Here is a 230,686-nt window from a genome sequence, read left to right as displayed (position 1 = left end):
TAAGAACAGTTTCAGTTACTAACTGTCCTGCACCTAAGGAGAAATTCCTCAGCAACAGTAAAGGCTCTAATCGCTCAACATTGCCCAAAACTGCCTGAGTTTGACCAAAGTCCCCTGAAAACTGAACGTCATAGGTCTGAAGTTTCAGTTTTCCATTCACCTCTTCCCCCAAACTGCCATCGTCAATAACAACTTCCTCACTGGGAACGAAGCTGTTTAGCTGAGCCTCAACTAAAATCGGCGGAATGCCACGGGTCTTAATCTGATTACGTTCTGCGGCAATCGTCGCATTACTATTCTTGATGCGCTGGTTAATGTCTAACAACAGGGTGTCCATTGAGGACTCATCTGCAAACAAGGAATAGACATTCCGCCGCTGAACCAACGCAACATCTCGGGCTTCTTCTAGCTTGGCAATCTCTTCAAGGCGTTCAGATTGAGTAGCCAATTGTTGCTCTTTCTCAGCAATAGCCTCTCGCAATTCTTGATTGCTTTGACGAACGGGTTGAACAAAGCGCTGGAAAAGAAAAATGGCTAAGCCAATGCCCACCAGAGCAGCCAAAATCCCTAAAACCTTGGGAGTCAGCTCAATGCCAAAGACGACAGGGTTTATCGGCTCATCATACAGCTCATCTTCGGCTGGTATAAAGTCTCCGCTTAATGTCATTATTCGAGCACTCCTGTCTCTAAAAGGGCTTTTAACCTAGATGAAAGACCTACAGATGCTTGCTGATTTTCAAGTTCAGCCAGTAGTCGATCAAATTGTTCAGTAGATACACTCTTGATATTGCCTGCAATTGTGTAATTGACAAGCTGTGTAGGCTCATCCCGTTGAGCTTCTCCTGGGCATCGGCCTAAAACCTCTGACCCCAGGTTAGATGTGGTTAGGGCCACTGTTTCACCTTCTAGAAACGGTGAATTTTTGAGGGTCAGAACAAAGTCATTGACATCATCAAAGGAACAGGCTGTACCATTAATGCTGATGCCACCAGCCTCAGGGACGACGGGCTCCCCTCCATCTTCAACCGGTACGGCTTCACCTTCGGTTTGACTCACCTGGGTGAGCTGTGCCCGAGTAGGGATGCGATTTTGAATGTCTTTAACAATAGCCGACCAGGGTCGAATTTTAGTAAACACGCTGGCCAGGGCACGACTCTCGTCACGGGCGGCAGCAGTCTCGGCCTTAATGCGATCAACCTCAGCTAGCTTTGCTTGTAGCTCTGTCAGTTGACTGTCTAGTTCAGCCTGGCGTTTTTGCAAGTTTGATTCTTGATATTTCAGTAAGCCTAAAAAGCCACCGACGCCAGCCAAAGCGGCAACTAAGACACCTGCACCAATAACAATGGGGGTGCGATCGCTAGTGGGTTGCTGTCGAACAATGGGCGCTCCGGTAGCCACTACAGGGCGCTCTTCACGATCATTGAGAAAATTAATATCGATGCTATACATGTCCTAAACCTCCCGCAGACCCAAGCCAAGAACCGTAGCCAACCCAGGACGCTGAGCCTCAGAAATCTCATCGCCCACTTCTAGCGATAGAGCCTCAATGGGGTCAATGGGGCTAGCTGGCAAACTCAAACGTTGAGCAAAGAACTCATCCAATTGACCGATGGCGCTACCAGGTCCAGCCAATAACAATTGAGCAACTTCCATGTCTTCACCTTGATTGAGATAGAAGTCAATGGAACGACGTAGTTCATCAGAGAGTTCGCCCAATACTCTTAACATGGCAGCTGTACCGGGATTAGTCCCTCCTGCCATTTGGGGAGCCCCCATACTATCCATGGGTGTAGCCGGTACCGTCATACCCTGAAGTAGCTCTGTATTTCGCGTTGGTGGGAGGTTCATAGCACGGCTGAGAGCGCTTTGAATCTGGAACGTACCAATGGGGACTGTTCGCGAAAAATGGGGAATACCATCGACAACAATCGAAATTTCTGTGCTTTCAAACTGAATATCAACGATAGCCGCAGCCTCTTGGGGAGTAAATTGTCGCAGTTGCTCACGAATAGTACGAATTAGAGCAAAACTACTCGTTTCAACGACATCAAGATTGAGCCCAGCCTGCTGGAAGGTTTCCATGTAGGTGTCGGTCACCTCTTTCTTAACCGCCACCAGCAATACTTGCACTTTTTCGATGCCATCCTCATCGACAAAAAAGCCTAGTTTCTGATAGTCAACATCAGCTTCTTCTCGCGGGAAAGGCAGATAGAGACTTGCCTCTTGATTAAGGACCATCTCGCGGAGTTCATTGTCGTCTAACTCAGCTGGCACTGGAATCACCCGTGTGATTGCTCGTCCAGGAACAGCCGTTGTCGCCCGTTTCACCCTCAGCTTGCTTTCCGTTAAAGCAGTCCGAATGGCTTCAGCCATAGCTGCCATATCGATAATTTGCCCCTCTTCAAAAATGCCCTCGGGAATCTCAGCGGAGGCAAGAGTTTCTAACTTTATCTTTTGCCCCTGCTTGCGCAGGCGAGCAATATTGACCCGTTCGGGCGTAAGTTCAACACCAACGCCAGGGGATTTCCTCGAAAATAGTGACTTTAAACTATTCACAGCATTATCCGGTCACAAAATTATCCGGTTATGGAAAGCAATTTGAACTAGTAGGCGACGCCTAAAAATTTGAGTCAGATAGAGCCCAAACTTTTGGTCTGATTTTTTGCTAACGCATCGTACACAATTTGTGCAGGAATAGCCAGCAATCGCCAAAAGATACAGAGTTTGGTGTCAATACTGCCCTAAAAAACTCACAAAACGTACTTTTTTATTTGAGATTTTTCCCGTCATAGATGAGGAGAAAAAACCGCTTTACCATTGATGCCTCCATGATTAAACGTTTTAGCTTGGGCAGCCTTCACGCCCCCTGAAAACATTTCATTGCAGATTGTTAATCACATTGAATGTTTCATCAGTCCAGCATTTAAGTTTGAACATCGGCAGCTTATCACCCCCTAATCAGAACAACAGACAGATGCTCTGGGAAAGAAGGTGATTTTTTACGAGCGATATTACACGCAATTGGCTAAATTGATCACACGATTTCTAAAAAAAAGTTGGATTTTTATCAAACAACCATGGCAAAAGTGGCAATTCACCCTGAAGATGATGTCTGGGGAACTCCTCTATCCGGTAGCGGACACCGTCTGCTGTTATTGGGTTCCGGAGAACTGGGGCGCGAGGTGGCTCTAGAAGCAATGCGTTTGGGCATTGAGGTGATTGCAGTGGATGCCTATGCCAACGCTCCTGCTATGCAGGTGGCCCATCGTAGCCATGTCCTCAGCATGCTAGACGGCAAGGCGCTCAAACATGTGGTGGCACAAGAACAGCCAACATTGATTGTGCCGGAAGTCGAAGCGCTTGCAACGGAAACACTACTTGAGCTAGAGGCAGAGGGCTGGAAAGTTATTCCCACAGCTCTGGCAACGCGTCTGACCATGGACCGTGAGGGAATTCGGCGATTAGCAGCTGAGGAATTGGCGTTACCCACATCGCCCTATCAGTTTGCAGCAACGGCATCGGACTATCGAGATGCGATCGCAACCATTGGACTGCCCTGCGTCGTCAAACCCGTCATGAGTTCCTCAGGGAAGGGACAGAGTCTTGTCAAAACGGATGCCGATATTGACAGCGCCTGGACCTATGCCTTTGAAGCCGGACGCGGCAAAGACCAGCGAGTAATTGTGGAAGGTTTTGTAAAGTTTGACACCGAAATCACACTACTGACGATTCGGTCCCAGCCCGACCTCCCCCATGCTGAACCCACAACTCACTTTTGCCCCCCCATTGGTCATCGCCAGCAAGACGGCGACTATCGTGAATCCTGGCAACCCTGTGCCCTGAACCCCAGAACCCTCACCAAATGTCAAAACATAGCTAAAGCGATTACCGATGCGCTGGGTGGTGTGGGCCTGTTTGGTGTGGAATTGTTCATTGCCGGTTCCCCTAACGAAGAACAGACCGTTTACTTTAGCGAAGTCAGTCCCCGTCCCCACGACACCGGCATGGTCACCATGGTGAGCCAAAACATGTCCGAATTCGAGCTACATGTACGCGCAATTGCGGGCCTTCCCATTGGCGACATTGAGCAAATTCGTCCCGGTGCCTCAGCGGTGATTCTGGCCAGTGAACCTAGCAATAGCCCCACGTTTGCCGGGGTAGCGGAGGCACTCACAGTACCCTCCAGTAAGCTCCGGCTGTTTGGAAAACCTCGCGCTTACAAGAACCGTCGCATGGGAGTGGCTTTAGCCCTAGGCGATACGGTGGAGGAAGCCCGCAGCCGTGCCTGTGAATGTGCAGAGCGGGTGAGGGTCCATTAGGTGACTGCATGCAACTTTGCTCAGCCACCCATGGCTAAGGTTCACATACGCGAACTTAGAGAAAATTGACAGGGTGCTGAGCGAAGTCGAACCACCACTTAAGACCGTCTTGGTCTAAAGTGTCTGAACACCTCCCTAAAAAATTTCTGTCGTTGCGGATCCTTGGCATGGCGTTGTCCCTCAAGCCGTTATCTGCGGACCATTGGGTTGATCTGTTCGTACCTTAAAGGCGCAACAATAAATTTCCTTGATAAACAGAAAACCATCATGAAACTGTTTCAACGTCGGCACTTTTTAGCACGCATGGCATCGTGGGCCGCTGCTGGGGTCTTAGTTGCGATCGCAGGCTGTGGTGGAGGTAACGAACAGTCTGGCAAACAGGAGGTGGAATTTTGGACGATGCAGCTTCAGCCCAAATTCACCGACTATTTTGACCAGTTAATTGCCGATTTTGAAACAGCCAATCCAGACGTAGATGTGGTTTGGATAGATGTGCCCTGGGCTGACATGCAGAGCAAAATATTGACTGCAGTTTCTGCTGGAACAGCCCCCGATGTCGTCAATCTCAACCCTGACTTTGCATCTCAGTTAGCCAGTCGAAATGCTTGGCTCCCCTTGGATGAGCAGCTCACGTCTGAGGAACAAGCTGTTTATCTGCCTAAGATTTGGAAAGCAACAACGCTCAACGGCAGCAGCTTTGGATTTCCCTGGTATTTAACAACTCGGGTCACCCTTTTCAACACTGACCTGATGGAACAAGCGGGCATTGACGAGCCCCCCAGCACCTATGCAGAACTGGCGGATGCCGCTAAACAAATCAAAGAGACAACGGGCAAATATGCCTTTTTTATTAGCTTTGTGGCTGAAGATGCTGCTGATGTTTTGCAGTCGTTTATCCAAATGGGTGTCCCCTTGGTAGATGACGCCGGTAATGCCGCCTTCAATACACCTGAGGGTAAAGCCGTTTTTCAGTATTGGACCGATCTCTATCAGCAGGATTTGTTGCCCCGCGAAGTGTTGACCCAGGGCCATCGCCGCGCTATCGAGCTATATCAAGCAGGGGAAACCGTCTTTTTAGCCTCGGGTGCAGAAGCCTTAGACAATATTGCCAATAACGCGCCCGACATTGCCGCTGCCACTCAGACTGCGCCCCAAATCACTGGCACCACTGGCAAGAAAAACGTGGCCGCTATGAACCTGGTGGTCCCTCGCTCCACCGATGTGCCTGAGGCAGCGGTAAAGTTTGCCATGTATGTCACCAACAATGACAATCAGCTATCTTTTGCCCAGGCGGCCAATGTACTGCCATCGACAGCCGCGGCTATTGATGGCACCTTGACGCAAGCCCCTGCCGATGCTACCCCCATAGAAGTAGCGAGGGCCGTCAGTGCCAGCCAGTTAGCAGATGCTGAGGTGCTGATCCCAGCCCTTGAAGATGCGAAAAAGTTGCAGAAGGTCATTTATGACAACCTACAGGCTGCCATGCTAGGCGACAAAACCGTAGATGAGGCCGTTTCAGATGCAGCGGACGAATGGAATAACCGATAGATACTCCCCGGAGGAGGGTGGGCAATGCCCATCCTCCTATGCCATCCCAGTACAAAACCGGGCAAGAAAATCACCAATTAAATACAAAGAACCACACAAAACCTTGGTCGCACCATCTGCTGCTGAAAATGCATCCAGCCCAGTAGCTAAGGTGTCGTGGGTATAACAACCGGACAGCTCTGGACAAACTTCTTGAGCTAATTTTGCTAAATCTGTTGGATCCGCTGTTTGGTGACCTGGTACAGGCACTATATATAGTGTGTCACCTGGGTGCAACAACACTTCAAAAATATCCTTATGATCCTTAGTAGACAGCATTCCCATCAGCCAGACAACAGGCTGGGAAAGAGAATCTACATAATGACGCAACATTGCGGCCGCTGCTGGATTATGGGCACCGTCAATTAAAAGTTGTTGTCCCTGCCAGGTCATCCATTGCAAACGTCCCGGCCAACGAGTTGCAGCCATGCCTGTCTGGATGGCTGTGGTAGGGATCTGCCAGCCTTGCTGTTGGAGTAGCTGGAGAATTGCGATCGCAATTCCACTATTCACACGCTGATGATCACCCAACAGCCCTGACTGATAGTCAATCGACTGACCTAAGCCACTACGCCACTGTCCTGATGCCATTAATTCAGCAGGCGCTACCTCGTACAGGGGGCAACCCAGTTCCAACGCTCGCTGGCGGACAACGGCATCAGCCTCAGAAGGCAGAGGCCCCATCACGACTGGCCGCCCCTGCTTAAGGATACCAGCCTTCTCTCTGGCGATATCAGCCAGGGTAGGGCCCAGCCGCTGCCAATGCTCACGACTAAGAGAAACAACAGACGTTACCAGAGGCTCAGAGCACACATTAGTAGCATCCAAGCGCCCTCCCAAACCCACTTCAATCACAGCAATATCCACGGCCTCAGCCGCAAAATAGGACCAGGCCGCCGCTGTAAAAACCTCAAATTGAGTCGGTGTTTCTGATGTCGGTGTGGAAAAATTTGCATCAATGGTCGCAGCGACCACATGCAAATGGTGCTCCAACGCCTGATCAGTAATCGGCTGCTGATTGATACAAATACGCTCGTTCCAGGTCAACAAATGGGGCGATGTATAGCGGCCTACTCGATAACCAGCCTCAGCCAGCACCGATGCCACATAGGCGCAGACTGAACCTTTGCCATTGGTACCGGCCACATGAACGATAGGCACCCGCTCCTGAGGGTTATCCAGACATTCTAAAAGCACCTCAATACGGGATAGCCCAAGGTTGACACCAAAGCGACCAAAGCTCGCCAGGAAATCGTCAATTGACAGCTTGTCAGAGAACACTAAACAGCTTCCGAATCTTTCTCGCCAGTACGAATACGAACGACTTCATTCACAGGCGTAACAAAAATTTTGCCATCACCGATTTCACCAGTACGAGCAGCCGAAATAACCTGATCAACAATGGCATCCACCTGATCATCATCAACCACAATTTCCACCTTGAGCTTTTGCAAAAACTCAACGGTATATTCTGAGCCCCGATAACGCTCAGTTTGACCTTTCTGACGACCAAACCCACGAACTTCAGACACTGTCATCCCGACAACGCCTGCATTTACAAGTGCAATTTTGACTTCGTCAAGTTTAAACGGGCGAATGATGGCTTCTATTTTTTTCATACGAATTTATAAACTCCATACACCGGCCCAACAACAGAATTGGACCAACATACGATATCAACGTTTAAAGGGTCACACTGGTAAACTACCGTATCAATTGTTACGGTGTCACCTATATGCTGCGTAGTCAATTTTAGAGTAGAACCTGGGCTAAGCGATGTTTTTGACTAACGGTCATTAATCAACGGACGCATAATCAAAAAGCCTGCTCCAAACGCTGTGAAAATAATGATGGCAATGGAGAGAATTAGCCAAAGGGTACTCAAACTACCGCTAGCTGACGATTCAAGAGTATAACGACGATTTTCCCCAGCCTGTTCTGTAAAAACTTTAGATAGGGCCGCCTTAGGTCTTTTAAGAGGTTTAGGCGCAGGTTCTGGAACTGATTGTAAGGGCTGTGGCGCAGCCTGAACAGGAAACTCTGCCGGTGGAGGCGAGGAGAAGGTCATCTCCACTTCAGCAGGATGAGCAACACCCGCAGAATGCCCCAGTTGAAGAGCCACCTGTACCATCTGATGAATGTTCTGCCGCAACAGATGATTCTGGTTCGTAAGGTGTGTGTTTTGGGCGCTCAATGAATCTACCATTGCCTTAGTGGCCTGTAGCTCAGCTGCCAGCTCACGGTATACCGACACGGGTACTGAAGGGGCATAGCTGGAGTCTGATCTCATCGGTTTTCTCCCTGAGTCAGAATTGTGGGAAGGATTCATAAGCAGTTCCAAAAATCTCCGATAAAAATACAAGTCAGCTGCTCTATGCGGTTTGCCAAATAAAGTCTTGCAAGCTGCAAATCTAAAAACAGGTGGGAAGCTGACCGTTCGGGACGTTCAAATTAGAGCAACGTCGACGTCATTCGTCAAGTACTTGCTCTAAGTTCTTTGAAATAGTCAGACAAGGCAGACAGGGATAAACTGATCAATCCACCTATGTAATCCTTGGAATGAAGCACACCTGTTAGCGGTCAATCAACGCCCCTGGAAACGGTTTATCCATTACCAACTTCATTGCTCGTCTAGTTGTACCCTGCTTCTTCAAAACCATCAACTCTTTTTCAGAACTTTCACAGCCATGACTGACACCACCTTTCCTAAAGCTACCCCTCCAGCAGAAATCAAATATGGCGAACGGGCAATTGAGGAAAACCATCTGATCACGTTCCCTAATCCGCGACCTGGCCGACAATATGACGTTAATATCACGCTGCCGGAATTCACCTGCAAATGTCCATTCTCAGGCTATCCGGACTTCGCAACCATCTATATCACCTACACGCCCAATGAAAAGGTAGTAGAACTAAAAGCCATAAAGCTTTACATCAATGGTTATCGCGATCGCTACATCTCTCACGAAGAGTCTATTAACCAGATCATGGATGACTTTATAGCTGCCGCCGATCCATTGAAGTTCAAGATCAAGGGGGATTTTCAACCCCGTGGCAACGTACACACCACGGTTGAAATTGGCTACGAAAAACCGATAACGGTTTAGGCCAAAATTTCGTGTAGCGGCATTCCATGGAACGCCGCTACACGAAATTTTCAATTCACGTCCCCTGCCATTGATCTAAAACCTAGATCCTGGCCGCTTGAGAAAATCTAACTCAGCCTCGGTATTCGGTCGGTCTAGGGTCTGATTACGATGGGGAAATCGCCCAAACTGAGCGATGACATCTCGGTGACGTCGGGCATAATCCAAACCATGGGCAAGGTCCGGCGCATCGAGAATCAAGGCCTCAAAGTAATCAACACAGCGATGCTGATGGTCCAAGTTCTCACTATGTTCAAAGGGCAAATAGAGGAAAAAACGCTCTACGGGCAGCATGGCTGCATCATACCCCCGGTCAATGGCCATTTCAGCAGTCGCTAAAGCCTCAGGGTCAGCTGCAAAACTCTGGGGCGTATCTCGAAACATATTGCGGGCAAACTGATCCAACACAATGATTCGGGCTAGGCTTGATTTAGCCATTTTCAACCAAGGTTCGGATGGTGACGCTACCATGGCCCAATATAGGTCTAGAAACTGCGTTTTGATCTGCTTATCGAAGTCAGGATCTTTACGAAACCACTGCTTGCGATACTCACCCACTGGTGAGCCAAACCAAAAGTCTAAGACTGCTTGGGTATCGCTGTTGACTGAGTCCATCAATCTCTAGATAGGTAACACTCGGGGGAAATCGATCATGTCGTCCATCTTTTCACTCATCTTCGCTGTGGTGCTGGTGGTGGCAGTTTTTTGTTGGTTGACAGGATATCGATTGCCCATCCGATTTACCGCACCGTCTTTACCCACCGGCCCATCTAGCGTTCCTAGGGCAACACGCCAGCGATTGATGCGACTCGTTAATGGTAACCAGGCAGTGGCAGCTCGACTAGTGCAGCGGGTGCGATCGCAAAATCCTGAACGCTCAGAACAATGGTGTTGGGAAAAAGCAATTTACGATATTGAACGCGATCGCAGAGCATAAATCTCCTTGCCTCGCTTACTAACACCTCACAATCTCTTGATTTAATACCCAGATATTTAAAGTTAACGTGGTGGTTACCATCAACATAGGTGGCGACCAACCACCATCAGCAGGTGCCAATATAACAATATATCTGCCAGACTAGGCCCAAGTGGGCAGCCTAGTACATAAAGGTACCTTTAAACTCACTGATTAAGCAGTCAGTCATAGCTAAACTTAGCTAACTGTCATACTGAGCCCATTAAAGTACCTCATCTTAAGCTTTCATAGTTTGAAAGTCTGCTCATTCGACGGCTCCTCTGGAACCCTAGCAGTCCTATCAACTATGAATGCATTCCTCAATTACCAAATATTTGGTTATTAGGGCTATCTACTAGCAATTTTTTTTATAGAGTAAGGAAGCTGACAATATGACGCAGACTAAGCGTGCGCTAATTACTGGAATTACAGGCCAGGATGGATCTTATCTTGCAGAACTTCTATTAGAAAAAGGCTATGAGGTACACGGCATTATTCGTCGCACCTCCACCTTCAATACAGACCGTATTGACCATATCTATATCGATCCTCACAGTGATGATGCCCGTCTATTTCTCCACTATGGAGACCTCAATGACGGCACCATGTTACGGCGCATCTTAGAGCAAGTTCAGCCTAACGAAGTCTATAACCTCGGCGCTCAATCTCACGTGCGGGTGAGTTTTGATTCCCCAGAGTATACCGTTGATACAGTCGCCATGGGTGCTCTGCGTTTGATGGAAGCCATTCGCGACTATCAGCAGCGTACTGATTCAGAAGTACGTTTTTACCAAGCAGGCTCTTCTGAGATGTTCGGTAAAGTTCAGGACATTCCCCAGAAGGAAACTACGCCCTTCTATCCTCGCAGCCCCTATGCTTGTGCCAAGGTTTATGCCCACTGGCAAACCGTTAACTACCGTGAGTCATACAACATGTTTGCCTGCAATGGCATCCTGTTCAACCATGAGTCACCTCGCCGTGGCGAGACATTTGTCACTCGCAAAATAACCCGCGCCGTGGCTCGGATTGTCGCGGGTCGTCAAAAGGAGCTTTACCTTGGCAACCTAGACTCCAAGCGAGATTGGGGTTATGCCAAGGATTATGTTCGCGCCATGTGGCTGATGCTGCAGCAAGATGAGCCTGGAGACTATGTTGTAGCAACTGGTGAAACTCACACCATTAAAGAGTTTCTAGATATCGCATTCAACTATGTCAACCTTGACTGGCATGATTACGTTAAGTTCGACCCTCGCTATCTGCGTCCTGCTGAGGTCGATATTTTAATCGGTGATCCTACCCACACTCAGGAAACGCTAGGTTGGCAGCCTTCTATTGACTTCTCAGGCCTAGTCAAGCTGATGGTGGATGCTGACCTGGAAGCCATCGGTCTAGACCCCGTCAGCAAGCAATCTGATGCCGCTACGGTACGTGCTGCTATTGCCGGTGTGATGTCCTAGGTTTCACTCTATGAACGCTCCTTTTAGAATCTGTTTTCTATGGGGGCGTTCTATTAATATAGGAAAGACCTTGTTTGGAGTGTGGTCTATGCTCCAAGCGCAAACTAACAGAACAGACAAAAAGCATGGCAGACGAGTCGACTCCTAAGGCCCCTGCGGCAAATTCCGCTGACAAAGCGCCAGCTAAGGCCCCTGCAAAAGCTAAGAAAGCAAAGCCACCTAAGTTAGAAGACAAACCGTTTGCTGAATTCATCGAGCAGCATTTTGTACCTGCTGTTAGGACGGCCCTCGAAAAAGAAGAGGGGCTTAACGATTTACAGCTTTCTTTTGAGAATCAGCCCATTAACGTAATCGGTGTGGATAAAGATAGCTATCCCCAGGTTATTGGTTGCTGGGCTAAAGGTGCACGTCAGTTCAATATCACCTTCCTAGAGGAAAGCATTACAGGTCCTAAGATTTATTCCTTTGCGACGAATGGTGCGACACCCAGCACCATCGAGCAGTTTATGGGCGATGAGCGCCGAGTTACGCTGGACCTCATGGTGTTGTATGTGCTGCAACGCATTAGGGGCCAAAAGTGGTTAAAGGGCAATTAGCCAATTTATTGGCATATCCCGGCTATAAGACCGGAGGGTGGGTAGTACCCACCCTCCGGTTTGTTCATTGGGGGCTAATGCAAGAAATGCCGCGTCCCGGTCAACGCCATAATCACCCCTAGTTCGTTAGCTGCTTTAATCGAATCCTCATCACGAATACTGCCCCCTGGCTGCACAATTGCCTTAATGCCAGCAGCAGCAGCCGTTCGCACCGAGTCATCAAAGGGGAAAAATCCATCACTGGCCAATGTCGCGCCTTCAGCTTTTTCCGCAGCCTGCTCTAGGGCAATTTTGGCAGCACCTACACGGTTCATTTGCCCCGCCCCAATACCGACAGTAGTGCTTTCATTGGTCACTACAATGGCATTGGATTTCACGTGTTTAGCCACACGCCAAGCAAATAGCAGTTCTGTGAGTTCAGCTTCGCTGGGCTGACGCTCAGTCACGATTTTCCACTGGGTCACATCTTGCTGGACGTCGTCAGAGGTTTGGATTAAAAAGCCACCTGCGATCGCACGAATCGTTTGACTAGGACCGCTCAATAAATCTGGCAGCACCAACACCCGCAGGTTCTTCTTCTTCGCAAGGATTTCTTGAGCTGCTGGCACACAACCGGGGGCCACCACACATTCTAGAAACGTCTGGGTCAGCGACTCAGCCGTCTCCACATCAATTTCCTGATTGAGGGCAACGATGCCACCAAAGGCAGACACATTATCAGCTTCAAAAGCACGTCTATAGGTAGACGCCATAGACTCACCGATAGCGACACCACAAGGGTTAGTATGCTTGAGTACAGCCGCCGCAGGACCATTTTCACTAGGGAATTCCGCAATGATGCGACGGGCAGCTTCAAGGTCCACCAGATTGTTGTAGCTGAGATCTTTACCCTGGAGTTTTTCGGCAGCGGCCCAACCACTAGGTTGGTTGCCGGTTTGATACCACACAGCAGGTTGGTGGGGGTTTTCGCCATAGCGGAGGGGTTGCTTTTGAGTGCCGCTGAGGGCAAAACGCTCACTGGTGGCATCGCCAGCTTGCTCGGTTAGGTACGTGGCAATAGCCTGATCATAGGTAGCCGTATGCCAAAAGACTTGACGGGCGCATTGGGCACGGAATTCTAAAGAAGGTTGACCGTTATGAATTCTTAGTTCGTTGAGATAACCTTCATACTGACCAGGGTTGCAGAGAACAGTCAGGTAAGCGTGGTTTTTTGCCGCCGAGCGCAGCATGGTGGGGCCACCGATGTCGATGTTTTCAATGGCATCTGTCAGATTAGCGTCGGGCTTAGCAATGGTCTGCTCAAAGGGATACAGGTTGACAACCACTAGATCGATCGGACGAATATCGTTATCGGCCAGATCTTTTTGGTCATCAGGATTATCGGTACGCGCTAGCAAACCACCGTGGATGCGAGGTTGAAGAGTTTTAACGCGTCCACCAAGGATTTCAGGAAAGCCAGTGTAGTCGGATACTTTGGTGACGGGGATGCCTGCTTCGGTGAGGGTGCGAGCAGTACCACCGCTGCTAATGATATCAAAATCGAACTCTGTGGTGAGGACCTTGGCTAGATCAACAATTCCTGTTTTGTCAGATGCACTGAGCAGCGCTAAGCGTGTCATGGGATTTTCTATCTTCTCGGGGTGATCACCCCTACTAGGGTAGAACGCAAGGGTGCATTTTTCCGCCCCCAAAATCCCAGCTATGATGAATAAGCCTTAGTAGGAGTATGACCTTTGTGCCTACTCCATTCTGAACAGATCGCTATGCAACACTTCATCTAATTCAGCGTCAGCCAGCCAAACACATCAAGCGCCGTTAAGGATAAGTCAAGCCCTTCCAAAACCGGTAGATCTGCTTTATTGGTCAAAATCCGGATTCGTTGCTCCTTATCAACTACCAACACACTGTCTTCCCCTGGATCAAGTAACCAACCCAACTCACTTCCATGCTCAATACAGTGCAATAAATTACTGAGCACCTGGGTTTGACTCTGATCCGGCGACAAAATTTCAATGGACCAGTCCGGCGAAATTAGAAATCGATTGGCAATCCGCCCAGTTTCGGTCAGGAGAATGCGGCCCCAACGAAATACTGAAATATCGGGCACAATGGAACGCCCGCCAAACGTGCAGCGTAATTCTGGAAATGCAGCTGCCCGCTTGGTTGACCTTGCCACTTGGTTAATCGTTTCACAAAGCGTACTTTGCAACAGACTATGCTCACCCTGGGGCATCGGTTTCTGTAAGATACGGCCCTGAACAAATTCGGATGCAGGCTTAGTTTCTGGCAGTTCCAGAAAGGCTTTAAGCGTAAGTGGTTGAGTTGCAACAGTCATACGACTCAAATTTTGTAATCCAATCCTTCTCTGAACTGTAACAAATAGGATGAGCTTTCATATCTATTGACTGAATCCTTGCTCTTAACCAAAATCCCTAATTGGGGGAAGATGCTGAAACTGCATACAAAGCACTACTACCTGCCCCCTTCGACTTCGCGAAGGGGGCGCTTAAGATAGCTAGAAAAAACGTTGACTATCCAACTTAATCGTCGTCGTCGTCATCATCGTCATCGTCGTCATCGTCATCGTCGTCGTCATCATTGCATCGACGACATTCGCCATGATCATCCGAACGATTATCGATGACCGTAGTCGACGACCCGACAATTTGAGTAATTTCAGTAACCGTTGTGGTCACAATGCTCGTATAGCTGCGCGTGTAGGAAAACGTTTCCCGAATATCTCGACCGCCACCAACCAGGTCATAGCGAATACTGGCGACACAGTTAATTTCCACATCCTCCAGCCTGAGGTCATCCCCCAGTTCTGCCCGCAGCTCTCGTTCCAACTGAGTCAGGGAAATCACCTCAGATTTCAGAATATATCTACCACCAGCCGCCTCAATTAAACGGGCTCCACTGTTGGTATGAATCTCCTGCCAGCGGCCACCACGGGTTCTAGCAAACACCTGATAAACCACATTGGCATAGGTCGTTTGCGGCTTATTCAGGATCTCCAACTGCAGGACTAAATTACGGCTCTGCTGGGTGCTGCCCGTCTGACGAGCCACATGTAATACCGACTCCCAAACACGACGCGTAACCTGGCTTTGAATTTCTGAACGTCTACGGGTTGAACGACTGCTGTTGGTCTCCGTACGAGACCTTGAGCTACGCCGACGGCGTTGAGCGCGACTATCGCCATCATCATCATCGTCATCACGACTTTCGTGGCCATCGTCATCGTCATCATCGTCGTCATTACTACTTGATGTTAGGATGGCTGGCCGGTTAGAAGTGCGGCCAGAGACTGCAGTTTCTGTGGATTCAGTGCGGCTGGCTGTGACAGTACTTGATGTGGAGGTACGGACAATGGCTGTTGTCGTAGTTGTACTGATTTCTCTGTAGCTTTGTCGATAAGTAATCTTTTCGCGCAAGTCACGACCACCACCGACTAAGTCGTAGCGAATGCTAACGACACAGTCCAGCTCTACGTCTTCGATACTTAGATTCTCACCCAGTTCATCCCGAATTTCCTCTTCTAGTTCGGCAATGGAAATGACTTCCGATTCCAGGATGAACTTACCGTCGCTACCGGGAAGTAACCGTGCACCGCGATTAGTATGAATTTCTTGCCATTCACTACTACCACGGGTTCTAGCAAAAACTTGATACACCGCATTGGCATAGGTGGTCTGGGGTTTATTGAGCACCTCTAACTGCAACACCAGATTTGTACTCCGCTGGTTACGCTCCACCAGTCGGGCCACATGCAACACAGAATTCCAATTCTGAGCTCGACTTACTTGCTTTTGCGAGATCGGTGACGGGGCTGCAGATACTACATTCCCACGGGTTGGTGATTGCTGAGCCTGCCAAACCAAGGAAACCAACGCGGCTGGCAAAGCAGCCTTAAAGAACACACTTCGGAAAAAGGAATACTGCATAGCATTTCGTGATGACGCTGGTAGCCCATGGAGCTACCAAAGGGGCATCCATAGCTTCAGGCGTAGCTGACTTGAGGGATTTATGGAGTATTGATGAAATTTATGTGGTCAAGTGAGCTTACCCCAACGTCCTCATATATGCTTTTATGGGGTTTCCATTGCTATTCAAGCCTCGGTTACAATTTTTTAGTTCTTGTCATTGACGGTAATACGCAAGGCCTTTGGTATTTACTATTTCTAGACATAGAACAGAGATTGAAAGGTCTATGGCGGGTCTAAGGTAGAATCCGTAGCGACCTTCCCACTAATCACTGTTTGCCTATGTCACTTCGTGCCCTGTCCGCTGGTGACTCTACCGCTGACTATCTTTTGATTCTTCTCCATGGCTGGGGAGCTAATGCTCAGGACGTTGCAGGCATTGCCCCTTATATGCAGCTAGATAAGTATCAAATGCTGTTCCCAGATGCTCCCCATGCTCACAAAATAGCCAATGGTATGGGAGCACCTAACGGACGGATGTGGTACGCCCTACCTGACATTTTCGACTTTGACCAGCCCTTCACCCATCAGGCAGATCTACAGCAAAGTCGGCAGTTGCTACTCGACTGGATCACCGCTTTACCGGAAAAAACCGGCATTCCATTGGGGAAAACTATCCTCGGCGGCTTTTCCCAAGGGGGAGCCATGACATTAGACATTGGCATGGGGCTGCCCGTTGCAGGAATGATGATCCTTAGCGGTTATAGCCACGGTCCCTTAGTAACGCCCATTAATCCACGCCCCATTCTGCTAGTCCATGGCCGCCAAGACCCAGTGGTTCCCATTACCCAAGCCCATCAAAACAAAGCTGAACTCGGCAACTTGTCAGTTGATGTTGACTATCACGAATTCAACATGGGGCACGAAATCAACCTACAGGTACTAGAGATGGCCAAGAATTTTTGCGAAAAACTTTGTAAAAACTAGGTGTAACATTTCAGACGCACTCCGGGACAGTGATAACGACACCGAATACACTGGAGACAGCGCCCGCCCACAGGAGCCAGCACCCATGGTTTTAAGTACAAGCAAAGTTTCTGATAAGCCCATTGCTGACGTTACTCAAGAAGAGGTCGATCAGCTGGCACAACGTCTAGAACAGGATGAATACACGACAGCCTTTGAAGGTCTGCAGGATTGGCATCGACTACGGTCAGTAGCATTCCAGCGTCCAGAGCTAGTGCGTTCTTATCTACATTTATTAGATGTAGAAACCTACGACGAAGCCTAATGACAGATGCGTCACCAACGACCAAAATTTTGGTCGGCATTAGTGGCGGCATAGCGGCCTATAAAGTTTGTGAGGTGGTGTCTACCCTGGCTAAAGTAGGGGCAGAGGTACGAGTTATTCTGACGTCCTCGGCAGAGGCGTTTGTTTCGGCTTTGACCTTTGCCACCCTCTCACGTCATAACGCTTACACCGATGATAATTTTTGGTCCGCTGACCAGGCTCGCCCCCTACATATTGAGCTAGCTGAATGGGCGGACTGTTTTTTGATTGCACCGTTAACAGCAAATACTCTGGGGAAATTGGCCCACGGCTTAGCAGACAATCTGCTAAGCAATACGGTCTTAGCATCCACATGCCCAGTGCTACTGGCTCCGGCTATGAATACGGATATGTGGCTACAGCCGTCTGTCCAGCGTAACTGGCACCAGGTTTTAACGGATGAACGTTACCATGCGGTGGGACCAGCGGCTGGCAGGTTAGCGTGCGATCGCATCGGCACCGGTCGCATGGCCACACCCCAGACCATCCTCGCTGCCCTAGAGTCTCTCAAACACACCCAAGGTCGTCGTGACCTCAAGGGCAAGCGCGTCCTCATTAGTACTGGTAGCACCCAGGAATTTATCGACGCCGTTCGCTACATTGGCAATCCATCGACTGGTCGTATGGGCATTGCTTTAGCCACTGCCGCCGTCCATCGTGGAGCACATGTATCCTTAGTACATGGCCCCATGGAAAGACATCTCCGCCAGACCATTCCAGATCCAGTGCAAACCACAGCCGTTGTTAGTGCCGCCGATATGGAAGCGGCCCTGATGGCTCAGTTAGACACTGTAGACTGGATCATCATGGCCGCAGCAGTAGCTGATATGCGCCCCCAGTTGCACGTCACTGGCAAACTTGCTAAGGCAGATTTACCTAACCCGTTACCCCTTGAACCGGTCACAGATATTGCGGCAAAACTGTCCGCTAACAAAAGAGCCGACCAAACCCTGGTGGGGTTTGCGGCTCAAACAGGCGATATTATTCAGCCTGCCCTAGGCAAGCTACAGCGTAAAGGATTGGATGCCCTTGTGGCCAACCCAGTAGATCAGCCGGAGAGTGGATTTGGCAGCGATCGCAACCATGGCATCTTCCTAGATAAATACGGCCAACAAATAACATTGGCCACCGACACCAAATTATCGATGGCCCACAAAATCTATAGCCTGCTCCGCAAGATACCTAGTGAGGCCCCATTAGACCTTTAGCGTCGAACCTTACCTCAATAATCAATCTCACTCAGACGCTCACCCAGTATGATCGCTGTCGCAACCTTCAGACTAGATGAGCCACTACCCACTATTGCAAGTCCAAACTCTGAATATGATTAATCACATCTGAATCTGGCAAGAAGCGAATACGCTCAAACGCTTCATTATCACTGCCCAAGATATTCCCAGATAAATCTGCCAAGGAAACCACACCAACATTTACCTGAGACATATTAGGGTTAGACGCTTGAATAGAACTTAAGACACTATCTGCATCCTGCTTGGAGAAGAACATGGAGAAAATAGACTCTTCAGAGTCATCACCAATCGATAGCGGCAGATAATTCCCAGCAGCATCTTGCAAAGCAAACAAAGGAACCAACGATGAAGAGGTAGTCCCACCAAAATTACTATCCAAAGCACGCGCTGCCTCCAATTCTTCAGCCTCAGGAATAAAGATCAACTTTAAAGGGACTTCCCGTTCTTCCTGGGCTAGGCGATGAACAGATGCTAAGTCAATCACACCAACAGAGCCACCTTGGTTAAATCGAGGCTCCTCTTCGCGAACCTGCTCTACAAAACTGAGCACATCATCTTCAGTAAAGAACACCCGTAGTAGAGATACATTTCCCATGCCATCATTGGGCAAATCAACAACTGATGTCACATAGCCACCAGAACTATCAGCCACCACAAAAACAGGGACTTCTGCAAATTTAATGAGCAATTCATCTTCCGAAAGCGCTGCTGCTTGAGGGGTATGGAATGTAGCGGCAATAACACCACCACCTAATAGGCCACATAGAAAACGACCAAACATTGCTTTCATACTTCCTCCTGATGCCAAACTACTGACTTGCTCAGTCTTCATCATCTAACACAGCTTAACTTCATCTACGATAAGCTGAGACATTTCTACAACTGGCCACCGTCCCAAGCAAAGATCCCAAGCTACCCCAGGAGTACTGATAATATCCCGCATCCAATAGACTCAAAAATCTTGCACAGAGAGATTACAGGATTACAACACAAATTTAAAAAATCGGGATGACAGGATTCGAACCTGCGACATCCTGCTCCCAAAGCAGGCGCGCTACCAAGCTGCGCTACATCCCGTGGTCAAAAACACCCTAGACAATTAAACTGCTAAAGCCCAAATGCAATAGATTAACAACCTAACATAAATATACCTCTGTTTACCCAATGGTTTTTGAACCGCTCAGAATACCTAACTCTATCCGACTTCAAAACTGGGCTATTGAGCAGCTACCAGGCATCTCTGACGAGCACCAGCAGCAGCTAAATATATTGAATATTTTCACGACTTTTGACCTACTCAATGCAACTCGCACCCAGTCAGCACGCTTAAAGCTGGCCCAGCAGCTTAACTCTCATATCAAATATGTCAACAAGTGGACGGCCTTAGCCCAACTAGCTTGCCTCCCCAGCGTAGGATGCAAATACTGCGGTCTACTATTGCACGCTGGCATTAGCTCACCTCAGCAATTGGCACTATTACCTGTTGCCCAACTTCACTCCCAACTTAAGCGACTCCAAATAAAACTCATGCAGCGAGCTGACCTGAGCCCAGATACAGCCCAAGTTTCACAATGGATTACTGAAGCCAAACAACTATGCAGGTAGGGCAAGACTAGACTCGCACCTCAGATATCACTCTTGATGTCTTAAATGCGTACAACCCACCTCAATACCAGAAACTAGCAAAGCTTATGGGGCAATTACCGTTTAATGCCTAATCTGGGTACCAAAACATCCCCTTAATGCCCTCTGGGTCTGGCATAAACCCTAAGTTTTTGTAAAAGTTCACAACATGGGGATCGGCAAACAGCGTAACGTTACTGATATCTTCACTGCGAAGTTTCTTGATCAGTTGCTGCATCAGTGCCTTGCCCAAACCTCTACCCTGAAAGCTAGGATGCACCACAACATCCCAAATGGTTGCATTAAAGGCATGATCTGAGGTAGCTCGGGAAAAGCCAATTAATCGTTTACGGGCCCCTTGCTGCTCCCACATGGTGACCACTAAAAAACTGTGTTGAATAGCTTTTTTGACCTTTCTTAGAGGTCGACGCGACCACCCAACAGCATCGCAGAGCTCTTCTAACTCATACAAATCAATGTTTCGATCTGTACTAAAAACAATACGAGCCACCTGGTCAGAACCGGTTGGATTTATCGCATAATCATCAGAAACAGCTTGTGTGGGCACTGATGAAGCCTCGGTGGGACTAAATAAGCTTTTCCAGAAACCCATGCAAACAAAACGGTTGGAAATATGAACTCTGTTTTAACTCTAGCAGTATAGACCTATCCTTTCCTAAGAGGGTAAAAACATTGCTTCAGGATCAATCAAAATTACATGGCCAATCGGTAACCAGCGAACACAGTAGTGTATGTATTTCTAATGATCTCTGTTTCTCACACCGGACACGGTTTTCCTTAGCAGAGATAACAAGACACTTTGGGTAATATTGCGTCAGGGACTTTGGAGCAAAGTCATCAAAGTTTTAATTGATGGGGTGTGTTCATGTTTCAGTTTGCCAAATGTGGTAAACCAAATTAGCCAACCGGTACAACTCATGCAGTTTCTGAATACATATGGCAGCCGGATTAAAGACATCGACAGTAGAGCTGCTGAAGCGCTTCAACCGAGCGTTTCCGCAATTTTATGAGCAATTTGTCAGTAGTGAGATTCAATTGCAAAACCTACGGCTTGCCTATCAGCTCTACAAAACCAAAAAGGCCGTTATTGAAATCAAACCGGAAGGTAATCGCAGCGCCCTCCATTTTGCCTATCGTAATCAGTCCTTTTTACTCAGCGATATCTTTGGTGTACTCACAGCCTATGGTCTAACAATCCATAGCCTCAGCCTATACGGACAGATTTATCCACCCATGCTGGTGTTTGTCAAACTGGTGGTCTCGCGTGGGGGTAAAGCCCTCAGTGATAAAACTGCCGATAACACCTGCCGGGCTATTCGAGAAGCTTTAGCCGGACGCTACGAAGTGGAAGAAATGCTCAGCGTTGAATTCAACCTCAACGCAGGCTTAGAAAAAGTTGAAACTGAATTTTATGTAGACCCAGTCTTTCATTTGCCAGCCTTACTCATCGAAGCAGATAACCAACCAGGTCTGTTTTATAAGGTCATGTATGCCATTTGGCAAGAAGATTTGCTGGTGGTGAATGCTAATCTATTGGTATGGCGTGGTCGTACCCGATTGATCTTGTACCTATTAGGCCCCAATGAGAGTTTAATTCCAGAATATTTAGGACATAAGATTGCCGATGGTATGCGCGAGCGTTTACTTGGCGGGCCTTACTAGAGAATGCGGGAACAGAGGTTATCTATTTGTTATCTGTTGATAGGTGAAGCCTTTAGCCATCGAACGTTGGATGGGACTAGTTCGAGTTTGAATGTTGTCTTACGAATGCGATTTGCACCATGGTGGTGACACCTGTCTTCGGAGTGCCCCATGTCTATGATTTCACTCCCAATTTATTTTCCACTACCACCACCCATCGTTCAGTATTAGTCTGCATTCATGGCTGGCTACTCAGTAGAGCCTATTGGCAACCTCTGATGCAGCAGCTTGCTCCAGATATTGAGTGTCTTGCCTACGACTTGAGAGGCTTTGGGGATTCAACCCAAGATCTATCTTGCCGCTCTATTACTGTAGATGCCCCCACCTACGGGCTTACAGCCTACGCCTATGATTTAAATGCATTATTAGAGGCCCTCGAACTAGAGGATGTATGGCTAATGGGCCATTCTTTGGGGGGCAGTATTGCTCTATGGGCAGCTCATTTGTTTCCAGAACGTGTGCGAGGAGTTATCTGTATAAATGCAGGGGGTGGCATATATATCCACAATGCCTTTGAAAGATTTCGCAGCGCTGGGCAACAAATGTTAGGGTGGCGACCTCAATGGCTACAGCATCTGCCATTATTACCATGGGTATTTGCCAACATCATGGTGCAACAAACCTTGAGTTATCGTTGGGGCCAACAACGGCTGATTGATTTTCTAAGGGCAGATCCAGAGGCGGCAGCTCAGTCACTCCTAGCATCAACAACTGAAGATGAAGTCCATCAACTGCCCCAGATAGTCTCCCAGCTATCTCAACCGGTATATTTCATCACCGGGGAACAAGATATGGTTATGGAGCCTCGCTACGTACAGCATTTGGCTAGTTTTCATAAATTTTTTCGTCAGGGCAAAGAAGCAGTTGTTGCGTTCAAACAATGCGGCCACTTTGCCATGCTAGAACAGCCACTAGCGCTAGAAGCACAGATCCGCCAATGGCTGCTCCTTACCAGTTAACGCTGGTATAACTCAGCAACGTGTTCTAGAGGGAGCCGAGAATAAACTCCCAGATCTAATTTAGAACAATGTCCCTGATCAAAATGATCGCTAGCAGCACAGGCAATCATGGCTGCATTATCCGTGCAAAATTTTAGCGAGGGAATGTAAATGTTAATACCTTGCGCTGCTACTGTCTCAGCAATTACATGACGCAAGCCACTGTTGGCAGCCACACCTCCTCCCATCACAATCGCAGGCAGGTTTTGGTCTTGGGCACAGCGCATCGCTCGTTTCACTAATGCCCGCACCACAGCGTACTGGAAGCTGGCAGCGATATCAGCTACAGGGAGTGGATCCACCCCCTCTGATTTAAGGCGCTCTACCAGCCTCAAAACAGCGGTTTTAAGACCACTAAAGCTTGCATCATAAGGATGATAGCCACCTTCTGGCAAGGAAATGTTACCCTCTGGCAGTCGAAATGCTTTCGGGTCACCCTGCTGGGCTAATTGATCAATGATAGGGCCGCCGGGATATCCCAGAGCCAGCAAGCGAGCGACTTTATCGAAGGCTTCACCGGCAGCGTCATCTCGGGTTTTACCGAGCAATTTGTATTGACCACAGCCATCAACTCGAATCAAGCTGGTGTGCCCACCGGAGACTAATAGACACAGGAAAGGCGGCCGCAGATCAGTGTGTTCTAAATAGGCTGCATAGATGTGTCCCTCCAGATGGTGCACACCTAAAAACGGTTTGTGATGTACCATTGCCAGGGTTTTACCAACACTCATACCAACCAAGAGAGCACCCACCAGGCCCGGTGCACAGGTGGTGGCAACAGCGTCGATATCAGCCCAACCCAATTGAGATTTAAGCAACGCTTCATTCACTGTGTCGCCAATGGTCAGCAAATGTTCGCGGGATGCTAACTCTGGCACAACACCACCATAGCGACTATGCAGGTCAATTTGGGATGCCACAACACTACTGAGCACTTGACGATGCTTCACCACCGATGCGGCTGTTTCATCACAGCTGGTTTCAATTGCTAAAATCGTGGCCATGCGTCAATTGTGTCGTCATGTAAAGTCTTGTGAGTAATTTCCCTGCCAGGGTTTGGCAGAAAGGTATGATCCCTGAGAGTCAAGTAGATCCTTAATTTAGTTCACGTTGGTTGAGTTTTAAAAGCGACTTCAATACTGCGTCGGCTAACTGATAAAGCATACACACTAGGGAACTAGTTAAAGCAGCATTACAGTTAGTTATCTAAGTTAAGAGATTCACTGAATTAATTTTTTGTCTTTTGTAAAACACAAAGGAAACATTTTATGCGACGGTTGTTTGCTCTGGCTCTAGTACTTTGCCTCTGGTTTGGCTTCGCGGCACCCGCCTCTGCCAGCTTGGCTGGAGACAACGTGGCTGGTTTGACCCCCTGTGGCGAATCTGCTGCGTTCCAACAACGTGCCTCTGCGGCCAAAACAGAAGGTGCTAAAGCACGTTTTGATTTTTATGCTAACTCCAGCCTACTTTGCGGCGAAGATGGCCTCCCCCACTTGGTGGTAGATGGAGATTTTGCTCATCTTGGTGAGTTTGTCATTCCCGGCATTTTATTCCTTTACATCGCTGGCTGGATTGGTTGGGCTGGGCGTTCTTACTTGATCGCGTCTCGCACTGCCAAGAAGCCCGAGGAGAAAGAAATCATCATCGATACTGGCTTGGCTATCAAGTCTTCTTTGGCGGGTGCGGCTTGGCCCCTAGCTGCATTCAAGGATATGGCATCCGGTGCCATGTTTGCGAAGGATGATGAAATCACAATTTCACCTCGCTAATTAATACATCAGAGGCACGGCTTGGGCTTGATGAGTCGAATCAATATAACTGGGTCGTGCTGACTTATTGTTTTTAGATGTTTTTATTCAGGACACTTTCCCATGCCCGAAGGCTTAGTAAAATACCTGTCTACAGCCCCTGTATTAGCTACAATTTGGATGCTGATCACAGCTGGTATCTTGATTGAATTTAATCGTTTTTTCCCCGATCTACTACTTCATCCTTAGGGATAGCTGACTATTTGTCACTGCACTGGTTATAGATTGGAAAAAATCCCACCTCAGTTTTCAAAGCTGAGGTGGGATTTTTTAAGATAACGGGCTTATATCTCCCTTAAATTCCTGGTTTTTCATTTAATGACCAGTAATATTCCACTGGCAACCTTGAAGCTCGGCAACTTTCTTCCAGTTGCTTTTGCTGAGACATTGCCTTACGCAGGGTAATAATCAGTTCCTGGAGTTGTTCCTTCTGTGGGGAGTGCTGATAGATAGCCGCAGTAGTTTCACGTTCCAAGAGCCTTAGTAATAGCTCGTAATGGATATGGGATGGCAGGGGAATAGGACGATCCATAGTCGGAAAATCAGAGTAGGGAACCTGAAACGGGTAGACAATAGACAACTTCCAGGGACTAGGTCATGAGCTGCCCAATAGCAGCACCGGGATCGGGCTGCCGCATCAGCGACTCACCCACTAAAATGGCATGGGCTCCAGCTTGCGCTACCCGCATAACGTCATCCGGTCGATGGATACCAGACTCACTTACAAACAACATGTCATCAGCTCTGACATGGGTTGATGCATGGGCCAACAAATCCTGCGTAGTGTCTAAGCTAACCGAAAAGTCCTCGAGGTTACGGTTATTCACACCAAGCACGTTAACCTGGTCTACATTGAGCACCCGGTCTAGTTCTTCAGCGGTATGGACCTCCACCAGGGCAGTCATTCCTAAGGCTTTAGCGATTCGCGTAAAGTAACTCAAATCCTTGTCTGACAAAATGGCCGCAATCAGCAAAATAGCATCAGCTCCATAGATTCGGGCCAGATAAATCTGATAGGGATAAATGATGAATTCCTTACATAGAATCGGCAGGCTTATGGCGTGACGCACTTGAGCAAGATAGTCAAAACTACCCTGGAAAAATTTTTGATCGGTAAGCACCGATAGACAGGTAGCTCCACCTTTTTCGTAGGCGGTTGCGATCGCAACCGGATCAAAATCTTCCCGGATCACCCCCTTACTGGGGGAGGCTTTCTTTACCTCAGCAATCACAGAGGGTGATGTCTTACCGCTACGTAAAGCCGCAGCAAAATCTAATGGAGGAGGTGCCGTCAAGACCTGCCGTTGTAACTCTGCCAGCGATGTTTTTCCCCGCAGACGCTCCACTTCGACTTCCTTGTGCCAAACAATTTCCTCAAGGATATGGCGGGGTTCACTATCAGGAACCTTCACCTGATAGCGCAGAGTATCAACAGCTACCGCAGGATTGGGAGGACGCCGTCTAATCTTCATGCCGTCACCTCAGCACGCTTAAAGGCCTCATCTAACACCTCAGATAGCGTTGGGTGTGTATGGACGATAAAGGACAGATCTTTAACGGTTAACCCCTGAGCAATAGCATTAGCAGCCTCTTGAATCAGGTCCGCTGCATGGATACCGATAATGTGAGTTCCCAGAATTTCCCCCGTGTCCTTACGGTAGATTACCTTAGCCAGGCCATCAGATTCATTTTCTGCCAGCGCTTTGGAGTTGGCTTTGAAGTAGCTGCGTACGGCACCAATCTTAAAACCTTCTGCCGCAGCTAGCTCTTTAGCCGCAGGCTCAGTAAGACCGACAAAGCTCACCTCTGGATGGGTAAATGCGGCGGCCGGAATACTGCGATAGTCAACGGTACGATTATTTTCCAAAATATTTTCAACAGCCACCACACCCTGGGCTGAGGCAGCATGGGCCAACATCATCTTGCCAGTGGCATCACCAATAGCCCAAAGATGGGGTATGGGCTCACCATCCCGCAGAACTTCCATACGGTCATTTACTGGGATAAAGCCACGACGGTCAGTTTCAATAGCTAGACTTTCTAAGCCCATATCCTTCGTGGCAGGGATGCGCCCAGTTGCCACCAGGCAAGCATCAACCTCTAGCACATCAACCGTTTCCTTCGTTTTTAAATCAGCCAGCTCAATGGTCACTGGAGAGCCAGGTGTAACGGTCTTAGCAATCACACCCACATGGGTATCAATATCACGAGGGTCGATGAGAACGCGCTTAGCGATTTTGGCGATGTCCGGATCAAAGGTGGGCATCAGCTGGGGCAAAGCCTCAATCATACTGACTTCACACCCCAAAGCCGTATACACATCAGAAAATTCTAGACCGATATAGCCACTCCCAATAATGGCCACCCACTGAGGTAGCCAGTCCAGCTTAATTGCTTCGTCGCTGGTAAATACGGTTTTACCATCAGTCTCAATACCAGGGGGCACAAAGGGAACAGACCCTGGCGACAGCATAATGTCCTTAGCGGTGTAGGTCTTTTCACCATCAGCCGTGGTCACAGTCACTTTCTGAGTGCCGGCCAGCTTACCCCAACCGCGAATCGTATCTACACCCAGTCGAGTCAGACTATTGGTTAAGTCACCCTGGATCTTGCTAACCAAGTTACTGGCATGATCAGCAATGGCAGAGCGCTCAAACTGCACGTCTCCCACTTGAATGCCGAAGGACTGTAGATGATGCTTGTCGCGCAATTCGCGGACGCGACCAGATGCAGCCAACAATGCTTTCGAAGGTATACATCCTCGATTAACGCAGGTGCCTCCCATATCAGCCGCTTCAATAATGGCGGTCTTTAACCCGCTTTTCACAGCGTGCAATGCCGCCCCATGACCACCGACACCGGCACCTACGATGATTAGGTCATAATCAAAGGATGAACTCACAACGATCTCCTGTTTCAGCACATTTGCGACCCCTTAGTTATTGAATTGATGCCGTTTGCCTAAGGTAGAAAACGACATGGGCAACATAGGGGCAGAATCCATTCTCAACTAGATTGTGGATATTAGACAACTTGATATTGAGCAATTATTTTCAAATTTGTTAGATTCGATATCTGTCTGACTAAATACCTGTAGATCCATTTTTATCCCCAAGGCCAGTTCCTAACGAACAGAGCTCTTTACAAAAACGTAGTTAACTTTCTACTTTTGCCTAGACTTGGAACATCTTGGCTAGGGTTAGATTCACAAATCTCATTACTAAAGACCCCACACCAATTGCGATCGCTAAAATCATAGACATTGCTCAGTCAATGTTAAGCAATTCAGCAATGGTTGAAAGGGCCTACTAACGAGGCAAGATCAATGGATAAACGTCAGCTAAGGCAGTCTGCTGTTGCCGATTTTCTGCAATCTTTGGAGCACCTGGATGAGCTATTAGGCGATACAACGGATACGCTCGTTTTAGATGATGGGCCTCAAGAACCGGAATCAGGTCAAGATGAATCGCGATCTTCCCAGCCACATCAGCCTCGCAACATTCAAAAAAACCACGCTCGTCAAGATCCGCCTAACTCTCATCAACCATGACGCTGACGTTTGGCTTCGTAAAGCATTAGAGCTGTTGCGATCGCAACATTCAACGATTCCACACCAGCCGCCAATGGGATTTTGACCTGATGTGTGGCTAAATCCATAGCTTGCTGCGACAGCCCAGCGCCTTCGTTTCCCATCAAAAAAACAGTCGGTTGCCGCAGATCTAAATCCCAGTAGTCCAGGGAAGCTGTAGGGGTAGTGGCCACCAGCTGTACATCTAAGCTTTTTAAGTCATTCAATGTAGCAATGGTCTGCATTGGTAAACGAAACCATTGCCCTGCCGTAGCCCGTAGCACCTTGGGATGATCTACGTCTACGCTATCGGTTGTGAGCCAGATGCGATCGCATCCTGCTGCCGCTGCTGTACGGATCACCGTACCCAAGTTACCTGGATCCTGTAACCGTTGCAGCGCCACACCCAGGGAAACCCTTTCTACAAGCCTGGTGGACTGAGCAATGCGCCGCGCAATCGCCACCACTCCATCCGGGCTGACAGTGGTACACATACTGACTAGCACATCAGGACTGACCAAGCGAATATCAGTCCCCAGCCGCCTTAAGCAGTCCAATAAATCACCATGGGTATGTCCCCAGTTTTCTGTGAACGCGACCTGAAGCAATGGATATTCAACAGCACACGCTTCCTGTAAGAGATGAGTTCCTTCTAGCAGAAACACATTTTGTCGTCGCCGCTCCTTAGCCTGATGCAGCTTTCGAAACTGCTTGGCCAGGGGATTTTTAGTGCTGATAATTGTTGTCAGGTTTTCTAGCATTCAAATGCTTTATCACTCAGACCTTGCCGTTGGGCGCAGTCTGCTTTACTCACCACATTGACAGACTCAATAAACAGCAAAGGATACAAGTGTATCGATTGCTACTGCCAAATGCCCAACCAGCTCACTATCAATTTCCTGAGCAATCAATCAATAATTGATAAAAAAGTCTGAATAAATAAGGAAAACTAAAGCACTTTATTGCCGCCATCTAACAACAACAAAACGATTCAGAATAGTTTGAGTCAAACATCAGGACAAAAACCAGACATAAAAGTACTGAATTAAAAATGCGGAACCCGGGACTTGAACCCGGAAGTCCTTGCGAACACTAGAACCTGAATCTAGCGCGTCTACCAATTCCGCCAGTTCCGCTTAGGGCTATAAAAGTAACCGTAGTTTACTATCGTCTAGCAATCAGACTGATTCGTCAATCCCCAGTTTTGGCCTTTTAAGGACAATTTTTCGCTTTTCAAAAGAATTAAAACACCTATTCAACGACAAAAGGATATTAATATGGCTTAACAAATAAGTACTTTCAGGTAGAATCGTCACCATTGTTAACAAAAGTGGCTAGAGTGTCATTTTTATGTTCTTGTGTGGCTGAGTCTCTTTATTGAATTTGGAGGACATTATCATCAATACCTCACTTCAGGCTGATCAACGCTCCTCCAGCGAGTCCTCACCTGTTATTGAAATTTGGGGCAAACAGCCCCTCAGTGGCCATATATCCGTCAGTGGAGCCAAAAACTCGGCATTGGTCGTTATGGCAGGTTCAATTCTGTGTTCGCAGGATTGTCGGATTCGCAACATCCCTGATTTAGTAGACATCGGTCGCATGGCGGATGTGCTCACTGCCTTGGGTGTGAAGGTGTCTCGCCATGGAGACATGCTGGATGTAGATGCCAGTTCTATCAGTCATTCCCGTGCACCTTACGAAATCGTTAGCAAACTTAGAGCCAGCTTCTTCGTCATTGGCCCTTTACTAGCCCGTCTAGGCGTTGCCCGGGTACCGCTGCCAGGAGGCTGCGCCATTGGTGCTCGTCCTGTGGCTCTTCACATCCGAGGACTACAGGCACTGGGTGCAGAAGTACACATGGACCATGGTATTGTTCATGCCTACGTACCTGGCACCCGCAATCGCTTAAAAGGCGGAAAAATTTATTTAGATTACCCCAGCGTTGGTGCAACAGAGACCCTGATGATGGCAGCTACCCTAGCTGAAGGGGAAACCATCATTGAGAATGCCGCTCAGGAGCCAGAGGTACTGGATCTAGCCAACTTCTGTCGAGCCATGGGTGCACGCATTCGTGGAGCAGGCACAAACACCATCACCATCGCTGGTGTTCCTCACCTTCATTCCACCGACTACGGCATTATTCCAGACCGAATTGAAGCGGGTACGTTCATGCTTGCCGGGGCTATCACTAAATCCCCCATCAGCCTGTCGCCCATTCTTCCAGAACACCTAACACCTGTGATTGCCAAACTGGCAGAAGCTGGCACCAGAGTTGAAATGGAAGGCCACAATCGCGCCAGGATCATTCCCGGTGAACGGCTTTTACCCATCGAAATTGAGACTCGCCCCCACCCAGGGTTTCCCACCGATATGCAGGCCCAGTTTATGGCGCTGACCACCCTTGCAGACGGCGATAGCGTCATCACAGAAACCGTTTTTGAAAACCGATTACAGCATGTTGCTGAGTTCAACCGCATGGGTGCAAATATTCGCCTGACTGGGAATTCTGCTGTAATTCGCGGCGTTCCATACTTGTCAGGGGCTCCGGTGACGGGCACTGATTTGCGAGCCGCCGCCGCCCTACTAGTGGCAGGCCTGGCTGCTGAAGGCAAAACCACACTGCATGGGTTACAACACCTGGATCGCGGCTATGAAAACATTGAGGCTAAGCTAGCCGCAGTCGGGGCTAAATTACGTCGAATCCCAGACCCTGCGCTAGCGTCTACGGAGATGGCGAATCCGGCAGTTATCGTTTAGGTGCAGACCGCTACACTGTAGCTTAGTAAAGCTCAGCGATAGGGGAGATGGATGGCGTGGGTGAGAAATGCATTTTAACCGGATTACGAGCTAACCATTTTCGCCATCCCCTCGATCTACGGGCGACGGAATCTCTTAAGCAACTACCAGGCTTAGATTTGGCCATTCGCGCTCTGCTACGTCCCACAGCAGAGCAATTTTTTTATCTAGAAAATATTGCGACCAGTGTTTTGGTGGGCCCCCAACAGCTACCAGACATCCATCAGCTCTTGGTTGAGGCTTGTCAAATTTTAGACATAGAAGCGCCTCAACTTTATGTGAAGCAGCATCCCGTTCCCAATGCTTATACCTTTGCCATGCGAGGTAAGCAGCCGTTTATTGTGGTGCACACCTCATTGATCGAGCTGCTGAATGCCAAGGAACTGCAGGCAGTCATTGGCCATGAACTAGGGCATCTCAAATGTGACCATGGCGTATATTTGACCCTGGCTAATTTGCTGACATTGGCCGCCAGTCAGCTACCGTTGGGTCCAGTATTGGCTCAAAATCTACAAAATCAGATTCTGGAATGGGTGCGATGTGCTGAGTTTACGTGCGATCGCGCCGCCCTTTTAGTCAGTCAGGAATCCAGAGTTGTGGCCTCGGTGTTGATGAAATTAACGGGAGGCTCCCCCACCCTCTCCCCTCAACTCAACTTAGACGCATTTCTCGCTCAAGCAAACGCGTACGAAGATTTAAACTATGACCAACTGGCAATTTTTCTCAAACAATTACGCACCCAGGAGCTGACCCACCCCGTCCCAGTGCTACGTGCTAAGGAAATCATGCAATGGCATAACACCCTCAATTATCAAAAGCTACTACAAACACGCCGTCTGCAACTAAATGAAGATGCCAAAGGCGGCTGGCGAAACTGGTAAATGGGAAAAAGGGGGTTACAGAGGCGGCTGAACTCTGTATAATATTAAAGCTATTCGGGCGGATGGCGAAATTGGTAGACGCACCACACTCAAAATGTGGCGGCCTTTGGTCATGCGAGTTCGAGTCTCGCTCTGCCCATTGAATATTGGTCAACATTCTTGTCATTTTTTTGGTGTGGAGATGTTCATAGAACATCTCCACACTTTGCATTCTGACGAGAATTTATACTCATCTTTGGGAAATCTAGACCAACGGAAAACAATGCAATGCCTGGATAGGCACTGAGGGAAGGTTGGCTAGTACATTCCAGTTGGGTCACTCCCCACACAACGCCACGTTTTATCACGTTCATCTCCTAACCCATCAAGAAGAATGTCTATTTGGTGATGTTTTGGGAGAACATACACAGCTCAATCCTTCGGGGCAAATTGCTGCAGACGAATGGCAACAGATAGCCGCAGCCCATCAGCGTGATATTGAGCTAGACCATTGGACAGTACTCCCCAATGGTGTACGAGCATTAATCGCCGTAATCCAAAGCGACGCAAAATCTGTATGTAGCTACAGTTTGCAGCAAAGCCAGCCAAAACCCCGTGCCCTCTCATCCTTTGTCGCTGGGTTCAAAGCTGCAGCTGCTAAGCGCATCAATCTTGTCAGAGGCGTACCAGGAGCTCCTGTATGGCAGCGGGGTTACCAGGAGCAACGGATTGATGACCCTACAACCCTCGAACGGATCCGGCAACTACTAACCAGCCAGGCCCAAGCGGCAGGACTTGTTATCGACAACCGACAGCCGCATAACGCTAATCAATTAAGCCACCCGGTGGAGTAATCTCAACACGCCCTTGCGTTAAATCAACCACCGGCACTATTGCTTCTACAAACGGAATCAGCACTGTTCGCGCTTTTATTTGTCCGTTATCTTTGGTAGCCTCCTCTGGCTGATCTGACGCTAAAGCGACCTCCAGCAAATCGTTACCGGCTCGATACACATCAATTACCGACCCAATTTGCTCTCCAGTCTCCTGCAAGATCACGGCTAGTCCCATCAGATCGCCCACATGGAATTCCCCCGGTTCAAGGGGCAAACGATCGTCAGCGGGTATCAACAGCTGTGCATCACGCAGTACCTCTGCTTGATTGCGATAATTGATACCAGCCAGTTTGAGAATATACAGGCCTTTACCCTCTTGAAACCGCCCCTTCACCAGCTTGATGGGTTCTGGGTTAGCGGCTCCTGGCTTGAGCAACCAACGCTCGCCCGGCTGTTCAAAGCGTTCTGGAAAATCACTGTCGGGATAGACCCGAACTTCGCCATTCAAGCCATGGGCACCAACAATACGGCCAATGGTGAGCCAGTCGATTGGGGGTTGAGAGTTGTTAGGCATGGGTTGTCGACTGCCCGTAAATGTCCTCAGTTAGCTGGGCCAAACGACGAATTGCGATCGCAATTCGCTCTGCGGTATCCGTCAGGCTAATCCTAAAGCACTGGTGTTTATGGGTCCAATCGTCACGCAGACCAGGGAAAAATGGACTACCGGGGACAATAATCACCCCGTAACGTTTCAAGGCTTGATAAAACGCCTGATCATCTGTGGGGAGATCCTGAAGCCACAGCCAGGCAAATATGGAACCTTCTGCCTGGTGTAGGTACCAGGGAACATCTGGCATCGTCTCGTCTAAAGTAGCTTCAATGACTGAAAATTTCTGCTGATAGTGGGGACGAATCACAGTCTTAGCAATGTCAGCTAAAGCCCCTGAGGCAATGGCACGGGCAGCAATCGCCTGACCATAGCGAGAGGAATGAATACAGAGATTGGTCTGAAAAGATTCCAGCACTCGAATGGTCGCTGCATCACCCATGGCAATGCCTACACGCTCACCGGGTAATCCGGCTTTTGAAAGGCTGATGCAGTGAACTACGTTAGGCGTCAATATCGGCGTCATCTCAGTAAAATTGAGGGCCGGGAACGGGGGAGCATAGGCTGAGTCAATAAAGACGGGGACATTGGCCGCCAGACTGGCAATGCGTTGCACCTCTTCGTCGGTGAGAACATTGCCTGTGGGATTACAAGGTCGAGAAAACAGCACAAACCCGGTCTGTTCAGTTACCGTCAGCTGGCTGAAGTCGGGGCGATATTTGAACCGATGGGCGGCAGCATCCACCTCCAGGGTGGGTCGATACGCTCGCACAGCCTCGGGATAAAGCGAAACACCACCATACCCGGTATAGTCAGGGCTTAAGGGTAAAAGAATTTCCTTGAGTTTGCCCTCAGAGGTGTAGCCACCCAAGGCATTGGCAGCCAGAAAGTACAGCGACTGACTGCCAGGGGTAATCAGGATATTCTCGGCGGTGAGGCTCAGGTTATAGCGTTGATTAAAATCAGTTGCGATCGCATCAATCAATGGTTCATAGCCTCGGCTAGACCCATAGCGACACACCACCTCGCCGTAGTCTGAACTGGCCAATAAATCAGTGGTGCAGTCGCGCCACAGCTGCTCAACCTCAGGCAAAATTACCGGATTGCCTGCACTTAGGTTAATAAAGTCTGCAGACTGTCCCGACTGAAGGGTTTCGATGATATCTTTCATGATTGCCCGCACCCCTGTGAGGTGGGACATTTGTTGACCAAACTGGGTAAGTGCTGGAGCCATGAACTATTGCCTTATGAGGCTAAATTAATCGCTACAATCGTTGCCCCGTCATAGGCAGGGCACACAATTAAAAGACAGATTTACGACTGGTTTACTATACCGCAGCAAGTCTCAGCTATTTTTCTGCCCACATTAGGTACTGATCCGTGCCTCTGTTATTTACCTCTCCTTCACCCATGAATCTTCGTCGCTCCCTCAGTGCAAAGCTTCCTCCTCCACTCAAACCCTTAACCCAGTTCATTTATAACTATTGGTGGAGCTGGACCTCTGAGCGTGGGTCCCTATTTCGGGTGCTGGCCCCTGACCTTTGGCAAGACTGTCAGCACAATCCTGTAGCGCTTATGCAGGCGATTACTCCAGAACGTCTGTGGCAGCTTGCAGAAGATCCAAACTACCTCAAACGATTACAAACCCTAGCCGCTGAGTTTCAAACCTACCTCCATAGAGACCATACCTGGGCTCAAGAAGTAGCCCCTAGTATTACCTCTGATAACCCAGTTGCCTATTTCTGCATCGAGTACGGTATTCATGAATCTCTACCGCTGTACTGTGGCGGTTTGGGCGTGTTAGCTGGCGATCACCTCAAATCAGCCTCGGATTTAGGGCTACCGATGGTGGGTGTGGGCCTGTTATACCACCAGGGCTATTTCTCCCAGCGCCTTAATCGCAGTGGCTGGCAAGAAAGTCATTACAGGAGTAATGACTTTGAAAATCTGCCGCTGATTCCGGTATGCAATGAGCATGGGCAACGGCTCAAAATTCGGGTCATCATTGGCCAGCGCATGGTTAAAGCTCAAGTATGGCAGGTGCAAGTTGGTCGTAGTCTGCTGTACTTGTTGGATACAGACATTATTGAAAACGATAGTGAAGACCGACACATCACGGCCCAACTCTACAGTGGTGACCCGGATAAGCAATTGGCCCAGGAAATGCTTTTGGGTATCGGCGGTGTACGTATGCTGCAGGCGTTGGGCATTGAGCCTGCCATCTATCACCTGAATGATGTGCATGCAGCCTTCGCTTTACTGGAATTGGCCAGGTTTGAACTCGAACAAATGGGCGGCACCCTAGATGATGTCAAATCCTATGTGTGCGATCGCACCCTCTTTACAACACATACACCAGTGCCCACAGGCCAGGCATTTTCCGTGGGGATGATGGAGAACTATTTTGCCGATTATTGGCCCAGATTGGGACTAGAGCGTGAAGAATTCTTGGCCTTAGGACATCAAGCCTCAAGTCCTGACGTGTTTAGCATGACGGCTTTAGCACTACAGCTGACCCGGACGGCTAATGCGGTGAGCAAGCGCCACGGTGAGGTATCTCGACAGCTCTGGCAAAACCTCTACGCCGAGCGCTCAGACAAAAAAGCCCCCATTGGTCATGTCACTAACGGCATCCATGCCCGCAGCTGGATTGCCCCACTTTTAGAAGACCTGTATCAAGACTATTTAGGCAAACACTGGGCCGAGCGCATCAGCGATCCAGAAACTTGGAGCAAAATTGAACATATTCCCGACGAACGTCTATGGCAGCGGCACCAAATTCTTAAAGCACGGCTAATTGCCTACACGCGAGACCGGGTGCTTAAGGCCAGGCGCGATCGCAAAGAATGCTCCGATGACATCAATGCAGTAGAGCGTCTGCTGGACCCTAAAATCCTCACCCTCGGCTTTGCCCGACGATTTAGCGACTATAAACGCAGTGACCTGATTTTTCGCGACCTCAGTCGGCTCACCCGAATTTTCTCTAATCAGAAGCGACCGGTACAGCTAATCATCGCCGGTAAAGCTCGGCCCAACGATACCGCTGGCAAGCGCATCATCCAGCGAGTCATGGAATGGAGTCGTCACCCAGACCTGCGAGACCGCATTGCCTTTATCGAAGACTATGACATGTATACGGCCAAGCTTATGGTCCAGGGCATTGATCTTTGGCTAAATACGCCCCGTCGCCCCCTGGAGGCCTCTGGCACCAGCGGTCAGAAAGTAGCCCTCAATGGCGGCATTAATTTCAGTGTGTTGGATGGTTGGTGGTGTGAAGGCTACAAGCTCCACCTCAACGGCTGGACAATTGGTGAAGATGCGGAAACAAGAGATCAGGACGTTCAAGATACGATAGATGCAGAATCATTTTATTCCCAGCTCGAACGGGAGATTGTGCGTCTTTATTATGATTGCGATCGCAACCACGTTCCTCGCGCCTGGGTAAAACGAATGAAAGCCTCGATCCGTACCATTGCACCTATTTTCAATAGCGATCGCATGGTGTCTGACTACGTCAACCAGCTCTATATTTCATGAGTCCCCCCTGGCAACTCGACTTTTACCGACGCCCCTTAAAAAACACAGACAATCAGCCCCTATGGGAGTTACTTGTGTGTACTCCAAACATGGATTTCAGCTATGGGGAAACCTGCCCGCAGCCTGAAGCCGATGCCATGTGGCTACGTCATCAGATTAAGCAGGCCATCCACCGAGCAGGCTATCGCCCCAAGGTGCTACAGGTCTTTCGGCCCCAGACCCAAACCCTAACGGAAGTAGCCTGTCGAGAATTGGATATCCCGGTAGGGACCCAACGGAGGCTACCTACCTTAAAACAATGGCTGCGGCAACGTAACGCCTGGTATTCAAATCTCAAAACCTACACGGGAGAAGCCTATTCGCCATTTGCCATTGAGCGATCGACACCAATTCCTCTGCCAGATAATCTGTGGGGTGAAACGTGGCGGTTTGCGGGTCTATCCAACGCCGATCTGCTGCGGTTTCAATACGAAGCGATACCGGTGCGTTCCATCCCCAAAGAGCTACTACCTTTGGAAATTGGCCTATCTAGCACGGTCCTCATTCCGGGTGTAGTGATTGATGGTGGTCAGCGCTCCATGGCGTTGACTCAGTGGTTAGATTCGACGCAACCTGCATTTTTGCAGTATATAGCGGGTCAGCCGGATGGACTGATCTTGGAAGCGGGACTTTGCGATCGCTTCGTCCTCACCACCTTTGAAGACAGCGATGTACGCGGTGCAGCCAATGCCTTTGAACAACGCAAAGTAACGTCCAAAGGCTTACATTTTCTGCTAATCCGCCCCGATGATTCAGGCATGACCTATAGCGGTTTGTGGTTATTACAAGAATCGCCGGATACACAGGTCGGTTAATCCCCTAGCCATACCATGGTGCCTCTCAGAGGATCTTGGGTGTAGAGACGTTCCATAGTTAGTCTCTACACCCAAGACTAACTATCCCTACACATGGAAAAATATTTTTTGGATCAACCAAAATATCCCCTGGGGTAAGGGCATCCAAAGAGGCATCAGTATTAGCAACCCTAAATAAGTACGAGCGATAAAACTACTTTTTGCCTGGATTAACCCCATGACCATTAGTAGGGCACCAAACCCGATCACTGGAATCACAGCATAAGTCGTAATCACAAACACTATGAGTGTCCAATCTCGCTTTTGATACAGCCAACGGGGCACCTTTAGCAAAAAGCTAGCCGCGACTAGCCCCTCAATCAAAATCGTCCAGTAGGACAGCACTAAACTCGCAGCAGCCATACGAGGTGTTGTGGCTAGCTCTTGCGGATTTAACACAGCCGCTGACGCCTGCATGGTTTCAAAAATATGACGATTCTCGGCAAGGGTGGTCAGGTTCAACCCACCAAAGAGAACAGCCCCCATGGCTAAACGGCTATCCAACAAAAATGTCAGATGCAAAAAGGAACCGTCTAAATATTCACCACCGATGAATTTCCAAAGGGTGGCAAACAAGAAACATAACCCTATCAGCCAGCGAGAATTCCAGCTCAGTACCTGCTTAGGCTTTTGGCTCCAAACTGCAATGGTGCACACCAGCACCCAGTAAGTGTAGAGATATTCGTGGTTGACTAAAGTAGACCAGTGCCAAAGGTTATTAAATACAAGGCATGCGCTCATGCCTAGCCATACCCAGGGCCGACGCACCAAGCTTGGATTGAGCAACATAGCTGCCGCTAAAAGCTTTTCTGGCAACATGGTCCACAGCCAGTGATCAATGCCATGCAGCAGCAGCAGCAGCGTTGTCAGCCGCAGTACGAGCAAATAAGTTGGCGGTTCTAGCAGATTATCTAGCCATTGATTCCATTGTTTGACCCAGGTCATAGCTCAACCTCAACCGGATCAGCAATCGGCTCATAGACAATGGTCTTACCGTCATACACCAAGCGCCACGCCTGTAGCTGAATTTTAGTATTGCAACCCTGCTCACGATTTTCCCCATAAAGTTCAGCAATAGGATTCTGAGAATCTATTGAAAGCAGACGCTGGCCCACGCGGCTTAACTGTTGGAGTGTTGGAAAGGTGCTGACATGAATATAGGTTTCAGCCTTCAAAAATTTAGGCGATGCAGCCACCAGCTCAGGCAACATGATTTCTTGCTGCTGCTGGCAATCAATTAGACGGGTTTTAATGACACGACGCTCGTCACGGTCAATGGAGGCAAACATACCAAAACCACCCCCATGCCACGGACTCAGACCAAGCGTTTGCACCAGTATGATTTGCCTGAGCGCAACCCCAGTTAACAGTAGGGGAATGGCCCCTATTTTGAGAAAGTTCAGCAGCGACTGCTTAAGAATCATCAAACGTTCGCTTTTATCGATACATCCAGTTCAACCCACCTACTGTAGCAGCGATAATTGCCGCTATGTAAAACACGTTGGTGTCTGCGGCGGCCCACACTGGACCAAAAATGAACGGGGAGACAAACTGACCAAGAGAGGCACAACCCGTACCAATGGCTAGCAATCCTGAACGTTGGGCATCAGGGGATAGATCGGCTAACGCACTGTAGAAATTTGGCATTACCAAGCCAAACCCTAAACCAAAGAGCAACCCGGCCAGTAGCATTAACGGCGGAGAGAGCACATTAGGGATAGTCGCCAACGAAATGGCCATCAGGAAAAAGCCAGATGCGATCGCACCACCAGCTCCCAACCGTTTTGAAACCTTAGCTGCACCTACCGCTGCAATCACCGCCGCACCTACTGAACGAGCAGATAACACAAAGCCGTTTAACAAGGAAGATGCGTCGATCGTCTCCTTGAGATAGAGCGGTGCATATACAACTACTACATAAAAAATGGCTGAGGCTGTCGCCAGAGCTAGCAAAAGCAGCAACACACTACTCTGCTGAAGAGTTTTGCCAATCTCCCCAGTTTGAGGCATACCAGACGCACGGCGACCTCCTTTAGTCAACACCAACAAACCCGCCAGAGCCACTGGTACCCCTAAGCCATAAAGAGCAAAAGCCCAGCGCCAATGGTATAACCCCAGCCAGCCACCCAAAATTGGGAAAATAACCGTAGCCGTAGCTAAGGCACTGGTAGCGTAGCCCATCATGCGTGTACGAGCTTCGCCATCATAAAGATTACTCAAAATACCAATACTGCCTGCCCCAATGCCACCGCTAGCAATGCCCACTAGCGCCCGCGACAGCAAAACCCCCCAAAAACCTTGGGCCAATGCACCCAGGCTACCAACAATCGCATACCCCAGCAGGCAAGATATCAAAATACGCACACTGCCTAAGCGACTTGCCAATAGACCAAATACAAGACTAGCCAGAGCCGTAGTCAGCGTATGGGTGCTCACTAACACTCCAGCCCAACGACTACTCAGCTCAAACTGAGCCACAATTTCTGGAAAAACGGGTGCAACGATGGCTCCAGCCGCACTCGACAAACAGCCTGCCATCATCAGAACAGCCAACACCTGCCAAGACTGGCGTCGTGGCGATGAGGGGGGTGGTAATTTATCAAGCCGTTCTAGCTCAGGGGGAACCGGTTTCTGATAGACAGTGGTCATAGGGGGGAACACAGTAACACTTGCAGGAAACGCACCTCCACGGGCCAGTCGTTCGCGACAAGTTAATAGATGTTAACATTACCCATAACTGGTTATTAAGGTTAGGTATAAGCAAAAACTTATACCTAACCTTAATAATGCTGTTACGTGCATATCTCTACTTTGATTTGAGGTGGCTGTCCATGTTGTAGCCGACGGCTCAAATATTTTTATTGGACTTCATTGCCAGTTATCGAAGCGTCACTAAATCGCATCGGTAGGATGTTGACTACCGTCATACTGCAATCACAATGAAATCCGATTTGAGTCGATAATCTGAGTTTACTAGGGCTTTACTCAGCAAAAATCAAGTTAGGTCTCGTACAGTGGAAAGACTTTAATGATGATAATTTTTTAACCTGTAATTCTAGCTTTAGAAGATGGAAGCATCTACTGTTCTCAAAGGTCAACCCATATATCGCCGCGCACGTGCTGTTGGTATCAACCCTAACTATTGGTATCCAGTTTTTTGGGCTGATCAGCTCAAGCCCGAGGAAGTAGTATCTGTCCGAGTTTGGGAATCTTCTTTGGCGCTCTATCGTGATGCCAATGGAGACGTTAACGCGCTAGCGGATGCCTGTCCCCACAAAGGAGTAGAACTGCATCAAGGAGAGGTTCACGGCAACAATCTGGTCTGTCCCTACCATGGTTGGGAGTTTGATCAAGAGGGTCAGTGTGTTAGCATCCCTTACTACCCAAAGGAACAAAAGTTACCCTGTGCCCAAGCCCGTCGCTACCCTACTCGCGAAGCCTATGGCATTGTTTGGGTTTTTCCAGGAGATGCTGAATTAGCTGAACACCAACCTTTACCAGAAGTACCTCAATATAATCAGCCAGGCTGGTTTATGGTGCGTATTCCTGGACATTTTCAGGCCCATTTTTCCATTTGTAATGAAAATACAATGGACGTCTTCCATGGGTTTTTACACAAAGATCTGCAGGGCTGGTATGACCCCAAGCTGCTCAATTTAAAGCAAGATGACAACAGCGTATCAGCCGATTACCAAGTCTCTTATAAGGGCTTTCTGAGTAAGCTTCTGGGATTGGGCACTAAAGGCAATGACAGTACCACCCGCACCGTCTCTATCCGTTATCAATACCCCCACTATGCAACCGCCTTAGAGTCAGTTTCCTCGCTTTATCTGATGCGGTTGCCCATCGGCCCCACCGAAACAAAATCCTTTTCTCTAATGTTCCTAAAGCTGCCACTACCCCAATGGTTACTGACGGGTCCCGTAGCCAGAATGCTCGAAAAAGTGATTTTGAACAGTATTTTTCTTAAGTTTCTACATCAAGACGTAGAAATGATGGAAAGTGAACAACGTAATTACTCCATCGACCCGCATCGCAACTACGTCGAAGTTAATCCAGCAATTATTGCTCTACAAAGAGTCATAGTCAGTCAATATGAGCATTTAGAAGTTTCGCATTCATCTTCTTTAGAAGCAGCCAAAGAGTCTTCTATCCCACCATCTCAGGAGGTTAGTAACGGTATGCTTGTGTGATTCGCCCGCTTGGGGATACCCAAGCCTCCGTTGCCAAGGCCTGTTGTACCTATAGGTTCATCGGCTTTCTAGGCTCAGACCTTGGTTGATTGATATGCTCAATGTAGGTGATGAGGAGTAAATTGTGGAAGTCGTTAATGACTACGTGCAGCGTTTACATGCAAGCGGGTTATACCCTGACAAGTTTATTTGCCACCATAAAAATGGCAATCAGATTGATGTAGAAGAACAGGGAACTGGTAAACGGCATCAGGTTCTGACGTTTTGTACCAACGACGTGTTAGGTATGGCGCAAGATGATGCTGTCACACAGGCTGCTATCGACTCCATTCGTCGTTATGGCACCTCAAACAGCTCTTGTTCAGTCCTAAGTGGTCGCATTGACTTACATCGTCAGCTAGAGGAGGAAATTTCTGCTTTCAAGCATTTGCCCCATACTCAGTTGTTTCTTAATGCATGGATGGCCTTACAGGCATTAATGGATGGTTTTTGCCATCTAGCAGTACCTGTTCAAGGGTTCCAGCATACCCGTGAGACGATTATCTTTAGCGACGTGCTGAACCACGGTTGCATTATTGCAGCCGTGGTTAATGCCGATAATCGCTCAGGTAAGATGTTCGGCCATAGTCCCAAGGTGCGGGTCAAAGCCTATCGTCACTGTGACATGGACGATCTAGAGCGTAAGATGCGCCGCTATGTGCGTCCTGATGACCGGGTGATTGTAATTTCTGACGCGGTCTTTTCCATGGATGGTGATGTGGTACCGCTGCCCCGCATGTTAGACATCATGGAAGACTACCCCGGCAGCGTTGTGGTCATGGATGAAGCCCATGCCAGTGGTGCCATTGGTGGAAAAGGTGAAGGCATTTACGACCACTTTGGAATTACTCCCCAGTCTGTGATTGACCGTGGCATTGTACCCATCATCATGACGACTTTTTCAAAGTTTGCAGGCTCCGCAGGTGCCGCCATTAGTGCCTCAAACCGAGAGCTCATTGACCTTTTGGATGTGTCCCCCACCTCCATCGGTACTATTTCTCTTCCCCCACCAGTCACCGCAGCAGCATTAGAGAGTATCCGCCAGGTACGCAGTCAGCCAGAACGCGTGGCTAAGTTGCAGTCTAATACTCGTTATCTGCGCTCTAAGCTGATTGCTGCTGGTTTTGACGCCATCGGTGAGACTAACGTTGTCCCCGTATTGCTTCCCCCTGACCTAGATCCCAAATCCTTTGCTCGCGCCCTCATGGAAGAACACGGCATTTGGGTTTCGGCCATCTGGTTTATTGCTAAGCCTCGCTTACGGATTACGGCCAATGCGCTTCATACCCAAGCCGAAATGGATCGGCTAATAGAAGCCATGGTTGCTGTCCGTCAGAAGCTTGGCGGTGCGGTTGCTCAGTACGCTTAGGTAAAAAGGCAATAGGGAGTAGGGCATAGGTAATGGGGGAATAAACTCAATTTTATTCCTCAAGATGTGGCTTTATTTTGGTTTCATCTCCTACTCTCTACTCCCCAGTTCCGACTTTCCCAGCTATGCGTAATTTTTCCATCAAGACGGTCACTACCGCCAAAGACAAAGCTGACTTTCTCGCGGTCCCATCTTACGTATACCGCAATGACCCTCATTGGGTTGCCCCCATCGAGTCGAGTACGGCTAAACAGTTTTCAGAGGAGAATTCATTTTTTCAATACGGCAAGCTCCAGCAGTTTGTTGCTTACCACAATGAACAGCCTATAGGTCGAGTGGTTGCGGCTGTTAATGATCGCCTGATTGAACGTGAAGGTAAATCGGTTGGGCTCATGGGCTTTTTTGAATGCGTTGACAATCACAACATCGGTCAGGCAATGCTAGATGAGGCTACCAACTGGCTCAAACAGCAGGGCATGACTGTAGCTCGCGGTCCCATTGATCTATCGACCCATAATAACTGTTGTTTTTTGGCAGATGGGTTTGATTCGGACCCGATGCTGATGATGCCCTATAACCCTCAGTATTATCTGGACATCATGGAGGCTAACGGCTGGCACAAGGCTAAGGATGTCTACGCCTATGATTTACCGCTGGATCAACCTTTACCCGACAGCTTTGAACGGGGTTATAAGATCGCGCAGAAAGCTGGCATTAAGTTTCGCACCATCCATACTAAAGGCAAAACATTTGAGCAAGACTGTCGTCAAATTTACGAGCTGTTCACCACAGCATTTGCCCATAACTGGAGTTCTAGTGCCCGCACTGAAGAGGAGTTTATGGTGGAGGCGCGGGAGCTGCAGACTCTGGTGGATACAGATATTTTCGTGATTGCAGAAGACCCGAAAAAAGACTCCGACAACAAAATGGTTGGCTTTTTTATGGCTCTGCCGGATTACAACATTGCCCTTAAGCATGTGAAGGGCAAGCTTAATATTTTTGGTATTCTCAAATTTCTTTGGTTTCGTCGCAAGATTGACCAAGCAAGGGTTTTGGCTATTTGTACGCTACCGGAATACAGTCGCAACATGGTGGCGTTGGCAGTGGTGTATTTAGGCATGAAGGGGGGCACAGAGAAAAATCCCCCCTATAAGCGTTCCGAATTGTCTTGGGTCTATGAGGACAACATGCGATCGCGAAACATCATTGAAAGCACCGGAGCCACCATCTACAAAACCTATCGAATTTACGAAAAGGTATTAGCCTGATCACGGTGAAATGCCTCGATAGATACTAATTTATTAGCATCAGAATCCCACAAAATAAACTGAGCGCAGTCCAACATTTCGCTCATCTTAATTGTCTTTGAATCTAAAAGAAGATGATTATTTTTCTGATGGCATGCCTTCAGATTGTAATTAGGAATTCTTTCAGAAAGATGATGGATATTGTGATAGCTAATATCAGCCGTAAACCACTTTAAAATAGTGGGCAATTCTAAATAACTACTGCCTTCAATAGCCCCCGTTAAATAGTCCCAGCCTTCCGTTTTGTGGGCATAGGCTCCATCAAAATTGTGCTGAACAAAAAAGACATTGATAAAAATTGCCGCTGAGAGCGTCAGTACAGCGGAGTAAATTCCCAAGAAAAATCCTGTCCCTAGCCAACGACAAAGTAAAAACCAGCTACTAACCACAAAAATATTGTTGAGCAAGATATCCCAAAACTCAGCAGCTGTAGACCAATGCTTCGGTTGATGGGAAGAAAGTATAGCCGACCAGCTCGTTTTAGGCGTAGACCTTAAGCAACTAAAGCCATGACAAATAAAATCATAAATACCCAAAACGAAAATTATTCTGGGTTTAAAGGCTAGATAGAAAAAGCCACCAGGAAATGCCATCAATGGATGTCTAAGCATCCTATATAAATTTTGCTCTGATGGAGTCAGCTGAGCATACTCTTTAGTCGATAAGAAATCGCCAATGCCTCGATATCGCTCCCAATCACCATTGGTTTTGTGGTGATACGCATGGTCTCGCGACCACCAATATTGGGGCATCGCATTAACAAGACCAAAAATAAAGCCAACGACTCGATTGACTTTTTTAGACCGAAAAAGTGAGTAATGTCCACAATCATGCATTAAAGAAAAGCAGCGCAATGAGAAAAGTACTAAAAGAATGATGATTGGAGGTATGAGCCAAATATAGATTTTGGCAACTTTTACGGCTAAAACCCATAGAAGAATGTATGGAATCAGCGTGTTTAAGACCTGATATGTAGCACGCCAATTATTGCTCTGCATATAGGGAGTCAGAACAAAGTCAGACTTTTCAATTGTTGTTTTCATTCAATGGGATACTCTAAAAGCATCCTGCTTTAGGTAAATATGTAAAGTAGAAAAGCAATCTTTTATTCAGCGTTTTTTTGGTTTTAGGTAAACCAAAACTACTCATTTGAATAAATGAAATTAGTGATGATGGCTGAGTTATTAGTTCAACGTTGTCTTAGCTGTCTCATCTTAGCTGCTTTATTAATGCAGCTGTGTCGGTTGTACAATCCATAAAAACGACGAGATTTCCGTTACGATAACAGCTTAAGCCCAGAGTCACTGGCATTAGATCCCTTGGGTTCATCAGGTTTACTAAAAAGCATCAAGCAAACGCATGAAAGCACTTGTTACAGGAGCAAATGGCTTCACTGGTTCCCATTTAGTTAAGCTGCTCAGCTCCCAGGGGCATAAGGTCATTGGCTTAGTTCGCCGCACGAGCGATCTGTCACGGCTCGCAAACATGGATATTGAACTAGCTTACGGTGACATTACTGATGCAGCAATACTTAGTCAGGCGATGGCAGGGGTGGATGTGGTGTTTCACATTGCTGCTTGTGTTGATTTGGGTATTGTGGATGCGGCCAGGATGGAGCGGGTGAATGTGGAAGGGACTCGTACAGTCTTGGGGGCGATCAGGGTTCAAGATCATCCTCCCAAACTGATCTATTGCAGCACCATTGGCATCTATGGTGATACGGCTGGTCAGGTGATTGATGAGACCTATCAGCGTACGCAAACAGGATTTTCGTCCGCCTATGACGAGACCAAGTACAAGGCGCAGCAATTGGTGAATCAGCATGTAACCGATGGGTTTGCGGCGGTAAGTTTGATGCCGGGGGGAATTTTTGGGGCGGATGATCCGCACTTTGGGCCGGTGATTAAGTTGTTTTTGAAGGGGCGGCTGCCATTGTGGCCGGGGTGCGATCGCATCACTGGCATCGTCCATGTCGACGACCTGGTTCAAGCTATGGTGCTGGCTGCGGAAAAAGCTCCCTCTGGCGAACATTTCATCATCTCTGCCGGAGAACTATCCATTGGCGAAATGTTCAAGATTCTAGGCGATGCAGTCGGGGTAAGCGCTCCAGCTGATGCACCCAAACCATTGGTTAGAGCCATTGGCGGTATTTTAGACCCCATTGGCAATCTATTTTCCTGGAATGCGCCTCTAAATAATGAGTTAGTCCACTATATCTACGATCGCTGTGTCCGCATCAGTGGTGAAAAAGCCATGCGAGACCTGGGCTGGCAGCCCCGAACAATCCCTGACATTTTGACCGGTATTGCTAAAGAGCTAACGTCAGATTGAAGATATACAGCTAGAGAGTTAGGTATAGAATCTGTCCTTCTAATTCATCCTTAGCGATACAGCCAAGAATCAACAAAATATCTTCAATCACTTGACCAATGGTTGCATCGGTAACCTTTAGCATGCTTTCTGTTCATGCTTACGGGCAAGTAGTCTATCGCGAATACCATGGGGGTCTAAGCGTGTTTCATTCAATTCCCGTACAGTTTCCGCCTGGGTTTGACGTTCGGCTAAGTAGGTTTCCACCATCTGCTGGTGATTGAGGTAGAAAGCAATCGTCCCATAGACGTCTGCTAGTTTGAGCGCCGGATAACGATGAACAATTTCTTCGGCAGTTGAGCCTTGCTTGAAGACACTGACTACAGTGTCTAATGTAACGCGAGTTTGACCGACCAATACAACATTGTCAGCATTGATTTCTAATGGTGGTGGGTCAACGATTAGCGTGAATGTCATGGGAACATACGAACTACTGCATCAAAATGCTAGCAAAATGTCATAACGTCGATGGCTTAATGAAAATAGCAGCAAACAAAGTAGTAAGTCTATACTAAAATTAGCGTTTATTCCTGGGAATTGAGTTTAATGACTCAAACATTGGCTGTCACCACAGCGATTACCAACCTAAACGAGGCACATCAGCGTCTCAATCTGCACCCTGTTAATAAAGCTGACTTCTTTTTTGAGTGGCAAGGTAAGTTACCAGAATTACACCAGGCAGAAATTGATACCCTCGACCGCCTGAAAGCCCGATATCGCTATTACCAGGTTGATGGTGCCATTACAGAAAGTACGGTGGATTTTATTCTGGTTTCTCCACTGTTAGAGCTTTTGGGACTATGTGATCCGCCCTATAAACTGCGTGGTGAAAAGTATGTCTCCATTGAAATTGAAAATGGCGACACCCTACTCAAGGGACTGATCGATGTTTTGGTGGTGCGAGATGATTTTTGGATTGTTTTGTTAGAAACCAAACGCTATGGCTTTAGCGTCATGCAGGCGTTACCTCAAACCTTGGCCTATCTGGCTAGTGCAAACACTCCACAAGCATTTGGCCTGATTACAACTGGCGAAGACTTCCTTTTTATCAAAGCAGATTTACAAACCCGAGAGTATGACGTTTCAGATAAGTTCACCCTGTCTACTCGACACAGCAATCAACTTCAAACGGTAACTAAAATCTTAAAATTCATACTCGCTCAAATATAAAACCTAGTCAAAAAGGTGCACATGAATATCTAAATATTCATCATCCCCTAAATTTAACCAAACACTCTAATTAATAATATTTATATTCTGGATCATGGAAATAACAGACTCTAAATTAGAGCTACTATTTCATTGCAAAATAACCGAGGCCACACTTGAAAAGTATATTCAATTCCACTCAGAAATAGAGGAATACTGGGAAAATGCAAATAGCGAACTTACGAGAGAGATGAATTCTCTTTTGTTGCAATACTCTCACAAAGAGTACTACGATATAACCGCAAATTATGCACCCGACTTTAAGGAAAACGAAGACTACTTAGACATACATCGAAAATCTATAGCTATAGGAATTTATAGTTTTTTTGAGCATAGAATAAATGATTTATGCAGGATTTTTACTGAGATTATTGATAACGAAATAAAGCTTAAAGACTTAAGTGATCAAGGTTTTATGCGGGCAAAAAAATATCTCAAAAAAGTAGTCGGTCTTAGCCTTTTAGGCAGCATTAGCCAAGAGCTAGGTTACATCAAGAAAGTTAACTTGGTTAGAAATTCCATTGTGCACAATGGATCGGTTTTACCTGACGATGAAGGACATGAACTCAATAAGTTCGTTTCAGAAAATCCTAACTTATATGGTAAAGCTGACAACTCTTTTTCAATGCATTCTGAGTTTATTGATGAACTAATTGAAAATCTAATCAGCTTCTTTAAGAAGCTCGGACAAGAAGTTTTGGGATACATCAATAATGAACCAAAAGATAATTGACTTTTTTCCTAAGAATCAATCTTTTCGCATTTTTTGTGGTGCTTCTTAAATCTGTTAATCGCTTCGGTTGCCGCTTCAATCAACCGACCAATGAGCTTTTTAAACGTTTCATGAGGCTCTAGAGGCTTCCGAATCTCAAGAGTGTCATGATCATATTTGAGCCGAATTGCAGGTTCCTGAGCAAAATCACGAATCAGACTCTGATAACTCTGCCAGCTAATATTTTGCAAAACCACCCGATCAGGGCTTTGGATAAGAGTGGCAGTCATAGTCATAGTACCCTGCTCCTAGTTTTAGACTCGTTCAAAGTCTGCGTCTTTACCCAACATCAGGAATCTGACCTAGCTCTTCTGCAAAAGGCTTTTTGACAGGCTGAAGTAAAACTTGTTCTAGAATTTTGCGATGCTCGACTTCTACGCTAAAACCATGACATTTAGCACGTTCTTAGAGAGTTTGACAAAGAGAATCGTTAATATCATGAATAATCAAACTGGCCATAATCCAGGTCCATTTCGGCTCAATTATTCAATCAGGTCAAAAGAGTAGCAGCAATATTACTAGTTCAACAGTGTTTTTAAGGATATCGCTATTCTTTTCAATGTAGCCCAGTGACTAAACTAGATTGCCTCGCCAAAATGCCATCTTCTAAATAAGTAATCTCATCGGCAGCATCGGTAATGCGTGGATCGTGGGTAATGATCAAGACCGTGCAGCCTTTGTTTTTAGCCAAATACTGCATGAGCTCGATTACATCATGGCCAGTGGCAGAATCCAGTGCCGCTGTGGGCTCATCGGCCATAATTAATTCCGGCTCGCCTGCTAGCGCACGGGCGATCGCAACTCGCTGCTTTTGACCACCCGATAGATCCGCTGGTAAATTATTTGCCCGATCACCTAACCCCACCTGTTTTAGTAAATCAAAAGCTTGTTCTTTGATAGCCAATCCTTTTTTATGCTTGATCTGTAGGGCTAGCTCAATATTTTCCAAAGCAGTGAGGGCAGGAAATAGATTAAAGCTTTGGAAAATAAAGCCGATGTGGTCACGGCGAAAAGCGGTAAGTTCTTTGGGCGATAGTTTTGTAATTTCTTGGCCCAGTAGCTCTACCTGCCCGGCTGTAGGCGTCAAAATCCCTGCCAAAATCGATAGCAGCGTCGTTTTTCCAGACCCAGAAGGCCCCATCATCAGTCGAATTTGACCACGGGGAATGGCCAGATCAATGCCCTTGAGCACCTTGGTTTCAGTGGTGCCCGACATAAAGGACATTTGGATGTTATTTGCTGCGATCGCAACCATTAATTCTTAAACTCACACCTCACATTCACGTCTCTCTTCATCTCAGGCGGTTATGCCTTAAACACAATTCCCGGATCCACTCGTGTCACCTTCTGAATCGCAAAAACAGCAGCCCCAACACACATCACAACCGTGATGCCAAATACCCCAAAAGCACTTAGGGGGGTAATCAACACCACAATCCCTTGGGTCGCCGCCGTCCAAGTGCCTATTCCCCAGCACAGCAATAAACCTGGCACATAGCCCAACACCGCCATCCACAGCGACTGCTCTAAAATCACGCTGTAGATATCCCAATCTGAAGCCCCCATAGCCTTGAGGGTGCCAAACTGCCGCAGATTTTCAGAAACCGACGTATACAAAATCTGAGCCACCACTACCATGCCGACAATCACACCGACAATGGCCCCTAACCCTAAGATAAAACCTATGCCCGTACGATTCTGCCAATAGGCCTGGGTGATATTAATCAGTTCATCCTTAGTGAACGCCTTAGTTCCCGACAGAGAAGACTCTATGCGTTGCTTGAGAATTTGTAAATTTTCCCCCGGCTCAGCTTTGATCAAAATGTAGGTCACCGGAGAATCTGAGCTGAGCGGTTCTGGATCACCCACATCAGCACTCGCCGCATCTGGATCACGCTGATAGGCATTCACACAGGTAATATCACCATTCCCAAGCTGACAGGTTAATCCAGCCGAAAACCCAGAACTAATATAGGCATTGGCATTCAACAAAGATGTGAAAACAAATTTGCTAGAAACCAGAGATTGGGTATCCTGGGTCAAGCCGACTACCATGACCGGCAACTGACGAATGCGAGCCGTATCTCCCACACCATCAATCCGAAATGAACGCATATTGGTGCGGTCAATCAACGCTGAATAGGGAGCACTTAAAGCTTTCAGTGTTGCATCGGAAACCTCACCGGGACGAAATAGTTGTCCATTGGGGTCAAACCCAAACACCCGTAGCGTTGTCAGATTACCGTCCGCATACCAGCGGCCTGACCCCATGATGAGTGCCTCTGCACGGGCTATCCCTTCAATTGATTGGGCCCGCTGAACCTGCACATAGGGAAACGGTTCAGTGAGCTCAAAGTTAACGATATTTTCTGACGCAACCCAAATATCGGCAGCCGAATTATCAATCAGCAGCGTTGTCGATCGAGTAAAACCCTTAAGGATACCAGTTTGGATTGTGACCAAACTGACGGCAAACATAATACCGGCTTGGGCCACCAGAAACCGTGGTAGGTCTTTGAGTAGATTTTTACGGGCTAACGAAACCATAGTCCACACAGGCCGTTGCTGATTTACAAGATGAATCGATCTGAAATAAGTGCTATTGATCAGGAACTTCCAGATCAAATCCTCCTCAGGATCAGCAACGCTCACGCTAGTAAAGCAGTCGCCCTCAGTGCAACCATTCTAGCGGGAAACCAATCAGCAAAGGCTTACACGGGATAGAAACCAAACTGTCCTACACCTCATCAAGCCATAGGTTCTGAGCAAGCGGTCGCATCAGACCCTATGATTATTTGGCCATCTCCAAAACTTGTTGAATAAAGGGCCATTTTGCTTGGGTATAGGCCTCGCGATCATAGTGATAACGTTCAGCTAACGCCTGTTTTAAGGCAGCGTAGTCGCTAGCGATCGCACGGTTAGAACGAAGCAAATCCCGAAACCGAATTCGCTCTTGCCACAGCTCACTTTCATAGGGAATTAAGTGGAGGTGGTGTGTCCGCACAGCATCGGATGGTTTACAGAACCAATGCATGACATCCGGTTTATAGGGAAAATATTGATAGCCGTTCCTGGTCAACACATCAATTGCTGGCCTTGAAACCTCCAGCGATTTCACCCCAAACATGATGTCAATCACTGGTTTTGCCAAAAGGCCTGACACGGCAGTGCTGCCCACATGCTCAACACTGCCCCAAAGCCAATGACCAATGACCTCTATCAAGAAGGCTTTTTCAGCTTTAAACTTGGCGGGCCATTCAAGATCATAGGCCGAAAGTTCTACTGGAGCTGATGCCATGATTTATGAGCATGTTGGATTACTTAAAAACTCTAGCTGGTTTCAACATTGCCGGGATCCAAGGACTAAATGTCGCTGAGATAAATCGCTCAATGCCAGCTAAATCTGGGTGAATCTGAATGTCCTTATAGATATCTGTAGCTGCCAGCATAGCGGCAATGGTTTGCGCCTGTCCCTGCATATGTTCTGTCAACCACAGACCACCGGGCTGCAAAAATTTTGGAGCTTTCGCTATGAGCAGACGAATATCCTCTAACCCATCATTTCCACCATCTAAGGCCCGATGGGGTTCATGGTTAGTGACTTCAGGCTCTAAATCCAGCACCATCTGACTTGGAATATAGGGCGGATTAGTAATCACACCAGACAACTTGCCACGCCAATCCCTTAACGGCTCAAACCAGTTGCCTTGATGAAACTCAAGATTGTTAGCTCCATTGCGCTGGGCATTTTGACGAGCAACCTGCAAAGCCTCTGAACTAATATCAACAGCTAGTACCTGGGCATCGGGGAAGGCTTTGGCGATTGCGATCGCAATCGCCCCACTCCCTGTCCCCAAATCAGCCCAAACCATAGGCTCTGGAAGATTTTTGTTCTGCTTTACCCACGCCTGCATAATCTCCACCATCAGCTCCGTTTCAGGCCGAGGTATTAACACATCTGGTGTCACCGTCAGCATTAAATCCCGCCACGGCGTCTCACCCACCAGATATTGCACCGGTACTCGTTCGGTCAAACGGCGCTGCCACTGCTGAGTTAACCAATCCAGCGAATACCGCAAAGGCACAACCCGATCTCGATACAGCCCTAAGCTTAGTTCCGACGGGCTCAGGCTGCTAACTCCCTGCAAAAACCAGTCCACCTCATACAAAGGGACATTGTTTTTTTGGGCATCAGATCGAGCCTGCAATATCCACGTATACAAAACGTCCCCAGGAACAGCTTCAAACGCCTTATCTTCCATCGCACAGACGTTCTGTCTATCCCAAAACTCGCAAAACGCTGGCAATGGAATCCACATCCGCTGAATCTTTGAGAACAGCAATAGCCTTCTGGAACTCGCCTTCCCGCACTTCATGGGTGACGATCACGAGTTCTGCCAAACTGTCCTGCAAACCAATCTGCACGATGGATTCGAGACTCAGATGATGTCTACCAAAAATTTCGCCTAAATGGCCAATGACTCCAGGCCGATCCTTCACCATTAGCCGCAGGTAAAAGCGACTTTCCAATTCCTCCATCGGACTAATGGTCTTATAGTCGCTGTAGGCATGGCTTAACAGCGGATTCGGCAGTTTTTCTTCAGCCGGAGACTCCATGTGGAGGGTGGCGGCAATGGCCATCACATCCGACACGATGGCACTGGCGGTAGGACCTTCTCCTGCACCTGGCCCGTAGAGCATGACTTGGCCGATGGGATCGCCTTCAACGAGTACTGCATTGTTAACATCGTTGACACTGGCTAGGGGGTGCTTGAGCGGTACTAGTGTAGGGTGAACACGGAGTTGGATAGTGTCAGCGTTGGGGTTTTGTTTTGCGATCGCAAGCAGCTTGATCACGAATCCTAAGGTTTTCGCATAATCCACATCCGATGCACTGACATTGCGAATACCTTCCGTAAAGACATCCTCGCGGCGGATTTTTCCTCCAAAGGCAATGGACGCCAAAATGGCAATCTTATCAGCTGCATCTAGACCATCTACATCAGCAGTCGGGTCAGCCTCTGCATAGCCCAGGGCCTGAGCATCCGCCAAAATCGGAGCAAAGTCCCCCCCCTCTGACTGCATGCGAGTCAATATATAGTTGGTGGTTCCATTAATAATGCCAGTGACCGCATCGATCCGGTTTACCCCAAGCGCCTGCTGCAACGGTTGAATAACAGGAATTCCGCCACCTACAGCCGCTTCATAGAGCACGTACACACCCGCTTTTTTGGCAGCTTCAGCAATCTCATTCCCATATCGAGAGATGATAGCTTTATTAGCCGTCACCACGTGCTTGCCATCCTCAATCGCCTCCAAAATCAGTGACCGAGCAGGCTCTAATCCCCCAATGACTTCCACCACAATATCGATATCGGGATCAGTCACTATTGCTTCGAGGTCAGTGGTTAAACACATCTCTGGTAAATTAACTGACCGAGGCTTATCCAAAGAACGTACACCCACCTTATGAATTTCTAAGGTTTGTAGCAACGGATGACGCTGGGCCGCGTCTAACAAAATTTTGGCCGTACCAGTGCCTACCGTACCCAGACCCAATAATCCAACCTTGAAAACCAATGTGCTATCCCGCTCGATTTACCACAAATTATTGTAAAAGCCAGGGAACCGTCAGACTCACCTGGCTTTTACATAATATTTATTTGGATGTTGCTACCCGACCAAGTCAGTAAGACTTAGTAAGTCTCAACATGCCAGCGATGGGCTTTCTTCATACCTTTACGGTAATCAGTCCAATCAGTACCGGTCTTAGCCGCTGCTGCTGTTAACGCCTCATCGATACCGCCTTCCATACCGCGCAAACCGCAGATGTAAACATGGGTCTTCTCCTCCTGAATCAGACTCCAAAGTTCATCAGCGTACTCGGCAATACGGTGCTGGATATACATACGACCACCTTCGGAGTTTTGCTGCTCACGACTAATGGCGTAGGTTAAACGGAAGTTGTCAGGATACTGGGCCTGCATCTCTTCCAGCTCTTCCTTATACAGAATATTAGGTGTCTTAGGCACACCAAAGAACAACCAGGCAAATCCATTAAACGTATAGTCAGGATTTGCTTCACGCTCTTTATCTTTAAACATGCGCCACAGATAGGCACGGAAAGGAGCAATACCTGTCCCTGTCCCCATCATGATCACCTTGGCATCAGGATCGTCAGGCAACAACATCTCTTTACCAACAGGGCCAGTAATCTTTACCTTTGTACCAGGCTCTAGATTACAGAGATAGGTAGAGCAAACACCGTTGATCGTTTCACCGCTCTCAGGATGATTATAGGTAAGCTGACGAACGCAAAGGGATACGGTCTTATCGTCTACATCATCCCCATGGCGAGTAGATGCGATGGAGTATAACCGCAGCTTATGGGGCTTACCATTCTCATCAGTACCCTCAGGAATGATACCGATACTTTGGCCTTCCACATAGGCCAAATCACCTTCAGACAGATCAAATTTAATATGCTGAACGAGGCCAATACCACCGTCTGCCACTAGGGCTTCGTTGGATAGGCATTCACCCAGGTAAGGCGTCTTGGGCTTGTAAATATTAATCGGTACATTAGCACCGGGTTTCTTAGCTTTAGCTTTGGTTTCGGCCATGGGTTTCTTTGCTGCAGGTGCTACTTGAGCCACAGGCACGGTTGGCATATCGCCATTTGCTGGACGAATGCTAACAATTTCACCCCCCATACGCATGATGCGCCGCGTTTCTTCGGCCATACGCTGATAAGGGACTGTAACGAAGGTGCTCCCGCTCTGACGCACGGGTGCTATGCTCCCGGCAATTGAGCCTAGGCCTTTGACCTCATATATAAACAGACGGTTACCAGAAATACTGACACTACCGCCGATGACGCTCGAATTATACATGCGCTGAACTTTTAGTATCTCCTAACCCTTCAGACAGTGGCTTAACCACCCATCTGAAACTAATCATCCATCTAGCGTATCATTCTGAGCGAAGTGTTCTGATACATAAGAGCAGTGACTGAGGAGCCCCCTATCGATACATAGGCAAAGTTAACCTTACGCTGTAGCTCACCCTGTACCCTACCGAAGATAATCGGATCGAAACTATAAAATACGATGCATTTATATGATGTCTTTGGCTTTCTGAGAAGCGCAAATGATGACTTTATCAGGTAAACGCCCCTAAACTTGACATAAAAATTTACAAAATATTCTCAGAAAATAGCTCAAGCTCCCTTGGTCTCGTCATTTTGAGATTCTGCCAAATCTGAGAAGTACGTGACAGATTGTAAAAAAACGAAAGTCTATTTATCATAAAGTACAGGCCAAGATCCTACCTGATGGCGATTACGGCCATCCTATGGGTGGGTGCTTGTGACATCCCCATGTCCTCAAAGGGTTGTTTATATATTCCCAACCCTTTATCTATAGGACTTGATGCCATACTAAGAGGATTTGAGATGACCATTGCAATGGGCCGTGCTGGAGCCGATCGAGGCGTCTTCGACGTCGTCGATGACTGGCTCAAGCGCGATAGATTTGTCTTTGTTGGTTGGTCCGGTTTGCTGCTGTTCCCCTGTGCCTTCTTGGCCATTGGCGGCTGGCTCACTGGTACCACCTTTGTTACGTCCTGGTACACCCATGGACTCGCATCTTCCTATTTGGAAGGTGCCAACTTCCTGACAGTTGCTGTCTCCTCCCCCGCTGACAGCATGGGCCACTCCCTGCTCTTGTTGTGGGGACCCGAGGCGCAAGGTGACTTCGTTCGCTGGTGTCAAATCGGCGGACTCTGGGCCTTCGTCGCTCTCCATGGAGCCTTCGCTCTGATTGGCTTCATGCTCCGGCAGTTTGAAGTCGCTCGACTCGTCGGGCTACGTCCTTACAACGCGATTGCGTTCTCAGCTCCCATCGCTGTCTTCGTCTCCGTGTTCTTGATGTACCCCCTCGGCCAGTCCAGCTGGTTCTTTGCTCCCAGCTTCGGTGTGGCCGCCATCTTCCGCTTCTTGCTCTTCTTGCAAGGCTTCCACAACTGGACCCTCAACCCCTTCCACATGATGGGCGTTGCCGGCGTCCTCGGGGGCGCACTCCTCTGTGCCATTCACGGGGCCACCGTTGAAAACACCCTCTTTGAAGATGGCGAAGGCGCTAACACCTTCCGCGCCTTCGAACCCACTCAGGCGGAAGAAACCTACTCCATGGTGACGGCGAACCGCTTCTGGTCTCAGATTTTCGGCATCGCTTTTTCCAACAAGCGTTGGTTGCACTTCTTCATGCTATTCGTCCCCGTCACCGGTCTCTGGATGAGTGCCGTCGGCATCGTTGGTCTCGCCTTGAACCTCCGCGCCTACGACTTTGTCTCCCAGGAAACCCGCGCCGCGGAAGACCCTGAATTCGAAACGTTCTACACCAAGAACATCTTGCTTAACGAAGGTATTCGTGCGTGGATGGCTCCTCAGGACCAGCCCCACGAGAAGTTTGTATTCCCCGAAGAGGTACTGCCACGTGGTAACGCTCTCTAGTAATTACATTTCGGGTCGTGACCAGCAATCCACAGGTTTTGCCTGGTGGTCTGGTAACGCTCGTCTGATTGATCTTTCCGGTAAGCTCCTGGGTGCCCATGTTGCCCACGCTGGTCTTATCGTCCTTTGGGCCGGTGCGATGACTCTATTTGAGGTATCTCACTTTGTGCCCGAGAAGCCTCTTTATGAGCAGGGCTTCATCCTACTGCCTCACATGGCCACCCTTGGCTGGGGTGTAGGTCCTGGTGGTGAAATTGTTGATACATTTCCCTACTTTGTCATTGGTGTACTTCACCTGATTTCTTCTGCAGTTCTAGGTCTAGGCGGTGTTTATCACGCCGTTCGCGGCCCTGAGACGCTTGAGGAGTACTCCAACTTCTTCCAACAAGACTGGAAGGATAAGAATCAGATGACCAATATCATTGGTTATCACCTGATTCTTCTAGGCTGTGGTGCTCTGTTGCTCGTATTCAAAGCCACTCTGTTTGGCGGTGTCTACGACACGTGGGCTCCTGGTGGTGGTGACGTTCGTGTTATCACTAACCCCACCCTTGACCCTGCTGTTATCTGGGGCTACTTGGTTGGCGCTCCCTTCGGTGGTAACGGCTGGATTGTCGGCGTTAACAGCATGGAAGACATCATCGGTGGCCACATCTGGATTGGTCTAATCTGCATCTCCGGTGGTATCTGGCATATCTTAACCAAGCCTTTCGGCTGGGTACGTCGTGCCTTTATCTGGTCTGGTGAAGCTTACCTTTCCTATAGCTTGGGCGCATTGTCCATGATGGGCTTTATCGCTTCCTGCTATGTGTGGTTCAACAACACCGCTTACCCCAGTGAGTTCTACGGTCCTACTAATGCTGAGTCCTCTCAGGCGCAGGCAATGACCTTCTTGGTTCGTGACCAGCGTATGGGTGCCAACATTGGTTCTGCTCAAGGTCCTACTGGTCTTGGTAAGTACCTGATGCGCTCTCCTACTGGTGAGATCATCTTCGGTGGTGAGACTATGCGTTTCTGGGACTTTGATGGTCCTTGGCTATCTCCCCTTCGTGGTACTAATGGTCTTGACCTAGATAAGCTTAAGAATGATATTCAGCCTTGGCAGGTACGTCGTGCTGCTGAGTACATGACTCACGCACCTAACGCTTCCATCAACTCTGTAGGTGGCGTTATCACTGAGATTAACTCTGTTAACTTTGTGAATCCCCGTCAGTGGCTGTCTACGTCTCACTTCGTTCTGGGCTTTTTCTTCTTGGTTGGTCACCTATGGCATGCGGGCCGCGCTCGTGCTGCTGCTGGTGGTTTCGAGAAGGGTATTGACCGTGAAAACGAAGCAGTACTGGGCATGAACGATCTAGACTAGGCCTTAGTCTAAAAATCGTTTATAAAAAGCCTCTGCCTTTGAGCAGAGGCTTTTTATGTTTGGAGGGCTATCTGTAAAATGGCTAAGCCATAGTCACAGGTGCTTAAACGGCTTTAAAATGCATGGTTAGTAATGTTGCGATCGCTAAGTTATGAGGTACTTGAGCTCTGTTTGTTGGAAACGCTGGCTGCTGAGCTGTCTGTTGGTAGGTGTAATGTGTTTAAGCTGGCCCAATACAGCCCAAGCAAAAAACTATGATCGGCAGAGTCTGCGGCAGCAAAGTTTTGCTGGCCAAGATTTACGCGGTAATAACTACACCAGCACCGATATGGCAGAAGCAGACCTGAGCAATACAGACTTGCGCGGTGTGCGCCTATTTGACACCAACCTAACCAAAGCAAACCTAGAAAGTGCCGATATGAGTGGCGCTACTCTGGATGGAGCCCGGTTTATTAGAGCTAATCTTAAAAACGCAATTTTTGAGGGTGCTTACGCGTTTAGCACTGATTTTCGTAAAGCAAACATAGAAGGTGCAGACTTTACAGATGTCGATCTGGATGTCAAAACAAACGACATGCTCTGTGAAGTTGCTACAGGCATCAATCCGGTGACTGGACGAGCAACCAAAGATACACTTTATTGCCCTTAACTTAAGAGAACACCGATTGTTTTCAGCGAGCTACAATTTATTAGCCAAAAACTCATATAAACCAGGGTTCTTACCCATAGCCATGTTCAACTAAGAAATCGAGAGAAATATCTGACTGGCCAACTGTGCTCGCTGGCTGGGTAAATCGCTCCACATATTTACCGAGGATATCGCCTTCTAAATTGACGGCATCATTAGGCTGTAGATATTGCAAATTCGTTTCATCGTAGGTAACTGGAATGACAGCCACCTTAAACCAATCACCCGATGCGCTACAGTCTGCAACCGTTAGGCTAATGCCGTTAACACCAATGCTGCCTTTGGGGACTATGTAGCGTGCCACTTGACTTCTGGGAACCGTAAAGCTGATTTCCCAAGCACTATCAGTTTTAATAATTTCACCGACATACCCCTGACCATCAACGTGACCAGTTACAAAATGGCCACCAATTTTGGACCCTACCCGTAGGGAAGATTCCAGATTGACAGGTCGCTCCGGGGGAATATGCCCCAAGGTTGATCGTTCTAACGTTTCAGGAGATGCGGTCACCACAAACCCTTTTGGCAAAATAGTCGCAACCGTCAGACAAACACCGTCTACGGCGATACTATCCCCCAGGGAAATATCCGCCATGATAGGGCTAGAAACATCAAGACCACTAATCTGTAGGCGATCATTGTCTAGGGTTTGAAGCTTTCCTAAAGCTTGAATTAGTCCGGTAAACACATTCTTATGATGATGTTAGTGACAGAGTGGGTGTACGAAGCACTATTAGCCAGTTGGCAAAGGTGAAATTATCGCGGCATTATAGCCTTATGGCATATGTGTAGACGTTACAGAATCGGTTGCCTAGATAAAGATTTTTAGACTCTAAATAAAGATTTTTATTCATGGGCCAACAAGCTGAAAGGACTCTTTTAGCTTAGAAATGGAATATTACTTACCAACCCATTAGCCAAGACGTTCTCTAACAACACCTTTTAAGCCCCAACCGTCATATGTCCCAGACAGTTTGACACAGTTTAGATAATTTTCAAGTGTTACATTCTAGTTATTGGGTTAGATTCCTGCGGAGCCAAGAGGATTAATATCCATGATCGAAATGAAAGTTGCTGGCATTGCACTGGATGCGGTTTCGCGAAACCCTGTGATTTTGCTGCGTGACGCATCCGAACGACGAGCACTGCCTATTTTTATTTCTAATGAGCAGGCCCGCGCAATTATAGTCGCTTTGGAAAACGAAGAATCTGTGCGTCCTATGACCCATGATTTATTTGCCAATTTGCTAGATGACTGGGAACTGGCGCTAGATCGTGTGGTGATTCATTCATTAAAGGACAATACGTTCTATGCCACGATGACCCTCAAACAAGGGGAGGTCACCAAAGAGCTTGACTCTCGCCCTAGCGATGCTATTTCTATTGCCCTGCGGATGGGAGCGCCTATCTGGGTGATGGAAGAGGTGATTGCTGACGCTTCAATTCCAGTGGACCGTGAAGCTGATGAAGCTGAGAAGGAAGCATTCCGAGATTTTGTTTCAAACCTAAGCCCATCAGATTTTGCTCAGAAGGGGCGCTCGTCTAACCAATAGGTCTGATAATTATTGGGTTAAAGCCTATGCTGCCCCATGCACTATCGACGCTTTGGTAAAACCGAATTAAATCTATCTGTATTTTCCCTAGGCACTATGCGCTGTCTAGACAATGCAGAGTCTTTACACCAGGTTTTGGCGGCTGCAGTCGATCTGGGAATTAACCACATTGAAACTGCCCGGGGATATGGTCAAAGCGAATACTACATTGGTCAGGCCCTTAGCAGCTTGAATCGGTCTGAGCTCATCTTAACTACCAAATTGCTGCCAGGTAGCGAGGTGGAACGGCTCGTGGATGAGTCGCTAGAACGCTTGGCAACCGACTACGTTGACTGCCTGGCTGTACACGGGGTGAATACACTGGAGCATCTACAGCAGGTGGAGTCGATGTTACCAGGGTTAACCCAGGTAATGGCTGACGGTCGAGTACGTCATGTGGGGGCCTCTAGTCATGGCTCATTAGATGTGGTGATGGGTGCGATCGCACTTCCCATCATCAGCTTTATTAACCTGCACTACTACTTTTTTAATCAGCGCAACGCCGCCGCCATTGAGCTAGCCCATCAACGAGACCTGGGGATTTTCATCATTTCCCCAGCCGACAAAGGTGGCCAGCTCTACACCCCATCAGACAAACTCAAGCAGTTGTGTCAGCCATTTGACCCACTGTTGCTCACCTATCGCTGGCTGCTAAGTGATCCGCGTATCACCACCCTAAGCGTAGGCCCAGCTGTGCCCACCGAGCTTGACTGGCCCTTGCAAGTAGCTGACAACACAACCCCCCTCACCCATCAAGAGTGCACTCGCTTAGAGCACCTGGCCCAAACCCAGGCAAATCTGGGTACTGAGCAATGCAAACAGTGTTATGAATGTTTGCCCTGCCCAGAAGCCATCAACATTCCGGAAGTGCTCAGACTTAGAAATCTGACCATCGCCTACGACATGACGAACTTTGGAAAATACCGCTACGGCATGTTTGAACGAGCAGGCCACTGGTTTCCGGGACGTAAAGGTAATCGCTGCACCGACTGCGGCGACTGCTTACCCCGTTGCCCAGAACAGTTAGATATCCCCACACTGCTACGGGATACCCACCAGCGACTCAAGGGGTCTGAACGTAGACGGCTATGGAGTGATTAACGGTGCGATTGAACCAGGCTAAAGCGAAGTGGTAAACGCGACCATCGCTGACAACCATGGCACACAACAACGTAAGACTTAACAGATAGCAATAGCTACGTATCAATTCATCTCAGGAGTCTTAAATTCTTACAATGGGTGCAGGGTCTGATATTCAGGTGCGTTACCGTAAGGTCGTCCAGTGGACGGCTAAATTACCCTTTGAGGCTCACTTTTTATGGTTGCGATTCCACGCACACTTTTATCTACCCCAGACCAAAGCACCACTGACGATCGCGTAGCAGTATTGCTCATGGGATATGGCGAAGTAGAAAGTTACGAAGACTTTGCCAACTACAACGAACAAGCCCTCAACCTATTAACAGCAAAATTTGCCCCCGTCCCCACTTGGATTTATCCCCCACTTGCTAAGCTGTTAGCCTTGTTTGATCGCCACGAATGGGACCATCAGCACGATCACTTTATTTCACCCCACAATTCAATTTTTGAGCGTCAGCGTGAGGGCATTGAACGTCACTTACAAGCCAAGTGGGGAAAGCGCGTTAGCGTCTTTAAAGCATTTAACTTTTGCGCTCCATATTTACCCCAACAGGTCTTGGCAGAAATTCAGTCCCAGGGATTTACCAAGCTTTTGATTTATCCCTTGCTAGTGGTGGATTCCATTTTTACCAGCGGCATTGCCGTAGAACAGGTTAACAATGCCTTAGCGCAGACTTTTACAGGTGAGGACAACCATTGGCTGAAAAGTACCCGCTACATGCCGTCCTTTTACAACCAACCAGACTATATTGAGTTGCTCGCCCGTCAGGTAACGAACAAAATTCAGCAGCATCTGGCCGTTGCTCACCTACCGTCCCAAACCGGCATCGTGCTGATGAACCATGGCTGCCCCCACAAAGCTAAGGGATTTACCTCTGGCATTACAGAGAGCCAACTGCTCTACGATGCAGTCAGGGAAAGACTGATCTATAACTATCCGCTGATTTCCATCGGTTGGCTCAATCACGATACCCCCATGATTGAGTGGACCCAGCCAAATGTGACCCTAGCGGCCCAAAACCTGATGGATCTGGGTGCTACAGCAGTCGTCTTCATGCCCATTGGCTTTGTCACCGAAAACCATGAAACCCTATTGGATGTAGAGCACATTATCAGCCATCTACGTCGCAAGCGACCTGATGTCACCTATGTCCAAATGCCCTGTGTCAACGACAATGATGACTTTGCCGCTATGGCCGCTGGCTGGGTTGACGGGTTAATTACAGATCTGATAGGCGAGCAAGGCACCGTTGTCCATCCAAGTCAACGAGCCCTGCTTGCGGAGGATTTTTCAGGGCACCACCATGACAGTGCTCATAACGGGCATCATCATCACCCTGGTCACCACCACGACGAACATCATCATAATGGTCACCATGGTGGTGACCAGGGCCACAGCCAAGAACACCATCACGCCCATCACCACCATTAGGGTTGCCTGTTCCCCATAAAAAATAAGTAAGAAAAAATAGGTCAGAATGATCGGTAGTGCTTATCCTCTACCGATCATTTTTTGCTTTATATGGGTGTTTTTGAGCAGTCAATTTTTATCCATGCCAACGCTACAACGGTTGAACGCTGTATTTGCGATCGCACCCTCATGCATCAATGGCTTAACCCCGCCCTCCGGTGTGAACCCATGGGTGAAACCTGGAGTACAGAGCTTAACAGCCAGACTCGATTTATCATTCAAGTGCCCCTTTTACAGCCCAGCTTAATCAGCACAGTGGTGGAGCGTCGTCCCGGCTTGGTGGTGTGGGCATTTACAGGGTTCTTCACAGGCAAAGACCGCTGGGAATGTGTACCAGAAGCATCAGGAACTCGCCTGCTCAATAGATTCGAATTTGAAATTCCTAACCCATTAGTGGCATTTGGGTTCAATCAATTTGCCGCTAACTGGACTAAGCAGGATATGGCAGCCCAGTTAAAGCGGCTTAAACAGGTAGCAGAGCGATTGGGTTAGCCGCCAAAATTAATATTGGGGGCTTCCATAAAGCCATCCTCCTGCAGAACTTCACCAATTAGCTCCTTATCTTGATTGATACATTCAGGCTTCTTAGCATACTGGCAGACCCTGGCATAGAGACGGGCACGGGTACCGGTGGAGCCATTGGAAAATTGCACAACGTCATCCACAACCTTCACGCCGCATACGGAACAAGTCTGTTCTTGGGTTATCGTAGTCATAGGCTTTCACTCGATTTTAGTAAGGTCCACTAATCGTAACTAGTTGAACCTTTATACAAGGTAAGTACTTTCACTTATTTCAGCCACCTATTTTGTATCGTTTCATCACAAAAACGATCAATATTGCCCCTTTAAAGCATTATCCAACAATCACCCCAGCCCGTTTTCAAACCAGCGCTTGGGTTAAAATTTTCATAACAAAAAAAGCAATTTTCTAAACGCGTGCAACGGCGCTTACCCCACATCACCACCCCCAGAGCACATCCTTTCCTGCATAACGGGTACAACTTGTATCAGACTTGCCACGCTTTTCATCAAAGTATGAAATCATGGGTAATAGATTTAGATACTTTTTGGATAAGCTCCATCTGATAGGAGTTCGGAGCTAATAGCGCTAGCTCTTTATTCTGGGAGCAGACGCTGACTTGATTCACTAGCTGACTTGATTCACTAAGAGTCTTTCTATGAACTCTGAGGCGACCCTTAATCAACTCAAAACCATTTTGCCTGAAGGGCAAATGCCATCCAGTTATGGGGTTTATTTCAAAAATACGCTGGTGGCCCTTTGTCATGCCCTAGAAGATCATATTCTGGAACATTCAGAAAATGATCAACCACTCGTGCTGGTGACTTTCCAACAGGGGAAATGGTATCTACAGGAAGCCGAGCGCTACAGAGATATTGCTCATTGCTCTCAGCAAGTTGCGATCGCAGCTGTCCCAGATAGTGGTTTTGGTGACCATGCCACCAGTCAACTCGACAATGTGGACATGGTGAACTTACAGAAGGATGACAGCCTGACCAAAGAATGGAACCTGATTATTTTGGCACCGGGGTATGCCTCCATGGTTCTATGTCATGAGCTGTCTGACGACGAGTACCGTAGCGACAGCATACCCACTACAGATGCTGAGCGTAAGTTCTACGGTCTGTGGACCTTTGACCGTGGCCCTGTAGAAGCTGCAGCCAAAATATTGATCGAGCGAATGCAGCCCTACTCGCCTGCCCTCGCTGATCAGCTGATGGACCACTACAACAGACTTAGCAATAATCCATCCGATACCTCCACGGACCTAAGTGGCGTGGTTGCACGCATTGTTAATTATCTACAGAGTAGTCAGCAACAGCTAGTCACCGTCAGTCGCCAAACCCGTGAACTCTGGGAGTTAGAGGGGCAAGCGTCTAAACTTAATCGCAACTTGGCCGCCAATAAGCTCCAGGCTTTTTTGCGAATGGTTCAAAAAATTGACGAGCGGGATGTAGCTAACCCTACCGCATCACTTCAGGTTTCAGCCCTAGCCGAGACTCTAGGCCAGTTGCTCGACTTACCTACGTTGCAACTTCGCCGCTTACGGTTAGCTGGGTTACTATTCCGCATTGGCCTTGCCGAAGCCCCCAAGGAAATTTTTAAACAAACTGCGGCTCAGCTAGATAAAGCCAGTTTGGTGTTCTGGCGCGATCGCGCTGCTCTAGGCGGCCAGCTCCTGTCCTCCATGCCTGAATTGGCCCCCATCAGTCGCATTGTCACTCATCAATTGGAGTATTGGGATGGTAGCGGCACGCCCGATGGTTTAAAAGCTGAAGAAATTCCCATTGAGTCACGAATTTTGGGTCTAGTCTCATATTTTCAAGAGTTAACCGAGGCTAGAGGCGATAGGGCTGCCATGTCATTGGGAGATGCCTTAACGGCCTGCGAAAACCATAGCGATCGACGCTTTGATCCGAAGTTGGTCGAGTCGTTGAGCACCGTCGTCCGCTTAGCAGAAATCGGCATGTTACAGCTGCCGGAACGCCCAAGCCAACAACCCACCGTTTGGCTTGAGGACTTGAAACCCCCAGCCACTGAAAAGAAACACCCAGCAATATCTAAGGAGGTTACTTCATGACCCCATCAGAAATTGAGGCTATTCTGCAAGGACAGAAAAAAAAGCTGATGGGTGCAGATTTGGCAGGAATAGAGCTTAGCGGCGCAAAATTAGCCCAAGCCAATTTGCAAGGAGCTAACCTCAGCGGCACAATGCTCAAAGAATCAGACCTTCGTGCCAATTTACGTGGGGCTGACTTAATGGGTGCCAACCTGGTGGCAGCCGATCTGCGAAATGCCGACCTGCGTGGGGCAGTCTTACTGGAAGCAGAGACAACAAATGCCAGCTTTGCTGGTGCTTTTTTAGCGGGGGCCATTTTGAGTAATCTCAACCTAACGGCAGTTGATCTACGAGGAGCTGACTTACGAGGCGCAAACTTAGCAAGCTGTATTTTACGCAATGCTGATTTAAGCAATGCAAATCTAGCTGGAGCAGATTTATCAGGCGCTGACTTGGAAGAAGCCAATCTTAGCGGTGCTGTTGCAAGAGGAGCTAATTTCACCCAAGCTAATCTGTTATGTGCCTGTGTGGACAATACCAATTTTGATGGTGCCACCTTATCTGGTGCATGTTTGAGCGGCACTCCTTTAGCCACTTAATATTTTTTAAAGAGATTTTCTATGAGCACCCAAACTAGAGGCAAAACTGTTTTTCTACTCACATCTATGGTGGGTTGGCTCCTTAGCGGTGGTGCTCTGATTTACCTCACTCCATTTTTAGCCAATCGGGTCTCACCCTCTGCCACCACAAATGGATGGATGGAGACTCTCATGCGTGGTGGCTATAACCCTACCCTGGCGTTACTAGGTGGAGGCAGCATTCTGCTCCTCACCGTCATCGGCAATGCTGTTTGGTACAAATATTTTGAAGGAAAAGTTTAGAGACTTTCAAGGGCATAGGTTTGCTTTTTATTAGAGTGACGCCCCTAAGTTAGATTCAGTCACATAGATTCGGTAACAATCGCCAACAGATAAAGAATTTTGCTACCCATCTAAGGCAACCAGAATTTTACAATCCGGACGTTCATTTGACCGAACATTTTTTGATGTGCTTGGAACATAGGCACCGATTCAAACATCAACAGAACTATCCAGCTTAGTTTATGAGTTTCTCTAATATTTCACCCAAAAGTAATGTTGGATACAGCTTTTTACTCTAGAATTAAGTTCAAATTCAATTGACAAAATATTCGTCCAACATTTTCTCAGAATTCCCTCTAAAAGATAGGCCATTTTCTCCACATTAAGCTTATCTTTAGTGTTTACCTTGTCTTAAACAAATGGAAATTGTGTCTTAATAAACCAATTAGCGAGCCTTAATTTTGTATAGCTACATTTTTTCGTGGCCTGAACAAATAGCCACGGAGTGTGTTGTTATGGTTAAGTTCGCTAAGTTTTTTGGCACTGTAGCTACAGTTGTTGCTGCTAGTGCTGTCACTGCGACATCTGCAGTTGCTCAGAATATTGCTATCGATGGTTCCAGTACTGTTTTTCCCATCACAGAAGCAATGGCTGAAGAGTACGCCCTCGCTGGTAATCCTGCATCTATCACTATTGGTGTTTCCGGTACTGGCGGTGGCTTCAAGAAATTCTGTGCTGGTGAGACTGCTATCTCTAACGCATCTCGGCCTATCAAAGATACAGAGAAAGAGCTTTGCGCTGCTAATGGCATTGAGTACATCGCGGTCCCCGTTGCCTATGATGCTCTGACAGTTGTTATCAACCCGGAAAATGATTGGGCAACTGAGATGACTGTTGCCCAGTTAAACACTATGTGGGACGCCCCTGCTGAAGGCACTATTACTCGTTGGAATCAGATTGATCCTTCCTGGCCTGATGAAGAAATTAGTCTATTCGGTCCTGGTACTGATTCTGGTACTTTTGACTACTTTACCGATGAAGTCAATGGTGATGGTGGTGTTAGCCGTGCTGACTACACTGCTAGTGAAGACGACAACATCCTGGTACGTGGTGTCGCTGGTGACAAATATGCCATTGGTTACTTCGGCTTGGCTTACTTCGCAGAGAATTCAGACATTCTGCAGTCAGTGAGCATCTTAAACGAAGAGCTTGGCGAGTATGTTGAGCCCACTGTAGAGAACGTTGAGGCTGATATCTACCAGCCACTTGGTCGTCCTATTTTCATCTACGTCAATGCTGCGGCATTGACTGATGCTGATAGTGGTGTTGCTGACTTCGTACAGTTCTATATTGAGCAGGCCGACGCTGGTGAGCTCATCCTAGATGTAGGTTACGTCCCCTTACCCGACGCAGCAACTGACGCCACTCTCGAAGCTTACGACGCTGAAGCAAATACTATCTTTAACTAGTCTCAGTCATTAGTGAGTTTTTGATTCCTGCCATAGGGTGTATTCTCCCCTGTGGCAGGTCCTTTGCAACTTTCACACGCTCAGTGTGCATCAACCATTTTTGCCTTGGGGGAATGTTCGCTCCTCCAAGGTTTCCTGAGTATTCGCTCCCTAATTTTCCAGAACATGGTTAGTGTTGCTCCCTCCGAATCTCGCAAGAATTTGGTCTCTATGGCCAAAAGTCTTGCCATGCAACCAATGTTATTTATTCGAGCGCTCCCCTATGTCACGATACAACTTTCAACCTACGGAGTCAGTTTTCTGAAACGCCCAGTTGTGTGGATAGCATTGGGAGCACACGTTATTTTACTGGTGCTCCCAGCTGTTGATTTATCAGCACCCAAAATAGGAGACGTTGTAGAGACAGAACCTGAAGAGGAAGTCACCATCGAAGCTGTCAGCCTCAGTGATATCTTAGCTCCAGCAGAACCTGCACCACCTCCACCAGAAGAGCCTCAAGCACCGACTCCTGAAGCACCACCGGCCCCCGTTGTAGCTCCCCCCGTACTCACCGAGGTACCTGAGCAACTAGAAGAAATTATTGAAGAGGAAGAGTTTGAGGAAGAATTCGACGAGGAATTTGCAGAGTTTGAAGAAGAGGAGCCATCATTTGGGTTTGATCCTGCTCAACAATCGTCTCTCAATAGCAGTCTAAGTCAGTTTCTAGGGACTGACCCCAACAACGGAACCAACAATTTTGACATCACCAGTGAATGGTTAACCATTGATCCAACGGATCCAATCGACCTCAGATTCCGCAGTAAAGCTGTGGAAAATGTTGTTGAGCCCGCCGCATTCTTCACCACAGAAAGTATCGTAAACGGCACGTATTTACCCCTGCCTCAAGTATCCTTCAAGCAGATTGCTAGAAATATTGATCTTGTCAGCCGAGAAGGATTGGGACAGGCTCTCATCAGTGCAGGCATGAGCCAGGTCGAGGAAGGTCTATACGGTGGTCATCCTTTTTATGGTGTTTATTCAGCTGATGAACAACCCGTTAATTACATCTCTCTCATTGATTTGAAGGGAACAACCTTAGTGTTTGTCTGGCCTAACGATCCACGGCAGAGTTAGACGTTTAGGCTAGACTATTTTTCTAAACCGACTCTATGGGAGCAGTTAGATATTTGGAATAGTTCATTTCAGAAACCCCAGGCCTATTGTTTAACCTATATCTAGGTTGGCTTTCGTTTTAGTTATTCCCTGCATTGCCATGAATTTTTTGAAGTTGCTTTTTAATCCAATTTTTTTGCTGGCTGCGGGTCTACATGCAGGGCTGTTAATGGTTCCAATAGCAGGTGGTTCATCTGATTCTGTAGTGCCTGCCCCCGATCCAGAAGGCGAAAGCATCACGGTCACCCGGATCCTTCCCAAGGCAGGTCTGGTAGCTCCTAGCGCTACCAGACCTGCCCCTCGTCCTGCAGCTGGTGTAGCCACAGCCGTTCGTCAACCGGCATCAGCGGGGGGGCACACAACAGCCAGTCAGCAGCCAGCTCAAACCCGTCAAACGCGGAATGGTCAAACGGATGGAACCGGTTCTACAACTGGCCGTAGCAATTCCGATAACCGTCGTCGGGCCAGTACCAACAATGGAAATAATCGAAGAGGCAGCACCTCCCAAAACCAAACAGACAACCGGAATACTGGCAATGAAATTGCGATTCTATCTCCCCCTAGCAATCCTCCCAACAGCGGGGGCAGTGATGACACAGCCGATAATACTCCCACAGTTCAAGAACCACCCACTCTAGTCGCACTTAAAGATGGTGCACAGGCAGAAGTACCGAATCTGTTACGAGACTTCCTGACACGTTTACGGCATAGCGTGCTGCGCACGACAGATCCTGAAACCGAAGAAACTAAGCAAAAATGGCTAGTTAACCTAACTGAAGAACAAGGCTTAAACGTATCCGAAGCTCAAGGTTTGGAAAAGGCTGTAGAAATTAGTTATCCGTTGATAGCTGATGAGGGTCGACGCTTTCTGAGCTGTCTGACCCCCATACCAGCAAAAGGATTAGTAGGTGTCGTTGTGGATGCCGATGGCGCGATCGCAACCGAGCCCGCTTTACTACGCAGCTCTGGCTATGGGTTTCTTAACGAAATTGCCTTAGAAAAGGCCAAAGACTACACTGATTTTCCCGAGGAATCCTCCCAGCAGGCCTACACCATCGATATCGAAGTGGACTATGACGAGGATGCTTGTGTGGACCTTGCCCAGTTGAAAAAATAGTTCTTAGTGCTTGGTTCTTAGTTAGCGAACTGAGAAATCATTAGGTTGAATGGCTTAGTGGACCATCAACTCAAAACCCGTTAGACCTTAGACCGGTCGGTCAGAATTTCTTGGCCGTCTTCGGTGATGAGCACTGTGTGTTCAAATTGGGCAGAAAGTTTGCGATCGCAGGTCACTACCGTCCATCGATCCCGCAGAGTGCGGGTCACCTTAGAGCCTTCATTCACAATTGGCTCAATCGCCAAGGCCATACCCGGCTTGAGCGTGACATTGGGTAATTCTTTAGTCCGAAAATTAAATACGGATGGGGGCTCATGCAGGTTTCGGCCTACACCATGGCCGGTAAATTCCTCAACCACGGTATAGCCACTGGCATGAATACTATCTTCAATCGCTCCAGCAATATCGAGCAGGGTTTTCCCTGGTAACGCCTGGGCAATGCCTGCATACAATGCAGACTCAGCTGCTTGCATCAGATCCTGGGCTTTGCCATTCACTTTGCCGACAGCAATCGTGATACAGGAGTCACCATGAAAACCTTCAAAGTAGGCTCCAGTATCTACTTTAAGTAAATCGCCAGACTTAATGACCTTGCGCTTACGAGGGATGCCATGGACAACTTCATCGTTGATACTGGCACAGATAGATCCTGGGAATCCGTGATACCCCTTAAAACTAGGCGTTGCACCCATTTCACAAATACGGTGCTCTGCGAGGTCATCTAGATCTGCTGTGGTCATTCCAGGCTGCACCTGATCGGCAATTTCCCTCAGCACCGTTGCCACAATCCGTCCGGCCTGGCGCATCGTCTCCCTCTCAGGCGCAGACTTTAACTCAATCCCCTGATGCTTACGCGGACCTACCATAACTGGTGCAGCTAAGGCCCGCGACAGTAAATTACCTAAAACATTCATAGTGGGTGATTGAGGTTTGCAATGGGTTAAACGTGCGGCACTTGAGCATTATCTAGCTCACACCATATATAGTATGCAGGATTCTTACCCCATTCCCCATTGACCATTCCCCATTGACCAGACAGGCAGCAGTCACCTTCTTGAAATTCCCTCCAAAAACCCTTGGTATTTGTGACCATGTTGGCCTACTATTAAAGACCGTGCGCTTTTCAGGGCTTATGAACGCTGAGGAGATTATCCGCTCAATAGAAGCGGAACATATCAAAGAAGACATCCCCAAAATCTATGTTGGGGATACAGTTCGGGTCGGTGTCCGAATTGTAGAAGGTGGTAAGGAACGTGTGCAGCCCTACGAAGGTACCGTCATTGCTATGCGCAATGGTGGCATCAACGAGACGATCACCGTACGTCGCATCTTTCAAGGTGTAGGTGTGGAGCGTGTTTTCTTACTTCATGCACCTCGCGTAGCCAATATTAAGGTTCTACGCAGAGGTAAAGCGCGTCGTGCTAAGTTGTACTACCTTCGCGATCGCGTTGGTAAGTCAACTCGCTTGAAGCAGCGCTTTGATCGTCCCATTGACAAATCAGGTAAAAAATAGTCTTAGGGCATCTAAAGCCCGCAGATTAAGCCTTACAATGGGGTAAGTTCAAAGAGTCGTGCGTCCTTAGTTCAGTTGGTAGAACGTCGGTCTCCAAAACCGAATGTCGGGGGTTCGAGTCCTCCAGGGCGCGCTGAGCGATTAGCATAAGTTCTGCCTAAAGCATTTAGATTTGTTGCTTAAAGGAAAGAGATTTTTTCTTTTTCTATCAAGCAGTGAGCTTTAGGTAGAATTTTTGCTTGGGTATCTCTGGATTGATTCATGATCAATCTGACTCGATGTAGCAAACAAGGAAGCTAATGACGTGGTCAAAAAGGACGCTAAGAAAGTAGTTGAAAAGCAGCCGAGCGACTCCTCTGACTCATTTGACGCGGCGTCTTTTGTAAAAGGCACTCGCGAAGAATTGAGCAAAGTGGTTTGGCCCTCCAGACAGCAGCTGATTAGTGAATCTGCAGCTGTCATCTTAATGGTGGGTGTGTCTGCCACACTTATTTACTTAGTGGATAAACTATTTGGTTGGGCTTCTAGACAGGTGTTCTAATGACTTACGCTTCTGACGATCCAAACTATACAGCTGACAGTAACGATTCTAGCGTTCCTGAGGAACCGAGAAAGTCACAGTCTCGCTGGTATGCGGTACAAGTAGCCTCCGGGTGCGAAAAGCGCGTTAAGCTCAACCTTGAGCAACGGGCCATTACCCTGGGCGTTAACCAGTACATTTTCCAGATTGAAATACCGCAGACTCCTGCGGTCAAACTGCGTAAAGACGGCAGTCGTCAGAATATTGAGGAAAAAGTTTTTCCTGGGTACGTCCTCATCCGCATGATTTTGGAGGATGACGTATGGCAGGTGGTTAAAAACACCCCCCATGTCATTAACTTTGTCGGTGCTGAGCAGCGCCGAGCCACTGGACGTGGGCGAGGGCATGTTAAACCCATGCCTCTAAGTAGAGCCGAAGTCGAACGTATCTTTAAGCAGACCCAAGAACAGGCACCTGTAGTCAAAGTTGATATGGCTGAGGGCGACAAGATCTTGGTATTGTCTGGTCCGTTTAAGGACTTCAGTGGTGAAGTCATTGAAGTCAGCCCTGAACGGAGCAAGCTTAAGGCATTGTTATCGATTTTCGGTCGCGATACCCCCGTTGAGCTGGAATTTAACCAAGTGCAAAAAGAGAGTTAATCAATGGCGAAGAAGGTAGTTGCCCTTATTAAGCTGGCAATCCCAGCTGGAAAAGCGAACCCTGCACCGCCAATTGGTCCCGCCTTGGGTCAGCACGGGGTCAACATTATGGCGTTCTGCAAAGAATATAACGCTAAGACCTCTGACAAAGCTGGACTAATTGTCCCGGTTGAAATTTCTGTATTTGAAGACAGAAGTTTTACGTTCATTCTCAAAACACCGCCAGCCTCCGTGCTAATCAAAAAGGCGGCCAAGATTGAGAAGGGTTCAGGTGAGCCCAACAAAACAAAAGTTGGCTCTATTACTCGCGCCCAATTGCAAGAAATTGCTGAAATGAAAATGCCTGACCTCAACGCTAATGACGTTGAAGCAGCCATGAACATCATTGAAGGCACAGCTCGCAATATGGGAGTTACTGTTTCTGACTAACGTCAGCATACAGATGCATTTTTTATCTATTTGACCAACGTTTGGGGAAGAAGTTTAACTTCGTTATGACCCCTAGGAGTAAAAACATGACAAAGAAGGTGTCGCGCCGCTTGAGAGAGCTGCAGGCAAAAATACAGGACAAATTTTATGAGCCCTTGGAAGCAATGCAGCTGCTGAAGGAAACAGCCACTGCAAAGTTCACCGAGACTGTTGAGGCTCACATTCGTTTGGGTATTGATCCCAAATATACCGATCAGCAATTACGTACTACTGTGGCCTTGCCTAAAGGCACTGGTCAGAACGTTCGCGTTGCTGTCATTGCCCGTGGCGAGAAGGTGGCTGAAGCAACCGATAACGGCGCAGACATGGCCGGGTCTGAGGAATTAATCGACGAGATCCAAAAGGGCATGATGGACTTTGACATCCTGATTGCCACGCCCGACATGATGCCCAAAGTAGCTAAGCTGGGTCGTATTTTAGGTCCCCGTGGTTTAATGCCATCGCCGAAGGGGGGATCTGTGACCTTTGACTTGGCCCAGGCAATTAATGACTTTAAGGCCGGTAAACTAGAGTTCCGGGCGGACAAATCTGGCATAGTCCATGTGATGTTTGGCAAAGCCGATTTTAGCGCTGAAGACTTACTGGTGAACCTAAAAGCTCTGCAAGAGACGATTGATCGTAATCGTCCTTCAGGTGCTAAGGGTCGTTACTGGCGAACAATGTCAGTAGCTGCTACGATGGGACCTGCCATTAAAATGGATATCAGTGCACTGCGTGACTTGCAACTAGAGGATGCAGCTGCATAGATTAAAAAATTACTGTTGAGAATCAGCAGTGACAAGCTTTGGAGGTATTGCTACTTAAAAACATCCAAAACTAAATAAGCATTCGAAGACAGCAGGTGCATTTTGCTTAATAACCTGCCGAGATGCAGAGAGTGGGTGTAAGTAGCACTTATCTTTGGGCCTCGGCAATTAGCTAAGGCCCTTTTGATTTCGAATTTTAGTTTAGGTTGAGCAGTAGCAATATTTCTACTGTATCCCCGCAATTAAGGAGGTGAGATCCGAATGGGGAGAACCCTAGAAAACAAAAAAGAGATTGTTGCCGAACTCAAGGATCTCTTGAGTGATACTCAATCTATTTTTGTTATTGACTACAAAGGTCTGACGGTAGGCGAGATCAGCGATCTACGTAACCGTATTCGTGAGAAGGGTGGCACTTGTAAAATTGCTAAAAACACCCTGATCCGCATCGCGGTTCAAGATGACGAAAATTGGCAGCCAGTGCAGGCGTTATTGAAAGACACCACTGCACTGTTGTTAACCAAAGAAGACATCGGTAGTGTCGTCAAGGAATATAAGAAATTCCAGAAGGACACTAAAAAGACTGAACTGCGTGGTGGCGTACTAGAAGGCAAAGCTCTGACAAGTGCAGAAGCAGAAGCCCTAGCCGATCTACCCAGCAAGGAAGAGCTTTACGCGAAGATTGCAGGTGCTATCAACGCTCTGGCAACCAAAGTTGCAGTGGGCGTCAAAGAAGTACCGTCGTCTATTGCACGTGGTCTTCAGGCCTATGTCGACAAAGAAAGTGGCGAAGGCGGCGAGTAAATCCCAGCTTTGTTCTAGTTTCTATCTGTTTTGTAATTAATCAAGGAGAAATCCATGTCCGCTGCAACTGACGAAATTTTGGAAAAGCTTAAGTCGCTCACTCTATTGGAAGCGTCTGAGCTTGTTAAGCAAATCGAAGAGACCTTTGATGTAAGTGCTGCTGCCCCTGCTGGTGGCATGATGATGATGGCTCCCGGCGCTGGTGGTGGCGGCGGTGAAGAAGCTGAAGAGAAGACTGAATTTGACGTTGTTCTCGAAGACTTCGGTGGCAACAAGATTGCTGTTCTTAAGGCTGTTCGTGCCCTCACTGGTCTGGGTCTTAAGGAAGCTAAGGCTATCGTTGAAGGTGCGCCTAAAGCCATTAAAGAAGGTGTCTCCAAGGATGACGCTGAAGCTGCTAAGAAGCAGCTTGAGGAAGCTGGCGCTAAGGTATCCGTCAAGTAAAGGACCTATTCCCCCAAGATTTGTCCCTACAGCCTAGGTCTATCTATCAAAGATAGATAGACCTATCAAAGTGTATCGGGTAGGTACGAACTTTTGTCTTGGGTTTAGCTTTTCGGCCCATCTCTCAATCCGAAATCCTGACTGATAGCGCCCGATATTGCAGGGCATGGCTTCGACGGTGAGCTCAGCCGAACCGCACAAGGGATTGCTCCTACAGGGTTACCTATTTTTAATCGGGTTTAATGAGTTCGGATTTGGTATAAAAGCCCCTGCTGCATAACTGTAGCAGGGGCTTTTATATGCTGGCTCTCACAAAATTCTGCCATGGTGACACCTATATCGGAACCGGGCACACTACTGTCTACTTATGGCTACTTATTACGTGATGTGAATGATTGAGAACCAAACTGCTATAAGAGCAGTCACTATAAAAACATGATAAAAACGTGTTGGCTCCAAAGACTTCAGCAAATCAGCAAACTCTGTGAAGAAAATTCGGGTCAATACGCTGCATTGATCTTTGCTAATCGATTAACCTAAAACGCTTTTGTCTGAGCCATGCGCACCATAAAAAATTACAAGTTTGAAATCTTATTATTCTTGACTACGTTTGGCATCTTAGGGGTCTTCTTCCTTAGCATTGCAGGTGTACTGACACCAAAATCATCCAGCGTCAGCACCAAGCAAACCGCGAAGACAGCTAGTGCCGACACACAATCAACATCAGTGGTTGCGAAAACCTCAATATCAGACAGACTCAGTGGAGGCACACAAAGCTTACTACCCAATGCCTCAGACTTAAAAATGCAAGGTATGGCAGCCTATGCAAAAGGAGATTACGCACAAGCGATCGCAAATCTAGAAGCGGCACTCGACGAAAACCGTAACGATCCCGAGGCCTTTATCTATTTGAACAATGCTCGCATTGGCAACCAAACCGCTCATACACTGGCTGTGATTGCCCCCATTGGCAACACCAGTGAAATCGGCTTAGAAATTTTGCGGGGTGCTGGTCATGCGCAACAGGTAATGAATCAGGTGAGCGATGGCCAAGGCACCCCCATTAAGCTCCTGATTGCCAATGATGATAACGATCCCAGTATTGCTAAATCTGTAGCCGCTGAGTTGGTAAATCGGTCAGAAGTTTTAGGAGTTTTAGGACATTACAGCAGTGGCGTGACGTTGGCAGCAGCCCCCGTGTATGACCAGGGCAAACTGCCGATGGTCTCTGCCATTAGTACATCGGTGGAACTCTCCGGCTTTAGTCCTTATATTTTTCGGACAGTGCCCAGCGATAGTTTTGCAGCTGCAGCTCTTGCCCGCTACATGATCGATGACCTGAACGCCGAGAAAGCTATTCTTTACTACGATTCCAACAGTGCCTATAGTCTGTCATTAAAAAGTGAATTTGCCACCTCAGTCTTTAGTGACGGTGGTGAAGTGATGACAGAATACGATCTCGCCGATACAGCATTTAATGCAGAGCAACAAATTGCATTGGCCAAAGAGCAAGGGGCCGACGTGATTATGCTGGCATCCAGCACAGATACCTTGGAGCCTTCCCTGGCAGTTATGACTGCGATCAACCAGGAAATCCCTTTCATTGGTGGTGATGATCTATACCATCCTCAAGTATTAAAAGAGGGTGGTGTGGATGCAGAAGGGCTAGTCGTTGCAGTACCCTGGCATATCTTATCAGACCCAAATTCTGATTTTGTCACAGAGGCACGGCAAATTTGGGGTGGCGATGTTAGCTGGCGCAGTGCCATGGCCTATGATGCGATCGCATCCCTGGGAGCAGCCCTGTTAGAGAGTCCCAGTCGTGAGGGCCTCCGCAACACATTGCATCAGGGTGACTTCTACGCCGATGGCGCGACCGGAGAGGTGCATTTTTTACCTTCAGGCGATCGCAATCGAGCGGCTCAACTTGTGCAGATTCAAGTGGGCAATCGATCTGGCATTGGATTTGATTTTATTCCTATTGAATAGGGTGTTCTCCTTAGCAGCAGGCCAGGAAAGCATTATTCTGCAGATTCGAATTCGGTCGATTCTGAAATCCAGAAAAAGTCTGCTAACTCGGGAGTTGTCGCTGGTGGGTTCAGGAGCACACTATAGGCCACCAGGTCATCCCCCAGGCGTCGTCGCACTCGGCTAGGAATACCAAAACCAAAGACCACATGGCCTTCGCCCGCTAACACAATCACTTGGGTATCGGGAGCAGCCGTAACGTAATCAGCGATGGATTCAGCCATGGTTTCATCCCACAGCACCTGGGCAGCAAAGAAATTTTCAAAGCTGGGGCCGCTGTTGCCGTGACCGCCATGGTGACCAAATACTTGGGCGACCATCGCCTGATAGTTTTCATCACTGGTGTCAATGTCATCAATGGGAGGAATGTAGGTTAAATCGTCTCCCGTTAGGCTAGCTAAGCCCTGCCTGGCAACCTTCCGAGTAATTTCCCTGGGAGTATTCAGAGCAATCAACGGAATCTGATTGCTCTGGGCATAGCGAATAATGGGGGCATACAGTTCCCAGTCAAATCCCCAGCGAGTTTCATATTCGCTTTGCTCTACCAGTTCTGCCTCGGTGATCTGCCCAGCAATGTATTGATCTAACACTGACTGGAACGGACGCTGAAACATTTCCAGACCAATGGCAATATCACCATTGGCCCCATGCATCGCTTTGATGATTTCTAGCTGGGCCACGTGATCAGCTTTATCCGTATGGGTTTCACCCAGGTAAATCACGCTGGCATCGGTGAGCGCTGTCAGGATTTCTTGATGTGATTGCTCCATGTCTGGCGCTGTTGGGGAGGTTTGTGCGATCTCATCCCCAGTTTCCATTGCCACTGATCTCACCGTTGAAAAAATATGATATTGTCCCAGACCTAGGCTGACCATCAACAACGCTGTTCCACCACCCAGTAGCCAGGAAAGTCGCACAGGCTAAACTCCATCAAAACGATTTATTAGACGTAGTCTAGCCCAGATTTTCTAAGGGCGGTTTTCGAGCAGCTTGATCTTGATATATAGGCAGTTCATACGTAGCAGTTCCCAGTTGAGATGAATACAGGCAGTGTGTAAGAGAGTTGAGTGGTGAATAGTGAACGGGGTGTATGCACGTCGGTGGGAATCGCGATAAAAAGTAGGAATAAAAAGTAGCACCCTAGAATTAAATCCATAGAAGCCCCAACGTGAGCGAGGTAAAAGAACACGCAAGGGATGATGAAAATCTCTTGCCAGGGTTGACTTCAAGCAGATAGGTTACTAATGTCGCATCCAAAGTCACTTAATTCATGACCGCCACTGCTGCCACCACAACAATTACGCTACCTGAAATGGGCTGTGGCACCTGGGCTTGGGGCAATCGCTTGTTCTGGGGCTATAACGAGAGTATGGATGCTGACCTGCAGCAGGTGTTCAACTGTTGCGTAGAAAATGGCGTCACACTATTTGATACAGGTGATTCCTATGGCACGGGTAAACTCAATGGTCAAAGTGAAAAACTGTTGGGGAAATTTAGCCAGGTCTATGAAGGCCCAAATAAAGAGAACATTTGTTTAGCCACCAAGCTAGCCGCTTATCCGTGGCGATTAACCCGAGGCATGATGGCCAACGCCGGGAGAGCTTCCAAAGAACGTATGGGTCGTCTGGATATTGCCCAGATGCACTGGCCCACTGCCAACTACTTTCCCTGGCAAGAAGGTCCCCTTTTAGATGGTCTGGCAGATCTATATGAGCAAGGTTTAGTCAAAGGCGTAGGACTGTCAAACTACGGTCCCAAACGTCTGCGCTGGGTGCATAAACGTTTTTCAGAACGGGGCATTCCAATCACCTCCTTACAGGTACAGTATTCGCTGTTATCGACCTATCCAGTGACCGAGTTAGGTTTAAAGGAACTCTGTGATGAACTGGGCATCCAGATGATTGCCTACAGCCCGCTTGGTTTGGGACTACTGACGGGTAAATATGGGGAAAATACGCCTAAACCAAAAGGTTTTCGGGGTATTTTGTTTCGGCAATTACTGCCAGGCATTCAACCGTTGCTGGACTGTTTGCGAGAAGTGGCTACAGAGCGGGACAAGACTATGGCCCAAACGTCTCTTAATTGGTGTATCTGCAAAGGCACAACGCCAATTCCGGGGGCTAAAACGTTAGACCAAGCAAAGCAGAATATTGGTGCCATGGGATGGAGATTGAGCCCTAGCGAAGTGGATGAGCTCGATCGTGCTGCGGCTACCTCCGACAAGCAAATGGTGCAAAATATTTTTCAGACTCAGTGACTTTACCAGGCTGGCAGGTTTGGGTGGACGGGTAAGTGGGAGTGAGTATTAAGTCGCAAATTCGTCCCTCTCAGACAGATTCCGCATATTTCGCCACGAGATCGGCCATGTTCATAGGGAACCTTATAGTTACGTAAATCTAAGGGACTGGATATGCCCAACTAGCAAGTCATAGTCGGTTATGTGTAAAGTCTTAACTGCTTAGCGTGCCTCCAATCTAAGCCCAGAAGCTGGCTTTTTAGCTAAGCAAATTTAGGTTTTTAAGTCTATGGCCTGGCATTCGCCAGGCTCATTATGTCCCCAGTTAAATCGAGATTACGCTGGATAGTCGAATGGCTATCCTTTTTTTTGCCCTACAGCCATCCTTGGTCTTGAATGCATCCCATTGACTGGCACCTGAATGTATACTTAGCAATCCCTTCCTGGCTGTAGCCACATTAGGTAGTATCTTTGTCCTCATCACAATCTCTTTCTTCCGAGGTGAGGGACTTAGAGAGCAGATCCCCACTCTTTAATCTTCTCCGCCAACGCCCTTGGCTCCACATCATGTGCAGAAATTGGTTCTCCTAAAAGATTTCCATCGGGCGTATCACTTCATGCGGAGATATCAAGCTCTGCAATGTGCTTCTACCATACCCAAAGAAAACTTGATGGATTACGCAAAGCATCTGAGATTAAGTCGTTTATCTTGCATGTCTGGATGGTCTAAGAATTTTTCCATACGCTAACCTATGGATACCGAACGGCTACGGTCCCATGAATACTCTGCAAATCAAGCCTTCCACCACCCCCCTCGCCATTCAACTGCCAGGGATGACCCACCAGGGTTTTGTTGAGTTTTGTCTGGCTAATCGACCCGATCAAGCCGTCGTCACCATGGAGAACCCTGCAATTGTTAGCGGAGCCCCTGAGCTACCTGCCTTAACATTGACCATGAAGCAGATTTGGTAGAACAAATCGCTTACCCATAACTGGCTAATGCCTTCAATAGTTTTCCATGCACCTCCGGCGATGCCCCCACCACCACGCCAGGCCACTGATAGTCCTTACAAGCACTTAGTTCAGGTAAGGCATTGCCCTGATGATCGGTCACCACATAGCCCATCTCCTTTGCCATCCAGCTCAGTGCACCCCCATCGATAAACTTACCTGCCGCTAAAATCGCCCCGGTCAGGTCGCCCGTGAGTAAACCATTCGTATTAGGAATCGCCACCTCTCGGGAATAGTCAGTCTTAACGCAAATCGCCTCAAACTGTCCCTGTAAAGAATCCGCAAGGTGCGTCAGCGCCCAACTCAGCAAAACCTGATCCTTCGGTATGCCTATTTTTAATGGCTGACAGCTATCAAGGTCATCGGCTAGCGTACCGTAAAATGTGCCCTGCCCCCGTAGACTGTAGTAAAACCGATCAAGCGCTGGACTCAAGGCTATAACCGCTTCAAAACCATCAGCATTGAGAACAGTCAGAATAATCTGATAATTCGGATGACCATCCATATAGAACCGAGTGCCGTCGATGGGATCAAGGGTAACTAAATAGTCATCCTGAGGGCCTAGCTTAATTGAACGGAAATACTTGGTGTTATAGGTTTTCTCAAACTCTTCACCATAGAAACGAATCTCTGGAAACAGTGATAACAAGGTCACCTCAATAAAGGTTTGAATGGAAAGATCCGCATCGGTCAGAGCCGTTGCAAAAAAGTTCTCCGAGTCAAACTTATCGGGATGAACTGCGATGCTGGCCTGGATTTTTCGAGCATAGCCTGCGGCTATTTTCAGGCTAGGCAATAGGGCCTCTAAAATTTCGCGTGGTGTGGGCATGGGGAATTTTGATGAATAATTTGTCGGGGCGTTTTTATGGGCGTTGCCTACAGACCACTACCCACCGAGGCATCTAATGCAGCCGCTACTACATAGTGATTTTCATCTTTTTGCAATTGCATTAATAGCCGCTTGGCTCGGGGATGATCGCACCCCGTCAGGGCAGTCGCCGACCGCCAACGATCGCGCCAAATTGGACTATTGGCTAACGCAGTCAATGCTTCTAACGCTTCAGCTTGCAGAGGCGACATCAACACCTGCCGCAGAGACAAAATCGCTGTTTCTTTAACGGTTTGAGTCGGATCATCTAATGCATTGAGCGAGACCTCAAGCAACACATCAGGATGGTTGCTTTCTTGCAAAATTGATAATACAGTCTGCCGCAAAAGCCAGTTGTCATTGGCCTCAAATAGCTGCGCTAAAAGCGGTATGGATATATCCCCAAATTCATAGAGGGAATTAGCCACCTCCGCCAGCACATTGGCATCAGTTTCCGTAGTCATTAACTCCTGCAAACTAGCCAATGCAGCGTCATCTGGAGCATGATTACCAAACCCCATTACTGCCAAACGTCTTAACAAAAAAGAGCTTTCTTTTGATAAACGCCGCAATATAGGCATAGCAATATCAGGAGATTTATTGGCTAGCGTATTTAACGCAATGATACGTATATTCAGCGCAGAAGACCGTAAATCATCCTCTAACTTGTTCCGTTCATCAGGGGTCATAGACGTTTTTGTTTTTGATGGGGGTTTCCCCCTGGAGGCGTTAGCCTATATGAAGCCAGGTTCACTCTTATTCTCAATGATGATGGTATGGATGTTCAAATAGCGGTCTACCATAGCCTGCGATGGTTGTTACGTCCTTTTTTATTGAGGGGAGTTGCGATCGCAACCCACGGCATCAACCATATTCCTCAGCGTGGCGCGGCCATCATTGTCTGCAACCATCGCTCTGATACCGACGGCCTACTCATAACTTTCGCCCTACCCCGCTACATTGCCTGGATGGTGGCCGATTACATGACAAACATCCCCGTTACCAGCCAGGTGCTCTCTCTAACCGGCATGGTCCCCGTCAAAACCGAAGGCTACCCAACACCGTCATCCATTAAGCAAGCGCTACATCGTTTACGACAGGGAAAACTACTCGGCATTTTTCCAGAAGGCGAAGACTATATCTTTGCCAATGACTTTGATGCCCCACTGGCTCAGCTACAATCAGGCTTCGCCCATCTGGCCTATGTAGCCCAGGTGCCGGTCATACCGACGATGATTGTACCCACAGCCGAGAAATTAGAACCGATTACCATCCCACCCGTTATACGCCCCCATCTAGAAAAGCACTACGACCTCACCCATGTTCAGTCCATCGTCCGTTATCGAGCCGCCGATATCAGAATTGGCAAAGCCATATCCCTTAACCCAGTAGCCCGCCTCGATAAACACGAACAAGTAGGCTGGCTACAAATGCAAACTCGCCAAGCCATGTTAAACCTGCAGAACTAAGACAAATCTGGAAACGTCGCCTTCACAGCTGGATGCACTAGCTGGTGATTTACCACATTCAGACCTTCCGCCAGAGCCGCATCTTTTTCCAACGCATCCAACCCCATATTGGCCAGAGTTAACACGTAAGGGAGAGTACTATTATTCAATGCTTCCGTTGCCGTACGGGGAACAGCACCTGGCATATTAGGCACACCGTAATGCAACACTTCCGACTCCACATACACCGGCTCACTATGGGATGTGGGTCGTACTGTTTCAATACAGCCCCCCTGATCAACCGCTACATCTACAATCACTGCCCCTTCAGGCATCTGCTCCACCAGCGTACGCGACACGAGTGTGGGCGATCGTCGGCCAGGCACCAAAACTGCACCAATCAGTAAATCAGCCTGGGAGACAGCCATTTCAATATTGGCGGAGTTGCTATAGAGCAACTGCACCCGCGAACCAAACAACTCTTCTAACTGATTGAGCCGATCTAGATTGATATCAATCAACGTCACTTGAGCCCCAAGACCCAAGGCCATTTTGGTGGCTTCAGTACCCACAACACCACCTCCCAGCACCACCACATGGCCTGGACGCACGCCTGGAATACCGCCTAGCAATACGCCACGCCCGCCCTGCTGCTTTTCTAAAAATCTGGCTCCAAACTGCACTGATAATCGCCCCGCAATAATGCTCATCGGGGTCAGTAATGGACGCTGATGATTTTTCTCGACGGTTTCATAGGCAATAGCTGTCGCACCACTGTGTATTAATGCTTCCGTCAGTTCGTGACTAGCAGCCAAATGTAAGTAGGTAAAGAGCAACTGTTCCTTTTGTAAATAGTCATATTCCTTGGGCAATGGTTCCTTTACCTTCACCACCATGGCCTGCTGCCAAGCCTCAGATGCTGTACCCAGGGTGGCTCCTGCCTGCTCGTAGTCAGTATTACTAAATCCCGCTCCTACTCCAGCATCAGCTTCGACGATAACTTGATGTTCATGTTCTGTGAGCACTCTGACACTGCCAGGACTCAAGCCGACTCGAAACTCCAGGTTTTTAACTTCTTTAGGCACTCCAATCTGCACAGGCACCTCCAAGCTGAAAGGGTTTGAATGCGCCCAATGCCAGAGTCATAGTCCTAGAATTGGCCGCTGATCTTAGCTTAGCTCTCCCACAAACAAGGTAGGGTCACCAATCAGACAGAACGATATTACCCAGGAAAATTCATTGACTAACTCTCCCTTTGATAGTGAGAATAAGTAGGTATGACGTAGCGCCTAACACCGTGACTGATATTAAGCCTTCCATGAGTCCTAAGCTGGAACGCCCCAAAAAAGGGTTTAACGAATATGCTGAGCAGCTCAATGGACGAGCTGCCATGGTGGGTTTCTTAATTTTGATTGCCATCGAGTATTTCACTGGCCAAAGCATCGTTTCGTTAATTGGCCTTAAATAACCCAATATCTTGGCTAAACCTCGGCATAGGCCGACACAATCTTAATTAGAGAAAAGCCACCAGCTAAGAACTAGCTAGTGGCTGCATTGAGGTGCGAGAAAAACTAAACAAAAACGGCCCTAAATATAATTACAGCCTGAGCTTCCACTGAGAGTTCAGGTATCAATAGTTACAAAAAAAGGTGAATGGTAAAAACCATCCACCCCCTTGCTAGCCGGAGCAAGTTTGTCGGCTATGCCACGGCAGTTGTCCCAAGTCAGGTCAACTGCCGTGGTTCATCACAGGATTTACTTGTCACTTTCTTCTGAGAATTCAGCATCGATGACATCATCGTCACCGCCACCGCTGGGAGCATCGCCACCAGTCGCACCTGGATCAGCAGCCGCTGCGGCTGCGTCAGCACCACCGTACATATTGCTGCTGAGTGCAAACAAGGCCTGCTGTAAGGACTCAGTGCCAGCCTTGATCTTGGCGGCATCATCAGATGCGATCGCATCCTTCAGGCCAGCAATCTCAGTTTCCACCTTGGACTTATCATCCTCAGAAATCTTATCGCCCAGTTCACCCATCTGCTTCTCAGCTTGGTAAACTAGAGAATCGGCCTGGTTCCTCACATCGATCTTCTCACGGCGCTCTTTATCAGCAGTGGAGTTTGCCTCTGCATCCCGCACCATCCGATCCACTTCGTCATCAGATAGGGTGGACGCACCAGTGATGCTAATGGACTGCTCCTTACCAGTGCCCTTATCCTTGGCAGTCACATTCAAGATACCGTTAGCGTCGATATCAAACGTCACCTCAATCTGAGGTACACCACGGGGAGCAGGAGGAATTCCGTCTAGACGGAACACACCCAGGTCCTTGTTATCATTGGCCATCTCACGCTCACCTTGGAGAACGTGGATTTCAACATTGGTCTGCCCATCTACCGCTGTGGAGAACACCTCAGACTTCTTGGTAGGAATTGTGGTGTTTCTGGGGATGAGTTTGGTCATAACGCCACCCAGAGTTTCCACACCCAAGGATAGGGGGGTAACATCCAGCAGCAGGATGTCCTTAACTTCACCAGCCAGTACACCCCCCTGAATCGCTGCACCAATCGAAACAACTTCGTCAGGGTTAACGCTCTGGTTAGGCTCTTTACCCAGAATCTTAGTAACCAGTTCCTGAACCGCAGGAATACGGGTGGAACCACCCACCAGTACGATTTCGTTGATGTCGCCCTTGGCTAGCTTGGCATCACGAATCGCGTTCTCTACGGGCACACCGCAGCGGTCAATCAGGTCAGAGGCTAGCTCCTCAAACTTCGCCCGAGTTAGGGTCAAGTCCAAATGCTTAGGGCCATCCTGAGTTGCAGTAATAAAGGGCAGGTTGATTTCTGCCTGGGTAACGCTGGAAAGCTCAATCTTGGCTTTCTCAGCCGCCTCAGTTAGACGCTGTAGAGCCTGCTTATCCTTACGCAGATCAATGCCCTCTTGAGACATAAACTGCTCAGCTAGGTGATCGACGATCTTTTTATCAAAGTCATCACCCCCTAGGTGGGTGTCACCAGAAGTAGACAGTACTTCGAAGACACCGTCACCTACTTCCAGAATGGACACGTCGAAGGTACCACCACCCAAGTCAAAGACAAGAATGGTTTCGTTGCTCTTCTTATCAAGACCGTAAGCCAGTGCAGCGGCTGTAGGCTCGTTAATAATTCGCAGTACCTCAAGACCCGCGATCCGCCCCGCGTCTTTGGTTGCCTGACGCTGGGAGTCGTTAAAGTAAGCCGGAACAGTAATTACCGCTTGGGTAACTTGGTCGCCAAGGTATTTACTAGCATCGTCCGCTAGTTTACGTAGTACCTGGGCAGAAATTTCTTCAGGTGCAAATTGCTTGTCAGCGTTAGTGCACTCAATCTTGACGTTGCCGTTTACGTTAAGAACGTTGTAGGGCACTTCTGAGGATTCGTTGCTAACCTCATCGTTGCGACGACCAATGAAACGCTTTACAGAGTAAAACGTATTCATGGGGTTCATAACGGCCTGGCGCTTAGCGATCTGACCCACCAAGCGATCGCCACTCTTGGCATAGGCCACCACAGAGGGCGTAGTACGAAAGCCTTCTGCGTTTGCGATGACAGTGGGCTTACCCCCTTCCATTACAGCAACCACAGAGTTTGTGGTTCCTAAGTCAATTCCAACTACTTTTCCCATATCAATTGCTCCGGCGAATCATATCTTCGGCATTGCTGATCCTCGGAAGGATTTAATTTGGGAAACCCTGACCGACAGAATTAACTTCGGATCGGCACATCCAGCTAATCAGCAATAGCACCGCTTTTAATGTGAACCTCAAAATTGGTTTCTTAAAAGCTCATTACTATAGTGCTAATCCAGAGCAATTCTCTGAAGGGGGGGTTACCGAACCTGGATTTCGGTTATGGGGCGGGTTGGCAGCCTAAAACTAGACAGATGTCAAAATCTGATCGTCTAATTCAAAGTCCACAGCCTGCTCTGACCGGCAGTAATCATTTTGATAGGAATCCTTAAGGCCATGGACCAGGCTATATTTTGGCGTCCAACCTAGATCGCTTTGAGCTTTACCAATGGACGTAAAGAAATGCTGAACTCTCATGGGAAATGCTTTGCGCTTACCAAAGTCAAACTGATTTGGCTCGTAGTGGCGAATATCTGGCACAGGTTTACCCATGGCCTCAGCACAGGCATGGGCAAGACCATCAAAGGTAACGTAGCGCTCACCTGAGATATTGTAGACCTGCCCAATCGCTTTGGGATTACCGAGCACAGAAACCATGGCTTGGGCTAAGTCTTCACAATGTCCTAGCTGAGTAATGGCTTTGCCATTACCGGGAATGGGCATTGGTCTGTCATGACTAATGCGGTCAAAGAACCATTTTTCTAGAGGATTATAGTTCTGAGGACCATAGATGTAGACAGGGCGAATAGCGGTAAAGGGGACTCCCTGCTCGATTAAATAGTCTTCGGTGTGGTGTTTACCTTTGTGCCGACTGTTAGGGTCCACAGGGTCGCCTTCGACATGGGGCATCTGCTCGCTTTTGAGATACACACCGGCTGAGCTGACATAGATAAACTGCTGTACTGTGCCACCAAATAACTCGACTAGGGGCTGGGTATCGCCAAGCTCACGACCATTGTTGTCGTAAATGGCATCAAAGGTTTTGCCAGCGAGGGCGGCTTTGAGATCTTCGGGGGATTTGCGATCGCACCTCACCACCTCCACACCATCAGGTGCAGGACGATTTCCGCGATTCAGCAACGTCACCCTATGACCTGCCGCTAATAGCAATCGGGTCAGATACACCCCAATAAATCGCGTCCCACCCATCACCAAAATCCGCATAGTCAACCCCAAAAAACAAACGGAGAACGTCTCTTACACATCAAATCTTATGGAAGATTGCTTCAGTAAAAACACGAGCCTAAGAAAACGAGACAAATCCAAAAGAATAGCCAAAATCTACAAAACATGACTTTTGTCAATCATTATCTTTTTGCTTTATTTGAAGTATAAGAATTAGTAACACTCTCACTTTATGTAACGAATTCGTTACATAAAGTGAGAGTCAATATGTCATTTTGTATCGCATCTATGGCTGTATCCCTAGTCAGCAGGGATTTTCTGATACAAACACAATAGGTTTAAAAACCTATTCAGATGTTATGGAATGTTTCTCAATACAGTAATCAATGCACTTTTGTAAAGCGTGTTTCAAACGTTTTTCTGATTACTGGGTCAATTGCGATTTCCTAATCAGTCCAACCGGTAGCAATGCCCTAGGTTTTCCTGGGTTTCAAATGCTAGGCGGCAGTCATCACCCCCCATTGCAAGCGAGCACACACAGAGGAAGGAGTAAACTGCATGTTCACCAACGTCAAGCCCACTGTGAGACATATCTCACCCGAGAACCTTGGCGAACGGTCCTTGATGAAAGTGGTCTACGTCGTCTTAGAGCCACAGTATCAAAGCGCTCTGTCAGCAGCTGTTAAATCCATCAACGCTAATAATCCCCACATAGCAGTAGAAGTTAGCGGTTATCTAATTGAGGAACTTCGCGATAGTAACAATTACGAAGCATTTAAGAAGGATGTTTCTGAAGCCAACGTCTTTGTTGCTTCTCTAATCTTTATTGAGGAACTGGCCGAGAAAGTTGCCGCTGCTGTTAAGCCTCACCGTGACAATCTTGACGTGGCCGTGGTTTTCCCATCCATGCCTCAGGTGATGCGCCTCAACAAAATGGGCAGCTTCTCCATGGCTCAGTTGGGTCAGTCCAAGAGTGCTATTGGCGAATTCATGAAAAAGCGTCGCCAAAAGCAGGGTGGCAGCTTTGAAGATGCCATGCTCAAGCTTTTGCGCACTCTGCCCAAGGTGCTCAAGTATCTCCCCGTAGACAAAGCTCAAGATGCCCGTAACTTCATGCTCAGCTTCCAGTACTGGCTGGGCGGTTCTCCTGAGAACCTGGAGAACTTCATGCTCATGTTGGCCGATCGCTACATGTTCGGCGATAAGCAAATCGAAGGTGCTCCTCAAAATATGGAGTACAACGAGCCTGTCACTTATCCCGATACCGGCATCTGGCACCCCCTTGCTCCTTGCATGTATGAAGATGTCAAGGAATACCTTAACTGGTATAGCTTCCGCCAGGATTTACCTGCGTCCCATAAACGGGACCAAGCTCCCTGCGTTGGTATTGTTCTACAGCGCACCCACCTAGTTACCGGTGATGAAGCACACTATGTATCCATGGTGCAGGAGCTGGAGTACCTAGGCGCTCGAGTGATCCCCGTCTTTGCTGGCGGACTGGACTTCTCTAAACCTGTGGAGCAGTTCTTCTACGAGCCTGTTACTCAAGAGCCCCTGGTTGATTCCGTTATTTCTCTAACTGGTTTTGCCCTGGTAGGTGGTCCTGCTCGTCAAGATCATCCCAAGGCGATTGAGTCACTCCAGAAGCTGAATCGCCCCTATATGGTGGCTCTTCCCCTAGTCTTTCAAACCACTGAAGAGTGGGAAGGTAGCGATCTAGGTCTACACCCCATTCAGGTAGCTCTACAGATGGCGATTCCTGAGTTAGATGGTGCCATTGATCCGATTGTGGTTTCTGGCCGTGATGGCATGACCGGTCGTGCTATTACTCTGCAAGATCGGGTAGAAATTATTTCCCAGCGTGCTCTGAAATGGGCCAACCTACGTCGTGTCAAACGTGCCAATAAAAAGCTAGCCATTACCGTCTTTAGTTTCCCCCCCGACAAGGGTAACGTCGGTACTGCTGCCTATCTAAACGTCTTTGGCTCCATCTATGAAGCCATGGTCGAAATGAAAGAGCAGGGCTACACCATCGAAGGCATGCCTGAGTCGGCAGAAGCTTTGATGCTGGAAGTTATCAATGATGCCCAGGCTCAATACAATAGCCCTGAACTCAATGTTGCTTACCGCATGTCAGTGGCTGAGTACGAAAAACTGACTCCTTACTCAGAGCGCTTAGAAGAGAACTGGGGACCACCGCCAGGCACCCTCAATACTGACGGCCAGAATCTGTTGGTATACGGTAAGACCTTCGGAAACTTGTTTATCGGTGTACAACCCACCTTTGGTTACGAAGGTGACCCCATGCGGTTGCTGTTCTCACGGTCCGCTAGCCCCCACCATGGCTTTGCCGCTTACTACACCTTTATCGAAAAGATTTGGAAGGCAGATGCAGTTCTGCATTTTGGTACCCATGGCTCCCTGGAGTTTATGCCTGGCAAGCAAATGGGTATGTCAGGGCAGTGCTACCCCGACAACCTCATCGGCAGTACTCCAAACCTCTACTACTACGCTGCCAACAATCCCTCTGAGGCCACCATTGCTAAGCGGCGTGGCTATGCAGAAACCATCAGCTACCTGACACCGCCTGCTGAGAATGCAGGTTTGTACAAGGGACTGAAGGAGCTAAGCGAGCTGATTGGTTCGTACCAGGGGCTTAAAGAAGGCGGTCGAGCGATTTCTATTGTCAATGCCATCATTGAGAAGGCACGCCAAGTCAATTTAGATCGCGATGTTGTCCTTCCTGATGTAGAAGACGCTAGCCAAATTAGTAAAGACGACCGCGACACCCTGGTGGGCAAGATTTACATCAAGCTGATGGAAATCGAATCTCGACTGCTACCCTGTGGTCTCCATGTCATCGGAAAGCCCCCTACAGCAGAGGAAGCCGTAGCCACCCTGGTAAATATTGCAGGTCTCGACCGTGAGGAGGAAGGGTTCAAGAGTCTTCAGCGCATCATTGCGGAGAGTCTTGAGCGAGATATCGATGAAATCTACAACAACAGCGATCTGGGCGTCTTAGATGATGTACAGCTACTGTACGAAATCAATGAAGCGACCCGTGCCGCTGTTGGTGCCATTGTTAATGAACAATTGGACGCTGAGGGTCGAGTATCCCTGAAGACCATGCTGAAGTTCTTTAACTTTGGCAAGCGCCAAGATCCTTGGGTGGAAGCGCTTCACAATCTTGGCTACAAAAATGTAGACGAGGAAGCTCTTAAGCCTTTGTTTGAGTATCTACAGTTCTGTCTGAAGCAGGTTGTTGCCGATAACGAGCTGTCTTCTTTACTCAGAGCATTAGATGGAGATTACATCCTACCTGGACCTGGTGGTGACCCCATTCGTAACCCAGATGTATTGCCTACCGGCAAAAACATCCACGCCCTGGACCCTCAGTCCATTCCTACCACCGCAGCTGTTCAGTCTGCCAAGGTGGTGGTTGATCGCCTCCTAGAGCGTCAGCGCCAGGACAATGGCGGTCAGTATCCTGAGACAATTGCTTCTGTTCTTTGGGGAACTGACAACATTAAGACCTACGGTGAGTCCCTAGCTCAGATGCTTTGGTTCGTTGGGGTTAAGCCAGTACCTGATGCCCTAGGCCGCGTGAATAAGCTGGAGATTGTTCCTCTAGAAGAGCTCGGTCGTCCCCGGATTGACGTGGTGATTAACTGTTCTGGCGTATTCCGCGACTTGTTCGTCAACCAGATGGCTCTGCTAGATCGGGCTGTGAAAATGGCTGCTGAAGCCGATGAGCCTCTGGAAATGAACTTCGTTCGCAAGCATGCTTTGAAGCAGGCTGAGGAAATGGGGCTATCAGTACGAGAAGCAGCGACTCGCATCTTCTCAAATGCTTCTGGTTCCTATGCTGCTAACGTTAACCTGGCGGTTGAGAACAGTAGCTGGGAGGAGGAGTCTGAGCTTCAGGAAATGTACCTCAAGCGTAAGTCCTTTGCTTTTAACTCAGACAATCCGGGTGTGATGGACCAGTCCCGTGATTTGTTTGAGGCGTCCCTAAAAACAGCTGATGTTACTTTCCAGAATCTAGATTCTTCGGAAATTTCTCTAACTGACGTTTCCCACTACTTTGATTCTGACCCCACTAAGGTGATTGGTCAGCTACGGGGTGACGGGACAAAGCCTGCTTCCTTTGTGGCAGATACGACTACAGCAAATGCTCAAGTCAGAACCCTTTCGGAAACTGTTCGTTTAGACTCTCGGACTAAACTGCTAAATCCGAAGTGGTACGAGGGCATGCTAGCCAACGGCTACGAAGGTGTGCGTGAGTTATCTAACCGCTTGGTGAACACCATGGGATGGTCAGCGACTGCTGATGCTGTGGATAACTGGGTTTATGAAGATGCCAACACCACATTTATCCAGGATGAGGAGATGTGTAAGCGACTCATGGATTTGAATCCCAACTCATTCCGTCGCATGGTAACAACACTGTTGGAAGTCAATGGTCGAGGCTATTGGGAAACTAGCGACAACAACATCGAACGTTTACAGGAGCTCTATGAAGAAGTAGAGAACCGTATTGAGGGTGTTGAGTAAACGATTAATGCATTTCTGAGCAAGGCATTATTATCAGCCCAACACAACCTTAATTATTAATTAATCTATAAAAAGCCCCTTTAGACTCTTTAGGTCTACGGGGGCTCTTTATAAAGGTGTTATACAAAATCCTGACTGATAACGCCCGGTACCGAGGGACATCCACAAGGGAGTACCCCTACAGGATTGTCCATTTTTAATCGGGCTTAATGAATTCGGATTGGGTAGTAGATTCTTTAGGAAAGGTCTAAATTCACATCTGTAAACAACTCTGTGATGTGACACTTTCATTTACGTAACATGACCAGTCGCAGAGCTGGGGAGACCCCCATAAGCTAAGTAGCCATGATGTGTGAGGGTAACTATCATGAGACAGCGTTTATGGCATGCTCTAGTTATCACGTTTGGCCTTTATTTACTTTTTGTTTGCCAATCTTTGGACGATATACCGTCCTTAAAGAGAACGAAACTTAACAATAACTTTCACGAAATGCTATCGCAGCTTCTTCTTTAAAGAAGGCATTTGAGCTACGGCAATTCACAAAACTTTCTGACTCGGTCAAATTCTGGGTCTTGCCAAGAATAGGCAAAATGGCTCACTGAATTAATATTTGGGGTTGCTTGCTGAAGCGCTGACATCTGAGCTTCTAAGGAGGGTCTGTTATTAATTGATTTACCCCATACGCCTGCCAATGCAGGACGCACATTATTAGCACTGTTCTGCCGTAGTACCATTTGCACCTCTTGCACAATGCAGCGGGTGTTACCGCAGATACTGTAGGCCATTGGATGCCAGCTCATGGATGTGGGAAAACGATTCCAGTGTTGCAAGCGGGAGTCATACCCTTGAGTGCCTACAGGCTGATTGGCTGTGGGGAAAAAGACCACACCTGTTGGAATATTTTGTTGTCTTACGGGTTGGCTAACTGTGGTGAGAAAGTCAATGACTCCCTGCACAGCATGGGCAACACTTAAACGCCACAGCTCTAACTGTAGAGCAGGGCGACGGACTGAAGCTGGCACATCGCTCGTGCTGTTGGCTTGTCGTCGGCTTTGCCACAGCGGTTCAGCTTCATTGGGAAATTGCCTATCAACTCGTTCTAAATCGCCCTCTGTTAAGTATCCTCGGGTGAGAAACTGTCGAATCAGTTCTCTACCTTTATTATTTACGGCTCTCTGAAGTAGGGAATTTTGGGCCGCAGTGCCATAAATCCAGAGATCACTAACTTGACCTGCAACAGAGTAACTGCCAAGGCCTCGGGGATATCGAATGTAGTCAAAAAGTACGCCATCTGGCCTGCGTTGCAATATTTCCTGCAACATGCGCAAATAGTCGTTCTGGGCTTGGTAGTTATAGGGGTCGATAAAGATTTCTTCTGGATTATTACTACCGCCGCGACTGGCAAATGCTGAGGTCGTTTCACCGTTACCATTACGGGCCAGTACCTGCTGACGATCTCGACGTTGGCCATAGGAATAACCAAAATTCATGGTGAACATCCAGGCATGTACTTTGAGACCTCGCTTACGACCTGCTGCGATCGCATCTGCTAACAAATCACGGTTTTCATAGCCGCGCTGTTGCACAACACTGGGCCAGGCAGTGCGATTATCCCGCTTAGGAAGCAGCACCTGACCGTTGTAAAACACCTCGACATAGATCTCGGTATAGCCCAAATTAATGACTCGATCCATTAGAGCATCCAGCACTCCGGGTCTTAAATCACAGGGGTATAAACGAATCCAGGTCGCCTGCTGGCGAGGCCATTGACGCTGCCGACAGGTTTGCAACATATCTGAATGACGTTTGAGCAGATCGCGATACTGTGCGATCGCAACGGCATCTCCATTGGCCGCTTGTTGTCTCACAGCTTCCTTAGCATCAACCTCAGCTTGAGATAGCTGACAATATTGGTTGAGGTCACCAGCTTGCGCGAAGCCAGGCATCGGGCGATGCACCATAACTCCCCCCAGCAAGACCAACAAACCGCACCACAAACGTTGGCTCTTGCTCAAATGCCTAAGACATACCATAGCTATGAACAATTACGATGAACAACTAAAAAGAGCTACTGCAAAAATCTACTGAGTTGTGTCATCAGCTCCTTGAGCTGCTGCGAAATAGACATTCAACCATTAAAAACTGAGGGATTATATCACTCTTTGGTAAAAGTTGATTTTATATATGTTTATGTTTCTCTGTAGTTAATCTTCAGATGCCTCTAATGTGGATTCATCCTCTAACGTTGCGAGTAATTGCGTGAGTTTTATTCGTTGAATATAGGGCCACCCACCATTGAGCTCAATATCTCGCAGTAGATGATACAAATGTTGTCGATTAGTTGGCAATGAGTCTTGAAAGAGCGTTTCACGGATATCACGATGCAGCTCTTCCAATTGTCTTAAAATCCCTAAGAGAGCCTCACAATCTTTTTCCCTCTTTTGAGCTGCTAATTTGACAGCTAGTCGAATTTCATCAATATCAGCAGCTTGCGCTTTAGAGTTATCAGAAGAGTACAATTCCATCTAGATACAATGCCTTTCCTTGATATCACCGAAACCGGAAGGTGCAGATAGTGTAGCCCAAATTCTTCCAGTCATCTGGTCCATCACCAGCCTTCCAATGTTAACCAATGCACCAGATTTAGCAATTTTCAGAACTCACCGGGGACTCGTCCGTGTAAAATACTTTCGGAAAGGTTAGTTGGCTATTCTGAGGGCGACTTCGGTAAGCCTTGGTGAATGGTTTTCTATTTAAAAGGAAGACTTCAGGCATAGGCAACGTCATAAAACCTTAGTCGGTTCTATAACCACTGACAAATTTTCTTACATAAATCTTTTTTGTTTGAGGTTTACCATGAGGTATCGTGCCCTAATCGTTGCATTTCTAGCACTCTGCATGGGTGTACTAACAGCATGTAGCGATGCTCCTAGTGCTGACAGCAACACTCCCCTAACTTACGATCAGATCAGAAATACAGGTTTAGCCAACAGCTGTCCTCAAATTTCTAGCGTTCGTCGCGGGGAGATTGCTATTGACAGTGGCAAGTCTTATCAGATTGCGGGTCTATGCTTAGAGCCGACTAGTTATTTTGTGAAGGAAGAGCCTGCTAACAAGCGTCGGGAAGCTGAGTTTATTTCTGGTAAGTCTTTGACTCGTTACACCTCTAGTTTGGACCAGGTGCGTGGTTCTTTAGAACTTAATCCTGACGGCAGTCTGCTTTTCACTGAGATAGACGGCATAGATTTTCAGGCTGTGACTGTTCTACTTCCAGGTGGTGAGGAAGTGCCTTTTCTATTCACTATTAAGGGTCTAGTGGCACAATCACAGGCTGGACTAAACGCCATTACGTCATCCACTGACTTTATTGGTGACTACCGTGTCCCTTCCTACCGCACATCTAACTTCTTAGATCCAAAAGGTCGTGGTTTGACCACAGGTTACGACACAGCAGTAGCCTTGCCAGCTGGTGGTGATACAGAAGAACTGATCAAAGAGAATATGAAAGCCTTCAAAGTTGGACAAGGCACCATGTCTCTACAAGTTGAGAAAGTTGATAGTGTGACTGGCGAAATTGCTGGTACGTTCGAATGTGAGCAACCTTCTGACACTGACATGGGAACTGCAGAGCCGTCAGACGTTCGCGTACAAGGCTTGTTCTATGGTCGTGTAGAAGCTACTTGACGCTTAATAGCTAAGAACCCAGTGGGGGTGGCTCTACTCCAGTAGGCATTTTCACTAAGGTAATTTTGAAGAGGGAAGGTAGTTCTCCGGAACTATCTTCTCTTTTTTGCTTTAAGGACAGACACAATACATGAAGGCCTCGTAAAGATTACGGCTTTGACGTTAAACATACGCATGTCCGTCACCCTAAATTTCCGTGTATACGTCCTTGTTTGAGCAGGCTGCCAGAAATTAGGCTGGCTTTGACAGTTTGAAGCTGTGATTTGAATCACTGTGATCTTGAACCTTGATCTTCACTATGAAGTCACCACATTGAACCCATGGTTTAAGTTCTAGTTTTTCAATTAAGTTTCTGTCTTTCGTAGCTCAATATTGCATCTATCCCAGTGGGCATAGAGTTGAGCATGTACATGTCAAAGGGGTTTCCCATGTCGTCCAAACTCAACAAAGCACTCAAAAGCGAGACTTTAGAGCTGCTGAATGATTATCAAAAGAATGATTCACCTGAGCTGCGTAACAAGTTGGTCAAAATGAATCTTGGTCTGGTGCGTCGCGAAGCCCACCATTGGCTTTACCACTCCAACGAAACCTTTGATGACCTGATGCAGGTCGGCAGCTTAGGACTAATTAGGGCCATTGAGCGTTTTGACATGTCTAAAGGCTATGCCTTCAGCTCTTTCGCTATTCCCTACATTCGTGGCGAAATTCAGCACTATTTACGAGATCGCAGCGCCATCGTTCGCATCCCAAGACGTTGGCAGTCATTACAACATCAATCAGCTCGAGTTATTCGACAACTCCAAGAAAAGCTAGACCGTAAGCCCACGGATCAGGAAATCGCCGATCACCTGAAAATCAGTGTTCAGGAATGGCAAGACGTTAAATTAGCCAGTCGGAATCGTTCACTGCTAAGTCTAGACGCCCCTATTCAAGATGAAGGCAGTGGCTCTGCTTCACTCAGTGATTTATTACCCGATCCAAAGTACCGCAGCTTTCAGCTGGCTCAAGAAGATCGTATTCGCCTCCAACAGGGACTGGCTCAGCTAGAGCGTAGAACTCAAGAAGTCTTAGAATTTGTATTTCTACACGACCTGACTCAAAAGGAAACAGCCGAACGCCTAGGTATTAGTGCTGTTACGGTTTCACGTCGAGTTAAAAGCGGACTTAAGCGACTGCGCGATTTAATGGCTCCCGCCGAAGGTGAGGAAAAAGATTTCGCCTAAGCTCTATGCATTCAGCATATCTTGCTTTATACTTTGCGAACACAAGTCCTTGGAGGATTGAAAAGATGCATCGTCTGCTCTTGGTATTGCTAATAACAACTGGGGCAATTTCCCTGAGCGGTTGTGGATTCTTTAATCGCAACAGCGATGATGTTGCTGAGGATCCAGCTACCCCAACGGAACAAACAACTCAACCAGTAGAAACGTCAGAAGGTGAGCTTCCTGATATTCCAGGGGGAGAGGATTCCGGTAATGTAGTTGCGGTCTCAGAAAATTCTCCCACCATCGTTGCTCGTGACCTGATTCAGTCTACTGATCCAAACGAACGAGCAATTGGAGTGGAACGCACTCGTAATGATCCCTTCGCAGAACTAACAATTCCCCTCATCCCTCCTGAGCCGATTTTGCCTGAAGACGATGGTACGACGGCGACTAATGCTGGGACTGAGACTGGTCGCACAGTTGCAGCAGGACCTGGAACAGTAGGGCCTGGCAGTAATAACCCTCAGCAGCGCCCAGACCTCGCAGAACAACGCCGAGTTGAATCAGGTCGTGCTGAGATAGCGGCATTGCCCGAAATTCCACAGCCAACGACAGCTAGAGCTGTTCGAGTATCAGGGGTTATCCAAATCGGAGGGTCTCCTTACGCCATTGTTAAAGCTCCTAATGAAATTGAGCGCTATGTCAGACAAGGCGAAAGAATTGCTGGAGGCAGTGTTGTTGTCAAACGCATTGATACAGGTTCAGCTGAACCCCGTGTAATCCTGGTGGAAAACGGCATCGAAGTAGAGCGTTTCGTGACATCAACTGAAGAAGCCCCTGTGGAAGAAGAACCTGCCGCAGAAACAGTGTCAACAATTGGTGCTTTGCCAACTCTACCGAGTCCTGCTGGCATCTAGTTCATTCCAAATCATTCAAGGCTACATCTAATTTTCTTATTTTTAAAACCCTCTAGCTGTAAAGGTTAGGGGTTTTTCTGTATCCGCTCTGATTTCGTTGTGTAGGGTGTAGTTTATTTTTTATTCGGCTTTTTCTAAAGAATTATTTCTAAAATCTTCGATATGCAACAATTCTTAAATGGCAAGACTGTGAGTTCGGTTCAGAGGAGTAGTACCCTGGTGAACAGGTAGCTTGCTGCTCGCATTCATTACTCGTCTTTGAACAAGAGAGGACTATTCATGGTTAAGCGTGGATCTAAAGTACGTATCCTGCGTAAGGAGTCTTATTGGTTTCAAGATATTGGTACGGTTGCTTCCGTTGATAAAAGTGGCATCAAGTATCCAGTTGTTGTTCGTTTTGACAAAATTAACTATGCCGGAGTTAATACCAACAACTTTGGCGAATTTGAGCTGAAGGAAGTTAAGTAGCTCAAGCAACTGTAGATGGCTTGGTAAAATTAGCAGAGTTATTTGTCTAGTTATCCTTGCCAGAACTTCCTGAGGTAGAAACTGTCCGACGAGGGCTCAGTCGAGTTACTCTATATCAACCTATTCGGGGTGGCGATGTGCTGTTAGACCGCAGCATTGCTCACCCCGTTTCTATTGAAGAGTTTCTACCATCTGTCCTGGGGGCTGAAATTACGGCATGGCAACGTCGCGGCAAGTATTTATTGGCAGTTTTAACTCGCCAGCAACAACCGGCTGGTTGGTTAGGATGTCATTTACGCATGACGGGCCAACTTCTATGGGTAGAACAATCAATGCCGGTGTCTTCCCACTGCCGTGTTCGCCTCTTTTTTGAGAATGAACGAGAACTGCGTTACGTTGACCAACGCACCTTTGGTCGTCTTTGGTGGATACCTCCCAACATACAGCCCGATCAAATCATGACAGGGTTGCAACGGTTAGGCCCAGAACCTTTTGCCGATGAGTTTTCTGTAGGCTATATGCAAGCCTGGTTTGGACGTAGACAGAAACCTGTTAAAAATGCATTGCTTGACCAGGCCATGGTGGCAGGCATCGGTAATATCTATGCGGATGAGGCGTTGTTTTTAAGTGGCATTCGCCCCAAGGTGAGATGCGATCGCATTTCCCCCACTCGCCTCAAACGCTTACACACATCCATTCGTAAAGTTCTTATCGATAGCATTGAAGCCGGTGGCACCACCTTTAGTGACTTTCGCGATATCCACGGCATCAATGGCAACTACGGCGGTGTCGCCTGGGTATACGACCGCGAAAACGAACCCTGTCGTGTCTGCGCAACGCCCATCACACGCATCAAACTCGCAGGACGCTCTGCCCACTACTGCCCCAACTGCCAAAAATAGAGTTCTATTTATTTTCTCCACCGCCTATTGCCCATTCCCCACAGCCCCCACAGGAGCGATAATATATTGACCAGTTATTTTTCTAAGTAATGGCGATTAAAAAGGGTACTTTTGTGCGTGTCGTGCGCGAGAAATTAGAGAACAGCGTAGAAGCCACTGCTAGCGATAATCGGTTTCCGCCCTATATTTTTGAAACCCAAGGTGAAATTTTAGAAATTCGCGATGATTACGCCCTGGTGAAATTTGGCCGAGTACCCACCCCCAATATTTGGCTCCAGGTAGAGCAGTTGGAAGCGTTTAAGTAAGACTGACAACGTATTAAGAATCCTGATGGGATACTCCCAAGTACAAGTAGCCCCGGACACAATGGAAGTGTGGTTCACATCCGTTGATTACGTGGACCGCATCGTTGGGTAGCTGGGCCATTGATTAGCTGAGGTGCCCTCAAGCTGTCTATTGGGAGTTCCTATGGTAGTCGCTATTCCATCTCCTCGGAAAGCAGTTGTTAATAAAGCTGCGATCGCAATCCCCAAAATCACTGTCATTGGCGCAGGCAATGTAGGTGCCAGCCTTGCCCGGTGTTTACTGGCCCAAAACTTAGGCCATGTGGTTCTACTAGATATCGTCGAAGGTCGCCCCCAGGGATTAGCCCTCGACATGGCTGAGGCACGCCCCCTAGAAGGGTATAGCTATAGTATTACTGGAACCAACGACTACCCAGATACAGCCAACTCACAGGTAATTGTGATTACCGCTGGGCTCCCACGCAAGCCAGGCATGTCCAGGGATGATCTACTCAAGGTGAACGGCGGCATCATTCTAGACGTAATGTCACAGGCTCTGCCCCACTCTCCCGATGCCCATTTCATCTTGGTCACTAATCCCTTAGATGTAATGACCTATCTAGCCTGGCAAACCAGTGGGCTCCCTCCCCGTCAAGTCATAGGACAGGCCGGAGTACTAGATTCAGCAAGATTTCGCACCTTTATTGCGCAGGAATTAGAGGTTCCTCCTCAGGATGTATCAACCATGGTACTGGGAGGACATGGTGATCTGATGGTACCGCTAATTAGCTACACCACTGTCAGTGGCATCCCTCTCACTGAACTAATGCCACTGAACAAAGTTCAGCAACTGGTAGATCGCACCCGTCATGGTGGCGCAGAAATTGTGAATCACCTCAAAACCGGCGGAGCATTTTACGCACCTGCGGCCGCAACAGCAACAATGGTGGCTGCAATTCTGCAAAACCAGTCAGCCATACTACCCGTTTCAGCCTATCTTGAGGGGCAATACGGGCTCAAAGATATCTATTTGGGTGTACCCTGTCGTCTTGACCACAATGGGGCAGCTTCCATAATGGAACTCTCACTCACCAACGATGAGCAGGTTGCCCTACAAACCTCTGCAGCATCGGTGCAACAAACACTACAAAAGGCACTATCACTCTTGACTAGCTAATTAATTTTTTCTGATTGCGGCCTCAACAGTTTGCGGACGAGGGCGAGGATACTCAGCCATCAGCCGTCGCACCTCTGCCGCATGGTAAGAACTGCGTGTCAGAGGAGACGATACAACCTGCAAAAAGCCCATCGCTTCTCCAGCCTCTCGCCACTGATCAAACTGTTCGGGGGTAATGAAATCTTGCACACCAAGGTGCTTTTGAGTAGGCTGCAAATATTGACCAATGGTAAGGATATCGCAGTCTACAGCGCGTAAGCCAGCCATGACCTGGCGGACTTCCTCATCAGTTTCCCCCAGACCCACCATGATTCCTGACTTGGTGTAGGCCCATGGAGCAATTTCACGGGTACGTTTGAGTAGTTCCAAGCTGCGCTGATAGTCACCTTGGGGACGCACACGCTTATAGAGTCTAGGAATTGTCTCCGTATTGTGATTCATCACCTCAGGAGCTGCCGACAAAATAGTTTCTAAAGCATCCCAATTACCGCACAAGTCAGGAATCAGCACCTCAATGGTGGTATTGGGCGAAAGCTTTCGAGTCTCTTCAATGCAGCGCACAAACTGACTAGCCCCCCCATCGAGTAGATCATCTCGGTTTACTGAAGTGATGACTACATGGTTCAGACCCATCCGCCGCACAGCCTCACCTAAACGCAGAGGCTCGGTTGGGTCTAACGCCTGGGGTTTTTTCTCAAAATCAATATCGCAATAGGGACAGGCTCGCGTGCAAGCTGGGCCCATGATTAAAAATGTGGCAGTTCCAGCATTGAAGCACTCACCAATATTGGGACAGGAAGCTTCTTCGCACACCGTGTTGAGAGCGAGATCCTGCAAAATACCTTTGACATTGCCGACCCTTTCCCATTGGGGGGCTTTAACTCTCAGCCAGTCTGGTTTAACCGTCACACTACCCTGCCTTTACGAATGGAGTTGCTACGTCAGATAAATTTTTGACAATACTACTGATTCTAACAACTCAGGGACAAAGCCATGGGGGCTGCACAAAAGTATGCTGAGAAGTATGAGCAGCCCATAAAACAGATATCGTAAAACAACCGTAATAGGGTGAAATAGGTAAGATATTCAGGAGTACGACGCTTCCAAGTGCATACCGTTTTCTATCCTACGTTTTCCAATCCTTTGTAATGCAAGGTCTTCATCCCTTAGCTCGCAGCTTTGCCTTACTATGCGTTGGTTCTGCCCTTGGACTAGCCTTACTGGAGTTGCAAGATCCTTTTGATTGGAAAGCCGCAAATGCTCGACCAAGCCAGGATGGCAATAACCTCCTTACTCGCATCTCCATAGCTAACGGTCGCCGCCCAAGCTTCGCACGGCGCTTTAAACAATCAGATATTGAAATTGTGGTGCAGCTGGATGCTCGTATAGTAAATGTGTACCAAAAAGGTGACGTCGTCAAAGAATATCTCATCGCCATTGGTCAAGAAGAGTGGGAAACCCCCGAGGGCAGCTTTAGCATCACTCAAAAACAGAAATACCCCACATGGCAACACCCAATCACGGGAGAGTTAATCAAAGCAGGGAAGAAAAATCCCTTGGGTTCTCGATGGATTGGCTTTTTATCAACCCAGGATGGCGAAATTGGTTTTCACGGCACCAATGAGGAACGCTTAATTGGGGAAGCCATTTCCCATGGTTGTATCCGTATGCTTAATGAAGATGTTGAAGACCTGTATACCTATGTTGATATAGGTACTACGGTTACAGTAAAGCGCTAAATAAACCCACTAAACTTCTGGCTCTAACGGTCCAAGATAAGGCAACAAAGACGACAGAACGCATCAAATCATTTAGCCTAATTTATAGAGAGTGAACATTTTTGAAGATTCTTCGCAATTTTTCAACCTAGAAGTTCACAGCCTCGTTCATCGCAGAACTCAGTGTTAATAATTTTCTTTATCCAATGATTCTTGATCCAGTCTGGATTTCTGGAGTTTTTTTATGGGCTTTGGCCCTCTATCTGATGTTTTCGCCCCTGGTCCTTCGTTTGGTTGAGGCTCTAGAACAACAGGCTATGGGCTGGTTAGCATCCGCTGACACAACATCCTCTACTGGGCCAGCAGAACTCTATGCATCAGTCATGAGTATTGTGCCGTTTGTCGTCACTGGCGGTCTTTGTAACTATTTACTAGATATCAGCATGGGTCGTAGCTGGACCGTAAGCGTTGGCATTATCACCTGCATAGGCAGCGGCGTATATGAGTTGGGTCGCCGCGACGGTCAAGCCAATCAAGACTAACCTCTCAAACAGCTTCAAACAGTTACTGGATGTTGACCGTAAAACGGAATGACCTGTCGCCAGTCCGATATCTTCTCCCTTTGCAGACGCTCATAGCCAAGCTGTAACAAGGACGAGGTTGTTTCGGCCAGGCCAACACCTGAATCTAGGACTATTTTTACCAGGGGTTGAGACCAGTGGGATTGCTTCAGGTTCCAATCACTTGCGCTCAGCACCGTATCTTCTAGTTTTAAGGTCAGACTTTCTCCAGTCCAGTGGTAAACCGCACCATACACAGCCCCTCGTTTAGCAGGCATCGTAATAGCCAGATCAGTAGCTGTTTTGTGAGTTTCCACTATGGACTCCGAGGGTGGGCCCGACGCGGTGACTCGATGGTGGGCAACAGCAGCCAAAGCAGAAATACCCAATAGGGGAATATCTAACTGCTGTGCCAACGTTCGGGCAGTTGCCACACCAATCCGGGTACCCGTAAAACCACCAGGTCCAATGCATACAGCAATAAACGTCAGCTCTTGCCAGCGCTGGGGGGGCAAAAACCCTTGAAGTAACGCATGAAGTTGGCTGGATAAGTCACGACCTAGCTGCCAAGTTTGCTGACGATGGATCGTTTCAAAATCACTGATGGCTAAACCCAGTTCAGGGGTAGAGGTATGAAGTGCCAGACCTAACATGTCTTTCGAAATTTTCTACAAATCGTCTTGAGGGAACCGTTGTCTCAGAAGTGGGCATCGGCAGCATGACGTATGCTAATCGCTTTCTCTAGGAACAATTTCTTTAGTAACTGCAAAATAAAAGCCTAATAAGAGTTCACGATTTTGCCACTTTTTGAAACTGACGGAACGGCGAAACATCAGATAGGCCACATAGCCAAAAAATGGAGCAACGATTAGCAGCTCTAGAGAGCTTACACGAAATGTATTGATTAAACTCACAAACCCTAGAATCAAACATCCCAGAGAAAGATTACGGTACATGATGTGGGAAGCTGTGTGCATTTCTGCAGCCGTAACCGAAGGGCTATTGTTTTCACGCAGATAGGCTTTAAGTCGAGCATTGATCCAGCGCATCTTTTTAGGGAGGCCTATTTTTTGCTGTAGCTGAAGTACTAAGCGATCTTCAAAGTCTAGTGACGATGTATTCCCTAGCTCAGCCTGTTTCAGTTTTTTATCTCGCTCCCTTAGCTGACTATCCATATACAGATATTCCTGTTTAAACACATGGCATAGCAGCAGAAAATATCGCCAGCTCAATGTTTGTACAGTCCCACCAATGATATAGCTCAAAAATAAGAATGTGAGTGAGATCGCCAGTGTCCCACTGCTCTGAATCACCGGAGCCAAATCCGCCAAACTTTCCACTGGGTTATAAAGCAAAAATCCTGCCACAATAAATGGCGAGCCCCCAATAATTGAAGCAAATAGTTCAAAAGGCCCAAGGAAATACTTCAGTTGCTCCATAGGATGTGATGTGCGTCTGAATAGAAATGGTTTTAGCAGAGGCTCCTGTCTTTCTGAAGTAACTCAGGAGTTTCCATATCGTCTCAGATTATTTCAGCGTAAACGTCATCATCAATGGCAAGTGATCCGAAGCCGTTCCCACTTCTGGTATCACACGGGTTGCCGTCAGCTCAATCGACTCTGGGGTATAGAACAAATAATCCAGCTTATGTTCAGGTGGTTCAGATGGGAAGGTCGGTTGGTCAGGCCATTGCTCTCTAGGAAGCGCCGATGAAAATGCACCAGACTCTGCCAACACCTCAATCGACCGCTCCCCTTCTTCAGGTCGATTGACCGCACTGTTAAAGTCACCTACTAGCAACACAGGATACTCCTTGGCATAGGTTTCAGCCATTTGTCGTACGGCATAGGTTTGATTAAATCGGGTCGGGTTATCAAACGCTTCCAGGTGCACATTTATAACAATCAGAGCACGACCATTAATGTCGACTTGGGTAACCTGAGCTAAGCGATCCAAATAGACAGCATTGTAGAAAAACGGACGACTGGCTACTTTTTCGAGTACGATTCGATTATTTTCCACAATCGGGTAGCGACTCAATACAGCCTGACCTGAGACGATTTTGCCGAAGTGGGCTGATATGGGCCAATAGGGAAAAGGTACATAGTTTTTATTCCAGTTAATGGCCAGACCGGCATTAGCCAACCCCAGGGCGTTAGCAAGGGCATCCAGCTGATTAACGTTGTAGGAGCGTTTAGAGGCGATATCAATTTCTTGGAAAGCGATGATGTCAGGATTTAGGGAGCGAAGTGTGGCGATCGCACTCTCTAAGTGCCCATCAAATAAACTCTTAGGCCGCTCCACCGCCTCTTGATTCGTCAAGCCCGACAAATAGCCAATGTTGTAAGACACCAGGGACAATGTGTTTTCTTCGGCAGCAGCAGCCTCAACGTCATAGGTGAGGATTTCTGTATATTTATCGCGAGGATAGCTACCAGAGGTGGCCCAACCATAGAACACGACCAAGACCAGTGCCAACGAACCCAAAATTGCCAGAATCAGCTTCCACACCATGGCACCCTCATTAGATTAGTACTCAACACCAGTACTCAATCTAATGCCGTAATGATGCAGGTCTTCAGATACCTGCACAACTCGTAAAGTTCATTCCAAGAATAGTTGGAATTATTCCCTCACTTGTCACTCCTTTGGGTAATCTGATGGTGCTGAAATATCTAGGATTAGAGCAACAGTTCAGTTCCTTTAGAGAAATGCCTAAATTTGAGCATTTCTCCAATTGAACGCGTCCCTCAATTCAATCCTCGACCTAAACGATGTGTTAAAGCCTCCATGTCAATCAAAAATTTAATTTTCTTCGGTCTACTTATATTTGTTCCTATTTCCGCATCTGCCCATTTCCTTGGCTGGGGTGAACTGGCAGTTTTTGTCACAGCGGCGATTGCCATCATTCCGTTAGCGGGCTGGATGGGCCAAGCTACTGAGGAAATCGCTGTGGTTGTGGGGCCTTCCCTGGGTGGTTTACTCAATGCCACCTTTGGGAATGCAACAGAGCTGATTATTGCCCTGATTGCGCTCAACGCCGGGTTAATTAACGTCGTTAAATCTAGTATTACCGGCTCAATTATCGGTAACCTGCTGCTGGTGATGGGACTATCGATGCTGCTGGGAGGCATCAAGTTTAAGGAACAGGACTTCCAGCCAGTAATTGCCCGCATGAACGCATCGTCGATGAATTTAGCGGTAATCGCAATTTTATTGCCGACAGCAGTGGACTTTACCTCACCCTCCATCACGGAGCCAACGCTACAGCGTCTCTCTGTTGCCGTAGCTATTGTGTTGATTCTGGTTTATGGCCTCACGCTGCTGTTTTCCATGAAAACCCACGCCTATCTCTATGATGTGGGCACAGCGGAAGAGGAAGGAGCGGAAGAAGAGCATCACGAAGCGCCGAACCTCCCGCTTTGGATTGGGGTGCTGTTGGCCGCCACCTTGGTAGTCGCTATAGAGTCCGAGTGGTTAGTAGGCTCCCTAGAGGTTGCCACTAAACAACTAGGCTTGTCCGAACTCTTTACAGGCGTCATTTTGCTGCCCATCATTGGCAATGCGGCCGAGCATGCCACTGCTGTGACTGTCGCTTTGAAAAATAAGATGGATTTATCGCTGTCGGTGGCCGTGGGGTCCAGTATGCAGATCGCTCTATTTGTAGCTCCAGTGCTGGTCATTGCTGGATGGCTTATGGGTCAGCCGATGGATCTGGACTTTAATAATTTCCAACTGATCGCCGTAGCTGTATCAATTTTGATTGCTAACTCTATTAGCAGTGATGGGAGTTCTAACTGGTTAGAGGGGACGTTGTTGCTGGCAACTTACACCATCATTGGTCTTGCGTTCTTTTTCCATCCCATGATTGAAGGAATTGGTTAAATGGCTATTCATCGTAGGCCCGTTGGGGACCATTCATCGTTGTAGAAACGTTCCATGGAACGTCTCTACAACGATGGGGTTAAAAATAATGCGATCAGATTAGAAATTTGATCACAATCCGTCCGAATCAAATCATGATCGGCCTCGGGTAATACCTCAAATTCGGCACCCGGCACTCCATGACCGTAGGTTTCACAATGCCATAGGGGGATCGTCGTATCCTGGGCACCAGCAATGACTAAGGTCGGCACAGCAATCTTATGAATGCCTTTTTCTACGGTATCAATGGCATCCTCCGGTCGTAGACGGTCAACGATAAAGGACTTAGCGACAGGCTGTTTGCCAAATTCGCGCCGAGCCATGGCTACCTGGTCATAGGTCTTTTGCTGCCCGAGAACTTTGGCAAGGGGTTTCAGACCAGTAAGCACCCAATCCACCACGGGTGTTTCCCACAAAATCGGACGCATATAATTGTAGCGACCGACAAAACTGTCATCGCGAATGCCAGCCGGAGCAATCAGAATAAGATACTCCAGCAAAGATGCATTAGTGTCGGCCTGCTCAATCGCCAAGGCAGAACTGGTCCACCCCCCATAGGAATGGCCAATGAGGGTGACATTGGTGAGCTTTAAGGCAGCAATAAACTCACTCACAAACGCCGTTTGATGCCAAATGGTGTACTTAAGCTTGGGTTTAGAAGAACGACCAAAGCCAAGTAGATCCAGCGCAATACAGCGATAGCGGTCAGCCAACCGCTCCATGAGCAAACGCCACACGCTACTTTCGCCAAGAAAACCATGGAGAAATAGCAACACCGGATTATCCTGGACACCATACTCTATGTAAGCTGCTTCATATTGACCGAGCTGAACCGTTGATTTTTGCACCCGTTATCCCCTGTGGCTATCGTTTTCATCTTCTAAGATCGGAACACGCTTTGGAGCGAATTTCAGAGGATTCTAATTTGCTCCTGAGTTTTCTGAGAAGCCTAACAGATGACTTATTGGTTTGCAGGTCAGCTATATAAGGATGACCAGATAAAGATTATGGTTAGCGATCCGGCGTTGGCGTATGGAGCCAGCGTATTTACGACGATGCGGATTTATGAGAATAGCTTGACGCATCCGTTGACAGCATGGGATTGGCATTGCGATCGCATCGCCCAATCACTCCATTTCTTTACCTGGCCCCAACCAGACTGGCAACGCACCACTACAGGCTGTCAAGCATTGCTCACAGACTATCCAGTGCTAAGACTGACTATTCTTGCCGATGGCCGTGAACTGATCACAGGTCGCCACCTCCCGCTCAATCTAGAACAGCAACAGCAAGAAGGAGTAACGGCCTGGATTGCCGCAGAGCCTAAATATCAGCGCAGTTTGCCAGGACACAAAACCAGCAATTATCTACCTTGCTGGTTGGCGATGCAAGCCGCCAAGGGCCATGGAGCTCGCGATGCCATTTTGATTGCACCCACTGGAGAATGGCTGGAAACCAGCACAGGTAACTTATGGGGATACAGCAATGGCAAATGGTACACGCCGCCCCTGAACTCCGGCCTACTGCCAGGCATTAGCCGAGCCCGATTGATTAAAGCTTTAAAGAATCAGGTCATTTCCCACATCCCTTGGACCGGAAGTAGAGTGAACCAGTTTGAATGTTTAGCCTACAGCAATTGTGTGGTAGAGCTTTTACCGATCCACACAGTTCTGTCTGGGAATATTAAACTAAACTATAGTTCTACCCACGAAGGTCTAACAGCCCTCAAACAAATGTTTTACAGGCCTTCGATGTGCGAGCACAACTGCTGAGCGGAGTAGGCTATGCAGAATCCTGAAATGCGTTAACATAAGTTAATAAATCTCAGATCAGCATAGGCGAGCTCGCTGAAATCGCTGACAATTAAAAACTTTAGGAGGCTTACTCCCTGTGAATAAGCGCTGGAGAAACGCAGGACTCTACGTGTTATTGGTAGTTGTCGTCATCGCACTAGCTACCGCATTTTTTGAACAACCTCGTATTGAAACCGATGCATGGCGTTACAGCCGTTTTATCAACCAAGTTGAGAGCGGTGCCATTGAGAAAGTTTACATTAGCGCCGATCGAACCCAGGCTCGTTTCCCTGATCCAACAGGTGAAGAGCGTCGGATTGTGGTTAACTTACCCAGCGACCCTGGCCTTGTTGATATCCTCACTGAGAACTCTGTGGATATTGAAGTTCAGCGTCAAGCTGAGGAAAATCGGTTGCTGCAAGTACTCAGCACATTACTTATCCCCATCTTGCTGCTCGTAGTGCTGTTCTTTGTACTACGACGTGCTCAAAATGGCCCTGGTAGCCAAGCGATGAACTTTGGTAAATCAAAGGCTCGCGTACAGATGGAGCCTCAGACCCAAGTCACCTTTGGTGATGTGGCTGGCATCGACCAGGCCAAACTTGAACTTACTGAGGTGGTTGATTTCTTAAAGAATGCCGACCGCTTTACGGCGGTTGGTGCCAAGATTCCCAAGGGCGTATTGCTAGTGGGTCCTCCTGGTACCGGTAAGACACTGCTAGCTAAGGCCGTTGCTGGAGAAGCTGGTGTACCGTTCTTCTCTATCTCTGGTTCTGAGTTTGTAGAGATGTTTGTGGGTGTGGGTGCTTCCCGTGTTCGCGATCTGTTTGAGCAAGCTAAGACCAACGCTCCTTGCATCGTATTTATTGACGAGATTGACGCGGTTGGTCGTCAGCGTGGTGCTGGCCTCGGCGGTGGTAATGACGAGCGTGAGCAAACCCTAAACCAGCTACTCACTGAGATGGATGGTTTTGAGGGCAACACTGGCATCATCATCATTGCGGCTACTAACCGTCCTGACGTATTGGATGCGGCTCTATTACGTCCTGGTCGTTTTGACCGTCAGGTGGTGGTTGACCGTCCTGATTACTCCGGTCGTTTAGAAATCCTGAAGGTTCACTCCCGTGGGAAGACCTTTAGCAAGGACGTTGATCTAGAGAAGATTGCCCGTCGGACACCTGGGTTTACCGGTGCTGATCTGTCTAACTTGCTAAACGAAGCCGCTATTTTGGCAGCTCGCCGCAATCTGACCGAAATCTCCATGGATGAAGTTAACGATGCGATTGATCGCGTCTTGGCCGGTCCTGAGAAGAAAGATCGGGTAATGAGCGAGAAGCGCAAGTCCCTAGTTGCTTACCACGAAGCAGGTCATGCCCTGGTGGGTGCCCTGATGCCAGACTATGACCCCGTGCAAAAGATCAGCATTATTCCCCGTGGTCAAGCCGGTGGTTTGACTTGGTTTACTCCGAGTGAAGAGCGTCTAGAGTCCGGTCTATACTCCCGTTCTTATCTGAAAAACCAGATGGCTGTGGCCCTGGGTGGTCGTCTTGCTGAGGAAATTGTCTTCGGCGATGAAGAAGTTACGACCGGTGCTTCTAATGACCTACAGCAGGTAGCTCGCGTGGCTCGTCAGATGGTGACTCGCTTTGGTATGAGCGAAAAACTAGGTCCAGTTGCCCTAGGTCGCCAACAAGGTAATCCTTTTTTAGGGCGTGACATTGCCACTGAGCGCGATTTCTCTGAGGAAACAGCTGCTGTGATTGATGCGGAAGTTCGTAGTCTTGTAGACGTTGCCTACAGCCGCGCTAAGCAAGTCCTAGTTGAGAACCGCAAGGTTCTTGATCAGCTAGCTGACATGCTAGTAGACAAGGAAACAGTTGATTCTGACGAACTACAGAGACTGCTGATTGACAACAATGTCAGCATGGCAAGCATTGCCTAGAGGTCTAGTAGATTTTTAGTTAGCGTTTCTTAGTCTTACTCCTGAGGAGTTTGATATTTAAAAGCCGCAGGCTACCCCTGCGGCTTTTTGTTGTGTTGGAGAGGATTTTATTTTTGTTACATGCCGTGTTGAATCGTTAGCAGTACTTAGAAAAGCGACAATTTCCGTATTGCAAATTGGTCTAAAAGCCTAAGAGGTACAAGCAGATATGATTGACGCTTGCAAAATAGGCTTAACACTAAGCCCCTCAGGTTATGACTGCATTACATTCAGCCCCGCCTCATGTGCAACCTCTTGTTGAATACCAGCAGCGTTGGCTGCAGACACTCCAAACCCATCGCGCCATTGCTGTTATTAGGGCTGAGACAGTTGAAAGCGGTCTAAATATGGCAATGGCTGCTGCTGAAGGAGGCATCCATCTACTCGAAGTTACTTGGAATAGCTATCAGCCTGTGGCGTTGCTCCAGGCCATTCAAAAGGCGTTACCCCACTGCACTGTAGGGGTGGGGACAATTTTGACAGAAGAGGATTTGCGGGTTGCGATCGCAACTGGCGCACAATTCTGCTTTAGCCCCCATACATCGATAGCCTTGCTTAGCCATGGCCGTACGGTGCATATCCCTACCGTGGCAGGAGCCATGACCCCAACTGAAATTTTAACGGCTTGGGAATTAGGGGCCACAAGCGTCAAAGTGTTTCCCATCAAAGCCTTGGGGGAAGCCACATATCTGGAATGTATACAAGGCCCCCTCGGACATATTCCATTGATTCCGTCTGGGGGCGTGACCCCAGAGAATGCCACTGACCTCTTATCAGCTGGTGCAACAGCAGTGGGAATTTCTAGTGGATTATTTAGGGCAAACCATGTGCGGCATCAAGACTGGAAAGCGATCCAACATCAAGCTACTCAACTCGTAGAAGCCATTAGCACACTGTCGCTAACTACCGAGTTTAAAGGCCTCAACAAAAAGACCATAAACCATGCCCAGCTTAAATGAATTAAGGAGTTCAGGGAGGATCGTCCGCTGGCCATTGGAGCGAGATCGATGATATAGCCAGCTAATGAATTCCACCATGGCTACCAAAATGGCAGAAATCAAAATATCAATCTCTGACGTTTGACCCGCTGTCGCAGAAATAGCTGTCGCGAAAAAATTACCAAACAGCAGGCTAATGACAGCTAATGAAATGCGCCGCCAGGGATTAAACACCCATTGACTAAAGCGCTGACCCGCTTGATCTACTAATGTACTTAATCGCGTTCGTTGCATTGACTACTCAGCAGCATCCATCAGCTTCTGACAGGACGGATGAATTCCTCCTTGCACACAAATGTAGTTTAACTGGCGCACATCAATGTTACGCACACGGCTAAAGTTAACTCCCTGTAGAGAGTTAGCTGTATTTAACTGAGCATTAGGCGTAATAAAACTACCTGTCACTCTAGTGCCATCATCAAAGATAGCTCCCGCTAAATCAGCATCCGCCAAATTCACACCCGTTAACCTGGCTTGTCTAAGATCGGCATCACGCAAATTAGCCTGGCGTAAATCAGCCCGTTCAAAATTTACACCATCTAGTTGGGCACCGTGAAAGTCAGCACTAACCAAATTAGCCTGCTCAAAATTAGCCCCAATTAAATTGGCACCCACCCAGTCTGATTGGGGCAATATTGCCTTGGTCCAACTGCTGTGGGCCGCTTCAAGACGATTAAGTCTTGCTCGACTTAAATCTGCACCATCCAACATACCCTGGGTCATATCAGCACCCACTAAATTGCTTCCCTGCCATTGACTATCAGGCGCATTCACATGCATCAGTTGGGCATTGGTTAATTGGGCACCTTCTAAATTGCCGTAAGCTAAATTGACATCCCTCAGATCAGCTCGCCTGAAATTGGCACTACTCAATTGAGCACCTTGCAAATTAGCATGTTCTAGCCGAGCACCACTCAGATTGATACCGCTTAAGTCGCTGATGATGTCATCGTAAGAATCAGCTTTACCATCAGGCCCTTCATCAAAGAAACTAGCTCTAGCTAAGTTTGCCTGGCTTAAATTTGCATTCTGCCAACTGGTACCTGCTGCTAACAGCCCAGGTTGAATCAGGCGAAACGAGCGCTCTGAATCATGATATTTTCCCAAGTTAACCCGGTCTAAACGAATACCGTCTAACTCATCGCTGTGCACAGTGAGTATTTTTGCGATCGCACCCTGCACCATATGACGCTGCTCCAATCGCAGCGACCGAGTCTCAGTGTCCAGCGACTGCTGAAGATCATTTTCCAGCACACGTCCCAGAGACAGCAAAGGAGGCAAACTCTCTAGACCTTGACTGATCAAGGCCTGCTGAACCGTCGCCAATGTTGTTGGCCGTGAGGTTTGACTCAATAGATCCGTTAAGTATTGAGCAGTACGGGGGTCATCTACCTGAGCCAACATTAAGATAGCCGCATCATAATCTGCACCCTCCGCTTGCGTTTTGTCCATCAGAGCCTGAGCTGTCTGTAAAAACGCGTCACTCTCAGCCTGAATCTGGGATGATTGCCCAACACGACCAACACTAAATCCAGCTAAACACGCCAGCACCATGCCACTTGACCACAGCCACCATGCCCTCTTACCTGATAACAATTGACTTGGCGGCAGCAGAACTAAGCTACCGCCACTCTGCTCAGAACGAGGGGGCAAAACAAGCGATGTTAAATCACCTGCATCCTCGGTCAGCCACCACTCATCATCATTCGCAGTCTCCCCATAAAGCTGAATCGCACTGTTGACCATGCCATTGCCTACAACGCCGTTATTTTCAATGCCATTGCTTTGCGAAGATGAGGTGTAATCACCCATGGGCAATGAATAGAGCAAGGATTCACCAGAAATCGGTAAATACCCAGCATGGGACTTTGTCACTCGGGTCTTAGCGACACGATCATGCCACGCCCGCTTATCAAGAGCTAAGGTTGTTCCACCTTCAGCCATGGCTAACAGAATAACGATGAATAGCATCCAGGGTGCCGCTGAAACCCCTGTTAACAGGGTGCCGCCAACAACAATCACCATCGGCAGCCCCCAACGCACCAGCTCACGTGTAACCACCTGTAGCAACGTGAGCGATCCACCCGTTATGGAAATCACCTGAATCCCCAACCATTGCTTAGGCCATGTGCGCCCAGTGAGACGTAGCTGCACCAACTGTCCCCCAGCCGTAATGACAGGGGCAATCAACGCAACAGTCCACAAAATATTTGTTAGCCGAGGTACCGTTCGATGCAAGCGGTGTGGTGGTATTTGAGCAATCCAGGCCCATCCCTGCTGAGCATGTTTGACCAAAAGATTTAGCTCAACCCGCAAAGCGCCTGAGTCAGCAGCAGGCGGCATAAAAGATTCTTCAACACTGCCTTCGATAGGAAGCATGTTGCGATCCATCAGGACATAATGCCCTGCCCCCCAAGGCACTAAGGCACTCATGGCGACCAAGCTCACCTCTAGACTCCAAGCCACTAAGCGCCTGCCGACCAATGTCGCTGACCGCAGTTTTGGGACAAGCACAATTGAGTTCTGAGCCTTCATGGTTTGCTGAGTCATCTAGCAATCTGGATGTATCTAATACTTTGAGGTGAGCGTTCTAAGCCAATTACGCCAGACCTGGCAACTGTCACCATTGAATGAATCGTACGACTTATATAATACAAGCCATACAACAATTCCACTTTGTTAACTATTGGCAAACTGGCACATATGCAATAACGTTAGCTATATCTCACCACTAGTATTGAGATATACATTCCTCAGGAGTGTGATTCAGTTAAAGACCTAGTGTTCTCGTAAGGCTACCCCATAAGTTGCCGAGGTGCTATCGATGAAAAACATTGCCACAAAAAACATAGCTTCTTTGCTCATTGCTGCCACTGTGGTTGCTGCACCCACCGCTGCTGTTTATGGTCAATCAGCAACGGAAATCACCGGCACTAGCGGTGGTAACCAATCATCCACAGATTGCGGCTTTATTCCCGCTCAACCTGATCATTCTTTCAACATCACCGAGTCAGCTGCTTCAGTATCCATTGAAGTATCTGGTGACAATGATTACACATTGCTCATGGTGGGTCCCGACGACTCACGGGAGTGCATCCTAGCCCACGATTTTGATGGCGGTGCAATCAAATCTCGCGGACTATATAAGACCGGTAATTACCGTCTGTATGTCGGCGATCTCGATGGTAATGGTGCTCCGTTTACGATGACCGTTCAGCGATAACTTCCCATCGTCGCAAATATTATGTCTATGACCATGGCCCGCTGATAGATTTCCATCAGTGGGCCATTACATGTTTGGCTGGAGATCCTAGACATTTATTATTGCCTATTGATTATGGATCCGCAGGTGGCAAAATCTCTACATCCACAGTTTTGACGCTGTCTGTAGAGTCATTATCAGCATTGGCGGCATCAACATTAATCACATCAACATCAATCGTACCCTCAGGGGTCATCCTGGAAAAAGCACCATTACTGACCTGTAGCTGTACACCGCAACTCGGACAGGAAAGTGGCATTTTGTTAAACCCAGTCAACGGTTGAGAACAGGATGGACATGCTCCTTCCACTAAATTACGTCGTAGCCAGAACTGAACACCCACCACCAAAACAATAGGTACCAGAATCAGCAGCAAGAGCAGAACGAGCAAAGACTTGAATAACCAGCCAACACCAACAGTTGTGATCAGTGCCAAACCAGCCGCAAACATTAACCAACATCCAATGCCAGAAAAGTTGAGCTGTAACTGTCTAAAACCGTTGGGAGCCATATTGCCGCCTCCTATGGTGCTGGGATCTATATTCTATAGTGTCTACCCCTTTGCATTGGCTGATTAGTTTGTCGGGATACTGCTACTTGATTGATTGAGGTCTTTGACGTTGGGCTTAGGATCACCCTCTAAAAGATGCTGTAGCTGCTGAATCAACGCCGTCTTGCTAAACTGTGCTAACGTTTGTTCCCGCAACCAAGGACCGTCGCAACGACGATCATCTCCTTGTAACGCTTCTATACAAGCAACTGCTACAGCATCAGGATCGCGATGGGGGACACGCCATCCTAAACGACCATCTTGCAGGGGATCAGCAGAACCGTCATCATCACCAGAAATAACTGGAATACCACAGGCCATGGCTTCTAGATAAACAATGCCAAACCCTTCTTGGGAGGGCATAACATAGACGTCTGCCAGGCGATAGTGCTCCACTAGCTCCTCATTAGGAACAAAGCCTGCAAAGACAACTCGATCCGCCACCCCTAAATCGTTTGCTAGCTGAGCTAACCGAGGCTGATCATCACCACGACCAATCACTAAATATTTCACATTCGGATAGACGTTTGCGATCGCAGGCAGTGCCCGTATCGTCACATCCACTCCCTTATAGGGATCACCTCGCCAAAGTCGAGCTACTGTCATTAACACTCGTGTATCGTCCAACCCATAACGCTGCTGTAGTTGAAAGGATGCGATCGCTGGTGTAAAACCTTGACCATCCACTGTACAAGGGAGTATCTCAATGCGCTCAGCTTCTAGGTTATTGGCCTTACAGGCCAAGTCTCGACTATACCGGCTGATTGTCCAAATATGATCGGCCGCTCGCAAAGCATTCCCTTCAGCTAGCCCAAGAGGAAACCAAACTTCTTTTCCATAGGTGAGCACTGTATAAGGCACCCTGGCTAACCAAGCCAACTGACGCGTCATCACTGCCAAGTTAATATGTCCACAAAATAGACGTCGTGGACGCTTAAGTAACAGATGCAGCCCTAAAGCCAACGTAAACCGAATCCGATCGAACATCGGATGCCCTGACTGAAAGCAATGAACTTTAAAGCGCGATGAAAATTCAGAGGGAATACTATTGCGACGATCACGCAACAAAAAAATATCCGCTGTCGCAGGTGAATTAGAGGCTAAATACGCCGTTAAGATATCTTTGATATACGACTGAATTCCACCTTCACAACCAAATACTTCTATAAAAACGAATGTATCTTTTGCCCATATCCTGCGAGCTAATTGCATGTGCAAAGCTCCATTTTTATATATTACTTAGAACACCCATCACCTAATGATGAGACAACAAAATAGCTTCAGATGAGTGAATTCCTCAGCAAATTTAATGAGTTATTTAAAAGCTTTAAACCTTACGAAGGCGTTGAACATTTAACAATTCGGAGGCAATTACGCCCTAAATCATTACGCTCGTAGTTTACATCGGCCAATCGCCGCATCAAAAACCAACCATAGCCACCTACCGTGAGTGTCCCCGGTTTTCGTTCTGGCAATTTATCGGGGTCAAACGGTTGACCCATATCCCATACTTGGACTTCTAATTTTTCTTGCCAGAGAAATAAATCTATTTCAATAGGTGTATCCGCAGGTAAGCCCTTGTGTGCATGCCTAACGGCATTGGTAAAACCTTCCGCCAAGGCCAAATTTACTTGATCAAAAACAGCCTCAAGCCATGGCAGTTGTGACGCAGAACAAAAACGATCAAACCACTGCTGAACTTGAGTTAGGTCTTCTAGCTTACTTTGAACTATCAACTGATCTTGCTTTAACATGTCCGACTAACCGGCACGTTCGCACCAATAGTTTGCCCGAAATCAACTAAAAAATCGATAGATAAGCCTAGGAGAGTAGATGTCTTAGCTGTATCTTGACACATTAAAAAGCTTCTTGAAAATTCGCAAATACACAGCGAAAATTCAAGAAGCTAATGTTAATGACCTAAGACAGAGAAATCAACGCCTAGAACAAACCTAGAGTTAAAGACTTATCGATAGGTAGAGCTGCACCAATGCCTAACCAAAGAGTGGCTAGGGTACCAAACAAGAACACTGCTGTCGCAACCGGACGACGGAATGGATTCTGGAACTTATTAACGTTTTCAATGAAAGGAACAAGCATCAGACCAAGGGGAATCGCTGTTTGCAAAGCAATTCCTAGAAGCTTGTTAGGTACAATTCGTAGAATCTGGAATGCAGGATAGAGATACCACTCAGGAAGAATCTCAAGGGGTGTAGCGAAAGGATTAGCAGGCTCACCTACAAGAGCAGGATCTAAAACCGCTAAAGCTACGCAGCATGCAATGCTACCCAAGATTACTACGGGAAAAATGTATAGCAAATCATTGGGCCAAGCAGGTTCACCATAATAATTGTGACCCATACCCTGCTTCAGCTTCTCTCTAAGTTGAGGATCACTGAGGTCAGGCTTCTTAATCGTTGCCATAGCTCAAATCGTCTCCTAATTTACCTCTGAACAGAATGCGCAACTTGGTAGAAATAGCTTAACCCTGAATCAAGCTTGAGGCCACATTTGGCCAAGAACTCAAACATTTAGCCACAATCGGAGAGCAGCTAAGCGCTGACCAAGGTCAAGCTACTAATCCCTTACAAGGGACCAGAAATACCTTGCTTACGAATCATCAAAAAGTGAGTCAACATAAACACGGCCATCAGCCAAGGCAACACAAATGTGTGAAGGCTGTAGAAACGAGTCAGAGTTGACTGACCAACGCTCTCGCCACCGCGAATAAACTCAACCATCAAACCACCCACAACAGGAATTGCACTAGGTACACCAGATACGATCTTTACAGCCCAGTAACCAACCTGGTCCCAAGGCAAAGAATAACCTGTCACACCAAAGGAAACAGTGATAGTGGCCATGATGACACCAGTCACCCAAGTTAATTCACGGGGATTTTTGAAACCGCCAGTGAGGTAAACCCGAAAAACGTGGAGAATCATCATCAACACCATCATGCTGGCAGACCAGCGGTGGATGGAGCGAATCAACCAACCAAAACTAACATCAGTCATTAAGTACTGAACTGAATTAAACGCTTCTACTACAGTTGGCTTGTAGTAAAAGGTCATTGCGAAGCCAGTCGCAAACTGAATGATGAAGCAAACGAGGGTGATACCGCCAAGGCAATAGAAGATATTGACGTGAGGCGGTACATACTTACTGGAGATATCATCGGCGAGAGCCTGAATCTCAAGGCGCTCATTAAACCACTGGTAGGCCTTAGAGTCGGTGACTTGCTTAGTAAACATGAAGCGCGGATATAAAATTAGATCTATGCCGTTACTAAAAAATGTAACACAACCAACCTTTAGAAACCGCCTATCTTGAAACTTTCAAGCTATGTAGCGACCATCGACTAGCTGTTGTAACTGGCTCTAGACGAGGAAATGGGCAAAGATATTCTCTCGTTGCGACGGGCTCAAAAGCAAGTTGCATTTGCTTAGGGTTATTTACAAAACTTAATCATTTACCAGCGAACATACAGATGTCCATGAATTCCTGTCATGGAAGATGGGAGGAACACAGTATTCTGAGGAAGCCGCTATGCTGCTAAAAGGGACGATTAATGCTGCCCTAGGAGCTTAACAATAGAATTTCCTTTTCAGTTAAGCAACGGTATTGTTTGAGCTGTGGTGAAGAATGAGAAAAACTGGGCTGCTGCATGTAGTTCTTTTAAGAGGCATCTGTGCGATCTGTATCGCAATAGTTCTGAGTTTCGGGGTTGCGCCTCTACCAGCACTTGCTTTTACAGAGCAACAGAAGCTGGTTATGGAAGTTTGGCGCATCGTCAATCGGGCCTATTTAGATGAGACCTTTAACCATCAGAATTGGTGGTTTACCCGTGAGAAAGCTCTGAAGCGTCCAATTAATAACTGGGAAGATGCCTACAAAGAAGCGCAGTCGATGCTCCAGAAATTAGATGACCCTTACACCCGCTTCTTACCCCCTGAGCAATATCAAAGCTTACAGACCAATACCTCTGGAGAGCTATTGGGTGTCGGTTTACAGATCGCCAAGGACGATGAAAACCAGAACTTGCGCGTGATTGCTCCCATCGTTGGCTCTCCTGCTGAACGGGCGGGGTTATCACCGAGGGATGAAATTATTGCTATCAATGGCATATCAACCCAATCATTTTCCCTTGATGAGGCAGCCGCACGCATGCGGGGACCAGCGGGGACTATTGTCACCTTAAAGATTGAACGTTCTGGCGTTACATCCTTCGAGGTGAACCTAACTCGTGAGCGCATTAATCTGAATCCCGTTTTCTCAGAATTACGTTTTGAACAAGGCAATCAAGTTGGCTATATTCGTTTGGGACAGTTTAACGGTAATGCCGTTGAAGATATCCGAGCCGCAATCACCCGCCTAGAGCAGCAACAGGCTAATGGCTACATTCTGGACTTACGGAATAATCCAGGTGGTCTATTGCAAGCAGGTATTGATATTGCCAGACTCTGGTTGGATGAGGGCACAATTGTTTATACCGTTAACCGCCAAGGGATATTGGAAAGCTTTGAAGCTGGGGCTGGAGCTATGACTCAAAAACCGCTGATCTTACTGGTCAATGGAGGCACCGCCAGTGCCAGTGAAATCTTAGCGGGAGCGCTTCAAGATAATCATCGAGCCCTGTTAGTAGGGGAAACTACATTTGGCAAAGGTCTGATTCAGTCTTTATTTGATTTGAGCCATGGGTCTGGGCTAGCTGTGACGGTGGCAAAATATGAGACCCCTGACCATCACGATATTAATAAGCTAGGGATTACCCCCGACCGCACAGTGACTAACGAGCCGATCACCCCAGATCAAGTTGCCACAACCAAGGATGTTCAATATAAAGCGGCTGTTGAAACGTTAATGGAATCGATCATGCCATCCTTAACCTAAGACCGTGCCGCTCAAAACCCGTACGTATCATGATCCGCTCCATGGCGCTATCACTCTCGATAGGGCTGACCCGGTAGAAGCATTATTGATTGAGCTGATCGATACGTCACCTTTTCAGCGGCTGCGACGCATCCGGCAACTTGGGCCTGCTAGCCTCACATTTCACGGTGCAGAAAGTTCACGGTTCACCCATTCGCTGGGGGTTATGGCCATTGCCCGCCGTGCATTTGACCGACTGGCAGCTATCTATCCAGAGTTGATGGTTCATCGCGCAGCAGTTTTGTGCGCAGCGTTGCTCCATGATGTCGGCCATGGTCCGTTTAGTCATACGACGGAGGAAGTGTTTGGCGGTCACCATGAGCATTGGACGCGACGCATTCTGAAACAGGCTCCAGAGGTGCGTAGGCGCTTGGATGAGTTCTCACCCAAGTTACGTTGCGACATTGATGCAATTTATCAGCACCAGCATCCCGTACCTTGTGTGTGGCAGTTAGTGTCGAGTCAGTTGGATTGCGATCGCATCGACTACCTGATGCGTGACAGCTATTTTACGGGAGCGTCCTATGGCCAGCTAGATCTTGACCGCATCATTTTAGCTCTAGACTACGATCCAGCCAGTCAGCAGCTAATTGTGGTTAAAAAGGGTCTAGGGGCAATCGAACACTACCTGGTGGTGCGCTACTTTATGTACGCCCATATCTATAATCACCCCAAAAATTTAGTCGCCACTTGGGTTTTAGAGCAGACAATTAGGCGGGCTAAAGCCCTCCTAACCACAGGCACCCTGGAAGCAGACAACACTATGACTGCCTGGTTAAGCTGTGACGTTGATGAGCTGCCCCTAGAGCAGTATTTAGCCCAAGACGACTATGTGTTGTCCTACCACCTACAGCGTTGGCAAACCCACAAGGACCTGATCCTGGCCGACCTCTGTCAACAATTTGTGAATCGTCGACTGCCCAAAGCGACGGAAATTAGCCAATACACCTATGCACAACAGGCAGAAATATTATTGATAGCACGGCATCAGGTCTACGGTACCGTACCAGACCCTAAAATCTATTTGAGTCTGCACCACATCAGTAATCGAGGCTATACCCTTTATCAGCGGGGGATTAAACTGAAAACCGCTGAAGGATTGGTCGCTATTAGTCAGCTGTCGCCCCTGGTACAAACCCTAATTCAGCCTTGCCAACGCACCTGGTTACTGCATCCAGCAGATCTACCTGTGGATGACATTTTGGAGACGTTTAAACCGGTGATTGGGGGTAGTGGGGAGGAGTGATAGTTTTTAGTTCTGGGTTATTCGTTCACGGCCTGCATCTTGTTTTCCTTCATGGTGTTTACTGTGGTCTAACGACCATTCACTAAGGGATAGCAACCAAGAACTCACTAAAGTAGTACCTGACTCTTCGCCAATTCTTGCAAATCTAAACCAGCTAATTTGTTGTAGGCATCATCGATAAACTGCTTACCGCGAAGGAAACCAATATTAGCTCCTGGACAGATATAGCTCAGGGTTTGAGGGGTAAATTTATCTAGCAGTCGCTGCACATGCTTGAGCTGACGGGGCCAATGAAAGGTTTTGGAAACCCGGAGCGGGGTAGCACCGCCCTGGCGCGTTGGTAGGACATGACGCCCGCTAAACAGAATGCCACCTTGGTCTGCATTGTAAAGACATGCGGATCCGGGAGAATGACCGGGAGTCCAAAGGAGTTTATGACGAGGTGTCAGCGTTAGCTCGTGATGAAATGTGCGAGTTTCTATCTGGGGAAGTAGGTAAGCCTCTTGCTCCTGTAGGACAACATCACAGCCAAATTGAGATTGCCAATCACGGACATGGCTACTGCCGCCACGGTGAGTAATGACCAACCACTGTAGCCCCCCTTGCTCAGCAATAAAGTTCAAGTTTGTATCTGTCAAAGCGGGACAGTCCACTAGAATGTTGCTTCTTGCGACAGAGTTGCTGTCTGGCGTCGGCGCATACGTGATCAAATAAGCTGTACCCCCTAAGGTTTCACGGTTGGGTGGAAACGCGTAAACATTAGTATCCGCGCCAAATACCGACCGGGGTAGCTTTGTGTTCGATCGAGCTGTTTCGCTAGTTGTAGGGCTGTTGTCCAAGTTTATTGTTGAAGTAGACACCAAAAGCTCCCAAAAAAGCCATCATCTCTCACCCTAGGGCCCTGCCTGGTATGGTAATTCAGAGTCCTGGTAAGGGGGCGGATTGTGGGTTTATGACATTTGTACTGTTATCGATATTACTGGGAATCTTGACCTACTTGGTCATTCGTCGAGGCGTAGCGACTATGACACGCTCCCCAGTTTGGCTATTGTGGCTGATTATTATGACACCCATTTTAGCTCTGACAGCCTGGGTTCTAAAGCATGGCAGATATGCCCCACCTAATATTTTCATACTAGGCCTATTTATTGTTTGCCCCCTGATATACATGTGGGTAGTCCTATTGGGTCGACGTCCATCGGCACAGCGCCCATCAACACTACCGCCTCATCGACCAGCACCAGCACCGCCAATGCTCATGGAACGAGAGGAAGAAGAGCGTTTGAGGTCATGTTTTCCGTGGTCTATTTATTTTTTACAGAAGATTGAACATCGCCAACAGATGATGATCTGCCATGGGCGACTGAAAGCGACACCAGCCGTTGCCCATAGCACTGTGCAGCAAAATGTGCGATCGCAATTTGGCCATCAGTTCTTGGTGGTTTTGCAGGAAGAACGTAATGGTGATCCTGTCTTCACCCTGGTCCCTAATCGAGAACCCGCCAATTCATCAAAAGACAGCGGCTGGCGGCTCTCGATTCTACTGTTTATTTTGACCCTGGGCACCACCACATTGGCAGGGTTGCTGCTAGTGGGCGATCTATCTATTCCAGAGCTGCTATCGCAGCCAGCGCTGTTGGTTAAAGGCCTGGGCTATAGCCTCGCGGTGATGATGATTTTGGCCGTGCGAGAACTGGCCCACTATGCCATGGCTCGCCGTCACCATATTCCAGCTTCCGCACCATTCTTTATTCCAGTCCCCTATTTTCTCGGCACCATTGGCGCTTTTGTGCGGATCAAAGCACCCGCCCCCAACCGTCGCGCTCTATTTGACTTGGGCGTAGCAGGCCCGCTGGCTGGATTTCTAGTCAGCCTACCCATCGTAATTTGGGGGTTAGCCCACTCACAGATGGTCGAGTTAACCGAGGAATCAGGTCTGTTTAACTTTCAGTCCTTAGACCCAAAGGGTTCAATCTTGCTGGTGCTGCTGAGTAAGTTAGCGTTGGGTAGTGATTTTCAGATAGATACGGCTCTTTATCTGCATTCGGTTGCGATCGCAGGCTGTTTAGGCTTGGTATTAACGGCTCTCAACTTAATGCCTGTAGGCCAGTTAGATGGTGGCCACATTGTCCATGCCATGTATGGTCGCTGGAGTGGAGCTGCCATTGGCAACATTACTCGAATCTTGGTAGCCGCCATGGCATTTATCCAACCCGCCTACTTACTGTGGGCACTGCTACTCATATTTATGTCTAGCCGAGACGAACCAGCGCTTGACGATGTCAGCGAACTCAATGGCGTGCGCGATGCCTTAGGTCTCATAGCCATGGTGATTTTAGTACTGATTGTGCTGCCAATGCCTCAGACCATCAGTGAGCACCTCCTGTAAAGCTGATGCCAGCATGCAAATGAAGCCGTTAAAAAAAATTAGCTAATCCTAGCTTGCAGGAGAACACCACAGATTGGGGGCTTTCAACGTAAAGAACACTTATCCATAAGTTCATGATGGATTTCCGTACATCACGGCACTACGGCTGTAAACGTAACAAGTGCAATCAATTGACCCAGCCCCGATGCCATCATCTTCCCCAGCACCTAAACCGACAGCAAATTTTTTCACATCAGCTTTGCTGCTATTTGGCGGTAGCTTTGGCGGTACTCACCTAACCGCTTTGGTCGCTCCTTATTCTCAATGGAGTGGCGTTGTCGGTTTTCTCATGTTCCCAATTGCCTTTATGACCGGTATGCAGATGTGGCCTTGGATAGATCGTCGCGTAGAACGTATTCGTTCAATCCCAAATCGAGTTAGAAAGATCAAACCGATTGCATCTCGCCGCTCCAAGGGGATCATCGGCCCATGGAGTTTTGTCATTACATCTATAGCGACGTCTATTTTGTCCGGTCTAATTCTCACCCCACCCGCCATGCAAATTGTGGTTGACCCAGGGTACAGAGTATTGATTACTGCGGGAGCAATATACGGAATCATCTGCTGGATACTGATTCAACTCGGCTACCTACAGCAGGCTAATGTGTACCCCAAGGATTCATAATACAAATCCTGGCAATCCCCGATATTGCAGGGCAATCAGGGATGGTAAGGCAATCCCCGATTGCCCCTACGGGATGGCTTATTTCTAATCGAGTTTACTGGATTCGGATTGGGTATAGGGTATAGGTTCTTAGTCCAGTTAATTCTGGTCAGACCGGGGCAACAGCAGTACAGATTTAACCGGTCGCTGGATAGTTTGACCGTTTTGATCGAGACGTCCGTAATAGGTTTGAGCCAAACCATCAGCCGTCATCCCTGGCCATGCCACATGTAACGATGATGAGCTTCCCCCATCTAGATTCAACGCTTTCTCAACCTTCCAGATGGCCATAATATCGGCTAGCTCCGCTAAGGTCATCCCGCCACCTGGTTCTATCTGTGCCACCATCACCCAAACGACAGTGCCGTCTTGCTGGATACCAACGGCACTACGGGCATTACGCTGCTGAGTACCGATGGCATCACGCATTAATCGACCATCAGCATAGTCCGTAAATCCTTCGGCTTGAGCAGTATCCGGGAAAAGCTGTGGCCCTGCGCCAAGGGAGCTGTGCAACACGCAGGCTTTAGGAAGCGAGGCATTGTGGAACGTAATGTCATAGCGAATATCACCACCACAGTCATAGCGGCGAAACTCAGAGCGGTTAAGAATTTGCTCCATATAAATCGCCAGATCAGGGTTATCCATTAACCGTCGATTATTGCGAGGATCTGCAGCTAGAGTGCTGTCTACGGTAATGAAGGACGTGGTCTGAGCATTCTGAGGGTCAAAAAAACCACCATTGATCACAGCCCATGCTTCGGTGTCAGCGGCGAACGTTTCCACCGTTTTCAACTGCTCACTCACAGCCACCTCCACCGGATAGTCAGGTGGAATAGTCACCACATGGAAACGGGCTATGGGCGCATTATCATCAGGCCAGTTTTGTATGATGAGTTCGGGTTGCAAAATTGCTAAACGCTCTGATATCTGAGGGGGTGCGATCGGCGGTTCTTGCGGTGCCGCACACTGGGTCAGACTGCATAGCGACAGCACCATGGATAGCTTTAATCCTAACCCCTGTTTTTTATCCAGCTGCATTGCGAACACGCTCACTGTAATCATCAGGTCGCAGCTGTCGAAACCCTTGAAACGCTAGCTGACGCAGGCCTGCGGGAAGATAGGACAACACCTTACCCACCTTCGCCTTCATAGACAGGGGACCCTGGGCAGCCAGTTCTTGCATCAGCTGACGCCCACGTTGGGTTTCTCCTTTTTCGATCAGCCTCATGGCGAGAACTTGCTTAAGACCGTCGAGCTTAGACCGACGGATTATTTCTAATTTAGGACGATCAGTAAAGCGATAACTTTCTAAACAAAAAAGCTTAGCGGAGAGAAAATGAATATCCTGTTTCAAACTGGTTTGCCCCCCATGAAAACGGTATTCCATCAGTCGCTCAGGGATAAAGTAGCCGATTTTACCGATGGTCGCTAGCCGCACCAATAAGTCAAAGTCCTCGCAACCATCAGCCTCAAAGCGCATAAAGTCCACTTCACTGAGGCAATCTCGACGAAAAAGCGTAGATCCTACCTGCAAACTTTGGTGAACAAAGGTTTCTGTGAGTATGTCATCGATGATGGCCTCTGTCAGCCGATCTTTACCCCATTTAGCAGAGTTAGCTGCTGTTGCGACTTCGTCTCGCTGATTGCGGGCATTGATCACCCAGTGATCGGTACAGACAAAATCCACACTGGGCTGGCTTTCCATCACCGCAACCGTGCGTTCTAAAAAGGTGGGGGTGAGGGCATCATCATCATCAAATTTAATGAAATAGTCTCCTTGGGCCGCTTCATAACCTGAACGCATGTTACGACTGCGTTTGATATTTTGTGGATGGCGAATATAACGAATACGCGGGTCATTCCACTGAGCCACCACCTCAGCCGTATTATCGGAGGAGGCATCATCACAGATGATAAGCTCAAAGTCGCAATAGGTTTGATTCAGGACGCTGGTGACAGCATAGGGCAAGATTTTGGCCCGGTTGTAGGTGGGGATACAAACACTAACTTTAGACACGACGGTATAGGTTTGATATAGGAGTTACAGATAGCGATTGCTGATGTAGGGGATGAACCGGTTTAGACCCCTTGCTATTTGACGGTAGCTCACAACTCAAGCCCTCTCGAGGATCAGCAAGGCCATAGATATATTGGCTAGTTTACTGACCCGTGAGCCCACTTAATGTCAGTAAGGATTACATAAAGATGCTCTACACCTTATGTATTGGTTTGTGTGAACTGCCAGAATTGGTTCAGTTTATGGGCTCAGTTTATAAATAAGCAGTCCCAAAGGAACGAGCAGTCTATGTTAATTCTCGACACATTGGTGGCAAAACTACCTGTAGATGTCGCTATAGATTAGTTGAGAACCAATGCCCCAAGCTTTTATGGTTGCCAACGAAATACCTGCCCAACCCAGTCCATTTTTGCCAACGGTTTCAGTGATTGTGCCCATTTACAATGGCGAAACCGATTTACCAGGTTTGATTGAGTGTCTACTAGGACAAACCTATCCGGCAGATCGGGTGGAATATTTGTTGGTGGATAATGGTAGTTGCGATCGCACCCCCGATATTCTCAAAGACGCCGTCACCCAGGCAGAATCCATCGAAATCTCCCTCAGGCATCTCAGTGAGACTGAAATCCAAAGTGCCTACGCCGCCCGCAACACCGGCATCCGTGCAGCAACCGGGGAGATTTTAGCCTTTACCGATGCCGACTGTTATCCTGCGGCCACCTGGCTCGAAAACTTAGTGCAGGGATTTAAAGACAGCGCTGTTGGTCTTTGTGTCGGAGAAATCACGGCTCTACCTGGCAATACCTGGCTCGAACGCTACGCCGAGCGCAAGAACATCATGTCGCAGCAGGACACCCTCAACCACTCGTTTTGTCCCTATGGTCAAACAGCCAATATTGCTGTGCGAGCCTGTGCATTTGAAAAAATCGGATTATTTCGCCCGTATATGACCACTGGGGGGGACGCCGATATTTGCTGGCGACTACAGCGAGATGGAGGTTGGCAACTGCACTATGCCAAAACTGCTGTAGTACAGCATCATCACCGTACCACCCTGAAAGAGCTGCGCAAACAATGGTATCGCTATGGACGCTCTAATCGATACCTGAACCAGATCCACGGCATTAAGCTCACTCGTCCATTAATGGCCCACGAGGTCCGTTACTCCTTAGCTCGTTGGGTCGCCAAGGAACTTCCTGTAGGTTTAGTGAAACTAATTACAGGTAAAGCCGATCTGATCGACTTAGCCATGACTCCCATTGGTCTGTACTGCTTCCATGCTCGCACCCTAGGTCAGCGAGAGTCGAAACTGCCAGACAATGCTGAGGAAATTGCCTGGTTGAAAAGTGATTAGGTTATTAGTTCCTGATTATTAGTTCTTAGGTTTGAATTTTGAATGTTGGATCATTATTTGTCTTGATTTCCCTCAAGAAGGGACCGTCACGAGGACCTTATAACTTAATAACTTCAAAACTCAAAATTCCCCATTACTCAATCCCTAACCCCAATGCGTCTGCTCGTCCTTTCCCTTAACACCTTTCCCTATCCCCCCAGTCACGGTGCGGCTGAGGTTCGTACATTTAATTTACTCAGGCAAATTGGACCGCTACATGACATTACCCTAGTGGCCCATAAGACCCAGAATGCCACTGCAGAAAACATTCATACCTTGAAAACATGGGTCAAGGACATCAAACTATTTCCAGTGCCTGATAAAAAAGATCCTGGTCAGGATCGAAATCCGCTGAAGCAGGCTCTGCGTCTGGCTCAGTTTTTCATTACCGGCACACCGCCCAGCGTCACGTTTCGGTTTTCGCCAGAGGTTTACACTTGGGTGACGCAACAGGTGGAGGGCGGAGACTATGACGCCGTTGTTTGTGAGCATGGTGTCAATGAAATGTACGTGCACCCTAAGCTGCGTGAGCGGGTAAAGACGGTAGCGGATATCCATAGCTCTGTCTACGGCTGGGTGCTTGATCATTTGGAGGCAGGCGCATCGGAAAATACCCTACGCGATCGCTTGTATCTGCCCCTTTTGGCCCGTTATGAAAAACGGTACTGTGCAAAATTCACCCACCTGGTAGTCACCACACCGAACGATCGCAAACATATTCAAAGCTTGATACCAGACGCCAACATCAATATTGTTTCGACGGGTGTTGATCTAGAGACATCCCCCTATCGCTCCCATGACCCCGGTGGTCAATCTTTGATTTTTATCGGAGCAATGGATTCGTCTCACAATATCGACGCAGCCTGCTATTTTGCCCAGACAATTTTTCCCCTAGTGAGGCAGCGCTATCCTGAGGCCACGTTAAGTCTCGTGGGCACCCGGCCTGTCCCCGCCGTTAAAGAATTGGACAGTATCCCTGGTGTGACGGTCACGGGTCGGGTGCCGTCTATTACAGAATGTCTACAGCAGTCGACGGTCAGTGTAGTGCCGCTGCGGGCAGGCATCGGCATTAAAACCAAGACGCTGGAATCCATGGCCGTAGGGGTGCCGGTGGTGGGTAGCGATCGCGGTCTTGAGGGCATGGCAGTAGATGTTGAGGGGGTACCGCTACGAGCCCTGCGGGCCAACCAGCCAGAAGACTATGTAAAGGCCATCGGTCAATTATTTGAAGATGCTGCATTGCGTCAAACATTATCCGCGAATGCACGTCAGATGATTGAAGCTGAATTTAACTGGGAAAGCCTCGGGCAAAAATACGCACAAGTGCTATCCTCCTAGAGACTATTTGGTCTTGCTGCTCTGATGACAACATCCCTATGGGTCTGAGCAAATCAAATCCACCCACCGCTCAGGTAAAGCTTTTGGTGAGTCCAACGACGGGGCGTATTCCCTGGTCGTTGTTAAGCTGGCTGGCCTTAGGCAGCGGTGGAGCTTTATTGGTGGCGATGATTTTATCAGGTGCCAAACTGATTGTTGACCCCTATAGTCCAAACTGGCTAAAGACGGCGTTCCCTGGGTTAGTCAATACCTTTGAGGCAGTTCCCCAGACAGCAGATGAGATTCAGGCGGAGATGCGGGCTCAAAACATTACCCATGGCCAACCCATTGCCTGGCCTAGAGCCGATCAGCCCAAAGCCTGGTTCTATCCAATCTTGAATAGCGACGACAAAACTATTCAAGAACTATGGGTGTATCGCGTTCAGAACGATCAGCTCCAACGGGTTGAACAGGTCAAGATTCGCCCCATGAAAGAATCGTTTATCACGACACCGCTGGTGGGTACAGCGTCTCAGGTAGCTAGCGTAGATAGTGACGCCTCTTTATCATCTGTGCAGCCCATGGCTGGCAAAGCAGCGAATGAGCCTTGGTTGTTATTGGAGGGACAGCGCCGTTACGGCAATACCGTCATGCGATACGGCCAGATTTTAAGCTATCAGTCCCACGCTCAACGCTTGCATCGATTGTTGAACTGGTCGAGTCCAGCGGGTCAACCACCCCAATGGAAAAACGGAGACACCGGAAAACAGCTAATTGTTGACCAAACCGTTGGCCTACGACCCAGTTTTTTGCTGTATCAGCTCGTTCCCAACGATCCACCCCGGCTACAGGAAGTCTCCCTCTATCGTTCAGTGTATGAGCAAGATTTGAGTACCTCTCTCTATGACAAAGCTCTAAAACTGGCGCAAGGATCTGTCTGGTCCCATAGTCTCCAGATGATGGAATCTGCCAAGGCAACCTTGGGACACGATTGGTCAGCCGAGGCTCAAGCACAGCTTGACTTAATTCAGCTGCACGCTACACGCACCAAAGCTCAAACAGACCAAACCTTATCAAGTCAGCAGCAGCATATTCTGGCTTATCTGATTGATGGCCAGTGGGATAAGGCTCTCAGCACGTTAGAAAACAACCCAGCCATTTATGGTCCTACGCTAAAACGATTAGAACGGGATTTTGATGCCCTCTGGCGTGGGGTCACCACACATCTACAAGTCCATCCCAAGGATGTGACAACGCAGATTTGGGGAGCGTTATTAGTAACGTCTCGCCAATCGCCAGAAGCCGGGGAAGAATGGCTACAGAAAAAGACACGTTCAAAAGCTACGCTGGAGCGCCTACAGGCGCTGGGAGGTCAAAAGTTTGCTGAAAATATTGCGCTGATCAACGGCTACTCAGACACCAACACATCCACAGCATCTTTGCCTGCGACCAATGAGCCAGGGCGCTACACCAGCTTGATTGGCCAAGCAACCGCTGTGGGTGCACCGGGGCATGGGTGGTTGCGATCGCAAACCCTGCCGACTCTGGCCCCTGGACAAAGCTGGTATCACATCAATGTGCAACTGCTTCAAGACAACACAGGTTGGGGACGCCCCCCCGTAGCCATCACAGCTACTAACATGTGGGCAGAATCCGTAGCCATTCGCAGACAGTTGCAATTATTTAGTGGCAATCGGCATGTTGCCGGAGTCACCGTTCATGGCGTCCAAACCACTGGATCAAGGCTTACCTTTTTAGCCAGTGGCCCCAAAATAAATGGTTCTACATTAGTCACTACGCCCAACAGTCTGCAATGGCTTACCACGCTACCGTGGCAAACAGCACCAACACCGCCTGTCGAAAGCCGTAACGCGACAAACGAGTCTTCAGTTGATGACGCAGAGTCGACACAGTTCCCCCAGACAGATTTCCATCAAACCGATACTCTAACTCTAATGGCAGAGGCCATCAGTCGTCAGTTAGGCCTGACATTTGAACAGACAGCGCAGCTTTATCCTCACCTGCAATATATCAGGATGGACTTAATGGGCGACCGAACCGCTGAGCATATCTTTACCATGGGTCCTGGCGTGCCCTCCGAGCTCGGACTCTTCCCAGGTAAAGTCATGATTTTGTCTGACAATGGCAAACTACTCTACAGTGATGTGGGTCAGCAACGCTCCTTGCTGGCCATCACAGGCAAAACCATCAACAAACCCGCAACACTCTTAGTAGAACAAGCAGGTCGCTACGATTTGATTGGATTTTGAACCCGTTCTTGCACCAGTAGCTGCTGTACCTCAGCAAAAGGCAAAGGTTTCCCAAAGAAATAGCCTTGACCAATATCACACCCAGACCGCTGCAGCACCTGAAGTTGTTCCTGGGTTTCAATCCCTTCCACAACCGTCTGCATACCTAAGCCATGGGCCATGGTGAGCATACTTTCCAATAACACCTGCGTCCGTGGATTGGTCAGAATTTCTTGAACAAAGGCCCGATCAATTTTGAAGCCATCCACTTCAAAACGAGTGAGATAGTTCAGGCTTGAGAAGCCAGTACCAAAATCATCCAAGGCAATATGGAACCCGGCTTGCCGACAGGTCTGGAGACTTTCAAGGGCAACGGGATCTTCCATAAATACCCGCTCTGTCACTTCAAGCTTGACCTGGGATGGATGCAGTCCATATTGCTCCACAATAAGTTGCAATGCCGCTAAAAAGTCGTCTTCAGCTAACTGTCGAGGGGCCACATTGATACTCATAAACAATTGTCTGTCTGGACAAGACTTTTGCAGCTGCACCAAATCACGACAGGACTGTTGCAACGTTTGCTGACCAATGGGAATAATCAAGGACGTTTCTTCGGCAATACTGGTGAATTCCCCAGGAGACACATGGCCCCGCGTAGGGCTAAACCAACGGATCAAAGCTTCAAAACCAAGGATCCGACGAGTTTGAATATCAACCAAGGGCTGATAGTGAGGTCGTAGCTGCTGATTCTCCAACGCCGCTCGTAATTCCGATTCCAGACGTATTTTGTCCAGAACCTCATCATTGTCCGATGGCGCTTGCTGTAGGCCTGTTGCCACTTTGGGATACCCAGATAACGTCACTTGAGGCGTGCTACGAATCCGGTGAAGCAGCGTGGTCACCAAGAGCTGGACAATGGGGTCTGCCCCTTGAATGCGTTCTGAAATTTGACGGCTCGAAATGGCAACACACACCGTCTCTTCAATCGCTTTGGCTGATGCAGAGCGTGGTGCCGTGTCCATGACGGCCATTTCCCCCAAGACATCACCACTCGTCAGAATACGTAAGGGAAATGCTTGACCATCAACACTGACTGCAACCTCTACCCTGCCTGACTCGATGATGTAAGCAGAATCTCCAGGATCACCCTCAGAAAAAATGACTTCCCCCACCTTGAAGTGCTTAAGCGCAGAAGAAGGATCCCAGTTAGACATGGACATCTTACCCAGTGAACGACAAATTAGCTAGTAAAAATCACGGGGATGCACATTTAAAGGACACATCTAAGCTTTATTTGGTTTCCCTAATATCTACATGTTCTGTATGACGACTACAGATAATCACTGAAATTAAAACTGATGCGTCGTCAAGAAGGTTGCACAAACACCATTTTGGGAACTAAATGAGGCTGATGGTCTTTAATCCGGAAGACACCCACACCCAAAAATGGACAGGCTTCAGTAATGACACGTAAAGGCTTTTCCAACTCAATGGTCGGTTCCCTGGGCACACGCTGCCCTAAACACCACCGACGACCTAATTCAAGGGGGAGTGTTATTTCGGGCAAATGTCCCATGGCCACCGCCGGAGTGATTAATTGAAGTTGCTCTAGTTGCTCATTTAACTGTTCAAAGGAAATACTGGTATCTAAATTAAAGCCGCTACTTTGCGTACGTAATAACGAAGACAGGGTGCCGCCTACCCCGAGACACTGTCCTAAATCCCTGGCAATTGAACGAATGTAGGTGCCGGCTCCACAGGCAATGTCTAAGGTGATAGTTGGGCTTTCACCGGGTTGCCAGTTCACAACATTAATGGAGTGCACGACCACATGACGACAGGGCACATCGATGGTGGCGGCTTTGCCCTGTCGCGCTAAGTCGTACAGCCGCTGACCATTAACATGCACAGCACTGTACATTGGCGGAATTTGCTGAATTTCTCCTTGGAAATTAGCCAATTGCTCGGTGACAGCAGACAGGCTCAAATGGGCCGCTGACGTCTGAGTTAACACAGCTCCCTCTAAATCATCTGTATCAGTGGTGGTGCCCAACTGGACAACGGCTCGGTATGCTTTATCGTCAGGCAGGTATTGCAGCAGCCGTGTTGCTCGGCCCACGGCAACGGGCAGCACCCCTATTGCTGCCGGGTCTAACGTGCCGGCATGGCCAATCTTTTTAGTCTGGAGCAGACGACGTAGCTTGGCGACACAGTCGTGGGATGTCCACCCAGTAGGTTTATGGAGATTAAGAAAGCCGTCGGGCATAGGCTGATGGCAGACAATGGGCAATTCACAGCAGCTATCCTATCAGGGCTACTGGGTAGACGGATTAGACAATACAGGCTGTGGTTCCTCTAAGATCACCTCGGTGACAGGGGGTGCTGTGGTTGCGGGGTCTGTCACGGGTGCATCCATCACGGGTACATCCGGAGGCAACGGCTCTCCCCCAGGTGATTCAATGGAGTCTGTTGCTGATCGGGGAGGCCCCCCTAATTGATCGGCCAAGGTGGGACCGGTGAGTTCTTGTACCAAGGTCAGTTGAATTGGCTCCTCATTGAGCTGAGCGATGCCGTCCGCCGTCAGTAAATCTGCATAGGTCATATCTCCACTCAGATGCTGAGTCAAAAAGGCCAGACTTGATGCCTCTAAGTAATCTTGCGCTAGCTCTGGTTCAGGACCAAGGATCTCGCTCGGCAAGTCAAAGGCTTCGCTGCCAGTTTCAGTCATGGCAATGGTAGAAAAATGGGTGCCCTGGCGCATGAGCATGAGATAACGCTCGGGCTGGGTAAGCCAGGTAAAGGGAACCAACTGTTCTTGCAAAGCAGGGGCAACGGTATCAGCTCCGCTGGCAAAAATCATGGTGGGGGTGGTGACTTGCCCCATGCTTTCTTCACCAAAAAGGACGCTGGTGATGGGGTTGATTGCGATCGCAGCCCGCACCCGACCATCCTGCAATGACAACATGGTTTCATTGGGCTCAGCTAGCTGCCCTGCCTGGCACTGCAGCAATAGCGACACATTTAGCGACAGTGAACTGGGGGGACAGCTTTCCCGAAGTATTTCAAAATCAAGTGTGGCACCCGCTAACGCCAAGGCTGTATAGCCACCAAAAGACTGGCCCACTAGTCCCACTTCAGCAAAGTTGATCAAGCTACCAAATTGACTTGCCTCACGCTCTAAGTAATTAAGCAGGGCAGAAATTTGTCGTGGCCGTTCAATAAACTCTTCATTGGCCACAACATCTGCCGATTGGCCCACCAACAGCGCATTAATTTGCTCAGCATTACTGCCAGGATGTTCTACATTGACCACAACAAAGCCATGGGATGCTAAATGACGTCCCAGGTAGGCATAGGATGTACGATCATTCCCCAAACCGTGGGAAATAATCACCGTGGGACGATTGCGCTGGCTCTGACCTTGTAATGTGGGCAAATAGATATCCGCCGGAATCGGCGCATTGCCTGACAATCTTTGCCGTTCCACCTGATAGCGTCCAGGCTGTCGCGCCTGATTCGCCAAAGCCAGTAAACGCGCCTGGTCTGCTTCTGAAAGATTACCGGTAGGAGCCCCCAAACGCTCTAGTAAAGCAATGGATGCATCGGTTTCATAAATCGCTCGATTAATCTCACGCAACAGCCCCAGTCCCCGATCTAACTCGATGCGCATTTCTGGGGATGGAAACCGACGAATCGCATTTAAGAGAGTGAGGCCTTCATCTTCATCGGAAACAGCAACTAAAATTGCTCCCCGTAAGGCACGTAGATCGCTGCGCCGGGCCTCTGTGCGAATAAAATCAGCAGCAATATTTAAGAGATACTCTCCCTGCTTCGTGTAGAAGAATCGATCGAGCAGCACCACATCTACATTGATGGTGGCAATATCTTCTTCCACACGCCAGGTCAGGGCTTGTCTAACTTCGTCGATGTCATAGTCATCGGGTAAAAATCTTGCATAGTAGGCAAGATCGTCACTGAGCACACCGTCCTCAACCAACTGCTCCAAATCAGCCAGCTCAATGGAACGCTCAATCGGACCAAACGCAAATGTGATTCGGTCCGCCGCTTGACTAGGGATAGCCGCCACCAACACGGCTCCCATGCCCAGGGTTAGACGTTGTAGGCCCTTTATTGCAGCTGATAAGCACACTCGTTTCATGGATAACCTTGTATTCGCAGCCAGACAAAACCCCAAAAAACTAGTTATGAGGATGCCGTTTGTTGTAGCAACGTCAGCAAATCATCTTCACTCAAACGTTGAATACCCAGTTTTTCGGCCTTAGCAAGCTTTGATCCGGCATCTACACCGACCACAACATAGCTTGTTTTAGAACTTACGGATCCGGTCACTTTACCGCCACTTTCCTCAATTTTGGCCTTTGCTTCCTTACGGCTTAGAGTGGGCAAAATGCCAGTCAGGACAAAAGTTTTTCCCATCATAGGCAGATCGGTAGGCTCGTCTGATGGTGGTGCCCCCTCTAGCTGTACCCCAATTTTTTTGTCTTTTAGGCGCGTGATCAGGCTCTTATTAGCCTCTGCCTGAAACCATTCATAAACTGAATAGGCAATTTCCGGACCAATGCCGTAAACCGACTCAATCTCTTCAGGAGGAGCCGTAGCCAGTAGATCTACGGTGTAGAATTGCTTGGCTAGAAGTTGGGCGTTCACCGCGCCCACATGTCGAATCCCTAATCCAAACAGCACCCTAGCCCAGGGCTGGGATTTAGAGGCAGCGATCGCATCTACTAGATTCTGAGCGCTCTTTTGCCCCATACGTTCTAGGGACAAAAGTTCTTCCACCGTAAGCTCATACAAATCAGCAACGGAGCTAACAAGATTCTGCGCCAGAAGTTGCTGTATCCATTTTTCACCCAGACCAGCGATATCTAGGGCCTGGCGACTAGCCCAATGAATCAAGTCACCCCGAACAATTGCAGGACAAGACGGATTGATACAGCGAGTTACCGCCTCATTGACTGGCCGCACCAATGTTTCACCACATTCAGGACAGTGGGTGGGCAACTGACAAAGCTGTGCTCCTTCTGGTCTTAGGTCTGACAAAACCCGCACTACCTCAGGAATAATTTCACCGGCTTTGCGAACGATCACTGTGTCGCCCTTATGCAAATTAAGCTCGGCCAGACGATCGGCATTGTGCAATGTTGCGCGGGACACAGTCGTGCCCGCTAGCTGTACAGGGGCCAACTCAGCCACCGGCGTAACGGCACCAGTCCGCCCTATTTGCACCGTCATATCCTGCAAAATCGTGGGAACTTCCTCGGCAGGGTATTTAAGAGCAATGGCCCAGCGGGGAAACTTTTGGGTGAACCCTAATCGCTCTTGTAACGCTAAGTCGTTGAGTTTCACAACTACACCATCGGTCAGATAGGGCAGCTGGGTACGGGCCTCGTCCCACTGGTCATAAAACTGGGCAACGTCTGCGGTGGTGGGGCAAAGCTTACGGTTGGGGTTGACCTTAAATCCAAGGGTCTGGAGTGCCGCCAAGGAGTCTTCTTGGGTTTGGGGTAACGTCAGCCCACCTTCGCCCTCAGGCAGTAGTAACGTATAGGCAAAAAAGTCGAGACGCCGCTGAGCCACCACCCGAGAATCTAGCTGGCGCAGTGTCCCCGCTGCAGCATTGCGGGGATTTGCAAACAGGGCTTCTCCATTAGCCTGACGATCGACGTTAATGCGATCAAAAACATCGTTGGGAATAAAGGCTTCCCCCCGAACTTCGACATGGGGGGGTGGGTTGTCAATTTGTAGCCGCAGGGGAATCGAACGAATGGTGCGAATATTTTGCGTGATGTCTTCCCCGCTGATGCCGTCACCTCGGGTTACCCCCCGAGTCAGCAAACCCTTTTCATAGGTCAGGGCCAGAGCATTGCCATCAATCTTGAGTTCGGCAACCACAGCGGCTGAGTCTATGTCGGGGGTTTGCCGCTGCCAGCGACCTTCCCACTGCCGATACTCGTCAATATCGAAGGCATTTTCCAAACTGTACAGTGGGATATTGTGCTCCAGGGCCGTAAACTGGCTGGCTGGTCGTTCCCCGACCCTCTGGGTCGGGCTATCGGGCGTAACTAATTCTGGATACTGGGTTTCTAAGTCTTGCAGTTCGCGGTAAAGGCGATCGTAAACTTCGTCAGGCAGATCAGGTGCATCCAGAACGTAGTAGGCATAGCTTGCTTTTTGAAGTTGCGATCGCAACTCCTGAGCCCGCTGCCGCCGATCCACTGGAACTGTTTCTGCCATATCTATTTAAAGTCCTGAATTAATTGAAAACCTACCCGCATAGGCCCACTGAATTCTACCCGAGGAAATCCCTAAAAACGAGATTATCGACCACTAGCTTACTGACAGCACTTTTCGCGCAAATTGTTTTAACCTAGCCACCCCAACAGCGCTCCCCGTTTGCATAACGCCCCCCACCGTCGCCGAAAGTGACGATGGCAGATGAGTTTGATGACAATGAATGTAACGATGGGAGGTAGCCAAATATGGTTAGTGCTGTTGATCAAGGACAACAACTGTGAAATCAGTGTGATGAAATAGGTGACCATTCAGGAATGAAAGCGTCTTGCTTTACATGTCTTTCTACATAGATAGCAGCTATGCAAGCAGTCTTGTGACCATCAGTTGTATAAATCAGAATTGCCCCCCTTTAAACCAGTAGTGACGCTTTTTCCTAACCTTGATATCCGCCTCTGGATTTTGGCTGCTGGTCGATTACTCTCTCAGCTGGGCATTGGGTTTACCCTGTTTTACGCACCGCTGTTTTTTGCTGACGATGTGGGCCTATCAGCCACCGCCATTGGCCTGGGGCTAGGCAGCCAGTCCCTATCAGGCATGATCGGCCGCTTTGCTGGGGGCTCCATGGCAGATTCTCCTCAATGGGGCAGACGACGCACCTTATTGATATCGGCAGCTATCTCGGCTGTGGCCGATGGCTGCTTTGTGATCACCCACGACTTTATCGGCTTTGTCATTGCCAATCTACTGATGGGGTTGGGGGTAGGACTATACTGGCCTGCCACCGAAGCTGTCGTCGCAGATTTGACCACTGAAAACAATCGAAACGAAGCGTTTGCCATTGTGCGCTTGGCAGATAGCCTGGGGTTAAGTGCGGGTGTGGTCATCGGTGGCGCTATGATTGCCGCTTTTCAGGCCTACCGCTTGTTGTTTGCCCTAGACGGCATCACCTTTATCGTGTTTTATGCCATCATCGCAATTGCCATTGCGGAAACCCTGAACACAAAAACTACTGGGGGCAATTTTTGGCAGGGGTGGCAGGTAGCTATTCGCGATCGCACCCTCCAAATCTATGTCGTCGTCAATTGCCTATTCACCCTCTACCTCTCTCAATCCCAAAGCACCCTACCCCTCTATCTCAATCGCTTTACCGGCCTTGATAACCACGCAGCGGTCGGTGGTATTTTCACCTGGGCCATTGTGCTCACCGCCCTTTGCCAACTGCCCATGGTTCGTTGGCTCAAACGGTTTACTCAGCCCCATGCCCTGATGATTGCCTTAGGATTTTGGGTAGTCACCTTTTTCAGCACCTGGTTAGTCGGTCAGCAGCTAATTACACCATCAATCTTTGTCGTCATAGGTCTAACGGCGATGGCGCTTGGCACCGTAGCCTACACCCCAATTGCCTCAGCCCTGGTAGTGGGCATTGCCCCCAATGCCCTACGCGGGGTCTACTTATCAGTGAACTCCATGTGTTGGGCCGTTGGTTATTTAATTGGTCCTCCCTTAGGCGGCTGGGCCTTAGACCATGCCATGGCCCATCAATTTTGGCTGTGGTTAATGTTCAGTACCCTAGGCGGCATCATAATTTTGCGCACGCTGCAACTACAGATGCAGCCACAAAACTCTCACTAATCTTTATCTCACCAATCGTTAACCGCCCAGCCCTAGAAATTTCGGAACCAACCCTACTCCCCAAGCACTAAGACCTATTCCCCATCTAACGAACACTAAATCATGTCAGGAAACACCTCAGGCGAAAACATCTGCCATAGCGCCTGATGATAAGGCTCATAATGCTTCACCCGGGACTGTTCTACATACTGTTCAAACTCTTGACCCATCAAATGGAGCATGTGTCTCACCAGCTCCCAATTTACCTTGAGCGTCGGATAGAGCATGACACACAGTGGAAAAAGCTCCTGCTGGATCGCCGACAGACTTTGTTCTAAGACACAGGTCCATAGATAAATCTGAAACATCTCCGTGTCACGGACACTAGAAACACGCACAACGTCACTGTCTAAACGATCTGTGTAGCACTGATAGTTGGGATAAATCGTATTAACACGATCGACCACATTATTTGCGATTACAGTGCTATGGGGCAAAAGCGTTTGCACAACCTTTAAACGCTCATCATCATAGGCATACCTAGCGGCAGCAGCATAGGCACGCTGCAACGGCATATATAAGTGATCATCAATCACCTTAAAGTAAGCGGCCAGTATGCCTTGTTCAGACTCAGGAGCAGACTCTATCAGCATTTGACCACAGTGGTGAAACTGCATACTCACAAACCCAATCAACCTTGGGTCCCCAGACGTATAGCGCTTACGAATAACGCCTAAACCCGACGCAATCTTGACCGATAACTGCTGAGGAGGAATATGCTTGCCGTAAGCGGCTAACGCCTTGGCATAAACTCGATGCACATCACCAGCAACACTCCACGGGTCAATCAAATTGGCATTTATGCGATGGCGTTTTACCTCATGGGCAAGGAAAGATTCAGTCAAATTCCATGCTTTTGCACTAGCGGAACGGAGTTCCGAGGTCAAGTGCTCAACAACTGCTGTACGAGACTGGGGATTCGACTCCTGTAGAGTCCCTTCATAGGTTTCAATAGCAATGACATATCGCTTAGCCCAAAGCTGAGCCAATTGGACTGGGCTAGCCTTAGCAAGTGGCTCATCGATCGCCTGCCTTTTATTGGGTTGACGCATTTTTTTTGAAAAACCCTGTAGATTTTGGTTAGTAAATGTCAGCAATGGGCGAAATTCGACCACCTATTTGCCCCCTAATGGCCATCAAAGAAGCAAGACTTTCTAAAAAAAGAGCATCCCCATGAATCGCAATCATTGAATTCGATAAATCAGTATTGATATCTAGAATTCTTGTCGATTTTTATACTTATCTATAAATATAAGTAAGTTCTCATAATTTAGAAACGGTGTTTTCTACGCAAATTTGCGGAAGAACCTTGCAATTAAGAAATCTAAGGACTTTCACTAGACGAAATGAAGCGATTAAAAGTGAAATCTCTATTTGTCAAGGTTGGATTTTAGAACACAAACTCTCCCCCATTAATTGATGGCTGAACTGACTAATTGGATGAAGAGAAACGTGTAGAAAAAGATGATTTTTTCAATAGTGATTGCTGACAGGACAACTAGATTTTGTTGTCACCTGCAACACAACAATCTTGTGAGATCTGCACAACACGCTCAATCTGTATCTTTAAGAACACTTACCTCACTCGCAATCTATGGTTGCTATGGTCATGTCTCAAATCGTGTTTCATTTTTGTTACATCTACGAGAGTGAGCCAGTTCCGCTCAAATCTGCGTGATAGCATACACACCATAGCTTTTAATCGATTTGGAGAAAAACCTTGGCACTTCGGGTTGCGGTTGTTGGAGGCGGTCCAGCAGGTTCTTCTGCTGCTGAGACACTAGTAAAAGCAGGTATTGAAACCTATCTATTTGAGCGCAAGTTAGACAACGCAAAGCCCTGCGGTGGCGCGATTCCCCTTTGCATGGTGGATGAGTTTGACTTACCCCCTGAAATCATCGATCGTCGCGTACGTAAGATGAAGATGATTTCTCCTTCAAATATTGAAGTTAATATCGGTAGCACCCTCAAGGATGACGAGTATATTGGCATGTGCCGTCGTGAGGTGCTTGATGGGTTCCTGCGTGGGCGGGCTGAGAAGCTTGGCACCAAGGTGATAAATGGCACCGTGCACAAGTTGGAACTTCCTTCTAATGATACGGATCCTTACACTCTTCACTACGCTGATCATTCCAACGGCACACTCCAAGGGGATGCCAAGACTTTACAGGTAGATATGGTGATTGGTGCTGACGGTGCCAATTCCCGTGTTGCTCGTGCGATTGATGCCGGTGACTATAACTATGCGATCGCATTCCAAGAGCGCATTCGCATCCCTGACGACAAAATGGCTTACTACGAAGAGTTAGCAGAAATGTATGTCGGTGATGACGTTTCCCCTGACTTCTACGCGTGGGTTTTCCCTAAGTACGATCACGTGGCTGTCGGTACTGGTACCATGCGGGTTAATCAGGCCAAAATTAAGCAACTACAAAAGGGCATTCGTGAGCGTGCAGCTAAGCGGCTTGAAGGTGGCGAAATCCTGAAGGTAGAAGCTCATCCTATTCCTGAGCATCCCAGACCTCGCCGAGTTGTTGGTCGTGTTGCACTTGTGGGTGATGCTGCTGGCACCGTAACCAAGTCTTCTGGTGAGGGCATTTATTTTGCCGCTAAATCTGGTCGCATGTGTGCTGAGACTATTGTTGAACTATCCAACAGTGGTGAGCGAGCTCTAACTGAAGCTGAACTCAAGACTTACATCAAGCGTTGGGACAAGCAGTATGGCGTCACCTACCTGGTACTGGATATTCTGCAGCGCGTCTTCTACCGTTCCGATGCTACTCGCGAAGCATTTGTAGAGATGTGTGCTGACATTGATGTTCAGAAACTTACCTTTGACAGCTATCTGTACAAAACTGTTGTACCTGCTAATCCCATTACTCAAATGAAGATTACTGCCAAAACTATCGGCAGTCTAATTCGTGGTAATGCCTTAGCGCCCGCTGAGTACTCTCCAGTAGAAGCGATTACGCAAGCGATTACTAAGTAGCCACATAATCAACTCACAGCAGGCATATATCTGATCTGCTAGCTCTTCCAGAGAACTATTAATAGAGCCTACGGTAGAACTCATTTCTACCGTAGGCTCTATATTTTTTCTAGAAAAACAACATTCACGGCTTTACATTCGCCCTACAGTTAAGTTCCCGCAGACTTGCTATTCTTCGCTGCACTGAAAAGTTCTCATCTCAAAAACCAAGCACCAGGAACCAAGAGCCAAACCCGACTACCCATCAAAAAAGAGAGGCCTAAAAAGGCCTCCCTTCAATGCTTTTTTAATGCTTTTTGACGGTGCTGTCGCTTTATTCCTCCAGATGCACAGCAGCAGATAAAACGTAAACACTAAAACATATTCTCCCAATGTTCACTGATTGATACACCCTAGCTTGCCGCGCGGTTCGCAAATGCCTGATCATCCTGAGGTAGCTCCAGACAATAGCCAGCACCGTAAACAGTTTTAATAAACTTAGGATGGCGTGGGTCCGGCTCTAACTTAGTTCGCAGGTGGCGAATATGTACGCGGATGGTTTCAATATCATCGTTCGGGTCATATCCCCAAACTTCCTTCAAAATTTCACTAGGAGCAACTGTCTGTCCATGACGCTGCAAAAGACAGTGCAACAGTTCAAATTCTAAGTGTGTCAGCTTCACAGTGCGCTCAAACCAGATAGCTTCAAAACGCTCAGGCACCAACGTTAGTGGGCCATAGCTCAGAATTTCACTATGTTTAGCAGCCTGAGGGATACGGTCAGTACGCCGTAGCAGCGCTCTGACACGAGCCAACATTTCCTCTAATTCAAAAGGCTTTGTCAAGTAATCATCAGCACCAGCATTGAATCCGTCAACCTTATCTTGGGTTTGCCCCAAGGCCGTTAACATCAACACTGGAATATCTGCTGTTCGCTCATCACGGCGAACACGTTGGCAAACGGTAAGGCCGTCCACCTTAGGCAACATCAAATCAAGCATGATCAGATCTGGCAGGAGTTGCACAGCTAGCGCTTGGCCCCTCACACCATCCTCGGCCTGACTGACATCATATCCAGCCATTTCTAGATTAACTGCCACCAGTTCTGAAATAGCGGGATCATCATCGATGACAAGTATACGAGGCATCTTAAAGACAGAGAGTTTGTTATTCGGAATTTCTAGAAACCTCTTAGGTTTCCAATTCGCTCCCCATAGAAATAAATAAATTTATAGTGGGAGACAAATTTTATCCCAAATATATACTATCTCTACAATCAGTTAAGCGAATGATACCTTAAGGTTTAATTCACGTTACTCGCCCTTACACCATCAGCAATGGCGGGACAATGTTGACCAACTCCCACGGCAGCAACCCTCTACCAGCAAGCAGTACAGGGATTCCATAGAAATTCTCAAAACAGCACAGCCATCTTGAAAAAATCACACAAACTATACAGTTTACAAACTCCCCAGGTAGGATTCGAACCTACGACCAATCGATTAACAGTCGACCGCTCTACCACTGAGCTACTGAGGATCATTCAGCTTTAATAATATAGGCAATTGTGTAGCCGTTACGCAAGGGCATTTTTAATTTTTCCTAGAAAAACCTGCATGCCTCTAGAAAGACATCAGGTAAAACAGTCCTATTTAGGTTCTTTTCAGTCCATAAGCTTTGAGCGAAGCTTTGCCAATTTTGCCTGAGTCTCTGGATTAAGGGATTTTGAAAGAAAGCGCTGTTTAGAGTGTTTTTTCGGCTTTTGACGGTGTTTTACTTTTTGTACAGAAAGATCCACATCTGCATTTAATTGGGCAGCTGACATCCATTCAGCCCCGTAGCCCACTACGGTTAATTGCTGAGCACGATCAGATGTCGCCACAATCAAGCGTTTTTCAAATTTACGAATATCGTCACGAAATTTGGCACAGGATATTTCTATATAACTATCAGCCGTCTGGCCAAAACTGGTGTAATGAATGGCCAAATGCTGAGTAAACTTTTCGATGCGATGGGACTGACGCTGGCCATACGCATCAAAAACTAACAAGGTTTCAAACCCTCTATAGGCACTATAGTTGGCCAACGTTTCAGCAAGGCTTGTACGGGCCACCCCCAGCCCCTGAAAATCTCTCAGTTCTGTTAGCTCAGGCCACGCACCGATAACGTTATACCCGTCGACTAATAAAATTGCCTGGGAGGTAGAACCTTTCATCTGCGGTTGCCTGGATAACGTATAAGCTCAGTCTATGATTCCTCTAGCTTAACGTTCGCTATCTACGTAACAACAAGCCTGAAGGATTTTTCTCAGGTTAAATGAAGATTTTGCAAGGCTTGTTTCACCTGTTCGGGCGCACCTTGGGTGGCTACATGGCCTTGTTCTAGCAAAATTGCGCGATCGCAATAATCTAATTCCACCAGTCGGTGAGTTACCCAAAGTGCCGTAATCCCCTGCTGTTTCACTAGATCACGCACTTGGGCAACCAACTCAAGCTGACTATCTGGGTCGAGGAGGGCAGTGGGTTCATCAAATAGAAGCACTCGACAGTGTTGGGCTAGAGCTCCCGCGATCGCAACTCGCTGCTTTTGCCCACCACTCAATGCATAAATGGGACGCCGCTTGAGATGCAGCAAATTAACCATCATGAGTGCTTCATCTACTCGCTGACGCACCGCTTCGTAGGGCATATCCTCATCCACAAGGCCAAAGGCAACATCAGCTCCGACCGTGGGCATTACCAGCTGATGATCGGGGTTTTGAAAAACAAACCCCACTGGCTTTTGTAAATAGATTGAGCCTTGAGGTGAATCTAATAGACCCGCCAACAACCTTAATAATGTCGATTTTCCACTGCCATTAGTCCCGAGAAGCATACAGAACTCACCTCGCTTCACTTGCAGTGAACATCCGGCAAGGACTGAAGCTCCTGATTCCCAACTGAAATGCAAATCGTCAATTGCGATCGCACAGGACTTGTCAATCATCAAAAATCAAAACATCTAATAGTGTTAGCTGCACCGCACCCAATAGCATCTGCCATTTACCCCTACTTGTCTCTACGCATCAAGACAAAACTCGCAGGAAAGGAATTATTCATTAGCCATTGAAAAGAATCCAGCTGATTTACCTGAAGAAGAAGTACCACCAGACTTTTCATAAACCTGTACCGCAGCCAGTTCACTCACTAAAACTGAAAGCTTTTTGCCCTCTTGCTTATCACAGGCCAACTCAAGAATGACCGGTTGGCCTGTCTTGAGAGCATTCAGAGCAATTGCATAAGCCTCATCTGCAGCCTCCTTAGTCTTCTTTTGGACTGACATCGGTAGGGCCGTATGCTTCATTGAAAGTTCAACTATATACATGAGCGAAAAATATCTTTACTGAGGAGTCCGGTCTCTAGTATGTCAAAAATGGCCGACAAGTACGGCACCGATAATTGAGCGCGCGCAGCGGATCGCCGAACCAAATCTTAAGAGAAAATACCACTTTCAAAAATGACAGTGGCCTTTCAGAAAGATACCTCTATAATGAGAAAAATAGTAAAGATAAGTAAATTTCTACTCATAAAGTCGACCGAATACCCAAGGCATTATTCCGCAGTGCGGATTTACATTTTTTATTTTCGTGCCCTCGTTCGCCTCAGTAGCAAAATACCTATCTTTACTGCTTTGGAAAAAATCACACTAGAGGGTTTGAGATGACCATTGCAATGGGCCGTGCTGGAGCCGATCGAGGCGTCTTCGACGTCGTCGATGACTGGCTCAAGCGCGATAGATTTGTCTTTGTTGGTTGGTCCGGTTTGCTGCTGTTCCCCTGTGCCTTCTTGGCCATTGGCGGCTGGCTCACTGGTACCACCTTTGTTACGTCCTGGTACACCCATGGACTCGCATCTTCCTATTTGGAAGGTGCCAACTTCCTGACAGTTGCTGTCTCCTCCCCCGCTGACAGCATGGGCCACTCCCTGCTCTTGTTGTGGGGACCCGAGGCGCAAGGTGACTTCGTTCGCTGGTGTCAAATCGGCGGACTCTGGGCCTTCGTCGCTCTCCATGGAGCCTTCGCTCTGATTGGCTTCATGCTCCGGCAGTTTGAAGTCGCTCGACTCGTCGGGCTACGTCCTTACAACGCGATTGCGTTCTCAGCTCCCATCGCTGTCTTCGTCTCCGTGTTCTTGATGTACCCCCTCGGCCAGTCCAGCTGGTTCTTTGCTCCCAGCTTCGGTGTGGCCGCCATCTTCCGCTTCTTGCTCTTCTTGCAAGGCTTCCACAACTGGACCCTCAACCCCTTCCACATGATGGGCGTTGCCGGCGTCCTCGGGGGCGCACTCCTCTGTGCCATTCACGGGGCCACCGTTGAAAACACCCTCTTTGAAGATGGCGAAGGCGCTAACACCTTCCGCGCCTTCGAACCCACTCAGGCGGAAGAAACCTACTCCATGGTGACGGCGAACCGCTTCTGGTCTCAGATTTTCGGCATCGCTTTTTCCAACAAGCGTTGGTTGCACTTCTTCATGCTATTCGTCCCCGTCACCGGTCTCTGGATGAGTGCCGTCGGCATCGTTGGTCTCGCCTTGAACCTCCGCGCCTACGACTTTGTCTCCCAGGAAACCCGCGCCGCGGAAGACCCTGAATTCGAAACGTTCTACACCAAGAACATCTTGCTTAACGAAGGTATTCGTGCGTGGATGGCTCCTCAGGACCAGCCCCACGAGAAGTTTGTATTCCCCGAAGAGGTACTGCCTCGCGGTAACGCTCTATAAGAGCTTGGAGTATTGAATAAAAAGGGTCTCAATCTATCAAGTTGGGGGCTTTTTTATTCGCTGCCTAGCGTTTATCCCTTTCCCCTAAGACCTGTGCTATATTTCAACAAGCACTAAGTGCTCCTGGTACTAAAACCGTTTAGGGATAAGGAGGTGATGCCCATGAGTGAAAGTAGTTGTAAATGCATGGGTCTTCAGGTTGACGTGAGCCGGCTGTGTGCCGGGGCTGTTCTCTAGAATTGGCTTCATCTTTGAAACTGATGCGCTAGGGTTCCTTCCGGCAGTCTGGTTTCAACCTAAGACCCCACTAGACCGCTCCTATCTTGAAGTTGCTTCGGCACTTCCCTGATAGGAGCGGATAGTTTTTTAAAGGCACTTAACTTATATGATTTGCACTTAATATTATTTTTAGTAAAGTGCCATCATCGTGCCCTACATATGCCCACACTCCTCAGCTCTACAGAAATCCAGACTCGCCTCACCACATTGCCCGACTGGACCCTTGAAGACACTTCAATCCAAATGATTTTGACCTTCAAGAACTTTATTGAAGCAATTGCCTATATCAATAAAGTAGTTGAACCAGCTGAGGCAGCTGGCCATCATCCTGACATTTCAATTTCCTATAATCGAGTGATCATTAGCCTCACCACTCACGATGCAGGGGGCCTGACTCAGCAAGATTTTAATTTGGCTCAGACGCTATCCCAACTGGCATAGATCAGACGCTATCCCAACTGGCATGGCCAGACACTCTCCCAACTGGCATAAGAAATCTTCCTCTGAAGAAAAATCTGGACTAGGGTGTCTAGAGTTAGCTATCAACCAACTTATCAGTTGGTAAAAAGGTAGTCTACGTAGCTAGCTCTTCCTAAAGAGATCTGCTAGCATTAGCCTTAGGTAATTACAGAGCATAAGCAAATTGTCTTAGGGCAAGGTTGCATAGGTTCTGTAATTCAGGCAAGATAAATCAATGTGGCTCAGCTATTTTGCTGACCGCTCATTTTCTTCCTAGGTGTGAGGAGAACTAAAATAATGTCTAATCTGTGGAAAGCCTTATTGGCTAGCCCATTTGTACTGGGTACTGCTCTTTCCAGTTCCGGTTTTGCTGCTGAGACTGTTAGCGTTGACGCATTAAGCAACTCTGACTCCATTCAACTAGCTCAGGTTACTAGCGTTTCCGAGCTTTCTGACGTTCTTCCTTCTGACTGGGCCTACACTGCACTGCAGCGCCTAGTAGAAGAGTATGGTTGTCTTGAGGGTTATCCCGACCGTTCTTACCGTGGTAACCGCGCGATGACTCGCTATGAGTTCGCTGCTGGCTTAAACGCTTGCTTGGACGTAATCGTTCAGCTAATTGACGGTGTTGATGAAACTGAGCTTGACACCATTCGTCGCCTACAGGAAGAGTTTGCTGCCGAGCTAGCTACTATCCGTGGTCGCGTTGATACTTTAGAAGCTGATGTAGCTGAGCTAGAAGCTAACCAATTCTCTACTACTACCAAATTGAAAGGTCAGTTGGACGCTCACTTGGTAGTACCTTTCGATGCTCCTAACGACGAAGACGAGACTACTTTTGAGTATCGTGCTCGTTTGAACTTTGACACTAGCTTCACTGGCGAAGACCGTTTACGTATTCGTTTCCAGGCTAGTGACCGTGGTGGTGAAGGTACTAGCTCCTTGGGTCAGGCTGCAGGCGGTCTAGCCAGCCAAAGTGGTCCTGACGATGATCAGGATGACATCAGCTTGGATGATGTTTACTACTCCTTCCCCATCGGCAGCCGTGTTTCTGCAATCATCTCCGCTAACAGCACTGTTTCTGATGATTTTGTAACCAGCACTATCGTTCCTTTCGATGGTCCTAGCGTTGCTGACTACGGTGGTCCTCAGTTCTATGACCAGCTTGGTGTAGGTGGCGAATCCCTTGGTGTTGGCTTCAACATTGCCTTCACTGACAACATCATTCTTGATGCTGGTTATGCAACTGGCCGCGGTCAGGATGCAGACAAGGGTGTCTTCGACGAGTATGAATACATTGTTCAGTTGAACTACTTAAGCGATGGCTTGATTGATGCTGCTATCGTCTACATGGATGGTGAAACTGGCGATGGTAACGGTGAAGAAGAAATTATCGCAGGTCTTCTAAATCTTGACTTTGGCGGGTTCGAAATCGGCGGTTACTTCGCTGACCAAGATGGTGATGAGAGCTGGCAGGCTGGTGTTGCCTTTGGTGATTTCCTAGGTACTGGTAATGCCGCTGGTGTCTACTACTCTGAAGACTTCGATGATAACGAAGTAGCTGAGGCTTACTACTCTGTTCAAGTCAACAAGTACTGGACTCTGACTCCTGCTGTAATTTACGGTGAGCTTGATGGTGATGATGACAGCCTTTACGGTGCCATCCGTTCTACCTTCAGCTTCTAAATTTGATAACTTAGTTATCTAATGAAAAGGCTCCGCAGAAGCGGAGCCTTTTTGCTTTTTTACAATGCATAGATGTTCAAAACAGGTAGCTTCAAACGTAGTAATTAACGTAATACTTTCATGTCCTTCGGCAGCAAAGCCAGAATCATATATCGTTCACCATCAACTTTGACCAGCCAGTGTCCTGTTTTAGAGCCATCCTCAAGAGTTTCTTGCTCCAAGACAGTACCTGTTTGACCAACAGCATATTTGGGATATAAAATTCGCACTCTATCGCCCAGTTTAATCACGCGCGCTTAGATAAAAGCTCTAGATATCTATACATATCAGCCCAGGCAATTACTTTATTAGGCTTCGACGCCATAAATGCGACGACATAAAAGTATATATTTTGGACGAGAATAATATGGTAGAAATCACGATGTTTTTAGCCTTTGATTAATCGTAAATATAGGCTAAAAACATCGTTAAACAAGGTCAAGCTTTAACTGGGGTCTTCTCAAGCATAAGTTTAGAGCGCTTAAACATCTCAGGAATTTCTACCGGATAATCTCCCGTAAAGCAGGCAGAACAGAATGTTGTAGTATCCTGTTGAGTCGCTGCTAACATTCCTTGCCAGCTCAAATAAGCTAACGTGTCCACACCTATTTGGGCTTCAATGTCTTGTACAGATTTTGTGGCAGCGATTAACTGGTCTTGGCTATCTGTATCAATGCCATAAAAACAGGGATGGGTAACGGGTGGGGATGAAATCCTCATGTGGATTTCTGTAGCACCGGCATCTCGCAAAGCTTTGACAATTTTTCGGCTGGTAGTTCCCCTAACAATAGAATCATCTACCAATAAAATTCTTTTCCCTTCCAGCACATCTCGTAGGGGATTCAACTTAATACGGATTCCAGCTTCTCGCATCATTTGGGTTGGCTGAATAAACGTACGGCCAACGTATCGGTTTTTAATCAATCCTTCTGCATATGGAATACCGGAAGCTTCAGCAAATCCAATAGCTGCCGGAATACCAGAGTCAGGGACTGGCATAATCAAATCGACGTCTGCTGGTGACTCCTTGGCCAGAATATTACCTAAACGCTTGCGATAGCTGTATAAACTCTCACCGTGATACACGCTATCAGGCCGTGCAAAATAGACCATTTCAAAAATGCACAGGCGGCGTTCTGGCTGGGCCCATTGCAATGACTTAACACCGGTTTCACTAATCCAGAGCAGCTCACCAGGCTGCACATCACGAATGTAGTGGGCGTTTACAATGTCTAAGCCACAGGTTTCGGATGCAACCGCATACTGCCCAGGCCCATTTTGAGGATCATGATCGCCAAAGTAGCCGAAGACAAGGGGCCTAATGCCGTTCGGATCGCGGATTGCTAAAATCCCCTCAGGGGTAGCGATCGCAAGGCTAAAAGCTCCCTGACACCGTTCGCAGGCATCAATAGCCGCCTCAATCCATCCTTTGCCATCATTAACGGCATCTGCCATCAACAACGCAATGACCTCTGTGTCGGTAGTGGTGAGCAGAGTATGGTTGCGTTCAAGCAGTTCTTCGCGTAGTTTGCTAGCATTGACCACATTACCATTGTGGGCTAACGCCATCTCTCCAAGGCGGGTAGACACTATGGCAGGTTGAGCATTGGCAACTCGACTAGACCCAGTCGTGGAATAGCGGGTATGGCCAACGGCCCACTGTCCAGGCAAGCGCTGCAATACATCCTCATCAAATACCTGGGAAACAAGCCCCATGTCTTTGTGAACATTAATACTGCCATGGTCAAAGGTGGCAATACCAGCTGATTCTTGACCACGATGTTGCAATGCATACAAACCAAAGTAAGTCAGCGTTGCAACATCGTCTGTGGGTGAATAGACGGCAAATACGCCACAGGCTTCTTCTGGTTTGTCGGGATGAACATGCACGGTAGAAGGTTGGGAAACAATATTATTGGTTGGGAGAGGCATCTTGAGTCCGCTTAGCGTTAACGACAACAAAAAGAAGCGACTAATGAGTGATGGGCTCAAGACGCACACAGGTGAGAAAACCAGGTAGAGACTTGAGAGAATGACTTAATATTTTCTTAATTAACATGATCCTAACACCCGAAACCAATTGCAAGGGTGTCGGTCCATCAGATTAATCTATGTTGTTTATGTTGTTACACATCCAGGGCTCTTTCTATAGCGTAGCGCCAGCTATCGGCCATGGTGGCAACATCCAGATTAATCAAGGGTTGATCATCAGATGTTTGAATAACCAGGGGCGTATTAGCAGCGGTTACAGTACCAATGATTCCCCAGGCATGATCTAGTTGCTGCCTGAGATAAGCTTCCCAAGCAGCTTGGTGAATAGGAGCAACAGTAACCACAATGCGAGCCCCCCCCTCACCAAACAGCAAGGTGTCATAACGCTGCTCCAGGTTGGGTAAGGTGATCGTTGCTCCAAGGTTGCCGCCAATGGCGGATTCAGCGAGTGCGATCGCAAATCCACCTTCTGCACAATCATGGGCCGATGTCACCCAACCTTGGCGAATACCATGGCGACAGACTGCCTGAACCTTTAACTCCAGGTCAATATTCACCTTGGGTGGACGCCCTGCCACCTGACCATGGATTTGCTTGAGGTATTCCGAAGCTCCCAGAGTCATAGCCCCGTCACCGTCCTCACCCAATGGGGTTCCCAGTAAATAAATCTGGTCACCAGCCATTTGCCAGCTTTGACCACAAACCCTATCTAAATCATCAATCACACCGACCATGCCGACCACGGGGGTGGGATAAATAGGCTGAGGGTTACCCTCACTATCAACTGTTTCGTTGTAAAGCGACACATTACCACCAGTTACAGGTGTATCAAATTCACGACAGCCATCCGCTAGACCGCGACAGGCCTCCGCCAACTGCCAGTAGCCCACCGGTTTTTCAGGGCTGCCAAAGTTCAGATTATCCGTCACAGCAATGGGTTCTGCTCCCACACAGCTCAGATTACGAGCAGCCTCAGCCACGGCCGCCAGACCGCCTTCATAAGGGTTGAGATATACATAACGAGGGTTGCAATCGGTAGTAGCAGCCACACCAGAATTACTGATAGCCCCCTCAGCCCCTTCCAAAGGTCGTAGTCGCACAATTGCTGCATCTGCCCCACCAGGCAACATCACCGTGTTGTTTTGCACCTGATGATCGTATTGGTGATACACCCACTGTTTCGAAGCAATTGTTGGTGTACCGAGTAGTGTCAGCATGACATCACTCCAAGCTTTACCATCGATACCCGCTGCTGAACAGTCGGGCAAACTACTCTCTTGCCAAGCCCAGGCCGTTTGTACATAGGCAGGCGGCTCCGCCAAAACTTCGCGTTCATACAGCGGTGTGTTATCTGCCAAGGCAGAGGCAGGCACATCAGCAGCGACCTTACCCTGAAATAAAATCCTCACGATCGGCTCTTGAATCACTTTACCCGCCACCACCGCATGGAGCCCCCAGCGCTCAAAAATGTCGATCAGCTCCTGCTCACGACCCTTTTGCCCTACAAACAGCATGCGCTCTTGGGATTCTGACAACAAATATTCGTAGGGGACCATGCCAGTTTCTCGCACAGGCACTTTGTCCAGGTCGAGCTCAATGCCGACGCCACCATTGACAGCCATCTCAGATGTGGAACAGGTGATACCCGCAGCCCCCATATCCTGCGCAGCCACCACAGCCCCCGTTTTAAATGCTTCCAGACAGGCCTCCACTAAAGACTTTTCTAGAAACGGATCGCCCACTTGTACCGCCGGACGATCAGCTTCAGATTCATCCGTCAGCTCAGCACTGGCAAAGCTTGCCCCACCCATACCATCTCGTCCAGTGGTGGAGCCCACATACAGCACTGGGTTACCAATGCCTGAGGCACCGGATTTTACAATCTCCTTCGTTTCCATTAAGCCAATGGCCATGGCATTTACCAAAGGGTTACCCGCATAGGCCTGATCAAAATAGACTTCGCCGCCCACAGTGGGCACCCCAAAACAGTTGCCATAGTGAGAGATTCCTGAGACTACACCAGCAAAAATCCGTCGCGTATTGGGGTCATCCAACGCACCAAACCGCAGTGCGTTCAAAGCGGCAATTGGCCGGGCTCCCATGGTAAAAATATCTCGTAAAATTCCCCCTACACCCGTGGCAGCCCCTTGAAAAGGCTCTACAGCCGATGGATGGTTGTGGGATTCAATTTTGAACACCAACCGCTGTCCATGGCCCACATCCACAACACCAGCATTTTCTCCAGGCCCAACCAGAATGCGAGACCCCTCAGTGGGAAACTGCTTTAATAAGGGTCGCGAATTCTTGTAACAGCAGTGCTCTGACCACATCACTCCGAACATGCCCAGCTCAGCCCTATTGGGATGACGTCCTAAACGTTGGACAATTTCATCATATTCGCCTGGTTTTAAGCCTTCAGCAGCAATTTCCTCAGCAGAACACGGAATTGAGGTGGATGCAGTTGTAGACATCAATAGGAATTAAGTGAGTGAACAAAGGGTGACAGTGTTTGATCTTAAACCCTATTTCTCCACTCTCCACGGCCTATTACCCATACCCTCAAAAAAAAACCGACAGAACTCCCGCGAGTTCTATCGGCTGGTTGTGTGTTCCCTGTAGATGACTCGGCTAGAGTTGAGTCATCCTTAGTATGCTGAATTTAGGGAGGGGTGATAGCGATCTCAATCATCATGAACCTGTGATTTTGATCACTTTTGATCACATTTTTCTTGATATGGATCACACATGTCTGTAAATGTTGACATCCAACGGCCTCAGAGACCTATCTCATCGCACCTAACGTATTTTTCCAGGTCAGCTCTTTGCAAAGTACCTGTAATGCTCGCTGATCGGCATCAGTAAAGAGGCCTGAGTTACTCACTTCAGTTAACACTTGTTGAGTTAGCTGAGTCGCAAAGGTGCCACCGCAGTTCAGTAAATGACCGTAGTATCTAAACTGTGGGCGTTTATCAACATTCAAGTGAAACTGATGACGACCTTTATCATCCATGCAATAGACAGGGGTGTTTACAGGCACTACATGACGTGGAATTCCATGCTGGCCATAGGTTAGTCTGCCCTGATTCACCAAACTACCCACAAGCACAACATTTAATAAGGTTTTGGTTTCTTGAATCAAGTCCGGAGTAAACATCGGGTCTGGAGCACCCGTCAGTTGAGGACCGCTGTTCAAAAAAGCCGGGTTAAACAGCTGCGAATTATAAATAATGCCCACAGCCCAATGCTGCTCATCGGTTTCTAGGGTGACAAACTGTCCAAAGCCGTAATCACTAACGGCAGGCGGCTCAATGACATCTCTATCCGTATTTAGCTGCACTACATAATCACAGTGGGAATTTGACTTAACCACCATGCCTAATTTGCAGCCTCGACGACGTTGCTTACCAGACACCATAGGGGCATTGATTGATCACAGCGCCCCTAGCATACCTAAAATAAAGCGGGAAATACGATCAAATGTACTCCCCGCTTCACATTATTCAATTAGGCAACTTACACCACCAGTGAAGGGTAAGCGGTTTAGCTCGACATTGCTTGGATGATGTAGTCAAAGTAAGGAGCCGCCCCAGCAGCTTCAGCCTCAGTCAGTAGACCTAAGGATGCATCTTTCAAGCATTCAATAGCGGCAACCATGCCAGGCACTGGTACATCAAGGGCATTGTACATCTCACGCACACCCACTAAACCAATGTTTTCAATGGGCTGTTTGTCACCAGCAATAATGCCATAGGTGATCAGGCGTAAATACCAACCATAGTCACGCAAACAAAGTGCCCGTTGCTTTTGACCGTAAGCATTACCACCTGGCGCAATAAAATCAGGACGTCGACGCCATAGGGCCTTACTGGCTTTATCTACAATCTTTTTTTCATTTTCAGCCAGCTTTTGCGCGATTACTAAGCGCTGAGGGCCAGTTTGCAAAAAATCTTGGATACCCCTGAGCTCGCCGCTGGTGGGATAGCGCAGCTCATCATCGGCGTTGAGAATTACTTGGCTAACGACAGACATAGCTTAGTGAATGCGGTGACTCGTAATAACTACAGTGTAACGACTCTGGGGCAAACAAGGAAAGAGATACTTGGCCCGGTTCAAAAGATTTTTATCCTCTGAATAATAACTGGTTGCGTGTTCTAGCCTGAGAGCTATGTTAAGAGAGTTTACAAACAATCCGGTAAACCATTCAAGCTGGTCACAATGTCACGAACTTTAGGGCTTGTCATAGAATTAAAACCCCGCCGGTAGCAAATATTTTTCGATCCCTGACGCGAGCAGCCCTATGACTTCACTAGTAGACAAGTCCCTGTGGCAACAGGGGCAGGTGATCGACTTGAAAATTGATGATCTGAGTAACAGCGGTGATGGTGTAGGTCGCTGGCAAGATCGAGTAGTTTTTGTCACAGATGCGGTTCCTGGAGATACTCTGCAAGTAAGGCTTACACGGTTAAAACCCGCCTATGGCTATGGGAAAAAACTGCAAATTCTTGAACCATCGCCAGATCGGATCCGCCCTGTCTGCATCGTGGCGGATAAATGTGGCGGCTGCCAGTGGCAAGCTGTGGCTTACTCAAAACAGCTGCAAGCAAAAGAGTCTCAAGTTCAGTCTGCTCTAGAACGTATTGGTGGCTTTGAGACGGTTCCTATAAGGCCAATTTTAGGGGCCCCAAACCCGTTAGCCTATCGAAATAAGGTCACCTATCCCTTAGCCCGAGGCCCTGGAGGCACGGTCAAAGCCGGATACTATCGTCGGGGCACCCATCAAATTGTAAATTTAAATCAGTGTCCAATCCAGCATGAGAGCCTGAATCCTTTGCTGGTGGATGCTAAAGAGGCGATCAAAGCACAAGGGTGGAGCCTTTATAACGAACAAAAACACCAAGGTCGACTTCGCAATTTAGCTCTTCGGGTTAGCCAAAATACGGGCCAAACGTTGCTGACGTTAGTCACCACAGGGTATCTACCAAATGTTCAAGGGCAGGCTGACCAGTGGCTCTCTGAGCATTCAAGTTTGGTGGGCGTATGTCTCAATATCAATCCGGAACGCACTAACAAGGTATTTGGGGAAGAGACCCGTTGCTTAGCGGGCCGACTCTATCTAGAGGAGATATTTTTAGGTCTACGATTGCGCATTCAGCCAACTACCTTTTTCCAGGTCAATACGGCTCAAGCCGAGACCTTGGTGAGTCTGGTTTTAGAGCACCTAAACCTGAAGGGTAATGAAACTGTCATTGATGCCTACTGCGGCATCGGCACGTTGTCTCTTCCCCTGGCCCGGCGTGCTGCTCACTGTGTGGGGATTGAATTTCATCCGGAATCAGTCGCACAAGCCCGTCAAAACGCGGCACTCAATGGGCTAAAGAATACGGAGTTTTTTGCTGGGGCCGTGGAAAAGCTGTTGCTAGAAATCAGTGCTCAGCAGTCTAGCCCTGTTGATGTTGTAGTGCTAGACCCCCCCCGAAAAGGCTGCGATCGCATCGTTCTAGAAACGCTAGTAGAGATCGGCCCTAACCGCATCGTTTATATGAGTTGCAACCCATCTACCCTGGCACGGGATTTAAAGATTTTATGCAGCAATGGCTATGGCCTAACCATGGTGCAGCCTGCGGACTTCTTTCCCCAAACCACCCATGTAGAATGCGTTACTTTTCTAGAAAAGGCAATTTTTTGATAGCCTGTCGCTGAGACGTCAGTGAGCAAACGAGGCAGCCATGAGATTTAGCGAGATAGTAGAGCAACTGGGCATTGCTGAGACATCAAGCCTAGCGTCTCAGCCAGAGCTTAACCCGAACATCGTTGGGGTCACCGCAGTTCAAGAATCACAGCCTGACACCATTAGCTACGTTGAAGGCAAAAAGTTTGCCCCCTACATCGAGCAGACAGCCAATGCGGCACTGATTTTGCCCGTCGATGAAGCCCTGCAAGCCCAGGCCATAGAGCGAGGCATTGCCTGGGTTAGTACTCACGAGCCCAGACTGGGCTTTGCTCGTGCGATCGCACTGTTTTACCAGCCTTTTCAGCTCTCCCCTGGCATCCATCCCACAGCGATCATTGCCCCCACAGCCAAGGTTGGCAATAACGTGGCCATTGGCCCCTATGTCGTCATCCATGCTGGAGCCACCATCGGTGACAACGCGTGCATTCACCCTCAGGTAGTCATCTATCCCGACGCTAGTATTGGCGACGGCACAACACTCCATGCTAACTGTGTTATCCATGAACGTGCTCAGGTAGGAGCCCACTGTGTTATCCATACCGGAGCGGTGATTGGCTCCGAGGGATTTGGTTTTGTGCCAACAGCCCAGGGCTGGGAGAAAATGCACCAGTCCGGCATTGTCGTACTAGAAGACCATGTCGAAGTAGGCTGCAATACCACCATAGACCGTCCTGCTGTTGGAGAAACTCGCATTGGTCGCAATAGCAAGTTAGATAACCTGACACAGGTGGCCCACAATTGCCAGCTGGCCGATAACTGCATACTAGCGTCCCAGGTAGGCCTGGCTGGAGGGGTAGAGCTAGAGTCCTTAGTCGTGCTGGGAGGCCAGGTCGGCGTGGCCAACAACACCAAAATTGGCAAAGGTGCCCAGGCGGGCTCTAAGGCTGGCCTCCACAGCAATGTTTCCCCCGGCAGCATCATGATGGGCATTCCTGCCAGTCCTTATCGCACCTATCTAAAATCTTCAGCTATCTACAATCGCCTGCCCGAGATGCATCGCACCCTAAAGCGACTTCAACAGCAGGTAGCTCACCTAGAAGAACAGCTAGCTCAGGTAGAGCAAACGAACAAATAGCTGCTAGCATCAATAGTCAAGACCATTCTTTACAAAAAGACATAATCGCTACTGAAGTGATCTCGCACCCAGGATTACAGTAGGGCCAAATTGGCAGCTGACTTTCACTGCTTCATTTCATTTGCTCTACCATCCTCAGGAGATGCTTAAATTAGTGTAAAGGTTTCATTTGCGATCGCTGTATCGTCACGGTTGGTCCCCTATTCGGGTTTTTCTTGACGATGATCCGATACCTTAGCCTCATAACGTCTTTAGCCCGTTAATCCCTTAAGGCTCAACGTTTAAAGGCTCAGGCCAGCCTAGCAATTGTCCATACGATGCTCACTTTGTCAATAAAGGTTGCCCTATGTCTCTCGGATATCTTGCTCTGGTACTCCATGCCCACCTACCTTTCGTTCGGCACCCAGAAAGTGACTTTGTTCTAGAAGAAGAGTGGCTATTTGAGGCAATTACTGAAACTTATATCCCCTTACTGACCATGTTTGATGGTCTTAAGCGGGATGGCATTGATTTTAAAATGACCATGAGTATGACACCTCCCCTGGTGTCGATGCTCAAAGACCCCCTCCTTCAAGAGCGTTATGACGAGCATCTAACCAATCTTGAGGAACTGACCGAGCGAGAGATCGAACGGAATGAGCACAACGGTCACGTCAAATATTTGGCAGAGTACTATGCCAACGAATTTAACCACACACGACAGGTGTGGGAGGACAACAAAGGTGACCTGATATCCGCCTTCAAGCAGTATGTCGATAGCAATAACCTAGACATCATCACCTGCGGTGCCACCCACGGCTACCTGCCTCTGATGAAGATGTACCCCGAGGCAGTTTGGGCCCAGCTTAAAGTCGCCGTAGAAAGTCACGAAGAGAACTTTGGCCGTCCTCCATCAGGAATTTGGCTGCCTGAATGTGCCTACTACGAAGGCCTGGAACGCATGGTTGCTGATGTAGGCCTCAGGTACTTTCTAACTGACGGTCACGGTATTCTGTATGCTCGTCCCCGTCCTCGCTTTGGAGCCTATGCCCCCATCTATACAGAAACTGGCGTGGCTGCCTTTGGCCGAGACCACGAGTCCTCCCAACAGGTATGGTCCTCAAAGGTAGGTTATCCAGGGGCTTCAGAGTATCGCGAGTTTTACCGTGACCTGGGGTGGGATGCAGAATATGACTATATCAAGCCCTACGTTATGCCCAATGGGCAGCGTAAAAATGTCGGTATCAAGTACCACAAGATTACGGGTAAAAATTTAGGGCTATCTGACAAGGATTGGTACGACCCCTATTGGGCTCGTGAAAAGGCCGCAGAGCATGCGAGTAATTTCATGTACAACCGTGGCCAGCAGATTGCTCACCTCAACGGCATGATGCAGCGCAAGCCCATTGTGATTTCACCGTACGATGCTGAGCTATTTGGCCACTGGTGGTACGAAGGTCCCTGGTTTATTGATTACCTGTTCCGCAAAACCTGGTACGACCAAGACACCTACGAAATGACCCACCTGGCAGATTATCTACGGAGCAATCCTACCCAACAGGTCTGCCGTCCATCTCAGTCAAGCTGGGGTTATAAGGGCTTTCATGAGTATTGGCTCAACGAAACTAATGCTTGGATTTACCCGCACCTGCACAAGGCGGCGGAGCGCATGATTGATTTGGCCCGTCGTGAACCTGCTGATGAGTTGGAATGGCGTGCCCTTAATCAGGCAGCACGGGAATTACTCCTAGCACAATCATCTGACTGGGCTTTCATTATGCGTACAGGGACCATGGTTCCCTACGCCGTACGCCGTACCCGCTCCCACCTATTACGCTTTGACAAACTGCGGGAAGACATCATGGCAGGCAAAATCGATTCAGGTTGGCTAGAAAAAGTGGAAGAAATTGACAATATCTTTCCCAGTATCAACTACCGGGTATATCGCCCTTTGTAGGCAATTTGTGTCTAGGGCGCACAAGTGTCTAGGGCACACAGTGTTTTAGGAGGGCGCACAGTGTTTTAGGGCGCACTGCTGTACGCCCCTACGTGATGTAAAAAAAGCACCGTTGGCCTCAACGGTGCTTTTGCTTTGCGTATTTGTATCTCTCTTGTTGCTTTGAAGCTCAACCTGTAATCCCGCTGGAGGCCTTAAGCGGCTCGAACTGGCTCGAATTTATGGGCATAGTCTTTAAGCAGATCATTCATTTGACCTAGGAAACCATCGCTAGAGCGCTTAATCCCCTCACGTTCAGGGAAGAAATCAGGCCGATCGAGGCTGTTGGAAATCGCATCCTTAACCTGGTCAGAGATCATCTCAGATAGGGCTTCACGGGCTTTATTGCGCTGATATGCAGCCCCCTCTTCAGTCGTGGCATAGAGGGGGGGTAACCGATTAAGCGCATAGGCTGCAATATCACCTAGATCAAGACTACAGTCATTGTTCGCCTCGATTTCAGCAACACGAGCAATAGCCTCCGTTAAGACTAGCTCCTCCATAACGTTGATAAACTGCTTGCGAGGCACAGCGACCACCTCGCCCGTGAGTAGTGACCCCATAAGGCGATCAAGGGCCATGTACTCTTCGATGGAAAGCTCTGAAGCAGTATCACAAATGCGTCCTACTTCAGCTTCCATCGCAGGGGTTAAATAACCATCCTGCAAAGCTTGTTCAACAATTTTTTCAATACTGCTCATCCTGTCAAATGGCTCCGTTGCATATCTCTGTAAACAGTGTTAGATGTTGCTGAATGTCGCAATGCACATGAGCACTTTCCAACCATTTTCGAAGGGTATAAATACAGATAAAACACTGATATTCACAACTAATAAAATGGTTTCACATTGATTCCATTGCTTCGAAAAAGATTTTCTAGAAGCCATAGTTTATAGCCACAATGGAATATACAAATGCCTTAATCAGTTAAAACATTTGCTTTATCAGCAACTAGCAACCCTTGTTAGACTTCAAACCTGCGTCCAAGGATCGTATTGGCATTAGTGTGCCCGGAGGTGACTTAACAAACACATCAACTGCATAAAACTACGAGCAACCTATCAAAAAAAGTCGATAATATAACGCCTAAAAACTAACAGTAAAAAATATCTTTTTAAAATTGAAATTTACAATATCGGCATTTATATATAATTTCCTGAGCGCCTCGAGAAAGTTTTATCGGAAAGCATTCAAACGAAGATTCGAAGATGACAAAACATAGAAAATGAAGCCTCTGCGTTGAGAAGCTTCATTTCATTGTCTATGAAATTACAAGACTGACTTAACTCATGATCTTGATGTAGGCCACAGCCGTACGCATGACAAGCATGGGTTGACCATCAATGTTCAGACAAATTGCCTGGGCATCCTGCCACAGAACAATGCTACTAAACACATCACCGGTCAATAGCTTGATTTCAATGGTTTGCTGATCACGGATCAGTGTCTGTATTTGTCGAATGCTGGGTGAACCTGTATCAAATTCAGTAGCCATAGCAGTCGTGGATAAACATGGATGAAACAGTAATAACGTACCCGGTCTATACTACTTCCGGTAAGCTGTTGACGAATTATTGCAACTCTTTTCTAATTATTGCAACTCTTTTCTAACGTCTGCGTATCATGGGGCTCGCCTTTAGCAAATATCACGGACTCGGTAACGATTTTATTTTGGTAGACAATCGGCACCAGTCATCTCCAGTTTTGACGCCTAAACAAGCGATGGATTTATGCGATCGCAACATTGGCATCGGTGCCGATGGCGTCATTTTTGCCCTACCCGGTGAAAACGGTGCCGATTACACCATGCGCATCTTTAACTCCGACGGGTCAGAGCCGGAAATGTGTGGCAACGGCATTCGATGTATGGCCAAATATTTAGAGGCATTGGAAGCGGCAGCCGATCAACCGCCAACGACTCCCCACAGCTATCAAATTCACACCTTGGCAGGGTTGATCGTGCCAACGCTACAAACCGATGGCCAAATCACAGTTGATATGGGAGAGCCCCGTCTATTGGCTGGGGAAATTCCTGCAACTTTGGCCCATGCCAGCGAAAAAATTATCGATCGGTCTTTGGTGGTAGCAGACACGACTTACCAGGTCACCTGCATCAGCATGGGCAACCCCCACTGCATTACCTTCGTGGAGGATACGACTACAGTTCCATTGGCTAAGATTGGCCCGCTGTTTGAACGTCATCAGGCGTTTCCTCAGCGTATCAATGCTGAATTTATTGAAGTGGTGCGCTCTGACTATCTCAAAATGCTGGTGTGGGAACGGGGAGCTGGCCCCACCATGGCCTGTGGTACTGGTGCTTGTGCGGCCCTGGTGGCGACGGTATTGAATGGCAAGTGCGATCGCACCGCCACCGTTGAACTACCAGGTGGCCCCCTAAAAATTGAATGGTCTGCCACTAATAACCACGTGTATATGACGGGTCCTGCCGTTTTGGTGTTTACCGGTGAAGCTGCGCTGTAATGGCTCCTACAATTGTCTTAACCAATGATGATGGCATTGATGCACCTGGAATCCAGGCATTATACAAAGCTACGGAAAAACTCTCCTTTAGCCATACCAACATCGGTATTGTTGCCCCAGATCAACATCTCTCGGGCTGTAGCCACCAGATTAACCGTGGCGGATCTATTAATGTTGATCGGCGCACCCCCCAGAGATACGCCATCGGCGGCACCCCAGCTGACTGTACTCGCGTAGCCCATCATCTCTATCCCCAACTCGATTGGCTCTTAGCAGGCATTAATGATGGTGGAAATCTGGGGGCGGATACCTATGTGTCTGGCACCGTTGCTGCTGTGCGAGAAGCCACACTGCTCAGAGTGCCGGCCATTGCGATTTCCCATTACAAGTCCAGAGGAATCTCTATTGATTGGGAGGTAGCGGCGCATCGTGCGGCCCGCGTGCTCACAATGTTAATGGAAAAACCGCTTGCCCCAGGGCAGTTTTGGAATGTCAATTTGCCATCGGTCAGCGACCCTGAACCCGAAATTGTTTTTTGCCCTGTGTGCACACAGCCATTACCGACTGAATCTAGCATTGAATTGGGACAATTTCGCTATACTGGCGCATACCAAGATCGACGGCGTGACCCTGATGCAGATGTTGATATCTGTTTTTCAGGGAATATCAGTGTCAGCAAAGTTTCTCTATGGTAAAAATATGACCCCTTTGGTTGCTCTCTGTTCGAACAGGGTGGATGATGATTGCCCTATCACCGCCATGCTTTCTAGCAATTTCCTGTAGAATAGCTGGTCAGCAATAGGCATCTTCACGGTTGCACATCTATGGAACAACTGAGTAATGGACTAACGCTTTTCTTTAGCTTGCTGGTAGAGGCCATCCCTTTTTTGCTCATTGGTGTGGCATTTTCGAGCCTGCTATTGTTTTTCGTAGATGAGCGTACGCTGATTAAGCTACTGCCTAAAACCCCCCTGCTAGGAGCTATAGCAGGTAGTTTAATGGGGGTATTTTTCCCTGTATGCGAATGTGGCAATGTTCCTGTAGCCCGACGGCTGATTGTGCAAGGAGCTCCATCTTCAGTGGCAGTGGGTTTTTTACTAGCAGCACCCACCATTAATCCGGTCGTATTTTGGGCCACTTGGGTAGCGTTTCGCGATCAGCCCGAGATTGTTTTTCTGAGAGTACTTTTTACATTATTCATAGCAGTCATCATTGCTTGGATCTTCAGTCGTCAGATTGATATGCGCCCCATCCTACAATCGGCTGTAGCTAGACAAATGCCTAAAGCCCGTAGGGTCGCTGCTCCAAGTAATCCCTTGCTGCGGTCAGGCACATTTTTGCTACAAACCGACGGGTCTACCCTGCAGCTAGACGATCCAACGGCAATTCTGACCGAAAAACCAGAGGTACCCCTAGCCATCAAATTACAGCTTGTCATCGACAATATGGTGCAAGAGCTGAAGGAGCTGGGGGCAGTATTGATTCTTGGTAGTGCGATCGCAGCTTTTGTTCAGGTAGCCATTCCCAGGGATTGGATTTTGGCCCTGGGGCAAAACTTTATCACCTCTATTTTGGCGATGATGCTATTGGCAGCCGTAGTATCCATTTGCTCAACGGTGGATTCATTTTTTGCGCTATCGTTTGCATCCACCTTTACCACTGGCGCACAGCTAGCATTCCTTGTTTTTGGTCCCATGATTGACCTGAAAAACATTGGCCTATTAATGACGCTCTTTAAGCCAAGGGCCATCATTTACATTTTCATGCTGGCAGCTCAGCTGTGTTTTATTTTGACCTTATTTATGAACCTCTATGTCAGCTAAATCAGCCAGAAACTCAGGTAAGGCTAAACGGCAAAGACGGTCTTCCAAACCATTTCGTCAGAATTGGTTAGATGTGTTAGTGCTCGGCGCTTGGAGTCTGACCCTATTTCGGTACTGGATCACTGGAAAATTGTTTCTGCTGCTGCATCCAGACTATATGTGGCTAGCTAATAGCGCTGCCATTGTTCTGCTAGGCATGGCTCTGTTTAAGCTAATTCAAGGACGGCGTGCCAAAAAGGTACAAGCTCCCCCTAGCCACACCACGTTGCTGCCGCCTCAGCTCAGCAGTTTCATTTTATTAGGTGTGGCTGTTCTGGGATTTATCTATACCCCCCAGGCATTTGCCAGTGATACAGCCATTCAGCGGGGTGTGGCTGACACGTTGACGATGACGCGCTCACAACCTCAACGTTTTGTCCGCCAGGCTGCCTCTGAAGAACGTACAATCATCGACTGGATTCGCACACTTAATGTATACCCAGAACCGGATGCTTATACGGGGCAAGGGGTTAAGGTATCAGGTTTTGTGATTCACCCCGATGAATGGCCAGAAGGATATCTCATGATTTCCCGCTTTGTTTTAACGTGCTGTGCAGCCGATGCTTACCCCGTCGGCCTGCCTGTGGAGCTAGCTGTTTCACGACAGGCCTATGCCCCTGATAGCTGGCTAGACATAGAAGGAAAAATGATCACCACCACCATCAACGGCAAGCGCCAGCTCACCATAAAACCGACCAAACTGGAAACCATCCCTGAACCCCGTAATCCCTACGAATATTAGCCAGTTTCACACCATGACTACCCACCATCGCCAACCCCTTGATCGACTGGCCCAGGCAATGATAGCGCTGCTGGCCTTGGTTATTGGGGGCATGGTTTTATTTGGCGGCCCCGCCGCCTCAAAAGTCCGGGATTTTACCTGGCAAAATCGGCAGATTGGAGCTGAAGATACCGCCTTTTTGCTAACCTTTAGCCGCCCAATGGATCACACTAGCGTGGAACAAAACCTGACCATTGAGCCCCCCTTACCAGGTCGCTTTAGTTGGGCTGGTCGGCGCATGGCGTACACTTTAAATTTTCCAGCCCCCTACGGCAACGAGTTTACAGTTAGCCTTCCCGAAGCTAGCGACCGCTTTAGTGGGCCAGAAGCCAAATTTATGCCCTTTAAGGCTAGTTTTAAGTCTCGCAAGCGAGCCTTCGCCTACATTGGTGTAGAAGGCGAAGATCAAGGCCGCCTGATGCTCTATAACCTGAGCACTCAGTCCCAAACAGCTTTGACCCCCAAAAATCTAACGGTTATGGACTATAAGCCCTACACCCAGGGCGATCGCATTTTGTTTGCAGCCATAGAACGGGGGCAAAACACTCAACAAGACCAGGCACTATACACCGTAACCACTGGTTTAGGGGACGACACAAACAATTCAAGTGGTCAAATTGAGACGTTACTTGATAGCAGCGAATATCAGAATTTAAAATTTGATCTCTCTCCCGACGGCAGTACCATTGTTGTACAGCGAGTGAGTCGCAACAATCCAGGTAATTTTGGCCCTTGGGTCGTTACCCAAGATCAGCCTCCCCGCCGTCTAGAGACTGAGCCTGGCGGAGATTTTATAATTGCACCTGACAGTCAGTCACTCCTCCTGCAACAGGGAGAAGGCACCGCTATCATTGCTTTGAACAATGCTCCAGACGAGCAAAGTGGCGAAACGTTAGACTTTTTACCCCAATATGGGCTGGTCATGGATGTGGCCAGCAATGGCTCTGCAGCAGCCATGGTGAGCTTTAACCAGGATGACCCGGACAAACGCTTCACTCAAACATTATTTTGGGTATCCAATCAGGGCGATGAAAAGCCCCTAATAAATGTGACAGGGTCGATCTTAGATGCGCAGTTCGACCCCACTAATGAACTTTTATTCTGTTTAACCAGTCAATTACTTGAGGGTGAAACCTACCAAGTACAGCCATCTATTGCGGCCATTAACTTGAGCACTGGCGATGTAGAAACACTCCAGACATTATCGCCTCAGCCATCGGTGCACATGAGCCTAGCCCCTGACGGTTTGGCTCTACTTTTCGACGAAACAACACCAAGTGCCACAGCTGACAACTCGGTGGTTCTAGATGACGACATTGCGATCGCAACCTCAAAGATATGGTTGCTACCGCTTTATCAGACAAGCGACGACCGATTAAACAAGAGGCCTCAGCCAGTTGAACCACAGGCACTACCTTTTGCCGGCATCAATCCTGTCTGGATTCCCTAGCGCACTTAACGCGCCTACGGTTAACTAGCGATGATCAGCAGTCGCCTCAGCACCTCGTTCCAGATACATGCTGAGAAAAATGCTAGCAGCTGACGGCTCTAATGTTTCAAGAGCGACGATGATCTCTGGCACAGAGTCTGCCAGTGGATCGCTGACTTCATTCACCCATTGGTTGACCGTCGAACGGGCTACACCCATTGTCACGGCCAGACGATTTTGACTAATTCCGTACTGAGTAAGTACATGCTTTAATGCTTTTCCTGCCCTTCCCATAGCGGTTATAAATCTCACAAAGATTACAACATGATTGGCTGGCTCAATTTATATTGACCTGCCTATGTTCTTTCTTCCGAGCCCCTGCACAACATCAGTATAAAACGGCTCACGAATGTGCCTTTTGTCTCAAAAATCTGCGCGCTTACCCGTATTTCTAAGCTTTCTACAAGGATTAGGGTGAGAAAGTAAAAGTATACCCGAATCTTTTACGAAGTGGTAAACCCCTTGTATCAAAACCGAAGAAATACTGAGTTCACATGTACTATGTACATTTCTGAAACAGATCTTAAAACCCTTTTGGAGGAAGAGTTTCAAGAGTTTGCCCACGTTTTCTTTTACTAAGAGCAAATGCCTGTCTCGTTCTAACAAATGAGCACAGTGATGTATCGAACCATTATGTTTTGTATATCGTTAACATACAAAACATCAATAATTCTTCGTCAATGTAGCTCTAGCAACCAGAGAGTGCCTATAAGTATATTCAAACGTTACTGTTATCTAAAAACTACCCAAGAGGTCCTACCAAGGGCTCATCATGGGGAGAGATAGCACCCGATGTATCCCTTATGTCTTCAGTTTCATCATCAGGCTCTACAGACACCTCTGGAGCCCCTATAGGAAAGACATCATCAGGAGATGCAGTAGGAACGTCAACCTCAGATGGGTCAAAGTTATTCAAACGTTCCTGGATAGGATTAAATTCTTTGTGGGGAGATGATTTTTCACCCCAATTTTCCAACATGTCATAGCCCGGCAAAGGCTCATCATTGGGAGCCAGAATATCATCCCCTTCCTGCTGGGGTATTAACTCCATACCGGTGCCATTATCAATGACGTTAGGGTTAGTGTCTCGCTTCGGTGCAGCATTAGGATTAATGGGTGCAGGTGATTCCCATATCTCATAAGGCACGGCATTATCAAAAGCGGGCTCACTATCGGGCTGAGTGTTAAAGCTATCTAAAGGGCTATTGCCCTCTAAAAGACCTGATTCTTCTAGAGGGCCGTTCTCGTTCATAGTTTGGGCAGGTGCCAGACCATCACTCCAGCTCTCTGACTCTAGATTACGAGGTTCAAATGGATTGGGCTCAGCTACATTACGCTCAGATACCTCTGGTTCAACGGTAAATCCATCAGAGGTATTTGAAAAGGTCTCTGAATCCAAGATCTCTGACTCAAAACTTTCAAACCCAGGGGCAAAACCGTCAAAGGTATCAGGGGGAAAACTCTCTGGCTGTATGAACTCCCCTTCCAAAGGGTTTTGACTATCCGACAACGGCCCAGGCTCTAGCTCACCTAATGTTTTCAGGGGAGCCACAGGCTTTTCAGGTTTTAGCAAAGGCTCCGTTGGAGGAGTGGCCTCTAAAATGGCGGGAAACTGCAACGGCGATGGCAACGTATTAGATGCTTGACGAATCTGCTTGAGAATAGCTCTAGCCGTTTCCCCAGAGGCAGTCTTTGGTCGAGCCTCCCTAACACTGACAGGGAGGAACTCTACTTTCATTTGGTTTTCCCGCAGAGAAACCCGCAAAGCAGCCGTGTCATGATCGCTCAGGGGTTCCTCTTCAAAAATAAAATCCCCCAAAGCGTAGACAATAGGTCGAGATTTATAGAGTTCAGCCCCCTGCAACTGTTGAGCATGATAGCCAACTACTAAGTCAGCACCGGCATCAATTGCAGATCTAGACAAATTAACCTGCTGTGCATTGGGCTCTGCTGCTAAGTCTCCGTACCAGCGATAATTCACAACTATCCAATCCACAGCCTCACGCAGAGCAGCAATATCTGCCACAATGTTGTCTCGCTCCTGAATATTCAGGCCAGCTCGATTTAGGGTCGCCGCATCATCACTATCCGGAGCGTAATTTAAGTAGGCAATGCGCTGACCTTTGACCTCTAAAACTTCTGGACGACGGGCCTCCTGCTGATTACGACCGGCCCCCACTCGATAGATGCCAACACCGTCCAAAGTTTTTATGGTCTCTGTCAAACCATGGCTACCAAAATCCATTGTTTGGTCGCTAGTCAGCCCCACAATATCAATTCCCCCTTTGAGGAGGGCATCCGCCGCATCGGGACGAGAACGTTCAAAGTAATTTTCTTGCAGCGAGGTATCGGCGCTGGCCAGGGAATTCCCGAGACCTACCATAGCCACATCAGCTTCTCGAAAAGCCTCTAGTTCACCCAAGACTTCTTCCACAGCATCGGGAGTTTGTAATGGGACATCACCCACGGGCACTTCTCCACCAAAAACCAGTGTAACCGTAGGATTTTCAGGGCTACTGCTGGGCTCATGGGACATCACAGCAACGGGTTCTAGAGCAGCGGAGACTGCCGGTCCTCGCATCGCGGAACGATAGGCAATCTCCTGAGTTTCTACGTCACTAAGGGGACGCCATCCACCTTCCTTGAAGGTAGGTAGAGACGGCGACTGCTTCTGAGCCACTTGGCCACGTTGGGAGAAAACAGCCTCAGTCACACAGCCCAGGATAAAGGCAGCAGCAGCGGAGCCAGTAACGACAATCGCCCTCATGTATTTGAACTGGTGCTCAATAACGTCTTTAGGTGTAAGACGGCGGCGATTCATGCGGCGCTGAGTTGAGGTTTGAGTACTGTCAATATCGGTGGAACGAATTTGTACTAACGGAAAGGGAGCCACACTACGGTTAGGCCGCCGTCGTCGTTCTTGTAAATTCGTTTCACGAGGAATGAGGTAAGACGGAACTGTCTTCAGTGTCTCGCCACCGTAAGTGGTAGCGGTTATGGTTTCTGCTTGAGCATCGGAGACCTCGGGCGTCACGACCTGCTCAGTCACCGCAGGTTCAGGTGCCAAGGAAGGTGTTGTGACAGGGGCTGCTGCCGTGTCTTGGCTGGGCTGTTGAACAGTTGCACGTTGTTTACGCTGACTTAATTTCACTCGCTGCTGCCACAGAGGCTGATCGGTACCCACCAAACGACCGATCAAAGCAACACCCCGAATAACCTTCGACTCTAGCTGGCAAAGCCGATTACAGACAAATCGAATCAGTACATCCTTTTTGGGAGGACGCTCAAACTCTAGTAAAACTTGCAAATATCCTGAATACTGGTCGGTTTGAACCCGCGCATAAATAGACTGGGGCACCAGCGGGTAGTTGAGCCACAAGGCTATGGACCGAAAATGCCCAGTAGCAGCTGATTGTCTTACCTGATTAATATCGACAGGGGTATTGACCATATTCCTCTAGCGCTCACAGGTATCAGAGTGTAGATGGACTACTAAATCCCCGAACTTGTGTGACAAAGTGTATCAAAGATGTCTACCTTGTCAACTGTATTCATACAGTTTTTGGCAAATACACGAAATTAATGAGATTTTGAACAAATTTTAAGTAGAGCTTAAATTTGTTCTTGGGGGTTAGGGACGTTTGAACCAGGGACCTCACCATTGGGTTGCAGATCTGGCTCAGTTTCGGTAGATGTACCTACAGGCAGTGGCACAGGCGCAGATTGGTTCATCGTCTGATACACTGCCTGCGAAATACGTCGGATCAATTCTTGAGCTCGACCATCATTTTCAGGGCGACGGACTAGGGCCGCGATCGCATACCGCTTGCCATTGGCAAGATCCATCAGAGCCACATCCCCGAGCACTTCACCAATATTGCCAGTTTTGTTATAGCTGATAGTGGTTTCACTCACGCCCGCAGGCAGTAGCTTCTTATTGTAGGTCCGCTGCAAAATATTCATCACCCGGTCGCGGGAGCGCAGGCTTAAAATATCCCCTTTATGAAGATGGGCAATCATTCGTACTAGATCTTGAGCACTGGTCGTGTTCGTGCCCTCTATATCTGGCAAGGGATTGCGCAGAATCGTCATCGTCAATCCCCAATCGGCAAACTGCTGATTGAGAACCTGGGGACCACCCAATAGATCGATCATCATATTGGTAGCGGTATTATCGCTATTGATGATCATTTGGGTGGCCACTTCCAATGCGGTATATCGGGTGCCTGGAGGCTGTCCTTGCATATCACCAGACCCACCAGCAATTTGGTTAGACTGCATAGCTAATGCTTGATCAACGGTGATGCGTCCCTCATCCACCGCCTTAAAAAAGGCAATCAGAATCGGTAGCTTTATAGTACTAGCTGCTGGCGTTTCGGCATTACCGGCCACCTCTACATAGTTGCCTGTATCTAGATCAAAGACATAGATTGTCGGCGTTAATTCAGGAATCAGTTCCTGTAACTCCTCCAACTTGGTTTTTAGAGCTGTCAGTTCCCGGGTAACTACCAGCACGTCATTGTCAGGAGCCGCTGTTACGGTAACTGCCGACTGAGTTTCAGCAGCGGTGCTCGTGGTTGACTGGTCATCAGCAGGTGTAAGTACTGACAGCACCGTACCCGCGATCGCAGCCACACCCAAACCAATAATCAGCAGTCTAATGCCGTAGACCAATGGTTTCGGCAACCTAGGTAATAAAGAAGCTTTAGGCTGAGGGGGCCAGGTAGACCGAGCGTTCCGACGAGTGCGGCGGACATGCCGTGACGGATCAACCATGTCACCGAACATGCCACCCGAGGCATTGGACCTGGCTCGTCTGGACGACCCTCGTGATCGGTCCGCTGGTCGCCCCAAGGAAGCCGACCGACGCTGCCGTCGCGGTCGACCAGTTCGACGTGATTTAGGATAAGGCTGCTGTGGATCCGTCATAGGTGAGAACACATGGCTAATCGTTACCCCAGCGTGAAAACTGATTGCATGGCTAGGGGGCGTTTGAATCAATTCCCTGATGTGTGGTAGCCCAGTCTATCTGCCGTAAGATACCGCGTAGCATAGCAACATCTTGAGTAGACAAGGCGGCACGATGGCCCAGTTGTCGAAACTTTCGCATACGACTAGGAGCTGTATGGGGATAAAGATAGCCGATTTTCAACAAAATCGACTCTAAATGGTGATAGTACCCATCAAGCTCGTCTAGGGTGGCAGCCACCACATTAGCTTGTTCACTCACGATTGGCTCAGGTGGTGTTTGCTGAGGTCGCTGCCCTACCCGAGATAACTCATAACAACAAATAGCAACCGCTTGAGCTAAGTTTAAAGACTCGTAGGTCGGATGGGTATCAATTTTAATAAACCGTTGAGCCTGCAGCATTTCATCATTGTTCAGGCCTCGATCTTCAGGCCCAAAGATCAGTGCGGTGGCTCCCGTTTCCAGCAGCCAAGGCAGGGCAACTTCGGGGGATTCAAGGGGTGTTTGCAAATCTCGACGGCGGGCTGTGGTTGCGATCGCACGCTGACACCCCACCAGAGCATCCGGCAATGTAGCCACTGTCTTCGATGACTCAATCAAGTCATAGGCATGGACCGCCATTTGCCTGGCATCGTCACTAAAAGGATCGCATTGGGGGTTGACCAAAACGAGTTGGGATAATCCAAAATTTTTCATCACCCGCGCTATTGACCCAATATTAAGTGGGCCAGCCGGTTCGACTAAGACAATGCTGAGATTGGGAAAAGGGGTGTCAGGGGACATGCGATCGCAAAAGCGCTAAATAGGCAGGCACCATAAGAAATGCCCTTTAGACTAGGTTCTGAGCATACCGTGCACCTTAGAAAACTACCAAAATGCCTCGTCAGCGTCGCAAGTCTGATTTACCTGAAAAAATATGTGCCGTTTGCCAGCGTTCTTTCACCTGGCGCAAAAAATGGGCCGATTGCTGGGATGAAGTGAAATATTGCTCGGATCGATGCCGTAAACGGCGTAATCAAATTTCCCACCCCGAAAACCATTAACCTCAGCGTTTTATCCTTACCGATGGCTCGTTTCGGAACGCATGGGACCCAAATAACGCATAAGGTATGGCGAAAACACCTCGTAAATCAGGGTCAGCGGTTTACCATGGTGCCAAAACAAATAATGACGGCCCCAAAACGGACCTTTTTGACCAAAGGCAGCTTCTAACGGTGGGCTCCAACCATAATAAATTCCTTGAATATCTCGATAAAGTTCGGTGCGCAAATTAGCCAGACTGGCCCAAATTGGTAGCGAACGGTTCTTCAGGTATTCATCCACATGGCTAGCTTCCCACCAGGATGTGGCATAGGCTAGCCGCTGCCCCGATGCTGTTCGTAACCACACCTGTCGCCTGAGACGAGGACCCGGTACATAGCTAATGATATCGGGGGCTCCATCATTGGCCATGCCCACTAAAGACATTTCAATGACATCAACCTCTGTGGGCTCTCGGGTCAACAGTTGTAGATGCCGCGTAGGAGAACCATCACCCAGCATCAGAATCTGCCACGCTGGTGATAGCTGATCGTGGGGCAATCCTTTCTTAACAACCGCCTCATCCCCTTGCCAGAGCATATCCAGAGAATACCAGCCAGTCGTTTTCTGAGCCTTGGGTGACGGTCCGAGCGTTGAAGTCAAAACTGTTTACAAAAATTCATGACTGTTTTCATGATATACGCTTGGCCTGAGCTGTGCAGCGGGTGATGATGGCTGACTTAGACAGGGGCATCAAACGTATTCCAAACGCTTAGGGGTGCAGCTAAAACCACACCCCTAATACAAAAGAACTATACAGATCTAAAAACTAGACCAAATCTAGACCAAATAATTAATGCGGATGGCGAGAATCGAACTCGCATGGCATAAGCCACACGCCCCTCAAGCGTGCGTGTCTACCAATTCCACCACATCCGCAGAATACTGCTGAAGCAGCTTGCTGTTAAAAAAATGCATAACAGCATATAACAGTAAACCACAAACAGCCCCTTCAGTAACGAGATTTTCTCGACTCAATTTGCCCCATCTCTTCTGGGGAGAAATAGCCCACGTGGTACGATCAGCTTCCGTCATATGATGCACATAGATAAAAAGTTTCCTTAGGGTAGTGGCTGGCTGATGCGCTTTTCGAAAATCTTGATTGCGAACCGAGGTGAAATCGCGCTGCGAATTTTACGCACCTGTGAGGAAATGGGAATAGCTACAGTAGCTGTCCATTCCACTATTGATCGCCACGCTCTCCATGTACAGCTAGCCGATGAAGCTATCTGTATTGGCGAAGCACCCAGCAGTCGCAGCTATCTAAACGTTCCTAATATTATTGCTGCCGCCATGACAACGGGTGCCAGTGCTATCCACCCTGGCTATGGTTTCTTAGCAGAGAACGATCGCTTCGTTGATATTTGCGCTGACCATAAAATTGTATTTATTGGTCCCTCGGCAGCAGCAATGCGGGCGATGGGGGACAAATCCACCGCTAAGTCAACCATGCAACGGGTTAAGGTACCCACAGTTCCTGGCAGCAAAGGTCTATTAAACACCCCCGAAGACGCGATGACGTTAGCCGCAGACATCGGCTATCCCGTGATGGTCAAGGCCACGGCTGGTGGTGGCGGTCGCGGCATGCGCCTCGTGCGTCAAGCCGATGAGATGACGAAGTTATTTCTCTCTGCTCAAGGTGAAGCAGAGGCAGCCTTTGGTAACGGCGGCATCTATCTAGAAAAGTTTGTAGAAAATCCCCGCCACATCGAGTTTCAAATTTTGGCAGACAGCTACGGCAATGTGGTGCATCTGGGGGAGCGGGATTGCTCGATTCAGCGTCGCCACCAGAAATTACTCGAAGAAGCTCCTAGCCCTGCCCTCAGCCCAGATTTGCGGCAAAAAATGGGGAAAGCAGCGGTGAGGGCGGCTAAAGCCATCAATTATGTTGGGGCAGGCACCGTCGAGTTCTTGGTGGATAGCCAGGGAAATTTCTACTTTATGGAAATGAATACTCGTATTCAGGTAGAGCATCCTGTTACCGAAATGGTGACTGGCATCGACTTAATTGCTGAGCAAATCCGTGTTGCCCAGGGAGAACGCCTGTCATTTAAGCAAAATGACATCACCTTAAAGGGACATTCCATTGAATGTCGGATCAATGCGGAGGACCCTGATCATAATTTTCGCCCCAATCCCGGTCGCATTAGTGGCTACTTAGCCCCAGGTGGCCTCGGGGTACGAATGGATTCCCATGTATATACTGACTACGAGATTCCTCCTTACTATGATTCTCTCATTGGCAAATTAATTGTTTGGGGTCCCAATCGTACCACTGCCATTCAACGGATGAAACGGGCTTTGAGAGAATGTGCCATCACTGGCCTACCCACCACCATTGGTTTTCACCAGCAAGTATTGGAGCGTCCTGAATTTCTCAAAGGTGAGGTATACACCAACTTTGTTAACCAAATGATGGGCTAAGCTGGCTGTCCTCCGGAAAGAGAGAACCTTTTATGACTGATTATCCGGATCAGGTAAAAATCTTCCATCAAGCACTCTATCGCTTTCGAGGTGTCATGGAGGTGAATACGGGGTTAAAGCCCTTAAATAAGATTCCCCTGGAAGACTATGGGTTGCCAGGAAAAATGGGAGATTTACCCCATGCGCTGCTGCTCCGAACCCAAGGTGGTCTACCCAACGAAGCTTGGGCCAATACGGATGTTATTCTGTCTTATGACCGAGCTGGCTGGCTCACGTTAGAGTTTCTTGCCTGGTGGGTGAGAGAACAATCACGTAATGGTGAACAGATTCAAATGCGGCCCCAGGCTCTGTCACCATTGGTGGGTGAAGATATTCAGCTAGGGCAAACCCTCAAGTTTGTTATCGATCATTTTTGTTTGTTATCGAACAAAAATCCTGAAGATATGTTGGCATTGTTGGCTACCCATGGAAAGTCTCTTAATACTGCAATCAGCAACCACGTTGATATATTAGGAGATTTATTAGTAGAGGAACCCGTTGACCCAAACATCAGAGATCCAGAGCAATAGGTTCTAACTCTTTGATAGTGTTTCATCGCAGCTTAGGATAAGCTCAGATTGCGATCGCATTCATCAAAACAGCAGATACAGGGACAATAATCATGGGACAGGGTGAAACTCAGTGGCAGGTAGTGGCAGGTGGCGTGACTGCCCCAAAAGGATTTACTGCCGCCGGTATTAGTGCCGGCCTGAAGGCATCGGGTGCCCCTGATTTAGCCCTGATTGTTTCAGAGAATGATGCGATCGCAGCCGCAGTTTATACTCAATCCCACGTCAGAGCCGCCTGCGTAGATTACTGCCAACAACAATTAGACAGTCAGCCTTCAGCCCGCGCTATCTTCTGCAACTCAGGCCAGGCCAATGCCTGCACCGGTCAGCAAGGTTGGGAGGACGCCGTAACCATGGCCGAGGCAGCAGCCGAGGCTCTCAACACCAGCGCCGAGAAAGTACTGATCGCCTCAACAGGTGTCATTGGTCAACGCATCAAAATGGAGCCCCTGCTAGCCCATGTGCCAAAGTTAGTGGATCAACTTTCCGATCACGGAAACAATGCCGCTGCCCAAGCCATTGTGACCACAGATTTAGTCACTAAAACCTACGCCTTAGAAACCAAAATCAATGGCCGTCCGGTGAGGGTCGGCGGCATTGCCAAGGGCTCAGGCATGATCCATCCCAATATGGCAACCATGCTGTCCTTTATAACCTGTGATGCAACAGTTGCTCCTGGTCTCTGGCAAACCCTGTTAGCACGAGCAGTTGATCGGAGCTTTAACCAAATCACCGTCGATGGTGACACCAGTACCAACGATACCGTCATCGCCCTTGCCAATGGCCAATCCAAAACTCCAGCTATCACTCCAGGGCCAGATGCCGATCGGCTAGAAGCAATGCTGACAGAGCTATGCACCCATTTAGCCAAAAGCATTGCTCGCGATGGTGAGGGGGCCACATGTTTAATCGAAGTTCAAGTATCGGGCACTACTAGTGATCAAGACGCTCGACAAATTGCCCGTACCGTTGCCGGCTCCTCTTTGGTCAAATCAGCAATCTTTGGTCGTGACCCAAATTGGGGAAGAATAGCAGGGGCCGCTGGTCGAGCTGGTGTAACGTTAGATCAAAATCAATTGAAGATTAAACTAGGGGATTTTGTTCTGTTGAAGCAAGGCCAACCACAGGCATTTGATCATCCTGCAGCCCATGCCTACCTCAAACAATGCTCAGACCTCAGTTCGCAAGCACTGAAACAGCAAGACTTACATAGTCTAGATCAGGGGAATGATATGATCAGCACCGATGGTTTTCAGACCATTAAACGTCAGGAAATTACGGCTGAAGCCCTCGCCCATCCTGTACGCATTGAAATTAATGTCGGCAACGGAGCAGGCACTGGCAGCGCTTGGGGCTGTGACCTTAGCTACGACTACGTCAAGATCAATGCAGAGTACACGACGTAACTTTTCCAAAAATTCTCTCGTCAATTCCTTGTAACCTGAGTCATCACTTTAAAGACTTGTTATGGAATTGTGATAGCCCCTGATGATGCTTTTCCTATCATACTTCCATAGTCTCCTAAGTATTTAAAGCATGAACTAGCGTCTCAAACAACACCTCTAGTTCATCAGCCTGTAAATCTCTTAAGAGTAGTGCCGCGTCTGTAGCACCATTTCGTCACGGGCACTAATAGCCCAGCTGTTATGAGGATTTAACTTCAGAGAATGATTAAAGTCCTGTAAGGCCTCATCATAGTGACCCATCAATTTAAATGTAGTACCACGGGAAATCAACCACTGCCAACGTTTAGACTGATCGAATTTGACCAAATAACTAAAATCACTTACGGCGTTACCATAGTGACCCAAATCACGAAAAATAATCGCTCGATTAGCATAGGCCCATAAATTTTTAGGATCTAGATCAATCAACCGATCTAAATCAACTAAAGCTGCTCGAGTTTGTCCCAAATGCACATACGTTAAAGCACGATGCTTAAGCGCTTGCGGGTGATTAGGACTAAGGGCAAGCGCCCTCTCAAAATAACCTAGAGCTTCTTGATGAACCTGCCGTCTAGCTAATGCTAAACCTGCATCCACAAGTTGTTCAGGCGTTTGAATAGTAGACATCGCCACATCAGTTGTTACCCTGGAACGGCGATGAGCGCGGCGTCTGTTGGAGTTTTGATTAAAAGGCGGGAACATTCGAGGACATGCTCATCATGATCGATTAAACCTATTCTGGCAAAAACACCTAACTTCTTATATAAAAAAGTAAGAATACCCAGAAGATTTCAGGATAGCTTCAAGAAGATTAAAGTTCTTCCTAAGTAGCTAAACCCTAAATACAATAGGGCTTTCAAATACGCACAGCAATTTTGACAACAATCACTAATAGTTGTGACAACAGTCACAGTAGTGTATCAGGAAGATTTTTTTGAGCGATTAAACTTTTCTTATACTCACAGTTATCCAACTAATGTGAACAGATCAAGATGAATCAAGCCGTCCATAGCATTCAGTCTATCTATGAAGCCATTAACCATCGAGATGTTTCTCAAGCAGTAGCCTTGATCGATGACCAATGCTGTTACGAAGACCTGAACTTTTCAGCCACGTTTATGGGCAAAGCAGCAGTCCAAGGGTTATTTACTGAGTCATGCCAGGCCGTACCAGCGGATTTACAGTTTGTGATCGATGATATGGCCGGAGACGATTTAGCAGTTGGGGTCACCTGGCATGTCGAATTGGACGGGATCGCCTTCCCCAATGGGCGCGGTGTCAGCTTCTATCGCTTTTCCCCAAATAGTGGCAAACTCATTTTTGCCCGTGACTGCGTCGAACCAGCTCTAAAGCCTGGCAAAGCTGCGTTTGCTATTATCCGCTTGGTTACGCCTTTAGTGCGCTATTGGTTAGGACGTCAAAACGTTCATTGAGCCCTGACAAATTCGACTATGCCTTCTTCTTCATCCTCCCCTGAATCAACATTACCCACCTCGAAACAAGAATCAGTCAGTCTATGTAGACTATTGTGGGTAGCCACCATTGTGTATGTGGGTCTACTCCTGCTATCACCCCCCAACTGGTTACCCGGGGAACCCATCTGGGCTATTCAGCCAGATACTATCCAAGAAATTACTAACGAATCACTTAATTTCTTTTTTATTCTTCCACTTTTAAATCTTGCAGGTGTTAGTTACTTACAAGCGCCGATGGTCAATCCAGCTGCGCAAGGTTTTTTTAACCTGGCAGAAGCCTGGATCTTTATGTTTCTGCCTCTGATGATGATGGATGAGCGTAGTCAGCGCCTACCAAAATTAATGGTCTGGGGACTGGCAATGTTTTTCACCAATGTGTTTTTAATGCCTTATATGGCTCTACGCCTCCAGCAGCCAGTACCTGAGACTACACTCGAACCAACCAAAGGCATCCTTGCTCGCTTTTTCGGAGCATTAGGCCTAACAGTGGGTAATCTGGCCATTATCTGGTTTTGCCTTAACCGACCTGAATTAGGTGGCGCATTAAGTCGCTTTAGTTATTTGGGAGAGCAAATTACCCATAACCGAGTCACTCTGGCCTTTGTCGTAGATATAGCACTGTTTTGGGTATTTCAGAGCTGGCTGATGGGGGCTGTTATGCCTGTGGGGGGGCGGCTAAGAGGATTACGATTTATTCCATTCTGGGGCTTAGCAATCTGGTTATTGGTGTGATTGCCCCCCATGTCCAGAAAGGGACATGCCTCCATGCCTGGATATTCAGTGATTTCGCTCACCACTGAATAACTATCGATATCACTGGGAGTTATCACCTACGTCACCGGCATAGGCTAGTAATATCACAGGTTTTGAGCCACGAAATCACATCAAGGATGCCTTATCTGGGAGATTATTAAATCAATCCAATAAACGGATTTAATCCAAAATTGGAGTTCCTGAAAAGCGACACACAGTAATTACTGGCAATCTGCTGTACGCACTGTGCTCCTTGCATTGGGATCTTGCCTGGGCTAAGCCCTTGACAAATTCTCCTCACACTGTTTCCTTCACACAGATCAAGAACATTTGCTCTTCTAGTGATCCTAGGGGAGCTTTTTTTTAGACAAACACCTATCGTTTGGCGCACTTTATCGTTGGGTACCCATAGTTCACAACATCAGTTATTGCTGAAAGCTATCAATAGCAACCGCTGTGTGCGCAGCAAGTTCTTGAAGGTATTCAGCAGTTTGCTATAGGTCAGGATTCAAGCAAATCATAAAGATTTGCAATCTCCACTACAAATCGATCTAAGCTAATCAGAATAGGGTTTTGAAGCGAGGGTCAACAGCGTCCTAATGAGTATCAAGTTAGCTGCTAGAGTGCAGCAAGTCACACCTTCGATGACCTTGGCAATTTCTGCTAGGGCAAAAGCAATGAAGGCTGAAGGGCTGGATATTTGTAGCTTCAGCGCTGGTGAACCTGATTTTGATACTCCAGAGCATATACGTGAGGCAGCCAAACGTGCACTAGATGAGGGAAAGACACGTTATGGTCCCGCAGCTGGTGAGCCTCGTCTGAGAAGTGCGATCGCAACTAAACTACGCAACGAAAACAAGTTAGCTTACAACGCCGAAAATATCATCGTTACCAACGGCGGCAAACATTCTTTGTACGCACTGATGATGATCACCATTGAGGCGGGGGATGAAGTCTTAATCCCAGCGCCCTACTGGGTAAGCTATCCAGAAATAGTCAAACTGGCTGGCGGCACACCTGTGATTATGCCTACCACAGCGGAAAGCGGCTATAAAATCACCCCAAAACAGCTGCAACAGGCCATCACCCCCAAAACCAAATTTCTTATTTTCAACTCCCCATCTAACCCAACGGGAATGGTTTATAGCCCTGAAGAGGTTCGAGCCTTAGCCGACGTGGTGGTGGCTAATGATATCTGGGTAGTGGCCGACGAAATCTACGAAAAGATTCTCTATGATGGGGCTCAACACCTTAGTATTGGCGCGGTTAGCGAGGCTATGTTTAAACGCACCATTGTCAGTAACGGGTTTGCTAAAGCCTATGCCATGACAGGTTGGCGGCTCGGGTATTTGGCCGGTCCTGTGGAACTGATCAAGGCGGCCAATACGCTGCAAAGCCAAAGCACATCAAATGTGTGCACGTTTGCTCAGTATGGTGCGATCTCAGCCCTAGAATCCTCCCAGGATTGTGTCGAAACCATGCGTCAGGCTTTTGCGAAACGACGTACCGCCATTGTTAATTTAGTCAATTCAATTCCTGGGCTCAACTGCGTTATTCCGAATGGTGCATTTTATCTGTTCATCAATATCAGCAAAACCGGTTTGACGTCCCTAGATTTTTGTAACCGACTGCTGGATGAAAAATATGTTGCAGCTGTTCCAGGGGTTGCTTTTGGTGCCGACAGTGGCATTCGAGTCTCCTATGCCACTGACATGGCCACCATTGAGCAGGGTATGGAAAGACTCAATGTTTTTGTACAACAACTCACCTAAGCGATATAAAGCCCATATCTAGCCCAATATTGGGCTAGATATGGGCTTTATAGAGTAGAGAATGAACCTGGCCATATCCTCTGATATTGCTGGCACAACAGCAACTGTAAAACTGATGCTATGCCAATATCAATGGGCTGAGCCATCAAGAGATGATGGTAGTGTATACCTATAACAACGATTGGAGAACTCGCTAAAATAGCCTGCGTGCATCCAATAGGAGTAAATGTGCTTGGCAGATAAATATAGCTTGGCGCATATAGTCCACAACATCAGTTATTGCTGAAACCTATAACTAGCAACAGCTAAACTAGCAACAGCTATGTACACAGCAAACGGCTGAATGCATTCAGCCGTTTGCTATACCAAGCAGAAACCCTTTAGCCCTTGAGACAACAAATTGTTGTCAATCTCAAGCTTGCTATGAATGTTCTACATGAATGCCTGGGGCTTTCCCGGAGAATTGTTGTTGTTTTGCGTCAAGGCTTCATACTCGAATCACTAGAATTGTTGAAGTATGGCACGATAGCCTTGAATATAGAAGATTTTTCAAGCCTCTGAAGATTGTCGAAGGCATATCGGTCAATCTTGGCAGTTTTGCATATCTAAAAGGATTTATTTTGGAAATTCCGGACAAGAAAGAGTTTGGTGGTAAATCCATTCTTTAAAGTGTTTTTTGGTTGGGATAACTATTTTGGGGTGGTGCCAGGGAGCGGGGAATTGCGCCAATGCCTAATTTGCATCTCGTTTGTCCCGAAGGCCGTCACCAATAAAATTAAGGCTCAAAACCGTCAGAAAAGTTGCTGCTCCTGGAAAAATTGCCATGTGGGGAGCACTGTGGTGCCATTCTGGGGTCCCAGGGCAGGCCACAGCATCACCAAACAGATAAATCACCAGCAGGGACAGGGGTAGCTGAGGAAGGGATAGAAATAGATCGGTAAAGCGCATCAGGATTACACCGATCAGGCCACCGTAGAAACCTGCGATCGCACCAATCAATGGGCCAATACTTACCGCCATCGCCATCAATAAAACGAAACCTAACGGAATAAAAGCACCGGCACCTGAACACTTCTCAACAGTTGAACCGTGGTACTACCAATGACAAGATGGCGAATGCGGTTGTGGCCATAGGCACCCATTAATAACAGGCTAATTTTATTTTGTTCAATATAGCTACCAATTACTTTTTCAGGATCGCCACTGAGGAGTTGGGTCGTTGCCGTCAGCCCAGCCTGTTGCAACGTCTGTTGGGCATCCGCTAGCCCTTGTGATTTAGCAGCATCAGAGTCCGCCTTAGCCACCGTCAGCAGATGAATCTCAATATCCTTAAACCCTGCGGCGCTATCCACCAGGAAATTCAACACACGCTTACCCGTAGGGCTTCCGTCGTAGGCCAGCAGCAGTCGCTCAATTGGAGCAAAGGTTTGAGGTGTGACCAGGCAGGGCTTAGTGCTGCTGCGCACAATGCGATCAAGATTGGCCCCCAAATGCCCTGACGCAAACTCCGCCGCCTCACCCCGCTTGCCCAGCACCACCATGTCAGCCTCGGCCTCAAAGTCATGGAAGCAGTCCACCAAAAAACCAGTTGGGTTGATCAGCTCCACCTCTTTAAGACCTTCAGTCTTCAGCACCTCGTCGGCGTTTTGCAGAATTAACCGCGCTCGCTGGTTATTAAGTTTGGCCCTTTCATGCTCCAGGTTAACCAAATCGTTTAGCAGTTGATCCGATGCCCCCAGACCGATACTGCCGGTAAAATTGCCCGTAGAAACGACCTTTTGACTACGAATATCGGTGACAAAGAGCACCTTCGTCTGAGCCTGAAACTTGCGAGCAAACCAGGCACCATATCGATAGATGCTGTCCGCAAAAGCAGACCCATCGGAGCACAGAAGAATCGTTTTCATGCGTTGTATTTTCTTGAAAGGATGAAGTCTGGGAAAGCGCAGCGATGCTAGTAGTTTATCAGGATGCAATTTTACGGTGGAGGGCCATCCTATAGGGACATTCCCTGGAACGCCCTACAGGATTTTTTGGATTCTCTAAAATCTAAGTCCGCCCGCTGGTGACCAGTTCTTCATCAGTGGCGAGGCGGTTGAGCAGCGTGGCACTAGCTTTATTGAGGCCCTCCACAGTCACCTCCACACCTTTACGGCGAAACTTTTGCACGGTTTTATCCAGCACTTCCACAGCCCCTTGGTCCCACAGTTGGGCATCGCTAAGGTCAATGGTCACTTGTTCAACGGGTTCAGCAAAATTAAAGGATGCCGAAAACTCATCCCGAGACAGGAAGAAAATCTGTCCAGACACCTTGTAAGTACAGTGAGCCCCGTCTTCACTGAGCACCTTATCGACAAATACCAGCTTGGCAACTTTACGGGAGAAAAACACCGTACTCATGACAATGCCCGTCGCCACACCCAGGGCAAAGTTGCGGGTGACAATAATCATAACCATCGTGGTCAGCATGACGGCGACTTCACTGCGGGGAACACGGCGCATATTTGTAAACGAAGACCAGCGAAAGGTGCCGATGGAAACCATGATCATGACGGCCACCAGGGCAGCCATGGGCATCTGTCTCACCCAATCTTGTAAAAACAAAATGGCAATTAGCAAAAATACCCCAGCCGACAGGGTGGATAGACGGCCCCGGCCCCCGGACTGAACGTTGATCACTGACTGGCCAATCATGCCGCACCCAGCCATGCCACCAAAGAAGGCAGTGACCATATTGGCCACCCCCTGTCCTTTGGCTTCCTGATTTTTGTCGCTGGGGGTATCGGTGAAATCATCCACCAGCGAGGCGGTGAGAAAGGAGGCCAGCAATCCCACAATCGCCAGCGTCAGAGAGTAGGGCAGAATTATTTGCAGGGTTTCTAGGGTGAAGGGTACCTGGGGTAAAGCAAACCCAGGCGGTGCAGTGGGCAGTTCACCCATATCACCGACGGTGGGAACATCTAAACGGAGTGCGATCGCAGCAATGGTCATCACCGCCAGGGCGACTAGGGGTGAGGGCACCACCTTAGTAAAGCGGGGCAAAATATAGATGATCCCCAAGGACAGTAGGGTAAGCACATAGACCATGGACGGCACATCAGTCAGCTGGGGCAGCTGGGCTAAAAAGAGCAGCACAGCCAGGGCATTGATGTAGCCAATCATCACCGCTCTGGGCACAAATTTCATTTGACGGCCCAGTTTGAGCACCCCAAATATCACCTGAAAAATGCCGGTCAAAAAGGTAGCTGCCAGCAGGTATTGCAGCCCATGATCTTTAACCAGGTCCACCATCAACAGAGCCATGGCCCCAGTAGCCGCCGAGATAGAGGCTGGCCGGCCACCCAGGAAAGCCGTAATCACCGCAATCAGAAACGAGGCATACAGACCCACCTTCGGGTCTACCCCAGCAATGATGGAAAAGGAAATCGCCTCAGGAATCAGCGCCAGACCCACCAAGGCACCTGCTAAAAGGTCATCCTTTGGGTTGAGCAACCACTCCCGTTTAAGGGCGCGCAAATTTAGGGACCGAACGTTGAGATTCCGAGTATTCAAGGGAGCTCCTTATGCCTGAAAAACCTTGGTGAGTAGGACACCACCCACTCAATATCACCAGCCCGCAGCAGGCGAGACACGTAAAACGCTCAAACCCACGCAGCAGGTCAGAGTCTTTGTGAGAATTGCAGCAACCTGTTCAAAGACTAGAGCCAGTTGAAACGATATGGCAGGGGTCAGAAAACTACAACCTCATTTTTGGCACTCAGCTAGGACGACCAACGAAGAACACCACAGGTCATGAGTACATTTACTTAACATTTCTTTAGCTACTCCTATCTAAGGGCAATTTGGCAGCAGTGTCTAGGGGGCAACTAAAAAGAGCCGATGAAGACAGCTGTAAGCAAAATGGTAGGGTGGGCAATGCCTATCATTCTTGAACACCCATCGACCGGCAATGGCCAAACAACGCTTGGACGTATACCTAGTTGAGCAAGGACTGTGCGACTCACGCCAGCAGGCTCAGCGCTGTATTCGAGCAGGGGAGGTCAAGGTGAATGAGGCAGTGATTGATAAGCCGGGGACAACCATCAAGGATAATGCGGTGGTGGTGCTGAAGCAGAAGTCGCCCTATGTATCGCGGGGTGGTGAGAAGCTGGCGAAAGCGCTTAAGGAGTTTGGGGTGGAGGTGTGCGATCGCATTTGTCTGGACGGCGGCATCTCCACGGGCGGATTCACTGACTGCCTACTACAAAATGGAGCAAGGCAGGTCTACGGCATCGACGTGGGTTATGGCCAGGTCGCCTGGAAAATTCGCCAGGATCCACGAGTTGTGCTGCGAGAGCGCACCAACCTACGTCATCTCACACCTGAAGAATTATACAAAGACAACACCCAACGTCCCGACCTGGGGGTAATAGACGTGTCCTTCATTTCTCTCACCAAAGTTCTTCCCGCGTTTTGGGATCTGATGACAGGGGCAAGAGAATGTGTGTTGTTAGTAAAACCTCAATTTGAAGTCGGAAGAGAGAAAATTGGGAAAAAGGGTGTGGTAAGAGAGCCCAAAGATCACGCAGAAGCTATCTGGCAGGTATACGTGGCTGCGCAACGACTGGGATGGAAAGCGCAAGGTCTCACTTGGTCACCTATTCGTGGGCCAGCAGGCAATACTGAGTACTTGTTATGGCTGGTGGCGGACGCTGAAGATATGGGATTAAGCGAGGATGCGGCCCTAAAGGTGACTCAGACTGCATGCAATTCGTTCACCATTGACTAGAGTTACAATAGGCCCATACAGAAATCTGCCAAAGTTACTATGGTTGCTTGATTTGAGCAGCATCTAAGCATCGATGATTATCTGCGGCTGTATATTTCTAATATGAATACACGTGTAGAGGCGCGGAATCGCTTTTTTATCCGGATGTGATGGTTACCTGTGATCCACATGACCAGAAAACGGCCACATACCAATGATTTCCAAAACTGATCGTCGAGGTGTTGTCTAAATCAACAGAAGCATTTGACCGGGGAGACAAGTTTGCAACCTATCAAACTTTAGAGAGTTTGCAAGAATATGTATTGTTCAACCGTTACAACAACAGCTACGACACTTGCCATTTAGCATGAATGTTTTTTGAAACTTAGATGAAACTTTTTTCATTTAACACTAAATTAATTACAGTCAAAGGATTCGAGATTTAGGCCACTTCTCTTTTAAGATACGTCAGCTATCATAAGCGCGCCATTTAGATTAGGATCGGTGTTAAACAGTCTTAAGTAAGGCATTTTTATGGCCTGGCGCTGGCATAGACTTCTTTCTAGTGTGCGAACTCAGATTATTTTCTGGCTTGCAGCATTAATTTCTCTGTCAATTGTGATATCGATAGTCACCATTAGACAAATATTATCAGCACAGATGTTGGAGCGCATTCATCGCTCACTCGATCAAGAAATTGAAGAAATTCAACGCCTTGTTGATGGCAGAGATCCATTGACCGGACAACCCTTCGGAGACGATGTAGCGGCTATTTTTGACGTATTTTTGTCACGTAACGTCCCTGAAAATGATGAATACCTGATCGCTTTTCTGAATGGAGAATTGTACAAATCTAGCCCCATTGCATTACCAGAAAATCTACAAGAGAATGATGCATTGCTCAACTCTATTGCACAGCTAGAGAGCCCCCATCACAATCGAAACCTCGATACATCAGGCAACATCATTTATTCGGCTCATCCCATTCAACCTCCCGGCAACAATCGAGGTGTCTTTATTGTTGCCTACTCTCGCAAGAACTTGCAATCAGAAATTGATCAGGCTGTTTTAGTCGCTACTTGGGTGATTGGTATCGTCTTTTTAATCGCCCTTGTTTTAGCTTGGGGTGTCATTGGACGAGTGGTTTCACCACTAAAACTGTTGACTGAGACGGCCCGTTCTATCCACGATTTAGACCATACTCCCAAACATTCCATCCCTGTAAAAGGTCCCGATGAAATTTCTGAGCTGACCATAACCTTCAACAAGATGCTGGATAGGCTCCATGCCTCATTTGCCAGCCAGCGAGAGTTCATTAATGATGCCAGTCACGAATTTCAGACACCCATCACTGTGATTCGGGGCCATCTTGAAGTACTAGGTCAGTCTCTAGGTCAACATGACGACACCCTAGATTTGTTAAAGGATGAGCTCAACCGCATGAGTCGTCTGGTCGACGATCTATTATTACTAGCCCGCGCCGAGCGGTCTGACTTTTTGAACCTGGAGCTCATTGATGTTCATCGGCTGACTGAAGAATTGTTCGCTAAAGCTAAAGCCTTAGCAGCGCGCAACTGGCAGCTCACATCAAAAGCGTCGATTCGCATTGTGGGCGATCGCTATCGGATTATCCAGGCGGTCATGAATCTGCTGCAAAACGCAGCGGAGCATACCGATGAGATGGGCATGATTACCCTCAGCTCTAAACGAGTACCCACAGGGGTGTGTTTTACAGTCTGTGACACAGGCACAGGTATTTCACCTGAGCATCAAGAACGCGTCATGCAACGCTTTTCTCGTGTTGAAACCACTCGATCCAAGTCCAAAGGAGCTGGATTAGGACTCTCGATTGTTAAAGCCATTGCCGAAGCCCACGGTGGACATGTAGCTCTCTCTAGCAAACTGGGGCAGGGCTGCCAATTCAACATCATTTTCCCCTTAGACCCTCCTTACGAAGCTAAAACACCATGACCCGAATCTTGATTGCTGAAGATGAGCCCCGTATTGCAGCCTTTCTGGCAAAAGCACTACAGGCCCATGGATTTGTTACTCTGGTTGCCGAAACAGGTCAACAAGCCATTGACCTGGCTTGTGACAACCCAACTGAACTATTAATTTTGGATTTGGGTTTACCCGAAAAACGGGGAATTCAAGTAATTGAGGAGCTAAGAGGACGGGGAGCACAGTTTCCTATCATTGTGCTTACCGTTATTCAAGATGTGCAGGATAAAGTGACTGCGCTCGAAGCTGGAGCCGATGATTATGTAACCAAACCGTTTTCACCCCAGGAGTTAATTGCTCGTATTCGAGTGCAGTTACGCAATCAGCGGTTACCCGCCCCTTCTGAAATGCTAATCTTACGTGTAGGTCACCTGACGTTGGATTTACGTCAGCGCACCGCTCGATACCACAACAAAGCTGTTGAGCTATCGACGCGTGAGTTTACTCTTCTGGAAATGTTGGCACAACAACCTGATCGAGTTTGGAGTCGCCAAGAATTACTCAATCAGGTCTGGGGATATGATTATGATCCCGGCTCTAACATTGTTGATGTTTACGTAGGTCACCTGCGCCGCAAGCTGGGCAAGGGTCTTATTAAAACGGTACGGGGAGCGGGCTACCGATTACAATCGGACGCTAGCCATCCAACACCGTTCTAGGGTCAGCCACTCAAACTATGGCCATTGTGAGACACTGAACGTACGCCAGCGAACCTGTAACGCACGTTCACGGTTAATATCAGTCACTAGCTATTGTTATTCCAACAGCTCCCCCGTTTCCTGTAGCTGGTGCAAACGTTGATATAGACCGCCTTGGGTCAATAGCTCATCGTGACTGCCAACCTCACTAATGCTGCCCTGGTCTAGCACCACAATTTGGTCGGCCTCACGAACGGTGCTCAGCCGGTGGGCAATAATGATCAGCGTACGGGTCCCAAATAGCGATCGCATCGCCACCTGAATCGCCCGTTCCGACTCATAATCCAAACTAGACGTGGCCTCATCAAACACCAGCACATCAGGATCCATAATCAACGCCCGCGCAATCCCAATGCGCTGACGCTGACCACCAGAAAGCCTGACACCGCGTTCACCCACAGTGGTCAGATAGCCATGGGGCATCTGCTGGATGAACGCATGGGCCTGGGCAATTTTGCAAGCGGCCTGCACCTGCTCCACAGTGGCGTCCGGATTACCATAGAGGAGATTTTCCATCAGGGTACCGTTGAAAACGTCGACCTCCTGGTGAACAATCGCCAGCCGCCGTCGATAGCCGGTAATGTCCAAACGACGCAGGTCTTGACCATCCATTAAAATGGCCCCATTGTTGGGCTCAAAATAACGGAAGAGTAGCTTTACCAACGTCGATTTACCTGAGCCTGATCGACCAACTAATGCCACCGTCTGACGGGGTTGAATCAACAGCTCAATATTGTTGAGCACAGGCTTATCAGGTACATAACCAAAGGTGAGCTGATGAAAATGCACCTTGCCCGTAAACCGATAGTCAGGCACATCATCGGTCAGCTGACCTGCATCCATCCCCGGTGGCAGCGCAACAAACTCCTGAAACCGAGCCATAGCACCATACCGGCGGACAAACATTTCCGCCAGGTTACAGATAGGATCCACCTCGGCGTACGCCATACTGGACAGGGTAAGAATAGTCACAAAGTGCCCCAGGGAAATACTCCCCCGCATAGTGGCCCAAAGCGTTAGGGCGAGAACAGCAAAGGTACAAGTCTGCACAATAGTGCGCTGAAGGGCACTGAGCTTGACGTAACCCAAATGGATGCGGTAGTCGACCACCTTAAATTCTCGGTCCAAACGTTGCTGCTGACGTTTAAGCTCTCGACGTTCTGCTGCGAATGCCTTGACCGTTTTGATATTGGTGATAATCTCCGAGGTACGACTCTCGGTATTTTCTATGTATTTATCAATTTTCTCCTCTTGATAAGACAAGCCCACGAGCCGCGAGAAACTATAGCCAATAATCAATAAAAAGGAACACAGAACAACCAGAGCAATCGGCCAATCAATACAGGCAATCACCACAAAAATGCCTAACACCCGAAAAATCTTAGGAATAAACTGGCCAACAATTTCCGGGTAGGTCCATGTGTAATTAGCCAACCCCTTAGCCACTCGCGCAGCAATGCGGCCAGGGTTGTTTTCATCGTAAAATTCCAGCGGCAGCGTTAGAATTTTCTCTAGAGAGCGCTGTGACTTATCCCGTCGGGCACGCAAAGCCGTATCCCAATTAAACCAGGGGCCAATCCAGGGCTGAATTGGGGCACGACCAACGGAAAGTAGCCCCACCAACCCCAACAAAACCAGCAGAGAAAAGGTAGGGCTTATGGGTTGTTGCAACAACCGACCCATAATGGCAATAAAACGCTCTAACGGCCTATCAAGAGGCTGCTGAGAGAGAATATTGAGAATTTGGCCAATGGCATAGGGCACAAAGAGATCCAGAATTTCAAAGGCCCCCATAGCAGCGGCATTAAACGCTGTAATCAGCCAATATTGGCGGTAGTACTGAAGGATAGTGAATAGCTTACCCACGGGATGCCTCCTGATGTCATCCGCGAAATGATCTTGTATTACAAACAGACTACAATCGTACTTCGCGATTTAAGAATCGACAAGATGATCAAACGGTTGATCAAAATAGACCGGGCTAGAGGTCGTCACAGACCAGCCTCTAACCACGGTCTCTACTTGTATCTTAGTATTTCTACAGAAAACAGTTAGTACGGGGACGTAGCTTCCTCACTTAGGCGTTCTAGCGCCAGCATTTGGTCAGTTTGAATGGAAATTTGCAAATCAGAAAGAGATTGTAGCTGTTCTTGAATGGATTCAGCTTTTTTCTGGGCATCACGGCGTTTATAGAGGGCTGCGCGCGCTAGATCTTCACGCCCTCTGCCCAGGGCTGCCTCAGCCACTCGTTTCCACTGAGCGCTATCGGCTTGGGCTTGTTCGTAGTCGGGAAGGAGAGTATGAGTTGCGATCGCAATATTCCCCAAGGCCTTTTCAAACAAATCTAAAATCGCCTGCGGGCTTTCTTGCTGAGCGGCTTGTCGAGTTAGCCCACTGGGTACCTTCAGCTGATCCAATCGCAGACCAAATTCATTGAGCTGAGGGCTCACATTGTCGCCATGTTTACACCAATTGGCAAAATGCTCACAGTTATTAAAAAACAGATTGTAACGCTGCTCTCCAAGACGACTTTCAGCGCGACTAATCACCACATCTGGAATAAATGATACGGGCGGGTTGAGCGTAAACACCGGGTTACCCCGAGTAAACGCATCAATACTGGTACGTGTGACGGTCGCCGTACCCACCTTGCGATAGTGAATAATGGTTCCATCACCACAATGAATACCGTGATGCTGGTAAGGAATGCCCATCACATCCCGCATCACATAGACCTGATCACCTCTTTCCATAGGCAAGTTAGTTAAGAAAGACCGTCATTATCTACAGAATTTGAACTTCAAGTTTTACCACCGGACGGCGATGTCCTATCACGAATGTCAGTTTTGACAACATCCAGATCAGTCCTCACAGGTTGATCCGATGCACCTTGACCAAATTGGTGATGTTTGCGGCGAGCCAATAACTCCTTAATAGAAGCAACCGAAGATTTTTCAGGCTGATCAATAGTGATTTGTAGATTCGGTCCAGATCGTGCCAACCTGACCACTAGACCATTTTCTGCCGTTACATTTTGAATGCGCTTGCCATCCAGATAGGTTCCATTAGTACCTATGCTCTGGATTGCCCAACCAGCAACCCCTCTATGTATCTCTAGATGATGTCGAGACACAACAGCACTGTAAAGAACAACATCATTATCAGTAGAACGGCCAATGCGAATGACGTCTTGCTCCTCAAAGGACCAGTTCTGTATGGGGGTTTTATTGAGCGGGTGAAGTAACGATAAGGTAATCACGTTAATACATCGAAGGGCAATGTAACACAAATGACAGGGCAAAAGCAGCAACTAAACTAGGAACTCGATACCTTTGCTAATTCTCATGCGAGTTGAAAAATAAAGCTCACCTTATCACCTTTTCCAAGGGCAATGCGATCGCCAGGGCGCAAACGATGACGATTGCCTACAGCAAGCGGTAGATTATTAATGTACGTACCATTGGAACTGCCAACATCCTCAATATAGTAGACATCGCCCTCAATACGGATATTGGCATGAACACGAGACACAATTTCCGATTCTGGAAAACCCGATACATCTAAATCTGGTGGGATGCGATCGTTGGGTTTACCCATGTGAATCAGATCTAAACCGAGCGGCAGCTCCAAAATCGTATCGGTTTGAATATGTAGCAACCTGGCAGTCTGGATCTGGATCTGTGTTTGGGGAGTTGTCACACTCGCCATTGGCTGTGTAGTTGGCGGTTCGCTAACAATGTCAACAGCTGTTGGAATAGTTTCTGGAACTGGATCCGCAGGCAGCGGCGGTGGTGGAGCCACAGATAAGGGATCTGGTGGTACCAGGGGATCAGGCTCAATCAAATCTGACGATGACCCAACCGGTAAGGGAGTCGGTGGGTCATCTGTGGAAACCGGTTCAGCCGGTGCTGAAGGCTCCGCCACTGGCACAGCCTGATTAGCTAGGCTATGACCGCATTGACCGCAAAAACTCGCATCTGCCTGAACCGTTGCTCCACAATTTGAGCATGTGAGCAATTCTGGGAGTGGCGTGTAACATGCTTCACACTGAGAAGCTCCTTCTGGGTTTTGGTAGTTACAATTTGGGCAAATAATCATAGCGGTCTGGTTTGCGCTCTAGCCATGTATAAACTACACGGTTTCGACGATTTTCTGATGATGCTTTGGTAGAAATATAGGCAATCTTTGCCTTTGCTCCGTATTCTTAGTTTAGATAAGCTTTCAGGAGACAGAGGGGCATTCCCCCTGGAGGTAATACACATCCAGGGCAGGACCAGCAGTTTAATGCAATGTGCGCTCTATCGATGCAGGTAATCCTGCGCTCGCATCTTGATCCAATAGCCATCTCAGCTCACCCGTTGGCGAAACCAACCGAGCAGGATAGGTAGCGCTATCGGCAGTGGGCGCAAACACCTGAGATAAGGCTGTTTGCTTGTTAGCACCAGCCACTAAAAACATCACATGGCGAGCCTGATTAATCACGGGCGCAGTCAATGTAATTCTGGGTTGATCGGCTTTTTGGCCCACGGTTACCCAGCGTTCAGTTTCATTCAAAGCCTCTGTATGGGGAAACAGCGAGGCTGTGTGACCATCGTCGCCCATGCCCAATAAGATGATGTCAAAGGCGGGAATTTCAGTAGTATCAAAACTTGTCGCTAACGCCTGCTGGTATTGGTCGGCACTACTGTTAGGGGAATCCGTCTCTGTCGGCACTGTAAAAATATTCTCAGCAGGAATCGCCACGTGGTTCAGCCAAGCTTCGTAGGTCATCTTGGCATTGCTATCGGCATGGGTGGCTGGCACATAACGCTCATCCCCCCAGTAAATATAGAGCTGTTCCCAGGGCAAATCGGTTTGGGCCAGGGCCTGGTACAAGGGCTTGGGTGTACTGCCCCCTGACAGAGCAATTGAGCAGCGGCCACGGGTTGCGATCGCATCACGAATCAGCTCTATCACCTGGTCAGTCGCTGCCGCCACAAGCGCAGCCTTATCAACGTATACATGAACCTGAGGCATGGCCAAAGAGGATGGAGCGACAGTCATAGGTCGTCAGAATTAAAACTCATTTCCCTGAACGCTAACTCAGCTTATGGGGAGTCTTCGCTACTCTTAATAGACTTTGTATTATTCTGAGCAGTCGTACCACTAACCAAGATGTGCCCCTAAGAGTGACAACGCCCAACTTGGACTTGAGTAGGTCTAATACATCGCTCACTGAGGTCCTACCATCAGAGTTAACCATGCCGGGAGAGCCATAGGTAGTGAGTTTAATTTCTGTTGTTTTGCCTTGCCTCAATGAAATCAGACATGGCTATTTGCCACGCATTCTGGATAACCTCGCTCAGCAATCTGGGGAGAAGCAGCTAATCATCGTCATGAGCCCGAGCATAGACGGCACCTATGACGTGATTACCCAACATCCAGCAGCAGATCAATTTAAGCTGATTGATTCTGACGCCACCAATCGTGCCCAGCGGCTGACCGTTGGGATTGAAGCCAGCCAGGGAGACATTGTCCTGCTGCATCATCCGGCCACGTTGCTCCCACCCGATGCCCTCTCTCAAGTCAGAGGGCTCATGGCAAACACCATGCTCACCTGGGGAGGGTTCCGCCACAGCTTTGACTTCGACCATTGGCTGCTGCGGTTTACCTCCTGGTACTCGACGACCCAACGGCCACGCTTTAGCCGGATTCTCTATCTAGATCACTGCATCTTTGCCCGAAGAGAGGCCCTTATGGCCATTGGCGGTGTGCCTGACATGGACATTTTTGAAGATACCGCCCTCAGCCATGCCCTGGGTAAGTTTGGTCCACCTTGTATGGCTCCAGGCACCATCGTTACCTCGGCCCGCCGGTTTAGAGAACGAGGAATCTATAAGCATGCTGCCTTAAATCAGCTTCTAAAGCTGATGTATCACGCCAAGCTAGATCCTAAAAAAATGAACTGGCTATACGAAGGGAACAGCCAAATTAACGTAAACTACGACGAAAAGTAAGTCGTGAGTGCTTAATGTCCCGCACCTATAAAGCCACTGGTATCAACCTTAAAGCTGCTCCGATGGGTGAGACCGATCGGTTGATCACTATTTTGACTAAAGAACATGGGCTGCTGCGTGCGATCGCACCTGGAGCCCGCAAGCATAAGTCTCGTCTAGGAGGTCGCAGTGGTCTTTTTGTGGTGAATGAGCTGATGTTGTCCAAAGGGAAATCTCTGGACAAAATGATTCAAGCTCAAACTCAGCAGTCATTTCCAGGGTTAAGTCAAGATCTGGTACGGCTAACAGCGGGACAGTATCTTGCAGAATTGGTGCTATGTGAAGCCAGCGAACAACCTCAAGCAGAGCTGTTTGCGCTACTGGTTGCCCATTTAGAACGGTTAGAGACTGCTCCATCAGGGGCTGTGCTGGCTTGTTTGGCCCACGGGACCTTTCACATTTTGGCCCTTGCCGGAATCGCCCCAGAATTACGTCACTGCTGCCTGAGTCGCACCCCCATCAAGCCCCAGCTGGGGAGCCAATGGCAGGTGGGGTTTAGCATTTCTGCAGGTGGGGTGATCACCCTAGAGCAACTAGAGCGACTAGAAAATAATGCTGGACCCATGGATTATGAAGCTGGGCGTCGCAAACGTATCTATGGTTCATTAACAACGACCATTGGAGCCCCAGAATTAGCACTTTTGCAACAATTAGGGCAAGCAGAACTTGTGTTCACCCAGGATAGTTCTTTACCATCTATAGAAGGAGTTGGTACAGCCCCCCATAGTTTGTGGCGTCGTGTTGAACGTCTGCTGAGAAACTATGCTCAGTTTCATTTTGATCGCCCCATTCGATCGGCTGCACTACTCGATAGCTGCTTTGCTTCACCTGTTTATGCTTCGTGAGTCAGACCCAAGTGCATCTAAGATTTCTGACGGTTCTGGCTACCAGCCAGGCCTGGATGAGGCTGGGTTGACCGAGAGATCACCGGCTTCAGAGCATGGGCATCCAGACACTCTAACGGCAGACAATCGATTACCAGCTGTATCAGCAGCAGTGGATAAAGATACTTCAAACACTGGTGCTACTGGACCACAAACTGGCTTTTGGCCAGTGCTACAGAACCGTAATTTTCTCACGCTTTGGGGTGGTCAAGTTTTTTCGCAACTGGCCGATAAGGTGTACCTGGTTCTAATGATTGCCATCATTGCCAGTCAGTATGAAGTACCGGGTCAAACCATCAGTGGTTGGGTATCGGCTGTGATGATCGCATTTACGATTCCAGCGGTCCTATTTGGCTCATTGGCCGGGGTCTATGTAGATCGCTGGCTGAAGCGGCCAGTCTTAGTGCTGACTAATTTGCTGCGAGGAACCTTAGTCATTTTGTTGCCCTTAGGACTATGGCTAAGCCATGACTGGGGCACGATAGCAGGTATCCCCGTAAGCTTTTGCCTGCTGTTAGTGGTCACCTTTTTGGTGTCGACGCTCACCCAGTTTTTTGCCCCAGCAGAACAGTCTGCCATTCCGCTAATTGTGGACGAGCGCCATCTGCTATCGGCAAATTCCCTCTATACCACCACCATGATGGCATCGGTGATTATTGGATTTGCGGTGGGGGAGCCGCTGCTTGCGATCGCAGATAAACTCCTTGCCTCTTTTGATGGCAACAGCGGCATTGGCAAAGACATCTTAGTCGGGCTGAGCTACTGCCTGGCTGGCGTCATCCTGATGCTGATGCGTACCGGCGAATCTTCCGAGAATCTCACCAAAGACAGCCATGTCCTGACCGATATCAAAGAGGGTTTGCGCTACATCAAACAGCGCCCTCCCATTCGTAACGCCATTATTCAGCTGGTGCTACTATTCTCTGTATTTGCAGCACTGGCAGTGCTAGCGGTGCGTCTAGCTGAAGTTATCCCTGCGCTCAAATCGTCCCAATTTGGCGTGTTACTAGCCTCAGGCGGCGTCGGTATGGGCATAGGCGCAGCCCTGATTGGTCACGCGGGTCATCGCTTTGCGCGACGTCAGCTGAGTCTGGTGGGTCTATTGGGCATGGGAGCTGCCCTAGGGGGTCTTTCGATGACAATTCATAGCCTGTGGGGTAGCCTAGCGCTGATCGCCATACTGGGCATTTTTGCAGCCACGGTTGGTATCCCCATGCAAACCACAGTGCAAGAGCAAACCCCTGAGGATATGCGCGGCAAAGTCTTTGGACTACAAAACAACCTTGTCAACATTGCCCTGAGCTTACCCTTAGCCTTAGCAGGCGTCGCAGAAGCGTTTCTAGGGTTACGTTTAGTACTGTTGAGTCTCGCAGCCATCGTCATTCTAGGCGGTATCTTCACCCAAACTGTTTTCACTGTCCCAGCAGAAACCTCCTCCCCACCCTAGAACCAGGGCAAAACTAGAGTCCTCAAGCTCCGAGCAGGGCTATCAGCATGGTTAACTACTCCCCATCGTCCCTTCTCCAATCCCCATCGATTCCCAAATTCCAATCTCTCTGAGCAGTCATTACCAAGGAAATCCTAAAATCCTGATAAAGTCATATAAAGCATTCGTACGGTTGCTTAAGCAGCATTAAGTTACGTTACTTAAACAGTTGCTTGAGTAAACAAGGGTTCCTAGGGGCGTCTTGCCAAGCGGTTGAATTCGCAAAGCCGTTCATGTCTGCTTTTGAAAACGCCCTTTTATAAATGTCTGATTTATAGACCCGTTTAGATGCACATTGCATGGATTGGTAAAAAGTCTCCATTTTGTGGAAATGTCACCTATGGTCGAGAGATTACAAATGCTCTACTAGATCGTGGTTATCGAGTGACATTTCTCCACTTTGCTACCGATGCAGAGTCAGAAGGTGAGCACGTTGGCTATGAAGAGGTTTCATTACCCTTTATTTTCAAATCGCAGATCCTCATTATTCCCAGCTTTCGTTCAGCACGCAGGCTGGCTGAGGTACTGGCAGAACTCAAGCCAGATCTAGTGCATGCATCGTTATCTCTATCACCTTTGGATTTTAAGCTACCGGAAATTTGCCACGAGCAGGGAATTCCGCTGGTAGCTACATTTCATCCTGCCTTTGATCGCAAACGCCGCAACCTGACGTCAGGAACTCAGCATTTTACCTATCAGCTGTATGCTCCTCGGCTGGCCAACTATGACCAGGTGATCGTTTTTTCTCGCATGCAGCAAGAACTCTTAGTCAAACTTGGAGTACCTGCAGAACGGGTAGCCGTTATTCCAAACGGTGTGGATATCTATCGGTATGCTCCTGGCCATTCCCGCATCAAACAAGAATTTAGGGCGGACCAAATCTATGTTTATCAGGGCCGACTGGCTATTGAGAAAAATGTAGAGTCGCTGCTCAAGGGTTGGAAACTGGCCAACATGAGAGGCAAGAACAAACTTATCATTGTCGGCAGTGGTCCCCTAGAAATGGCCTTAAAGACGGCTTACGGAGCCGATACTTCAGTCATTTGGCTAGGTTTCGTTGCCGATGAGAATCGCCGCATCGAAATTTTGCAAGGTGCGGATGCATTTATTTTGCCGTCCTTAATTGAAGGGCTATCGTTATCGTTATTGGAGGCGATGGCCTGTGGTGCAGCCTGCATTGCTACTGATGCGGGGGCCGATGGCGAAGTGCTCGAAAACGGAGCAGGTATTGTGATTGATACTCAACGTGTAGCACAGCAGTTACAAACTATTTTGCCCTTACTGCGAAATCATCCTGAAATGCTTTCAATTTTGAGCAGCAAGGCTCGTCAGCGTGTTTTGGATCGCTATACCCTCAGCCAAAATATCACCCAGCTAGAAAATCTTTACGCTCGTATGGTGCCGAGCAAGGCCCGATATTACATCCCTAAACAGGTCAGCCGCATCTAATGAAATATCCATCGTAGGGACGTTCCAGGGAACGCCCCTACGAGGATTACCCTCCAATGGCACAACCCTTAAATATAAATGGGAATTTGATTGAGCAATTCCAAGTCTTCTGGGCGATCCACATCCCGCAGCTGCTCCAGGGTAACAACGGATAGGTTTAGATGATTTGCGATCGCAATCGTCCGCTCAAAGACCTCACCAGTGCCCCATGGAATATTCTCAAATAGTTGGAACTGGGGTCGATTTAACCCAATCAAGTAGTACCCCCCATCCGCCGCTGGCCCTAACACCACATCATGGGTTTTGAGCTGTTTAAACGCCTGCTCAAAATGGCGGGTACTCAGCTGAGGGCAGTCAGCCCCAATCGCAACCACAGCATCCCTGCCTGACCGAAAATTCTCTACAAATGCCTGGTGCAAGCGACTGCCTAAACCACCAGAAAACTGCGGCAGATAGGTAAACTGCCGCCCTAACCAGGCTTGCATCTGCGACAAACTACCGCCAGAAAAATGGATTTGCCGATCAATATCTGGACGCAGAGCAGCCATTTCATTGGCCATGGATGCCGTCATCCATCGCTGGAGTTCAGCCGCCTGCGCCGCACCTAAATAGGGAATCAGCCGGGTTTTAGTATTGCCAGCTTCGGGGTACCGTGTGAACAACATCAGACAAGCACTCGTATGCACGATGTCACCCCTCATTGTTTTGATGTTTGTTTAATGCCGTTGCTGATCTGCCATGGGCATCGATCAATAGCAGGCAGAATCTACCCAAACGCTACAGATAAAATCACATTGAGGATCAGCAACACCTGCTTTACTATGGCTGGTTGTTGAGAGTCCAATCGTAGTCGAAATAACTAACCTGATAATCACCAGCTTCCAAATAAGCCCGATCCTCATCACTAACGTACTGGCTAATAAAGTTCAGAACAGCTCGCTCTTCTTTGCTGCCGGTAAAGCCACTGTCTACACCATAGCTAGGGATCCAATCGCCGCCAAACCAACTGAAAATTTTAGACACCTTGACTTCGCCAGCTGCTTTATCGATTTTGAGGCCGTCAGGTCTTGCTAGCCATTGCTCTACTTGTTCATCCAGCTGAGCGTCAAGGTTTTCGCCGGTAAAGGCTTCGTTACGCAACGGGGGGCAGCTAATGGCAGCACAGACAATGGCCGCATGGAGTCGAGGTTCATCAAAGTCAACCCTCAGAACATCATGCTCAATGTTGTTTAACGTCTTTTCTTTTTCATTAATCGGATGCTTACGCAGACGCCACACCCCTGTAATATCTTTAATACTAGGCTTTAGAGGAGTTTGGTCAACAATCGATTTTAGCGTTAGAGAGTTATAAGCATTTATCCAAAAAGCAATTTGTTCTTCCTCACTCCAGCTGCTCAAAGTGGCATCATCCACAGTGGCTAAACCATTGTTGAATGTATCCAACGCCTGTCGAGATTGTTGCAAATCAGCATAGTTGACCCAGCCAGAGTCGTCCACATAGGTACTCAGTACATCATCGTAAAGGGTGTAATCGACCCCCTGGGCAGACGCAATTTCTACCTGGGCTGAAGATGGGTCAGCGGTTGTAGTCACAGCACTCGTGGAGCAACCAACTAAACCAATGGAGCAAGTCAGAAAAAGGGCGGATAAATACTTACGTTTCATAACTATTCTTGAATGAGGAGTCAGCGAGCAGTCACTTGCAATCTCTCATTGCCAACTGAACAAATCCTGAGAAGTGCATTAAGTTCTGTTCAATTTTGGTGTCAGCGCCAGTTGCGGCCACGTTACCTTAGCACTACTCCAGGCAACTCCTAGAACAAACGGCCACCACAATATATGACGCTGAGCTTCTGGCAAAATCCAGCTATGGTCTCCTGCAGCTGACATATATAGCAAGGTGAAATACACGTAGGCAGAAAGACTGATGAGCCGAATGCCCAGGTTGCGACTCAATACCAAAAAGGGCATCAGCCAGCTGAGATACCAGAAATGTACGATGGGCGAAATCACCATCAGGCCAATCAGGTACCACTCTGTAAACTTGTGAAATGTGGTCGCTCTCAGCAGCAGCCACACGATCACTAAGGCCAATGGAAAAGCATAGAGCCAGTTGGCCCAGCGCGAGGGTGCCCACAGTTGTTCCACAATGTAAGGAATAAGCTCTGCACAACGGCCCGTGACCACAAACGAAGAGCCAAATCTGACGAGGGGACAGGATGTGGGGCTACAGAAAGGAATAGCCGCCAGAATCACAGGCAGCAGGCCGGTAACACCACTTAGCAAGGCAATACCGATACGACCTCGACGTAGAGCATGCCACACCAAAAAAGCCAGTACGGGCAGTGAAATCCACTTAACAGCAATGCTAATGCCCACAAATAAAGCACTGCCCAAATAGGTGAAGGGTGGCAGGGAACTGGATTTTTCAGGTTGATGGCTGGGGCGGTCAAACCACAGCCAGGCCATCACCAACGGCAGGACAAACCAACTGTCATAGTGCCCACCACCGGCAAAGCTATAGAGCACCAGTGGATTCCAGGCATAGAGCAGTGTGGCTCGATAACCAAACCGCCGACTCAGCAACCAACACACTGCCAGATCTGCTGCTGCAAACGCCGCTTTAAACAGCGGTACCGATAGCCAAATACTGGCCAGGGTGCGAAACCCAAACTGGGTTACCGGTGGATAAATGGCTGAGGCATAGGGGTGATTGATTTGGTCCCACCATTGCGTACGTAGATGCTCCAGCACATCAGCCGTCGGCGCAAAGTCATAGGGACTAAATCCTTGGAGCTGAACGTAGCCCTCCCACAGATAACGCCAGATATCATTACCGGGATACATAGCCAAGAGCAACAGCCGAGTAACAATGGCCACGCTCCAAAACCACACACCTGAAATACTACGCACCCCCCAGGCCAGAACAAAGCCTGCCGCCATAATGGCGCTACCAATCCAAAATTGGATCACCGAGGATGGCTCACTAAAGGCACCATGGGGCAATGTGTAAACGGTGCCAGCAACCAGCAACAGGGCACTCATCCACAGTAAACCAGGGGCATTAGCTTGGGCCGATTCTTGATCACTGCCTCGCCACAGATTCTGCCAATATAAACTCGCCAGCGTGGACAAAATAATGGTTCCGGCTTTGAAGCTACCGGACACAGTGCCTGAAATTTTGGACTGACCGCCCTGACGGGGCAGATAATTGACGGGTAGCTCACGGATACGTAGGTTACACTCTACTGCTCGGGCCTGCATCTCTACGGTCCAGCCAAAGTTGCGATCGCACATCCCAATCTGTTCTAGAGATGTCTTCCGCACCAATCGCAGCGGCCCCAAATCATGAAAACGATAGCCCCACCCCCAAGCAATGAGCGTACCGGATAACCCATTACCAAAGTTTTGTACTGGACTCAGTTGCTGACGCCCAGATTCCGTGCCCCGACGGTTCCCCAAAATCAGGTCATAGCTCTCTCGCTGAGCAAAGAACTCTGGCAGCTGGCTTACATCATCACTACCGTCAGCGTCACAAAACAAAATCCACTCGATACCTTCAGGGACTGACTGCAATCCTCGCCAGCAAGCTTGCCCATAACCTTTCAGGTGTTCCTGGACAACATCAGCCCCCGCCTGAGCAGCTACGTCCGCAGTGCCATCTTGACTACCATTATCCACCACACGAATGTGGGATAATCCTTGGTTACGCAAGGATTTAACTACATTGCCAATCGTGGTGGATTCATTCAGCGCTGGAATAATGACTAATGTATTCTCTAAATCCATAGGATGCCATGGGACAATATCAGCTCCAATTAAATAGGTTTTGGCTGAAATTCAGCTGAGCTAAGCCCAAGGAAATATTCAGATTTAAAGGTGAGGGGCACTCCCTTATAGGCTTTGCCCTTCTAATACCGGGTGCTATCAGTCAAGATTTCGCATCAGAAACATAAGAAATACCCCTGAAAGTAACCCTGTTAGAGATACAAAAAGAGCTTAGAGCACAGTAAAGTCATTTACAAACTTCGCCATGCTCTAACTCTTTAAGAATGTCCATTGCCCTAAAGGAAACTAATCGTCCTTTGTCTCATCCAAAGGATTGCCACCACCAGATGAATCGTAAATCGCATCTAGTTGCTCACGGGCATCTTTGATGGATATGGAGCGCATGACTAGCAGAGGCTCATCCAACACATTGCCATCGCTGTCCAACAGCTCAGGATGAGGCACGCGACGTTGACTGGACTTTGATTCAGCCGTATTACCACTCACCCGTCGGGTTTCGATACCCAAGCTAATGAGATTGCGGGCCAAGTTGACAATTGCCAATACGGCCAGGATAGTAAAAGCGAAGATATAGAGTAAATGCAGCATAGGGAAAAGCGATTGCGCTAATTATCCTCTTTAGGTTTGCTGGGGGCCGCTTGGGCTTGCTGCTGTCGAAAGCGGATACCCACATTCCAACATTCATGAACTAACTGATGCCAAGACATCACAACAGCCATATCTACACCTGCCTGGTTGCCTATAGCCTGAGATAGTGACTGGGATGCACTCACCAGTTGTTGAGCTCGACGCACCCGATTGAGTAAATCCTGTTGCCCATGCTCGCCTAGGAAATCGATAGTCTCAGATTCCAATAAATTAATGGAACGACTAAACCAATGCTGAAAATCATCCAACAGTGGCTGTAAAATCGCCTTCATTAATTCAGGTTCGGGAGCGTTGGAGCTGTACATCAATCGCACTTAAGCTAAATAATTCCAAAAGGCCCATGTAACTATTTCAAGAAACACAAACTGTTACTAGCTTAAACAGAACCTTTAATGAATGCCACTCAACATATGTCCAAACAAGCAATGGACAAATGCAATGCACCTTCTGTAAAGATTATTACTCAATTAATATACTAGCGTTCTTTCTCCAGAAGAATGGTTAAGATATGCCATCGATTTTGTTTTGCCCGCCAGTTATTTGATCCAGAGTTTGCCATCCTGAGCTCCACAGCTGTCGATTCTTGAGCACGTTGGCATTAATCCAAAATCGAACCGCTGGATCACAAGATGCCACTAGCTCTGCAAAAACGAGCTTGCCCTCATTTTTACGATTTGTGACTTGAAAATGCCGCCAACCCATGGTGCGCTGCTGGGCCGTCCATTTTGACCCAAGGAGATGGGGAAATTTTTGTTTCTTAGGTTTAGCCATCTTTAGATAATGAGCACAGGTTGAATGTAAAGGAGGAAAGAAACCCAATTACGCACAACTTTACAGCTTTTGCTTCAGGCCACGAATATGGACAGCTCGGCTAGTGATATAAGCTGTTTTGCCATCCAATCGGATATAGATTTTTCCCGATAGTAACCCCCGTATATTGTTACGGGCATACATTACAAGGTCAGTCGGCAAGCTATCGTCTTCCACACGACTGTAGCCCAGCTCAGTCAAAGGTTGTTCAATCTGATTAAGAAATACTTTATGTCCCTTAATTGACTGTTTGAGGGTGATGGAGCGATTAAAGTACAGTCCCAGTCCACCGCCCACCAGCCCCATAACTAAACCCAGCTGATTCGGTACAACACTCATTGGGCTGAGGTTAAGTACCAGACTAGCTAAGACAATCGTAATCAGGGTGGTGGTGCCAAAGTAATAGAGAAAAGTCAGAGAATTCTCAGGGCCTAGGTTATTACTGGTCATGGTGGACTGCTGCATTCTTTCCGTATAGGGTAGAACGCGATGGCCATTTTTCAATGGTTTCATCGTTCTTTTTTATGCCTTGCACTCAATCTGCACTCAAATGCATAAAAATAGCTACCTACCCCGGTTGCACTCCAAAAACAGTACCGTCTGAAACTGGCAAAATCGTTCACTCATAGATGAGGGGTCGCCAGCACCCCGGTTGCACTCCCAAAACGGTACCTTGGGCCACTGGGTCAGTCCTGGATCAGTCCTGGGTCAATTGCTGGCTTGGGTTGCTGGGTCACTGGGTTGGGTCTGGGTTGGTGTCAACAAGCGTCAGCCGACAGGTGTCATAGTGTCAGCCGACAGGTGTCATAGTGTCAGCCGACAGGTGTCATGGTGTCAGCCGACAGGTGTCATGGTGTCAGTGTCCTTGACGTCAACGCCTGTCGACTGACAGTATCTTTGACGTCAAGGACAGTAAAAAACAGTCTTTGCTTTGTGGACTCGCTGTGGACTTGCTGTGGACTTGTTGTGGACTTGACGGTGGATTAGGGTCCACATCTTTGTGGACGTACACCACAATGAACGTTGCTTTGTGGACCGGTCCACAATAGATGTAGCAAGGGTTCTAGCTGTTTTGTGGACCTGTGGACATTGAGAAATAAAGCCGTTATCCCGCCCAATATAGGGGGCTAAATCTCAGTTAATCAAAAAGGCACCTGGGCTAGCGTCGAACTTCCCCCAGGTGCCTATGGGCCTCAGCACAAGAAAGGCAATTCAACAGATTCAACAGTTGAATTGCCTTTCTTGCATTGAATTGCTCAAACATTGTCAGTCGAAAGGCCTGGGCGATCACCCGCCAAGACGTTCGCCCAGCGTCTAATTGGCCTCTCGCTCTGGTGCAATCCATTCCAATACCTCGTTTGGCTGGATTTCGTAGGTGTCACAAATTTTAGTCAGAACCGTTGATGACGGTAACTGGTCTGGTCTCTTGTAAAGGTTGTAGGCGGTACTGACGGCAATACCAACGTCCTTCTGGAATCGATAGGTTGTAATCCCCCGCGCATCAAGGAATTGTTTAATCTTGTTTTTCACTGGCATTCATCTTTCAGCTCACCTGACTCTTCAGCTCTGGCAATCTCTGCAGCCAAAACCGACTCAACTAAGTTACTAAGACTCCTAAAACGCAATGCCGCTAGCCTTTCGAGTTTTTTCTTGGTGGCGTGGTCGCAGTACGCTACCAGCCTCGCCTTATCGGTAGCCACGCTTATTTTTGTGCTCACTTTGTACCTCACCAGGTTACTAGACATGCACTGACTCTACCCTAAATGTGCAACTATGACCACACCGTGTTAACATCTCGGTTAGTTAAAAAGGCACCTGGGCTAGCTTCCAACTTCCCCCAGGTGCCTATGAGCCTCAGTCCAACAAGGAAATGAGACGTATGCACGTTAACACAAGACCAGCACGGCAACGGGGACATGGTTCACCCACGCCGCTAATAGGGCTTATGGCAAATGTGGTCATATCTGCCCGTACTTGCCACATTTGCCACCCTTTGGTGATCGGGTATGAGAGCCTATGGCGGCAAATGTGGTTATATCTGCCCGTACTTGCCACATTTGCCACTGAGGGGAGATGCGCCACAGTCGGAACACTTGAGGGCGGAAAACGATGAATAGACAGGTAACCCCAAAACAGCTCTATGACACCTGGCTTGCTTACGCCGAGTTCAGACGTCCTGTTGTGAGTCCAAGCACCTATGTGCGTGACTATCCCAAGGTTGAAAAGCGCATATTGACCATGATGCGAACCAGGCAGGACCTCAATGACTCGCACGATATGCGTGAATGGCTCTTGACTCAGTTCTCAGTAGAGACGGCCCGCAGAACGCTACAGCAATGGAATGCCGCGTTTAAGTGGGCCGTTGCCATGGATAAGTGCCCTCGCAATCCCTTCTGCGGTCTGGCGAAATATCTAAACCATCGCCGTCAACTGACCGAAGGAAACTACACAGCATTTACGAATGATGAACGGGCCGAGATTATCAAGGCCTTTGAGGAGAAAGACCCTTACTACTCCAACTGGGTATGGTTTTTGTTCTTCACTGGCTGTCGGCCTGAGGAAGCAAGTGCATTGCGCTGGGAGAACGTAGCCCACGACAACAGCTACATCCTGATCAAAGAGGCCAGGCCAATTGACACCGGCCTAGTCCAACCCACCAAGACTTATCAGGCCACTAAGTTCCCATGTAACGCAAAGATGCAGGCGTTTTTAGCTCAGCTCCGAGCGACCAGTGACAGCCGTTGGGTGCTGCCGTCAATCAAGGGCAACCACTTTGACTACCGCAATTTCCAAACACGTCATTGGCGACCCTTGATTGATTCGCTGGTTTGCGATCGCAAAGTTGCTTTTCGCCTGGGGCAATATCACTGCCGACATACGTTTATCACCGAGATGCTTAAGGCTGGCGTGTCAGATATCGACGTCTCTTATCTCTGTAGAGTCAGCATCCCGACCATCCAGCGCTACTACATCAGTCAGTCAAGACAGATTCAGGTCCCCGAAATCTAACCACTACATCCAAAGCACTTTAGAGGGATAAATCACCATGACACAGCAGGTACAACAGCCATTAACATCACCTGACAAAGAGACCGCCATCATCAACGCCTATGACCGGTGGTCACAGAAAGCCATCATCACCAATGGAGAGTTGATATCCAAGCCTAAGTTCCAAATTCTTGAACTAGCTCTGATTACTTACCACGATGCAGACGAAGGGAGGTGGTTCGTGGATGTGGTTCAGGTTATGGGGATGGAGGTCAGTTCATCCCAAGACCCCAAGGAAGCATGGACCTACTCAGTGCAGTACATCACCCAGCCGTCTGAATCTCACATGTCGATTGGTTTCCGCAGTGAATGCGCAGACTACAACCTGCAAAAGATTGAAGCAAGGGAGCTCAAAAAAAGCCTCACCAGAGTCAAAGATACTCAGTTACCCCCCGTTACATTTCGTAACCATGGTTTTGGTGCGTTTCTTGGTCAATAGGTCAAGAAGTTTCAACCTAAGGGATGCGGTGATGTGAGCGCTTGAAGCGTGAGCACACCATGCCCGATCATCCATCGGGTAGTCCCCAATTTACACCCTAAAAAACTAGATAACGGCAACCGGAAAGGTTAAACCTTTCCAGTGGTTTTTAAAAGATACCAACGAATAATCAGAACCCACCTTTCACAGATGAGCGTGTCTGATCGTTGCCGATCGCGTTAGCAATAGCACTGCAATGACTTTCTCAGTCACACTCATCTCCAGTGCCTTTAGTTGCACATACAACTATCTGAAGTCATTGCAGTTAAAGGGTTGTGGCAGTCAATACAGATGCACTAGGGTTATGTCTGTCGGTGGAAACCGCACCGAGTAACAACAAGACTCTGAACAATGCAATACCCATTTATCAAAGCAAGCGACCTATGCGAACGCATGGGCGTCTCAAGGTCATACCTGCGTGACCGGCGCAAGGACGGTCAATGGCCACAAGGCACCTACTGGGTGTACCTGAACCCTGATAACCCAAGGTCTGGCATTCGTTACAACGTCCGGCTGTGTCTGTCCTGGTTCACCGACCGAGGCACCCACCAACATGACAGAGCCGTCCATGACTATCTCATGTCCACATTGCCAGAACAACCTGCGCCTGGCGCGGAACCATCAACATCAACGCAGAAAAACCATGCTTACAGATAGTAAAAACGGCCACTGCTCAGGGGGCAGTGGCCGTGAGAATTTGGGTCAAAAAAAGGGCCAGCGATACTCTCCTTCACCTATCTCAACTGGCAACCGGAATAGCTTCGACATCCGTGACCATGTAGACAAGCTTACCCCAGCAAAAGAGAAAGGCAGGTACATCTGCCCGGTGTGTGAGGATGACAACTTCACCATTAGAGAGAATGACGGTGCATTTCAATGCTGGTCTAATGGCTGTGACTCGCAGGCGATCATGGATGCGATCGCACCCCTGAAGCAGCGCCCTCAGTCGGCAAATGGCACCTCCCAAAAGCGCAAACCTAGGAAGAAAAGCCGGAAGCAAAAAGACCGTGACATAGAAGTTGCAACCGCCGAGCTGGAATGCAAGGTGGATGAACTCATTGACATGGTGCAGATGGGCTATGAGACCAAAGAAACCGCTGACGTCAAGTTAGCGGAGTGGTGCAAACAAGAGGGCCGCCATAGATTCACGGCTTCCAAACTGTTCAATGCCAGGGTTAAAGAACGGCTACCGGCTACGTCTCCAGATGAAAAGCCAAGGCTGCTCAGAGAGTATGAGCAGACTAAACAGTACTTTGGCCAAAGATTACGTCTCAACACAATCAGGAAGGAGATTGAGGTAGACGGCAAGCCTATGGATCTTGACACGTTGAAGGTGGACCTACTCGTAGACTATGGGTTACACCTCAAATCTAGTCGAGAGGATATCCATGAAATCATAGTGAAAATCGCCAAAGTCAATGCATACAACCCCGTGGTTGAATATCTGACCAGCGTTGCAGACCGCCATGGAGATGACACGAGCATCCTTGATGACATAGCCACTCGTCACTTTGGGTCAGAGGAGCCAGTTTGCAACCTGATGGTCAAGAGGTTTCTGATTGCAGCTGTGGCCCGCGCTCATAAACCTGGCTGCAAACATGACTGCGCTCTCATCCTGCAAGGTCCACAGGAAGCTAGGAAGTCAACATGGTTAAAAACCCTTGCCAGCAGTCCCTGGTTTGATGATGGCATGGGCTCATCATCTGACAAGGACGAAAAAATCAAGATGCATTGTCGATGGATTGTTGAATGGGCCGAACTGGAAACTGTTTTTAGGCGCAAGGACATCAGTCAAGCTAAAGCTTTCATGTCATCTAGCACTGACTTTTTACGCCCTCCATATGGGCGAAAACCGGAGGATTTGCATAGGCAGTCCGTTATTGCTGGGACCACCAATGAAGGCGAGTTTCTGTCAGACCCAACCGGTTCAAGACGATTCTGGGTAGTGCCCGTGAGGAAGCGAATTGATGTCACAACTGTGCGCTCGGAGCGAGACCGAATATGGGCAGCCGCAACACTCCTGTACCGTCAAAATGTTCGCTGGTGGTGGGAAACCACTGAAGATGGTGATATCAACGAGCTAAATAAGCCTTATCAAACTGAACATCCATGGAAAGCTCTCATCGCTGCTAGAGTCAACGGTTCGTCCGACTTTACAACGGAATGGTTGTTGACTCATGTCATAGGCATGGATGTAAAAAAGCAGTCCAGAAAGAGTTCAAAGGAGGTAGGAACCATTCTTAGAGAGCTGGGATTTGAGTTATCCCGTAGTCCAGTGGCACAGCCTACAGGACCTAAAAAACGTGTCTGGCGACCAAAATTTCAAAGTCTTACCTAAATAAGTGTTCCAAATGTTCCAATAGGGTTCCACATCAGTAGTTTCAATGCTTTTAGCTGGAACAATTAGCATGGATTTAAATGTTCCAGAAGTGTTCCAAGTGTTCCAAAAGCTGACACTTTGGCTGATTGGAACATATCAGAACACTTCCCAGAGAACGCAATTGTTCCAGGTTAAACCCCCTGCAGATAAGGTCTTCAAGGCGTCTGGAACATTGGAACATTTAAATTCGCAAAGTAACCAGAAAAAACACTACATCTTCTGTTCGCTACGAAGAACTGTCACATTCTCTCTCATCGCTCTTCACAATGGCTAAACGCAGAAAGACCCGCCACAAGAAAGGGGCTGTTGTGGTGTGGGCACGAAACAACATGCTCCGGCTTCGATGGCGTTATGACGGCAAACAGCGTCACCTCTCACTGGGGCTGCCCGATACTCCGATTAACCGCCAAATAGCTGAGCGGGTCAGCAGTGAAATAGCCCGAGACATCGCCTATGGCGAATATGACCACACCTTAGACCGCTATCGCTTGCAGCATAGCTCTGCTGATCAGGCCGTCAATCAACCATCAACATATGAACTGTTCGATGAGTTCATTGACTACAAGCGTGAGCAGGGCCTGAGTGAGCAGACCATTGCATCTCGCTATCGGTCGGTGCGATCGCATATCAAACGATTTGGACAAGACATCAAAACACCTGACGATGCAACGACCCTAGTAGAAAAGCTACGTGGCCAACAGTCACCAACTACGGCTAACAAAAACCTTGGCATTCTCAAACAGTTTGGTAGGTGGCTTGCGATCGCAAATCATTTAGATGCAGATCCGTTCGTTGATATCGAGTGCCTCAAAGTCATCAAAACCAAGCCTCGTAGTCATGATGTATTCACTGTCCAAGAGGTACAGGCCTTGCTGTTAGCTTTCAAGACGGATGAACGTTGTAGCCAGTTTCATGACCTATGCGTAGTTCTATTCTCATTGGGCCTCAGACCTTCCGAGGCTATTGGGTTGAGGTGGCAACATATTGACCTGAAACGACGATGCGTCACCATATGCGAGTCTTTAAGCCGCGCCGGTGACGGTCGAACAGCAGGTTACGCAAGAGTTCGGAAAGAGACTAAGACCGGCAGCGTCAGGGTCTTGCCTTTAAATGAAAGGCTAATCGCCATGTTCAGACAGCGTCATGGCAGTGAATCAGGAGCAGATGATCTGATATTCACCACAATAAAGGGGCAGCCAATTAATGATCAGTACATTCGTGACTGTTGTTGGAAACCCATGTGTAAGAAGGCAGGTATCCCTTATCGCCCTCCCTACACAGCTCGGCATACATTCATTAGTCACGGCCTGGAGTACAAAGAATGGACACTTCCCCAGGCTGCTGAGATGGCAGGCCACGCTAATACCAAAATGGTGGCATCTACCTATGCTCATATGGTTCAAAGACCAGAGCTACCTGACTATTGACCACTGCACTCAATCTGCACTCAAATGTATGTGCTAACGTGTCGTAGCGTGTCATACAGAGTAGAAGGGCTTTTATGTTAAGAGTGCCTGAAACTGTTGATGCGCGGGCTATAGCCACTGATGCTAAAGGGATGTAAGTTCTACCCCCGTTAGTCCGTATAGGGTTGCACAATTTTGCAGCAACCGTTATGAAATTCAGTGGCAGAATGGTCAAGCGAGATCAATCGCCTTTGATTTGATATTCGGCTTAGTTCTATTGGGTGAACCATGATTGAGGTAGAGCAGCTTAGCAAAGCCTACGGCTCGACCGTTGCGATTAGCGATGTGTCCTTCAAAGTAGAGCCTGGAGAAATCTTAGGTTTTTTAGGCCCTAATGGGGCCGGGAAAACCACAACCATGCGCATATTGGCAGGGTATTTACCAGCCACCAGTGGAACAGCCCGTATTGCTAACCACGAGGTGCACACTGATTCGATGGCGGTCAGGCAAAACATTGGCTATTTGCCTGAGACGCCACCGCTGTACCCAGATATGACCGTGGAGGCGTTTCTGTATTTTGTAGCTCGAATTAAAGGCGTGCCCCTTGAAGATCGGGACAAGCAGGTGGCCTCGGCAATGGAGAGATGCAATCTCAGCGAGAAGAAGAAGGTCTTAATTCGCAAACTTTCCAAAGGGTTTCGTCAGCGGGTGGGCATTGCCCAAGCCATCGTCCACGATCCACCGGTCATTATTTTGGATGAGCCCACCGTAGGTCTCGATCCCAAACAGATTATTGATGTCCGCAATCTGATTAAAAGTCTGGCAGGACAACATACCATCATTCTTTCAACGCACATCTTGCCTGAGGTGAGTATGACGTGCGATCGCATCACTATTATCAACAAAGGCCGCATCGTTGCCACGGACACCCCAGACAATCTCACGGCCCGTCTGGCAGGTCAGCTAGGCTATGCCATTGAAGTGGCTGGTGACCCAGAGCAGGCTCAAGCCGTCCTGAACAAACTGCACCAGGTGGACTCTGTAAAATCGCTGTCGGATGAAGGCTTAGCGGACAACCACCATCGATTTCAGGTGATGGCAGCCACTGACCAAGATCCGGGCAGTGCGATCGCATGGGCTATCGTCAACGCCAACCTCGGCCTCTATGAACTATCCCGCAATCGCGTCAGCTTAGAAGACGTGTTTATCGGCTTAACAACTGAAGAAGCCACCGAAGCCGTTCCTGAATCCGCCCCAGCACCGCCTACAGATAATGCAGCCGATTCCAGCCCTGACGCGCCACCCCCCTCATCCCTAGAAGACAAAACTGACATGCCATCCCCAGATAGCCCAACAGATAGCCCATCGGACCCAGACAGCGATGAATAGCATTATTACCGTCATTAGCAATATCCTTGCCATCTACCGCCGAGAGCTACAAAGCTACTTTGCTTCACCGTTGGCCTACGGCGTCGCCACTATTTTTTGGTTACTGGCTGGTTTTTTATTAGTCATCCTGGTATTTGGCCCCCAGGGCATTGTGGCCCAGGCAGCTTTTGCCGATCAGGCTGGACTACAGACCACACCTATCGATCTGCCCTATGAATTTATACAGCTTTATTTGGGACTTTTGGGCTCCCTAGCCTTGTTTATTCTGCCTGCCCTGTCCATGGGGTTATACACAGAAGAACGCAAACAAGGCACTCTGGAGCTATTAGCGACCTCCCCCATTACCAACTGGGCCGTTGCCCTTGGCAAACTGCTAGGTGTGGTGACCTTCTTTTTCACCATGATATTACCGCTGCTCGTACTCGAAGCTTTAATCGTTGGAGCCTCCGATCCCCCCTTTGATATGCGATTGCTATTTTTGGGCCATGGCGGCCTCATTTTGCTGGCTGCGGGGGTGCTTTCTCTGGGAATGTTTATCTCCTCGCTGACTGAAAGCACGGTGCTCGCAGCAATTTTAACGTTTGCCTTGATATTAGTCTTATTTTTAATTGAAGGCGTTGCCAGTGGGATACCAGGTCCTTTAGGTGAGGCGATCAGTCATCTTTCCCTACTCACACACTACAACGACTTTATCCAAGGAGTTTTTGACATTAGCGGTCTCATACTCTTTCTCTCCTACAGTGTTTTAGGCTTGTTTTTAACCGCTCAATCCATTGAAGCATTCAGGTTTCAGAGAAACTAAAAAAGTTTTGAGGTTTAAGTTATTGGTTTTGAATTAGTTGCCTTTGGCTCAGTTAAACCTTGTAAAAGGACTGAAATTCAAACCTTAAAGTTCAAAACTCTTTACCTTCATTCTGTTTTTCTCCTTTTGCCCCTCACTTATGAAAGCGCTATCTACCTCTCGTAAATATCTTCGCTGGCTGCTATGGCCCGGATTAGCCTTAACCACGGCAGGCCTGGTTGCTGGGTTTATAGATACCTGGAGCATTCTACCCATCGTTCTTCTGATTGTGGGTTTAGTGCTGACCCTGATCAGTTTGGTTTTGGGAGGTTTTGGCTACCGTAGCTTCTGGCAAAGCCGCTCTACCCAGGCTGGAACCAACGCATTGTTGGCCACAGTCTCAGTATTAGTAATCTTGGGCATTATTAACTTCTTAGCGGTGCAGTACGGGCCTCGCATTGACTTCACCGAAGGCGGACTATTTACTCTCTCGCCGGAATCAACGGCAGTCGTAAAAAATCTAAACCAGCCCGTTAAGGTCGTGATTTTTGACTCGACGTTAAATCCTAACGATAAGCAGCTCTTAGACAGTTATCGCCAGTTTAATGATCAGCTCACCTACGAGCACATTAATCCAATCCAAGACCCAGCAGCGGCCCGTGATTTTAATCTTAGTGGTGAAGGACGTGAGGTACACCTCGCTGTAGGCGATCAGAAAGTTTTTGTTCAACCCCTAGGAACACAAGGTTTAACAGAACAGGACTTGACCAATAAACTGGCCCAAATTAGTCGCGATCGCAATGCCATCGTGTACTTCCTTCAGGGTCATGAAGAATTTGTCATCGATGGCACAGCTACAGGCTATGCCCAGGCAGCCGCAGCCCTGGAGGCAGAAAATTTCACCGTTGAGACCCTGAACCTGGACCAAACAGCAACCGTACCTAGTGATGCAAATGCAGTCATCATTGCAGGCCCTCAGCAAGCCTTCTTTGAACCTGAGGTAGAAGCATTAGAAGCATATCTCAACTCAGGGGGGAGCATTCTACTCATGGTAGATCCCCAAATGGATCCAGAGCTAGACTCTCTATTAGAAGCTTGGGGGGTGTCCCTAGACGAACAACTCATTGTCGACACCTCCAACACTGGACAAATTGTTGGGCTAGGCCCAGCAGCCCCATTGGTAACCAACTATGGTGCTCATCCCATTACCGAAGCCTTTAACAATGGCCGCTCATTTTACCCCCTAGCTCGGCCAGTTCTGATCGAACCAGTAGCAGGGGTAGAAGCTACTCCCCTACTTCTCAGCAACGCCCAAAGCTATGCTGAACCTCTGTCAGAAACAGGAGAACTTAATGTTGACACCCAGGAAGCACCCGAGGGACCATTTAATATCGGTGTCGTCTTAACCCGAGAAGCCGACAAATCTAGTAATACGGTTTCGGAAGGGGTTTCAGAAGAGGTGTCGGAAGAGGTATCAGAAGACATCTCAGAAGAAGATGCAGAGGAGATCTCCGAAGCGAGCAATGAAGAGATTCCAGAAGAAGACACCGAAGAAATCCCTAACAGTCAAATAGATGAGGAACAACAAGAGACCTCATCAGAACCGGAGGTAGAGCCAGCAGCAGATATAGAAGAGGCAGCGGCGGGAGAAGTCGACAATACACCAACAAAAGAAACACAAGAAACAGAAGAAGAAGATACATCTGAACAACAGCCTGAAGATGAGCCAGCAGACAGTAGCGAGCCCTCTGACGATGCAGAGCAAGAATCTCGCCTTGTTGTTATTGGTAATGCCACCTTCGCCACTGATGGCTTGTTTGACCAGCAACTAAACGGCGATGTCTTTCTCAACAGTGTCACCTGGCTGAGTGACTTAGATGATGCCATATTATCAATTCGCCCAAAGGAAATCACCAACCGTCGCATCACAATGACGATATCTCGGCAAATCGTGGTTATTGTTTTAGCAATGCTGGTATTCCCCCTAGGTGGACTAGTTGGTGCAAGCATTGCTTGGTTCCGTCGTCGCTAAGGAGTTATTAAAATGAAGCTACAGCGTAGTACAGGAATATTAATAGGGGTTGCGATCGCACTTGTCGCCACCGTCACCATCCTTGAAATCCCCAAAGGGCCTCAAGCCAATAATGGTAATACCTTATACAGCTTCACTGAGACTGACGTCAGTGAATTCACCGTAGAACGAGACGACAACACGCTGTCCTTCATCAAGACTGATGATGCATGGCAAATGACTTCCCCTGAAAAAGCTTTAGCCGATCCATCATCAGTCGCTTTTTTACTCAATATCATTACGAGCGACACCATTAAAGAAACTATTTCCACCACTCCCGATCAGCTAGCCACCTACGGCTTAGATACACCTACGGCTAAAATTCAACTCATAGTTGATGAAGAAAGCTATACCTTAACCGTCGGCGATGAAGACTTTAGCAGTACGTCACTATATGTGATGACAGCCAATGACATCGCAGAATCAAATCCAGTTGACGTTCACCTCATTCCTAAAGGCTTAGACAACGGTATCGAACGCCCAGTCAGCGACTGGCTTGCCAAAAATGATGATGCAGCCTCAGAGGCAACTACAGATGCTGAAACTACTGACGAGCCTGAAACATCAGATACATCCTCCACTACTGAGAACTCCGATGACGAGTCGGCACCGTAACTTTCAGTACCCCAGCTGTAAAAAATCAGCCTAGTGATAAATCACTTGAACTTTAAAAAAGCAGGAAAATCTAGTCAGGAACTATATCAGCATCTTTTGATTCATAACCTCTAGTCGGGTAGCATTGGTCTACATATACTTACGTATGTCTTAGACACGGGCTATTAGCGTACTGGGTCATCAGCCCAGAGTAACTTTGATCTCACCATCAAAATTGCAGTTTAATGTGGCAGTTTTTAAAACGTGTCAACTATCCACTGACATAGTTTAAGAATCGCCTAGCCTGACTTATATAGGGTGCTTACTAGTAGTGACTTCGCTTGTTGCAATTTGAGGAACATCACAATTTTCATACTCTAGATGCCAGTTAATTGTTGATTTCAGTCAGTTTACTGATTATTTAGCAAAAGTTCGTTAAACATTAGTGGAATGTTCTGATCTACAGCGTCCGACCGAGAAATACTGAGTCCTGGCTACGCTAATTTGCAGTGATCAAAATCGGTTTTGATACTGTGACCTGCTCCTAGGCTTTATCAGTTTTTTAGAAAATTGATGAGTGCCATGAAGTTCTGATGTCCCCACCGAATTCTCACGGTTAGTCACTGGTTCATTTGAAAAGATGGGCATAATTCTATTGAAGATATCTGGGAATAGTTGCTAGGTGTCTCTGGGGCCAATTTCGTATGGTTACAGCTAGTCAAGACCTCGATCTAGAACTTAGTCCTATCCTTTTTCTATCAATGGGATTGCTTGTTGAAATCTATATACCTTAAATTTCAGATTTAATCTCTGATATTGCTCAGTATTATTACCCTCTCCGTCCTACTTAGTTCCTTTCCCCAGTGAGGTTCAATGGCATCTCAAGATAACTCTGTTAAAGAGATAGAAATAGATTTACAGAAATATTGGCGAGTTCTAAAGCGTCGCTGGCTAATCGCTCTGACTGTTTTCGGTCTAACGACAACCGCAGCGGTTGGCGTTGGTATTACTCAAAAACCTGAGTATCAAGCCGAATCGAAACTTTTATTCGAGTTGTCAAACCAAGCGTCTGCTCTAGTTGGACTGGAGGGCGGTAACAGAGAACTCAGAGCACTTACTAATCTAGATAACCCCCTGGACACCCAAATTGAGGTTTTCCGTTCCATTCCCCTTGTCCAAAAAGTTATCGAAACATTAAAACTACAAGATGATGAGGGTGAGCTACTTCAGCCTGAAGACCTGCTAAAGAGCCTTACGGTCACTGGAGTTCCTGGAACAGATGTTCTAAAAGTTACATATACGTCTGAAGATCCAGAAATAGCAGCCACTGTTGTCAATACATTGGCAGATATCTACATTGAAAATGATATACAGACCAATCGCGCTGCGGCATTAGCAGCCCAAGAATTTATCACTGCACAACTGCCTGAATCTGAAGAAGCAGTTGAAGAGGCAGAGGCTTCACTACGACGCTTCAAAGAAGGCAACAATATCGTAGACCTTGAAGAAGAGTCCCGTAACCTGGTTGAGTCACTGTTTACACTGGACAACGCCTTAATTCAGCTAAAATCTCAGTTAGCTGATAGCTCAGCTCAGGCATCTCAACTACAGCAGAAGCTCAAACTTAGTTCTGATGAAGCATATGCTGTGGGGCTTGTCAGTGAATCACCTGGCATTCAGACCGTACTAGCACAACTACAAACTGTTCAGTCTGATTTAACGTTAGCCCGTACTCGTTACCGAGACGAACATCCTGAGATTATCACCCTACGCAATCAGGAGGCTGGGTTACAAGCACTACTTCAAGAGCGCCTTGATGTCACCCTTGGTGCCAATGAACTGAACTTGCCTTCAGATGATCTCCAATCGGGCCAGTTAGAACAAGATTTAATCGCCGAGTATTTACGCCTCGACGGAGCGACATCTGGTTTACAACAGCAAGTTGAAGAATTGACAACTGCTCGATTGGGTCAACAGAGTCGAGCTCGTGTTATTCCGGTTTTAGAGAAACAAGAGAGAGCATTAGATCGCCAACTTGCTGCAGCTCAGACCACCTATGAAACCTTGTTACAAAACCTCCAGCAAGCTCAGGTCTTAGAGAATCAAAATATTGGAAATGCTCGCATAGTTTCCCCAGCCTTAATACCTAACGAGCCCCTTGGACCCTCTCTGAAACTCTTTTTAATGACTGGCGGCTTTGCTGGTCTTCTTTTAGGGTTAATTACTGCCTTTATGGCCGATCTCCTGGACCAATCTGTGAAAACGGTTCAAGAAGGTCAAGAGTTGTACGAATATCCCCTCTTGGGTATCATCCCCGCCTGGAAGCGAGGTAATGCTAAGGGTTCGGATATTCCTAGCATATTAGTCAAGAATTCCGAATACAGCTCTATTCTGGATGCTTATCAAGCTCTACAAGCCAACCTTAAATTCTCCTGTGTTGATACCCACGTTAAGACAGTCACAGTTACAAGTGCAGTGGGTGGTGAAGGTAAATCAGAAGTTGCTGCCAACTTGGCCTTGACACTAGCTCATTTGGGCCACACTGTCTTGCTTGTTGATGCCGATCTACGTAAGCCAACACAGCATCATATTTGGGATTTGCCCAATGTACAAGGTTTAAGTAATTTTGCTTCAGGGCAAGTTCCCCTTAAGGATGTCATTGTCTCTCAGGAGCCAAACTTACACATCTTGACAGCCGGAGTTATTCCGTTTAATCCTCTGGCAGTTTTGGAATCTCAGCTGATTACGTCCCTACTACAGGCAAGTGAAAAAGCATATGACTACATTATTATTGACAGCCCACCAATTTTAGGGCTAGTTGACGCGATCACCATCGGTCGGGCAACAGATGGCGTGCTGCTCGTCATGCGCCCTGGCATGGCCAATGCCGAAAACATTCGTGCAACGAAGACAATGTTGGCACAGTCAAAACAAAATGTGCTTGGTCTAGTTGCTAATGGCATTAACGTGAAAGGCAACACCGATCGTTATTTCTACAACAATCAGGACTATACACCTATTGAAAGGCAGGCCAATTTTGTCAATGTGCCGAATAGTCAAAGCGTTAGCGATCCTGCCAACGTAAACGGTCGACTCTAATTATTGGGCTAGGCCAGCCTACTTTCCTTTTATACAAAAGAGACAACACCGTCCTCAAACGCTCTTTAGACTTATGTTTCAACTGACTTATTATCGGCTAACTGCAGTAGCTCCCTTAGTCTTGGGGATAATTTGCTACGCCTCCATGCCAACTATCGCACAAACTACACAGTCTCTTGTATCACTTGAGACTACCTCCAATGAGTCAACTCGTGCGAACCTCAATGAGCTTGCTGTTAATACTGGCTCATTGAGATCTACAGCAGCATCCTCTTACTTATTAGGTCCTGGCGATCGCATCGAAGTCAGTGTTTATGGGTTTCCAGAGTATACAGGTCCACTCTCTGTATTACCGGATGGAACTATTGCCCTACCCATCGTAGGTAAGGTTGCTGCAGCTGGGAAAACCACCGATCAGTTAACTCAAGAGTTGAGAATTATCCTCGACCGAATTCTAGTAGATCCTGCCGTTTCGGTCTCCTTAAATTCACTTCGTCCCGTTGTGGTTAATGTATCAGGCGAGGTCTACCGTCCTGGCCCTATTCAACTGCAAGATACAACCAACATTAATCAAGATACTCAATTAGCTTACGCGCCACCTTCAGTGAGTGAAGCGTTAGTAGAAGCAGGTGGGGTGAGACGCACGGCAGACATCCGTAATGTCGTGGTTATACGCGAGCTTCCCAATGGTGAAACAGTCAATACAGAGATTAATTTGTGGGATGCCCTCTGGTCCGCCAGCTTACCAGAAGACATGTTGCTTAGAGATGGAGACTTAGTTTTTGTTCCCAGCCTACCAGAAGGCGAAACCATTGATAATCATTTATTGGCAAGATCCAGTCTAGCACCAGACACCGTAAGGGTTCGAGTTGTTGGAGAGGTCACGAGTCCCGGAGAGGTTGCAGTACCGCCTAATAGCTCATTGTCTAGTGCTGTTGCGATCGCAGGCGGCCCAACCGATGATGCAAGGCTCAAAGAAGTTGCCTTTATTCGAATGGACGACAACACTGGTGAAGTTGTCCAAGAAGTCGTCGATCTGCGTAACCTTATCGACACCTACCAGATTCAAGATGGGGACGTCATTGTTGTACCTAAGACAACCAGCGGTTCAGTTTTAGATTTAGCAGCGCGCCTAGTTAATCCTCTCAATTTCTTATTTAGAATATTTGACTAATGCTTGGGCAAGGAGATAGCTAGATCTATTTGAGAATATATACTCATTTATATCTTTTCTGAAATGTCACACAATGCTCTTTTCCCATATATTACCGCTGAGAGCAATATCATCAACTACTATAGTTAGCCTTATAAATATTCTTGCACCATCATAATGCAACAAAAACTAAAGCGCTTGTTCTCTGACAAGCTCGTCAAAAATATGGGCTGGCTAACAGCGAGCCAAATATTCAGACGCGTAATTCGCATCGCCATAGTAGTTGTTTTAGGTCGTGTATTTACCCCTGAAGAATATGGCTTGATGGCGATCATTTTTGCCGTCACTGAGTTTTCTACCGTCTTCGTACAAAAGGGTGGAGTTGCACCTAAGATCATTCAGGCCACGCAAGAAGAGCTTGACTCAATAGTAGAAACAGCATATTGGAGCAATTGGATTCTATGTATTGGGATCTTTTTATTCCAATGTCTACTAGCATTTCCTATTGCCACTTTTTATGGAAATGAAAAATTATTATTCCCTATTATCGTCACCGCTGGCAATTATCTTCTCAATCCCTTTTATGCGATTCAAGATGCCTTGATTCGTCGAGAAAACAGGCTCAAGATCGGTGCGATCGCAACAGCTATCAATGCCGTTTTCAGTCAGTCTTTGGTCGTTATTCTTGCACTATTGGGCATGGGTATTTGGAGCATTGTATTTGCCCTAATGCTTTCTCAATTTTCCTATTTAATTGTCTATAACAGGAATCACTCCTGGCGACCAAGTGGGAAAATAAGTTTGAAAGGATGGCGAGAAATTTTTAATTTCTCCAAATATACATTGGGCATTGAAATGCTCAATTACTTGAGATCAAATATTGACTATCTACTCATTGGTCGATTCTTTAGCGTTGAACAACTTGGCTTATACTTCTTCGCGTTCAATGCAGGACTAGGGCTTAGTCTGACAGCTATTAACATGCTTTCTAATTCTGTATTCCCTTATCTGTGTGCAGCACGAGATAACCTATCTGCGTTGAAGCAAAGCTATATCCGAAGTCTCAAAATTTGCGCAGCAATTATATTTCCCCTAGTTCTATTACAAAGCAGCCTGGCTCCGATCTATGTCCCTATTGTTTTCAGCAAGCAGTGGATTCCAGCAATTCCAATTCTTATTATGATTTGCCTGTCAGCTATCCCTAGACCTTTTGCTCTAGTTTCAGAGCAGTTGCTCTTGTCAGTAGACCGTGGAAGTGATGGTCTCAAGTGGAACATTTTCTTCACGATTATATTTACCATTTCTGTCATTGTAGGTGCCCAGTTCAATATATTCGTAGTAGCTGGAGTAGTCTTAGGAGTGCATCTATTACTCTTACCGATATTCACCTTCTTAGTTGCTAAGTCTGTATTCTCTGGCCGAGAAAAACTTTCGCTTTCCTAAACAGACGCAATGCTAGATTCCAGCATATTTTTTCTAGTATATGATTATGGAAATTAAGCCATCTATTTCTGTCGTTATACCAGCTTATAATGCGGCCAGATTTCTACCAGAAGTCATCCAATCTGTACTAGATCAGACCTATCAAGATTGGGAATTGCTAGTCATTGATGATGGCTCAACAGATAATACCGCCACATTAGTTAATAAGTATTGTCAGTTAGATTCACGCATTCGTCTTATTACCACAGAGAATGGTGGTGTTTCCGCAGCCCGTAATTTAGGCGTTGAACTGGCAACTACAGAACTTATAGCATTCTTGGATTCAGATGACCTCTGGCTACCAGATAAGTTATCAGTTCATGTTGACTACATGAATACTCACCCTGAGATAGGTGTCAGTTTTGCAAGGGTGGAACTGATAGATCCTGATGGAAAAAGCACCGGTAAATTAACGGCAAATATATCTAAAGATCTCCAGCCATACACTTTTTTCTATACAAACCCAACCGTCACAACATCAAATGTTGTTATACGAAAATGTATCTTTCAATCTTTAGGAGGATTTGATAAATCAATAAAGTATTCTGAAGATATTGACTTACTTTTTAGAATTGCGTTTCAAAGTCATTGGACGATTGAGGGAATTGATAAAGTATTAATTCAATATCGTCTTCATTCGTCTGGTTTGTCTTCAGATATCATGAAAATGAAAGAAGGTTGGATACAGTTAATGGACAAAGCACGAAAAGAAGCTCCAAACCTAGTAGATGAGCATTATCGTGCTGCCGAAGCAGCTCATTTTCAATACTGGGCGAAGCAGACACTTCGGCTAGAAATTTCACCGTTTGTAGGGATATCCTTAATTAATCAAGCACTTATTTCTAGCTGGCAAAACATTTACCAAAAGCCCAAGCTTATTGTGCTGACTATACTCATTTATCTCAGACTGATGACATTCAACCTAGTAAGAGTCAAGATTTAATTTTTAAAAAATTACCTAAAAGACGATCAAAATATTTACTTTACATAAAGAACGTGATCACTTAAAAGAATAATGCCTAGGGGAATATGACGCTAAAAATTCCGAGAACATTAGAACACATATTCATGTGTTTTACCCTGTGGTTTCTACTGGGTAATCCTATTAACTTGATTACCAATGGAGCCGGAGGGGGGCAACTTGTAGATGTCAGTCAAGCTAACAGCAATTTCTTACTTCCGGCTATTAGCATGTTGCTATATCTTATAGCCAGCATAGGCGTACTACTGCGCTGGAAGTTGATATTAGCTCGATTGCGTTCTAATCCTCAATTTTTGCTGATCGTTATTCTCCTAATCATCGCTTATATTTCAGCAGGATGGTCATTTTATCCAAATATCACTTCACGCCGCACCATATTATTGCTAGGCTCAACCGCTGTTGCCATATATTTTTCACTGAGCTTCAGCTTGAAGCAACAACTTAGATTTCTGATCATAGCCTTATGTATTAACACTATTATTTGCGTTCTTTTTGGCGTGCTGCTTCCAAAATATGGAGTGATGCACTTACCACCCCATACAGGAGCATGGCGAGGAGTATACAGCCATAAAAATAAGTTTGGTGCTCGCATGGCATTAACTACAGTTTTTTTACTCGCTACTCGCTACTCAAATTTATTTCAGGGGAGGTCCAAGCTAGCTATTAATTGCATAATGATTTTGTCGGCTTCTCTGGTCGTAGCCTCTAAATCAACAACTGCTTTATTTGCCACCGTAGTGTTGGCTCTACTCTTCTTCGCTTGTAACGCTCTAAAGCTCAACTACAAATCGATGGTGATTGCCCTTAGCTTCATCATATTCGTTGTCGCCTTTGGGTTTATTTATCTTCAAACCAATGCAGACACGTTACTTTCTGCATTTGGCAAAGGTACTGATTTATCAGGACGAAACGAAATTTGGCCCGCTTTATGGGAGATGATCTCTCGAAAGCCGTTTTTAGGGTATGGATACCAAGGTTTTTGGGGGCCAGACGGTGGACCAGCTGATCTTGTCAGACAATTAACTGGTTGGCCTGTCCCTAATGCCCATAATGGCTTTCTTGAGGTTTTTCTATCACTAGGCTGGATAGGAGCTCTCCTCTTCCTTACAAACTTCGCAATTACCCTGATCAGATCTTTCCAGTTAATCCGACTGACCAAAACAACTGAAGCTATCTTCCCAGTTCTTTTCCTGGGCTTTTTTATCATCAGTAACATGACAGAGAGCAATCTCTTTAAACAAGATTCCTGGACACTATATATATGGGCATCATTGGTGTCTATACAAATCATGTCAACTTATGCAGAGAGAAAAGCATCTCAGGTTCGTACCACAGGGATTGACTCTAGCTATGGAAAAGTTGCACCTTATAAAAGCCCCCATACAGAATCTGCTCTGTCAAAGAGATAGAAATCTGACATTAATTTGCACAGACTGTTACTAAAAGGAGATGTAGAATAATACCAATGTAAAATACTCATCTTAGAGAGAAGATCATCTAAAGTTTACCTATTTAAACTTTTAGAAAGCACCTAAATCAGTAAGAATACTTATAGAGAACGCAATGCTTTCTCCTAACAAGAGCCTAGCATTACTGATTAGCTAAAGCTTTTTAATTTAACTGTAAACATAAAGAATACTTATTTTGCTTTGTAAAGACTCGAATAGTTAAATCCATTACCTACGGATTTTAGCTTTTACCTGTGCAATTGAAACTAGAGTTCACTATGTTTAGTATGTCTGAGGTCGCCGTATGAAATGGACCGTCATTGCGCCTTACTTTACCCAAGAATACATTGACAATAATCGATGGCTAGTCGGGCATATTCCTGAAGGGAAATATGACTTTGAGCTTATCCCTAGGCCACAACCCATTACTAAATGGCATGAGAGAAAAGTAAAATACACAACGTCTTCCCAGTGGTTTCGCCACTGGGAACATGGTGCCCTCGCCTTAAATAGCGATTCCGACGGAATTATCACTTCATACCCGCAGTTGCCAACAGTAATTGGCCTACAAAAGCTCCTAAAATGGTCTAAAAAACCAGTTGTCGCTTGGACCTTCAATGTTGGAAACTACGAAGTTGGGCCCCTGCGTCAATGGTTATCAGGCATCGGATTAAAACAAATTGACCGCTTCATAGTTCACAGTTATCGGGAAATCGACATCTACAGCAAGTGTTTTAACTTACCGAAAAGTCGATTTTCTTTTGTGCCTTACGCAGCTCCAGACATTGAAATTCAGTACGAAGAAGATAACAACTCTCCATTTATTGCTGCACTGGGGTCTGCGCATCGCGATTTCCCTTGCTTCTTTGAGGTGGTTGAAGAGCTTGACATACCTACTGTTGTTGCATCCAGCAAAGTAGCTTTAGCTAATCTTTCCATCCCTAAACAGGTCAAAACACCTTTTGGTATCACCAGAGCGGACTGTTGGAAACTGGCACAAGAAGGTCGGATTAGCGTAATACCTCTAAAAGTCAAAGATAATGTTACAGCGGCTGGGCATGTAACAGTGATAGAAGCTATGTTGATGGCCCGTGCAGTAATTGTGTCTGATGCCTATGGCATGAGCGATTATGTTAAGCATGGAGAAACAGGTTGGTTAATCAAACCCGGTTGTAAACAGAGTATGAAGGAAGCGATTCAAACGCTATGGAACGATCCGGCATTACGAAATCGCTTGGGCCAAAATGCAAGAGCATACGCTAGAAAGAATTTTTCTCATGAGAATGCGGCGCTCTCTTTAGAGAAAATTTTGGATGAGGTTAGTGGTCGTACTAGCAAGGTAACTGAAGCTTATGCTAAGCCTCCTGAAGTTCTGGATGCTTGTAAGTAAATATAATCGTCTACTGCTATCTACAGCATTAGCAATAGTTTACTGATATGAGCTAAATTTTGGATTGACTTGCAAGCCTAGGATAGCCCCAACGCAACTTGGCAATTTCAATATCCATCCTTGTCATCTAAAGAGTGAAAACATGAAAAAGGTTTCTATAGTTATACCTCTGTATAATACTGAGAAGTATGTCAGACTGGCACTCGAATCAGCATTAGCTCAGACGTATCAGAATTTGGAGATCATAGTTGTTGATGATGGGTCTACCGATGAAGGTGTAACTATATGTCAACAATTTACTGATGACAGAATCAGAATTATTCAGCAGGAAAATAGAGGCCTTTCAGGTGCTCGTAATACAGGTATTCGCCATGCGGAGGGAGAATATGTAGCTTTTCTTGATGCAGATGATCTTTGGGTTCCAGAAAAGGTCGAACGCCATGTTGAACACTTTGAAAAACGACCTGAGATTGGCATAAGTTTTAGCTACTCTACATTTATAGATGAGAATGGCACACCGTTAGGCATTTATCAGATATCCAAGGTTAGCCAAATTACTCCACTTGATATCTTATGTCGCACACCCATCGGTAATGGATCTGCAGCGGTCTTCCGCAAGGAAGTCTTTGAGAATATCAAGTTCCCAGTGCAAGTTGATGGCATTATAGAAGAGCACTACTTTGATGAAGCATTTAGAGAATCTCAAGATGTAGAGTGCTGGATGAGAGTCGCCATTAAAACCAAATGGATTATGGAAGGGCTTGCAGAGCCCTTAACTTTATATCGGGTAAATTCGAAGGGTATTTCAGCCAATTTAACCAAAAAGATGAAGGCCTGGGAGCGTTTACTCAATAAAGTTAGAAGCTATGCTCCCGAGGAAATGGAGCAATGGGAAAAACCTGCCATGGCATACCATTGTCGCCATCTGGCTAGAAGGGCTGTAACGCTGAAAGATGGAGGACAGGCCATGAAACTCTTCAGCCGAGCAATCGCTACATATGCACCAATCTTGATTGAAGAACCATTCCGAACATTTCTCACCGGAGCTGCAGCTAGTGCGTTGTGGATTCTACCTATTAACGTATATCAGAGGTTATTTGAAGTAGCTGCCAACCTGACTGGTTCAAGTCAAAGACGCCGTATGACCAGATACTCAACCGTGTATCAGTCATCGTCTCAGAAGGTAGCCTCCTAGCCCTCAAAACAGTTCTCGTGTATTAAGACACATGAATCATAAGAGAAGTACGCTAGGATGGTTACAATCCCTTACTTTACGGGAAATCGATGCAACAGCAATTTAAGATTCTTGTGTTGCATGGTATGTCTAAATACTTATTTTTATAGTTAGCATGAATGTTTTAGTAACGGGCGTAGCTGGTTTCATTGGTTATTTTATAGCTAATAAACTTTTAAAGGCTGGGCACAGTGTTTATGGCATCGATAATCTTAATGACTACTACGATACTTCCTTAAAAAAAGATCGATTGGAGCAACTTCTACCCCATGCTTCATTTACATTTAATCAGCTTGATCTAGCCGATCGTCGTGGGATGGAAGATCTGTTTCAACAACAGTCTTTTGATCGAGTTATTCACTTAGCAGCACAGGCTGGGGTTAGATATTCTCTAAAAAATCCTCATGCTTACGCAGATAGCAATCTAATTGGATTTGTCAACATTTTGGAAGGTTGTCGCCATAGCAAAGTGGCACATTTAGTGTATGCATCATCCAGTTCAGTCTATGGTGCTAACCGAACGACTCCATTTTCTGTGACTGATAATGTGGACCATCCAGTGTCCCTTTATGCAGCAACCAAAAAAGCCAATGAGCTAATGGCTCATTCGTACAGTCATTTGTATGATTTACCCACGACAGGGCTCCGTTTCTTTACGGTATATGGGCCTTGGGGTCGACCTGATATGGCCTATTTTAAGTTTGTTGATGCGATCGCAAACAATCGCCCTATTCAGGTTTATAACCACGGTAAAATGCAGCGAGACTTCACATATATTGACGATGTAGTAGAAGGTATTGTGCGAGTCATGGACCATCTACCTAGCCCTCTCGCTGACGAAGAATTTAACACTGCCGCTCCCTACAAAGTCTATAACATTGGCAACCATAACCCTGTCAGCTTGATGCACTTCATTGAAGTCATTGAGAAGGTGCTTGGGCAAGTTGCCGTCAAAGAAATGATGCCCATGCAGCCAGGGGACGTCACTACAACCTATGCCGATGTAGCTGAACTTACGGCAGATGTGGGCTTTGCTCCCAACACCCCCTTAGAAGAGGGTATCAAGAACTTCGTCACTTGGTATAAAGACTACTATCAATAGCCATATTCTAGTACCCGATGGCAGAAATTTGGCAGCTATTGCATCCACCCATCGACTCATCCACATTTGATAGTGGGCAAACTTACGCCACAGAGTATTAGGGCCACACTAGCCATACTATTTAAGTTGAAATTGCGTAACAATGGCATTTATTTCTAATAGCAAGAAGTTTGTATTTATTCACCTACATAAATGTGGAGGCACGAGTGTTGAACGTGCTTTAGCTGCTGATATGCAGTGGAATGACATTATTTTAGGCAGTACTGACTATGGTGAACTAATACAGCGATCCTACGAAAAACAGTTTGGCATATATAAGCATTCATCTGCAGCTACTATTAAAAATGTGATAGGCGATGAATTATGGGATCAATATTTTACGTTTTCAATCGTAAGACATCCGATTGATCGCATGGTTTCATATTATGCATATCTTAAAACACACTATTTGGGGAAGTATCGGGGCTCGGCCATTAAATTGATGTACTACGCCGACCAGATCCATACCTTACCAAAGCCATTAACCCGTATACCCAAGCTATATGATGCGTTTAGGTGGCCCGGAGTTACAGATTGTATAAAAACCAATAATATATCTGACTTTATTCACTCAGAAGGGTCTTGGCAATCTTATGGCACCATGCCTCAGTTTGATCAACTTACAGATTCAAGTCGTGAGAATGTAATCGTTGATTATGTCGGTCGCTTAGAAGACATATCTGAAGATTGGCAATTTATTTGTGATAAAGTCGGACTTTCTACATCATTACCCCATTCGAACAAATCAAAACGCAAGTATAAGGAATGGCGAAAGTATTTTAGTCTAGATGACATTAATTTCTTGGCAGAAAAATATCAAAAAGATATGGAGATTTTTGAATATTCTATCTAGGTATTAATGTATCTTACATCTCAACTCTAAGGTATATTATTAGCGGCATTGCTTATCCTTGAGATAATTTTAGTTGTGAGATGCGGTCAGATAGCAATGGCCCTAGACCAATTCATCCCCTAAATCAGCAATCGCTTCTTAGCCAATTCATCAGGCCTTATCAGAAATATTTTCTTGTAAAGAAGCTAACCAAGAAACTCTATTCTCTGATTCTCGAAAACGCACTGCCAGTTTTAATTCAAAAAGCTTCCCCTGTAGATAAGTTATTTGTAATTATGGTTAGAGCATTTCTGAGGAAAAATGTCCCAGAGCCTATTAAGGAACCTGTCAAAAAAGTATTAAAGGACTATGGTCAGGCTACGAGTAAATGGAGAGCACTGCCAG

Annotated in this window: 214 protein-coding genes, 6 tRNA genes, 2 pseudogenes and 1 other annotated feature (2 of these 223 cut by a window edge); of the genes and pseudogenes, 123 read left to right on the top strand and 99 right to left on the bottom strand. The window is 47.8% G+C overall.

The annotated features are described in order from the left end of the window. The 3 genes in view from SPB21_RS29605 to pilM are tightly spaced (at most 3 nt apart) and all read right to left on the bottom strand, a layout consistent with a single transcriptional unit that may run on beyond the window. Nucleotides 1-667 carry the 5' portion of a hypothetical protein gene (locus SPB21_RS29605; protein ID WP_499868528.1) on the bottom strand. Its footprint begins 146 nt before the window's first position, so 667 of the gene's 813 nt are visible here — the first part of the coding sequence; it begins with the start codon at nucleotides 665-667; its stop codon lies beyond the left edge, outside the window. After that, on the bottom strand, nucleotides 667-1,449 hold the full coding sequence (locus SPB21_RS29600; protein ID WP_163664857.1) for a PilN domain-containing protein: 783 nt from the start codon (nucleotides 1,447-1,449) through the stop codon (nucleotides 667-669). Before SPB21_RS29600 ends, SPB21_RS29605 begins: the two co-directional genes overlap by 1 nt. A 3-nt stretch (nucleotides 1,450-1,452) precedes the next feature. Then, nucleotides 1,453-2,556 carry a type IV pilus assembly protein PilM gene (gene pilM, locus SPB21_RS29595; RefSeq protein WP_163664855.1) on the bottom strand — a complete coding sequence of 368 codons (1,104 nt, stop codon included), beginning with the start codon at nucleotides 2,554-2,556 and terminating at the stop codon, nucleotides 1,453-1,455. Nucleotides 2,557-3,077: 521 nt separating this feature from the next. On the opposite strand from pilM, the gene purT reads away from it, so the two are divergent. Both purT and SPB21_RS29585 read left to right on the top strand, forming a co-directional pair. Then, entirely contained in the window at nucleotides 3,078-4,319 is a 1,242-nt protein-coding gene (gene purT / locus SPB21_RS29590) for a formate-dependent phosphoribosylglycinamide formyltransferase (protein ID WP_163698582.1), read from the top strand. 267 nt (nucleotides 4,320-4,586) lie between these two features. Beyond that, nucleotides 4,587-5,867 carry an ABC transporter substrate-binding protein gene (locus SPB21_RS29585; protein ID WP_163698583.1) on the top strand — a complete coding sequence of 427 codons (1,281 nt, stop codon included), beginning with the start codon at nucleotides 4,587-4,589 and terminating at the stop codon, nucleotides 5,865-5,867. A 36-nt stretch (nucleotides 5,868-5,903) separates the two neighbouring features. Here the strand turns inward: SPB21_RS29585 and SPB21_RS29580 are convergent, their stop codons facing one another. The 3 genes from SPB21_RS29580 to SPB21_RS29570 form a co-directional block, all read right to left on the bottom strand. Further along, complete coding sequence (locus SPB21_RS29580; RefSeq protein WP_499868525.1) at nucleotides 5,904-7,187, bottom strand: bifunctional folylpolyglutamate synthase/dihydrofolate synthase; 1,284 nt, start codon at nucleotides 7,185-7,187, stop codon at nucleotides 5,904-5,906. Beyond that, nucleotides 7,187-7,525 carry a P-II family nitrogen regulator gene (locus SPB21_RS29575; protein WP_006517973.1) on the bottom strand — a complete coding sequence of 113 codons (339 nt, stop codon included), beginning with the start codon at nucleotides 7,523-7,525 and terminating at the stop codon, nucleotides 7,187-7,189. The genes SPB21_RS29580 and SPB21_RS29575 overlap by 1 nt, the downstream gene beginning before the upstream one ends. Nucleotides 7,526-7,692: 167 nt before the next feature. Beyond that, nucleotides 7,693-8,196: a hypothetical protein gene (locus tag SPB21_RS29570; RefSeq protein ID WP_163664847.1), complete on the bottom strand. Its 504-nt coding sequence runs from the start codon at nucleotides 8,194-8,196 to the stop codon at nucleotides 7,693-7,695. 397 nt (nucleotides 8,197-8,593) lie between these two features. Between SPB21_RS29570 and queF the strand changes: the two genes are divergently transcribed. Then, complete coding sequence (gene queF / locus SPB21_RS29565) at nucleotides 8,594-9,013, top strand: preQ(1) synthase (RefSeq protein ID WP_490794121.1); 420 nt, start codon at nucleotides 8,594-8,596, stop codon at nucleotides 9,011-9,013. Nucleotides 9,014-9,088: 75 nt separating this feature from the next. Here queF and SPB21_RS29560 read toward each other — a convergent pair whose 3' ends face one another. Beyond that, a complete protein-coding gene (locus SPB21_RS29560; RefSeq protein WP_499868522.1) occupies nucleotides 9,089-9,667 on the bottom strand; it encodes a DUF924 family protein in 579 nt (192 codons plus the stop codon). A gap of 37 nt (nucleotides 9,668-9,704) precedes the next feature. On the opposite strand from SPB21_RS29560, the gene SPB21_RS29555 reads away from it, so the two are divergent. The 3 genes from SPB21_RS29555 to SPB21_RS29545 all read left to right on the top strand — a co-directional run bounded on the left by SPB21_RS29555 (nucleotide 9,705) and on the right by SPB21_RS29545 (nucleotide 12,060). Further along, nucleotides 9,705-9,989 (top strand): hypothetical protein, encoded by a 285-nt coding sequence (locus SPB21_RS29555; RefSeq protein WP_163664842.1) that lies wholly within the window; start codon nucleotides 9,705-9,707, stop codon nucleotides 9,987-9,989. Nucleotides 9,990-10,399: 410 nt separating this feature from the next. Further along, nucleotides 10,400-11,464 (top strand): GDP-mannose 4,6-dehydratase, encoded by a 1,065-nt coding sequence (gene gmd / locus SPB21_RS29550; protein WP_163664840.1) that lies wholly within the window; start codon nucleotides 10,400-10,402, stop codon nucleotides 11,462-11,464. A 125-nt stretch (nucleotides 11,465-11,589) separates the two neighbouring features. Continuing rightward, entirely contained in the window at nucleotides 11,590-12,060 is a 471-nt protein-coding gene (locus tag SPB21_RS29545; RefSeq protein WP_163664839.1) for a DUF2996 domain-containing protein, read from the top strand. 74 nt (nucleotides 12,061-12,134) lie between these two features. Here SPB21_RS29545 and purH read toward each other — a convergent pair whose 3' ends face one another. From purH to SPB21_RS29530, 3 genes are all read right to left on the bottom strand, one after another. Then, a complete protein-coding gene (purH, locus tag SPB21_RS29540; protein WP_499868520.1) occupies nucleotides 12,135-13,679 on the bottom strand; it encodes a bifunctional phosphoribosylaminoimidazolecarboxamide formyltransferase/IMP cyclohydrolase in 1,545 nt (514 codons plus the stop codon). A 158-nt stretch (nucleotides 13,680-13,837) separates the two neighbouring features. Beyond that, a complete protein-coding gene (locus tag SPB21_RS29535; protein ID WP_163664835.1) occupies nucleotides 13,838-14,395 on the bottom strand; it encodes a Uma2 family endonuclease in 558 nt (185 codons plus the stop codon). A gap of 205 nt (nucleotides 14,396-14,600) precedes the next feature. Then, the gene (locus SPB21_RS29530; RefSeq protein ID WP_499868519.1) at nucleotides 14,601-16,004 is read right to left on the bottom strand and encodes a hypothetical protein; all 1,404 of its coding nucleotides are present in this window, start codon (nucleotides 16,002-16,004) and stop codon (nucleotides 14,601-14,603) included. Nucleotides 16,005-16,325: 321 nt separating this feature from the next. Between SPB21_RS29530 and SPB21_RS29525 the strand changes: the two genes are divergently transcribed. The 3 genes from SPB21_RS29525 (at nucleotide 16,326) to coaBC (ending at nucleotide 18,521) form a co-directional block, all read left to right on the top strand. Further along, complete coding sequence (locus SPB21_RS29525; protein WP_499868517.1) at nucleotides 16,326-16,970, top strand: alpha/beta hydrolase; 645 nt, start codon at nucleotides 16,326-16,328, stop codon at nucleotides 16,968-16,970. Nucleotides 16,971-17,055: 85 nt separating this feature from the next. Beyond that, nucleotides 17,056-17,274, top strand: a complete 219-nt coding sequence (gene isiD, locus SPB21_RS29520; RefSeq protein WP_006517984.1) for a protein IsiD — start codon at nucleotides 17,056-17,058, stop codon at nucleotides 17,272-17,274. Further along, nucleotides 17,274-18,521: a bifunctional phosphopantothenoylcysteine decarboxylase/phosphopantothenate--cysteine ligase CoaBC gene (gene coaBC / locus SPB21_RS29515; protein WP_499868516.1), complete on the top strand. Its 1,248-nt coding sequence runs from the start codon at nucleotides 17,274-17,276 to the stop codon at nucleotides 18,519-18,521. The genes isiD and coaBC overlap by 1 nt, the downstream gene beginning before the upstream one ends. 91 nt (nucleotides 18,522-18,612) lie before the next feature. Here the strand turns inward: coaBC and SPB21_RS29510 are convergent, their stop codons facing one another. Both SPB21_RS29510 and SPB21_RS29505 read right to left on the bottom strand, forming a co-directional pair. Next, a complete protein-coding gene (locus SPB21_RS29510) occupies nucleotides 18,613-19,353 on the bottom strand; it encodes a Tic22 family protein (RefSeq protein ID WP_163698591.1) in 741 nt (246 codons plus the stop codon). Between the two features lie 213 nt (nucleotides 19,354-19,566). After that, a tRNA-Pro gene (locus SPB21_RS29505) sits at nucleotides 19,567-19,640 on the bottom strand. 87 nt (nucleotides 19,641-19,727) lie between these two features. Between SPB21_RS29505 and SPB21_RS29500 the strand changes: the two genes are divergently transcribed. Further along, a complete protein-coding gene (locus SPB21_RS29500; RefSeq protein WP_163664825.1) occupies nucleotides 19,728-20,168 on the top strand; it encodes a DUF4332 domain-containing protein in 441 nt (146 codons plus the stop codon). A gap of 109 nt (nucleotides 20,169-20,277) precedes the next feature. On the opposite strand, the gene SPB21_RS29495 is transcribed toward SPB21_RS29500, so the two are convergent. Beyond that, nucleotides 20,278-20,799, bottom strand: coding sequence for a GNAT family N-acetyltransferase (locus tag SPB21_RS29495; RefSeq protein WP_006517988.1), 522 nt, complete (start codon nucleotides 20,797-20,799; stop codon nucleotides 20,278-20,280). Between the two features lie 344 nt (nucleotides 20,800-21,143). On the opposite strand from SPB21_RS29495, the gene SPB21_RS29490 reads away from it, so the two are divergent. Together SPB21_RS29490 and SPB21_RS29485 are read left to right on the top strand one after the other, a co-directional pair. Further along, on the top strand, nucleotides 21,144-21,869 hold the full coding sequence (locus SPB21_RS29490; RefSeq protein ID WP_006517989.1) for a hypothetical protein: 726 nt from the start codon (nucleotides 21,144-21,146) through the stop codon (nucleotides 21,867-21,869). Nucleotides 21,870-21,988: 119 nt separating this feature from the next. Next, the gene (locus tag SPB21_RS29485; protein ID WP_499868513.1) at nucleotides 21,989-22,867 is read left to right on the top strand and encodes an alpha/beta fold hydrolase; all 879 of its coding nucleotides are present in this window, start codon (nucleotides 21,989-21,991) and stop codon (nucleotides 22,865-22,867) included. Here the strand turns inward: SPB21_RS29485 and tsaD are convergent. Next, a complete protein-coding gene (gene tsaD, locus SPB21_RS29480; RefSeq protein ID WP_499868511.1) occupies nucleotides 22,864-23,910 on the bottom strand; it encodes a tRNA (adenosine(37)-N6)-threonylcarbamoyltransferase complex transferase subunit TsaD in 1,047 nt (348 codons plus the stop codon). The genes SPB21_RS29485 and tsaD overlap by 4 nt on opposite strands. Before the next feature lie 264 nt (nucleotides 23,911-24,174). On the opposite strand from tsaD, the gene SPB21_RS29475 reads away from it, so the two are divergent. Further along, nucleotides 24,175-24,675: a Photosystem I reaction center subunit III gene (locus SPB21_RS29475; RefSeq protein WP_163664819.1), complete on the top strand. Its 501-nt coding sequence runs from the start codon at nucleotides 24,175-24,177 to the stop codon at nucleotides 24,673-24,675. Nucleotides 24,676-24,777: 102 nt separating this feature from the next. Beyond that, nucleotides 24,778-24,903 carry a photosystem I reaction center subunit IX gene (gene psaJ, locus SPB21_RS29470; protein ID WP_006517993.1) on the top strand — a complete coding sequence of 42 codons (126 nt, stop codon included), beginning with the start codon at nucleotides 24,778-24,780 and terminating at the stop codon, nucleotides 24,901-24,903. 106 nt (nucleotides 24,904-25,009) lie between these two features. Here psaJ and SPB21_RS29465 read toward each other — a convergent pair whose 3' ends face one another. From SPB21_RS29465 to lpdA, 3 genes are read right to left on the bottom strand one after another with little or no spacing between them, the layout of a single operon-like run. After that, entirely contained in the window at nucleotides 25,010-25,246 is a 237-nt protein-coding gene (locus SPB21_RS29465; protein ID WP_163664818.1) for a DUF5340 domain-containing protein, read from the bottom strand. Between the two features lie 58 nt (nucleotides 25,247-25,304). Next, the gene (trpC, locus tag SPB21_RS29460; RefSeq protein WP_163664816.1) at nucleotides 25,305-26,186 is read right to left on the bottom strand and encodes an indole-3-glycerol phosphate synthase TrpC; all 882 of its coding nucleotides are present in this window, start codon (nucleotides 26,184-26,186) and stop codon (nucleotides 25,305-25,307) included. Continuing rightward, entirely contained in the window at nucleotides 26,183-27,616 is a 1,434-nt protein-coding gene (gene lpdA / locus SPB21_RS29455; RefSeq protein WP_006517996.1) for a dihydrolipoyl dehydrogenase, read from the bottom strand. The genes trpC and lpdA overlap by 4 nt, the downstream gene beginning before the upstream one ends. A gap of 423 nt (nucleotides 27,617-28,039) precedes the next feature. On the opposite strand from lpdA, the gene SPB21_RS29450 reads away from it, so the two are divergent. Then, nucleotides 28,040-28,264 (top strand): hypothetical protein, encoded by a 225-nt coding sequence (locus SPB21_RS29450; RefSeq protein WP_163664814.1) that lies wholly within the window; start codon nucleotides 28,040-28,042, stop codon nucleotides 28,262-28,264. Here the strand turns inward: SPB21_RS29450 and SPB21_RS29445 are convergent. Next, complete coding sequence (locus SPB21_RS29445) at nucleotides 28,255-29,043, bottom strand: TrmH family RNA methyltransferase (protein ID WP_499056875.1); 789 nt, start codon at nucleotides 29,041-29,043, stop codon at nucleotides 28,255-28,257. The genes SPB21_RS29450 and SPB21_RS29445 overlap by 10 nt on opposite strands. A 291-nt stretch (nucleotides 29,044-29,334) precedes the next feature. Further along, nucleotides 29,335-29,418: transfer RNA gene (locus tag SPB21_RS29440), tRNA-Leu, on the bottom strand. Between the two features lie 247 nt (nucleotides 29,419-29,665). Here SPB21_RS29440 and murA point away from each other — a divergent pair. The 4 genes from murA (at nucleotide 29,666) to SPB21_RS29420 (ending at nucleotide 32,792) form a co-directional block, all read left to right on the top strand. Beyond that, nucleotides 29,666-31,039, top strand: coding sequence for a UDP-N-acetylglucosamine 1-carboxyvinyltransferase (gene murA / locus SPB21_RS29435; RefSeq protein ID WP_499868507.1), 1,374 nt, complete (start codon nucleotides 29,666-29,668; stop codon nucleotides 31,037-31,039). Between the two features lie 47 nt (nucleotides 31,040-31,086). Continuing rightward, nucleotides 31,087-31,959 (top strand): M48 family metallopeptidase, encoded by an 873-nt coding sequence (locus tag SPB21_RS29430; protein ID WP_499868505.1) that lies wholly within the window; start codon nucleotides 31,087-31,089, stop codon nucleotides 31,957-31,959. A 56-nt stretch (nucleotides 31,960-32,015) separates the two neighbouring features. Continuing rightward, nucleotides 32,016-32,098, top strand: a tRNA-Leu gene (locus tag SPB21_RS29425). Nucleotides 32,099-32,252: 154 nt separating this feature from the next. Continuing rightward, nucleotides 32,253-32,792, top strand: a complete 540-nt coding sequence (locus SPB21_RS29420; RefSeq protein ID WP_163664806.1) for a hypothetical protein — start codon at nucleotides 32,253-32,255, stop codon at nucleotides 32,790-32,792. Here SPB21_RS29420 and rimM read toward each other — a convergent pair. Both rimM and SPB21_RS29410 read right to left on the bottom strand, forming a co-directional pair. After that, nucleotides 32,764-33,348, bottom strand: coding sequence for a ribosome maturation factor RimM (gene rimM, locus SPB21_RS29415; protein WP_499868503.1), 585 nt, complete (start codon nucleotides 33,346-33,348; stop codon nucleotides 32,764-32,766). The genes SPB21_RS29420 and rimM overlap by 29 nt on opposite strands. Continuing rightward, nucleotides 33,341-34,615, bottom strand: coding sequence for a valine--pyruvate transaminase (locus tag SPB21_RS29410; RefSeq protein ID WP_490794221.1), 1,275 nt, complete (start codon nucleotides 34,613-34,615; stop codon nucleotides 33,341-33,343). The genes rimM and SPB21_RS29410 overlap by 8 nt, the downstream gene beginning before the upstream one ends. Before the next feature lie 176 nt (nucleotides 34,616-34,791). Between SPB21_RS29410 and glgP the strand changes: the two genes are divergently transcribed. Continuing rightward, nucleotides 34,792-36,918: an alpha-glucan family phosphorylase gene (glgP, locus tag SPB21_RS29405; protein ID WP_163664800.1), complete on the top strand. Its 2,127-nt coding sequence runs from the start codon at nucleotides 34,792-34,794 to the stop codon at nucleotides 36,916-36,918. Further along, nucleotides 36,915-37,772: a Tab2/Atab2 family RNA-binding protein gene (locus SPB21_RS29400; protein ID WP_163664798.1), complete on the top strand. Its 858-nt coding sequence runs from the start codon at nucleotides 36,915-36,917 to the stop codon at nucleotides 37,770-37,772. Before glgP ends, SPB21_RS29400 begins: the two co-directional genes overlap by 4 nt. An 87-nt stretch (nucleotides 37,773-37,859) precedes the next feature. Here the strand turns inward: SPB21_RS29400 and SPB21_RS29395 are convergent, their stop codons facing one another. Genes SPB21_RS29395 through SPB21_RS29385 form a run of 3 tightly spaced genes read right to left on the bottom strand, consistent with a single transcriptional unit; the run spans nucleotide 37,860 to nucleotide 40,460 of the window. Beyond that, on the bottom strand, nucleotides 37,860-38,756 hold the full coding sequence (locus tag SPB21_RS29395; RefSeq protein ID WP_499868501.1) for a hypothetical protein: 897 nt from the start codon (nucleotides 38,754-38,756) through the stop codon (nucleotides 37,860-37,862). Then, entirely contained in the window at nucleotides 38,753-39,235 is a 483-nt protein-coding gene (locus SPB21_RS29390) for a hypothetical protein (RefSeq protein WP_499868499.1), read from the bottom strand. The genes SPB21_RS29395 and SPB21_RS29390 overlap by 4 nt, the downstream gene beginning before the upstream one ends. A gap of 13 nt (nucleotides 39,236-39,248) precedes the next feature. Beyond that, nucleotides 39,249-40,460 carry an MFS transporter gene (locus SPB21_RS29385; protein WP_163664792.1) on the bottom strand — a complete coding sequence of 404 codons (1,212 nt, stop codon included), beginning with the start codon at nucleotides 40,458-40,460 and terminating at the stop codon, nucleotides 39,249-39,251. A gap of 419 nt (nucleotides 40,461-40,879) precedes the next feature. Here SPB21_RS29385 and SPB21_RS29380 point away from each other — a divergent pair, with 419 nt between their 5' ends. The 3 genes from SPB21_RS29380 (at nucleotide 40,880) to SPB21_RS29370 (ending at nucleotide 44,680) form a co-directional block, all read left to right on the top strand. After that, nucleotides 40,880-42,004, top strand: a complete 1,125-nt coding sequence (locus tag SPB21_RS29380) for an aromatic ring-hydroxylating dioxygenase subunit alpha (RefSeq protein ID WP_499868497.1) — start codon at nucleotides 40,880-40,882, stop codon at nucleotides 42,002-42,004. 124 nt (nucleotides 42,005-42,128) lie between these two features. After that, nucleotides 42,129-43,412, top strand: a complete 1,284-nt coding sequence (locus tag SPB21_RS29375; RefSeq protein ID WP_163664788.1) for an aminotransferase class I/II-fold pyridoxal phosphate-dependent enzyme — start codon at nucleotides 42,129-42,131, stop codon at nucleotides 43,410-43,412. A gap of 125 nt (nucleotides 43,413-43,537) precedes the next feature. Next, nucleotides 43,538-44,680, top strand: a complete 1,143-nt coding sequence (locus SPB21_RS29370) for a hypothetical protein (RefSeq protein ID WP_499868495.1) — start codon at nucleotides 43,538-43,540, stop codon at nucleotides 44,678-44,680. Here SPB21_RS29370 and SPB21_RS29365 read toward each other — a convergent pair. Then, nucleotides 44,659-45,762: a fatty acid desaturase gene (locus SPB21_RS29365; protein ID WP_163695770.1), complete on the bottom strand. Its 1,104-nt coding sequence runs from the start codon at nucleotides 45,760-45,762 to the stop codon at nucleotides 44,659-44,661. The two genes, SPB21_RS29370 and SPB21_RS29365, sit on opposite strands and share 22 nt — an antisense overlap. Nucleotides 45,763-46,078: 316 nt before the next feature. Between SPB21_RS29365 and SPB21_RS29360 the strand changes: the two genes are divergently transcribed. Continuing rightward, the gene (locus tag SPB21_RS29360) at nucleotides 46,079-47,050 is read left to right on the top strand and encodes an NAD-dependent epimerase/dehydratase family protein (protein ID WP_499868493.1); all 972 of its coding nucleotides are present in this window, start codon (nucleotides 46,079-46,081) and stop codon (nucleotides 47,048-47,050) included. Nucleotides 47,051-47,167: 117 nt separating this feature from the next. Here the strand turns inward: SPB21_RS29360 and SPB21_RS29355 are convergent, their stop codons facing one another. Further along, nucleotides 47,168-47,506, bottom strand: coding sequence for a DUF433 domain-containing protein (locus tag SPB21_RS29355; protein WP_499868491.1), 339 nt, complete (start codon nucleotides 47,504-47,506; stop codon nucleotides 47,168-47,170). A 129-nt stretch (nucleotides 47,507-47,635) separates the two neighbouring features. Here SPB21_RS29355 and SPB21_RS29350 point away from each other — a divergent pair, with 129 nt between their 5' ends. Together SPB21_RS29350 and SPB21_RS29345 are read left to right on the top strand one after the other, a co-directional pair. Further along, on the top strand, nucleotides 47,636-48,259 hold the full coding sequence (locus SPB21_RS29350) for a type I restriction endonuclease subunit R (RefSeq protein ID WP_499868490.1): 624 nt from the start codon (nucleotides 47,636-47,638) through the stop codon (nucleotides 48,257-48,259). 94 nt (nucleotides 48,260-48,353) lie between these two features. Beyond that, nucleotides 48,354-49,031 (top strand): hypothetical protein, encoded by a 678-nt coding sequence (locus SPB21_RS29345; RefSeq protein ID WP_499868489.1) that lies wholly within the window; start codon nucleotides 48,354-48,356, stop codon nucleotides 49,029-49,031. 8 nt (nucleotides 49,032-49,039) lie between these two features. Here SPB21_RS29345 and SPB21_RS29340 read toward each other — a convergent pair whose 3' ends face one another. The 7 genes from SPB21_RS29340 to cpcD/petH form a co-directional block, all read right to left on the bottom strand. Continuing rightward, the gene (locus tag SPB21_RS29340) at nucleotides 49,040-49,306 is read right to left on the bottom strand and encodes a hypothetical protein (RefSeq protein WP_499868488.1); all 267 of its coding nucleotides are present in this window, start codon (nucleotides 49,304-49,306) and stop codon (nucleotides 49,040-49,042) included. A gap of 320 nt (nucleotides 49,307-49,626) precedes the next feature. Beyond that, on the bottom strand, nucleotides 49,627-50,325 hold the full coding sequence (locus tag SPB21_RS29335) for an ABC transporter ATP-binding protein (protein WP_499868486.1): 699 nt from the start codon (nucleotides 50,323-50,325) through the stop codon (nucleotides 49,627-49,629). Between the two features lie 50 nt (nucleotides 50,326-50,375). Continuing rightward, nucleotides 50,376-51,617, bottom strand: a complete 1,242-nt coding sequence (locus SPB21_RS29330; RefSeq protein ID WP_163664774.1) for an FtsX-like permease family protein — start codon at nucleotides 51,615-51,617, stop codon at nucleotides 50,376-50,378. A 244-nt stretch (nucleotides 51,618-51,861) separates the two neighbouring features. Then, complete coding sequence (locus tag SPB21_RS29325; RefSeq protein WP_499868484.1) at nucleotides 51,862-52,368, bottom strand: GrpB family protein; 507 nt, start codon at nucleotides 52,366-52,368, stop codon at nucleotides 51,862-51,864. Nucleotides 52,369-52,387: 19 nt separating this feature from the next. Continuing rightward, nucleotides 52,388-53,332: a peptide chain release factor N(5)-glutamine methyltransferase gene (gene prmC / locus SPB21_RS29320; RefSeq protein WP_499868483.1), complete on the bottom strand. Its 945-nt coding sequence runs from the start codon at nucleotides 53,330-53,332 to the stop codon at nucleotides 52,388-52,390. Nucleotides 53,333-53,348: 16 nt separating this feature from the next. Beyond that, nucleotides 53,349-54,650 carry a homoserine dehydrogenase gene (locus tag SPB21_RS29315; RefSeq protein ID WP_163664768.1) on the bottom strand — a complete coding sequence of 434 codons (1,302 nt, stop codon included), beginning with the start codon at nucleotides 54,648-54,650 and terminating at the stop codon, nucleotides 53,349-53,351. A 116-nt stretch (nucleotides 54,651-54,766) separates the two neighbouring features. Then, nucleotides 54,767-55,963 carry a bifunctional rod-capping linker CpcD/ferredoxin--NADP reductase PetH gene (gene cpcD/petH / locus SPB21_RS29310; RefSeq protein WP_163664766.1) on the bottom strand — a complete coding sequence of 399 codons (1,197 nt, stop codon included), beginning with the start codon at nucleotides 55,961-55,963 and terminating at the stop codon, nucleotides 54,767-54,769. A 560-nt stretch (nucleotides 55,964-56,523) separates the two neighbouring features. On the opposite strand from cpcD/petH, the gene psbD (SPB21_RS29305) reads away from it, so the two are divergent. From psbD (SPB21_RS29305) to SPB21_RS29295, 3 genes are all read left to right on the top strand, one after another. Beyond that, the gene (psbD, locus tag SPB21_RS29305; protein WP_006518024.1) at nucleotides 56,524-57,582 is read left to right on the top strand and encodes a photosystem II D2 protein (photosystem q(a) protein); all 1,059 of its coding nucleotides are present in this window, start codon (nucleotides 56,524-56,526) and stop codon (nucleotides 57,580-57,582) included. Beyond that, nucleotides 57,566-58,945 carry a photosystem II reaction center protein CP43 gene (gene psbC, locus SPB21_RS29300; protein WP_163670610.1) on the top strand — a complete coding sequence of 460 codons (1,380 nt, stop codon included), beginning with the start codon at nucleotides 57,566-57,568 and terminating at the stop codon, nucleotides 58,943-58,945. The genes psbD (SPB21_RS29305) and psbC overlap by 17 nt, the downstream gene beginning before the upstream one ends. 214 nt (nucleotides 58,946-59,159) lie before the next feature. Then, nucleotides 59,160-59,594: a pentapeptide repeat-containing protein gene (locus SPB21_RS29295; protein WP_499868480.1), complete on the top strand. Its 435-nt coding sequence runs from the start codon at nucleotides 59,160-59,162 to the stop codon at nucleotides 59,592-59,594. A gap of 70 nt (nucleotides 59,595-59,664) precedes the next feature. Here SPB21_RS29295 and SPB21_RS29290 read toward each other — a convergent pair whose 3' ends face one another. Then, a complete protein-coding gene (locus SPB21_RS29290; protein ID WP_163702275.1) occupies nucleotides 59,665-60,321 on the bottom strand; it encodes a riboflavin synthase in 657 nt (218 codons plus the stop codon). A gap of 367 nt (nucleotides 60,322-60,688) precedes the next feature. On the opposite strand from SPB21_RS29290, the gene SPB21_RS29285 reads away from it, so the two are divergent. From SPB21_RS29285 to SPB21_RS29270, 4 genes are all read left to right on the top strand, one after another. Then, nucleotides 60,689-61,186: a bifunctional nuclease family protein gene (locus tag SPB21_RS29285; protein WP_163670608.1), complete on the top strand. Its 498-nt coding sequence runs from the start codon at nucleotides 60,689-60,691 to the stop codon at nucleotides 61,184-61,186. 36 nt (nucleotides 61,187-61,222) lie between these two features. Then, entirely contained in the window at nucleotides 61,223-62,326 is a 1,104-nt protein-coding gene (locus tag SPB21_RS29280; protein ID WP_499868478.1) for an aldo/keto reductase, read from the top strand. 217 nt (nucleotides 62,327-62,543) lie between these two features. Further along, nucleotides 62,544-63,797 carry a ferrochelatase gene (locus SPB21_RS29275; protein WP_499868476.1) on the top strand — a complete coding sequence of 418 codons (1,254 nt, stop codon included), beginning with the start codon at nucleotides 62,544-62,546 and terminating at the stop codon, nucleotides 63,795-63,797. A gap of 90 nt (nucleotides 63,798-63,887) precedes the next feature. Further along, nucleotides 63,888-64,328: an SRPBCC family protein gene (locus SPB21_RS29270; protein ID WP_163660434.1), complete on the top strand. Its 441-nt coding sequence runs from the start codon at nucleotides 63,888-63,890 to the stop codon at nucleotides 64,326-64,328. Here SPB21_RS29270 and nblD read toward each other — a convergent pair. Beyond that, complete coding sequence (nblD, locus tag SPB21_RS29265) at nucleotides 64,325-64,552, bottom strand: NblD family protein (protein ID WP_163660435.1); 228 nt, start codon at nucleotides 64,550-64,552, stop codon at nucleotides 64,325-64,327. The genes SPB21_RS29270 and nblD overlap by 4 nt on opposite strands. Before the next feature lie 464 nt (nucleotides 64,553-65,016). On the opposite strand from nblD, the gene SPB21_RS29260 reads away from it, so the two are divergent. The 6 genes from SPB21_RS29260 (at nucleotide 65,017) to SPB21_RS29235 (ending at nucleotide 71,015) form a co-directional block, all read left to right on the top strand. Then, entirely contained in the window at nucleotides 65,017-66,438 is a 1,422-nt protein-coding gene (locus tag SPB21_RS29260) for an HD domain-containing phosphohydrolase (protein WP_163702267.1), read from the top strand. Continuing rightward, nucleotides 66,435-67,016 (top strand): pentapeptide repeat-containing protein, encoded by a 582-nt coding sequence (locus tag SPB21_RS29255; RefSeq protein WP_163702265.1) that lies wholly within the window; start codon nucleotides 66,435-66,437, stop codon nucleotides 67,014-67,016. Before SPB21_RS29260 ends, SPB21_RS29255 begins: the two co-directional genes overlap by 4 nt. Before the next feature lie 21 nt (nucleotides 67,017-67,037). Then, nucleotides 67,038-67,298: a hypothetical protein gene (locus tag SPB21_RS29250; RefSeq protein WP_163702263.1), complete on the top strand. Its 261-nt coding sequence runs from the start codon at nucleotides 67,038-67,040 to the stop codon at nucleotides 67,296-67,298. A gap of 494 nt (nucleotides 67,299-67,792) precedes the next feature. After that, nucleotides 67,793-68,746 carry a PstS family phosphate ABC transporter substrate-binding protein gene (locus tag SPB21_RS29245; protein ID WP_163702262.1) on the top strand — a complete coding sequence of 318 codons (954 nt, stop codon included), beginning with the start codon at nucleotides 67,793-67,795 and terminating at the stop codon, nucleotides 68,744-68,746. Nucleotides 68,747-68,956: 210 nt separating this feature from the next. Continuing rightward, nucleotides 68,957-69,859, top strand: coding sequence for a hypothetical protein (locus SPB21_RS29240; RefSeq protein WP_163702260.1), 903 nt, complete (start codon nucleotides 68,957-68,959; stop codon nucleotides 69,857-69,859). Nucleotides 69,860-69,998: 139 nt separating this feature from the next. Continuing rightward, nucleotides 69,999-71,015 carry an energy transducer TonB gene (locus SPB21_RS29235; protein ID WP_163702258.1) on the top strand — a complete coding sequence of 339 codons (1,017 nt, stop codon included), beginning with the start codon at nucleotides 69,999-70,001 and terminating at the stop codon, nucleotides 71,013-71,015. A gap of 80 nt (nucleotides 71,016-71,095) precedes the next feature. Here the strand turns inward: SPB21_RS29235 and map are convergent, their stop codons facing one another. Continuing rightward, nucleotides 71,096-71,929 (bottom strand): type I methionyl aminopeptidase, encoded by an 834-nt coding sequence (gene map, locus SPB21_RS29230; RefSeq protein ID WP_163660449.1) that lies wholly within the window; start codon nucleotides 71,927-71,929, stop codon nucleotides 71,096-71,098. Between the two features lie 218 nt (nucleotides 71,930-72,147). On the opposite strand from map, the gene rplS reads away from it, so the two are divergent. The 9 genes from rplS (at nucleotide 72,148) to SPB21_RS29185 (ending at nucleotide 78,176) form a co-directional block, all read left to right on the top strand. Then, nucleotides 72,148-72,528, top strand: a complete 381-nt coding sequence (gene rplS, locus SPB21_RS29225; protein ID WP_006518040.1) for a 50S ribosomal protein L19 — start codon at nucleotides 72,148-72,150, stop codon at nucleotides 72,526-72,528. A 60-nt stretch (nucleotides 72,529-72,588) separates the two neighbouring features. Then, nucleotides 72,589-72,661, top strand: a tRNA-Trp gene (locus SPB21_RS29220). Nucleotides 72,662-72,832: 171 nt separating this feature from the next. Next, complete coding sequence (gene secE, locus SPB21_RS29215) at nucleotides 72,833-73,069, top strand: preprotein translocase subunit SecE (RefSeq protein ID WP_163660451.1); 237 nt, start codon at nucleotides 72,833-72,835, stop codon at nucleotides 73,067-73,069. After that, a complete protein-coding gene (gene nusG, locus SPB21_RS29210; protein WP_163660453.1) occupies nucleotides 73,069-73,707 on the top strand; it encodes a transcription termination/antitermination protein NusG in 639 nt (212 codons plus the stop codon). Before secE ends, nusG begins: the two co-directional genes overlap by 1 nt. Before the next feature lie 3 nt (nucleotides 73,708-73,710). Continuing rightward, on the top strand, nucleotides 73,711-74,136 hold the full coding sequence (rplK, locus tag SPB21_RS29205) for a 50S ribosomal protein L11 (RefSeq protein WP_006518043.1): 426 nt from the start codon (nucleotides 73,711-73,713) through the stop codon (nucleotides 74,134-74,136). An 86-nt stretch (nucleotides 74,137-74,222) separates the two neighbouring features. Next, nucleotides 74,223-74,942 (top strand): 50S ribosomal protein L1, encoded by a 720-nt coding sequence (gene rplA / locus SPB21_RS29200; RefSeq protein ID WP_163660455.1) that lies wholly within the window; start codon nucleotides 74,223-74,225, stop codon nucleotides 74,940-74,942. Nucleotides 74,943-75,007: 65 nt separating this feature from the next. After that, nucleotides 75,008-75,138: a sequence feature (ribosomal protein L10 leader region), on the top strand. Nucleotides 75,139-75,203: 65 nt separating this feature from the next. Continuing rightward, on the top strand, nucleotides 75,204-75,743 hold the full coding sequence (gene rplJ, locus SPB21_RS29195; RefSeq protein ID WP_163660457.1) for a 50S ribosomal protein L10: 540 nt from the start codon (nucleotides 75,204-75,206) through the stop codon (nucleotides 75,741-75,743). 54 nt (nucleotides 75,744-75,797) lie between these two features. Then, on the top strand, nucleotides 75,798-76,187 hold the full coding sequence (gene rplL, locus SPB21_RS29190; protein WP_163660459.1) for a 50S ribosomal protein L7/L12: 390 nt from the start codon (nucleotides 75,798-75,800) through the stop codon (nucleotides 76,185-76,187). 558 nt (nucleotides 76,188-76,745) lie between these two features. After that, nucleotides 76,746-78,176: an ABC transporter substrate-binding protein gene (locus SPB21_RS29185; protein WP_499868472.1), complete on the top strand. Its 1,431-nt coding sequence runs from the start codon at nucleotides 76,746-76,748 to the stop codon at nucleotides 78,174-78,176. Nucleotides 78,177-78,208: 32 nt separating this feature from the next. Here SPB21_RS29185 and SPB21_RS29180 read toward each other — a convergent pair whose 3' ends face one another. After that, on the bottom strand, nucleotides 78,209-79,132 hold the full coding sequence (locus tag SPB21_RS29180) for a ChaN family lipoprotein (protein ID WP_499868470.1): 924 nt from the start codon (nucleotides 79,130-79,132) through the stop codon (nucleotides 78,209-78,211). Between the two features lie 353 nt (nucleotides 79,133-79,485). On the opposite strand from SPB21_RS29180, the gene SPB21_RS29175 reads away from it, so the two are divergent. Together SPB21_RS29175 and SPB21_RS29170 are read left to right on the top strand one after the other, a co-directional pair. Further along, nucleotides 79,486-80,472, top strand: coding sequence for an aldo/keto reductase (locus SPB21_RS29175; RefSeq protein ID WP_163702253.1), 987 nt, complete (start codon nucleotides 79,486-79,488; stop codon nucleotides 80,470-80,472). A 756-nt stretch (nucleotides 80,473-81,228) separates the two neighbouring features. Next, nucleotides 81,229-81,423, top strand: coding sequence for a hypothetical protein (locus tag SPB21_RS29170; RefSeq protein WP_499056905.1), 195 nt, complete (start codon nucleotides 81,229-81,231; stop codon nucleotides 81,421-81,423). A 10-nt stretch (nucleotides 81,424-81,433) separates the two neighbouring features. Here SPB21_RS29170 and SPB21_RS29165 read toward each other — a convergent pair whose 3' ends face one another. After that, a complete protein-coding gene (locus tag SPB21_RS29165; protein ID WP_163702249.1) occupies nucleotides 81,434-82,291 on the bottom strand; it encodes an inositol monophosphatase family protein in 858 nt (285 codons plus the stop codon). 47 nt (nucleotides 82,292-82,338) lie between these two features. Beyond that, nucleotides 82,339-83,019: a HEAT repeat domain-containing protein gene (locus SPB21_RS29160; protein ID WP_499868467.1), complete on the bottom strand. Its 681-nt coding sequence runs from the start codon at nucleotides 83,017-83,019 to the stop codon at nucleotides 82,339-82,341. An 87-nt stretch (nucleotides 83,020-83,106) separates the two neighbouring features. Between SPB21_RS29160 and SPB21_RS29155 the strand changes: the two genes are divergently transcribed. Next, nucleotides 83,107-83,799, top strand: a complete 693-nt coding sequence (locus tag SPB21_RS29155; RefSeq protein WP_163660474.1) for a lysophospholipid acyltransferase family protein — start codon at nucleotides 83,107-83,109, stop codon at nucleotides 83,797-83,799. Here SPB21_RS29155 and ald read toward each other — a convergent pair. Further along, nucleotides 83,796-84,875: an alanine dehydrogenase gene (ald, locus tag SPB21_RS29150; protein WP_163660476.1), complete on the bottom strand. Its 1,080-nt coding sequence runs from the start codon at nucleotides 84,873-84,875 to the stop codon at nucleotides 83,796-83,798. The two genes, SPB21_RS29155 and ald, sit on opposite strands and share 4 nt — an antisense overlap. 200 nt (nucleotides 84,876-85,075) lie before the next feature. Here ald and SPB21_RS29145 point away from each other — a divergent pair, with 200 nt between their 5' ends. Next, entirely contained in the window at nucleotides 85,076-85,246 is a 171-nt protein-coding gene (locus SPB21_RS29145) for a CAB/ELIP/HLIP family chlorophyll-binding protein (protein ID WP_250566268.1), read from the top strand. Between the two features lie 287 nt (nucleotides 85,247-85,533). Here SPB21_RS29145 and dnaK read toward each other — a convergent pair whose 3' ends face one another. Both dnaK and SPB21_RS29135 read right to left on the bottom strand, forming a co-directional pair. Beyond that, complete coding sequence (dnaK, locus tag SPB21_RS29140) at nucleotides 85,534-87,444, bottom strand: molecular chaperone DnaK (RefSeq protein ID WP_458789387.1); 1,911 nt, start codon at nucleotides 87,442-87,444, stop codon at nucleotides 85,534-85,536. A 250-nt stretch (nucleotides 87,445-87,694) separates the two neighbouring features. Beyond that, nucleotides 87,695-88,612 carry an NAD-dependent epimerase/dehydratase family protein gene (locus tag SPB21_RS29135; protein WP_499868464.1) on the bottom strand — a complete coding sequence of 306 codons (918 nt, stop codon included), beginning with the start codon at nucleotides 88,610-88,612 and terminating at the stop codon, nucleotides 87,695-87,697. A 519-nt stretch (nucleotides 88,613-89,131) separates the two neighbouring features. Here SPB21_RS29135 and SPB21_RS29130 point away from each other — a divergent pair. Further along, nucleotides 89,132-93,127, top strand: a complete 3,996-nt coding sequence (locus SPB21_RS29130) for a magnesium chelatase subunit H (RefSeq protein ID WP_163660482.1) — start codon at nucleotides 89,132-89,134, stop codon at nucleotides 93,125-93,127. 528 nt (nucleotides 93,128-93,655) lie between these two features. On the opposite strand, the gene SPB21_RS29125 is transcribed toward SPB21_RS29130, so the two are convergent. Both SPB21_RS29125 and SPB21_RS29120 read right to left on the bottom strand, forming a co-directional pair. After that, the gene (locus tag SPB21_RS29125) at nucleotides 93,656-95,089 is read right to left on the bottom strand and encodes a family 10 glycosylhydrolase (RefSeq protein ID WP_499056910.1); all 1,434 of its coding nucleotides are present in this window, start codon (nucleotides 95,087-95,089) and stop codon (nucleotides 93,656-93,658) included. Between the two features lie 243 nt (nucleotides 95,090-95,332). Beyond that, nucleotides 95,333-95,653, bottom strand: coding sequence for a hypothetical protein (locus SPB21_RS29120; protein WP_163660486.1), 321 nt, complete (start codon nucleotides 95,651-95,653; stop codon nucleotides 95,333-95,335). A gap of 331 nt (nucleotides 95,654-95,984) precedes the next feature. Between SPB21_RS29120 and SPB21_RS29115 the strand changes: the two genes are divergently transcribed. The 7 genes from SPB21_RS29115 (at nucleotide 95,985) to mdh (ending at nucleotide 101,765) form a co-directional block, all read left to right on the top strand. Continuing rightward, nucleotides 95,985-96,812 (top strand): photosystem II manganese-stabilizing polypeptide, encoded by an 828-nt coding sequence (locus SPB21_RS29115; RefSeq protein WP_163660488.1) that lies wholly within the window; start codon nucleotides 95,985-95,987, stop codon nucleotides 96,810-96,812. A 428-nt stretch (nucleotides 96,813-97,240) separates the two neighbouring features. Next, on the top strand, nucleotides 97,241-98,035 hold the full coding sequence (locus SPB21_RS29110; RefSeq protein WP_006518064.1) for an RNA polymerase sigma factor SigF: 795 nt from the start codon (nucleotides 97,241-97,243) through the stop codon (nucleotides 98,033-98,035). 65 nt (nucleotides 98,036-98,100) lie between these two features. Beyond that, nucleotides 98,101-98,934 carry a hypothetical protein gene (locus tag SPB21_RS29105; protein ID WP_163660490.1) on the top strand — a complete coding sequence of 278 codons (834 nt, stop codon included), beginning with the start codon at nucleotides 98,101-98,103 and terminating at the stop codon, nucleotides 98,932-98,934. 279 nt (nucleotides 98,935-99,213) lie between these two features. Then, nucleotides 99,214-99,402, top strand: coding sequence for a photosystem I reaction center subunit IV (locus SPB21_RS29100; RefSeq protein ID WP_006518066.1), 189 nt, complete (start codon nucleotides 99,214-99,216; stop codon nucleotides 99,400-99,402). 56 nt (nucleotides 99,403-99,458) lie between these two features. Further along, the gene (locus SPB21_RS29095; RefSeq protein ID WP_163702241.1) at nucleotides 99,459-100,304 is read left to right on the top strand and encodes a DNA-formamidopyrimidine glycosylase; all 846 of its coding nucleotides are present in this window, start codon (nucleotides 99,459-99,461) and stop codon (nucleotides 100,302-100,304) included. 89 nt (nucleotides 100,305-100,393) lie between these two features. Then, on the top strand, nucleotides 100,394-100,609 hold the full coding sequence (locus SPB21_RS29090; RefSeq protein ID WP_006518068.1) for an NAD(P)H-quinone oxidoreductase subunit O: 216 nt from the start codon (nucleotides 100,394-100,396) through the stop codon (nucleotides 100,607-100,609). Nucleotides 100,610-100,772: 163 nt separating this feature from the next. Beyond that, nucleotides 100,773-101,765: a malate dehydrogenase gene (mdh, locus tag SPB21_RS29085; protein WP_499868461.1), complete on the top strand. Its 993-nt coding sequence runs from the start codon at nucleotides 100,773-100,775 to the stop codon at nucleotides 101,763-101,765. Here the strand turns inward: mdh and lipA are convergent, their stop codons facing one another. Beyond that, nucleotides 101,766-102,674: a lipoyl synthase gene (gene lipA, locus SPB21_RS29080; RefSeq protein WP_163660495.1), complete on the bottom strand. Its 909-nt coding sequence runs from the start codon at nucleotides 102,672-102,674 to the stop codon at nucleotides 101,766-101,768. Nucleotides 102,675-102,913: 239 nt separating this feature from the next. On the opposite strand from lipA, the gene SPB21_RS29075 reads away from it, so the two are divergent. Further along, the gene (locus tag SPB21_RS29075) at nucleotides 102,914-103,504 is read left to right on the top strand and encodes a L,D-transpeptidase (RefSeq protein ID WP_499868459.1); all 591 of its coding nucleotides are present in this window, start codon (nucleotides 102,914-102,916) and stop codon (nucleotides 103,502-103,504) included. Between the two features lie 185 nt (nucleotides 103,505-103,689). Continuing rightward, complete coding sequence (locus SPB21_RS29070; RefSeq protein WP_163660499.1) at nucleotides 103,690-104,025, top strand: hypothetical protein; 336 nt, start codon at nucleotides 103,690-103,692, stop codon at nucleotides 104,023-104,025. 14 nt (nucleotides 104,026-104,039) lie between these two features. On the opposite strand, the gene tsaB is transcribed toward SPB21_RS29070, so the two are convergent. From tsaB to SPB21_RS29055, 3 genes are all read right to left on the bottom strand, one after another. Next, the gene (gene tsaB / locus SPB21_RS29065; protein ID WP_163660501.1) at nucleotides 104,040-104,696 is read right to left on the bottom strand and encodes a tRNA (adenosine(37)-N6)-threonylcarbamoyltransferase complex dimerization subunit type 1 TsaB; all 657 of its coding nucleotides are present in this window, start codon (nucleotides 104,694-104,696) and stop codon (nucleotides 104,040-104,042) included. A gap of 75 nt (nucleotides 104,697-104,771) precedes the next feature. After that, nucleotides 104,772-105,482 (bottom strand): hypothetical protein, encoded by a 711-nt coding sequence (locus tag SPB21_RS29060; protein WP_163702240.1) that lies wholly within the window; start codon nucleotides 105,480-105,482, stop codon nucleotides 104,772-104,774. Nucleotides 105,483-105,570: 88 nt separating this feature from the next. Continuing rightward, nucleotides 105,571-106,557 carry an endonuclease/exonuclease/phosphatase family protein gene (locus tag SPB21_RS29055; RefSeq protein ID WP_499868457.1) on the bottom strand — a complete coding sequence of 329 codons (987 nt, stop codon included), beginning with the start codon at nucleotides 106,555-106,557 and terminating at the stop codon, nucleotides 105,571-105,573. A 276-nt stretch (nucleotides 106,558-106,833) separates the two neighbouring features. On the opposite strand from SPB21_RS29055, the gene cax reads away from it, so the two are divergent. Next, nucleotides 106,834-107,928: a calcium/proton exchanger gene (gene cax, locus SPB21_RS29050; RefSeq protein WP_163702236.1), complete on the top strand. Its 1,095-nt coding sequence runs from the start codon at nucleotides 106,834-106,836 to the stop codon at nucleotides 107,926-107,928. A gap of 65 nt (nucleotides 107,929-107,993) precedes the next feature. Here cax and SPB21_RS29045 read toward each other — a convergent pair whose 3' ends face one another. After that, nucleotides 107,994-108,815, bottom strand: coding sequence for an alpha/beta fold hydrolase (locus SPB21_RS29045; RefSeq protein WP_499868455.1), 822 nt, complete (start codon nucleotides 108,813-108,815; stop codon nucleotides 107,994-107,996). A 108-nt stretch (nucleotides 108,816-108,923) separates the two neighbouring features. On the opposite strand from SPB21_RS29045, the gene SPB21_RS29040 reads away from it, so the two are divergent. From SPB21_RS29040 to SPB21_RS29030, 3 genes are all read left to right on the top strand, one after another. Continuing rightward, nucleotides 108,924-109,739 (top strand): aminotransferase class IV, encoded by an 816-nt coding sequence (locus tag SPB21_RS29040; protein WP_163702231.1) that lies wholly within the window; start codon nucleotides 108,924-108,926, stop codon nucleotides 109,737-109,739. 118 nt (nucleotides 109,740-109,857) lie between these two features. Beyond that, nucleotides 109,858-111,702: an ATP-dependent zinc metalloprotease FtsH3 gene (gene ftsH3, locus SPB21_RS29035; protein ID WP_006518079.1), complete on the top strand. Its 1,845-nt coding sequence runs from the start codon at nucleotides 109,858-109,860 to the stop codon at nucleotides 111,700-111,702. Nucleotides 111,703-111,956: 254 nt separating this feature from the next. Continuing rightward, entirely contained in the window at nucleotides 111,957-112,700 is a 744-nt protein-coding gene (locus SPB21_RS29030) for a bifunctional 4-hydroxy-2-oxoglutarate aldolase/2-dehydro-3-deoxy-phosphogluconate aldolase (protein WP_499868453.1), read from the top strand. On the opposite strand, the gene SPB21_RS29025 is transcribed toward SPB21_RS29030, so the two are convergent. After that, complete coding sequence (locus SPB21_RS29025; RefSeq protein ID WP_163702229.1) at nucleotides 112,641-112,973, bottom strand: DUF565 domain-containing protein; 333 nt, start codon at nucleotides 112,971-112,973, stop codon at nucleotides 112,641-112,643. The two genes, SPB21_RS29030 and SPB21_RS29025, sit on opposite strands and share 60 nt — an antisense overlap. A 3-nt stretch (nucleotides 112,974-112,976) precedes the next feature. Beyond that, on the bottom strand, nucleotides 112,977-115,289 hold the full coding sequence (locus SPB21_RS29020) for a pentapeptide repeat-containing protein (RefSeq protein ID WP_163660518.1): 2,313 nt from the start codon (nucleotides 115,287-115,289) through the stop codon (nucleotides 112,977-112,979). 274 nt (nucleotides 115,290-115,563) lie between these two features. On the opposite strand from SPB21_RS29020, the gene SPB21_RS29015 reads away from it, so the two are divergent. Beyond that, a complete protein-coding gene (locus tag SPB21_RS29015; protein ID WP_006518083.1) occupies nucleotides 115,564-115,962 on the top strand; it encodes a hypothetical protein in 399 nt (132 codons plus the stop codon). Nucleotides 115,963-116,074: 112 nt separating this feature from the next. On the opposite strand, the gene SPB21_RS29010 is transcribed toward SPB21_RS29015, so the two are convergent. The 5 genes from SPB21_RS29010 to petB form a co-directional block, all read right to left on the bottom strand. After that, nucleotides 116,075-116,512: a hypothetical protein gene (locus tag SPB21_RS29010; RefSeq protein WP_163660520.1), complete on the bottom strand. Its 438-nt coding sequence runs from the start codon at nucleotides 116,510-116,512 to the stop codon at nucleotides 116,075-116,077. A gap of 63 nt (nucleotides 116,513-116,575) precedes the next feature. Beyond that, nucleotides 116,576-117,763 carry a glycosyltransferase family 4 protein gene (locus SPB21_RS29005; RefSeq protein ID WP_499868451.1) on the bottom strand — a complete coding sequence of 396 codons (1,188 nt, stop codon included), beginning with the start codon at nucleotides 117,761-117,763 and terminating at the stop codon, nucleotides 116,576-116,578. A 122-nt stretch (nucleotides 117,764-117,885) separates the two neighbouring features. After that, a complete protein-coding gene (locus SPB21_RS29000) occupies nucleotides 117,886-118,305 on the bottom strand; it encodes an ATP-binding protein (protein ID WP_006518086.1) in 420 nt (139 codons plus the stop codon). A gap of 187 nt (nucleotides 118,306-118,492) precedes the next feature. Next, nucleotides 118,493-118,975 carry a cytochrome b6-f complex subunit IV gene (gene petD / locus SPB21_RS28995; RefSeq protein ID WP_163660524.1) on the bottom strand — a complete coding sequence of 161 codons (483 nt, stop codon included), beginning with the start codon at nucleotides 118,973-118,975 and terminating at the stop codon, nucleotides 118,493-118,495. A 161-nt stretch (nucleotides 118,976-119,136) separates the two neighbouring features. Continuing rightward, a complete protein-coding gene (gene petB, locus SPB21_RS28990) occupies nucleotides 119,137-119,805 on the bottom strand; it encodes a cytochrome b6 (protein ID WP_163660526.1) in 669 nt (222 codons plus the stop codon). 391 nt (nucleotides 119,806-120,196) lie between these two features. Here petB and ctpA point away from each other — a divergent pair, with 391 nt between their 5' ends. Then, on the top strand, nucleotides 120,197-121,444 hold the full coding sequence (gene ctpA / locus SPB21_RS28985; protein WP_163702222.1) for a carboxyl-terminal processing protease CtpA: 1,248 nt from the start codon (nucleotides 120,197-120,199) through the stop codon (nucleotides 121,442-121,444). A gap of 4 nt (nucleotides 121,445-121,448) precedes the next feature. Continuing rightward, nucleotides 121,449-122,729, top strand: coding sequence for an HD domain-containing protein (locus SPB21_RS28980; RefSeq protein WP_499868448.1), 1,281 nt, complete (start codon nucleotides 121,449-121,451; stop codon nucleotides 122,727-122,729). Nucleotides 122,730-122,836: 107 nt separating this feature from the next. Here SPB21_RS28980 and SPB21_RS28975 read toward each other — a convergent pair whose 3' ends face one another. Next, a complete protein-coding gene (locus SPB21_RS28975; RefSeq protein WP_163702218.1) occupies nucleotides 122,837-123,589 on the bottom strand; it encodes an MBL fold metallo-hydrolase in 753 nt (250 codons plus the stop codon). A 164-nt stretch (nucleotides 123,590-123,753) separates the two neighbouring features. On the opposite strand from SPB21_RS28975, the gene SPB21_RS28970 reads away from it, so the two are divergent. Together SPB21_RS28970 and SPB21_RS28965 are read left to right on the top strand one after the other, a co-directional pair. Beyond that, nucleotides 123,754-125,118: a site-2 protease family protein gene (locus SPB21_RS28970; protein ID WP_348917888.1), complete on the top strand. Its 1,365-nt coding sequence runs from the start codon at nucleotides 123,754-123,756 to the stop codon at nucleotides 125,116-125,118. Between the two features lie 184 nt (nucleotides 125,119-125,302). Continuing rightward, nucleotides 125,303-125,782 carry a hypothetical protein gene (locus SPB21_RS28965; protein WP_163660536.1) on the top strand — a complete coding sequence of 160 codons (480 nt, stop codon included), beginning with the start codon at nucleotides 125,303-125,305 and terminating at the stop codon, nucleotides 125,780-125,782. A 138-nt stretch (nucleotides 125,783-125,920) separates the two neighbouring features. On the opposite strand, the gene SPB21_RS28960 is transcribed toward SPB21_RS28965, so the two are convergent. Both SPB21_RS28960 and SPB21_RS28955 read right to left on the bottom strand, forming a co-directional pair. After that, nucleotides 125,921-126,862, bottom strand: a complete 942-nt coding sequence (locus SPB21_RS28960) for a phosphodiester glycosidase family protein (RefSeq protein WP_499868446.1) — start codon at nucleotides 126,860-126,862, stop codon at nucleotides 125,921-125,923. Then, complete coding sequence (locus SPB21_RS28955; RefSeq protein ID WP_163660538.1) at nucleotides 126,849-127,841, bottom strand: glycosyltransferase; 993 nt, start codon at nucleotides 127,839-127,841, stop codon at nucleotides 126,849-126,851. Before SPB21_RS28955 ends, SPB21_RS28960 begins: the two co-directional genes overlap by 14 nt. Nucleotides 127,842-128,196: 355 nt before the next feature. Between SPB21_RS28955 and SPB21_RS28950 the strand changes: the two genes are divergently transcribed. The 3 genes from SPB21_RS28950 to SPB21_RS28940 all read left to right on the top strand — a co-directional run bounded on the left by SPB21_RS28950 (nucleotide 128,197) and on the right by SPB21_RS28940 (nucleotide 132,821). After that, a complete protein-coding gene (locus SPB21_RS28950; RefSeq protein WP_250564707.1) occupies nucleotides 128,197-129,195 on the top strand; it encodes a glycosyltransferase family 2 protein in 999 nt (332 codons plus the stop codon). Between the two features lie 153 nt (nucleotides 129,196-129,348). Beyond that, nucleotides 129,349-130,572 carry a glycosyltransferase family 4 protein gene (locus tag SPB21_RS28945; protein ID WP_163660540.1) on the top strand — a complete coding sequence of 408 codons (1,224 nt, stop codon included), beginning with the start codon at nucleotides 129,349-129,351 and terminating at the stop codon, nucleotides 130,570-130,572. Between the two features lie 38 nt (nucleotides 130,573-130,610). After that, entirely contained in the window at nucleotides 130,611-132,821 is a 2,211-nt protein-coding gene (locus tag SPB21_RS28940; RefSeq protein WP_499868443.1) for a hypothetical protein, read from the top strand. Here SPB21_RS28940 and SPB21_RS28935 read toward each other — a convergent pair. The 4 genes from SPB21_RS28935 to ligA all read right to left on the bottom strand — a co-directional run bounded on the left by SPB21_RS28935 (nucleotide 132,800) and on the right by ligA (nucleotide 139,055). After that, on the bottom strand, nucleotides 132,800-134,014 hold the full coding sequence (locus SPB21_RS28935) for an EAL domain-containing protein (protein ID WP_163660544.1): 1,215 nt from the start codon (nucleotides 134,012-134,014) through the stop codon (nucleotides 132,800-132,802). The genes SPB21_RS28940 and SPB21_RS28935 overlap by 22 nt on opposite strands. A gap of 152 nt (nucleotides 134,015-134,166) precedes the next feature. Further along, the gene (gene truB / locus SPB21_RS28930) at nucleotides 134,167-135,066 is read right to left on the bottom strand and encodes a tRNA pseudouridine(55) synthase TruB (protein WP_163702508.1); all 900 of its coding nucleotides are present in this window, start codon (nucleotides 135,064-135,066) and stop codon (nucleotides 134,167-134,169) included. A gap of 48 nt (nucleotides 135,067-135,114) precedes the next feature. Beyond that, nucleotides 135,115-136,959, bottom strand: coding sequence for an alpha/beta hydrolase (locus tag SPB21_RS28925; protein WP_499868441.1), 1,845 nt, complete (start codon nucleotides 136,957-136,959; stop codon nucleotides 135,115-135,117). Nucleotides 136,960-137,003: 44 nt separating this feature from the next. Next, nucleotides 137,004-139,055, bottom strand: coding sequence for an NAD-dependent DNA ligase LigA (gene ligA, locus SPB21_RS28920; RefSeq protein ID WP_499868440.1), 2,052 nt, complete (start codon nucleotides 139,053-139,055; stop codon nucleotides 137,004-137,006). A gap of 420 nt (nucleotides 139,056-139,475) precedes the next feature. Between ligA and SPB21_RS28915 the strand changes: the two genes are divergently transcribed. After that, the gene (locus SPB21_RS28915) at nucleotides 139,476-140,687 is read left to right on the top strand and encodes an MFS transporter (protein WP_499868439.1); all 1,212 of its coding nucleotides are present in this window, start codon (nucleotides 139,476-139,478) and stop codon (nucleotides 140,685-140,687) included. A 95-nt stretch (nucleotides 140,688-140,782) separates the two neighbouring features. Here SPB21_RS28915 and SPB21_RS28910 read toward each other — a convergent pair whose 3' ends face one another. Continuing rightward, a complete protein-coding gene (locus tag SPB21_RS28910; protein ID WP_499868437.1) occupies nucleotides 140,783-141,841 on the bottom strand; it encodes a hypothetical protein in 1,059 nt (352 codons plus the stop codon). 605 nt (nucleotides 141,842-142,446) lie between these two features. Here SPB21_RS28910 and chlP point away from each other — a divergent pair. Beyond that, the gene (gene chlP, locus SPB21_RS28905; protein ID WP_163660555.1) at nucleotides 142,447-143,715 is read left to right on the top strand and encodes a geranylgeranyl reductase; all 1,269 of its coding nucleotides are present in this window, start codon (nucleotides 142,447-142,449) and stop codon (nucleotides 143,713-143,715) included. A 392-nt stretch (nucleotides 143,716-144,107) separates the two neighbouring features. Here the strand turns inward: chlP and rpaA are convergent, their stop codons facing one another. From rpaA to SPB21_RS28880, 5 genes are all read right to left on the bottom strand, one after another. After that, nucleotides 144,108-144,842, bottom strand: coding sequence for a two component system response regulator RpaA (gene rpaA / locus SPB21_RS28900; RefSeq protein ID WP_006518109.1), 735 nt, complete (start codon nucleotides 144,840-144,842; stop codon nucleotides 144,108-144,110). Nucleotides 144,843-145,161: 319 nt separating this feature from the next. Continuing rightward, a tRNA-Asn gene (locus tag SPB21_RS28895) sits at nucleotides 145,162-145,233 on the bottom strand. Between the two features lie 124 nt (nucleotides 145,234-145,357). Continuing rightward, nucleotides 145,358-145,909, bottom strand: coding sequence for an NYN domain-containing protein (locus SPB21_RS28890; RefSeq protein WP_163660557.1), 552 nt, complete (start codon nucleotides 145,907-145,909; stop codon nucleotides 145,358-145,360). Nucleotides 145,910-146,001: 92 nt separating this feature from the next. Next, nucleotides 146,002-146,679, bottom strand: a complete 678-nt coding sequence (locus tag SPB21_RS28885) for an energy-coupling factor ABC transporter ATP-binding protein (protein WP_163660559.1) — start codon at nucleotides 146,677-146,679, stop codon at nucleotides 146,002-146,004. Nucleotides 146,680-146,784: 105 nt separating this feature from the next. Next, nucleotides 146,785-147,057 carry a UPF0367 protein family gene (locus tag SPB21_RS28880; RefSeq protein WP_163660561.1) on the bottom strand — a complete coding sequence of 91 codons (273 nt, stop codon included), beginning with the start codon at nucleotides 147,055-147,057 and terminating at the stop codon, nucleotides 146,785-146,787. 335 nt (nucleotides 147,058-147,392) lie between these two features. On the opposite strand from SPB21_RS28880, the gene psbD (SPB21_RS28875) reads away from it, so the two are divergent. The 3 genes from psbD (SPB21_RS28875) to SPB21_RS28865 all read left to right on the top strand — a co-directional run bounded on the left by psbD (SPB21_RS28875) (nucleotide 147,393) and on the right by SPB21_RS28865 (nucleotide 150,875). Next, nucleotides 147,393-148,451 carry a photosystem II D2 protein (photosystem q(a) protein) gene (gene psbD, locus SPB21_RS28875; RefSeq protein WP_006518024.1) on the top strand — a complete coding sequence of 353 codons (1,059 nt, stop codon included), beginning with the start codon at nucleotides 147,393-147,395 and terminating at the stop codon, nucleotides 148,449-148,451. Between the two features lie 438 nt (nucleotides 148,452-148,889). Next, nucleotides 148,890-149,171 (top strand): 4a-hydroxytetrahydrobiopterin dehydratase, encoded by a 282-nt coding sequence (locus SPB21_RS28870; RefSeq protein WP_163664764.1) that lies wholly within the window; start codon nucleotides 148,890-148,892, stop codon nucleotides 149,169-149,171. 315 nt (nucleotides 149,172-149,486) lie between these two features. Next, nucleotides 149,487-150,875: an iron uptake porin gene (locus SPB21_RS28865; RefSeq protein ID WP_163664762.1), complete on the top strand. Its 1,389-nt coding sequence runs from the start codon at nucleotides 149,487-149,489 to the stop codon at nucleotides 150,873-150,875. A 104-nt stretch (nucleotides 150,876-150,979) separates the two neighbouring features. On the opposite strand, the gene SPB21_RS28860 is transcribed toward SPB21_RS28865, so the two are convergent. The 5 genes from SPB21_RS28860 to SPB21_RS28840 all read right to left on the bottom strand — a co-directional run bounded on the left by SPB21_RS28860 (nucleotide 150,980) and on the right by SPB21_RS28840 (nucleotide 156,935). Then, the gene (locus tag SPB21_RS28860; RefSeq protein WP_499868434.1) at nucleotides 150,980-151,165 is read right to left on the bottom strand and encodes a hypothetical protein; all 186 of its coding nucleotides are present in this window, start codon (nucleotides 151,163-151,165) and stop codon (nucleotides 150,980-150,982) included. Between the two features lie 187 nt (nucleotides 151,166-151,352). Then, a complete protein-coding gene (purF, locus tag SPB21_RS28855; RefSeq protein ID WP_163699313.1) occupies nucleotides 151,353-152,846 on the bottom strand; it encodes an amidophosphoribosyltransferase in 1,494 nt (497 codons plus the stop codon). A gap of 194 nt (nucleotides 152,847-153,040) precedes the next feature. Then, on the bottom strand, nucleotides 153,041-155,377 hold the full coding sequence (gene purL / locus SPB21_RS28850; RefSeq protein WP_499868432.1) for a phosphoribosylformylglycinamidine synthase subunit PurL: 2,337 nt from the start codon (nucleotides 155,375-155,377) through the stop codon (nucleotides 153,041-153,043). Nucleotides 155,378-155,688: 311 nt separating this feature from the next. Beyond that, nucleotides 155,689-156,321 carry a DUF8166 family protein gene (locus tag SPB21_RS28845; protein WP_163664745.1) on the bottom strand — a complete coding sequence of 211 codons (633 nt, stop codon included), beginning with the start codon at nucleotides 156,319-156,321 and terminating at the stop codon, nucleotides 155,689-155,691. Between the two features lie 125 nt (nucleotides 156,322-156,446). After that, the gene (locus SPB21_RS28840) at nucleotides 156,447-156,935 is read right to left on the bottom strand and encodes an allophycocyanin subunit alpha-B (protein ID WP_163664743.1); all 489 of its coding nucleotides are present in this window, start codon (nucleotides 156,933-156,935) and stop codon (nucleotides 156,447-156,449) included. A gap of 268 nt (nucleotides 156,936-157,203) precedes the next feature. On the opposite strand from SPB21_RS28840, the gene rlmD reads away from it, so the two are divergent. The 3 genes from rlmD (at nucleotide 157,204) to SPB21_RS28825 (ending at nucleotide 161,648) form a co-directional block, all read left to right on the top strand. Continuing rightward, nucleotides 157,204-158,592 carry a 23S rRNA (uracil(1939)-C(5))-methyltransferase RlmD gene (rlmD, locus tag SPB21_RS28835; protein WP_163664740.1) on the top strand — a complete coding sequence of 463 codons (1,389 nt, stop codon included), beginning with the start codon at nucleotides 157,204-157,206 and terminating at the stop codon, nucleotides 158,590-158,592. A gap of 40 nt (nucleotides 158,593-158,632) precedes the next feature. Beyond that, nucleotides 158,633-159,712 carry a UDP-3-O-(3-hydroxymyristoyl)glucosamine N-acyltransferase gene (gene lpxD, locus SPB21_RS28830; RefSeq protein WP_499868430.1) on the top strand — a complete coding sequence of 360 codons (1,080 nt, stop codon included), beginning with the start codon at nucleotides 158,633-158,635 and terminating at the stop codon, nucleotides 159,710-159,712. Nucleotides 159,713-160,058: 346 nt separating this feature from the next. Continuing rightward, nucleotides 160,059-161,648: a glycoside hydrolase family 57 protein gene (locus tag SPB21_RS28825; protein ID WP_163699442.1), complete on the top strand. Its 1,590-nt coding sequence runs from the start codon at nucleotides 160,059-160,061 to the stop codon at nucleotides 161,646-161,648. Nucleotides 161,649-161,842: 194 nt separating this feature from the next. On the opposite strand, the gene SPB21_RS28820 is transcribed toward SPB21_RS28825, so the two are convergent. Next, nucleotides 161,843-162,388 (bottom strand): late competence development ComFB family protein, encoded by a 546-nt coding sequence (locus SPB21_RS28820; RefSeq protein WP_006518123.1) that lies wholly within the window; start codon nucleotides 162,386-162,388, stop codon nucleotides 161,843-161,845. 581 nt (nucleotides 162,389-162,969) lie between these two features. Then, the gene (locus SPB21_RS28815; protein WP_163664734.1) at nucleotides 162,970-163,182 is read right to left on the bottom strand and encodes an Hfq-related RNA-binding protein; all 213 of its coding nucleotides are present in this window, start codon (nucleotides 163,180-163,182) and stop codon (nucleotides 162,970-162,972) included. Nucleotides 163,183-163,310: 128 nt separating this feature from the next. Between SPB21_RS28815 and dapF the strand changes: the two genes are divergently transcribed. The 5 genes from dapF to SPB21_RS28790 all read left to right on the top strand — a co-directional run bounded on the left by dapF (nucleotide 163,311) and on the right by SPB21_RS28790 (nucleotide 168,261). Beyond that, nucleotides 163,311-164,168 carry a diaminopimelate epimerase gene (gene dapF / locus SPB21_RS28810; protein ID WP_499868428.1) on the top strand — a complete coding sequence of 286 codons (858 nt, stop codon included), beginning with the start codon at nucleotides 163,311-163,313 and terminating at the stop codon, nucleotides 164,166-164,168. Further along, a complete protein-coding gene (gene surE / locus SPB21_RS28805; protein WP_163664730.1) occupies nucleotides 164,168-164,863 on the top strand; it encodes a 5'/3'-nucleotidase SurE in 696 nt (231 codons plus the stop codon). The genes dapF and surE overlap by 1 nt, the downstream gene beginning before the upstream one ends. Nucleotides 164,864-164,992: 129 nt before the next feature. Then, nucleotides 164,993-165,991, top strand: a complete 999-nt coding sequence (locus tag SPB21_RS28800; RefSeq protein ID WP_163664728.1) for a permease — start codon at nucleotides 164,993-164,995, stop codon at nucleotides 165,989-165,991. Further along, entirely contained in the window at nucleotides 165,981-166,772 is a 792-nt protein-coding gene (locus tag SPB21_RS28795; protein ID WP_163664726.1) for a TIGR03943 family putative permease subunit, read from the top strand. The genes SPB21_RS28800 and SPB21_RS28795 overlap by 11 nt, the downstream gene beginning before the upstream one ends. A 13-nt stretch (nucleotides 166,773-166,785) precedes the next feature. After that, nucleotides 166,786-168,261, top strand: coding sequence for a TolB-like translocation protein (locus tag SPB21_RS28790; RefSeq protein WP_499868426.1), 1,476 nt, complete (start codon nucleotides 166,786-166,788; stop codon nucleotides 168,259-168,261). 24 nt (nucleotides 168,262-168,285) lie between these two features. Here the strand turns inward: SPB21_RS28790 and SPB21_RS28785 are convergent, their stop codons facing one another. From SPB21_RS28785 to SPB21_RS28775, 3 genes are all read right to left on the bottom strand, one after another. Continuing rightward, entirely contained in the window at nucleotides 168,286-168,534 is a 249-nt protein-coding gene (locus SPB21_RS28785) for a helix-turn-helix domain-containing protein (RefSeq protein WP_006518130.1), read from the bottom strand. Nucleotides 168,535-169,042: 508 nt separating this feature from the next. Continuing rightward, nucleotides 169,043-171,751 (bottom strand): CapA family protein, encoded by a 2,709-nt coding sequence (locus tag SPB21_RS28780; RefSeq protein ID WP_499868425.1) that lies wholly within the window; start codon nucleotides 171,749-171,751, stop codon nucleotides 169,043-169,045. A gap of 161 nt (nucleotides 171,752-171,912) precedes the next feature. Next, the gene (locus tag SPB21_RS28775) at nucleotides 171,913-173,076 is read right to left on the bottom strand and encodes a serine hydrolase (RefSeq protein ID WP_499868423.1); all 1,164 of its coding nucleotides are present in this window, start codon (nucleotides 173,074-173,076) and stop codon (nucleotides 171,913-171,915) included. On the opposite strand from SPB21_RS28775, the gene SPB21_RS28770 reads away from it, so the two are divergent. After that, on the top strand, nucleotides 173,075-173,209 hold the full coding sequence (locus SPB21_RS28770) for a hypothetical protein (RefSeq protein WP_284681984.1): 135 nt from the start codon (nucleotides 173,075-173,077) through the stop codon (nucleotides 173,207-173,209). The two genes, SPB21_RS28775 and SPB21_RS28770, sit on opposite strands and share 2 nt — an antisense overlap. Nucleotides 173,210-173,281: 72 nt before the next feature. On the opposite strand, the gene SPB21_RS28765 is transcribed toward SPB21_RS28770, so the two are convergent. Then, entirely contained in the window at nucleotides 173,282-174,052 is a 771-nt protein-coding gene (locus SPB21_RS28765; protein WP_163664718.1) for an RNA methyltransferase, read from the bottom strand. Nucleotides 174,053-174,144: 92 nt separating this feature from the next. Between SPB21_RS28765 and SPB21_RS28760 the strand changes: the two genes are divergently transcribed. Then, nucleotides 174,145-174,312 (top strand): DUF2256 domain-containing protein, encoded by a 168-nt coding sequence (locus tag SPB21_RS28760; protein WP_163664717.1) that lies wholly within the window; start codon nucleotides 174,145-174,147, stop codon nucleotides 174,310-174,312. 16 nt (nucleotides 174,313-174,328) lie between these two features. Here SPB21_RS28760 and SPB21_RS28755 read toward each other — a convergent pair whose 3' ends face one another. Continuing rightward, a complete protein-coding gene (locus SPB21_RS28755) occupies nucleotides 174,329-174,952 on the bottom strand; it encodes a chorismate lyase (protein WP_431732023.1) in 624 nt (207 codons plus the stop codon). 194 nt (nucleotides 174,953-175,146) lie between these two features. Next, a tRNA-Leu gene (locus SPB21_RS28750) sits at nucleotides 175,147-175,228 on the bottom strand. Between the two features lie 201 nt (nucleotides 175,229-175,429). Between SPB21_RS28750 and accC the strand changes: the two genes are divergently transcribed. From accC to argJ, 3 genes are all read left to right on the top strand, one after another. Continuing rightward, nucleotides 175,430-176,773: an acetyl-CoA carboxylase biotin carboxylase subunit gene (gene accC, locus SPB21_RS28745; RefSeq protein ID WP_163664716.1), complete on the top strand. Its 1,344-nt coding sequence runs from the start codon at nucleotides 175,430-175,432 to the stop codon at nucleotides 176,771-176,773. Between the two features lie 32 nt (nucleotides 176,774-176,805). Beyond that, nucleotides 176,806-177,342 (top strand): hypothetical protein, encoded by a 537-nt coding sequence (locus SPB21_RS28740; RefSeq protein ID WP_163664714.1) that lies wholly within the window; start codon nucleotides 176,806-176,808, stop codon nucleotides 177,340-177,342. 92 nt (nucleotides 177,343-177,434) lie between these two features. Continuing rightward, a complete protein-coding gene (gene argJ / locus SPB21_RS28735; RefSeq protein ID WP_163697659.1) occupies nucleotides 177,435-178,787 on the top strand; it encodes a bifunctional ornithine acetyltransferase/N-acetylglutamate synthase in 1,353 nt (450 codons plus the stop codon). A gap of 180 nt (nucleotides 178,788-178,967) precedes the next feature. Here the strand turns inward: argJ and SPB21_RS28730 are convergent, their stop codons facing one another. Next, nucleotides 178,968-179,528 (bottom strand): tetratricopeptide repeat protein, encoded by a 561-nt coding sequence (locus tag SPB21_RS28730; RefSeq protein WP_499056978.1) that lies wholly within the window; start codon nucleotides 179,526-179,528, stop codon nucleotides 178,968-178,970. Nucleotides 179,529-179,818: 290 nt separating this feature from the next. Between SPB21_RS28730 and SPB21_RS28725 the strand changes: the two genes are divergently transcribed. The 3 genes from SPB21_RS28725 to SPB21_RS28715 all read left to right on the top strand — a co-directional run bounded on the left by SPB21_RS28725 (nucleotide 179,819) and on the right by SPB21_RS28715 (nucleotide 182,826). Beyond that, nucleotides 179,819-180,259 (top strand): nuclear transport factor 2 family protein, encoded by a 441-nt coding sequence (locus SPB21_RS28725; RefSeq protein ID WP_163664709.1) that lies wholly within the window; start codon nucleotides 179,819-179,821, stop codon nucleotides 180,257-180,259. An 18-nt stretch (nucleotides 180,260-180,277) separates the two neighbouring features. Further along, on the top strand, nucleotides 180,278-181,033 hold the full coding sequence (locus tag SPB21_RS28720) for a hypothetical protein (RefSeq protein WP_499868419.1): 756 nt from the start codon (nucleotides 180,278-180,280) through the stop codon (nucleotides 181,031-181,033). A 626-nt stretch (nucleotides 181,034-181,659) separates the two neighbouring features. Beyond that, on the top strand, nucleotides 181,660-182,826 hold the full coding sequence (locus tag SPB21_RS28715; RefSeq protein WP_499868758.1) for a pyridoxal phosphate-dependent aminotransferase: 1,167 nt from the start codon (nucleotides 181,660-181,662) through the stop codon (nucleotides 182,824-182,826). A 732-nt stretch (nucleotides 182,827-183,558) separates the two neighbouring features. Here the strand turns inward: SPB21_RS28715 and SPB21_RS28710 are convergent. The 3 genes and pseudogenes from SPB21_RS28710 to SPB21_RS28700 form a co-directional block, all read right to left on the bottom strand. Then, nucleotides 183,559-183,852, bottom strand: a pseudogene (locus tag SPB21_RS28710) (hypothetical protein); the annotation flags it as partial. 14 nt (nucleotides 183,853-183,866) lie between these two features. After that, the gene (locus SPB21_RS28705; protein ID WP_163697666.1) at nucleotides 183,867-184,733 is read right to left on the bottom strand and encodes a universal stress protein; all 867 of its coding nucleotides are present in this window, start codon (nucleotides 184,731-184,733) and stop codon (nucleotides 183,867-183,869) included. A 142-nt stretch (nucleotides 184,734-184,875) separates the two neighbouring features. Beyond that, complete coding sequence (locus SPB21_RS28700) at nucleotides 184,876-186,378, bottom strand: SulP family inorganic anion transporter (RefSeq protein WP_250564950.1); 1,503 nt, start codon at nucleotides 186,376-186,378, stop codon at nucleotides 184,876-184,878. Between the two features lie 397 nt (nucleotides 186,379-186,775). Here SPB21_RS28700 and SPB21_RS28695 point away from each other — a divergent pair, with 397 nt between their 5' ends. The 4 genes and pseudogenes from SPB21_RS28695 to SPB21_RS28680 all read left to right on the top strand — a co-directional run bounded on the left by SPB21_RS28695 (nucleotide 186,776) and on the right by SPB21_RS28680 (nucleotide 190,233). Next, complete coding sequence (locus SPB21_RS28695; RefSeq protein WP_490795826.1) at nucleotides 186,776-187,594, top strand: TlyA family RNA methyltransferase; 819 nt, start codon at nucleotides 186,776-186,778, stop codon at nucleotides 187,592-187,594. Between the two features lie 111 nt (nucleotides 187,595-187,705). Beyond that, a pseudogene (locus SPB21_RS28690) lies at nucleotides 187,706-187,929 on the top strand (Uma2 family endonuclease); the annotation flags it as partial. Nucleotides 187,930-188,107: 178 nt separating this feature from the next. Beyond that, nucleotides 188,108-189,544, top strand: coding sequence for a sensor histidine kinase (locus tag SPB21_RS28685; protein WP_499868417.1), 1,437 nt, complete (start codon nucleotides 188,108-188,110; stop codon nucleotides 189,542-189,544). Beyond that, nucleotides 189,541-190,233, top strand: coding sequence for a response regulator transcription factor (locus SPB21_RS28680; RefSeq protein ID WP_163697672.1), 693 nt, complete (start codon nucleotides 189,541-189,543; stop codon nucleotides 190,231-190,233). The genes SPB21_RS28685 and SPB21_RS28680 overlap by 4 nt, the downstream gene beginning before the upstream one ends. Nucleotides 190,234-190,329: 96 nt before the next feature. Here the strand turns inward: SPB21_RS28680 and SPB21_RS28675 are convergent, their stop codons facing one another. The 5 genes from SPB21_RS28675 to pgl form a co-directional block, all read right to left on the bottom strand. After that, nucleotides 190,330-192,138: an ABC transporter transmembrane domain-containing protein gene (locus SPB21_RS28675; RefSeq protein ID WP_163664697.1), complete on the bottom strand. Its 1,809-nt coding sequence runs from the start codon at nucleotides 192,136-192,138 to the stop codon at nucleotides 190,330-190,332. Nucleotides 192,139-192,323: 185 nt separating this feature from the next. Continuing rightward, a complete protein-coding gene (locus SPB21_RS28670) occupies nucleotides 192,324-193,025 on the bottom strand; it encodes a lecithin retinol acyltransferase family protein (protein ID WP_163664695.1) in 702 nt (233 codons plus the stop codon). Nucleotides 193,026-193,072: 47 nt separating this feature from the next. Continuing rightward, complete coding sequence (locus tag SPB21_RS28665) at nucleotides 193,073-193,531, bottom strand: FHA domain-containing protein (protein WP_163664693.1); 459 nt, start codon at nucleotides 193,529-193,531, stop codon at nucleotides 193,073-193,075. A gap of 83 nt (nucleotides 193,532-193,614) precedes the next feature. Next, nucleotides 193,615-194,370: a double zinc ribbon and FHA domain-containing protein gene (locus tag SPB21_RS28660; RefSeq protein WP_163664691.1), complete on the bottom strand. Its 756-nt coding sequence runs from the start codon at nucleotides 194,368-194,370 to the stop codon at nucleotides 193,615-193,617. Nucleotides 194,371-194,553: 183 nt separating this feature from the next. Beyond that, entirely contained in the window at nucleotides 194,554-195,315 is a 762-nt protein-coding gene (pgl, locus tag SPB21_RS28655; RefSeq protein WP_250564948.1) for a 6-phosphogluconolactonase, read from the bottom strand. A 218-nt stretch (nucleotides 195,316-195,533) separates the two neighbouring features. Here pgl and SPB21_RS28650 point away from each other — a divergent pair, with 218 nt between their 5' ends. From SPB21_RS28650 to SPB21_RS28635, 4 genes are all read left to right on the top strand, one after another. Beyond that, the gene (locus SPB21_RS28650; protein WP_499868415.1) at nucleotides 195,534-196,268 is read left to right on the top strand and encodes a glycosyltransferase; all 735 of its coding nucleotides are present in this window, start codon (nucleotides 195,534-195,536) and stop codon (nucleotides 196,266-196,268) included. Between the two features lie 14 nt (nucleotides 196,269-196,282). Then, on the top strand, nucleotides 196,283-197,152 hold the full coding sequence (gene recO, locus SPB21_RS28645; protein ID WP_163664687.1) for a DNA repair protein RecO: 870 nt from the start codon (nucleotides 196,283-196,285) through the stop codon (nucleotides 197,150-197,152). Then, complete coding sequence (locus tag SPB21_RS28640) at nucleotides 197,142-198,638, top strand: MFS transporter (protein WP_499868757.1); 1,497 nt, start codon at nucleotides 197,142-197,144, stop codon at nucleotides 198,636-198,638. Before recO ends, SPB21_RS28640 begins: the two co-directional genes overlap by 11 nt. A gap of 327 nt (nucleotides 198,639-198,965) precedes the next feature. Then, a complete protein-coding gene (locus tag SPB21_RS28635) occupies nucleotides 198,966-200,126 on the top strand; it encodes a glycosyltransferase family 4 protein (RefSeq protein WP_163664685.1) in 1,161 nt (386 codons plus the stop codon). 68 nt (nucleotides 200,127-200,194) lie between these two features. Here SPB21_RS28635 and SPB21_RS28630 read toward each other — a convergent pair whose 3' ends face one another. From SPB21_RS28630 to SPB21_RS28595, 8 genes are all read right to left on the bottom strand, one after another. Next, nucleotides 200,195-200,791 (bottom strand): TIGR04282 family arsenosugar biosynthesis glycosyltransferase, encoded by a 597-nt coding sequence (locus SPB21_RS28630; RefSeq protein WP_250564947.1) that lies wholly within the window; start codon nucleotides 200,789-200,791, stop codon nucleotides 200,195-200,197. A 154-nt stretch (nucleotides 200,792-200,945) separates the two neighbouring features. Then, nucleotides 200,946-201,791 carry a DUF547 domain-containing protein gene (locus SPB21_RS28625; RefSeq protein ID WP_163664681.1) on the bottom strand — a complete coding sequence of 282 codons (846 nt, stop codon included), beginning with the start codon at nucleotides 201,789-201,791 and terminating at the stop codon, nucleotides 200,946-200,948. A gap of 78 nt (nucleotides 201,792-201,869) precedes the next feature. Next, entirely contained in the window at nucleotides 201,870-203,915 is a 2,046-nt protein-coding gene (locus SPB21_RS28620; protein WP_499868412.1) for a glycosyltransferase family 2 protein, read from the bottom strand. 285 nt (nucleotides 203,916-204,200) lie between these two features. Next, nucleotides 204,201-204,503, bottom strand: coding sequence for a DUF2973 domain-containing protein (locus tag SPB21_RS28615; protein WP_163697679.1), 303 nt, complete (start codon nucleotides 204,501-204,503; stop codon nucleotides 204,201-204,203). Nucleotides 204,504-204,520: 17 nt separating this feature from the next. Beyond that, nucleotides 204,521-204,868, bottom strand: a complete 348-nt coding sequence (locus SPB21_RS28610) for a DUF2605 domain-containing protein (protein WP_163664675.1) — start codon at nucleotides 204,866-204,868, stop codon at nucleotides 204,521-204,523. Nucleotides 204,869-205,064: 196 nt separating this feature from the next. Continuing rightward, nucleotides 205,065-205,334 carry a TIGR02450 family Trp-rich protein gene (locus SPB21_RS28605; RefSeq protein WP_006518167.1) on the bottom strand — a complete coding sequence of 90 codons (270 nt, stop codon included), beginning with the start codon at nucleotides 205,332-205,334 and terminating at the stop codon, nucleotides 205,065-205,067. A 60-nt stretch (nucleotides 205,335-205,394) separates the two neighbouring features. Next, nucleotides 205,395-205,886: a hypothetical protein gene (locus SPB21_RS28600; protein ID WP_499056992.1), complete on the bottom strand. Its 492-nt coding sequence runs from the start codon at nucleotides 205,884-205,886 to the stop codon at nucleotides 205,395-205,397. An 801-nt stretch (nucleotides 205,887-206,687) separates the two neighbouring features. Further along, nucleotides 206,688-206,909, bottom strand: a complete 222-nt coding sequence (locus tag SPB21_RS28595; RefSeq protein ID WP_499056993.1) for a helix-turn-helix domain-containing protein — start codon at nucleotides 206,907-206,909, stop codon at nucleotides 206,688-206,690. A gap of 573 nt (nucleotides 206,910-207,482) precedes the next feature. Between SPB21_RS28595 and SPB21_RS28590 the strand changes: the two genes are divergently transcribed. The 19 genes from SPB21_RS28590 to SPB21_RS28500 all read left to right on the top strand — a co-directional run. After that, nucleotides 207,483-208,382, top strand: coding sequence for a site-specific integrase (locus tag SPB21_RS28590; RefSeq protein ID WP_499868410.1), 900 nt, complete (start codon nucleotides 207,483-207,485; stop codon nucleotides 208,380-208,382). A gap of 37 nt (nucleotides 208,383-208,419) precedes the next feature. Continuing rightward, entirely contained in the window at nucleotides 208,420-208,860 is a 441-nt protein-coding gene (locus tag SPB21_RS28585; RefSeq protein WP_499868409.1) for a hypothetical protein, read from the top strand. Between the two features lie 432 nt (nucleotides 208,861-209,292). After that, a complete protein-coding gene (locus SPB21_RS28580) occupies nucleotides 209,293-209,556 on the top strand; it encodes a hypothetical protein (RefSeq protein ID WP_499868408.1) in 264 nt (87 codons plus the stop codon). Continuing rightward, nucleotides 209,543-211,237 carry a virulence-associated E family protein gene (locus SPB21_RS28575; protein WP_499868406.1) on the top strand — a complete coding sequence of 565 codons (1,695 nt, stop codon included), beginning with the start codon at nucleotides 209,543-209,545 and terminating at the stop codon, nucleotides 211,235-211,237. Before SPB21_RS28580 ends, SPB21_RS28575 begins: the two co-directional genes overlap by 14 nt. Nucleotides 211,238-211,545: 308 nt before the next feature. Then, entirely contained in the window at nucleotides 211,546-212,706 is a 1,161-nt protein-coding gene (locus tag SPB21_RS28570) for a tyrosine-type recombinase/integrase (protein ID WP_499868404.1), read from the top strand. Between the two features lie 267 nt (nucleotides 212,707-212,973). Next, the gene (locus tag SPB21_RS28565) at nucleotides 212,974-214,074 is read left to right on the top strand and encodes an ABC transporter ATP-binding protein (protein WP_499868402.1); all 1,101 of its coding nucleotides are present in this window, start codon (nucleotides 212,974-212,976) and stop codon (nucleotides 214,072-214,074) included. Beyond that, nucleotides 214,067-214,876: an ABC transporter permease gene (locus SPB21_RS28560; RefSeq protein WP_499868400.1), complete on the top strand. Its 810-nt coding sequence runs from the start codon at nucleotides 214,067-214,069 to the stop codon at nucleotides 214,874-214,876. The genes SPB21_RS28565 and SPB21_RS28560 overlap by 8 nt, the downstream gene beginning before the upstream one ends. 139 nt (nucleotides 214,877-215,015) lie before the next feature. Further along, nucleotides 215,016-216,887 carry a GldG family protein gene (locus tag SPB21_RS28555; protein WP_499868398.1) on the top strand — a complete coding sequence of 624 codons (1,872 nt, stop codon included), beginning with the start codon at nucleotides 215,016-215,018 and terminating at the stop codon, nucleotides 216,885-216,887. 12 nt (nucleotides 216,888-216,899) lie between these two features. Beyond that, complete coding sequence (locus tag SPB21_RS28550; RefSeq protein ID WP_499868396.1) at nucleotides 216,900-217,541, top strand: DUF4340 domain-containing protein; 642 nt, start codon at nucleotides 216,900-216,902, stop codon at nucleotides 217,539-217,541. An 852-nt stretch (nucleotides 217,542-218,393) separates the two neighbouring features. Next, nucleotides 218,394-220,619 (top strand): GumC family protein, encoded by a 2,226-nt coding sequence (locus SPB21_RS28545; RefSeq protein ID WP_163660704.1) that lies wholly within the window; start codon nucleotides 218,394-218,396, stop codon nucleotides 220,617-220,619. 145 nt (nucleotides 220,620-220,764) lie between these two features. Beyond that, on the top strand, nucleotides 220,765-221,793 hold the full coding sequence (locus SPB21_RS28540; protein ID WP_250564715.1) for a polysaccharide biosynthesis/export family protein: 1,029 nt from the start codon (nucleotides 220,765-220,767) through the stop codon (nucleotides 221,791-221,793). 156 nt (nucleotides 221,794-221,949) lie between these two features. Beyond that, nucleotides 221,950-223,215 (top strand): lipopolysaccharide biosynthesis protein, encoded by a 1,266-nt coding sequence (locus SPB21_RS28535; RefSeq protein ID WP_163660700.1) that lies wholly within the window; start codon nucleotides 221,950-221,952, stop codon nucleotides 223,213-223,215. 46 nt (nucleotides 223,216-223,261) lie between these two features. After that, nucleotides 223,262-224,197: a glycosyltransferase family 2 protein gene (locus tag SPB21_RS28530; RefSeq protein WP_499868394.1), complete on the top strand. Its 936-nt coding sequence runs from the start codon at nucleotides 223,262-223,264 to the stop codon at nucleotides 224,195-224,197. 86 nt (nucleotides 224,198-224,283) lie between these two features. Continuing rightward, on the top strand, nucleotides 224,284-225,645 hold the full coding sequence (locus SPB21_RS28525; RefSeq protein ID WP_499868392.1) for an O-antigen ligase family protein: 1,362 nt from the start codon (nucleotides 224,284-224,286) through the stop codon (nucleotides 225,643-225,645). Between the two features lie 343 nt (nucleotides 225,646-225,988). Then, a complete protein-coding gene (locus SPB21_RS28520) occupies nucleotides 225,989-227,074 on the top strand; it encodes a glycosyltransferase family 4 protein (protein ID WP_163660694.1) in 1,086 nt (361 codons plus the stop codon). Nucleotides 227,075-227,216: 142 nt separating this feature from the next. Beyond that, the gene (locus tag SPB21_RS28515; protein WP_163697689.1) at nucleotides 227,217-228,269 is read left to right on the top strand and encodes a glycosyltransferase family 2 protein; all 1,053 of its coding nucleotides are present in this window, start codon (nucleotides 227,217-227,219) and stop codon (nucleotides 228,267-228,269) included. 154 nt (nucleotides 228,270-228,423) lie between these two features. Further along, the gene (locus SPB21_RS28510) at nucleotides 228,424-229,410 is read left to right on the top strand and encodes an NAD-dependent epimerase (protein WP_163660690.1); all 987 of its coding nucleotides are present in this window, start codon (nucleotides 228,424-228,426) and stop codon (nucleotides 229,408-229,410) included. A 142-nt stretch (nucleotides 229,411-229,552) separates the two neighbouring features. Beyond that, a complete protein-coding gene (locus tag SPB21_RS28505; protein ID WP_163660688.1) occupies nucleotides 229,553-230,302 on the top strand; it encodes a sulfotransferase family 2 domain-containing protein in 750 nt (249 codons plus the stop codon). Nucleotides 230,303-230,382: 80 nt separating this feature from the next. After that, nucleotides 230,383-230,686, top strand: the beginning of a protein-coding gene (locus SPB21_RS28500) for a sulfotransferase domain-containing protein (protein WP_163660686.1). It continues 761 nt past the right edge of the window; 304 of the gene's 1,065 nt are visible here — the first part of the coding sequence; its start codon is at nucleotides 230,383-230,385; its stop codon lies off the right edge, out of view.

It is taken from the genome of Leptothoe sp. ISB3NOV94-8A (assembly GCF_043421595.1).
GTDB lineage: Bacteria > Cyanobacteriota > Cyanobacteriia > Phormidesmidales > Phormidesmidaceae > Leptothoe > Leptothoe turfae.
This window is presented reverse-complemented; position numbering and strand designations above follow the sequence as displayed.

Excerpts from the sequence above, each read along its gene's own strand:
- SPB21_RS28775 (WP_499868423.1), bottom strand. The coding sequence starts at position 173,076 with ATGGTTGATCCGTCACGGCATGTCCGCCGCACTCGTCGGAACGCTCGG.
- ligA (WP_499868440.1), bottom strand. The coding sequence starts at position 139,055 with ATGGCAGAAACAGTTCCAGTGGATCGGCGGCAGCGGGCTCAGGAGTTG.
- SPB21_RS29245 (WP_163702262.1), top strand. The coding sequence starts at position 67,793 with ATGGTTAAGTTCGCTAAGTTTTTTGGCACTGTAGCTACAGTTGTTGCT.
- queF (WP_490794121.1), top strand. The coding sequence starts at position 8,594 with ATGACTGACACCACCTTTCCTAAAGCTACCCCTCCAGCAGAAATCAAA.
- SPB21_RS28515 (WP_163697689.1), top strand. The coding sequence starts at position 227,217 with ATGAAAAAGGTTTCTATAGTTATACCTCTGTATAATACTGAGAAGTAT.
- SPB21_RS29155 (WP_163660474.1), top strand. The coding sequence starts at position 83,107 with ATGGATGTTCAAATAGCGGTCTACCATAGCCTGCGATGGTTGTTACGT.
- SPB21_RS28585 (WP_499868409.1), top strand. The coding sequence starts at position 208,420 with ATGACACAGCAGGTACAACAGCCATTAACATCACCTGACAAAGAGACC.
- SPB21_RS28605 (WP_006518167.1), bottom strand. The coding sequence starts at position 205,334 with ATGGCTAAACCTAAGAAACAAAAATTTCCCCATCTCCTTGGGTCAAAA.
- SPB21_RS29160 (WP_499868467.1), bottom strand. The coding sequence starts at position 83,019 with ATGACCCCTGATGAACGGAACAAGTTAGAGGATGATTTACGGTCTTCT.
- SPB21_RS28885 (WP_163660559.1), bottom strand. The coding sequence starts at position 146,679 with ATGATTGACAAGTCCTGTGCGATCGCAATTGACGATTTGCATTTCAGT.
- argJ (WP_163697659.1), top strand. The coding sequence starts at position 177,435 with ATGGGACAGGGTGAAACTCAGTGGCAGGTAGTGGCAGGTGGCGTGACT.
- gmd (WP_163664840.1), top strand. The coding sequence starts at position 10,400 with ATGACGCAGACTAAGCGTGCGCTAATTACTGGAATTACAGGCCAGGAT.
- SPB21_RS28685 (WP_499868417.1), top strand. The coding sequence starts at position 188,108 with ATGGCCTGGCGCTGGCATAGACTTCTTTCTAGTGTGCGAACTCAGATT.
- dnaK (WP_458789387.1), bottom strand. The coding sequence starts at position 87,444 with ATGGGAAAAGTAGTTGGAATTGACTTAGGAACCACAAACTCTGTGGTT.
- SPB21_RS29135 (WP_499868464.1), bottom strand. The coding sequence starts at position 88,612 with ATGCGGATTTTGGTGATGGGTGGGACGCGATTTATTGGGGTGTATCTG.
- SPB21_RS29330 (WP_163664774.1), bottom strand. The coding sequence starts at position 51,617 with ATGGTTTCGTTAGCCCGTAAAAATCTACTCAAAGACCTACCACGGTTT.
- cax (WP_163702236.1), top strand. The coding sequence starts at position 106,834 with ATGTCAATCAAAAATTTAATTTTCTTCGGTCTACTTATATTTGTTCCT.
- SPB21_RS29030 (WP_499868453.1), top strand. The coding sequence starts at position 111,957 with ATGACTGCATTACATTCAGCCCCGCCTCATGTGCAACCTCTTGTTGAA.
- isiD (WP_006517984.1), top strand. The coding sequence starts at position 17,056 with ATGGTTTTAAGTACAAGCAAAGTTTCTGATAAGCCCATTGCTGACGTT.
- SPB21_RS29295 (WP_499868480.1), top strand. The coding sequence starts at position 59,160 with ATGTGTTTAAGCTGGCCCAATACAGCCCAAGCAAAAAACTATGATCGG.
- SPB21_RS29240 (WP_163702260.1), top strand. The coding sequence starts at position 68,957 with ATGGCCAAAAGTCTTGCCATGCAACCAATGTTATTTATTCGAGCGCTC.
- SPB21_RS29275 (WP_499868476.1), top strand. The coding sequence starts at position 62,544 with ATGGTTGCGATTCCACGCACACTTTTATCTACCCCAGACCAAAGCACC.
- SPB21_RS28595 (WP_499056993.1), bottom strand. The coding sequence starts at position 206,909 with ATGCCAGTGAAAAACAAGATTAAACAATTCCTTGATGCGCGGGGGATT.
- SPB21_RS29055 (WP_499868457.1), bottom strand. The coding sequence starts at position 106,557 with ATGGTGTGGAAGCTGATTCTGGCAATTTTGGGTTCGTTGGCACTGGTC.
- SPB21_RS28950 (WP_250564707.1), top strand. The coding sequence starts at position 128,197 with ATGCCCCAAGCTTTTATGGTTGCCAACGAAATACCTGCCCAACCCAGT.
- SPB21_RS28945 (WP_163660540.1), top strand. The coding sequence starts at position 129,349 with ATGCGTCTGCTCGTCCTTTCCCTTAACACCTTTCCCTATCCCCCCAGT.
- SPB21_RS29070 (WP_163660499.1), top strand. The coding sequence starts at position 103,690 with ATGATTCTTGATCCAGTCTGGATTTCTGGAGTTTTTTTATGGGCTTTG.
- SPB21_RS29360 (WP_499868493.1), top strand. The coding sequence starts at position 46,079 with ATGAAAGCACTTGTTACAGGAGCAAATGGCTTCACTGGTTCCCATTTA.
- coaBC (WP_499868516.1), top strand. The coding sequence starts at position 17,274 with ATGACAGATGCGTCACCAACGACCAAAATTTTGGTCGGCATTAGTGGC.
- lpxD (WP_499868430.1), top strand. The coding sequence starts at position 158,633 with ATGAGATTTAGCGAGATAGTAGAGCAACTGGGCATTGCTGAGACATCA.
- SPB21_RS28570 (WP_499868404.1), top strand. The coding sequence starts at position 211,546 with ATGGCTAAACGCAGAAAGACCCGCCACAAGAAAGGGGCTGTTGTGGTG.
- SPB21_RS29075 (WP_499868459.1), top strand. The coding sequence starts at position 102,914 with ATGCAAGGTCTTCATCCCTTAGCTCGCAGCTTTGCCTTACTATGCGTT.
- SPB21_RS29600 (WP_163664857.1), bottom strand. The coding sequence starts at position 1,449 with ATGTATAGCATCGATATTAATTTTCTCAATGATCGTGAAGAGCGCCCT.
- SPB21_RS28935 (WP_163660544.1), bottom strand. The coding sequence starts at position 134,014 with ATGTCTAACTGGGATCCTTCTTCTGCGCTTAAGCACTTCAAGGTGGGG.
- SPB21_RS29445 (WP_499056875.1), bottom strand. The coding sequence starts at position 29,043 with ATGCTAGAAAACCTGACAACAATTATCAGCACTAAAAATCCCCTGGCC.
- SPB21_RS28840 (WP_163664743.1), bottom strand. The coding sequence starts at position 156,935 with ATGTCTGTCGTTAGCCAAGTAATTCTCAACGCCGATGATGAGCTGCGC.
- SPB21_RS28530 (WP_499868394.1), top strand. The coding sequence starts at position 223,262 with ATGGAAATTAAGCCATCTATTTCTGTCGTTATACCAGCTTATAATGCG.
- SPB21_RS28765 (WP_163664718.1), bottom strand. The coding sequence starts at position 174,052 with ATGTCCCCTGACACCCCTTTTCCCAATCTCAGCATTGTCTTAGTCGAA.
- rplS (WP_006518040.1), top strand. The coding sequence starts at position 72,148 with ATGAACGCTGAGGAGATTATCCGCTCAATAGAAGCGGAACATATCAAA.
- SPB21_RS29545 (WP_163664839.1), top strand. The coding sequence starts at position 11,590 with ATGGCAGACGAGTCGACTCCTAAGGCCCCTGCGGCAAATTCCGCTGAC.
- SPB21_RS28790 (WP_499868426.1), top strand. The coding sequence starts at position 166,786 with ATGACTACCCACCATCGCCAACCCCTTGATCGACTGGCCCAGGCAATG.
- SPB21_RS28720 (WP_499868419.1), top strand. The coding sequence starts at position 180,278 with ATGCCTTCTTCTTCATCCTCCCCTGAATCAACATTACCCACCTCGAAA.
- SPB21_RS29410 (WP_490794221.1), bottom strand. The coding sequence starts at position 34,615 with ATGGCTCCAGCACTTACCCAGTTTGGTCAACAAATGTCCCACCTCACA.
- trpC (WP_163664816.1), bottom strand. The coding sequence starts at position 26,186 with ATGAAGATTAGACGGCGTCCTCCCAATCCTGCGGTAGCTGTTGATACT.
- SPB21_RS28560 (WP_499868400.1), top strand. The coding sequence starts at position 214,067 with ATGAATAGCATTATTACCGTCATTAGCAATATCCTTGCCATCTACCGC.
- mdh (WP_499868461.1), top strand. The coding sequence starts at position 100,773 with ATGGTAGTCGCTATTCCATCTCCTCGGAAAGCAGTTGTTAATAAAGCT.
- nusG (WP_163660453.1), top strand. The coding sequence starts at position 73,069 with ATGACTTACGCTTCTGACGATCCAAACTATACAGCTGACAGTAACGAT.
- SPB21_RS29010 (WP_163660520.1), bottom strand. The coding sequence starts at position 116,512 with ATGGCTCCCAACGGTTTTAGACAGTTACAGCTCAACTTTTCTGGCATT.
- SPB21_RS28520 (WP_163660694.1), top strand. The coding sequence starts at position 225,989 with ATGAAATGGACCGTCATTGCGCCTTACTTTACCCAAGAATACATTGAC.
- SPB21_RS29270 (WP_163660434.1), top strand. The coding sequence starts at position 63,888 with ATGGGTGTTTTTGAGCAGTCAATTTTTATCCATGCCAACGCTACAACG.
- SPB21_RS28780 (WP_499868425.1), bottom strand. The coding sequence starts at position 171,751 with ATGGTCAATACCCCTGTCGATATTAATCAGGTAAGACAATCAGCTGCT.
- SPB21_RS28965 (WP_163660536.1), top strand. The coding sequence starts at position 125,303 with ATGCCATCATCTTCCCCAGCACCTAAACCGACAGCAAATTTTTTCACA.
- SPB21_RS29025 (WP_163702229.1), bottom strand. The coding sequence starts at position 112,973 with ATGCAACGAACGCGATTAAGTACATTAGTAGATCAAGCGGGTCAGCGC.
- petD (WP_163660524.1), bottom strand. The coding sequence starts at position 118,975 with ATGGCAACGATTAAGAAGCCTGACCTCAGTGATCCTCAACTTAGAGAG.
- SPB21_RS28725 (WP_163664709.1), top strand. The coding sequence starts at position 179,819 with ATGAATCAAGCCGTCCATAGCATTCAGTCTATCTATGAAGCCATTAAC.
- SPB21_RS29465 (WP_163664818.1), bottom strand. The coding sequence starts at position 25,246 with ATGGATCGTCCTATTCCCCTGCCATCCCATATCCATTACGAGCTATTA.
- SPB21_RS28800 (WP_163664728.1), top strand. The coding sequence starts at position 164,993 with ATGGAACAACTGAGTAATGGACTAACGCTTTTCTTTAGCTTGCTGGTA.
- SPB21_RS28620 (WP_499868412.1), bottom strand. The coding sequence starts at position 203,915 with ATGGATTTAGAGAATACATTAGTCATTATTCCAGCGCTGAATGAATCC.
- SPB21_RS29005 (WP_499868451.1), bottom strand. The coding sequence starts at position 117,763 with ATGCAATTAGCTCGCAGGATATGGGCAAAAGATACATTCGTTTTTATA.
- SPB21_RS29020 (WP_163660518.1), bottom strand. The coding sequence starts at position 115,289 with ATGACTCAGCAAACCATGAAGGCTCAGAACTCAATTGTGCTTGTCCCA.
- SPB21_RS29380 (WP_499868497.1), top strand. The coding sequence starts at position 40,880 with ATGGAAGCATCTACTGTTCTCAAAGGTCAACCCATATATCGCCGCGCA.
- SPB21_RS29280 (WP_499868478.1), top strand. The coding sequence starts at position 61,223 with ATGCACTATCGACGCTTTGGTAAAACCGAATTAAATCTATCTGTATTT.
- SPB21_RS29340 (WP_499868488.1), bottom strand. The coding sequence starts at position 49,306 with ATGACTATGACTGCCACTCTTATCCAAAGCCCTGATCGGGTGGTTTTG.
- SPB21_RS29175 (WP_163702253.1), top strand. The coding sequence starts at position 79,486 with ATGACCGCCACTGCTGCCACCACAACAATTACGCTACCTGAAATGGGC.
- rimM (WP_499868503.1), bottom strand. The coding sequence starts at position 33,348 with ATGCCTAACAACTCTCAACCCCCAATCGACTGGCTCACCATTGGCCGT.
- SPB21_RS29555 (WP_163664842.1), top strand. The coding sequence starts at position 9,705 with ATGTCGTCCATCTTTTCACTCATCTTCGCTGTGGTGCTGGTGGTGGCA.
- SPB21_RS29165 (WP_163702249.1), bottom strand. The coding sequence starts at position 82,291 with ATGCCCACACCACGCGAAATTTTAGAGGCCCTATTGCCTAGCCTGAAA.
- SPB21_RS29355 (WP_499868491.1), bottom strand. The coding sequence starts at position 47,506 with ATGACATTCACGCTAATCGTTGACCCACCACCATTAGAAATCAATGCT.
- SPB21_RS29525 (WP_499868517.1), top strand. The coding sequence starts at position 16,326 with ATGTCACTTCGTGCCCTGTCCGCTGGTGACTCTACCGCTGACTATCTT.
- SPB21_RS29185 (WP_499868472.1), top strand. The coding sequence starts at position 76,746 with ATGCGCACCATAAAAAATTACAAGTTTGAAATCTTATTATTCTTGACT.
- SPB21_RS29535 (WP_163664835.1), bottom strand. The coding sequence starts at position 14,395 with ATGACTGTTGCAACTCAACCACTTACGCTTAAAGCCTTTCTGGAACTG.
- SPB21_RS28820 (WP_006518123.1), bottom strand. The coding sequence starts at position 162,388 with ATGAGCAGTATTGAAAAAATTGTTGAACAAGCTTTGCAGGATGGTTAT.
- SPB21_RS28545 (WP_163660704.1), top strand. The coding sequence starts at position 218,394 with ATGGCATCTCAAGATAACTCTGTTAAAGAGATAGAAATAGATTTACAG.
- SPB21_RS29125 (WP_499056910.1), bottom strand. The coding sequence starts at position 95,089 with ATGGTGCATCGCCCGATGCCTGGCTTCGCGCAAGCTGGTGACCTCAAC.
- SPB21_RS29400 (WP_163664798.1), top strand. The coding sequence starts at position 36,915 with ATGAGTCCCCCCTGGCAACTCGACTTTTACCGACGCCCCTTAAAAAAC.
- SPB21_RS29450 (WP_163664814.1), top strand. The coding sequence starts at position 28,040 with ATGGATAAACGTCAGCTAAGGCAGTCTGCTGTTGCCGATTTTCTGCAA.
- rpaA (WP_006518109.1), bottom strand. The coding sequence starts at position 144,842 with ATGCCTCGTATACTTGTCATCGATGATGATCCCGCTATTTCAGAACTG.
- SPB21_RS28845 (WP_163664745.1), bottom strand. The coding sequence starts at position 156,321 with ATGGTGTCTGGTAAGCAACGTCGTCGAGGCTGCAAATTAGGCATGGTG.
- SPB21_RS29255 (WP_163702265.1), top strand. The coding sequence starts at position 66,435 with ATGACCCCATCAGAAATTGAGGCTATTCTGCAAGGACAGAAAAAAAAG.
- SPB21_RS28660 (WP_163664691.1), bottom strand. The coding sequence starts at position 194,370 with ATGATTATTTGCCCAAATTGTAACTACCAAAACCCAGAAGGAGCTTCT.
- purL (WP_499868432.1), bottom strand. The coding sequence starts at position 155,377 with ATGTCTACAACTGCATCCACCTCAATTCCGTGTTCTGCTGAGGAAATT.
- SPB21_RS29170 (WP_499056905.1), top strand. The coding sequence starts at position 81,229 with ATGAATACTCTGCAAATCAAGCCTTCCACCACCCCCCTCGCCATTCAA.
- SPB21_RS29490 (WP_006517989.1), top strand. The coding sequence starts at position 21,144 with ATGGCAGCCGGATTAAAGACATCGACAGTAGAGCTGCTGAAGCGCTTC.
- tsaB (WP_163660501.1), bottom strand. The coding sequence starts at position 104,696 with ATGTTAGGTCTGGCACTTCATACCTCTACCCCTGAACTGGGTTTAGCC.
- SPB21_RS29285 (WP_163670608.1), top strand. The coding sequence starts at position 60,689 with ATGATCGAAATGAAAGTTGCTGGCATTGCACTGGATGCGGTTTCGCGA.
- SPB21_RS29115 (WP_163660488.1), top strand. The coding sequence starts at position 95,985 with ATGAGGTATCGTGCCCTAATCGTTGCATTTCTAGCACTCTGCATGGGT.
- SPB21_RS28640 (WP_499868757.1), top strand. The coding sequence starts at position 197,142 with ATGCTTCGTGAGTCAGACCCAAGTGCATCTAAGATTTCTGACGGTTCT.
- nblD (WP_163660435.1), bottom strand. The coding sequence starts at position 64,552 with ATGACTACGATAACCCAAGAACAGACTTGTTCCGTATGCGGCGTGAAG.
- SPB21_RS29110 (WP_006518064.1), top strand. The coding sequence starts at position 97,241 with ATGTCGTCCAAACTCAACAAAGCACTCAAAAGCGAGACTTTAGAGCTG.
- tsaD (WP_499868511.1), bottom strand. The coding sequence starts at position 23,910 with ATGGCCACGATTTTAGCAATTGAAACCAGCTGTGATGAAACAGCCGCA.
- glgP (WP_163664800.1), top strand. The coding sequence starts at position 34,792 with ATGAATCTTCGTCGCTCCCTCAGTGCAAAGCTTCCTCCTCCACTCAAA.
- SPB21_RS29390 (WP_499868499.1), bottom strand. The coding sequence starts at position 39,235 with ATGATTCTTAAGCAGTCGCTGCTGAACTTTCTCAAAATAGGGGCCATT.
- SPB21_RS29350 (WP_499868490.1), top strand. The coding sequence starts at position 47,636 with ATGACTCAAACATTGGCTGTCACCACAGCGATTACCAACCTAAACGAG.
- SPB21_RS29345 (WP_499868489.1), top strand. The coding sequence starts at position 48,354 with ATGGAAATAACAGACTCTAAATTAGAGCTACTATTTCATTGCAAAATA.
- SPB21_RS29485 (WP_499868513.1), top strand. The coding sequence starts at position 21,989 with ATGGTGGTGACACCTGTCTTCGGAGTGCCCCATGTCTATGATTTCACT.
- pgl (WP_250564948.1), bottom strand. The coding sequence starts at position 195,315 with ATGACTGTCGCTCCATCCTCTTTGGCCATGCCTCAGGTTCATGTATAC.
- surE (WP_163664730.1), top strand. The coding sequence starts at position 164,168 with ATGGCTCCTACAATTGTCTTAACCAATGATGATGGCATTGATGCACCT.
- dapF (WP_499868428.1), top strand. The coding sequence starts at position 163,311 with ATGGGGCTCGCCTTTAGCAAATATCACGGACTCGGTAACGATTTTATT.
- SPB21_RS28785 (WP_006518130.1), bottom strand. The coding sequence starts at position 168,534 with ATGGGAAGGGCAGGAAAAGCATTAAAGCATGTACTTACTCAGTACGGA.
- SPB21_RS29015 (WP_006518083.1), top strand. The coding sequence starts at position 115,564 with ATGAAAAACATTGCCACAAAAAACATAGCTTCTTTGCTCATTGCTGCC.
- map (WP_163660449.1), bottom strand. The coding sequence starts at position 71,929 with ATGAATGTTTTAGGTAATTTACTGTCGCGGGCCTTAGCTGCACCAGTT.
- SPB21_RS28630 (WP_250564947.1), bottom strand. The coding sequence starts at position 200,791 with ATGTTGTTCACACGGTACCCCGAAGCTGGCAATACTAAAACCCGGCTG.
- SPB21_RS28825 (WP_163699442.1), top strand. The coding sequence starts at position 160,059 with ATGTCTCTCGGATATCTTGCTCTGGTACTCCATGCCCACCTACCTTTC.
- purF (WP_163699313.1), bottom strand. The coding sequence starts at position 152,846 with ATGCCTCTCCCAACCAATAATATTGTTTCCCAACCTTCTACCGTGCAT.
- SPB21_RS28565 (WP_499868402.1), top strand. The coding sequence starts at position 212,974 with ATGATTGAGGTAGAGCAGCTTAGCAAAGCCTACGGCTCGACCGTTGCG.
- SPB21_RS28590 (WP_499868410.1), top strand. The coding sequence starts at position 207,483 with ATGAATAGACAGGTAACCCCAAAACAGCTCTATGACACCTGGCTTGCT.
- SPB21_RS28575 (WP_499868406.1), top strand. The coding sequence starts at position 209,543 with ATGCTTACAGATAGTAAAAACGGCCACTGCTCAGGGGGCAGTGGCCGT.
- SPB21_RS28695 (WP_490795826.1), top strand. The coding sequence starts at position 186,776 with ATGGCCAAACAACGCTTGGACGTATACCTAGTTGAGCAAGGACTGTGC.
- SPB21_RS28960 (WP_499868446.1), bottom strand. The coding sequence starts at position 126,862 with ATGCAGCTGGATAAAAAACAGGGGTTAGGATTAAAGCTATCCATGGTG.
- SPB21_RS28880 (WP_163660561.1), bottom strand. The coding sequence starts at position 147,057 with ATGTATATAGTTGAACTTTCAATGAAGCATACGGCCCTACCGATGTCA.
- SPB21_RS28670 (WP_163664695.1), bottom strand. The coding sequence starts at position 193,025 with ATGGAAAGAGGTGATCAGGTCTATGTGATGCGGGATGTGATGGGCATT.
- SPB21_RS28795 (WP_163664726.1), top strand. The coding sequence starts at position 165,981 with ATGTCAGCTAAATCAGCCAGAAACTCAGGTAAGGCTAAACGGCAAAGA.
- SPB21_RS29000 (WP_006518086.1), bottom strand. The coding sequence starts at position 118,305 with ATGTTAAAGCAAGATCAGTTGATAGTTCAAAGTAAGCTAGAAGACCTA.
- SPB21_RS28890 (WP_163660557.1), bottom strand. The coding sequence starts at position 145,909 with ATGAAAGGTTCTACCTCCCAGGCAATTTTATTAGTCGACGGGTATAAC.
- recO (WP_163664687.1), top strand. The coding sequence starts at position 196,283 with ATGTCCCGCACCTATAAAGCCACTGGTATCAACCTTAAAGCTGCTCCG.
- petB (WP_163660526.1), bottom strand. The coding sequence starts at position 119,805 with ATGTTTACTAAGCAAGTCACCGACTCTAAGGCCTACCAGTGGTTTAAT.
- psaJ (WP_006517993.1), top strand. The coding sequence starts at position 24,778 with ATGCCCGAAGGCTTAGTAAAATACCTGTCTACAGCCCCTGTATTAGCT.
- SPB21_RS28580 (WP_499868408.1), top strand. The coding sequence starts at position 209,293 with ATGGGCGTCTCAAGGTCATACCTGCGTGACCGGCGCAAGGACGGTCAA.
- SPB21_RS28610 (WP_163664675.1), bottom strand. The coding sequence starts at position 204,868 with ATGTACAGCTCCAACGCTCCCGAACCTGAATTAATGAAGGCGATTTTA.
- SPB21_RS28940 (WP_499868443.1), top strand. The coding sequence starts at position 130,611 with ATGGGTCTGAGCAAATCAAATCCACCCACCGCTCAGGTAAAGCTTTTG.
- SPB21_RS28505 (WP_163660688.1), top strand. The coding sequence starts at position 229,553 with ATGGCATTTATTTCTAATAGCAAGAAGTTTGTATTTATTCACCTACAT.
- SPB21_RS29560 (WP_499868522.1), bottom strand. The coding sequence starts at position 9,667 with ATGGACTCAGTCAACAGCGATACCCAAGCAGTCTTAGACTTTTGGTTT.
- SPB21_RS28770 (WP_284681984.1), top strand. The coding sequence starts at position 173,075 with ATGTCACCGAACATGCCACCCGAGGCATTGGACCTGGCTCGTCTGGAC.
- SPB21_RS29235 (WP_163702258.1), top strand. The coding sequence starts at position 69,999 with ATGAATTTTTTGAAGTTGCTTTTTAATCCAATTTTTTTGCTGGCTGCG.
- purH (WP_499868520.1), bottom strand. The coding sequence starts at position 13,679 with ATGACACGCTTAGCGCTGCTCAGTGCATCTGACAAAACAGGAATTGTT.
- rplL (WP_163660459.1), top strand. The coding sequence starts at position 75,798 with ATGTCCGCTGCAACTGACGAAATTTTGGAAAAGCTTAAGTCGCTCACT.
- SPB21_RS28705 (WP_163697666.1), bottom strand. The coding sequence starts at position 184,733 with ATGAAAACGATTCTTCTGTGCTCCGATGGGTCTGCTTTTGCGGACAGC.
- SPB21_RS29570 (WP_163664847.1), bottom strand. The coding sequence starts at position 8,196 with ATGAGATCAGACTCCAGCTATGCCCCTTCAGTACCCGTGTCGGTATAC.
- SPB21_RS28730 (WP_499056978.1), bottom strand. The coding sequence starts at position 179,528 with ATGTTCCCGCCTTTTAATCAAAACTCCAACAGACGCCGCGCTCATCGC.
- SPB21_RS28865 (WP_163664762.1), top strand. The coding sequence starts at position 149,487 with ATGTCTAATCTGTGGAAAGCCTTATTGGCTAGCCCATTTGTACTGGGT.
- SPB21_RS29250 (WP_163702263.1), top strand. The coding sequence starts at position 67,038 with ATGAGCACCCAAACTAGAGGCAAAACTGTTTTTCTACTCACATCTATG.
- cpcD/petH (WP_163664766.1), bottom strand. The coding sequence starts at position 55,963 with ATGTATAATTCGAGCGTCATCGGCGGTAGTGTCAGTATTTCTGGTAAC.
- SPB21_RS29575 (WP_006517973.1), bottom strand. The coding sequence starts at position 7,525 with ATGAAAAAAATAGAAGCCATCATTCGCCCGTTTAAACTTGACGAAGTC.
- SPB21_RS29500 (WP_163664825.1), top strand. The coding sequence starts at position 19,728 with ATGGTTTTTGAACCGCTCAGAATACCTAACTCTATCCGACTTCAAAAC.
- SPB21_RS28600 (WP_499056992.1), bottom strand. The coding sequence starts at position 205,886 with ATGAAACCATTGAAAAATGGCCATCGCGTTCTACCCTATACGGAAAGA.
- SPB21_RS29365 (WP_163695770.1), bottom strand. The coding sequence starts at position 45,762 with ATGAAAACAACAATTGAAAAGTCTGACTTTGTTCTGACTCCCTATATG.
- SPB21_RS28740 (WP_163664714.1), top strand. The coding sequence starts at position 176,806 with ATGACTGATTATCCGGATCAGGTAAAAATCTTCCATCAAGCACTCTAT.
- SPB21_RS28510 (WP_163660690.1), top strand. The coding sequence starts at position 228,424 with ATGAATGTTTTAGTAACGGGCGTAGCTGGTTTCATTGGTTATTTTATA.
- SPB21_RS28760 (WP_163664717.1), top strand. The coding sequence starts at position 174,145 with ATGCCTCGTCAGCGTCGCAAGTCTGATTTACCTGAAAAAATATGTGCC.
- SPB21_RS29130 (WP_163660482.1), top strand. The coding sequence starts at position 89,132 with ATGTTCACCAACGTCAAGCCCACTGTGAGACATATCTCACCCGAGAAC.
- SPB21_RS28555 (WP_499868398.1), top strand. The coding sequence starts at position 215,016 with ATGAAAGCGCTATCTACCTCTCGTAAATATCTTCGCTGGCTGCTATGG.
- prmC (WP_499868483.1), bottom strand. The coding sequence starts at position 53,332 with ATGGAAGATAAGGCGTTTGAAGCTGTTCCTGGGGACGTTTTGTATACG.
- SPB21_RS28615 (WP_163697679.1), bottom strand. The coding sequence starts at position 204,503 with ATGCTGCATTTACTCTATATCTTCGCTTTTACTATCCTGGCCGTATTG.
- accC (WP_163664716.1), top strand. The coding sequence starts at position 175,430 with ATGCGCTTTTCGAAAATCTTGATTGCGAACCGAGGTGAAATCGCGCTG.
- SPB21_RS29100 (WP_006518066.1), top strand. The coding sequence starts at position 99,214 with ATGGTTAAGCGTGGATCTAAAGTACGTATCCTGCGTAAGGAGTCTTAT.
- SPB21_RS28925 (WP_499868441.1), bottom strand. The coding sequence starts at position 136,959 with ATGAAACGAGTGTGCTTATCAGCTGCAATAAAGGGCCTACAACGTCTA.
- SPB21_RS29495 (WP_006517988.1), bottom strand. The coding sequence starts at position 20,799 with ATGGGTTTCTGGAAAAGCTTATTTAGTCCCACCGAGGCTTCATCAGTG.
- rplA (WP_163660455.1), top strand. The coding sequence starts at position 74,223 with ATGACAAAGAAGGTGTCGCGCCGCTTGAGAGAGCTGCAGGCAAAAATA.
- rplJ (WP_163660457.1), top strand. The coding sequence starts at position 75,204 with ATGGGGAGAACCCTAGAAAACAAAAAAGAGATTGTTGCCGAACTCAAG.
- SPB21_RS29530 (WP_499868519.1), bottom strand. The coding sequence starts at position 16,004 with ATGCAGTATTCCTTTTTCCGAAGTGTGTTCTTTAAGGCTGCTTTGCCA.
- SPB21_RS28635 (WP_163664685.1), top strand. The coding sequence starts at position 198,966 with ATGCACATTGCATGGATTGGTAAAAAGTCTCCATTTTGTGGAAATGTC.
- SPB21_RS28680 (WP_163697672.1), top strand. The coding sequence starts at position 189,541 with ATGACCCGAATCTTGATTGCTGAAGATGAGCCCCGTATTGCAGCCTTT.
- psbD (WP_006518024.1), top strand. The coding sequence starts at position 56,524 with ATGACCATTGCAATGGGCCGTGCTGGAGCCGATCGAGGCGTCTTCGAC.
- SPB21_RS29060 (WP_163702240.1), bottom strand. The coding sequence starts at position 105,482 with ATGGAGCAACTGAAGTATTTCCTTGGGCCTTTTGAACTATTTGCTTCA.
- ctpA (WP_163702222.1), top strand. The coding sequence starts at position 120,197 with ATGAGAAAAACTGGGCTGCTGCATGTAGTTCTTTTAAGAGGCATCTGT.
- SPB21_RS29325 (WP_499868484.1), bottom strand. The coding sequence starts at position 52,368 with ATGGCATCAGCTCCAGTAGAACTTTCGGCCTATGATCTTGAATGGCCC.
- SPB21_RS29585 (WP_163698583.1), top strand. The coding sequence starts at position 4,587 with ATGAAACTGTTTCAACGTCGGCACTTTTTAGCACGCATGGCATCGTGG.
- SPB21_RS29040 (WP_163702231.1), top strand. The coding sequence starts at position 108,924 with ATGACTTATTGGTTTGCAGGTCAGCTATATAAGGATGACCAGATAAAG.
- rplK (WP_006518043.1), top strand. The coding sequence starts at position 73,711 with ATGGCGAAGAAGGTAGTTGCCCTTATTAAGCTGGCAATCCCAGCTGGA.
- SPB21_RS28970 (WP_348917888.1), top strand. The coding sequence starts at position 123,754 with ATGACACGCTCCCCAGTTTGGCTATTGTGGCTGATTATTATGACACCC.
- purT (WP_163698582.1), top strand. The coding sequence starts at position 3,078 with ATGGCAAAAGTGGCAATTCACCCTGAAGATGATGTCTGGGGAACTCCT.
- SPB21_RS28625 (WP_163664681.1), bottom strand. The coding sequence starts at position 201,791 with ATGAAACGTAAGTATTTATCCGCCCTTTTTCTGACTTGCTCCATTGGT.
- SPB21_RS29510 (WP_163698591.1), bottom strand. The coding sequence starts at position 19,353 with ATGAAAGCAATGTTTGGTCGTTTTCTATGTGGCCTATTAGGTGGTGGT.
- SPB21_RS29105 (WP_163660490.1), top strand. The coding sequence starts at position 98,101 with ATGCATCGTCTGCTCTTGGTATTGCTAATAACAACTGGGGCAATTTCC.
- SPB21_RS28815 (WP_163664734.1), bottom strand. The coding sequence starts at position 163,182 with ATGGCTACTGAATTTGATACAGGTTCACCCAGCATTCGACAAATACAG.
- truB (WP_163702508.1), bottom strand. The coding sequence starts at position 135,066 with ATGCCCGACGGCTTTCTTAATCTCCATAAACCTACTGGGTGGACATCC.
- SPB21_RS29475 (WP_163664819.1), top strand. The coding sequence starts at position 24,175 with ATGCGACGGTTGTTTGCTCTGGCTCTAGTACTTTGCCTCTGGTTTGGC.
- SPB21_RS28540 (WP_250564715.1), top strand. The coding sequence starts at position 220,765 with ATGCCAACTATCGCACAAACTACACAGTCTCTTGTATCACTTGAGACT.
- SPB21_RS29120 (WP_163660486.1), bottom strand. The coding sequence starts at position 95,653 with ATGGAATTGTACTCTTCTGATAACTCTAAAGCGCAAGCTGCTGATATT.
- SPB21_RS29395 (WP_499868501.1), bottom strand. The coding sequence starts at position 38,756 with ATGACCTGGGTCAAACAATGGAATCAATGGCTAGATAATCTGCTAGAA.
- SPB21_RS29260 (WP_163702267.1), top strand. The coding sequence starts at position 65,017 with ATGAACTCTGAGGCGACCCTTAATCAACTCAAAACCATTTTGCCTGAA.
- SPB21_RS29430 (WP_499868505.1), top strand. The coding sequence starts at position 31,087 with ATGGATGGCGTGGGTGAGAAATGCATTTTAACCGGATTACGAGCTAAC.
- SPB21_RS28535 (WP_163660700.1), top strand. The coding sequence starts at position 221,950 with ATGCAACAAAAACTAAAGCGCTTGTTCTCTGACAAGCTCGTCAAAAAT.
- SPB21_RS29090 (WP_006518068.1), top strand. The coding sequence starts at position 100,394 with ATGGCGATTAAAAAGGGTACTTTTGTGCGTGTCGTGCGCGAGAAATTA.
- SPB21_RS28870 (WP_163664764.1), top strand. The coding sequence starts at position 148,890 with ATGCCCACACTCCTCAGCTCTACAGAAATCCAGACTCGCCTCACCACA.
- SPB21_RS29370 (WP_499868495.1), top strand. The coding sequence starts at position 43,538 with ATGCGTAATTTTTCCATCAAGACGGTCACTACCGCCAAAGACAAAGCT.
- SPB21_RS29335 (WP_499868486.1), bottom strand. The coding sequence starts at position 50,325 with ATGGTTGCGATCGCAGCAAATAACATCCAAATGTCCTTTATGTCGGGC.
- psbD (WP_006518024.1), top strand. The coding sequence starts at position 147,393 with ATGACCATTGCAATGGGCCGTGCTGGAGCCGATCGAGGCGTCTTCGAC.
- SPB21_RS28550 (WP_499868396.1), top strand. The coding sequence starts at position 216,900 with ATGAAGCTACAGCGTAGTACAGGAATATTAATAGGGGTTGCGATCGCA.
- SPB21_RS28525 (WP_499868392.1), top strand. The coding sequence starts at position 224,284 with ATGACGCTAAAAATTCCGAGAACATTAGAACACATATTCATGTGTTTT.
- SPB21_RS29385 (WP_163664792.1), bottom strand. The coding sequence starts at position 40,460 with ATGACCACTGTCTATCAGAAACCGGTTCCCCCTGAGCTAGAACGGCTT.
- rlmD (WP_163664740.1), top strand. The coding sequence starts at position 157,204 with ATGACTTCACTAGTAGACAAGTCCCTGTGGCAACAGGGGCAGGTGATC.